This window comes from Pedobacter rhodius (genome assembly GCF_027213645.1).
Lineage (GTDB): Bacteria > Bacteroidota > Bacteroidia > Sphingobacteriales > Sphingobacteriaceae > Pedobacter > Pedobacter rhodius.
This window is the reverse complement of the sequence record NZ_JAPWGL010000002.1, coordinates 115,344-346,029: the sequence shown is the minus strand read 5'-3', so window position 1 is coordinate 346,029 and position 230,686 is coordinate 115,344. Positions and strand designations below refer to the sequence as shown.

The 230,686-nt window shown below is 37.1% G+C and carries 190 protein-coding genes, 5 tRNA genes and 1 other RNA gene (2 of these 196 only partly in view); 113 read left to right on the top strand and 83 right to left on the bottom strand.

From position 1 onward, the window contains the following. On the bottom strand, positions 1-172 hold the 5' portion of the coding sequence (locus tag O0931_RS06995; RefSeq protein ID WP_269414843.1) for a trans-sulfuration enzyme family protein. Its footprint begins 944 nt before the window's first position; the window shows 172 of its 1,116 coding nt (coding positions 1-172); its start codon is at positions 170-172; the stop codon falls past the left edge of the window. Positions 173-293: 121 nt separating this feature from the next. Between O0931_RS06995 and O0931_RS06990 the strand changes: the two genes are divergently transcribed. The 6 genes from O0931_RS06990 to O0931_RS06965 all read left to right on the top strand — a co-directional run bounded on the left by O0931_RS06990 (position 294) and on the right by O0931_RS06965 (position 4,886). After that, positions 294-788, top strand: coding sequence for a lipocalin family protein (locus O0931_RS06990; protein WP_269414842.1), 495 nt, complete (start codon positions 294-296; stop codon positions 786-788). Positions 789-1,163: 375 nt separating this feature from the next. After that, the gene (gene mqnE, locus O0931_RS06985; protein ID WP_269415434.1) at positions 1,164-2,357 is read left to right on the top strand and encodes an aminofutalosine synthase MqnE; all 1,194 of its coding nucleotides are present in this window, start codon (positions 1,164-1,166) and stop codon (positions 2,355-2,357) included. Positions 2,358-2,462: 105 nt separating this feature from the next. Further along, the gene (locus O0931_RS06980; protein ID WP_269414841.1) at positions 2,463-3,086 is read left to right on the top strand and encodes a histidine phosphatase family protein; all 624 of its coding nucleotides are present in this window, start codon (positions 2,463-2,465) and stop codon (positions 3,084-3,086) included. A 124-nt stretch (positions 3,087-3,210) separates the two neighbouring features. Continuing rightward, the gene (locus O0931_RS06975; protein ID WP_269414840.1) at positions 3,211-3,936 is read left to right on the top strand and encodes a menaquinone biosynthetic enzyme MqnA/MqnD family protein; all 726 of its coding nucleotides are present in this window, start codon (positions 3,211-3,213) and stop codon (positions 3,934-3,936) included. Positions 3,937-3,993: 57 nt separating this feature from the next. Beyond that, positions 3,994-4,233, top strand: a complete 240-nt coding sequence (locus O0931_RS06970; protein WP_269414839.1) for a hypothetical protein — start codon at positions 3,994-3,996, stop codon at positions 4,231-4,233. Between the two features lie 137 nt (positions 4,234-4,370). After that, positions 4,371-4,886 (top strand): RNA-binding protein, encoded by a 516-nt coding sequence (locus O0931_RS06965; RefSeq protein WP_269414838.1) that lies wholly within the window; start codon positions 4,371-4,373, stop codon positions 4,884-4,886. Between the two features lie 56 nt (positions 4,887-4,942). Here O0931_RS06965 and O0931_RS06960 read toward each other — a convergent pair whose 3' ends face one another. Continuing rightward, positions 4,943-5,257, bottom strand: coding sequence for an HPF/RaiA family ribosome-associated protein (locus tag O0931_RS06960; RefSeq protein ID WP_269414837.1), 315 nt, complete (start codon positions 5,255-5,257; stop codon positions 4,943-4,945). Between the two features lie 229 nt (positions 5,258-5,486). On the opposite strand from O0931_RS06960, the gene mutS reads away from it, so the two are divergent. The 4 genes from mutS to O0931_RS06940 all read left to right on the top strand — a co-directional run bounded on the left by mutS (position 5,487) and on the right by O0931_RS06940 (position 10,079). Beyond that, positions 5,487-8,099, top strand: a complete 2,613-nt coding sequence (gene mutS / locus O0931_RS06955; RefSeq protein ID WP_269414836.1) for a DNA mismatch repair protein MutS — start codon at positions 5,487-5,489, stop codon at positions 8,097-8,099. A 257-nt stretch (positions 8,100-8,356) separates the two neighbouring features. Beyond that, positions 8,357-8,857: a C40 family peptidase gene (locus tag O0931_RS06950; RefSeq protein ID WP_269414835.1), complete on the top strand. Its 501-nt coding sequence runs from the start codon at positions 8,357-8,359 to the stop codon at positions 8,855-8,857. A gap of 141 nt (positions 8,858-8,998) precedes the next feature. Continuing rightward, the gene (locus tag O0931_RS06945; protein ID WP_269414834.1) at positions 8,999-9,466 is read left to right on the top strand and encodes a TlpA disulfide reductase family protein; all 468 of its coding nucleotides are present in this window, start codon (positions 8,999-9,001) and stop codon (positions 9,464-9,466) included. Between the two features lie 7 nt (positions 9,467-9,473). Beyond that, positions 9,474-10,079, top strand: a complete 606-nt coding sequence (locus O0931_RS06940) for a thioredoxin family protein (protein ID WP_269414833.1) — start codon at positions 9,474-9,476, stop codon at positions 10,077-10,079. A gap of 26 nt (positions 10,080-10,105) precedes the next feature. Here O0931_RS06940 and O0931_RS06935 read toward each other — a convergent pair whose 3' ends face one another. Together O0931_RS06935 and O0931_RS06930 are read right to left on the bottom strand one after the other, a co-directional pair. Further along, positions 10,106-10,750, bottom strand: coding sequence for a uridine kinase family protein (locus tag O0931_RS06935; protein WP_269415433.1), 645 nt, complete (start codon positions 10,748-10,750; stop codon positions 10,106-10,108). Next, the gene (locus O0931_RS06930; RefSeq protein WP_269414832.1) at positions 10,743-12,272 is read right to left on the bottom strand and encodes a LysM peptidoglycan-binding domain-containing protein; all 1,530 of its coding nucleotides are present in this window, start codon (positions 12,270-12,272) and stop codon (positions 10,743-10,745) included. The genes O0931_RS06935 and O0931_RS06930 overlap by 8 nt, the downstream gene beginning before the upstream one ends. A gap of 280 nt (positions 12,273-12,552) precedes the next feature. Here O0931_RS06930 and O0931_RS06925 point away from each other — a divergent pair, with 280 nt between their 5' ends. The 3 genes from O0931_RS06925 to O0931_RS06915 all read left to right on the top strand — a co-directional run bounded on the left by O0931_RS06925 (position 12,553) and on the right by O0931_RS06915 (position 17,428). Further along, a complete protein-coding gene (locus tag O0931_RS06925; RefSeq protein ID WP_269414831.1) occupies positions 12,553-13,032 on the top strand; it encodes a Dps family protein in 480 nt (159 codons plus the stop codon). A 97-nt stretch (positions 13,033-13,129) separates the two neighbouring features. Next, a complete protein-coding gene (locus O0931_RS06920) occupies positions 13,130-14,965 on the top strand; it encodes a UbiD family decarboxylase (RefSeq protein WP_269414830.1) in 1,836 nt (611 codons plus the stop codon). A 51-nt stretch (positions 14,966-15,016) separates the two neighbouring features. Further along, positions 15,017-17,428: a hypothetical protein gene (locus tag O0931_RS06915; protein WP_269414829.1), complete on the top strand. Its 2,412-nt coding sequence runs from the start codon at positions 15,017-15,019 to the stop codon at positions 17,426-17,428. A gap of 49 nt (positions 17,429-17,477) precedes the next feature. On the opposite strand, the gene O0931_RS06910 is transcribed toward O0931_RS06915, so the two are convergent. After that, complete coding sequence (locus O0931_RS06910) at positions 17,478-18,995, bottom strand: OmpP1/FadL family transporter (RefSeq protein WP_269414828.1); 1,518 nt, start codon at positions 18,993-18,995, stop codon at positions 17,478-17,480. A gap of 27 nt (positions 18,996-19,022) precedes the next feature. Continuing rightward, a complete protein-coding gene (locus O0931_RS06905; RefSeq protein ID WP_269414827.1) occupies positions 19,023-19,997 on the bottom strand; it encodes a hypothetical protein in 975 nt (324 codons plus the stop codon). Positions 19,998-20,184: 187 nt separating this feature from the next. Between O0931_RS06905 and proS the strand changes: the two genes are divergently transcribed. From proS to O0931_RS06880, 5 genes are all read left to right on the top strand, one after another. After that, positions 20,185-21,657 carry a proline--tRNA ligase gene (gene proS / locus O0931_RS06900; RefSeq protein ID WP_269414826.1) on the top strand — a complete coding sequence of 491 codons (1,473 nt, stop codon included), beginning with the start codon at positions 20,185-20,187 and terminating at the stop codon, positions 21,655-21,657. Between the two features lie 203 nt (positions 21,658-21,860). Next, entirely contained in the window at positions 21,861-23,000 is a 1,140-nt protein-coding gene (locus O0931_RS06895; RefSeq protein WP_269414825.1) for a cystathionine gamma-synthase, read from the top strand. A gap of 72 nt (positions 23,001-23,072) precedes the next feature. Then, positions 23,073-23,924, top strand: coding sequence for a TIGR02757 family protein (locus tag O0931_RS06890; protein WP_269414824.1), 852 nt, complete (start codon positions 23,073-23,075; stop codon positions 23,922-23,924). Between the two features lie 114 nt (positions 23,925-24,038). Further along, on the top strand, positions 24,039-24,653 hold the full coding sequence (locus tag O0931_RS06885) for a Crp/Fnr family transcriptional regulator (protein WP_269414823.1): 615 nt from the start codon (positions 24,039-24,041) through the stop codon (positions 24,651-24,653). A 487-nt stretch (positions 24,654-25,140) separates the two neighbouring features. Continuing rightward, positions 25,141-25,788, top strand: a complete 648-nt coding sequence (locus O0931_RS06880; RefSeq protein ID WP_269414822.1) for a response regulator — start codon at positions 25,141-25,143, stop codon at positions 25,786-25,788. A 45-nt stretch (positions 25,789-25,833) separates the two neighbouring features. Here the strand turns inward: O0931_RS06880 and O0931_RS06875 are convergent, their stop codons facing one another. Further along, complete coding sequence (locus tag O0931_RS06875; RefSeq protein ID WP_269414821.1) at positions 25,834-26,016, bottom strand: hypothetical protein; 183 nt, start codon at positions 26,014-26,016, stop codon at positions 25,834-25,836. Positions 26,017-26,253: 237 nt separating this feature from the next. Here O0931_RS06875 and O0931_RS06870 point away from each other — a divergent pair, with 237 nt between their 5' ends. Then, positions 26,254-26,742 (top strand): YdeI/OmpD-associated family protein, encoded by a 489-nt coding sequence (locus O0931_RS06870; protein ID WP_331283618.1) that lies wholly within the window; start codon positions 26,254-26,256, stop codon positions 26,740-26,742. 23 nt (positions 26,743-26,765) lie between these two features. On the opposite strand, the gene O0931_RS06865 is transcribed toward O0931_RS06870, so the two are convergent. From O0931_RS06865 to O0931_RS06830, 8 genes are all read right to left on the bottom strand, one after another. Continuing rightward, positions 26,766-27,494: a polyprenol monophosphomannose synthase gene (locus tag O0931_RS06865; RefSeq protein WP_269414820.1), complete on the bottom strand. Its 729-nt coding sequence runs from the start codon at positions 27,492-27,494 to the stop codon at positions 26,766-26,768. Between the two features lie 162 nt (positions 27,495-27,656). Further along, a complete protein-coding gene (locus O0931_RS06860) occupies positions 27,657-29,138 on the bottom strand; it encodes a peptide MFS transporter (RefSeq protein ID WP_269414819.1) in 1,482 nt (493 codons plus the stop codon). Positions 29,139-29,204: 66 nt separating this feature from the next. Beyond that, on the bottom strand, positions 29,205-30,800 hold the full coding sequence (locus O0931_RS06855) for a peptide MFS transporter (protein WP_269414818.1): 1,596 nt from the start codon (positions 30,798-30,800) through the stop codon (positions 29,205-29,207). Positions 30,801-30,947: 147 nt separating this feature from the next. Continuing rightward, positions 30,948-31,844, bottom strand: coding sequence for a hypothetical protein (locus tag O0931_RS06850; protein ID WP_269414817.1), 897 nt, complete (start codon positions 31,842-31,844; stop codon positions 30,948-30,950). Between the two features lie 11 nt (positions 31,845-31,855). After that, complete coding sequence (locus tag O0931_RS06845; RefSeq protein ID WP_269414816.1) at positions 31,856-33,031, bottom strand: acetyl-CoA C-acyltransferase; 1,176 nt, start codon at positions 33,029-33,031, stop codon at positions 31,856-31,858. 138 nt (positions 33,032-33,169) lie between these two features. Continuing rightward, complete coding sequence (locus O0931_RS06840; RefSeq protein ID WP_269414815.1) at positions 33,170-33,337, bottom strand: type II toxin-antitoxin system antitoxin; 168 nt, start codon at positions 33,335-33,337, stop codon at positions 33,170-33,172. 3 nt (positions 33,338-33,340) lie between these two features. Then, entirely contained in the window at positions 33,341-33,862 is a 522-nt protein-coding gene (locus O0931_RS06835; RefSeq protein ID WP_269414814.1) for a hypothetical protein, read from the bottom strand. 3 nt (positions 33,863-33,865) lie between these two features. Further along, on the bottom strand, positions 33,866-34,723 hold the full coding sequence (locus O0931_RS06830) for an SPFH domain-containing protein (RefSeq protein WP_269414813.1): 858 nt from the start codon (positions 34,721-34,723) through the stop codon (positions 33,866-33,868). A gap of 189 nt (positions 34,724-34,912) precedes the next feature. Between O0931_RS06830 and O0931_RS06825 the strand changes: the two genes are divergently transcribed. The 12 genes from O0931_RS06825 (at position 34,913) to O0931_RS06770 (ending at position 47,187) form a co-directional block, all read left to right on the top strand. Beyond that, complete coding sequence (locus O0931_RS06825; RefSeq protein WP_269415432.1) at positions 34,913-36,919, top strand: HD family phosphohydrolase; 2,007 nt, start codon at positions 34,913-34,915, stop codon at positions 36,917-36,919. A 79-nt stretch (positions 36,920-36,998) separates the two neighbouring features. Further along, positions 36,999-37,085 (top strand) — tRNA-Ser (locus tag O0931_RS06820). Between the two features lie 86 nt (positions 37,086-37,171). Next, positions 37,172-37,245: transfer RNA gene (locus tag O0931_RS06815), tRNA-Pro, on the top strand. A 54-nt stretch (positions 37,246-37,299) separates the two neighbouring features. Then, positions 37,300-37,373, top strand: a tRNA-Pro gene (locus O0931_RS06810). Positions 37,374-37,953: 580 nt separating this feature from the next. Further along, positions 37,954-38,634: a TolC family protein gene (locus O0931_RS06805; protein ID WP_269414812.1), complete on the top strand. Its 681-nt coding sequence runs from the start codon at positions 37,954-37,956 to the stop codon at positions 38,632-38,634. Positions 38,635-38,883: 249 nt separating this feature from the next. Further along, complete coding sequence (locus tag O0931_RS06800) at positions 38,884-40,785, top strand: exopolysaccharide transport family protein (RefSeq protein ID WP_269414811.1); 1,902 nt, start codon at positions 38,884-38,886, stop codon at positions 40,783-40,785. A gap of 121 nt (positions 40,786-40,906) precedes the next feature. After that, positions 40,907-42,118 carry an O-antigen ligase family protein gene (locus O0931_RS06795; protein ID WP_269414810.1) on the top strand — a complete coding sequence of 404 codons (1,212 nt, stop codon included), beginning with the start codon at positions 40,907-40,909 and terminating at the stop codon, positions 42,116-42,118. A gap of 113 nt (positions 42,119-42,231) precedes the next feature. Continuing rightward, a complete protein-coding gene (locus O0931_RS06790; protein WP_269414809.1) occupies positions 42,232-42,852 on the top strand; it encodes an acyltransferase in 621 nt (206 codons plus the stop codon). 14 nt (positions 42,853-42,866) lie between these two features. Next, entirely contained in the window at positions 42,867-43,646 is a 780-nt protein-coding gene (locus tag O0931_RS06785; RefSeq protein ID WP_269414808.1) for a glycosyltransferase family 2 protein, read from the top strand. 11 nt (positions 43,647-43,657) lie between these two features. Continuing rightward, on the top strand, positions 43,658-44,863 hold the full coding sequence (locus tag O0931_RS06780; RefSeq protein WP_269414807.1) for a glycosyltransferase: 1,206 nt from the start codon (positions 43,658-43,660) through the stop codon (positions 44,861-44,863). 3 nt (positions 44,864-44,866) lie between these two features. Continuing rightward, positions 44,867-46,057, top strand: a complete 1,191-nt coding sequence (locus O0931_RS06775) for a glycosyltransferase (RefSeq protein ID WP_269414806.1) — start codon at positions 44,867-44,869, stop codon at positions 46,055-46,057. Positions 46,058-46,059: 2 nt separating this feature from the next. Further along, complete coding sequence (locus O0931_RS06770) at positions 46,060-47,187, top strand: glycosyltransferase family 4 protein (protein WP_269414805.1); 1,128 nt, start codon at positions 46,060-46,062, stop codon at positions 47,185-47,187. 7 nt (positions 47,188-47,194) lie between these two features. Here O0931_RS06770 and O0931_RS06765 read toward each other — a convergent pair whose 3' ends face one another. Next, positions 47,195-48,019: a glycosyltransferase family 2 protein gene (locus O0931_RS06765; protein ID WP_269414804.1), complete on the bottom strand. Its 825-nt coding sequence runs from the start codon at positions 48,017-48,019 to the stop codon at positions 47,195-47,197. A 29-nt stretch (positions 48,020-48,048) separates the two neighbouring features. After that, positions 48,049-49,176: an acyltransferase family protein gene (locus O0931_RS06760; protein WP_269414803.1), complete on the bottom strand. Its 1,128-nt coding sequence runs from the start codon at positions 49,174-49,176 to the stop codon at positions 48,049-48,051. A gap of 257 nt (positions 49,177-49,433) precedes the next feature. Between O0931_RS06760 and O0931_RS06755 the strand changes: the two genes are divergently transcribed. Continuing rightward, positions 49,434-50,795, top strand: a complete 1,362-nt coding sequence (locus tag O0931_RS06755) for a lipopolysaccharide biosynthesis protein (protein WP_269414802.1) — start codon at positions 49,434-49,436, stop codon at positions 50,793-50,795. A gap of 55 nt (positions 50,796-50,850) precedes the next feature. After that, positions 50,851-51,732 (top strand): glycosyltransferase family 8 protein, encoded by an 882-nt coding sequence (locus tag O0931_RS06750; protein ID WP_269414801.1) that lies wholly within the window; start codon positions 50,851-50,853, stop codon positions 51,730-51,732. Between the two features lie 386 nt (positions 51,733-52,118). Here the strand turns inward: O0931_RS06750 and O0931_RS06745 are convergent, their stop codons facing one another. Beyond that, positions 52,119-53,423: a hypothetical protein gene (locus tag O0931_RS06745; RefSeq protein ID WP_269414800.1), complete on the bottom strand. Its 1,305-nt coding sequence runs from the start codon at positions 53,421-53,423 to the stop codon at positions 52,119-52,121. Between the two features lie 474 nt (positions 53,424-53,897). On the opposite strand from O0931_RS06745, the gene O0931_RS06740 reads away from it, so the two are divergent. Genes O0931_RS06740 through O0931_RS06730 form a run of 3 tightly spaced genes read left to right on the top strand, consistent with a single transcriptional unit; the run spans position 53,898 to position 57,141 of the window. Continuing rightward, positions 53,898-54,470 (top strand): gluconate 2-dehydrogenase subunit 3 family protein, encoded by a 573-nt coding sequence (locus O0931_RS06740; protein ID WP_269414799.1) that lies wholly within the window; start codon positions 53,898-53,900, stop codon positions 54,468-54,470. A 2-nt stretch (positions 54,471-54,472) separates the two neighbouring features. Continuing rightward, positions 54,473-56,170, top strand: a complete 1,698-nt coding sequence (locus O0931_RS06735) for a GMC oxidoreductase (RefSeq protein WP_269414798.1) — start codon at positions 54,473-54,475, stop codon at positions 56,168-56,170. Positions 56,171-56,193: 23 nt separating this feature from the next. Further along, positions 56,194-57,141: a hypothetical protein gene (locus tag O0931_RS06730; protein ID WP_269414797.1), complete on the top strand. Its 948-nt coding sequence runs from the start codon at positions 56,194-56,196 to the stop codon at positions 57,139-57,141. Between the two features lie 75 nt (positions 57,142-57,216). Here the strand turns inward: O0931_RS06730 and O0931_RS06725 are convergent, their stop codons facing one another. From O0931_RS06725 to O0931_RS06710, 4 genes are read right to left on the bottom strand one after another with little or no spacing between them, the layout of a single operon-like run. Further along, the gene (locus O0931_RS06725; RefSeq protein WP_269414796.1) at positions 57,217-57,633 is read right to left on the bottom strand and encodes a hypothetical protein; all 417 of its coding nucleotides are present in this window, start codon (positions 57,631-57,633) and stop codon (positions 57,217-57,219) included. 1 nt (position 57,634) lies between these two features. Continuing rightward, positions 57,635-59,071, bottom strand: coding sequence for a GMC oxidoreductase (locus O0931_RS06720; protein ID WP_269414795.1), 1,437 nt, complete (start codon positions 59,069-59,071; stop codon positions 57,635-57,637). A gap of 22 nt (positions 59,072-59,093) precedes the next feature. Beyond that, complete coding sequence (locus O0931_RS06715) at positions 59,094-60,137, bottom strand: UbiA prenyltransferase family protein (RefSeq protein WP_269414794.1); 1,044 nt, start codon at positions 60,135-60,137, stop codon at positions 59,094-59,096. Further along, positions 60,134-60,829, bottom strand: coding sequence for an HAD family hydrolase (locus O0931_RS06710; RefSeq protein ID WP_269414793.1), 696 nt, complete (start codon positions 60,827-60,829; stop codon positions 60,134-60,136). The genes O0931_RS06715 and O0931_RS06710 overlap by 4 nt, the downstream gene beginning before the upstream one ends. A gap of 70 nt (positions 60,830-60,899) precedes the next feature. On the opposite strand from O0931_RS06710, the gene O0931_RS06705 reads away from it, so the two are divergent. Further along, complete coding sequence (locus tag O0931_RS06705) at positions 60,900-62,540, top strand: glycosyltransferase family 39 protein (protein WP_269414792.1); 1,641 nt, start codon at positions 60,900-60,902, stop codon at positions 62,538-62,540. A gap of 2 nt (positions 62,541-62,542) precedes the next feature. Beyond that, positions 62,543-63,388: a beta-1,6-N-acetylglucosaminyltransferase gene (locus O0931_RS06700; RefSeq protein ID WP_269414791.1), complete on the top strand. Its 846-nt coding sequence runs from the start codon at positions 62,543-62,545 to the stop codon at positions 63,386-63,388. 3 nt (positions 63,389-63,391) lie between these two features. On the opposite strand, the gene O0931_RS06695 is transcribed toward O0931_RS06700, so the two are convergent. Genes O0931_RS06695 through O0931_RS06680 form a run of 4 tightly spaced genes read right to left on the bottom strand, consistent with a single transcriptional unit; the run spans position 63,392 to position 66,516 of the window. Continuing rightward, positions 63,392-64,204: a methyltransferase, TIGR04325 family gene (locus O0931_RS06695; RefSeq protein WP_269414790.1), complete on the bottom strand. Its 813-nt coding sequence runs from the start codon at positions 64,202-64,204 to the stop codon at positions 63,392-63,394. Positions 64,205-64,212: 8 nt separating this feature from the next. Continuing rightward, positions 64,213-65,310: a DegT/DnrJ/EryC1/StrS family aminotransferase gene (locus tag O0931_RS06690; protein WP_269414789.1), complete on the bottom strand. Its 1,098-nt coding sequence runs from the start codon at positions 65,308-65,310 to the stop codon at positions 64,213-64,215. Then, positions 65,285-65,659, bottom strand: coding sequence for a sugar 3,4-ketoisomerase (locus tag O0931_RS06685; RefSeq protein WP_269414788.1), 375 nt, complete (start codon positions 65,657-65,659; stop codon positions 65,285-65,287). Before O0931_RS06685 ends, O0931_RS06690 begins: the two co-directional genes overlap by 26 nt. Continuing rightward, complete coding sequence (locus tag O0931_RS06680) at positions 65,647-66,516, bottom strand: beta-1,6-N-acetylglucosaminyltransferase (protein ID WP_269414787.1); 870 nt, start codon at positions 66,514-66,516, stop codon at positions 65,647-65,649. Before O0931_RS06680 ends, O0931_RS06685 begins: the two co-directional genes overlap by 13 nt. Before the next feature lie 285 nt (positions 66,517-66,801). Here O0931_RS06680 and O0931_RS06675 point away from each other — a divergent pair, with 285 nt between their 5' ends. Both O0931_RS06675 and O0931_RS06670 read left to right on the top strand, forming a co-directional pair. Continuing rightward, a complete protein-coding gene (locus O0931_RS06675) occupies positions 66,802-67,713 on the top strand; it encodes a glycosyltransferase family 2 protein (RefSeq protein WP_269414786.1) in 912 nt (303 codons plus the stop codon). Between the two features lie 9 nt (positions 67,714-67,722). Continuing rightward, entirely contained in the window at positions 67,723-68,892 is a 1,170-nt protein-coding gene (locus O0931_RS06670) for a glycosyltransferase family 2 protein (RefSeq protein WP_269414785.1), read from the top strand. An 8-nt stretch (positions 68,893-68,900) separates the two neighbouring features. Here O0931_RS06670 and O0931_RS06665 read toward each other — a convergent pair whose 3' ends face one another. The 7 genes from O0931_RS06665 to O0931_RS06635 form a co-directional block, all read right to left on the bottom strand. Then, positions 68,901-69,686, bottom strand: a complete 786-nt coding sequence (locus O0931_RS06665; RefSeq protein ID WP_269414784.1) for an FkbM family methyltransferase — start codon at positions 69,684-69,686, stop codon at positions 68,901-68,903. 78 nt (positions 69,687-69,764) lie between these two features. After that, complete coding sequence (locus O0931_RS06660) at positions 69,765-70,598, bottom strand: cupin-like domain-containing protein (RefSeq protein ID WP_269414783.1); 834 nt, start codon at positions 70,596-70,598, stop codon at positions 69,765-69,767. A 117-nt stretch (positions 70,599-70,715) separates the two neighbouring features. Next, positions 70,716-71,378, bottom strand: coding sequence for a 4'-phosphopantetheinyl transferase family protein (locus tag O0931_RS06655; protein ID WP_269414782.1), 663 nt, complete (start codon positions 71,376-71,378; stop codon positions 70,716-70,718). A gap of 33 nt (positions 71,379-71,411) precedes the next feature. Continuing rightward, positions 71,412-75,434 (bottom strand): amino acid adenylation domain-containing protein, encoded by a 4,023-nt coding sequence (locus O0931_RS06650; protein WP_269414781.1) that lies wholly within the window; start codon positions 75,432-75,434, stop codon positions 71,412-71,414. Then, positions 75,434-82,057, bottom strand: coding sequence for a polyketide synthase (locus O0931_RS06645; RefSeq protein WP_269414780.1), 6,624 nt, complete (start codon positions 82,055-82,057; stop codon positions 75,434-75,436). The genes O0931_RS06650 and O0931_RS06645 overlap by 1 nt, the downstream gene beginning before the upstream one ends. 26 nt (positions 82,058-82,083) lie before the next feature. Further along, entirely contained in the window at positions 82,084-82,296 is a 213-nt protein-coding gene (locus tag O0931_RS06640; RefSeq protein ID WP_269414779.1) for a hypothetical protein, read from the bottom strand. A 509-nt stretch (positions 82,297-82,805) separates the two neighbouring features. Next, entirely contained in the window at positions 82,806-83,642 is an 837-nt protein-coding gene (locus O0931_RS06635; RefSeq protein ID WP_269414778.1) for an MBL fold metallo-hydrolase, read from the bottom strand. Positions 83,643-83,800: 158 nt separating this feature from the next. Here O0931_RS06635 and O0931_RS06630 point away from each other — a divergent pair, with 158 nt between their 5' ends. The 5 genes from O0931_RS06630 to ligD all read left to right on the top strand — a co-directional run bounded on the left by O0931_RS06630 (position 83,801) and on the right by ligD (position 95,895). Then, the gene (locus O0931_RS06630) at positions 83,801-85,630 is read left to right on the top strand and encodes a glycoside hydrolase family 2 protein (protein ID WP_269414777.1); all 1,830 of its coding nucleotides are present in this window, start codon (positions 83,801-83,803) and stop codon (positions 85,628-85,630) included. Between the two features lie 554 nt (positions 85,631-86,184). Further along, the gene (locus tag O0931_RS06625; RefSeq protein WP_269414776.1) at positions 86,185-90,102 is read left to right on the top strand and encodes a PAS domain S-box protein; all 3,918 of its coding nucleotides are present in this window, start codon (positions 86,185-86,187) and stop codon (positions 90,100-90,102) included. Between the two features lie 126 nt (positions 90,103-90,228). Next, positions 90,229-92,430 carry an alpha-galactosidase gene (locus tag O0931_RS06620; RefSeq protein ID WP_269414775.1) on the top strand — a complete coding sequence of 734 codons (2,202 nt, stop codon included), beginning with the start codon at positions 90,229-90,231 and terminating at the stop codon, positions 92,428-92,430. A 59-nt stretch (positions 92,431-92,489) separates the two neighbouring features. Next, complete coding sequence (locus tag O0931_RS06615) at positions 92,490-92,723, top strand: hypothetical protein (protein WP_269414774.1); 234 nt, start codon at positions 92,490-92,492, stop codon at positions 92,721-92,723. A 463-nt stretch (positions 92,724-93,186) separates the two neighbouring features. Beyond that, positions 93,187-95,895, top strand: a complete 2,709-nt coding sequence (gene ligD, locus O0931_RS06610) for a DNA ligase D (protein WP_269414773.1) — start codon at positions 93,187-93,189, stop codon at positions 95,893-95,895. 397 nt (positions 95,896-96,292) lie between these two features. On the opposite strand, the gene O0931_RS06605 is transcribed toward ligD, so the two are convergent. Beyond that, positions 96,293-96,880, bottom strand: a complete 588-nt coding sequence (locus tag O0931_RS06605) for a DUF4142 domain-containing protein (protein ID WP_269414772.1) — start codon at positions 96,878-96,880, stop codon at positions 96,293-96,295. A gap of 176 nt (positions 96,881-97,056) precedes the next feature. Here O0931_RS06605 and O0931_RS06600 point away from each other — a divergent pair, with 176 nt between their 5' ends. Continuing rightward, positions 97,057-97,893, top strand: a complete 837-nt coding sequence (locus O0931_RS06600) for an aldo/keto reductase (protein WP_269414771.1) — start codon at positions 97,057-97,059, stop codon at positions 97,891-97,893. A 335-nt stretch (positions 97,894-98,228) separates the two neighbouring features. Here the strand turns inward: O0931_RS06600 and O0931_RS06595 are convergent, their stop codons facing one another. The 3 genes from O0931_RS06595 to O0931_RS06585 are packed head-to-tail and all read right to left on the bottom strand — an operon-like array spanning position 98,229 to position 102,113. Next, the gene (locus O0931_RS06595; RefSeq protein WP_269414770.1) at positions 98,229-98,966 is read right to left on the bottom strand and encodes an MIP/aquaporin family protein; all 738 of its coding nucleotides are present in this window, start codon (positions 98,964-98,966) and stop codon (positions 98,229-98,231) included. Positions 98,967-99,010: 44 nt separating this feature from the next. Continuing rightward, positions 99,011-100,501, bottom strand: a complete 1,491-nt coding sequence (glpK, locus tag O0931_RS06590; protein ID WP_269414769.1) for a glycerol kinase GlpK — start codon at positions 100,499-100,501, stop codon at positions 99,011-99,013. A gap of 19 nt (positions 100,502-100,520) precedes the next feature. Beyond that, complete coding sequence (locus O0931_RS06585) at positions 100,521-102,113, bottom strand: glycerol-3-phosphate dehydrogenase/oxidase (RefSeq protein ID WP_269414768.1); 1,593 nt, start codon at positions 102,111-102,113, stop codon at positions 100,521-100,523. 157 nt (positions 102,114-102,270) lie between these two features. On the opposite strand from O0931_RS06585, the gene O0931_RS06580 reads away from it, so the two are divergent. Then, complete coding sequence (locus O0931_RS06580; protein ID WP_269414767.1) at positions 102,271-103,035, top strand: DeoR/GlpR family DNA-binding transcription regulator; 765 nt, start codon at positions 102,271-102,273, stop codon at positions 103,033-103,035. A 40-nt stretch (positions 103,036-103,075) separates the two neighbouring features. Beyond that, positions 103,076-103,468 (top strand): response regulator transcription factor, encoded by a 393-nt coding sequence (locus O0931_RS06575; RefSeq protein WP_269414766.1) that lies wholly within the window; start codon positions 103,076-103,078, stop codon positions 103,466-103,468. Between the two features lie 463 nt (positions 103,469-103,931). On the opposite strand, the gene O0931_RS06570 is transcribed toward O0931_RS06575, so the two are convergent. The 5 genes from O0931_RS06570 to O0931_RS06550 all read right to left on the bottom strand — a co-directional run bounded on the left by O0931_RS06570 (position 103,932) and on the right by O0931_RS06550 (position 116,912). Beyond that, positions 103,932-106,535 carry a DUF7133 domain-containing protein gene (locus O0931_RS06570; protein WP_269414765.1) on the bottom strand — a complete coding sequence of 868 codons (2,604 nt, stop codon included), beginning with the start codon at positions 106,533-106,535 and terminating at the stop codon, positions 103,932-103,934. A gap of 135 nt (positions 106,536-106,670) precedes the next feature. Beyond that, positions 106,671-107,537, bottom strand: a complete 867-nt coding sequence (locus tag O0931_RS06565) for an alpha/beta hydrolase (protein ID WP_269414764.1) — start codon at positions 107,535-107,537, stop codon at positions 106,671-106,673. A 116-nt stretch (positions 107,538-107,653) separates the two neighbouring features. Continuing rightward, the gene (locus O0931_RS06560; RefSeq protein WP_269414763.1) at positions 107,654-108,850 is read right to left on the bottom strand and encodes an acetate/propionate family kinase; all 1,197 of its coding nucleotides are present in this window, start codon (positions 108,848-108,850) and stop codon (positions 107,654-107,656) included. Between the two features lie 2 nt (positions 108,851-108,852). Beyond that, the gene (gene pta, locus O0931_RS06555) at positions 108,853-110,943 is read right to left on the bottom strand and encodes a phosphate acetyltransferase (protein WP_269414762.1); all 2,091 of its coding nucleotides are present in this window, start codon (positions 110,941-110,943) and stop codon (positions 108,853-108,855) included. A gap of 959 nt (positions 110,944-111,902) precedes the next feature. After that, complete coding sequence (locus tag O0931_RS06550; protein WP_269414761.1) at positions 111,903-116,912, bottom strand: glycosyl hydrolase; 5,010 nt, start codon at positions 116,910-116,912, stop codon at positions 111,903-111,905. A gap of 408 nt (positions 116,913-117,320) precedes the next feature. On the opposite strand from O0931_RS06550, the gene O0931_RS06545 reads away from it, so the two are divergent. From O0931_RS06545 to O0931_RS06535, 3 genes are all read left to right on the top strand, one after another. After that, on the top strand, positions 117,321-118,010 hold the full coding sequence (locus O0931_RS06545; RefSeq protein WP_269414760.1) for a hypothetical protein: 690 nt from the start codon (positions 117,321-117,323) through the stop codon (positions 118,008-118,010). Positions 118,011-118,494: 484 nt separating this feature from the next. Then, positions 118,495-118,869 (top strand): response regulator transcription factor, encoded by a 375-nt coding sequence (locus O0931_RS06540; protein WP_269414759.1) that lies wholly within the window; start codon positions 118,495-118,497, stop codon positions 118,867-118,869. A 71-nt stretch (positions 118,870-118,940) separates the two neighbouring features. Further along, a complete protein-coding gene (locus O0931_RS06535; protein ID WP_269414758.1) occupies positions 118,941-120,047 on the top strand; it encodes a sensor histidine kinase in 1,107 nt (368 codons plus the stop codon). Positions 120,048-120,479: 432 nt separating this feature from the next. Here O0931_RS06535 and O0931_RS06530 read toward each other — a convergent pair whose 3' ends face one another. Then, the gene (locus tag O0931_RS06530; RefSeq protein WP_269414757.1) at positions 120,480-121,610 is read right to left on the bottom strand and encodes a serine hydrolase domain-containing protein; all 1,131 of its coding nucleotides are present in this window, start codon (positions 121,608-121,610) and stop codon (positions 120,480-120,482) included. Between the two features lie 140 nt (positions 121,611-121,750). Between O0931_RS06530 and O0931_RS06525 the strand changes: the two genes are divergently transcribed. Next, the gene (locus tag O0931_RS06525; RefSeq protein ID WP_269414756.1) at positions 121,751-122,134 is read left to right on the top strand and encodes a hypothetical protein; all 384 of its coding nucleotides are present in this window, start codon (positions 121,751-121,753) and stop codon (positions 122,132-122,134) included. 134 nt (positions 122,135-122,268) lie between these two features. Here O0931_RS06525 and O0931_RS06520 read toward each other — a convergent pair whose 3' ends face one another. From O0931_RS06520 to O0931_RS06510, 3 genes are all read right to left on the bottom strand, one after another. After that, complete coding sequence (locus O0931_RS06520) at positions 122,269-122,796, bottom strand: peptidoglycan-binding protein (protein WP_269414755.1); 528 nt, start codon at positions 122,794-122,796, stop codon at positions 122,269-122,271. Positions 122,797-123,333: 537 nt separating this feature from the next. Further along, positions 123,334-123,406 (bottom strand) — tRNA-Lys (locus O0931_RS06515). 156 nt (positions 123,407-123,562) lie between these two features. Next, a complete protein-coding gene (locus tag O0931_RS06510; RefSeq protein ID WP_269414754.1) occupies positions 123,563-124,144 on the bottom strand; it encodes a YdeI/OmpD-associated family protein in 582 nt (193 codons plus the stop codon). A 212-nt stretch (positions 124,145-124,356) separates the two neighbouring features. Between O0931_RS06510 and O0931_RS06505 the strand changes: the two genes are divergently transcribed. The 5 genes from O0931_RS06505 to O0931_RS06485 are packed head-to-tail and all read left to right on the top strand — an operon-like array spanning position 124,357 to position 130,391. Continuing rightward, positions 124,357-125,742 carry a mercuric reductase gene (locus tag O0931_RS06505; protein WP_269414753.1) on the top strand — a complete coding sequence of 462 codons (1,386 nt, stop codon included), beginning with the start codon at positions 124,357-124,359 and terminating at the stop codon, positions 125,740-125,742. A 2-nt stretch (positions 125,743-125,744) separates the two neighbouring features. Beyond that, a complete protein-coding gene (locus O0931_RS06500; RefSeq protein ID WP_269414752.1) occupies positions 125,745-126,704 on the top strand; it encodes an ABC transporter ATP-binding protein in 960 nt (319 codons plus the stop codon). Next, complete coding sequence (locus tag O0931_RS06495) at positions 126,697-128,265, top strand: ABC transporter permease/substrate-binding protein (RefSeq protein WP_269414751.1); 1,569 nt, start codon at positions 126,697-126,699, stop codon at positions 128,263-128,265. Before O0931_RS06500 ends, O0931_RS06495 begins: the two co-directional genes overlap by 8 nt. Beyond that, positions 128,265-129,416, top strand: a complete 1,152-nt coding sequence (gene egtB / locus O0931_RS06490; RefSeq protein WP_269414750.1) for an ergothioneine biosynthesis protein EgtB — start codon at positions 128,265-128,267, stop codon at positions 129,414-129,416. The genes O0931_RS06495 and egtB overlap by 1 nt, the downstream gene beginning before the upstream one ends. Before the next feature lie 6 nt (positions 129,417-129,422). Further along, complete coding sequence (locus O0931_RS06485; RefSeq protein WP_269414749.1) at positions 129,423-130,391, top strand: L-histidine N(alpha)-methyltransferase; 969 nt, start codon at positions 129,423-129,425, stop codon at positions 130,389-130,391. On the opposite strand, the gene O0931_RS06480 is transcribed toward O0931_RS06485, so the two are convergent. Beyond that, positions 130,388-131,458: an aminotransferase class V-fold PLP-dependent enzyme gene (locus tag O0931_RS06480; protein WP_269414748.1), complete on the bottom strand. Its 1,071-nt coding sequence runs from the start codon at positions 131,456-131,458 to the stop codon at positions 130,388-130,390. The two genes, O0931_RS06485 and O0931_RS06480, sit on opposite strands and share 4 nt — an antisense overlap. A 567-nt stretch (positions 131,459-132,025) precedes the next feature. Here O0931_RS06480 and O0931_RS06475 point away from each other — a divergent pair. Continuing rightward, a complete protein-coding gene (locus tag O0931_RS06475; RefSeq protein WP_269414747.1) occupies positions 132,026-132,496 on the top strand; it encodes a DinB family protein in 471 nt (156 codons plus the stop codon). An 11-nt stretch (positions 132,497-132,507) separates the two neighbouring features. Continuing rightward, positions 132,508-132,894, top strand: coding sequence for a VOC family protein (locus tag O0931_RS06470; protein ID WP_269414746.1), 387 nt, complete (start codon positions 132,508-132,510; stop codon positions 132,892-132,894). Positions 132,895-132,916: 22 nt separating this feature from the next. On the opposite strand, the gene O0931_RS06465 is transcribed toward O0931_RS06470, so the two are convergent. Further along, positions 132,917-133,816: a helix-turn-helix domain-containing protein gene (locus tag O0931_RS06465; RefSeq protein ID WP_269414745.1), complete on the bottom strand. Its 900-nt coding sequence runs from the start codon at positions 133,814-133,816 to the stop codon at positions 132,917-132,919. Positions 133,817-134,356: 540 nt separating this feature from the next. On the opposite strand from O0931_RS06465, the gene spt reads away from it, so the two are divergent. The 14 genes from spt (at position 134,357) to O0931_RS06395 (ending at position 151,152) form a co-directional block, all read left to right on the top strand. Continuing rightward, positions 134,357-135,562, top strand: coding sequence for a serine palmitoyltransferase (gene spt / locus O0931_RS06460; protein ID WP_269415431.1), 1,206 nt, complete (start codon positions 134,357-134,359; stop codon positions 135,560-135,562). Continuing rightward, entirely contained in the window at positions 135,559-136,680 is a 1,122-nt protein-coding gene (locus O0931_RS06455; RefSeq protein ID WP_269414744.1) for a hypothetical protein, read from the top strand. The genes spt and O0931_RS06455 overlap by 4 nt, the downstream gene beginning before the upstream one ends. Then, positions 136,677-137,666 carry an NAD-dependent epimerase/dehydratase family protein gene (locus tag O0931_RS06450; RefSeq protein ID WP_269414743.1) on the top strand — a complete coding sequence of 330 codons (990 nt, stop codon included), beginning with the start codon at positions 136,677-136,679 and terminating at the stop codon, positions 137,664-137,666. The genes O0931_RS06455 and O0931_RS06450 overlap by 4 nt, the downstream gene beginning before the upstream one ends. A gap of 17 nt (positions 137,667-137,683) precedes the next feature. After that, positions 137,684-139,009 (top strand): inositol-3-phosphate synthase, encoded by a 1,326-nt coding sequence (locus tag O0931_RS06445; RefSeq protein WP_269414742.1) that lies wholly within the window; start codon positions 137,684-137,686, stop codon positions 139,007-139,009. Next, entirely contained in the window at positions 139,009-139,464 is a 456-nt protein-coding gene (locus tag O0931_RS06440; RefSeq protein ID WP_269414741.1) for a phosphatidylglycerophosphatase A family protein, read from the top strand. Before O0931_RS06445 ends, O0931_RS06440 begins: the two co-directional genes overlap by 1 nt. A gap of 1 nt (position 139,465) precedes the next feature. Beyond that, positions 139,466-139,843, top strand: coding sequence for a GtrA family protein (locus O0931_RS06435; RefSeq protein ID WP_269414740.1), 378 nt, complete (start codon positions 139,466-139,468; stop codon positions 139,841-139,843). Next, positions 139,840-142,383, top strand: a complete 2,544-nt coding sequence (locus tag O0931_RS06430) for a DUF5686 and carboxypeptidase-like regulatory domain-containing protein (protein ID WP_269414739.1) — start codon at positions 139,840-139,842, stop codon at positions 142,381-142,383. The genes O0931_RS06435 and O0931_RS06430 overlap by 4 nt, the downstream gene beginning before the upstream one ends. Positions 142,384-142,394: 11 nt before the next feature. Beyond that, the gene (locus O0931_RS06425) at positions 142,395-143,684 is read left to right on the top strand and encodes a DUF4833 domain-containing protein (RefSeq protein WP_269414738.1); all 1,290 of its coding nucleotides are present in this window, start codon (positions 142,395-142,397) and stop codon (positions 143,682-143,684) included. A 270-nt stretch (positions 143,685-143,954) separates the two neighbouring features. Beyond that, positions 143,955-144,575: a sterol desaturase family protein gene (locus tag O0931_RS06420; RefSeq protein ID WP_269414737.1), complete on the top strand. Its 621-nt coding sequence runs from the start codon at positions 143,955-143,957 to the stop codon at positions 144,573-144,575. 1 nt (position 144,576) lies between these two features. Then, positions 144,577-145,521 (top strand): phosphatase PAP2 family protein, encoded by a 945-nt coding sequence (locus tag O0931_RS06415; RefSeq protein WP_269414736.1) that lies wholly within the window; start codon positions 144,577-144,579, stop codon positions 145,519-145,521. 198 nt (positions 145,522-145,719) lie between these two features. Then, positions 145,720-148,539 (top strand): TonB-dependent receptor, encoded by a 2,820-nt coding sequence (locus O0931_RS06410; protein WP_269414735.1) that lies wholly within the window; start codon positions 145,720-145,722, stop codon positions 148,537-148,539. Positions 148,540-148,547: 8 nt separating this feature from the next. Then, positions 148,548-149,342 (top strand): DUF4249 domain-containing protein, encoded by a 795-nt coding sequence (locus O0931_RS06405; protein WP_269414734.1) that lies wholly within the window; start codon positions 148,548-148,550, stop codon positions 149,340-149,342. 17 nt (positions 149,343-149,359) lie between these two features. Continuing rightward, positions 149,360-150,448, top strand: a complete 1,089-nt coding sequence (locus O0931_RS06400; RefSeq protein ID WP_269414733.1) for a sensor histidine kinase — start codon at positions 149,360-149,362, stop codon at positions 150,446-150,448. Then, positions 150,445-151,152 carry a LytR/AlgR family response regulator transcription factor gene (locus tag O0931_RS06395; protein ID WP_269414732.1) on the top strand — a complete coding sequence of 236 codons (708 nt, stop codon included), beginning with the start codon at positions 150,445-150,447 and terminating at the stop codon, positions 151,150-151,152. Before O0931_RS06400 ends, O0931_RS06395 begins: the two co-directional genes overlap by 4 nt. Positions 151,153-151,865: 713 nt before the next feature. Here the strand turns inward: O0931_RS06395 and O0931_RS06390 are convergent. The 4 genes from O0931_RS06390 to O0931_RS06375 form a co-directional block, all read right to left on the bottom strand. After that, positions 151,866-153,518: a serine hydrolase domain-containing protein gene (locus O0931_RS06390; protein ID WP_269414731.1), complete on the bottom strand. Its 1,653-nt coding sequence runs from the start codon at positions 153,516-153,518 to the stop codon at positions 151,866-151,868. A 55-nt stretch (positions 153,519-153,573) separates the two neighbouring features. Further along, complete coding sequence (locus O0931_RS06385) at positions 153,574-154,785, bottom strand: helix-turn-helix domain-containing protein (RefSeq protein WP_269414730.1); 1,212 nt, start codon at positions 154,783-154,785, stop codon at positions 153,574-153,576. A gap of 179 nt (positions 154,786-154,964) precedes the next feature. Continuing rightward, positions 154,965-155,366 (bottom strand): response regulator, encoded by a 402-nt coding sequence (locus O0931_RS06380; RefSeq protein ID WP_269414729.1) that lies wholly within the window; start codon positions 155,364-155,366, stop codon positions 154,965-154,967. A gap of 25 nt (positions 155,367-155,391) precedes the next feature. After that, complete coding sequence (locus tag O0931_RS06375; protein ID WP_269414728.1) at positions 155,392-157,020, bottom strand: sensor histidine kinase; 1,629 nt, start codon at positions 157,018-157,020, stop codon at positions 155,392-155,394. A 260-nt stretch (positions 157,021-157,280) separates the two neighbouring features. On the opposite strand from O0931_RS06375, the gene O0931_RS06370 reads away from it, so the two are divergent. Then, positions 157,281-157,850, top strand: a complete 570-nt coding sequence (locus O0931_RS06370) for a GNAT family N-acetyltransferase (protein WP_269414727.1) — start codon at positions 157,281-157,283, stop codon at positions 157,848-157,850. Between the two features lie 16 nt (positions 157,851-157,866). On the opposite strand, the gene O0931_RS06365 is transcribed toward O0931_RS06370, so the two are convergent. Then, a complete protein-coding gene (locus O0931_RS06365) occupies positions 157,867-158,958 on the bottom strand; it encodes a sensor histidine kinase (RefSeq protein WP_269414726.1) in 1,092 nt (363 codons plus the stop codon). A gap of 69 nt (positions 158,959-159,027) precedes the next feature. Between O0931_RS06365 and O0931_RS06360 the strand changes: the two genes are divergently transcribed. Beyond that, on the top strand, positions 159,028-159,180 hold the full coding sequence (locus tag O0931_RS06360) for a hypothetical protein (RefSeq protein WP_269414725.1): 153 nt from the start codon (positions 159,028-159,030) through the stop codon (positions 159,178-159,180). On the opposite strand, the gene O0931_RS06355 is transcribed toward O0931_RS06360, so the two are convergent. Next, positions 159,177-159,902 (bottom strand): LytR/AlgR family response regulator transcription factor, encoded by a 726-nt coding sequence (locus O0931_RS06355; protein WP_269414723.1) that lies wholly within the window; start codon positions 159,900-159,902, stop codon positions 159,177-159,179. The genes O0931_RS06360 and O0931_RS06355 overlap by 4 nt on opposite strands. A 193-nt stretch (positions 159,903-160,095) precedes the next feature. Between O0931_RS06355 and O0931_RS06350 the strand changes: the two genes are divergently transcribed. From O0931_RS06350 to O0931_RS06315, 8 genes are all read left to right on the top strand, one after another. After that, the gene (locus O0931_RS06350) at positions 160,096-160,284 is read left to right on the top strand and encodes a hypothetical protein (RefSeq protein WP_269414721.1); all 189 of its coding nucleotides are present in this window, start codon (positions 160,096-160,098) and stop codon (positions 160,282-160,284) included. Between the two features lie 64 nt (positions 160,285-160,348). Then, positions 160,349-160,543: a hypothetical protein gene (locus O0931_RS06345; protein ID WP_269414720.1), complete on the top strand. Its 195-nt coding sequence runs from the start codon at positions 160,349-160,351 to the stop codon at positions 160,541-160,543. Between the two features lie 23 nt (positions 160,544-160,566). After that, positions 160,567-161,595, top strand: coding sequence for a hypothetical protein (locus tag O0931_RS06340; RefSeq protein ID WP_269414719.1), 1,029 nt, complete (start codon positions 160,567-160,569; stop codon positions 161,593-161,595). Positions 161,596-161,601: 6 nt separating this feature from the next. Further along, on the top strand, positions 161,602-162,042 hold the full coding sequence (locus O0931_RS06335; protein ID WP_269414718.1) for a MauE/DoxX family redox-associated membrane protein: 441 nt from the start codon (positions 161,602-161,604) through the stop codon (positions 162,040-162,042). Next, a complete protein-coding gene (locus tag O0931_RS06330) occupies positions 162,032-164,386 on the top strand; it encodes an outer membrane beta-barrel protein (RefSeq protein ID WP_269414717.1) in 2,355 nt (784 codons plus the stop codon). The genes O0931_RS06335 and O0931_RS06330 overlap by 11 nt, the downstream gene beginning before the upstream one ends. 5 nt (positions 164,387-164,391) lie before the next feature. Continuing rightward, positions 164,392-165,258: a trypsin-like serine protease gene (locus tag O0931_RS06325; RefSeq protein WP_269414716.1), complete on the top strand. Its 867-nt coding sequence runs from the start codon at positions 164,392-164,394 to the stop codon at positions 165,256-165,258. Then, complete coding sequence (locus O0931_RS06320; protein ID WP_269414715.1) at positions 165,258-165,548, top strand: hypothetical protein; 291 nt, start codon at positions 165,258-165,260, stop codon at positions 165,546-165,548. Before O0931_RS06325 ends, O0931_RS06320 begins: the two co-directional genes overlap by 1 nt. A gap of 224 nt (positions 165,549-165,772) precedes the next feature. Next, complete coding sequence (locus O0931_RS06315; RefSeq protein ID WP_269414714.1) at positions 165,773-166,150, top strand: carboxypeptidase regulatory-like domain-containing protein; 378 nt, start codon at positions 165,773-165,775, stop codon at positions 166,148-166,150. A 288-nt stretch (positions 166,151-166,438) separates the two neighbouring features. Here O0931_RS06315 and O0931_RS06310 read toward each other — a convergent pair whose 3' ends face one another. The 3 genes from O0931_RS06310 to O0931_RS06300 all read right to left on the bottom strand — a co-directional run bounded on the left by O0931_RS06310 (position 166,439) and on the right by O0931_RS06300 (position 168,408). Continuing rightward, positions 166,439-166,996 carry a hypothetical protein gene (locus O0931_RS06310; protein ID WP_269414713.1) on the bottom strand — a complete coding sequence of 186 codons (558 nt, stop codon included), beginning with the start codon at positions 166,994-166,996 and terminating at the stop codon, positions 166,439-166,441. A gap of 34 nt (positions 166,997-167,030) precedes the next feature. Next, the gene (locus tag O0931_RS06305) at positions 167,031-167,462 is read right to left on the bottom strand and encodes a hypothetical protein (protein ID WP_269414712.1); all 432 of its coding nucleotides are present in this window, start codon (positions 167,460-167,462) and stop codon (positions 167,031-167,033) included. Positions 167,463-167,892: 430 nt separating this feature from the next. Further along, a complete protein-coding gene (locus tag O0931_RS06300; protein WP_269414711.1) occupies positions 167,893-168,408 on the bottom strand; it encodes a hypothetical protein in 516 nt (171 codons plus the stop codon). A 498-nt stretch (positions 168,409-168,906) separates the two neighbouring features. On the opposite strand from O0931_RS06300, the gene O0931_RS06295 reads away from it, so the two are divergent. The 6 genes from O0931_RS06295 (at position 168,907) to O0931_RS06270 (ending at position 176,493) form a co-directional block, all read left to right on the top strand. Next, positions 168,907-171,225 (top strand): ABC transporter permease, encoded by a 2,319-nt coding sequence (locus O0931_RS06295; protein WP_269414710.1) that lies wholly within the window; start codon positions 168,907-168,909, stop codon positions 171,223-171,225. A gap of 92 nt (positions 171,226-171,317) precedes the next feature. Further along, positions 171,318-171,683 (top strand): glyoxalase superfamily protein, encoded by a 366-nt coding sequence (locus O0931_RS06290; protein ID WP_269414709.1) that lies wholly within the window; start codon positions 171,318-171,320, stop codon positions 171,681-171,683. A 248-nt stretch (positions 171,684-171,931) separates the two neighbouring features. Continuing rightward, positions 171,932-172,057: a hypothetical protein gene (locus tag O0931_RS06285; RefSeq protein ID WP_269414708.1), complete on the top strand. Its 126-nt coding sequence runs from the start codon at positions 171,932-171,934 to the stop codon at positions 172,055-172,057. A 233-nt stretch (positions 172,058-172,290) separates the two neighbouring features. Next, complete coding sequence (locus O0931_RS06280; RefSeq protein WP_269414707.1) at positions 172,291-173,409, top strand: Gfo/Idh/MocA family protein; 1,119 nt, start codon at positions 172,291-172,293, stop codon at positions 173,407-173,409. 572 nt (positions 173,410-173,981) lie between these two features. Beyond that, positions 173,982-174,950, top strand: a complete 969-nt coding sequence (locus O0931_RS06275; RefSeq protein ID WP_269414706.1) for a toll/interleukin-1 receptor domain-containing protein — start codon at positions 173,982-173,984, stop codon at positions 174,948-174,950. 616 nt (positions 174,951-175,566) lie between these two features. Further along, positions 175,567-176,493, top strand: coding sequence for a DUF2971 domain-containing protein (locus O0931_RS06270; RefSeq protein ID WP_269414705.1), 927 nt, complete (start codon positions 175,567-175,569; stop codon positions 176,491-176,493). A gap of 281 nt (positions 176,494-176,774) precedes the next feature. On the opposite strand, the gene O0931_RS06265 is transcribed toward O0931_RS06270, so the two are convergent. Together O0931_RS06265 and O0931_RS06260 are read right to left on the bottom strand one after the other, a co-directional pair. Further along, positions 176,775-178,517: a hypothetical protein gene (locus O0931_RS06265; protein WP_269414704.1), complete on the bottom strand. Its 1,743-nt coding sequence runs from the start codon at positions 178,515-178,517 to the stop codon at positions 176,775-176,777. Positions 178,518-178,943: 426 nt separating this feature from the next. Next, the gene (locus tag O0931_RS06260; RefSeq protein WP_269414703.1) at positions 178,944-180,782 is read right to left on the bottom strand and encodes a YopA family protein; all 1,839 of its coding nucleotides are present in this window, start codon (positions 180,780-180,782) and stop codon (positions 178,944-178,946) included. Positions 180,783-181,744: 962 nt separating this feature from the next. On the opposite strand from O0931_RS06260, the gene O0931_RS06255 reads away from it, so the two are divergent. Beyond that, positions 181,745-182,122, top strand: a complete 378-nt coding sequence (locus O0931_RS06255; protein ID WP_269414702.1) for a VOC family protein — start codon at positions 181,745-181,747, stop codon at positions 182,120-182,122. Next, complete coding sequence (locus O0931_RS06250) at positions 182,115-182,993, top strand: helix-hairpin-helix domain-containing protein (RefSeq protein ID WP_269414701.1); 879 nt, start codon at positions 182,115-182,117, stop codon at positions 182,991-182,993. The genes O0931_RS06255 and O0931_RS06250 overlap by 8 nt, the downstream gene beginning before the upstream one ends. 268 nt (positions 182,994-183,261) lie before the next feature. On the opposite strand, the gene O0931_RS06245 is transcribed toward O0931_RS06250, so the two are convergent. Further along, on the bottom strand, positions 183,262-184,464 hold the full coding sequence (locus O0931_RS06245) for a hypothetical protein (RefSeq protein WP_269414700.1): 1,203 nt from the start codon (positions 184,462-184,464) through the stop codon (positions 183,262-183,264). A 157-nt stretch (positions 184,465-184,621) separates the two neighbouring features. Between O0931_RS06245 and O0931_RS06240 the strand changes: the two genes are divergently transcribed. Together O0931_RS06240 and O0931_RS06235 are read left to right on the top strand one after the other, a co-directional pair. Beyond that, positions 184,622-185,587 carry a phytanoyl-CoA dioxygenase family protein gene (locus tag O0931_RS06240; protein ID WP_269414699.1) on the top strand — a complete coding sequence of 322 codons (966 nt, stop codon included), beginning with the start codon at positions 184,622-184,624 and terminating at the stop codon, positions 185,585-185,587. 367 nt (positions 185,588-185,954) lie between these two features. Further along, positions 185,955-186,332 (top strand): carboxypeptidase regulatory-like domain-containing protein, encoded by a 378-nt coding sequence (locus O0931_RS06235; protein ID WP_269414698.1) that lies wholly within the window; start codon positions 185,955-185,957, stop codon positions 186,330-186,332. Between the two features lie 327 nt (positions 186,333-186,659). On the opposite strand, the gene O0931_RS06230 is transcribed toward O0931_RS06235, so the two are convergent. After that, a tRNA-Lys gene (locus O0931_RS06230) sits at positions 186,660-186,732 on the bottom strand. A gap of 181 nt (positions 186,733-186,913) precedes the next feature. Here O0931_RS06230 and O0931_RS06225 point away from each other — a divergent pair. From O0931_RS06225 to O0931_RS06215, 3 genes are all read left to right on the top strand, one after another. Continuing rightward, a complete protein-coding gene (locus O0931_RS06225) occupies positions 186,914-189,349 on the top strand; it encodes a glycoside hydrolase family 95 protein (RefSeq protein ID WP_269414697.1) in 2,436 nt (811 codons plus the stop codon). An 818-nt stretch (positions 189,350-190,167) separates the two neighbouring features. After that, a complete protein-coding gene (locus tag O0931_RS06220) occupies positions 190,168-191,496 on the top strand; it encodes a sugar MFS transporter (RefSeq protein WP_269414696.1) in 1,329 nt (442 codons plus the stop codon). A 308-nt stretch (positions 191,497-191,804) separates the two neighbouring features. Next, on the top strand, positions 191,805-192,299 hold the full coding sequence (locus tag O0931_RS06215) for a D-glycero-alpha-D-manno-heptose-1,7-bisphosphate 7-phosphatase (protein WP_269414695.1): 495 nt from the start codon (positions 191,805-191,807) through the stop codon (positions 192,297-192,299). Positions 192,300-192,459: 160 nt separating this feature from the next. On the opposite strand, the gene fsa is transcribed toward O0931_RS06215, so the two are convergent. Both fsa and ffs read right to left on the bottom strand, forming a co-directional pair. Beyond that, the gene (gene fsa, locus O0931_RS06210; RefSeq protein ID WP_010602758.1) at positions 192,460-193,119 is read right to left on the bottom strand and encodes a fructose-6-phosphate aldolase; all 660 of its coding nucleotides are present in this window, start codon (positions 193,117-193,119) and stop codon (positions 192,460-192,462) included. Between the two features lie 87 nt (positions 193,120-193,206). Further along, positions 193,207-193,306, bottom strand: an RNA gene (ffs, locus tag O0931_RS06205) — signal recognition particle sRNA small type. Positions 193,307-193,729: 423 nt separating this feature from the next. Between ffs and gltB the strand changes: the two genes are divergently transcribed. Next, positions 193,730-198,229, top strand: a complete 4,500-nt coding sequence (gene gltB / locus O0931_RS06200) for a glutamate synthase large subunit (protein WP_269414694.1) — start codon at positions 193,730-193,732, stop codon at positions 198,227-198,229. A gap of 3 nt (positions 198,230-198,232) precedes the next feature. Continuing rightward, the gene (locus O0931_RS06195) at positions 198,233-199,699 is read left to right on the top strand and encodes a glutamate synthase subunit beta (RefSeq protein ID WP_269414693.1); all 1,467 of its coding nucleotides are present in this window, start codon (positions 198,233-198,235) and stop codon (positions 199,697-199,699) included. Between the two features lie 589 nt (positions 199,700-200,288). Here O0931_RS06195 and O0931_RS06190 read toward each other — a convergent pair. Further along, entirely contained in the window at positions 200,289-201,491 is a 1,203-nt protein-coding gene (locus O0931_RS06190) for a DUF763 domain-containing protein (RefSeq protein WP_269414692.1), read from the bottom strand. A 152-nt stretch (positions 201,492-201,643) separates the two neighbouring features. Here O0931_RS06190 and O0931_RS06185 point away from each other — a divergent pair, with 152 nt between their 5' ends. Then, a complete protein-coding gene (locus O0931_RS06185) occupies positions 201,644-202,732 on the top strand; it encodes a metallophosphoesterase (protein WP_269414691.1) in 1,089 nt (362 codons plus the stop codon). A 2-nt stretch (positions 202,733-202,734) separates the two neighbouring features. On the opposite strand, the gene O0931_RS06180 is transcribed toward O0931_RS06185, so the two are convergent. Continuing rightward, on the bottom strand, positions 202,735-203,934 hold the full coding sequence (locus tag O0931_RS06180) for a GAF domain-containing sensor histidine kinase (RefSeq protein ID WP_269414690.1): 1,200 nt from the start codon (positions 203,932-203,934) through the stop codon (positions 202,735-202,737). Positions 203,935-204,108: 174 nt separating this feature from the next. Between O0931_RS06180 and O0931_RS06175 the strand changes: the two genes are divergently transcribed. Then, complete coding sequence (locus O0931_RS06175; RefSeq protein WP_269414689.1) at positions 204,109-205,581, top strand: glycoside hydrolase family 130 protein; 1,473 nt, start codon at positions 204,109-204,111, stop codon at positions 205,579-205,581. A gap of 74 nt (positions 205,582-205,655) precedes the next feature. On the opposite strand, the gene yidC is transcribed toward O0931_RS06175, so the two are convergent. The 4 genes from yidC to O0931_RS06155 form a co-directional block, all read right to left on the bottom strand. Further along, complete coding sequence (yidC, locus tag O0931_RS06170; protein ID WP_269414688.1) at positions 205,656-207,464, bottom strand: membrane protein insertase YidC; 1,809 nt, start codon at positions 207,462-207,464, stop codon at positions 205,656-205,658. Positions 207,465-207,483: 19 nt separating this feature from the next. Next, complete coding sequence (pyrG, locus tag O0931_RS06165; protein WP_269414687.1) at positions 207,484-209,100, bottom strand: CTP synthase; 1,617 nt, start codon at positions 209,098-209,100, stop codon at positions 207,484-207,486. Between the two features lie 281 nt (positions 209,101-209,381). After that, complete coding sequence (locus O0931_RS06160) at positions 209,382-209,924, bottom strand: hypothetical protein (RefSeq protein ID WP_269414686.1); 543 nt, start codon at positions 209,922-209,924, stop codon at positions 209,382-209,384. A gap of 46 nt (positions 209,925-209,970) precedes the next feature. Further along, positions 209,971-210,531, bottom strand: a complete 561-nt coding sequence (locus O0931_RS06155) for a DUF3575 domain-containing protein (RefSeq protein ID WP_269414685.1) — start codon at positions 210,529-210,531, stop codon at positions 209,971-209,973. Positions 210,532-210,623: 92 nt separating this feature from the next. Between O0931_RS06155 and O0931_RS06150 the strand changes: the two genes are divergently transcribed. Beyond that, positions 210,624-211,136 carry a GNAT family N-acetyltransferase gene (locus O0931_RS06150; protein WP_269414684.1) on the top strand — a complete coding sequence of 171 codons (513 nt, stop codon included), beginning with the start codon at positions 210,624-210,626 and terminating at the stop codon, positions 211,134-211,136. A 133-nt stretch (positions 211,137-211,269) separates the two neighbouring features. On the opposite strand, the gene kdsB is transcribed toward O0931_RS06150, so the two are convergent. From kdsB to trpS, 4 genes are all read right to left on the bottom strand, one after another. Then, complete coding sequence (gene kdsB, locus O0931_RS06145; protein ID WP_269414683.1) at positions 211,270-212,055, bottom strand: 3-deoxy-manno-octulosonate cytidylyltransferase; 786 nt, start codon at positions 212,053-212,055, stop codon at positions 211,270-211,272. A 2-nt stretch (positions 212,056-212,057) separates the two neighbouring features. After that, entirely contained in the window at positions 212,058-212,255 is a 198-nt protein-coding gene (locus O0931_RS06140) for a DUF5808 domain-containing protein (protein WP_269414682.1), read from the bottom strand. Between the two features lie 4 nt (positions 212,256-212,259). Then, a complete protein-coding gene (locus O0931_RS06135) occupies positions 212,260-212,874 on the bottom strand; it encodes a deoxynucleoside kinase (RefSeq protein ID WP_269414681.1) in 615 nt (204 codons plus the stop codon). 75 nt (positions 212,875-212,949) lie between these two features. Further along, positions 212,950-213,948, bottom strand: a complete 999-nt coding sequence (gene trpS, locus O0931_RS06130; RefSeq protein ID WP_269414680.1) for a tryptophan--tRNA ligase — start codon at positions 213,946-213,948, stop codon at positions 212,950-212,952. A 204-nt stretch (positions 213,949-214,152) separates the two neighbouring features. Between trpS and O0931_RS06125 the strand changes: the two genes are divergently transcribed. The 6 genes from O0931_RS06125 (at position 214,153) to O0931_RS06100 (ending at position 217,268) form a co-directional block, all read left to right on the top strand. Continuing rightward, a complete protein-coding gene (locus O0931_RS06125) occupies positions 214,153-214,878 on the top strand; it encodes a lysophospholipid acyltransferase family protein (protein WP_269414679.1) in 726 nt (241 codons plus the stop codon). Between the two features lies 1 nt (position 214,879). Beyond that, complete coding sequence (gatC, locus tag O0931_RS06120) at positions 214,880-215,170, top strand: Asp-tRNA(Asn)/Glu-tRNA(Gln) amidotransferase subunit GatC (protein ID WP_269414678.1); 291 nt, start codon at positions 214,880-214,882, stop codon at positions 215,168-215,170. A gap of 94 nt (positions 215,171-215,264) precedes the next feature. Continuing rightward, positions 215,265-216,023, top strand: coding sequence for an ABC transporter ATP-binding protein (locus O0931_RS06115; RefSeq protein ID WP_269414677.1), 759 nt, complete (start codon positions 215,265-215,267; stop codon positions 216,021-216,023). A gap of 61 nt (positions 216,024-216,084) precedes the next feature. Further along, a complete protein-coding gene (locus O0931_RS06110; protein WP_269414676.1) occupies positions 216,085-216,633 on the top strand; it encodes a cob(I)yrinic acid a,c-diamide adenosyltransferase in 549 nt (182 codons plus the stop codon). An 85-nt stretch (positions 216,634-216,718) separates the two neighbouring features. Next, positions 216,719-216,940: a DUF2795 domain-containing protein gene (locus O0931_RS06105; RefSeq protein ID WP_010603503.1), complete on the top strand. Its 222-nt coding sequence runs from the start codon at positions 216,719-216,721 to the stop codon at positions 216,938-216,940. Positions 216,941-217,109: 169 nt separating this feature from the next. Beyond that, complete coding sequence (locus O0931_RS06100) at positions 217,110-217,268, top strand: lmo0937 family membrane protein (RefSeq protein ID WP_269414675.1); 159 nt, start codon at positions 217,110-217,112, stop codon at positions 217,266-217,268. Positions 217,269-217,346: 78 nt separating this feature from the next. On the opposite strand, the gene O0931_RS06095 is transcribed toward O0931_RS06100, so the two are convergent. Further along, complete coding sequence (locus tag O0931_RS06095) at positions 217,347-218,012, bottom strand: 2-C-methyl-D-erythritol 4-phosphate cytidylyltransferase (RefSeq protein WP_269414674.1); 666 nt, start codon at positions 218,010-218,012, stop codon at positions 217,347-217,349. Between the two features lie 80 nt (positions 218,013-218,092). Beyond that, on the bottom strand, positions 218,093-219,142 hold the full coding sequence (gene queA, locus O0931_RS06090; protein ID WP_269414673.1) for a tRNA preQ1(34) S-adenosylmethionine ribosyltransferase-isomerase QueA: 1,050 nt from the start codon (positions 219,140-219,142) through the stop codon (positions 218,093-218,095). A 187-nt stretch (positions 219,143-219,329) separates the two neighbouring features. On the opposite strand from queA, the gene O0931_RS06085 reads away from it, so the two are divergent. Next, complete coding sequence (locus tag O0931_RS06085; RefSeq protein ID WP_269414672.1) at positions 219,330-220,574, top strand: ABC transporter permease; 1,245 nt, start codon at positions 219,330-219,332, stop codon at positions 220,572-220,574. A gap of 96 nt (positions 220,575-220,670) precedes the next feature. Here O0931_RS06085 and O0931_RS06080 read toward each other — a convergent pair whose 3' ends face one another. Beyond that, entirely contained in the window at positions 220,671-221,867 is a 1,197-nt protein-coding gene (locus O0931_RS06080; RefSeq protein ID WP_269414671.1) for a pyridoxal phosphate-dependent aminotransferase, read from the bottom strand. Positions 221,868-221,979: 112 nt separating this feature from the next. On the opposite strand from O0931_RS06080, the gene O0931_RS06075 reads away from it, so the two are divergent. Genes O0931_RS06075 through bioA form a run of 4 tightly spaced genes read left to right on the top strand, consistent with a single transcriptional unit; the run spans position 221,980 to position 225,510 of the window. Further along, on the top strand, positions 221,980-222,966 hold the full coding sequence (locus O0931_RS06075; protein WP_269414670.1) for a cation diffusion facilitator family transporter: 987 nt from the start codon (positions 221,980-221,982) through the stop codon (positions 222,964-222,966). Then, a complete protein-coding gene (locus O0931_RS06070) occupies positions 222,953-223,408 on the top strand; it encodes an NUDIX domain-containing protein (protein WP_269414669.1) in 456 nt (151 codons plus the stop codon). The genes O0931_RS06075 and O0931_RS06070 overlap by 14 nt, the downstream gene beginning before the upstream one ends. Continuing rightward, positions 223,398-224,267, top strand: a complete 870-nt coding sequence (locus tag O0931_RS06065; protein ID WP_269414668.1) for a CPBP family intramembrane glutamic endopeptidase — start codon at positions 223,398-223,400, stop codon at positions 224,265-224,267. The genes O0931_RS06070 and O0931_RS06065 overlap by 11 nt, the downstream gene beginning before the upstream one ends. Further along, complete coding sequence (bioA, locus tag O0931_RS06060) at positions 224,245-225,510, top strand: adenosylmethionine--8-amino-7-oxononanoate transaminase (protein WP_269414667.1); 1,266 nt, start codon at positions 224,245-224,247, stop codon at positions 225,508-225,510. Before O0931_RS06065 ends, bioA begins: the two co-directional genes overlap by 23 nt. Before the next feature lie 171 nt (positions 225,511-225,681). On the opposite strand, the gene O0931_RS06055 is transcribed toward bioA, so the two are convergent. The 6 genes from O0931_RS06055 to O0931_RS06030 all read right to left on the bottom strand — a co-directional run bounded on the left by O0931_RS06055 (position 225,682) and on the right by O0931_RS06030 (position 229,527). Further along, positions 225,682-226,116, bottom strand: coding sequence for an SRPBCC family protein (locus O0931_RS06055; RefSeq protein ID WP_269414666.1), 435 nt, complete (start codon positions 226,114-226,116; stop codon positions 225,682-225,684). 29 nt (positions 226,117-226,145) lie between these two features. After that, positions 226,146-226,562 carry a VOC family protein gene (locus tag O0931_RS06050; RefSeq protein ID WP_269414665.1) on the bottom strand — a complete coding sequence of 139 codons (417 nt, stop codon included), beginning with the start codon at positions 226,560-226,562 and terminating at the stop codon, positions 226,146-226,148. 93 nt (positions 226,563-226,655) lie between these two features. Further along, complete coding sequence (locus O0931_RS06045; RefSeq protein ID WP_269414664.1) at positions 226,656-226,970, bottom strand: MmcQ/YjbR family DNA-binding protein; 315 nt, start codon at positions 226,968-226,970, stop codon at positions 226,656-226,658. Between the two features lies 1 nt (position 226,971). After that, positions 226,972-228,345 carry an exonuclease domain-containing protein gene (locus tag O0931_RS06040; protein ID WP_269414663.1) on the bottom strand — a complete coding sequence of 458 codons (1,374 nt, stop codon included), beginning with the start codon at positions 228,343-228,345 and terminating at the stop codon, positions 226,972-226,974. Positions 228,346-228,524: 179 nt separating this feature from the next. Further along, positions 228,525-229,154 carry a hypothetical protein gene (locus O0931_RS06035; protein WP_269414662.1) on the bottom strand — a complete coding sequence of 210 codons (630 nt, stop codon included), beginning with the start codon at positions 229,152-229,154 and terminating at the stop codon, positions 228,525-228,527. Between the two features lie 10 nt (positions 229,155-229,164). Further along, positions 229,165-229,527: a response regulator gene (locus O0931_RS06030; protein WP_269414661.1), complete on the bottom strand. Its 363-nt coding sequence runs from the start codon at positions 229,525-229,527 to the stop codon at positions 229,165-229,167. 134 nt (positions 229,528-229,661) lie between these two features. Between O0931_RS06030 and O0931_RS06025 the strand changes: the two genes are divergently transcribed. Continuing rightward, entirely contained in the window at positions 229,662-230,348 is a 687-nt protein-coding gene (locus tag O0931_RS06025; RefSeq protein ID WP_269414660.1) for a DUF421 domain-containing protein, read from the top strand. 7 nt (positions 230,349-230,355) lie between these two features. Here O0931_RS06025 and O0931_RS06020 read toward each other — a convergent pair whose 3' ends face one another. Further along, positions 230,356-230,686: the 3' portion of a nuclear transport factor 2 family protein gene (locus O0931_RS06020; RefSeq protein WP_269414659.1), read on the bottom strand. 23 nt of this gene lie beyond the right edge of the window; only the last 331 of its 354 coding nucleotides appear in the window; its start codon lies off the right edge, out of view; it ends in the stop codon at positions 230,356-230,358.

The following is a 230,686-nucleotide window of genomic DNA, read 5'->3' as shown; positions in this document are numbered from 1 at the left end:
TTTCTAAAGCTGACCGGTTTGGGTTACTCACACGGCTATACATGTGTCCGCCGGGATAGCCACCTTGTTCATCGCGAAAAAAAGTTGTTGATAAATTTATTGGAGGCGTAACATCTCCGGTCGCATTTTTAACAAGATTAGAAGCGTGGATAGCAAGGGTTTCGGGTTTCATAATAATTTGATTTTTTGCAGATTAATTGAAATGCAATTTAATAATTTGCCGCTAATTTAAGCTTCGTAATCGTTTTGGCAAGATTTATGTAATCAGTTTCCCGAAATTTAAATTAAAGAAAATGAAAAGATTATTTATAGCTATTGTAATAGCATGTTCTACTTTAGTAATGTTACAAAGCTGTTCAACAACTAAAAATGCGGCTACCGGTATTAATGGTGGCAGAGGTACCGTAACCGGTACCTGGATTTTAAACAATGTAACTTTAGAAGGCTTGCCTGATCAGGCGGTTCAGGGCTTATTCGGCGAGAAATCTTATAAATGTTTCCAGGGCAGTACATGGAAATTAACCAATAGCGGAAATGGTTCTTATACTTTGCCAGCCTCAAGCACCTGCGGTGAAGTAATGCAAACAATTTTCTGGTCGGCTACACCAGCTGATGAGACCTTCCAATTCAAGAAAATTTATGAAGGCGATAAAGCGAAAAACGTAACTGAAGGTTACCGTTTAGTGTTAAGTCAACTTTCTAAAGGCAATATGGTTTTAAAATCGCCAATTGAGTTTGGAGGAAAAACAGCGAATATCGTGTTAACATTTTCTCCGGCTGTGAATTAATAGCTAAATACCTTTGAAAAACATATCATGAAAGCACTTCTGAAAGGAGGTGCTTTTTTTATTCCGGCTAATCAAGTTGCCGTAGATTAATTTTATTCAATAGAATAATAACCATAGCTTTTGGTTTTATATTTTTAGCCAAAGATTCACAGTAATTATTTGCCGCAGAAACATGGATTGACACGGAATTTAAAGAATAACTTTCGGTGATTTCGGTGCTTCCGTGGCAATTGTTAAAAATAAAATTTGGGTCTGTGTAGGATTAATTAATTCTTTAATAAAAATCTGCGAATCTGCGGCAAACTAATCGTTTGTTACAAGAAAATGATTTTCAAATCGCCTCAATATCGTATTTTTGTTCAAAATAAATCAGGAATGAATGCAACTGAGCAAGTTGAAAAAATATTAGCTGATACTTCATTATCAACTGAACTACAAAACATAGCGCATAAAGTCCTTCATAAAGAACGTATTACTTTCGATGAGGGCGTTTACCTTTACGAACATGCGGAATTAGGTTATCTGGGCATTTTGGCTAATTTTATCCGTGAGGAAAAACATGGCGATAAAACCTATTTTAACCGGAATTTCCATTTGGAGCCTACAAATCTTTGCGTTTACGACTGCAAATTCTGCTCGTATTCCCGCTTAATTAAGCAAAAGGAAGAGGGTTGGGCTCTAACGATGGAGCAAATGCTCGATATAGTTAAAAAATATGATGATGAACCGGTAACAGAAGTTCATATTGTTGGCGGCGTTTTGCCACAATACGATGTAGCCTTTTATTCCGCTTTATTTACTGCAATCAGAGCACATCGCCCTGATTTACATGTTAAAGCTTTGACCCCTGTAGAATACCATTACATTTTCAAGAAAGCTAAAATTGATTATGCTAGCGGTATGAAATTAATGAAAGATGCCGGCTTGCAATCTATACCGGGTGGCGGCGCAGAAATCTTCCATCCTGAAATTCGGGAACAGATTGCCAAGGATAAATGTACAGGCGAACAATGGCTGGCAATACACGAAGAATGGCATAAATTGGGTATGAGAAGTAATGCAACGATGCTTTACGGTCATATTGAGCAATTCTGGCACCGTGTAGACCATATGGAAAAACTTCGTGAACTGCAAGACAGAACGGGTGGTTTCCAGACTTTTATTCCATTGAAATTCCGGAATCAGCACAATCAAATGAGCAATGTTGCAGAATCGTCGGTAATTGAAGATTTAAGGAATTACGCAATTGCTCGTATTTACATGGATAATTTCGACCATATAAAAGCATACTGGGCTATGATTAGTCGCGAAACGGCTCAGTTATCGTTAAACTATGGTGTTGATGATATCGATGGAACGTTAGATGATACCACAAAAATTTACTCAATGGCAGGCGCTGAAGAACAAACACCTGCAATGAGTACCCGCGAGTTGGTTAATTTAATTAAACAGGTTGGCCGTAAAGCAATAGAACGCGATACGTTATATAATGTCGTTACCGATTTTGAAAACGTTGTTTTTGAGGAGGAAAAGAAACCTGCTTATTATAAATTACCCGTAGTCAACTAGGATTTTAAGATTTCAAATAAATCTGCCTAATCTTAAAAATTTAAAGCAAAGTCTGGATTAAGGATATAAAATCATGTCAATCCTTTAATCCTGAAAATCTTAATTATGAAGCAAATTTATATTATCCGCCACGGCGAAACGGAACTTAACAGGCAGGGCATAGTACAGGGCAGAGGCATAAATTCTGACTTAAATGATACCGGCAGGGCGCAGGCAGAGGCTTTTTATCAAAAATATAAGAACATTCCTTTCGATAAAATTTATACATCTGAATTAAAACGCACCTGGCAAACGGTTCAAAAATTTATTGATTCCGGATTACCCTGGGAAAAGCTTTCGGGTTTAGATGAGTTGGCCTGGGGCGTTTGGGAAGGCAAACCAAATACAGAAGATTCGAGAGAGGCTTTTCGTGAGATGCTACAAAGTTGGGAAGGTGGTGATTATAAGGCTCATTTTGAGGGTGGCGAAAGTGTTCAGGATGTTTATGAACGCCTCAAGCAACCTATGGAAATTTTATCGACCCGACCGGAAGAAAAAACCGTTTTACTTTGTATGCATGGCAGGGCAATGCGTGTTTTCCTTTGTTTATTACTTGGAAAACCATTAAGTGAAATGACTGAATTTCCTCACCAGAATACAGTTTTGTATAAAATAGGTTTTGAAGATGGTAAGTTTACCGTTCTCGAATTTAATAGTGCGGTTCATTTGGATGGTTTAATGATTGGGTAATAACCATGCCTGGGTTTGTGTCTCCACGAAACGGAATCAATTATGGTTGGCGAGCAGACCTATGGCGCAATAAATAAGTAAATCGGCTTAACGCCAAACGCGTAGCGTAAAACAATGAAATACCTTGAGTAAGATAAAAATATCGGCTGTTGCTTACACCAACACCAAAGCTTTTATATACGGACTAAAACATTCGGACATCTTAAATAAAATAGATTTAAGTTTAGATATTCCTTCAGATTGTGCTGCTAAAGTGATTAGCGGTGAGGTAGATATGGGTTTGATGCCTGTGGCAGCAATTCCATTGGTGCCAAATGCCAATATTGTTGCAGATTATTGTATCGGTAGCGATGGTGCAGTAAATTCCGTATTTATTTTTAGCGATGTTCCGGTTGAAGAAATTAAAACACTAAGGCTTGACTCCCATTCCAGAACTTCGAATAATCTGGCTAAAGTATTGCTTAAGTTCTATTGGAAGCAGGAAGTAGAATTTACCGCAGATCCTGCTGCAAAAACAGATGCGATGGTGTTAATCGGCGACAGGACTTTCGGTAAAAAAGATGATTTCGCTTTCGCTTATGATATGGGCCAGGAGTGGAAAAACTTTACCGGATTACCTTTCATATATGCTGCATGGGTGGCAAACAAAGAAATCTCACAAGAATTTAAAGCTGAATTTAATGCAGCGCTGAAATTTGGCTTGGCGCATAGAAAAGAAGTTTTACAAGATTTACCTCAAACGGAGAATTTCGATTTAGAAGATTATTTGTACAACAAACTTCAATTTGAAGTAACAGAGGATAGAAAAAAAGCATTAAATATGTTTTTAGAATATATTGAGCAACTTTAAATCGAATCGCTTTTTATGAATTCTAATCTTAAATTAGCATAAAATCTATTTGCTATAATGTTTGATGAACTGAAAATTATACCGGTTGAATTACTTGAAGATTATTGTTCGCAAGTGGATGATGATTTGCAGGAGAAATTTGAAAAACTAAAGGATGCGGAAATCTTAACTGAATCTTTTAACTTTTATACTTCTGTATCAGCCATTGCGTCGTCACGTATAGAAGGCGAACAAATGGAAATAGATAGTTATATAAAACATAATTACAAAAATCTTAATCGTTTGTGTGTTTTTTGAAGAACTCGATTATAAAAAAGCAATACCTTTTTTGTTAATGCTGCAGAAATCTTTTTAGTTTTTCGATAATGATTATACAAATTAAAAGAAAAAAATGCCTCGAGAAATATAAAATATTTCCTCAACGAAATTATATAGTGGATATAGATGATTATGAATACTTCTATCCCGATTTATTTCAAAGTTATATTTTAACAATAAAGTCAAACACTTACAAAAAGCATCTTAAATCTTTAGGTAAAGAGTTATTTAGTATTTTAAGAAAAATAAATTCAGATTCTTTTATATTCTTGGGAGATGAGAAACTAGCTTGGCGTTTTCGCGATGGAAAATATAAAAATTATAAGAGCGGTATGGAATACTTTGCTAATGAAAGTATTGGAAAAAATTTTACTGGAGGTTTAGTTGTAGATAAAGAAAGTTTGATTCCTTTTGTTAAACATCTTGCTGATTTAATTAGCACAAATGGAATAGTTCAATATGTACATTTTACAAACAAAGAACAAAGTTTGCTCGGCTCCATTTGCCATTATGGAAATATTCACATAAGTAGTATAGATGAAAAAAGTGATGTTAAACTGGTAAATGCAATTTTATCTACAAGATTTGAGTACTTAAAAGGCGAATGCGAAAATCAGTTTTTTGATGGTTAAACTATAATCTAATAAATAACAGAAAGGCAACCTTATCCAGATTGCCTTTTTCAATTCTAATGTGCTTTCATTTTTCCTGCAACCGTTTCCAACTTGCTTTTCAATTTTGTTAAAGCGCCTGCAATGGCCAAATCATAATTGTTTCCGAGGTTGGTTACCGCAATAGGTTCCTTGCCGGTAATTTTTGCCTCAATTAAACAACGTTTATCTTCCAAACCATCTTTGCTGCCATTTTCATCCGATAAATGAACTTCTAATCGGGTTATCAAATCGCTGAACCTGCTCAGGGCGTCGGTAATTTGCGTTTGAATTTTATCTTCGTATTCCTGGTGTATTGTTAGGTTCTTGTCGGTATTCAGTTGAATCGTCATAATAAAATTTTTTAATTTATATATAGTATTGTAACAGACGGGAGCAAGAAACGTTTTGAAATAATGGTTAAATGTTTAATTGTAGGAATTGTTTAATTGTTATGTTATCGATTAACCGATTCAAACAATAACCGATTAAACAAACTAACAATCTTTCAACTTTTCAACAAAACAACGGTAAAATGGGTAATCGTGTTATCTTTATAGCTTTTGCAAATTAATTTCAGTTTTGGCTAAAGATACGAATAAAGAAACCCCGTTAATGCAGCAGTACAACGCCATTAAAGCGAAGTATCCAGGTGCACTTTTACTTTTTAGGGTTGGAGATTTTTACGAAACCTTCGGCGAAGATGCCATTAAAACCGCACAGATTTTAGGTATTGTATTAACCAGAAGAGGTACCGGCCCCAATGGCGGCGCTTTGGAATTGGCAGGTTTTCCGCATCATTCTTTAGATAATTATTTATCGAAACTGGTTAGGGCAGGGCAGCGTGTGGCCATTTGCGACCAGCTTGAAGATCCAAAAACAACTAAAACAATTGTTAAACGGGGTGTAACAGAATTGGTTACACCAGGTGTAGCTTATGGCGATAACATCGTCAATCAGAAATCGAACAATTACCTGGCCTCAGTTTTCTTTGATAAAACACAGATTGGCGTTTCTTTTTTAGATATTTCAACCGGAGAATTTTTGATTGCCCAAGGGAACAGCGATTATATAGACAAACTTTTACAAGGTTTTAAGCCTACGGAAGTGATTTTTCAGAAATCTAAACGCCAGACTTTTATTGAGCAGTTTGGCGACAGGTTTTATACCTTCGGATTAGACGAATGGCCCTACACTTCAGATTATGCCGAGGAAACTTTAACCAAACATTTTGACGTTACATCGCTTAAAGGTTTTGGCATTGAACGTTTGCAAAGCGGAATCGTTGCTGCCGGTGTGGTTTTGCATTATCTGGGTGAAACGGAGCATCGAAATTTACAGCATATTGCATCGATTAGCCGTATTGAGGAAGACCGCTATATGTGGTTGGATAGGTTTACGATTCGTAACCTGGAATTGGTAAATTCTGCCAATGATAATGCGGTAACTTTATTTGACATTCTCGACCATACCTGCACGCCGATGGGCGCACGTTTACTCCAAAAGTGGATTATCATGCCATTGAAAGAGTTAAAACCAATTGAAGAACGGTTAGGAATGGTCGATTTCTTTGTGAAAAATGAAGAGATTCAGCAGGAATTTTTAACGCACATAAAGCAAATCGGGGATATAGAAAGATTAATTTCTAAAGTTGGTTTGCAACGTGTTGGTCCGAGGGAGTTAGTCGCTTTGAAAAGAGCCTTAGTACATATCGAAGCTGTAAAAAAACTTGCTGCAAATTCTAAAAATTCATTTCTAATTAAAATTGCCGACCAGTTAAATCCTTGTACAACCATCCGTGAAAGAATTGAGCGGGAACTTCAGCCTGAACCGCCGGCATTGCTCATTAAGGGAAACGTCATTAATGATGGCATTGACGAAGATTTAGACCGCTTGCGTAAAATTGCTTTCGGTGGTAAAGATTATCTGGTGCAGATTCAAAAACGTGAGGCAGAGGCAACGGGGATTCCATCTTTAAAAATCTCTTTCAATAATGTTTTCGGGTATTACCTGGAGGTTACACATACACACAAGGATAAAGTGCCGGAAGGATGGATTCGTAAACAAACTTTGGTGAATGCAGAGCGATACATTACACCCGAGCTTAAAGAATATGAAGAACAGATTTTAGGCGCGGAAGAAAAAATTCAGGCTATTGAAATCCGATTGTATAATGAACTTATGTATGAAACGGCCGGCTATATCAAACCCATTCAACTTAATTCATTTTTAATTGCCCAATTGGATTGTTTATTATGTTTTGCGCAGTTGGCGAAGAAAAACCATTACGTAAAGCCAACGGTAAACAAAGATAAAATACTCGATATTAAAGGTGGTCGCCATCCCGTTATCGAAAAGCAATTGCCTGTCGGACAAGAATACATCACAAATGATGTTTATCTGGATACTGATTCGCAACAAATCATCATGATTACCGGACCAAACATGGCGGGTAAATCGGCAATTTTGAGGCAAACCGCTCTAATTGTTCTGATGGCCCAAATGGGCAGTTTTGTGCCTGCAAAAGCTGCAGATGTAGGTTTGGTTGATAAGATTTTTACCCGTGTTGGCGCCTCTGATAACATTTCATCAGGAGAAAGTACATTCATGGTGGAAATGAATGAAACAGCCAGTATTTTAAATAATATTTCGGATAACAGTTTGATTCTGCTGGATGAAATCGGTCGCGGAACGAGCACCTATGATGGTATTTCGATCGCCTGGGCCATAGCTGAGTTTCTGCACCAGCACCCGACTTCCCGTCCGAAAACATTGTTTGCCACGCACTATCATGAGTTAAATGAATTGGCGAATACCATGCCACGCATCAAAAACTTCAATGTTTCGGTTAAGGAAATGACAAATAAAGTTATTTTCTTAAGAAAATTGGTGCCTGGTGGAAGTGAGCATAGTTTCGGCATTCACGTGGCTAAAATGGCTGGTATGCCTCAAAAATTAATTGGTCGGGCTAACGAGATTTTGAAAAAACTGGAAATCGACAGAACAGAGGGCCAAAGTATAAAAGATAGCATCAAAAAAGTTCAAAATCAGGCTTATCAGTTACAAATGTTTGCCATAGATGACCCGGTTTTACTTAAAATTCGCGATACGCTGAATAATTTAGATGTAAATGCGTTAACACCGGTAGAAGCTTTGCTGAAACTGGATGAGATACAACGGTTGATAAAGAATTAGTTTAGCCACAGATTTGATCTGCCATAGAAATACAAATTTATACCACGTGTTTTTGTGATTTCTATATTTCCGTGGCGTTAAATTGACAAGATAAACTTTGGACATTAGATGAAATAAAAGGATTGATAAAGAATTGGTTTAGCCACAAATTGATAAATTAAATTTGCCAAGGAGATAAATTTTTCTGTGTACTCCGTGTTTCCGTGGCAAAAAACAATAAAATAATCTGTGAATCTGTGGCAAAAAAAATAGATGTTATGAAAGCGAAACAGCTGTATAAGTACTGGATAGTCATAATTTTTACGTTCATCTTATCTTCCTGCGGAACAAGGAAATACACGGTCAGAACGGAAACTAAAGCATCAAAAGCCGCCGATGCAATGGCAAACCTGAAAAGTAAACAACTCTATAAATTTATTACCGACTGGACAGGGGTAAAATATCGTTTTGGCGGATTAGATAAGAATGGCATTGATTGTTCAGGTTTTGCATTCTTGTTGGAGAAAGAAATCTACGGCGTAACCCTGCCACGAATTTCCCGTGACCAGGCCAAAGCTGTGAATAAAAAAAGCATCGATAATTTAAAAGAGGGTGATTTGGTTTTCTTTTCATTCGGAGGAAATGATGTTGACCATGTTGGCGTTTACCTGAATAACGGCTTTTTTGTTCACGCCAGCACCAACCGAGGTGTAATTGTTGATGATTTGAACTTGCCAGCATATCAAAAAGTTTTGGTAAAATCGGGCTCGGTAAATTGATATTCCTGATATCCGTTGATTGAAACCAACGGCAGTGAATACTGTACAGATTTATGCTGCATCCATTTCATTGCAGTCTGCTTTAGCTGACTGTAAAAGAAAATTTTCAAACTAAAACCCCTCAATCTTCGTTATAAAATTATGCGTATACTTATTATAATCTGCTTATCTTTAATTACTTATTCGGTTAATGCGCAAGTGAAGTTGCTTACGCTTGATAATTTAGATAAGCGTATCGCTAAAGGAAAAGATACAACTTATGTTATCAATTTCTGGGCAACCTGGTGTTCGCCGTGTGTGGCAGAGTTGCCAGATTTTGAAAAACTAAGATTAGCTAACCTCAAAAAGCCTGTAAAAGTGCTATTGGTTAGTTTAGATTTTAAGTCAAAGCTGCAAAAAGAAGTCATTCCATTTGTACAGAAAAATAATATTAAAGCTGAAGTTTTCCTTTTAAATGAGCCAGATCAGCAAAAATACATTGAGCGAATTGATAAAAAATGGTCGGGCGCAATACCGGCAACTTTGTTTGTAAATAAAAAGGTGAGGCGTTTTTATGAAAAGGAATTTACCGAAATAGAATTGAGCAATACATTATTAACCTTAAAATAGAATTATCATGAAAAATTTATTTCTAATTGGTTTTATTTTGATTTCGAGCCATGTCTTCGCGCAAACCCAGGGTTATCAGGTTGGTGATGTGGTTAGAGATTTCACACTTAAAAATGTGGATAATAAAACAGTTTCGCTGGCCGATTACAAAGATGCTAAAGGATACATTGTGGTTTTCACCTGCAATACGTGTCCGGTAGCAAAAGCATATCAGGATAGAGTTTCGGCCTTAAATGCATCTTATGAAAGTAAAGGCTATCCTGTTGTGGCCATAAATCCAAATGATGCAGGAACCGTTCCTGATGAAAGCTTTGAAAAAATGCAGGCTTTGGCCAAAGAAAAGAATTTCAGTTTTCCATATTTATCAGATCCAAATCATATCGTAACCAAACAGTTTGGCGCTCTAAAAACACCTCATGTTTTTATATTAAGCAAAACGGAGAAAGGAAATATTGTGGAATATATCGGCGCTATTGATAATGATGCTGAAGACGAAAATCCTGATAAAATAAATTATGTCCAAAATGCACTTAATGAATTGTCAGCCGGAAAAAAACCGGTGATTGCATCAACGAAGGCCGTTGGTTGCAGCATCAAATGGAAAAAAGGGTGATTAGCTGAATAAATCCTCGAACATTTTTAGTCAATATCAATCAGAATGCGATTTCTTAAATTATTAGAAATATCTTCTGTAATGGCAATAATTTCGTCTGGTTCATTTTTATTATTGACGACTATTTTATGGCAGCTATCTTTATATGGTAAGAGATATTCTTTATAAGCCGGCATAACATGATTGTGCCATTTGTAAAGAACGTCTTCTTCAGGATAACCCCGTTCCATGCCATCGCGCTTTACACGCCGGTCTAATGCAACCTGTTCATCCGCATCAACAAAAATCATATGATCTAATAATGCTGCAATTTCCTTAAAGTGCAGAATGAATAAGCCCTCCACAATAATAATGGGTGCCGACTTAATTTCGAGAATTTTAACAATGGCTAAAGGGTTATTGAAATTATATTCTTTTTTATAAACCACCTCGCCCGCCAGAAGCTGTTTAATATCTTTTAAAAACTGCTGACTATCAATAGTAGATGGTAAGTCGAAATTATACAATTTGTTTTCTTCCTGGGTCATGTCGCCTGCAGGAATGTAATAATCATCCTGAGAAACCAGTGTAACTTCATCCTGCTTAAAATGATGAAGGAAACAATTTAGAAAAAAAGTTTTACCTGAACCGCTTCCTCCCGCAATTCCAATTATAAATGGTTTTTTATTCAAGCTCATGCACACCGTACGTTAAATTGCAAAAAAATCTTTTGTCTAAAGCACCTAATGAGTCGGCAACAGCTTTAGTCATTACAATTATAACATCTTTTGTAGATTCGTTCTCTGTAAATTTACCAACAACCTTAGCCAAGGCAGTACGATTTGTCATTGGGTTGGTTAATTTTATTATCGTACCAATAGGCGCAGTACGGTGTAGCACAAGCATTTTTGTTGCATCTAAATCCGCATCATTAATAGAAACCGCCGTTCCTTTTTCTTCGATTTGATTTAACCCGTACCTGCTGGGTGCGCCGCGAAGTTTAGGGTCTTTAAATGATGTACTATCCGGATTTCCTTCCTGCTGCTGTTTTGATAAATCATTAACCGATTTAGGCTCAGGTGGTTTCGGAATGATAAGTTTCTGTCCTGAAGTAATGGTATTATCACCCAGCTTATTTGCCGTTCTAATCTGATATGCTGTTAAATTGAATTTTTTCGCAATGTTAAAAATCGATTCACCGTTTTCAACTGTGTAAATAAAGCTTTCGTCTTTTGGATTTTCTTTAGCGGCCGACTGCGTAACTTTTTCCGTCGTTTTTGGGATTTCGGTTATAATATCCGTAGGGATTTTTAAAACCTGACCTGTTGATAAATTATTATCGGAAAGATTATTGAGCTTTCTGATTTGATAAGCCGTTATGCCATATTGTTTCGCTATGGTAAAAATGCTTTCGCCTTTTTTTACCGTGTAGGTACCAGTCGCATCCTTAACATCTGTAGTAGAATTTACAGGCGCTTCTGCTGTTGTAAGCACTTTATCCTCTTCAATATTTTTAGTCGCAGGGATTTTTAACTTTTGCCCTATCCGGAGATTGTTTCCCGATAAATTATTGACCTTTTTTATTTCTTCAACTGTAGTACCATACTTTTCAGCAATTTTACCCAAAAACTCTTTAGGTTGAACAGCGTGTTCTATTAATGTCTGATTTGCTGCTTCCACTGTTTGCTCAGCGGGTTTAGCCTGTTCCTTCGCCTGTGTTTCAGCAACTGATTTTTGAGTTTGTACAGGTTCGCTATTTTTAACAGGTATTTTTAAAACCTGACCAATACTTAAATTAATGCTCTTTAAATTATTTAAAGCCTTCAGTTCATTAACTGTTGTACCATATTTTTCCGCAAGCATGTTTAAATTATCCTTTGGCTTAACAACATGCTCACTAACGGAAGTATTATCGGTTGAGGCTATCGGTTGTTGAATCGTATTTCCAGAAGCAGAAAAAGGGATATTAGTCGGTACTTTAATAACTACACCTATTTGAAGATATTTATTGTTATTGAAAGCCATAATTTCTTTCGGCGAAACGTTATACCGTCGTCCGATGGAATAATATGTGTCTTTTGCAGCTGTTTGATGAACGATTAATTTCTTGCCGTTGTTATTTTCCACTCCGATGGAGTCGATTACTGCATTTGCCTTGGCGCTTGCTACATTTAAAGCAAACAGAACTACAGCAGTTAAACCTATTTTATACATTTATTTTTATCTAAATTTTTATCAGGGGTAGCAATTATACGAATAATATTATAAAACCAATACAGATTTACAGGCCAATTGACATGGTTTACATAACGAATTTTGTACAGTTGAATCCATATTTGATTAATTAACAAATACTTGCAGTAATTCGTATTAATACAATTACGACTATTAAACGAATAGATAAATAAGGTATTGTTTAATTGTCGTTTTAAGGCAAACTTTTCTTTCTCTAATTTGTTAGGATGGCATATATTTAACTCTAAATAAAATAAAAATGGATGCTAAAGAAATAAGCTTAAACGAAAAGGAAGTTAAGCCTGTAGTGGATCTTTTAAACGATTATCTTGCGAACTATCACATACATTATCAAAAATTAAGGGGCTGTCATTGGAATATTAAAGGGCAAAATTTCTTCACTTTACACATTAAATTCGAAGAATTATATACGAATGCCCAATTAACGATTGATGAAATCGCAGAACGTGTACTAACATTAGGTAAACCGCCACATAGCAGATTTGCAGATTATATCAAGGAATCTAAAATTAAGGAAATTGATACCATTGGTCTTAAAGATTTAGATATGGTTGATGCGATACTAGATGATATGGCAACACTGATTGAAATCGAAAGAGAAATTTTAGAGGCGACGGCCAATGCCGGTGATGATGGTTCTAATGATATGGTGAACCGTTTCATGCAGTTTAAAGAGAAAAATACCTGGATGCTACGCTCATTCGCAGGTAAGAAATAAAAATCCTTTTATTGTAAAAAGCCGTAGATATGCAGAATTAATAGCTGTATCTGCGGCTTTTTTGTTTTTCAGAAATACTAAATATATATCTTTGGGCATGGCATACAAAAGTTTATCAGCATGTGTTAGTGATTTAGAAAAACACGGTCATTTAATCAGAATAAAAGAAGAAGTAGACCCTTATTTAGAAATGGCAGCTATCCATTTGCGTGTATATGAAAATAACGGTCCGGCTATTTTATTCGAAAAAGTAAAGGGAAGTCCCTTTCCGGCTGTTTCAAACCTCTTTGGAACTTTAGAGCGTTCTAAATTTATTTTCAGAGATACATTGCCGAAAGTGCAGCAATTGGTTTCGTTACGTAACGACCCGATGAAAGCCCTTAAAAATCCTTTGAAGTATGCCGGTTCCGCAATGTCGGCTTTATCCGCCTTGCCTTTGAGAACGCTATCGGCTAAAAATAAATTCTTAAAAACATCCATCAGTAAATTGCCGCAAATTGTGAACTGGCCAATGGATGGCGGCCCTTTTGTAACCATGCCCCAGGTTTATACAGAAGATGTAGATAAGCCGGGTATTTTGAATGCAAATTTAGGCATGTACAGGATTCAGCTCGGTGGAAACGATTATATTCAGGATAAAGAAATCGGCTTACACTATCAAATTCACCGGGGTATTGGAGTTCATCAGTCTAAAGCAAACGCTTTAGGAAAACCCCTGAAAGTAAGTATTTTTGTAGGCGGTCCGCCGTCACATCCTTTAGCGGCTGTTATGCCATTGCCTGAGGGCTTATCAGAAATGACCTTTGCCGGTGCCCTGGGCGACAGAAGATTCAGGTATTTTTATGATGATGAAGGTTTTTGTATTTCTGCAGATGCTGATTTTATCATTACCGGCATGGTTTATCCTAATGAAAATAAACCTGAAGGTCCTTTTGGCGATCACCTTGGCTATTACAGTCTGGCGCATCCTTTCCCATTGATGAAGGTTCATAACGTTTATCATAAAAAAGATGCCATCTGGTCTTTTACCGTTGTTGGTCGTCCGCCACAGGAAGATACCAGCTTTGGTGCCCTGATACACGAAATAACGGGTTCTGCAATTCCACAGGAAATTCATGGATTAAAAGAAGTACATGCGGTTGATGCTGCCGGTGTCCATCCATTGTTATTCGCCATTGGAAGTGAACGTTATACGCCATACCTAAAGGAAAGAAAACCGCAGGAAATTTTAACCATTGCCAATCATATTTTGGGTAAAAACCAGCTCAGTCTGGCTAAATACCTTTTCATTGCTGCCAGAGAAGATGATGAAAATTTAAGCACGCATCATATTTCAGAATTTTTGCAACATATTTTAGAACGGATAGACTTTAAAACAGATTTACACTTTTATACCAACACCACAATAGATACTTTAGATTACAGTGGTGATGGTTTAAACAGCGGGTCGAAAGTGGTTTTGGCTGCTGCCGGTTCAAAGAAAAGAACACTTTGGGGTGAATTACCGGTAGGATTAAATTTTCCGGACGGATTTAAAAATGCAAAAATCGCTATCCCCGGTGTTTTTACACTTCAAGCTGCAGTCTATCAAAGCCCGGAAAAAACAGCTGCGGAAATCGCATCGCTTAATATTTCATTAATGGACGCTGATTTATCTGGTTTACCGCTGATTGTATTGTGTGATGATGCTGGTTTTACTGCTGAAAATATAAATAACCTGGTTTGGATTACCTTTACCCGTAGCAATCCCGCGGCAGATATCTACGGCGTTAATGAATTTACCACCAATAAGCATTGGGGATGTAAAGGCTCACTGATTATCGATGCCCGGAAAAAGCCACACCACGCACCTGAGTTGATTAAAAGTGCTATGGTAGAGGCTAAAATTAATGAGATGGGTAACCAGGGCGCTGCACTTTTTGGCCTGATTTAGTTTGAATTTTCGAAATAAAATCCTGATTTTTAAGCATAAACTGTACTGCTAATGTTTAAAAGGTTAATCCCTGTTTTTGTAGTCGCATTTCTTTTTTCAATACAATTAAATGCTCAGTTTATTAAATCGGATAGTCTTGCACGAATACTTGAGAAATATAGTCTACAAAACAAATCGTCGGTTCTATTTATTCATTTTGATAAAAATGTTTACACCAATAACGACCAGGTTTGGTTTACAGGTTATTTACTTAAAAACGTAACTGATATAAACAGATACAATACATTATACCTGTCGTTAATTAATAATAAAGATAGTTCTGTTGTCCTTCAACATAAGTTTTTGATAGATAAGGGCTTTTCATTCGGAAGTATAACTTTACCCGACTCCATCCAAAGTGGTGATTATAGATTTGTTGCGAATACCAATATTAAATTGAACGGCAAGCCAGACGCTGAATTCGTTCAACCTGTAGCCATAAAATCGACAACCATAAATCCGCTATCCGCGAATTTATCCTTATTTAAATCTAATGATGAAAAAACTGGTAATGGAACCGTGTTGTTAAAAGCACTAACCAGTGATAATCGTTTCATTCCAAATGCAGAAGTGAGTTATATAATCGGGAGAGATACCCACATTCTAAAAACAGGTAAAGCCAAAACAAATGTTATTGGTGAAATAATGATAGATTATCCGGCAGGCAAAATTACCGCGGAAAATAACCTGGTGTCAGTCACATTAAAAAAAGATAAATACCTGAGGTATGAGAAATTTGATATTCCCCTAGATAATGTAAATCAATATCAGGTTAATTTTTACCCGGAAGGTGGCTATATGGTGGCGAACCTTAAAAATAAAATAGGATGGGAAGTTAAAGATGCTGAAGGATCTGCGATCAGTGCTAAAGCAGTTATTTTTGTTGATAACAAAGCCCTGGATACCATTTATACGAACGCTACAGGTATCGGAAGTTTTCTGTTTTATCCTCAATCAAATCAAAAATATACCGTCAAACTTTTAAAAGATGGCAATTTAATCGGAAACTACGGGATTCCTGCAAGTTTAAGTAAAGGTGTTAATATTAAATTAAATACCGCTATAGGAAATGATGAGCTCAAAATATTAGTAGAAAGTAATTCAGCTGACAAAGTATTCTTAACCGTTCATAATTACGAAAATATATACCTGGCTACAGAATTGAAATTACCAAAAAAGAATCCCTTAAGCGTTTTACTTAAACTGGATGCTATTCCTGCAGGTATTAATACCATAACCTTACTCGATAGTTTGTACAGACCGATAGCTGAACGGCTGTTTTTTGCACATTATGATGAAATTGCTCAACTTCAGATTGATGCCGATAAAGAACAATATAACACAAGAGACAGTGTTAAGCTCCGTTTAAAACTATTTGATAAAAAAGGAAGTCAATTTGATGGCGTCGTGTCGATAGCGGTTGTCCAGGCTAATAGGGTAAGCCTGATTAATAAAAAAAACATTGTTGATTATACTCACCTGGAAAGCAATTTAACTTCCTTGCCTGCAAATTCTTCGGGTATCAAATTTAATGATTTAAATTATTTAGACGATGTTTTGTTGGTTAAAGGCTGGAGGAAATATAAGTGGCCACAGCAAAAAGATATTCTTTTAGCAGATGAAAATAAAATTTCAGAATTTGAATATGCATTGAGGATTACTAAAGGAAAAAAAACATTAAAATTGCCGTTGTCTATAAATACAATTGCTGCTGGCAACATTAATAATTTTAATACAGATAGTGCCGGAAAATTCGTTTTGCCATTTCAATCGTTAATTACGGAACAAAAAAGTAAAGTATGGCTGAGCTTAAATGATAAGAATTTACTTGCTTACGATGTTAAAATAAATGATCCATTTGAGGAGATTAAACCCTTGGTGCAAAAACTCAATTATGAAAAAGATTCAAAAAAGATGGGAATGTTATCATCAGGAATCGAAAACGTAAACGCTTTGGCAGGTATCAGGCTAAATGAAGTAACCGTCAGGAAATCTAAAGACAACAGCATTAGTTTTGCTTCATTCGGCAGGAACGCATGTGGCGACTACGTCTGTCAAAACCGCATATTGAATTGTCAGAATCATCCGGTAGGTACGATGCCTGTTAAAGGTCAATCTTATTCTTCAAATGGCCATATGATTATCTACCAGGGTTGCATGGAAGATAGGGTTAAACCAAATTTCTTAATACTTAACGGCATATCCCTGCCCAAAGAATTTTATGTCGCTGATATTAAAAACAAAAATGAACCTATAAATTTTGCAACCGTTTATTGGAATTACCAAACCTTTGTGAATAAGGAGGGCGCAACTCCGATAACTTTCACTTCAGGAGATTTAACCGGCGAATTTAAAATTATTATTCAAGGTGTAACCGAAAATGGAGTTGTTTACGGAGAGCAAACAATTACCGTAAAAAAATAAAAGTCATGGTTATTTGCCATGACTTTTATAAATATAAAAACAGTGCCGCTTAAAATCTTACGCCAAGTGTCAAAAATACATTGTCGGCGGAGTTTTTAAGATTAGCCGTTGGTCCTGAACCGGTAAAATTAAAATCAGGGTAATCAGAAGAAATGGTGTAAGGCGAATTGGTTGATTCCCACTTCGTGTGACGGTAAGTAACATCTAAATAGTAGTTGTCAAAACGGTAACCTAAACCTCCGCTGTAAGCCTGAGTTGTAAAATCTAAGTTTTTATAAGGCGTGCCTGAATAAGAATAACCGCCTCTCAACATAAAATTATCGACTACCTTAAATTCTAAACCTGCCCTGTAATTAAAGTTGCCTTTGTAAAGTGCAGCGATATCACGGTTAGTATTGGTTTCTTCGGTTGCAAAATCAGATGAGAAATGAATACTGCTGTAATCAACATATTCAACATCAGCAGTGATCAGACCACTATTACCCAAAATATAAGCAATACCTCCATTAACACGATAAGGTGTTCTTAAGCTATAATCAGAATTATAGCTGGAAAGTGGATTTGTGTATTCCGGGATGCTGGAACCGTTAGCTCTTTTGTATCTTGTATTTAGGTTTTCAGAATAATTATCTGTTAAGCTGTACCATGTTGGCGTGATAAAACTTAAGCCTAACCTCAACTCACTAACTGGTTTATAAATTAAACCAAGTTTGGCATTTACACCGTTTCCTTTTGTTTGCTGGATAGAATTGTAGTTAAAAGTGTAAGTGCCATTTACAAAATCAACGGGCTGACCCACATAAGTTAAATTATTTCCGCTCTCCGTGTAGGCTAAATCAGAAGTATAATTGATATTGGTTAAGCCTAATGACAAACCTAAATAGAGTTTGTTTTCATAGTTACCGGCCATACCAATATTTACTTCAGATTGCGAACCTGACCTGTTAATAATGTTTTGCTGGTTATTGTTTAAGGCTGTAGTCGGAAAATATCCTGCAGGATCATATTCTATCAGGTAATTATCATAAGCCATTTTTTCAAGAGAACCCGAAGCTAAGCTGCCAGTAACTGTATTACCTGCCAGGTTTGCGAAATAATCGGCCATCGAACTTTTTGCGTTTTTTCCGGCATATGTGATGCTTGTATTAAAGTTGTTGGTTTTATTATAACCAATACCAAAATTTAAACTTACCCAACCCTTATTTAAATCTGAACCTTTAGGCTTATTAATAGGAGAATAAAATACAACACCTACCTGGTTTATACCCGCCTTACTTTTACTGTCGGAGGAATTAGTTCCTAAATATTCAGAACCAACTTTAAAATTATTGTATTCAGGTGTAAATGTAAAATCTGATTTTGTGAAAAACCCCAAACCCGCAGGATTGGCAGATAAAGAACTTATATCGCCACCGAGTGCAGTTTGTGCGCCGCCTAAACCTTTAAACCTCGCCGTAGCACCTAATTCAGGTTGCGAAAAACGTAATACATCACTTGTATATTGGGCATATAAAGAATTGCTGGCAAGAACTATCCCTGCCACAATAAAAATTGATCTTAGTTTCATTTTATAGAATGTGTGTATGTGCTGTAATTATCTTCCTCCGCCTCTTGTTGGTCTGCCGCCACCACCGCCGCCACCGCTACTTCCACTTGAACTGCTACTGCCACTGCTGCCAGATGATTGTGGAGGAGGAGAATAACTGCTTCTTTCTGGTCTGCTGTAACTTTGTGGTTGTGCCTGTTGTGTTTGAGGTCTATAATTATCGTCACGAGATGGTCTTGAACTTACATTTCCGGCTTGTCCATACGCAGGAGAACCGTTATACCTTTCAGGCCGGCCCGCATTGTTTGTAGAAACAGACGGGCGGCCATAATTACCACTAACAGGAGCTGTTCTGGAACCTATTGCGCCATACGAACCCCGGTTATCGCCATCTCGGTTTGGTCTTGCCCTGTAATTTCGGTTGGTATAAACACCACCAATACCACCACCATAGTAGCCGCCGCCAAAGCCATATCCGCCACCATAAAATCCACCACCCCAGCCAAAGCGATCGTAATAAGAGTATGGTCCCCAGGAATTCCAACCCCAGTTATTCCATCCCCAGTTGTTCATTCCCCAACCCATATTTCCATAATAGAAAGGATTGTTCCAGATACTGCCGTAACCATAGCCAAACCCTACACCTAAGCCATAACCGTTACTCCAGTTTAGTCCATAACCTAAATAGTTGTTATATCCATAACTGTTTCCATAGTAATAATTATCATAATATGGGTCATAATAGCCTCTGAAAGTGCTTCCATTATAAAAACGATTTATACGGGAAGAATAATCCATATCATAATACGGATTACTTGTTCCGTAGTATTCGTCATATTCCTGGTTGTTCTGTGCTTGTTGCTGCTGAGGAGCGGGGGCAACATATTCTACGGCCCTGGCTTTAGCAACCGTGTTGTAAACATCATCACCAGAACTGCTTTGAGCCAATTTTGATGTGGAGCATGAAGCAACCAATCCTGCGGCTGCTAGCATGACAATGGGTAAAAATTTAATTGGTTTCATTGTGTTTATATTTAGTTGTGTGTGTCAAAAAGTAATAAAAAACATTTTTAAAAAAAGCCGATAATCAACCATTTATCATTTAAAATTAATCACTTGCGCTGATAATCGTTTTGTAGGCATAAATTTATAAATTTGTGCCCATAATTTCACATTATTTAACACACAATTTACGTTCCAAATACATAACATGAGCAAAGAAATTACAAGCAGAGCAGCAGATTATTCCCAATGGTACAATGATATCGTATTAAAAGCTGATTTAGCGGAGCATTCAGCCGTACGTGGTTGTATGGTTATCAAGCCGAATGGCTATGCGATATGGGAGAAAATGCAGGCTATATTAGATAAAATGTTTAAAGATACAGGTCATCAAAATGCTTATTTTCCATTGTTCATTCCTAAGTCATTTTTTTCTAAGGAAGCTTCTCACGTTGAGGGCTTTGCAACGGAATGTGCAGTTGTGACACACTATCGTTTAAAAAATGATGGTAACGGGAATATCGTCGTTGATGAAACCGCAAAATTGGAGGAAGAGTTAATCGTTCGTCCAACATCAGAAACCATCATCTGGAATACTTATAAAGGCTGGATTCAATCTTACCGGGATTTACCGATTTTGATTAATCAGTGGGCCAATGTAGTCCGTTGGGAAATGCGTACCCGTTTATTCCTGCGTACTGCTGAGTTTTTATGGCAGGAAGGACATACGGCGCATGCAACTGCGCAGGAAGCCATCGAAGAAACAGAACGTATGCTGCATATTTACGCAGATTTTGCTGAAAATTGGTTAGCCGTACCGGTAATCAGAGGACGAAAGTCGCCGAATGAGCGTTTTGCAGGTGCATTGGATACCTATTGTATTGAAGCTTTAATGCAGGATGGAAAAGCCCTGCAGGCAGGTACTTCTCACTTTTTGGGCCAGAATTTCGCAAAAGCTTTTGATGTGAAATTTACAGGTAAAGACGGAAAGCTGGATCATGTTTGGGCAACATCATGGGGCGTATCGACACGTTTAATGGGAGCCCTGATTATGGCACATAGTGATGATTCCGGATTAATTATTCCACCAAAACTGGCGCCGGTTCAGGTTGTAATCGTTCCGATTTATAAAGGAGATGAGGATTTGGCTAAAATCACTGCTTATGTTAATGAATTAACGATGCGTTTAAAAGGGTTGGGCATTTCTGTTAAATATGATGACTGGGACACACAAAGACCTGGTTTTAAATTTGCAGATTATGAGATGAAAGGTGTACCGGTTCGCGTGGCGATTGGTGGCCGCGATTTGGAAAACAAAACTGTCGAAGTAGCCCGTAGAGATACTAAAGTAAAACAAACTGTACCTCAGGAAGGGTTGGATATTTACATCGCAAAATTATTGGAAGATATTCAGACCAGTATGTTTAACAAGGCTTTAGCCTACCGTGATGCGCATATTACGGAAGCTAATAGCTATGATGAATTTAAGACTTTACTCGATGAAAAGGCAGGTTTCATTTCCGCACACTGGGATGGAACATCAGAAACCGAGCAAAAAATTAAAGAAGAAACGAAAGCTACAATCCGCTGCATTCCTTTAGATAATAAATTAGAAGATGGCATTTGTATGTATTCAGGTAAACCATCAACTCAACGCGTATTATTTGCAAGAGCATATTAATTTGAATGTAAAAGGAAGATGTAAGAACGAATAAGGTAAAATAGATAAGTTAAAATGGAGGATGGAAAACGGGCGATGTAAGATGGATATTCAAAACCTTATCTTATTATACGCACATCTTGATACTTGATACTAAAATCTTGATACTTGATACTTGATACTCACATCTCAATACTTAATACTAAAATCTCGATACGACTAAAATGAAATTCGCAACAAAAGCTATACACGCTGGTCAGGAGCCTGATCCAACTACAGGTGCCGTAATGACACCCATATATCAAACGTCTACGTACTGGCAAAAGTCGCCGGGGGATAACAAAGGTTACGAGTATTCCAGGGGAACAAACCCTACGCGTAAAGCTTTGGAGGATTGCCTTGCCGCATTGGAAAATGCAAAATATGGTTTGGCTTTTTCAAGCGGAATGGGCGCTACCGATGCTGTTTTAAAGTTATTGCAGCCTGGTGATGAAGTGATTACAGGTAACGATTTATATGGTGGTTCTTACCGGATTTTTACCAAAATATTTACGAAATACGGTATTAAGTTTCATTTCTTAGATTTATCTAAGCCTGAAAATATGCTGCCTTACATCAACGATAAAACCAAACTGGTTTGGATCGAAACACCAACAAATCCAACCATGCAGGTTATTGATATTGAAGGTGTGGCTAAAATTACCAAAGATAAAAACCTGATTTTAACGGTTGATAATACATTTGCCTCTCCTTACCTGCAGAATCCGATTGATTTGGGCGCAGATATTGTAATGCATTCGGTGACTAAATATATTGGCGGTCACTCTGATGTGGTTATGGGCGCTTTGGTTACTAATAACGAAGTTTTATATAAAGACCTTTGGTTTATTTACAATGCATGTGGTGCAACGCCTGGTCCCCAAGATGCGTTTTTAGTTTTAAGGGGTATAAAAACTTTGCATTTGCGAATGAAAGCGCATTGTGAGAATGGGGAGAAAATTGCACATTACCTTAAAAAACATCCAAAGGTAGACAAAATTTACTGGCCTGGTTTTGAAGATCACCCTAATCACGATGTTGCTAAAAAACAAATGCGGGGCTTTGGCGGAATGATTTCAATCACATTGAAAGGAGCCGATTTAGAAGAAACCTTTAGAATCTCATCTAACTTTAAAGTTTTTACTTTAGCAGAATCTTTAGGCGGCGTAGAATCCTTAATCAATCATCCGGCTACGATGACACATGGTTCAATTCCAAAAGAAGAACGTGAAAAAGTTGGGGTAACCGATAATCTTTTACGTTTGAGTGTTGGTGTTGAAGATATTGATGATTTACTCGAAGATTTGGAAAACGCCTTAAAATAAAATATTAATTTCTTTAATCCGGTAGTTTAATGGTTTCGGCTATTCGCTATCGGATTATTTTTTAAAATACAAATGGATTTCCTAGATCTCAAAAACTTTCTCGATGCCAAAGTTGAGCAGTATAACCGGCCCGATTTTATTGAGAACGATCCAATTTGTATTCCACATCTTTTCACAAAGAAGCAAGATATTGAAATAGCAGGTTTTTTTGCTGCGGTTTTGGCCTGGGGGCAACGAAAAACAATTATCAATAAATGCAAGGAGTTATTAAGCCGGATGGATAATGCGCCTTATGATTTTGTATTAAACCACAGCGATGATGAGCTGAAACGGTTATTAAATTTCAAGCATCGTACATTTAACGATACGGATTTACTGTATTTTATTGCTTTCTTTAAATTTCATTATACACATTATAATAGCCTGGAACAAGCTTTTGTTCCTGATGAAAATATATTTCTTTCCGGTTTTACAGCGTTATCTTTCGATAACGCAAAGGTGTCACTTTCCGGTGATGTTTATCTTTCTGCTCAACTAAATTTTACAATCGAACAATCTTTAAACCATTTTAGAAGCTATTTCTTCTCGATAGAAGACTTCCCTCATCGAACAAAAAAACATATTTCCGCTCCAAAACAAAAATCTACCTGCAAACGATTAAATATGTTTTTACGCTGGATGGTTCGTAAAGATAATATGGGGGTAGATTTTGGAATTTGGAATACCTTAAAAGCGCCAGACTTAATTTGTCCCTGTGATGTCCATGTAGATAGAGTAGGGCGTTTATTGAATTTAATTACCAGGAAGCAAACAGATTGGTTTACAGCATTGGAATTAACGCAAAGCCTTCGGAAATTTGATGATTCAGATCCGGTTAAGTACGATTTTGCACTTTTTGGCTTAGGGGTAGAGAAAGTAATGTAACAGTATTGATTGATAAAAAAACTGACATTAAACTTCATTTTTAGCGCTAATCTTGCTATACTTACATCGTAAATTATTTGAATATAATAATTTACGCAGTCCCTAACTAAGAATATGATTGCAGTCAATTTATCTGATGAGGATAGGTGGAAGAAATATAATAATTCTTCACCTTTAATTGCATTGTTTAAGCGATTTCATCCGCTTAACGAGGAGATAGAAAAGCGCATCAATCAGCACACTTTTCCGGTAAGTTTTAAAAAGAATAAGTTCATAATTTCACCTGTGGACAGAAACAAATTTCTTTTTTTAATTGTAAAGGGGGTTGTCAGGGGGTATATCAAAGATGGTAAAACTGAAATTACCACATGGATTTGCAAAGAAGGAGAAATAATAGGGACCATTCGCAATTTATGGCTGGAGGGAGATTCTGATGAATACCTGCAAGCCCTTGAAGATGTGGAGTTGATATCGATCCCACATGTTTTATCGGAGTATTTATATGAGAATTTTCCGGAAGCTAACATTGTCGGGCGTAAAATGATGGAACTTTACTATCGTTCTGCAGAAGAACGAGCTTATTTATGCCGAATTTCTTCAGCGGAAAAACGATATAAAAGATTTTTGCAGTCTTTTCCGGATTTAATAAACAGGGTTTCCTTAAAATATATTGCGTCTTTTTTGGCCATCAGACTGGAAACGTTAAGCAGAATCAGAACCAAAATTTAACACAGCGCCTGTCCGGGTTTATATCGTGAACATTTATCGCTTATTTTTTGAGCGAAACAAGACAAATGTTACATAAATACCCAGCCTATCCCGAAATATTTAACGATGTTGTAGCCGATCTTCAAAGCAAGTTCGAAGATCACTGAAACCATAAAAGCTGCTGAAAAAAGAGGCATAAACAATTATTTAGCTAAACTTAAACAGGCTTTTGGTTTCCAAATAAATTTCTGTTAATATGCTCGTAAATATTGTAACACATCCAATTTTTTCTTTTAATCATTATTTTGATGATAAATGTCAATTACTTTTTAAAAAATTAACCTGTATCAATAGTTAAAATTAAAAATCGTTTTAAACATAATTAATAAAATTTGTACATTTACAAATACAAATGGAAAAAACTAAAAAGTCTATAATTAAAAGTCGAACATCTACCTTATCGCTATAGAATCAATCAACACACATTTATACCACAATTTCAAAACAAATGAAAACAAAAAATACTGTGAGTACTTTTTCTGTGCTTATCGCAGATGACCATGAGATTATTCGTCGAGGGCTAAAAAGCCTAATTTCTGATTACTGGGCCGGGGTTCAAATTTTAGATGCTTCTACGATGGAAAAGGCTTTGGTAGAGACAGAAAAATTCCCAAGTTTGATTATTATAGATGTAAATCTACCTGGAGGTAATAACTTAAAGGTAATTGACCAGTTAAAACTTGTACAGTCTAACGCGAAAATACTTGTATTTTCTTCTTTAAATGAAAACATTTATGCGGTACCTTATTTAAAGGCAGGCGCTTCGGGTTATTTAACAAAAAATGCTGAAGAATCCGAAATCATTACGGCAATAACAACAATTTTAGCCGGAAGCCGGTATTCCAGCAGAAATGTTAAAGAAAATATGTTTAATAGCATCCTGGGAAATGATGCCGATAATCCATTCACTAAATTATCAGGACGAGAACTGGAAGTTGCCGAACTATTAACTAAAGGTATTGGTGTGCTTGAAATTTCAAATCAGTTAAACTTACAAATGGGTACTGTGAGTACCTATAAATTAAGGTTGTTTCAAAAACTTAAAATTAAAAGCATTATCGAATTGGCCGAGAAAATGAGTATTTACGAAAAATAATATATTAATTTTTTTGTGAAAGCGCTTGCGGAAGCAAGCGCTTTTTTATTGCTTTTTCTGTTTATTGATAGTGCCTACACCTTCCTTACCCGATTCATTAGGCGTTGTTCCCGCCTCACCAAATTTTTCTGAAGCACCTTTTCCATTCTGGTCAAAACTTGCTTTTTCTTTTGATGTACCCGACGATTTCGGTTTTTGTTCAGACTTATCTTTATTGGTATTTTCCATATCTATATGCTCCTTTTGTTAATTAACAGTAGAATGGCATAAAAGTTTAAAATGCTTTTATAGCGTGTCTCCATAAAAAAAAATAATAATATCCCAGATTTTGAAGTTTGCTTAATCAGATGTAAATCCAATAACAGTTAGACCATGAGCCGAATAATTTGTATAATTGGAAATGATAGACGTATTGATTGCATCTGGTGGAGGAAGAAGTATTCATTATAATTTAGCTGATTTAATATGATTCACTTTAAGGCAGAAATAGAACGGTTCGATTCAATGGGAGAGAAGACCGGTTGGCATTACGTTTTCCTTCCTGCTGGTTTGGCAAACCAGATTAAAGCGGATTGCAGGAGAAGTTTCCGCATAAAAGGGAAAATTGATTCGGTAGAAATAGCCGGTTTGGCCACTATTCCAATGGGTGAGGGCGATTTTATCCTGGCATTAAAAGGAGACTTGCGTAAAAAACTTAGAAAAGAAGAAGGTGCATCCGTAGAACTTTATCTGGAAGAAGATAAAAACTTTAAAATTGAAATGCCGGAAGATTTAGAATTGTGTTTAGCTGATGAAGCGCATTTGATGGAGACTTTTTTAAAACAACCAAAATCGCATCAAAACTATTTTATCAGGTGGATAAATGAAGCTAAAACCGAAACAACTAGGAACAAAACGACTGGCATTAACAGTAACTGCAATGTACAAGAAGCAGGATTTCGGCGCCATGATTAGAGAAAACAAGACAAATAAATAATCTATCTTTTATAGCTTCTGAACCAACTGTTAACCTTCATCTGAATTACACCCAGAAAGGCCTCCCTGAATATTCTGGTGCTCATTTTTGAAGTCCCCTCCGTTCTATCTGTAAAAATAATAGGAACTTCCACTACATTAAAACCGTATTTTATTGCTGTAAATTTCATTTCAATTTGAAAGGCATAGCCAACAAATTTAATTTTATTTAAAGGAATGGTTTCCAGAACAATTCTTCGGTAACATTTAAAACCTGCAGTTGCATCCTGAATGTTAATTCTGGTAATCAAGCGTACATACATCGAAGCAAAATAAGACATTAAAACCCTTCCCATTGGCCAGTTTACAACATTAACACCTTTCACATACCTCGAACCAACTGCAACATCAGCCCCATTTACACAAGCTTCTCTCAGGCGAACTAAGTCGTTAGGATTGTGAGAAAAATCGGCATCCATTTCGAAAATGTATTCATACTTCTTTTCAATCGCCCATTTAAAACCAAAGATGTAAGCTGTGCCTAAACCTTGTTTGCCCGAACGTTCCTGAATAAATAAATGATCGGCGTATTCACTTTGCAATGATTTAACAATATCTGCAGTGCCATCAGGTGAACCATCATCGATAATTAAAACATGAAAAGGATGAGTTAGAGAAAATACCTTGCGGATAATTTTCTCAATATTTTCCTTTTCGTTATACGTAGGTATGATGACTAAACTATCTGGCACTTTAATTATCGTTTTAATTTATTTGTAAGTTTGATTGCTGCGCTAGGTTTTCCGTTTATCGTTTTCCATTTTCCGCTAGCTTCAAGCCGCGAAAGTAAATATTTAATGTGAAAAAAACCGCATCATTAATTTTGAAACGGGTTAAAATCTGTTAAAATGATTCTATCTAACTTCGGCCATCAGTTTTTTAATCATCGGCGATACTAGGATTAATGCCAGACCGGCAATCAGCGAATAAATTGCCAGCTGTTTATAGCCTTCCGTGTAAGATACGAGTTTGGTCATTAATGAAGCATTTTCTATACTCGACATTTCTGCACCTAATTTACCCGCGGCAAGTTGCCCGAATGCACTCGATAAAAACCAAAGCCCCATCATCATCCCGAACATTTTCTTCGGTGAAAGTTTGGTGATAATCGACATCCCTATCGGCCCTAAACAAAGTTCGCCAAGTGTTAAAAGTAGGTATGCAAGTGTAAATATATTTAATGAACTGATGCCTTGTTCATTTGCGAAAAATCTCGTGGCATAGAAAACGTAAAAGCTTAACGCCAGTAATAAAAAGCCAATTCCAAACTTAACAACTGTATTTGGCTCAATTTTCTTTTTGTATAACAGCAGCCATAAAATACCAACTATCGGACTAAAAACAATTACGAATAATGAGTTTACGCTATTATTAACCACGTTAGGATCAATTGAAAGAAACAGGAGGTTATGATTCAGATTATCTTTGGCAAATAAGGAAAGGGAGCCGCCGCTTTGTTCAGAAATTGCCATGAAAATAAAATAGCAGAAAATAAAAACGAAGGCGGCCAGCAGCTTGTACTGTGCCTTTCTCTCTTTTACCATAAAAATTTCATAAAGGAAATAAATTAGGGCAACCACACCAATTGTGTACATAAAATAATCGGTGAATGCAGTGTTTTTTACCATGATAAAAATCAGTGGAATACAAAATAATGAAGCTGCATAAACGATAATTTCATAAATCGTTCTCTTGTTTTTTTCTAAATGGAGTAAAGGAGAATTGCCGATAGGCCCCAAATATTTTTTAGTAAAGATAAAGGTGCTTAAGCCAAAAGCCATAACCAGGGCAGCTGATAAGAAACATAAATGCCAGGAATGGTATTTACCTAAATAAATACACATGGCCCCACCTAATAAGCCACCAACATTAATACCTGCATAAAATAAGCCATAACCGGCATCTCTGCGATTATCTTTTTCATGGTATAATTCGCCGACCATCGATGAGATGTTTGGTTTAAAAAAGCCGGTTCCGATAATTGATAGGGTAATGCCGATATAAAATAAGCCCTGCGGATTGAAGGCTAAAATTAAATTGCCAATAATCATTAACGAGCCGCCCCAAAAAAGAGATTTTCTAAAGCCTAAGATTTTATCGGCGAAAATTCCACCGATAAAAGTGAACGCATAAACAAAAGCCTGAATGGCACCATATTGAAGATTGGATTTCTGATCGGAAAGATGCAACTGATCCACCATGAAAAATGCCAATACGCCTCTCATGCCATAAAAGCAGAAGCGTTCCCACATTTCGACCAATGATAAATGCCAAAGCTGTTTTGGATATTTTCCTTCGAAATTTTGAATCTCGTTTAAGGTTTGTATTTCACTCATGAATAATAGTTAAAAGCTAAAAGCCCGAATTAAACCGGGCTTTTAAATTATTGTATTTTGAAAATATTAATGAACACCATTCATCCATTTTTTTAGCAATGGATTTAACGAAAGCATAATTAAGCCGGCCACTATCGGTATTCCGGTAAAAATTAAGAAGAATATTGAAATTGAATATTGAGAACTGATTTTATCAATTAAAGAACCGGTAGCGCCGGCTAAATAATTTCCAATTGCTGTACAGGTAAACCAAAATCCAAACATTAAACCAACCAGGTTTGCCGGTGCTAGTTTACTTACATATGATAAGCCCACAGGAGATACACATAATTCGCCGACAGTATGGAAAAAATAAGCAAAAATTAACCAGAACATGCTTACCTGCGCCGCAGTTGCTCCCTGAGGAATATTTGAACCACCATAAGCTAAGCCTGCGAAGCCAACACCAACAAGAATAAGCCCTATACCAAATTTAACCGGACCACCGGGATTAAATTTAGTTTCCCATATTTTAGAAAAAATTGGCGCCAAAGAAACGATAAAGAAAGAGTTTAATACACTAAACCATGATGCAGGAACTTCGGTAGTAACAGAACTAAATTCGCGTGTTACTTTCCAGATGGCTAATCCCCAGATAATTACAAAACTTAATAAGGTAAATAAAATGGTAGCCGGATATTTTTTAAAGATTTTGGTTGCCAGGCTGAATAATACAAATGAAACAGCAACTAGAGGAAAAATAGTTAATATTCCGTCAACCCATTTAAAAGTTGTAGCAGCACCACCCGTTAAATTTCTTAAAGTATAATCTTTAGCAAAAATAGTCATTGAACCACCTGCCTGTTCAAAAACCATCCAAAAGAAAATAGTGAAAATCGAGAAAATACCAATTACCCATAAACGTTGCTTTCTCACAATTGGAGAAACAATTTCAACAGTTGGATCTGCCTTTTCAACTTTATCCGCTTTTTGAACTGCAGAACCGATAACGCCAAATATTTTCTGACCGAAATAAAACTGCAGCATACCGAACAACATAAAGATTCCGGCTAAGCCGAATCCATAATGCCAGCCAACCTTTTCGCCGATATAGCCGCACATAAGCATGCCGATAAATGCGCCGGAATTAATTCCCATATAAAAAATAGCATATGCACTGTCCTTTTTATCGCTGATGGATGGATAAAGTTTGCCTACAATCGATGAAATATTTGGTTTGAAAAGGCCGTTACCTAAAATTAGCAGAAGAAGGCCTACATAGAAAAAATTTGTGCTCAGCCCCTCCAAAGCCATTGCGCCGTGCCCGAGGGTCATTACCAAAGCACCAATTATGACTGCTTTTCTATAGCCGGTCCATCTATCTGCAATCAGACCACCAATAATAGGTGTAAAATAAGCTAATCCGGTGTATAAGGCGTAAAGTTGTAATGCCTCCGGTCTTGGCCATCCCCATCCGTTTTTACTTAAATCGCTCACCAGGAATAACACCAGGATGGCCCGCATTCCGTAATAACTGAACCTTTCCCACATTTCGGTAAAAAAAAGAACGAATAAACCTACAGGATGGCTGAACAGTTTTTCAGGAAAAACGCCCTGACTTTCTAAATGAAGATTTAATTCTTGCTCTTGATTTATGGATAGTGTTTCAGTTGATGTTTGCATAGAACATTTGTTTGGTTTTAGTTTATGATTTCAAAATTTGTGTGTTGTTTTTGTGTTAATAACAAGGCGCAATATAGTGAGCGATGTGCATTCTAGCAAATTTTTAACTCATCTGTAAAATAATGAAGAAGTTACGACTTGATGATTTTAGAATTTTTTAACGGGTTTTACATTTTTTGCCGGATCGATGTATAAATCATCGTTTGAATTGGCCTCATTTTTTAAAACCACATTTTCCTGAAGTTTTAAACGTCCGCCTACAATTTTAAAAGCATCTGTATTTCCGTCTGAGCCGTAAAACTGAAATTTTCCAACCATTTCGGGATCGAAAGGTGCCAGGTGATCAAAAACAATTAAGCCTGCATGCTTATCAGTTTTTAAAAACATTGCATTTTGTTTCTGATACTCAAAAATTATCCGGTTTTTACCTTTCAGTTCTTTTCCGTCAAATACGGGCATCCCGAATGTCGCCATGTCTTTATCGAAAGATAAAATTTCAATAACCTTTTTAGTGGTCTCTACCGTATTGCCCTTCCAACCTAATAGAATATAATAAGGCAATCTTCCTGAAGTTGTAACCGGAATAATTTCATAATACCTTGCGCCGAACCATTTTTGATTATTGGTTATCGCATTTGGGTCTGAAAGGTTATCCGTTTGATCTATTAATGGGAGTAACTTTAATGCGCCTTTATTATTCATTTGAATGGCGCCATAATACCTGTATGTGCCGTTTTCCAATTGAAGGTACCAGGAAATAATTCTGAAAACCTGGTCAGGAGATTTAATTACGGAAATGGTTTTCAAAGAATCGAAAGCATAATTAAATGAATTCGGTTCTTTTAACGCATCAACCAGGGTTTTAACAAATTTTCCATTTTCAGCAAATTTCTTTTCATCACTTTGTTGTTCCTTATTAATGGTTTTAGCTATTTTAATTAAACTATCCTGAAAAATATCAAGCTTATTTGCCGCCTGCTGGGCCTGAACTTTAATGGTTGAAAACCCAATAAATATTAGAAAACAGAACCTGATATTTTTCATCGGATAGATTTTTATAACTTCTCAATAACTAATGCACTGGCGCCGCCACCACCATTGCAAATTCCTGCGACACCAATTTTACCGTTATTTTGCGCTAAAACAGATAAAAGTGTAACAACAATTCTTGCGCCCGATGCACCCAGCGGATGACCTAATGAAACTGCACCACCATTTACATTTACCTTATTTGCTTCCAGATTTAAAAGCTGATTATTTGCAATGGATACAACTGAAAAAGCTTCGTTAATTTCAAAAAAATCAACGCCGTTAACATCAATATTCGCCTTCTGCAAAGCTAAAGGAATTGCTTTTGATGGTGCGGTTGTAAACCATTCGGGTGCTTGTTGTGCATCAGCAAAACCTAAAATTTTAGCTATCGGTTTAATACCCAATGCTGCAGCGCGATCTGCGCTCATTAAAACCAAAGCTGCTGCGCCATCATTTAAGGTAGATGCATTTGCCGCCGTAACTGTTCCGTCTTTTTTAAATACCGGTTTTAATCCCGGGATTTTATCAAATTTAACGGCTGTTGGCTCATCATCAGTATTCACTAAAGTAATTTCACCTTTACGGTCTTTAACTTCTATTGGAATAATTTCTCCTGCAAATTTCCCTGCTGTTTGCGCAGCATGTGCTCTTTTATAAGATTCGATTGCGAAATTATCCTGGGCTTCGCGACTGATATTGCAATCTGTGGCACAAAGCTCAGCTGCCGATCCCATGTGGTAATCATTATAAACATCCCAAAGCCCGTCTTTTACCAAGCCGTCGGTTACTTGTCCATGACCTAACCTATAGCCATTTCTCGCTTTATCCAGGTAATATGGCACATTGCTCATACTCTCCATTCCGCCGGCAACCAGGATATCATTATCGCCATTTGCAATACTTTGTGCGGCTAACATAATCGCTTTTGTACCCGAGGCACATACTTTATTTATGGTTGTAGCCGGTAAATCGGGTAATCCCGCAAATTTTGCAGCTTGTGTTGCCGGTGCCTGGCCTAAATTTGCAGAAAGTACATTCCCCATGTACACTTCCTGAACCTGTTCTGGTTTTAAGCCTGCTTTTTCAACAGCGGCTTTGATGGCAAATCCGCCTAACTGCGTGGCGGAAAATTGCGCTAAGGAGCCGCCAAAACTTCCGATAGCCGTACGTACAGCAGAAACAATTACAACTTCTCTCATGTAAATTAAATTTTATGAATTTTGGTTAGGCTGCTAAGTTATGTATTTTTTAATATTGCATAAACGCTGTAAAACAGATTTTAGCATTGCGGTACCATTTAAAACAAAAAACACAAGTAATTTACCTGTGTCTTTATTTTAATCTTCTTTTATTTTATTCTTCCTGCGAGATTTTATGGCTTGATTAAGCAAGAATTCAATCTGCCCGTTTGTGCTTCTAAACTCGTCTGCGGCCCAGGTTTCAATTTCTTTTAAAAGTGCGGTGCTTATCCTTAATACAAAAGCTTTTTTATCTTTCTCTGTCATTCTTTACTGTATTGCCTGTATATTATATCTTGTTTTAAGATTTATAAGAAATAATTCCATCTCATCCAATTTATTTGAGCTGAAAAGAAGTTTCTTACCATCTTTAAATTCTATTTGTAGTCCTTTATCCTTATCATTCAGGATATACGCCTTATCGTTAAACTTAAACCAGAGCCTGTAACGAACGCCCCATCCACCATAATCTCCCAAAGCATCGTATTTATTGATGTAGACTTTCTTAATGTTTTCCCAACCAAACAATTTTGGCTTAACTTGAAATGGAAAATAGCGATAAGAAATACCTTGTAAATTAATAGTTGTGGTTAATGTATTTTTCTGAATGAAGTAGATTATAAGAAATGGAAGAATTATCGCCCAAACCGGGGCGAAGTATACATTCTTAAAATCCCTCAAATTCATTCCACCTTTATCGAATAAAACAATACTCAAAACCATTACAGCATCTACACCCAATATGATGTAAAGCCACCAGAGTTTTAGATTTTGTTGTTCTTCGAATTCCATTTGTTAATTATAAAGCGTACCGGTATTTACAACAGGTTGAACATGTCTGTCTCCGCATAGAACCACCAGCAGGTTACTTACCATTGCAGCTTTACGTTCTTCATCTAATTCTACGATTCCTTTTTGTGATAGTTTTTCTAATGCCATTTCAACCATTCCCACGGCACCTTCAACAATTAGTTTGCGGGCGGCGATAACTGCTGTTGCTTGCTGGCGTTGTAACATAGCACTGGCAATTTCCGGGGCATAAGCCAGGTGAGAAATTCTGGCTTCCAAAACCTCAATTCCAGCTCTTGAAAGTCTGTCGTTCAGTTCGTTTTCTAAAAGTTCGCTAACTTTTTCTGCACCATCTTTTAAGGTAATGCTGGTTTCCTCACCTTCAGCATGATCATACGGAAATATATTTGCCAGATGCCGAACTGCGGCTTCGCTCTGGATATTAACGTATTGCATGTAATTTTCAACAGAAAAAATGGCTTTCGCAGTTTCGTTAACTTTCCAAACCACAACCGCTGCAATTTCTATAGGATTGCCGAGTTTATCGTTAACCTTTAATTGCTGGCCATTTAAGTTATTTGCCCTTAATGAAACTTTTCTTTTATTCGTTAGCGGGTTTACCCAAAAAAAGCCATCTGTTTTAACCGTACCAACATATTTACCGAAAAGTGTCAGCACTTTTGATTCATTTGGATTATTGATAATTAATCCCGGTAAAACCAGAAAGAAATTAAAAGCCAGGATACATCCTCCCCAAATAAAGCTTTCTGTTACAAAACAAAAAACTGCGGCACCTAAAAGCGCCAAAAACAATGCAAATGTTAAATAGCCTGATGGCGGATTAATGATTTTTTCCTGATACATAATGATATTAATTTGATATCATAAAGTAAAATATAATAAATGGTAATTGCAAACAAAATCAGTAAAATGTATATTAGATAAAAATGCTATTTTTGACAGCACCATAAATGTATCGTTTTGGCCAAAATCAAGAAAAACTCTCATAAAATTCTCTATCGTAAATATTCGTCCAACATAAAATATGTGATGATGATTTTTACGGTTTTTATTATTACACTTTTTCTACCCAAACAACCTCGTTTCAGATATGAGTTTGAAAAAAATAAAGTTTGGATGAATAAAGATTTAATTTCTCCTTTTCCCTTTGCAATTTTAAAAACCAATCCACAGGTTAATACCGATAAAAAAGATGCGCTTCGGGATGTATTGCCGGTTTACCAAGTTGATAGAGAAGTTACAAATGATGCATTGGAGGGGTTTTTAAATGAATTTGACATTAAATGGCGTTCAGGTCAACTTGATGAAAAGGAAAAAGCCACATACAAAAATATATCCTATAAGCTGTTGCAGGCAATTTATCAAAAGGGAATTATAGGCTTAAATGTAAAACATCAAACAGCTGGTAAAAATTACGATTTCTCGTTATTGAACAATAATGTTTCCACTGAAAAAAATACGCAGGATATTTTTACTGCGGAAACTGCTTTAAAATATTTTAAAGCAAATTTTAAGGCACCAAATCAGGTGATGCAGGATTTGGTAGATAACCTGGCTGAAGACCATATTACACCAAACATAACTTTTAATGAACGGTTAACGGAGGTGATACGTGAAAACACGGTGAGTAACGTATCTACAACTAAAGGTATGGTACAGAAGGGCGAACTTATTGTGGCGAAAAACGATGTAATAGATGATGAAATTTACCAGAAATTAGAATCATATAAGGCAACTTATGATGCACAAACCAAAACCATTGGCAGCAGAACTTTAGTTTACCTGGGGCAGGTAGTTCTTGTTGGTTTTGTTTTAACGATATTGATGTCTTTCCTTTTTCTTTTCAGAAGGGATATTTTTTCGGATAACCGCCAGCTTTCGTTGATATTAATTGTGACGACCGGAATGCTGCTTGCGTTAACCTGGGCATTAAAGATGAATCTCGCAAGCCTTTATTATATACCATTTTGTGTCGTACCTATTATAATAAGAATTCTTTTTGACACTAGGCTTGCGTTATACCTCCATATGCTGGTGATTTTGATAGCTGGGTTTTTTGTTGCCAATAGTTTCGAATTTGTATTCTATCAGGTAACGGCCGGGATGGTTGCGATTTTCAGTATCAAGAATTTTGTAAAACGGGAACGCTTCCTGGTATCAGCACTCTTTATTCTGTCAGCCTATTTCGTTTCATTTGTTGGGATAGCGCTACTTAGAGAAGGTTCTTTCAGAGATATTGAGTGGGTAAATTTTGTTCCGTTTGTTTTTAGTGTTTTACTTTCGTTATTGGCTTATCCGTTAATTTATATTTTTGAAAGGGTTTTTGGAATTACGTCTGATGTTGCGCTAATCGAACTTACAAATACGAACAATAAACTTTTGAGAGAGCTTGCGTTCAAAGCTCCGGGTACCTTTCAGCATTCTCTTCAGGTTGCCAACCTGGCAGAAGCAGCCATCTTTAAAATTGGCGGCAACTCGGTTCTGGTAAGGGCAGGGGCGCTTTATCATGATATTGGTAAGGTTGATAATCCTCAATATTTTATAGAGAATCAAAATACAGCGGTTAGTCCGCACGATAAATTACCTTACGAGCAAAGCGCGCAAATTATTATACAGCATGTTCATAAAGGGATAGAAATTTTGAGGAAGAATCAAATGCCTGAAGCAATTATAGATTTCATCAGAACCCATCATGGAAATACACGCGTTGATTATTTTTACCAGTCGTTTCTTAAAAATTCGCCGGAAAAATTTGTTGATGAAAATATTTTCCGCTACCCGGGACCCATCCCTTTTAGCAAAGAAACCGGGGTATTAATGTTGGCCGATTCGGTAGAAGCAGCCTCAAGATCACTTAAAAATCCCGATGCTCAGAACATAAATGACCTGGTTGAGCGGATAATTAATTATAAGTTGGAACAAAATCAGCTGGATAATTGCGATTTGACATTAAAAGATATCGAAACTATTAAACTGATTTTCAAGACGATGCTGATGAGTATCTATCATGTTCGGATAGATTATCAACAAGTTTTATAATTTTTTTTTGTGGAATAGGTTGTTTTACTATATTTGCAGACCTCAAAACAAGGTCGGTAGGACAAAATTTTGAGCGAACGGAGAGGTGCCTGAGAGGCCGAAAGGAACAGTTTGCTAAACTGTCGTACTGGTAACGGTACCGCGGGTTCGAATCCCGCCCTCTCCGCAAAATAAATTAGCAAATTTAACTGGAAATATCATTTTAAATCCGTTACTTTGCCACCCCTCGCAAAAGGGAAACAGATACCAGTTCGGGGTGTAGCGTAGCCCGGTATCGCGCCTGCTTTGGGAGCAGGAGGTCGTAGGTTCGAATCCTGCCACCCCGACAAAATTTGCAGCCATAATTGCAGATTAATTTAAATAAAGATCGATACCTTTTTCGGGGTGTAGCGTAGCCCGGTATCGCGCCTGCTTTGGGAGCAGGAGGTCGTAGGTTCGAATCCTGCCACCCCGACTCAAGCCTGTTTCTCTAAAGAGACAGGCTTTTTATTTTAATGTGGAATTATCTCTCTAACTAAATTCTAAACTCGTTTGAATTCAGAACCAGGAAAAGAATAATTTTAATTAAATAATAGTTTATTTCTACAATATTACCGTCAAATACATAGAGATATACCAAATAAATACCGCTTAAATAGGTTTATAGTGAATTTATTAAATAATAGTACAAATAGCTTTTGTTAGTTTTAATGTTAGTTTTAAAATGCTCAGAGAATTGCTAAATTTGTATTTTTAAAAGAAGTTTAAAGACTTTTATTATCTACATTTAAAGATAATAATCTTTTTAGTTAAAGGTCAGTTTACCGGGGTATAACTTTGTTATGAGATCGGAGTAGATAAAATAAATATTCAAAAATTATTAAACTTATTAGATTGCAAATAGGTTAACGATTATATCATATTTTTAAATATTAATATAATTGTTAAAACTTTTTCTTCACTTTTTTAAAAGAAACAAGTTTAATTGTATATTTATGCGTTTTATATTATCACAAGTTTTAAATAAAATATTATAAATAACCCCCTAATTATTAATGAAAACTCTACTGAAAATCACTTTAACAGCCTTAATGTTTTTAAGTGTGAACGCTTACTCCCAAGAAACCATCATTCCGGAAATAAAATATGCTGATTTGGAAAAGTATATCGAATTAGCGAAGCAAAACTATCCAAAATCTAAAGCTTTCGCTTTAAGAACAAGTAAGTCAAAAACAGATGTAACAATTGCATCAATATCTTATTTAGATTTGTTCAGCGCTAATTATTTTATTCGTCCGGATAATAAAACAGTTCTTGATCCGGTAAATCCTTACAATGTAAATGGTGTTCAGTTTTCTATTGGTTTAAATCTTGGAAATTTCATTACTAAACCATTCACGGTTAAAAAAGCAAAAGATGATTATAAAATTGCCCAGTTAGAAGCTAAAGATTATGATAATCAGTTAGTGCTTTTAGTTAAAAGCAGGTATTATGATTACATTCAGGCAATAAATCTTTTAAAAATAAATACACAAATGGCAAGCGATAACAAAGGTGTCGCAGAAACATTAAGAAATAGATTTGAAAAAAGCGAAATTACCTTAGACACTTATAATCAATCGAGAATATTGCAGTTCCAGGCTTATCAGGCTAAAATTCAAGCGGAAAGTGTTTATCTTAAAGCGAAAGATTTACTCGAAGAAGTTGTAGGTTCAAAGTTGAGCGACGTAAAGTAAGAGAAGTCGTATATGGATGTAAAATCACTTATTAAATTATTAGGCAGATATAAATGGGCGCTGATTATAGTTCCCATTATTGCGGTTACCATTACGTACTTCCTGGTTCAAAATCTACCAAGACAATATAAGTCTGAAGTCCAGATTTCTACAGGGCTTCTTGATCCAACTAAAAAGGCACTAATCAATGAAAATGTAGACTTTTTTGGCATTAGTCAGCAGATTAATGGTATAATGGAAAAGTTTAAGATGAAAAAAGTTTTAAATAATCTGTCATATAATTTAATTCTACATGATCTTGAAAATCCCAAAATTTCATTTAGGAAATATAGTGAGTCGCTCGACTCATTGAATGCCGCAGATAGGAATGTTGTTATTGACCTTTATAGAAAAAAACTTCAGTCTAATGCTATTTTAACTCTGGCCGATAATAACGGAAAGTACAAACTTTACAGTTTAGTTTCTTCCATGGGCTATGGAGAAGATTTATTAAAAAAAGGTATTGAGATCAGCCATGCCGATAACAGTGATTATATAAACATTGCTTACGAATCAGAGAACCCTGATCTTTCTGCCTATTTGGTGAATACACTTGCTACGAATTTCATTCAGAATTACAGCAGGGAGGTTAGTACGAATCGTAATAGCTCAAACGTGTTGTTAGATTCTTTGCTAAAACAGAAAGAGATTGTTATGAATGACAAGAACGCAGCTTTATCTTCATTTAAGAGAAATAAAGGTGTGTTAAACCTCGATGAACAATCTGCAGCTGTATATGGGCAAATTACAACTTACGAGGCCCAACGCAGCGAAACGATTAGACAAATTCAATCCAGTCAAGGCGCAATAGCTGAGATTAATCGTAAACTTAGAGGAGCAGATCCAAATATTAACGGTAGTAGCCGTGCCGATAATCGTGAGATTGTAAGGTTGAAAAGCGAACTTCAAAGTGCAAACAGTGCATTGCTCGACAACGGCTTTAAGGCTTCCGATCAGAAAAAAGTGGATTCGATTACCAAAATTCTTCAAGTCAAAAGCAATCAGAACATTGATGAAAATGTTTATGATCCTAAAACTTCGAAGCAAGCATTATTTACACAGAAAACCAATCTTGAAATTGCCATACAGCAGGCAAAAAGCAGTATGCAGTCTATTGATGCGCAACTGGCTTCTTTAAGGGCAAAATACAGCGGGATGGTTCCGTTTGATGCCGACATACAAAACTACCAACGGGAAGCTGATCTCGCTACCAAAGAATATATGACAGCTTTGGATCAATATAATCAGAGTAGAGGTGGCCAAATTAATGGCTTAAACATGCAGATTGAGCAAATAGGTTTACCAGGAAATCCTGAGCCATCTAAGCGTATTATCTATTTAGCCGGTTCGGGTTTTGGCAGTTTTGCGCTTTGTCTAGGTTTCGTTATTGTCATGTTTCTACTTGACGATAAAATTCTTACCGGGCAGCAACTTGCAATTGCTACAAAATCTAAAACGATAGGAATTTTAAATAAAATTGAAAATAACGAAAGACGTATACGTGAAATTTGGAGTGACACCACAGGTAATGTGAATTTTGAATTATATCGGGATATGTTAAGATCTCTTAGGTTCGAAATTAACAATGCCATGGATGCCGATGACAGCAAAATACTCGGAATCACTAGTTTAGGTAACGATGTTGGAAAAACGTTTACTGCTTACAGTCTTGCTTATGCATTTGCGATGACCGGTAAAAAAGTATTGTTAATTGCAGATGAATTACCGGTTGTGAAATCCGATATTAAAGGCCTCATTAAAAGTTTGAACTTTCAAACTTTTTTGATTAAGAAAGAAATTCATACTGAAGATTTGATCACTGTAATGAATAAGAGCGCTGCGAGAGAATCCTTATTGGAAGTTCAAAGTATCAAAAGTTTAAAAGCAGGGTTTGATATCCTTAAAGATGAATTTGATGTCATCTTAGTTGATGTAAACAATTTAAGGGATATGAACCTTGCGAAAGAATGGCTTCTTTTCACTGAAAAAAACATCGCTGTTTTCGAGTATGGCGCAACGATAAGCGAAACAGATAAAGAATATGTTGACTATATAAAAAAGACGCCAGGTTTTTTAGGATGGGTCTTAAACAAAATACAACTCCAGAACTAATTTACAGCATCCTTCATTTAATTATTATTTTCCAATATAATCCAGCATAAGTATGGTTGCGAAGGTCATCTTATATATTGCCTTAATATATTGTTTTATTTATTGGTTAATTGCCAGGGAATTGTCTCTAAATTTTCCTGTTGGAATTTTAATTGAAGTTTTTTTTTTATTGGCTTTTATTGTTGCTGTCTTTACCATACCAAAAGAAAACTGGAGAAATTTAAACAACGATTTGTTTTATCTTTTTCTGTTTTGGTTTGTATTAAGTATTTTAGAAGTAGCGAATCCTGCAGGCGCAAACATATTGGGTTGGCTTAAGGAAATAAGATCAGCAGCGGAATATCCGCTGCTGATTGTAATGCTTTATTTTTTAATCTTTACCACTTATAAAGATTTAAATAACTTTTTATTAATTATTGTTATAATTTCTACTGTAGCCGCTCTAGATGGTATTAAGCAACTTCATTTAGGCTTATCTCGCGGCGATCAAGCATTCTTAAATAGTGGCGGATCAATTACTCATATTTTATTTGGTAGACTCAGGGTATTTTCTTTTTATACAGAAGCAGCACAATTCGGTGCATCACAGGCACAAATGTGTTTAGTCGCATTAATTCTGGCCCTCGGACCAATTAAGAAAAAGTTGAAAATTTTATTATTTATTTGTTCTGCGTTAATGTTTTATGGGATGCTGATATCCGGAACAAGAGGCGCATTATTTGCCTTAGTACCAGGGGCATTTTTAGCGATAATCTTAAGTAAAAAGTTTAAGGTTTTGATACTTGGAGGGGCTGTGGCCGTTTTGTTTTTATGTGTACTTAAATTTACATATATTGGTAATGGAAACTATCAGATTTATCGTTTAAGGTCAGCATTAAATCCTGAAGATCCATCCTTGAAAGTTAGAATGGTGTCACAACAAAAACTAAAGGATTACATGAGCGGGCTTCCGTTTGGAGGCGGTTTGGGCGTAATTGGTGCCAATGGAATGGAATATAACCAGGATAAATTTTTGTCTAAAATACAACCGGATAGCTACTGGGTAAAAATTTGGGCCATGTATGGTATTGTAGGTTTTACAATATGGATTAGCATGAATATGTACATACTGGGTAAGTGTTGTGGAATTGTATGGCGAATCAGGGATGAGGGACTCAAAATAAAAGGAATAGCACTCACCTCTGGGTTTGCCGGGATATTATTTTGTAGTTACGGAAACGAGGTTATAAATACCATGCCTTCTGCAATTATTGTATGTGCTTCGCTGGCATTTGTATACATCATGCCAAAATTAGATAAGGAATTGTCAGACAATAAAATTTTAACTGAATAAAATATGCCCTGGGAAATTTTTTCTTTACCTGCTTTGATTTTTTTTGCCTTCGGTTTCTTTAAGGAAATTTACCGTCCGAAGGATAATGAAGACGAGTATTAGTTTTAAAACAAATGTCGGTTATCTCAAAAATAAAATCCAATCCCAAATTAAAAAAGCTGGCGCTGTCTATGCTCATTCCAACCAATGAACATAGGCCCCGTTTATGGGTTCGTTTATTTTTAAATCCTTTTAAGCATAAAAAGGGTGCTGGATCTATCATACGCAGTCGTACAAGATTAGATGTTTTTCCATTCAATCAGTTTGTTTTAGGAAAAAAATCTGTTATTGAAGATTTTGCAACAGTTAACAATGGTGTGGGTGATGTGATTATTGGTGACGGTACCATTATTGGTATTGGAAATGTGGTTATCGGGCCGGTTAATATCGGTAATAACGTTATGTTGGCACAAAACATCGTTATTTCCGGTTTAAATCATAATTATAAGGATGTTACTGTACCTCCGGCGCATCAAAATGTAAATTGTAAGGAAATAACAATTTCCGACGATGTTTGGATAGGTTCGAATAGCGTGATAACAGCAGGCGTTACGCTCGGTAAGCATTGTATTATCGGTGCAGGGAGTGTTGTTACCAAATCAGTTCCTGAGTATTCGGTTGCCGTCGGAAATCCTGCAAAAGTTATCAAGAAATATAACCAGTCATCGGGATTATGGGAAAAGTTTATACCTTAAGAAACTAAAGATTAATGACAGAAGCAATCGAATATTTTTCAGATATCACATTGATGATTACACATTACAATCGCAGTAAATCTTTAGAGCGTTTGTTATCCGAATTAAAAAAAGCAAATTGCAGATTTTATGATATTGTCGTATCAGATGATAGCAGTATGCCCGAACATTTAGAATACATTGAAAAACTGCACAATGATTATGATTTCCGGTTAATTACAGTTCCTGTAAATAAAGGACTTGGCAATAATCTGAATAAAGGTCAGGATGCAGTTGAAACACCCTTTACATTATATATTCAGGAAGATTTTATTCCCCTGGAAAACTTTGCAAAACATCTGAAAGATGGTTATGCGTTATTAAAAGAAAGAGAAGACTTTGATATGGTCAGGTTTTATGCCTATAATAAATACCCATATTTAAAATATTATAAAGACGGGTTTTCTGAAATGCTTTTTAAATGGTGGTACCCCGGATTAGATAAATTTGCCTATTACAGCGACCATCCTCATCTTAAACGAAGTAATTTCGCCCAAAAATTTGGCCGCTATTTAGAAGGTACATCCGGCGATAAAACTGAATTTACCATGATGATGTCCTTTATTAAAAGAGGAGGGAAGGCATTTTTCTATGATGAACATAAATCTGTTTTAGAACAAGTTAACTCAAGTTCAGAACCCAGTACCATGACACGTAATGTATGGCGGAACAGCGATAATTTTTTTGTAAGCCAAATCAGAACTATTTACAGGTATATTAATTGTTACTCAGGATTGTACCTGCGAAAAGTTTAACTAAATTGGATATGGGTGAAACTTTAAGCGGAAGAGATATTATTGTAGTCGGGCAACAACCATGGGATACTGAAATAGGCAGTAATTGTAAGAATATCGCTTTAGAATTTAGCAAAACAAACCGAGTATTGTACATTAATTCGCCACTCGACCGAATTACGCTGTATAGAAATAAGCATGAAGTCAAAATTGAGAAAAGGCTTGATATTATTAAAGGCAAAGCAAATGGGCTAATTAAAATTCAAGATAATTTATGGAATTTTTACCCCGATTGTATGGTAGAATCTATTAATTGGATTCCAAGTACATCAATATTCAATTTGCTGAATTTATTTAATAATAAAAAACTTGCCAAATCTATATTAAAAGCTATAAGAACACTTGAATTCAAAAATTTCATTCTTTTCAATGATAATGAAATGTTTAAAGGATATTATTTGAGTGATTTGCTAAAGCCTAAACTGAGTATTTATTATTCCAGGGATTATATGATCGCAGTAGATTACTGGAAAAAACATGGTGAGGTACTGGAGCCCAGGCTAATTGCAAAGAATACCCTTTGTGTTGCAAATTCTACCTTTTTGGCAGATTACTGTGGTAAATATAACCCCAATTCATTTTACGTTGGCCAGGGATGTGATTTAGATCTTTTTTTTCCAAATAAAAACAAGGCCTTACCGAATGATTTATTAAGTATAAAAAAACCACTTATCGGTTATGTTGGCGCGCTTCAAAGCATCCGTTTAGATATAGAGCTCATCGAACATATAGCGAAAAACCGACCAGATTGGAGTATTGTTTTAGTTGGCCCTGAAGATGAAGTTTTTAAAAACAGCAATTTGCATCAATACCCAAACATTATATTTACAGGTATGAAATCGATAGATTCCTTGCCAGATTATATTAACGCCTTTGACGTTTGTATAAATCCTCAGTTAGTCAATTTGGTCACAATCGGCAATTATCCGCGAAAAATTGATGAGTATCTCGCTATTGGAAAACCTGTTGTAGCTACTGCGACTAAAGCAATGGAGACCTTTTCAAACTTTGTTTATCTGGCAGAAAAGAAAGAAGACTACATTGTTTTAATTGAACGTGCTTTGGCTGAAGATGCTGCAGATTTGCAATCCAAAAGGCGGATTTTTGCATTAGAACATACCTGGGAAAATAGTGTCAGTGCTATTTATAGTGCTATTAATTCCGTCGAAAAAGGATAATATATGGTTAATTTTGTTTCAATTTTATTTCTTGTTATCCAGATACTTATCGGATTTAACCTGTTTTTTCCTTTATTTTTATATCTCCTGCATTTTTTTAAGGTAAGGGCAACAGAAATTCCCTCAACTGACCAGGAAAATGATTATGCCATCATTGTAACTGCATACGAACAAACGATTTTATTGCCTGCTGTAGTTAATTCTATTTTAAATTTAAATTATGGCAACTACCTGGTATATGTAGTTGCAGATAAATGTGATATCAGCAATTTGAAATTCAATGATGATCGTATTGTATTATTAAGGCCCGAAGAAACTTTGGCAAGCAATACAAAGTCGCATTTTTATGCCATCAAAAATTTTAAAAGAAATCATAATTGTTTAACCATTATTGATAGTGATAATCTTGTAGACCCAGAATATCTGAATGAACTGAATAAATTCTTCAGGCAAAATTATCTGGGAATACAAGGTGTTAGAAGGGCTAAAAATTTAAATACGGCGTATGCATGTTTGGATGAAGCAGGAGATATATATTATCGGTTCATCGACCGGAAATTACTATTTGATGCAGGTTCATCTGCGTCTCTGGCAGGTTCGGGCATGGCATTTACAACAGCATTTTACCGCGAATGCCTTGAGCACCTCGATATAGAAGGCGCAGGCTTTGATAAGGTTCTGCAAATGGAAATTCTTAATCGAGGTGAACGGATTGCTTTTGCGGAAAAAGCTGTCGTTTATGATGAAAAAACGTCTAAATCAGATCAGCTCGTTAAGCAAAGGGCACGATGGATTAATACCTGGTTTAAATATGCAGGTAAGGGCTTAAAACTGACAGTTACAGGCCTCTTTAAATTAAATTGGAATCAATTTCTATGTGGATTGATTTTTTCAAGACCGCCGCTATTTATAATTGGCGGACTAACATTTATAAGCATTTTAGCGGATTTAATTTTTATGCCGCAAATGTTAATTTTCTGGTTGATAAGTCTGATAAGTTTTTTTGCTGTTTTTCTTATTGCCTTAAATCACTTCAAAGCGCCAAAAATTATTTATAGTTCGTTATTAAAAGTACCAATGTTTATTTTTCTGCAGGTTGTATCGCTATTTAAAGCCAGGAAAGCCAACAAAATTTCGACGGCTACCATACATTATTATGATAGCAATATTGAAGACATAAATAAAAATAAGTAGACATGGGCGTTCAACAGAAAAAAATTTTACATGCCATAAGGCAAGGAAAGGTTGGTGGAGGCGAAACTCATGTTCTAAACCTTGTTGAGGAATTGGATAAGCAAAAATATGAATCTGTAATTCTATCTTTTACAGAAGGGCCAATGGTTGAAAAATTAAAAGCAGAAGGTTATAAAACCTATGTCGTTAATACAGAAACACCTTTCGATTTCAGGGTCTGGAAAAAAGTAAAGAAGATAATTGAAGCAGAAAAAATTGATTTAATCCATGCCCATGGAACCCGGGCAAATTCCAATACGTTTTACAGTGCCAAATCCCTTAAGATACCGTTAATTTATACGGTTCATGGCTGGTCTTTTCATCCGGATCAGGGCAAAATGGTTAAAACAATAAGAACACTAAGCGAACGGTTTTTAGTTCATGTAGCTGATAAAACCATCTGTGTTTCAGAAAGTAATTTAAGGGAGGGCAAAAGTAAATTCCCGATGCCCGATTCAATCGTTGTTCTTAATGGAATTAACCGGGTAAAGTTTAACCCGGATAAGGTTTATAAAGACATCAGGTCAGAATTAGGTATCAAGGATACGGATGTAGTGGTTGGCTATATTGCCAGGATTACGCATCAGAAATCGCCAATCGCTTTTATACACGCAATTGCTAATTTAGAGGCGTCCGAAAATGTAAAGTTTCTTATCGTCGGAGATGGAGATTTAAAACCTCAAATGTTAAAATTATCCGATGAGCTTCATTTGAAAAATATAATATTTATCGATTTCAGAGAAGATATTCCCGATATATTAAATGCGATAAATATATTTTGTTTGCCATCTTTATGGGAGGGATTGCCGATAGCCTTATTGGAGGCAATGTCGATGCGTAAGGCAATTATCGCGTCCGAAATCGATGGGATAAACGATTTAATTTCAAATGATGACAATGGAATTCTTGTTCCTCCGAGAGATATCCGACGCTTGTCAGAAGCGTTAAATCAATTGATACGTAACGAACCATTAAGAACAAATTTAGGCTCGAAAGCTGAAAAAACAGTAAAAGACCAATTTAATGTAGAAGTAATGACTAAAAAAATTGAATTGATTTACGAGGATGTATTTCTTAATTATAAAAGATAAAATTTAGTTATTTCTTTTTAACATGGTTAAAATTAAAATATTTAAAAAAGCGATCAAAAGTTGATTTATATATTCCACCGTCTACAATAATTCTCCTGTCACCCGTCCAAACAATTGCATTTTTTTTGGTAACCCAGTGTAATTTACCATACCCGGCTTTGCGCAATTTCATAGCCAACCAGCCATCCTCGTTAGTTCCCGCCGGATGTGTAAACCCATCGACGCTAATGCATTGTTCCCTTCTGCAGGCAGAATTAAATCCATAAACATTTAAGGCTTCTTCTTTATACCGTCTGTTCACGTGTCTGTTAAAATCTGACAAATATTCGTAAAAAAAATATAAGAGTCTCGGGGTCTTTTCGGTTGGGATAAATGAAAACCTACCGTAAGTGAGTGCAATATTGTTATCGTTTATTAAAGGATTAATCATTTCATCAATCCATGAAGCAGGATATATGGTATCCGCGTCTGCATTCATAACATATTTTCCTTTGGCTACTGCCAGTCCCGAATTTCTGGCAATGGTTATGCCTTGCCTGCTTTCATTTACACAAGTAACGCCGCATAACCTGATCAGTTCTTCTGTATTATCTTTGGAATTATTGTTAACTACAATTATTTCAATGCTGTGCGGAGTGCTCGTTTCAGATAAGGAATAAAGTGTTTTTAAAATATTTTCCTCCTCATTATATGCCGGTATAACTATTGATATTAAAGGAGAAGAAGATATTTTGTTTTTGAAATTGTTTACAATAGTTGGAATTTCTTTTATAAGAATTTTCTTTTCCTGACTAATTCTAGATATATTCTTAGGGATAAATAAAGGTCTCATTTATAATATGATTATTGTAATTACTTAATTTAAAGGATATTATTTGTTTTTGTATTTGAAATAACATAATTAGGAGAAATAAAATACAGGTTTAATTTTTTGTGTAGTTTATTTATCCATGGTTGAAAAATCATCTCTAAAAAACAGGAAAGCAATAAAATTATAGCAGACTTTAGAATAAGTATCAGGTATATGTTTTCAATACAGGGTAACTTTAGTTGAATCACCGGAAAATGAATGACGAACAAAGCATAAGATATTGGTGCAAAAATTTTGAACCAGCCCAATACAAGGTCAAATTTAAAAAGATTGAATTTCCACCAGACAAACCCGGTAATTATCAGTATAAGTGCTTCTATATAATTATAAAGATAATTTGTAATGGGGAAATTTTTATTTATTTGGGCGATAGATCGATTTTCGATAAAAAAATCTTTAGCAATCGGCAAACCAATGATAAGTACCATGATAAACAGGGAAATCAATACCGGGAATAAATCTTCTAATTTAAAATCTCTGTGCTCAATAAAAATTTGAGCACAATAAAAGCCGGCCCACCATAATAAAAAGAAATTTAAAACTAAAAACACATGAGATGGATGTATTATAAACAATATCCAGGAAATAATGGAAAATAATAAAACAACATAGATGTTGTTACGGGCTTTTATTTTAAACCTGTTTAACAGATAAATTAAAGGAAAAAACAGCATGTAAAACCACCATTCATAACCCAGTGACCAAAGTGGCAGATTGCCCAGAAAAGGTTCAATTTTCCATCCTGGTTCGTCGTTAATCCGCTGAAGCTGAAAAACGTTTTGAATCCAAGATTTAAAGTCAACAAAGGAAAACTGATATCCATTCAGATAAAATATGAGTATAGAAATAAAAAATGTAAACAGCAGTATTGGATATATTCTTAAAAATCTTTTTCTAAAATAAATTGGGAAAGAATCGGTATTGTTCTTTTGGTGTGAGACACATATTACAAAACCAGATAAAAGAAAGAATATTAAAACAGCTTCTCTGCCAAATCTGAAAAAGAATTTTATAAATGCCGGTGTTAGGCTGTATATCTGCGTAAATAATATAAAATGATGAATAACTACATACAGGGCAACAAAACCACGAATAGCTTCAAGTTTAATGATCTTCATTAAGAATAAATTAATCGAATTTTAAAATGCTTTCCAATTGATAAAGATCGTTAAAAATATTTATGAGTAAGGTATTTAAATTAAAGTTATAAATATTTTATTAATCAGGTCTTTCTTTACAAGTTTTGAACTTATTAAGTTATATTTAATAACTTTGCGTTCACTCGCTTACACAAGTATAAAACATTTAAAAAATAAGAATTGCTTTGATTCTAGCTGTATATCAACCTATTTAGATTCCTGTAAAACAACGCTTAATGTCCTTCGTTAAAAAAATTCTTAGTTCCTTCAAGAATATGCACCTTCAGTCGCTAATCGCGAATGGATTAATGTCTGTTTTTGGAATGATAACTCTATCAATTGTTTATCGTTCACTCAAAGTAACTGATATTGGAGTTTACATTTTTTTTCTAAGCATTATTGGATTAATAGATAATTTAAGAGCCGGATTCTTAACTGTAACCATAATCAAATTTTTTTCAGGTACATCTATTGATAGAGGAAGAGAGGTGGCTGGGTCTGCATGGCTGCTTTCGGCTATCATAGCAGTTATTTTTTTTATTTTAAATATACCCACCTATTTTATCTCCAAAACAGTTAGCGATCAGGGTTTAGCGCTTATATTAAAGTACTTTGCACTCATTTCTGTTGTAACTTTGCCATGTTTCATGGCCGATTGTATTGTACAGGCAAAAAAAAGGTTTGACCGTATGTTATGGTTAAGGATATTTAACCAAGGTTCATATACATTACTGGTATTTACACTGGCATCTTTACATAAACTGAATTTAACCACTTTATTGTATACTTATATAGCATCCAATTTATTTGCCAGTGTAATGGTAATAATTTTAAGGTGGACTATGATGGGTACAATCTTTAAAGCGAAAAAAGATACTGTTTGGGAATTATTCCATTTTGGTAAATACAGTATGGGAACTAACATCAGTTCGAATTTATTTGGCGTAACCAACACATTTATTATCAATTTTTTAATTGGTCCTGCTGCACTGGCTATGTACAACCTGGGCGGCAAATTAATGCAAATTGTAGAGATTCCGTTGTTAAGTTTCGTCACCAGCGGAATGCCGCTCTTATCGGGCAACTATAATAATGGAGAAAAAGAAGGTATGATTTATACATTAAAGAAACTGGTTGGGATGCTAACTGTGGTTTTAATTCCTGTAGTTATCATATCACTTATTTTCGCTGAACCAATAATCCATTTACTCGGTGGTAAAAATTATGTTGCAAATGAAGCACCAAATCTTTTTAGAATATTTATTGTGATTGCCCTACTATATCCGGCTGACAGATTTTTTGCAATTGGCGTTGATGTAATACACAGACCAAAAATTAACTTTTATAAAATTATTATTATGTCGCTTAGCAATATTGTTGCAATATTTATTGGAGTTTGGATTTATCACTCCATTTATTCTATTGCCTTTGCATCAGTAATACCGATAATTGTTGCGATTTACATGACTTACAAACCATTAAATGATTATTATAACTTTAATTTTTTAAGCATTTACAAAGTTGGTTTTCAGGAATTAGTCCTGTTGTACAAGTTACAGAAAAATAAATTTTTCAGCTCGTCGAAAAATTTATTGTAATTGTAGTTAAATTACAGATATTTAAAAAACTTTTGCGTTTTACATAAAATTCCCCATGAGTAAAGAAACCATCTCAATTGTTGTAGCTAGTGATAACCATTATGCAATATTAATTGCTGCGTTGTTAAAATCTATTGACCTAAACCATAAAACTGAAGAGCATATAGATTTCCATATTATTGATGATGGAATTTCAAAAAGCTTCAGAAAGAAACTGGAGTCAATTGTAGATCTTTCAAGGATAACCATTAAATGGTTTAAAAGTAAAGAAATTGTTCCCGCGCATATTACTATTCCAGTTGATAATTCGGCATTTCCATTAACGGCTTATATGCGGGTATTTTCGCCATATGTGATTGACGAAAATGTAGAAAAACTAATTTATCTGGATGTTGATACAATTGTTCAGGATGATATTTCAAAATTATGGAATGTTCCATTAGGCGATTATACAGTTGCGGCTGCGCAAGACGTTGGTAAAACTGTCGATTGCAAGTGGGGAGGAATTGCTAATTATGCTGAGCTTGGACTTAGTGCAGATACTAAATACTTTAACTCCGGAGTTTTGCTTATAAATCCGAAAAAATGGAAAAAAGAAGGGATTTCTGAAAAAGTAATTGATGCATTGCGAATTCATAAAAAATATGTTCAGTTAGCGGATCAATATGGATTAAATGTTGTTTTAGCCAATAAATGGTTACAATTGGATCCAAAATGGAATTGGTTTGCTTTTAATGAAAACGATAACCCGTCATTAGTTCATTTTCTCGATATAAAACCGATTTTCAATACCTATAATTCAAAGCCGGTATACAAAGATGAATTTTACAGATACCTCTCACTAACACCATGGAAAAACTTTAAGCCAATAAGCGGCAATAAAAGATACATTAGGAAGATCTTTAATAAAATTAAAAAGATGTTTTTAAAAATGTAATTTTGAAAAATATTTAGATCATATTCAGAAGGAGGAATAGCTTAATATTATCATAATACGCAATATTAAAAAATATTTTAGCCAATTCGTACCGGTTTGAAAGCAAAAGCAGCTTTACAGGCTGCTTTTGTTTTTATTTTCCTATTCTTTTTCTTCGTTAACGTGGCGAACCAAAAACGTCCGGTTAAATTTCTGTTTTTGATATCAAAACCACTCAATATTATAATATGAGTTTATATAATGTATATCCGGATAAGTAAAGATGTACATGTTGAATATTATTTATAACTATTGTATTTTTATCACGTTAGCTACACATAGGGGCATAAAAAAAGTTCCGGACAGTCCTTAAAGGCGTCCGGAACTTCTCAATGTTAATAAATAAGTTATAGTAATGCTCCGATACCGGTTACTTTTGAAATAAAACTTTCGAGGTCTGAAATCGCATCTTGTTGCGAAGGGATATATTTATTGTTTTGCTCTAATGTTATCTTTGTATCACTCATATTATTAATCATATTTGTGATAGGCAAACCGTTGTGATAAAGATCGAAACCCAGGTTATTGTAATATTCTAAGGTTCCACCGTAATTATAAAGGTCTAAAACCTGTCCCTCCCAATCCTTTGACGTATTCATACGACCGATAGTGTTGTTGTACACTTTCGCATTTACGAAAGTAGTTTTTCCCGGATAGATGTTTCTGTCGAATCCCTGAATCTCAAAACCTCCGTATTTGCGGGTGTTGTAGCAAACATTATTATAAATTTCAACTGTTACCGGACTCGATCCGCGGGAATAAACCCACATTCGGATAGAATTACCCTGGTAATTCGTTAATTTATTATGGTGAAAAGTTCCATTTCCCTGCATGTAGAATACACCATTATGATTGTTATTTGTTGCATTTATATTATTAACCACATTATGGTGTATGTTATAATCTTGAATATTTCCAAATGAGCATAGTGTTCCTGAATTGGTATTCTGAAATTGATTAAAGGCAATTTCTACGTCTTTAAATAAACCTAAATCCTGTGAATTATCTTTATTCAGCGACCCATTGAACACAATTGATCCTGTATTGTCAAATAAGCAGTTAAGTATTTTAAATCGCTCGTTTCTGGATGTTTCAGTTCCATCGTAGGCCAAATTTCCGTTGCTTTTTTCACCTGCAATGCAATAATCTGCAACATTTTTAAAGCTCATGCTCTTTAAAGTTACACCTGCAATTCTTTTATTCATTTTAATGGCCCTGAAGGGAATATTTTCAAAAGAAAAACCATATTTGATATCAGCATCGTTATCTCCTGATATAGAAACATTTATAATGTTATCTGTTTCTATTCCTTCGGTAATAACCACCTGTCCATTATTTTTTATGGTAATAGGGGCATCCAAAGTACCTGAAATGTTTTTTATGTAAATGGTTTTATAGCTGCCTGCTTTAATTTTTATCAGCTTTATTGTACTGAAGTTAAAACTGGCGCCGTCAATAGTCAAATTTCCACCGCCTGTTCCTACTTCATAAGCAGGAACCAATATTGGAGGGAGCGTTGCAGTAGGTGGAAGAACGGGTATTGCCGGAATTGCAGCAATTTGTTCTGGTAATTTATCTCCTTTTTTGCAAGAACTCATATAAATAAGCGTGCATAAGAAGATTTTAAAATACATTTTTAATTTTTTTTCCATTAATTAAATTTCAAAGTCTCAAGTATTTATTTCAACTTCTTTAACGACAATAATGTCGATATTACATATTAAATTTTAAATTTGGAAATGGTGTTTGTTTAAGTTTTACCAAAAAAGCGGTTTTAACAGCATTATTTGTAATATTCCTAATAACTCTTTATAAAAATAGTTTTTCAAAATTTGAATTGTGACTTTTTTGTGACAAGTAAGAATTCAATTAATTAGGCTTTGCTAAATCGTCGCTTATTTTTAGATAATTTCTTGTGTATTATATGAATTATTTACCTTGTATTATTAAATATGCCATTTAAAGATTTTAAGTATATTTTCATATAATTTAATTATGGAACCTGCTTGTATTTGCCATTTAGTTATAGTTTCCTCCATTCATACTTAAACTTATGATTATTTATTAATTCAGCTGAAAATCTGTACACTAATTTCTTTATATTAGCCTCAAATTCAGATTTTTTAATGAATAGAAGATCATATCTTAAAAGTTTAGCAATAATTGGCGTAATCGCCTCTTCATTTTCCGGTTATAAATGGTATCAACTTCACCAATCTGTCAATCCACGTGATTTGTTAGATAAAGAGTTACTTATTGCAGAAATTGCTGAAATTATTATTCCTCAAACAGATACACCAGGTGCTAAATCAGCTAATGTTCATAAATATATTATGGATGTTATTATTAATTGTACCGATGTTAAAGTTCAGAACCATTTTATCCGGGGTTTGAATGATTTTGAAGACTATGCCATTTCAAGTTATGAGAAGCCTTTTTTGAAATGCAGTACAAAGGAAAAAACCAGTATTGTTCAACATTTCGCTGATAATGCAAATTATAAATACGCTATTTTAAATAAAATCAATAATAAGTTTTTAGGTGAAAATTTTTTTTCAAAGTTTCGAAATCTTACCATAGAAGGTTATTGCCGGTCAAAATCAGGTGCAACAGAAGGGTTGTGTTATGATTATATACCCGGAAATTATGATGCATGCATTCCGATTAAAATTAACCAAAAATCTTGGGCAACTAAATAATTATGTTTATTAACAGGAATTTCATAGATGCAGGAACTTATGATGCAATCGTAATCGGCTCCGGAATCAGTGGTGGCTGGGCAGCAATGGAACTTTGCAAAAAAGGGATGAAAACTTTATTGCTGGAAAGAGGACGGGATGTGAGGCATATTGTCGATTATCCTACTGCAAATCTGCATCCCTGGGATTTTAAATTTGGTATGAATAATACCAACATTGATAAGGAATCAGACCCTGTTCAAAGTAATGCTTACAGTCCTGCTTCCAAACATTTTTACATTAGGGACCAAGATCAACCTTATATTCAGGATAAGCCTTTTAACTGGTTTAGAGGGAACCAGGTAGGGGGGCGTTCATTAACCTGGGGCAGACAATGTTATCGTTTAAGTGATTTGGATTTCGAAGCAAATGTAAAGGAAGGCGTGGCTGTAGATTGGCCGGTCCGGTATAAAGACATCGCGCCCTGGTATAGCTATGTAGAATCACATATCGGGGTGAGTGGTCAAAAAGAAAATCTTAAGCAGTTACCTGATGGAGAATTTCTGAGTCCGATGGAACTTAATTGTATTGAGAAACACCTGGCGCAAAGTATTAAGAAAAATGATCAAAACAGGCTACTAACTATTGCCAGGGTAGCAAACCTGACAAGGGGCTGGGATAACCGCGGGCCTTGTCAGAACCGCAATTTATGTGAAAGGGGATGCCCGTTTGGAGGTTATTTCAGCAGTAACAGCTCCACTATACCGGCTGCAATGGCAACCGGAAATTTAACGCTAAGGCCTCATTCTATTGTGACCGATATTTTATATGACGAACAAAAACAGAAAGCAAAAGGAGTTAGAATTATAGATGCATTAACCAATGAGGTTTTGGAATTCAGCTCTAAAATAATTTTTGTAAATGCGTCTACTATAGCAACAGCTTCTATATTACTTAATTCAACATCAAATAGATTTCCCAATGGCTTTGGTAACGATAGTGAACAAGTTGGTCATAATCTAATGGATCACCACTCTTCAGCCGGAGCCAGTGGAGCACACGACGGATATTCTGATTTATATTATAAAGGCAGAAGACCATGTGGTTTTTTAATTCCAAGATTCAGAAATTTATCCGGTTCAGAAAACCATAACTTTTCAAGAGGCTACAATATTCAGGGGCATGGCGAACGTGAAGAATGGGGTGATAAATCAGGTCATTTAACCGGTATTGGAAAAGATTTTAAAGCACAGCTTACAACGCCCGGCGCCTGGACAGTATGGATGGCAGGCTGGGGCGAATGTCTTCCATATTATGAAAATACTGTTTCGTTGGATAAGTCAATTAAGGATAAATGGGGACAACCCATCATAAAGATTGATTTTTCTTTTAAGACCAATGAAAATGATATGATGGATGATATAAAAAACACTTCGGTACAAATGCTGGAAAATGCCGGTTTTAAAAATGTAAACGGGTTTAATTATAATAAACCTGGAGGTTCTACAATTCATGAAATGGGAACGGCGAGAATGGGTAAGGATGCTAAAACTTCCGTGTTAAACGGTTATAACCAAATGCATGATGTACGAAACGTTTTTATAACTGACGGAAGCTTCATGACTTCCTCAGCCTGTCAGAATCCCTCATTAACCTATATGGCCTTTACCGCAAGGGCTTGTGAGTATGCCTATCAGCAATTGAAAAAAGGTGACTTGTAGATTTATATAAATAATTAGCAAAAATGCACACAAACTTAATCTTTCTCTCTTATGGAGGAGTAATTGAATATAGAAGAGCAATATTTTGCATATTAAGTTTCTTGGCTTGGAATCCTAAAATTGAAAATATAAGGGTAATTGTTTTTACCGATTCACCTGATTTCTTTAAAAAGTACTTGTTAAATTTAAATATAGAATATGTATTGCTCAACTCAGAATTAGAGGAAAAATTAATGCGGGGATCAGATTTTATTCACTCTAAAAAGGTTGGGGTTATTGATATGGCCTTTAAATCCTATCCGAATACAAATCAACTTTTCATTGATACTGATACTTTTTTTTTAACGGATGCCAGCATAATGCTAAATGGTTTTGAAGAAGGAAAAAGCTTTATGCATAAAAGAGAATACATGCTAAAGGAGGGAGTCGATTTGTTTTCTTCTTTTGATCAAGGGCATTATCCTAAAGCCTTTTTGAATTATATTTCAGGACGCGTTTTTAAAATTAATGGAATAGCAGAAAGCTTTAATGGTGAAGACTATAGTTGGAATTCAGGTGTATTGGCTTTACATAAAACTTTTTCAGTTTATATGAATGATGTAATTAAGCTCACTCATAAATTTTATAATAATTCTAAATGGTTTATAAGTGAGCAACTTGCTTTTTCTTTAATTTTGCAACGAAAAACAAAAGTGAGATCTGCAGAAAAATATATATTTCACTACTGGGCAAAAAGACAAAAGATGTTTATGGACAATTTTCTTCAGAATTTATTCGATCAAAAGCTTGTTTCAGAACTAAATGATCAAGCTCTGAATAGGAGATTAACGAAAAAACTGGAAACCGATATCGAGATTGACTTGTCAATAGAACAAATTAATATAGCTTTTTCAAGGAAAGATTATTTTTATGCCTTTAAAAAAGGAATTCGATTGATTCTAAAAAAAACCTTTCTGTTTGAACTTATATAAACAGCTCTTCCAATAAATATTAAAATTTTAATATTCGGTGTATAAGCGGTTTTATATTTTATATATACGGTTTTGTTATATTGCAGGAAGTAATATATATGAATATGGATTAGGTATAGGGCTTTTATAGGGATCAAACATTCTAATGTAATTCACCGGCTTTGAAACATCCATCTGATTAATGAAAAAATCAGTTGATAGTAAATAATATTTCAGCAAGTCGTTTATCCGTTCAGCGTTTTTAGAATCATACTTCAAAAAGTAAAGCACTTTCCATTTGATGGTTGACAAAGTGTTATTTCCGGAATTTTTAAAATAGTCTTCAATATACAAATCCAATCCTTTTGGTTCCAGTTTTAAATAACCAAGTTCCCGGTTAATCAGCATTTTTGCATAATTTTTTAAATCCGGTGAAATAAAATACAAAGACGGAGGGATAATAACCATTCCGGTAGCAACACCGGTTAACAGAATAAAATTTCTTCTCTTCATATTAAAACATTTTGTCTGCAGCATATAAAGATAATGCAGACAGTGTTAAACTTGGGTTTGCAGGACTAAAAGTAGTAAAAGCGCCGGCGCCTAAAACAAAAACATTTCTGTATTGATGATGGATTAAATGTTTATCTACTACGCCTGAGTTGGCATCTAAAGACATTCTCGTGCCGCCAATAATATGGCCTTCATTCGGAAACGGTTCTAAATATTTTAATTTTTCGACAGGTAAGCAGGATAAAATGTCCGGGAGTTGTTTTTTTGCGTTTTCGAATGCTTTAAGTGCATAATCTGATCTTCCTTTAAAATGAACTTCAGGCATTAATTTGTTTTCTGAAGTTTTTATATAATTGGAGTCTTCAGGTAAGTCTTCAAATACCAGGCGAAAACTTGCCATGTTAAGCCATTTATCTTTTTCGAAACGAATAAATGGCGCATTATTTACTTCAATTAAACAGGCAGCAAAGTCTTTTCTATGGTTACCATCATATAGCATATAGCCATTGGCATTCACCCAGGTACTTCCTCCCGCATTACTTAAATTATCTAAGTATATTAATACCTGAATACCCATTTGCTCGCCAAATCCTTTTCCGGTAAATTTGTTTTTATCTCCTGAATTTAATAAGATATTGCTGTTGAAGAAGGGGTTGGCACCGAGTGCTATCACTTCAGCAGATACTTTATAATCTTTGCCGTCTTTAACGAAGCAGACTTTTTTTGCCACATTATTTTCAGTCTCCATGGAATATACCTGGGCACCGTAGACGATTTCAACACGGGGGTCTTCGTATGCAGTTATGCCGGAATTTTCGATATGAAACTTAGCATTAACAGGACAAACCCCGCAAGTACTTGAAGCCATGCAGGCATTCCGGTTTTCAGTTGCCCTGCTGGCCCTTGCGGTAGGCTGGCTGATGTATTGATTACCATATTTTTTATGCATAATCTCATCAACCGCACTGAATTTGTGTGCCGGTAACGGATATTTACTTTTTTTTGGAAAAGGTGTTTCATCAGGTCCGGAGATAGACATAATTGCTTCAGCCTCATCATAATATTGATCAATATCGTTGTATGATATCGGCCAATCCTGTGCAATTCCGTAAAGTGATTTCATTTTAAAATCCGAAGGCATAAATCTTGGTGTACAGCCCCACCAGCAATTTGAGCTACCCCCAAATCCGGTCGTGAAATGCCAATCCTTCTTAGGATTAAAATTCTTTACTAAATCATTCCATACAATTTCATTCTTTTGATATGGGGTTTGTTCGCCTTTTCTAACTTTAAGACGCTCGGCATGAGGATAAAATACGCCTCTTTCTAAAACCAGAACATTTTTATCTTCCTTTACTTTTGACAGGTATTTCTTTAGAAAAAAGCTAGAAGCAAAACCAGTTCCAACAACAACTAAATCATAATGATTTCTTTTCATTTAATTCGGGCCGATTTTAATCTTAATAGTTATTTGCATTTTTTAAAAACCAATGAAGCCATGGAATATCTATAAACATCAGAATACATAGTAATGCTGTAAATAAAACGAGATAAAGCATAAACCATTTTCTTGTATAGAGTTTTTCAGATCCCTGTACAGGTGAGTCGTTAAGTAAACCAATTTTTAAATACCAGGAAAACAACAATGCAAAAAATGGAAAACTGACCAATAATTCAATTCTGTCTTTAACCAGGAAAATACCCATAAAAAAAGCGCACGTAATGGCATAAAAAAACATCGATACCAATAGGCTATTTTCAGTATAAAATTTAAAAGATTTTCTATATAAACTGGCTACTTTAGGATTATCAATAAGTCTGAACTCGGCAAAACGTTTTGTCGCCATTAAGAAGGCTCCGCCCATCCAATACGCAATTATGATACTCACAGGCGGAAATGTATTTATCCAGTTTAGATCCCACTTACCACTTGGAATACCAAGTGCCGGGCTAAAAATAAACCAGCCTGCAGCAAATCTTATCGGGTTATTAATGGATTCACTTAAAACATCTAAAAATACCCGGTCTTTACTTCTGAATGGTTTTACATTATAGATTACCCCCATTATTAATAAAAACGTAGCTACCGACAAAAATTTTATTGATACAACAGAGGAAAGCGCGATACCTATAACTGCTAAAACTGCGTATTCTGTATAAACAATGGTTGGATTAATCATAGTAACCACGGCCGATCTTCTTCTTTTTAAAGGGTGAAATTTATCGAAACCCGCGTCTAAATATTCATTTATAACGTAATTTGCAGATGCTATCAAGCACATACTTACAACACCCAAAATGATTTTGATGATAAGTGCTGAATTGATAGGTGTATGGAAAATAGATAATGCAAAAAGCATCCCAGGCACCATAAATAGGTTTTTTGCCCAGTTATCTGGTCTTGCTATAGTAACATATTCTTTTATACTTGCACGTCGGAGCTCAGTTTTCTTAGGTTCATCTAGCGATGTTGGGTCTTGAGGAAATGTAATTTTATCAATCATAATGTTTTCTGCTTAGCAACATTAAGCACTTGTTTTGAGAGGTTTTTAAATAGGGGATTATTTATACTTATATCATTTACCAATACGAATGGTATGCCTGCTGCTTTTGCGCATTCGCCATCCAGTTCCAATCGGTCCCCTATAAATAGGCATTGGTTTTTATCTGTAATGCCAAATTCAGTACATATAAATTCTAATCCATTAGGATTAGGTTTAAATGCATTGATATAAGCATCAGTTGAACTAACGTATAGATCGGCTTTTAGTTCCATAGCTTTCATCTTTTCTATGGAATCGTAATCAGAATAAATCGCGATACGAATATCTTTTTCGGCAAGTGATTTAAATAAAAGATGAATGCCAGGGTAGGTACAAGACTTTAAAAATTGATTGGGATAATTAAATATCCATCTACCTACAACTTCTTTAATCTTATCGATAGGTTGATTTATTTTTTGCCTACACCATATGTATTGTTGTTCATTAAGATTTGGACCTTTAAATCCTTTGTTATTCTCTCTTTCTTTTCGGAAATGGTATAGAATAAATAATTCGTTAATCTTCCAGGGATGAAAAACAAAGTATTTCATTAAGGAGAATAGCATTTTTTTTCTGAGAAGGCTTTGATTATATAAGGTACCATCAACATCAAAAACTACTACCTCTAAATTATTCAGAGAGATATTATGCACAGGGGGTGATTTATTTATGTAAAATTATTAAAAATTCCGATATTGCATAAAATCCAGACAGTCTATTTGCATGCCATTCCTATTAAAAAGCGCTCTGAAAGATAAATTCAGTTATTATTTATTTTTATCGATTATAGTTTTAGGCGTATTTTTAAGATTATACCATTACTTCATCAATAGGTCATTGTGGTTAGATGAGGGATATTTAACATCAAGTTTGTTAAATTTTAACTTTCAGCAGCTCGTAACAAAACCATTAGATTATCAGCAAAAGGCACCAATTGGATTTCTGCTAATAGTAAAATTATTTTTAAATATTTTTGGTTATAATGAGTACGGTTTAAGAATTGTACCGCTTTTATCAGGATTATTATCAATCTTAATATTCATTCCTGTTACAAAGTATTTCTTAAAAAGCACAGGTATTTTGGTTGCAGTGGCGATTTTGTGCATTTCGCCAGCTTTTGTTTATCATTCAGTAGAGATTAAGCAATATTCTACAGAACTGCTTTGCTCAATTTTATCATTTTACCTGTTTATTAAATATAGAACACAAAACGGTTTTAAAGAAATAATTATTTGGAGTTTAGGTGGAGGGATCATTCTATGGTTTTCTTTTTCTGCAATTTTTATATTAGGTGGCATTAGTTTAGGTCTATCGGTTTATTATTTAATAACTAAACAGTGGAATATTCTTTTTAGAAGTTTTATACCTTTTATTACCTGGTTGGTAAGCTTTATTTTACTGTTTGTTTTTTTTATAAATAAAACTCCAGATGCTGAATGGGTAATTAACTGGTTTAGATTTTATGGAGATTTTATGCCATTACCGCCTAAATCTGTTTCAGATTTAAGTTGGTTTTTTAAAAGCTTTTACAGGATGTTGGATTATCCCATGGGTTTGCTTTGGGATTTTTTTGAATCGGGAACGCAAACACATTCTTATGTGCCATTTATTAAGATGCCATTCTTACCATTCATCTTTTTGGGAGCAGGAATTTATTTTTGTTTTAAAAAGTCGCTCCAGAATTTTAATGTACTGGTGTTTCCATTGTTATTGGTATTGCTTGCTTCTGGATTAGAACTTTATCCGCTAACAGAAAGGTTTTGGCTTTTTTTAACACCAATCTTGATGATATTTATAGGTATGGGTTTGGATTGTTTAATTAAGCGTAAGCCATTAAAAATCATTATTGTTATTCTATTATTAATCTCACCTGTAATTCAATCCTTTCAGTCTATTAGAAACAGTGCTGCATTTTATAAACATAAAAAATCATATCAAAAAGAGTCATTTGATATGATAAATAAAGAATTTAAAGCTGGAGATGCTGTTTATGTTTATTGGAATGAATTGCCAGGATTTAAAGTTTACTCGAATTTAAAAAAATATAAGTTTAACGCTATTGAAGGTCAGGATTTTAGATGGAATTCTGCAAATCTTGCTGATTATAACACTAACTTGAGCTCAGATTTTAAAAAATTTAAAAATAATAAAAGAGTTTGGGTTATCTTTAACAACAAATTTCTATCAAATGTTGGTGATCCTATAAGTATGCCAAAATGGTATTACGAGAATAAGAATCTTCCAGCAGCAAATTTGAAAACAGAATTATCGAAAATAGGGAAGTTTATTAAAACATCAAACACAGCTGATGTTAGTGTTTATCTCTATAAAATTACAAATCAACCCAACAAAATTAATCCTTAATAATGCGTGTTGCTCATATTATAATGGTTCATAAAAATCCGACGCAGTTGTTGCGTTTGGTAAATCGTTTAAAACACCCAGGATTTGATATTTATATACATTTAGATGAAAAGGTTGATGCTTTGGAATATAAGTTTTTAGAGCATTTGCCTCAAATATATTTCATCAAAAAAAGAGTAAATTGTACCTGGGCTGGCTGGAGTTTTACCAGAGCAATAGTTCAATCGCTTAAAGAAGTTATCGCTACTAAACAGCATTATGATTTTATCAATTTAATTAGTGGTCAGGATTATCCGATACATTCAGCGGATGAAACTTACAATTTTTTTATTGATAAAATCGGTCAAAACTTTATGCATATAGAAAAAAAGGAATCGGTTTGGTATCAGGAAGGGCGTGATAGATTTGAGAAATTCCACTTTACAGATTCAGGTTTAAAAGGCAAATACCTTTTACAAACCGTAGTTAATTCGATAGCTCAAAAAAGGAAGTTACCGGATGATATGGAGTTTTATGGTGGTAGCAACTCTTCTTGGTGGACAATTACTCATGATACTGCAATTTATGTGGTAAGTAAGCTGTATAGGAATGCGAAATTTCATGATTTTTTCAAATACACGTGGGGTTCTGATGAATTTGTTATAGCAACAATAATCATGAATTCTGAACATGCCAAACATACCAATCACGATAATCTACGTTATATAGATTGGTCTGAAGGTAAGCCCAATCCTAAGTTTTTAGGGATTGCAGATTTATCCAAAATCGTTAATTCTAAAATGATTTTTGCTAGAAAATTTGATATAGATTTAGATTCGGCAATATTGGATGAATTGGATAAATATTAATATCTATTTCAATTTCCAAAAAGAACCCTGATAGCGAAATGGTTTAAAGTTTATGTAATACTTTTGAGATTCAGATATAAAATCAAATTCCAATTCATAATTTTTCTTGATTTGATTTTTTAATTTATCTTTCCCAAAAAAGATACAAGGATATGATGCCTCTATGCCATAAAACACAGGAGGAACCTTTTGAATCGTTATTCTATCATCTTCGGTATCATTATATCCAACCAAATCGAGCATTAGATATGGTATATTAACTGATTGCAGGTGATTTAGGAGATTATAGGGTTCTTTGATATATTGTAAAGTGCTTGAAATCAATAGTATATCAGGTGTTTTTCCATCTGCAATACATTCTTCTATTGTATAATAAAATTTGACATGGGCATTTTCAAATGATTTTTTACCAACTTCCACATAGTTAGCTTGTTCTATAATGCACCAGTTTAATTCTACTAAATGGGATAAATATTTAATGCACTGGTAATAGGAGGTTCCTAATGACCCACCAAAATCTATTAGTGTTAATTTATTCCCATTTCTACCTGCAACTAATAGCAATATGCTTAATAAAATGTGGTTTACTTGTACTTCATCATATATAATACCATCTCTTTCATAAACAGCCTCGCCGTCTCTTACCTTACCAGTGGTTTCGACAATTCTATTTAATATATGACTTTCATCATAACCTGTACAACGCTCTTTGGCTTCATCAAATGATTTGAAATTACCTTTCCAGCCATATTTGAAACTAAACCAGCGTAGTGTATTTAATACTGGTGGAGCAAGTTCTTTTAATAAATAGTGCATCAAATGGATTAATTAAATTGATTTATAATCTCAACAACTTTATGTATATCATTTTCTGTGTGAGCAAATGAGCATGGCAAACTTAATGTAGTAGCATGTATTTCTTCTGATATTGGATAACTCAAATTATTAAGCTGGTAAAGCGCTTGTTGCTTATGTGGAGCAACTGGATAATGGATTTCTGTATCAATATTGTTTGCTGATAAATAAGCTTTTAATCTATCTCTTTCTTTATGCCTAATATTATAGATGTGGTAAACATTATCAAAGTCGTTATCAATTGTTGGTTTAATAAAATTATCCTTCAAGTTACTTTGATATATGGAGGCTAAAGTTTTTTTATGGTTATTGATTTCATTTAGATAAGGTAACTTAACTCTTAGGAAAGATGCTTGCACTTCATCCAAACGAGAGTTATAGCCAATTATACCATTATGATATTTCTTTTCAGATCCATAATTTCGCAATTGTCTAAGCTTAACATAATTCTGTTCAGTTTTACAAACTATCGCTCCGGCATCGCCTAATGCACCGAGATTTTTCGTAGGGTAGAAACTAAAACAACCATATTCTCCAAAAGTGCCGGCTAGTTTTCCTTTATATTTTGCACCATGAGCCTGAGCACAATCTTCAACAATTCTTAAATTATTTTGATTAGCTATATTTATTATGGGTTCCATTTCACAGCATTGACCATATAAGTGAACTACCATAATAGCGACAGTTTTCGACGTAATAGCTTCCTCAATTTTGCTAGGATCTACATTGTACGTTTCTATATTTGGTTCAACAAATACAGGCACTAAATCACATTGCAAAATGGCTAAAATACTGGCTATGTAAGTATTTGAAGGCACAATTACCTCATCGCCTTTGTTAAAATTACAACACTTTAACGATAGTATTAATGCATCTAGACCGTTGGCAACACCTACTACATACTTTTCATCGTGATAATCGGCAAATTCTTTTTCAAATTGTGCAACTTCATTGCCAAGTATATACCAGCCACTATTTAAAAAGTCGTTAAATTTTAATTTAAATGCTTCTTCAAATGGTTTATTTAGAGCCTTTAAGTTCTCATAAGGTATTCTCGTATGGCTCATAGATATAATCTTTGGGGTCAAATGCTGTTGAAGCAAGAACTAATAATATTGCATCTTCCGTAAAGCTATGCATTACATGCCAATCGTTTGGCTCTAAAATCAGGCATTTTTCAGGCGTATCTAAATTGAATATTTCAGTCTTATGCCCGTCGTTGTTGGTTATTTTACAAGATCCTTTAATGCAAATTGCAGCCTGATAAGTATTATGATGTCTATGTCCACCACGATCTGAATCATCTACTGCATAGATATAGAAGAGGCGTTTGATTTCAAAATCGACAACCCTATCTAATACCGTTAAAATTCCGCGGCTGTCTTTATATGTTTTGAGGTTTATTATATGACCCATGTAAATACTGTAAAGATGGTTAAAAGTTGACTATCAATTAAATCCAGTAATTTTTTGCTTTTAGTTTCATTTACCTTTCTGGCGAAAAGCATGTTAGAATTTTTCAAAGCATCAAAATCATTTTCATCGAGTACTTTTGGGTTTGCACCGCCTAAAGACCAATCAATATATCTGTAATTTTCGTTTTTAATTTTATCCTTGTATGGCGAATTAAGTAACATGGTTTGAAAAACAAATTCATCACTTCCCCAACAGAGTGAAAAGAAATTAATTAGTTTTTTATCGCTTTCTACTCTATTAACTACATACATGGCAGCTTTCGGACTTAACATCCAAAACATTGATTTACCATAAGGATGGAGGTTATAAGGTAACTTCCTTTTAGGCATAACGTAGTTGATCAGATTTTCTAAGGTAGTTTTGCCTTTAAAATTGTAATTGGCTAAGAAGTACTTTTCCATTCTTATCAAACCCTCTTTCCAATCGTTTTTGATGTCTTTATAGCTTAAGAACTCTTTATCACTTTTTTCAAAAAATTCGGCCAAAAAAGCTGCCGGTTTTAGAGGGTAATCTTGACCACTTAAAAAATTGATGTACTTATAATCAACGCCTCTATTAACAATTTCTTTTATGCATTCAAATGTTGCTTTCACGGTGTTAAATCCTGCCCATTTAACATCAATCCTATTATTGATAAAGTAAACGTTAGGTATCTTTTTTAAAAAGAGGTGAGGATTGATGTCGAATTTTTTATCAACATGAATATAAAAATCGAAGTTTTCATGCATCATGTTGTTAATCATTCTCTCCGTCTGGTGCGGGTCTGTATATGTTAAAATAAGGTGAGCTATGCGCATTTTTTCGATTAGGATGTATATAATTATTTAATAATCTACAACGACTCTAAATACTCAGAGTAGCTTGTGTAACATTAGATTTGTTAATTACCAAAAGGTACAATGTCCAAATTTAGGAATATATATTAAAACAGAGTTCTAATTATGGGATAATAATTATTCTTTTCTGTATAATTTCAGATACTTTATATTACATGTTTGATTAATTAATTTACAACAAACTACTACAGATTTAGTTTTATTTATATTATTTAGTTAAGGTTATTTAGTTATTTTTACGCAATAATGAAATCCGTATCAATCATCACCGTTAACTTCAATCAGCACCAGGTTAATCTAGATTTCTTAATTTCATTGAAGCAAAACCCATCTTTATATAATGTAGAAGTTGTTTTTGTGGATAATGGAAGTAATGAGGAATTTGAGCAGGAATACAAATTAATTTATCCGGAATTAATTTATGTACGCTCCAATCATAACCTAGGTTTTGCCGGCGGCAATAACCTGGGCATTGAAAAAGCAACAGGTGATTATCTATTACTTTTAAATAATGATACGGAAATTACTTTTAATACCATAGATGTTTTGGTTAATGAAATGGAAAGTAATGCCGAGATTGGTTTAATATCTCCTTTGATTTTGTATTACGACCAGCCTGATACCATTCAGTACGCTGGCTTTACGGATATGAATTACCTTACCTGTAGAAACAGTGGTATTGGTAGCATGCAGCAAAACAAAGGTCAGTTCGATAATGATAGCAGAGAAACTGGGTATTGCCACGGCGCCGCAATGATGTGCAGAAGAACTGATTTGGATCATGTTGGTTTAATGGCTGATGAATTTTTTCTATATTATGAAGAATTAGATTGGTGTGAAAGATTTAAACAAGCAGGTTTGAAAATTTGGTTTACAGGAAAAACTAAAATCTACCATAAAGAATCGATGAGTGTAGGGAAGGAGAGTGCTATAAAAACATACTTCATGACTCGTAACAGGATGCTATTCATAAGAAAAAATACAGGCATCATTAATACAATTTTATTTAGTTTATATTATATTCTTATAGCCTGCAGCAAACAAATTATAACTTACCTTATAAAAAATAGATTGGATTTAGTAAAATGGACATTTAAGGGTGTCTTTTGGAATTTGACCCATTCGAAAAATAGTAAAAACCTAGGTTTTAAAATTTAAACATCCCAAATGATTACAGCTTTCTGGATTTCCCTGTTCCTGATAATTTACACTTTTGTAGGTTATGGTTTTTTATTGTTACTATTGGTTAAAATCAAAAGACTCTTTATAAAACCCTTTTCTTTCAAAACTAATGCAGAATTACCGACTGTTACCGTTTTGGTTGCTGCATGGAATGAGCAAGATATTATTGATGAAAAAGTTTTAAATACAATCGATTTAGATTATCCGAAAAATAAAATACAGGTTATTTTTATAACCGATGGCTCTACGGATGAAACCGTAGAAAGGATAAGTAAATACAGCGAAATTGAGCTGTTGCATGAAGATATTAGAACTGGTAAAATGGCTGCTATTAAAAGAGCTATGCCTTATGTTAAAAACGAAATTTTAATATTTACCGATGCAAATACCTTTTTAAATATGGCAGCTATAAAGGAACTTGTTAAGCATTATCAAAACCCTAAAGTGGGTGCAGTTGCCGGTGAAAAGAGAATAATGGTAGAAGAACTTGCTGATGCTAGTTCTGCAGGTGAAGGTTTCTACTGGAAGTATGAATCGAAGTTAAAGAAATGGGATTATGAACTCTATTCTAATGTGGGTGCAGCAGGTGAACTTTTTAGTATTAGAACAGCCCTTTATCAACCGGTAGAATCGGATACGATTATTGATGACCACATGATTGCCATGCGTATTGCAGAAAAAGGATTTATAATCGCTTATGAACCAAATGCCTATGCATCAGAAACATCATCAGCAAATGTGAAAGAGGAACTGAAAAGAAAGATAAGAATGGCAGCTGGAGGTATCCAATCTATTTTAAGATTAAAGAAAGCCGCCAATCCTTTTTACTATCCTGTGCTTACATTTCAGTATATATCTCACCGGGTTTTGCGGTGGACAATAACACCGTTTTTATTAATCTTACTGGTTATTCTTAACCTAATGATTGTGCTTAAAACCGATTTAATCTTATATCAAATAATTTTAATTGCTCAGCTTTTGTTTTATTTCTTAAGTGCGTTGGGTTGGTTTTTCGAACGCAAAAACATTAAAATAAAGGCATTTTTTATTCCTTATTATTTCTGCATTATGAACTATGCTGTGTTAGCAGGAATGATTCGATATTATAAAAAGAACCAGAGTGCAGCTTGGGAGCGTTCTTTGCGAAAAACTTAGAAAGGAAATTATTCCTTAGATTTTAACAGATCATAAATATCTTTACGCACAAAAGTTCTTTTCATCATATAGGTAGAATGAACCATAACATAGCCTGCTTTCATCAGTTGATTTGATGATTTTCTTATCCTAAGCTTATGTGCTAAATCTTTTTTATGGTACACTTCATCAAACTCAATACAAATAATTTTGATATCGAGTTTATCTTTTACAATGCTATCAATGACTGTGTATTCAGCGCCTTCAATCTCGATTTTAACCAAATCTATTGATATGTGACTAAACTCCTGCATAAAGTTCTTTAACTTATCTACAGGTGCCTCTATATAATCGTCAGAATCTTGAAAGAGATAAACAGAATGAGATATATAATTGTCTAATTGAGGTGCGTAAAATTTCAAGGTTGTTTTTTCATTCCATACACCTTTATTTACGTATGTTATTTCATCGATCTGTTTGCTATTTAAACGATAAACGAAATTTTTATCATCAAAAACCCCAAACGTTTCGCCCTTTGCTAAGGTATCTTTTAATTTTTTGAAATAGTTTATACCTTCAGGCATTGGATCAAAAATGAAGACATTCGAATCGAACAAAACCTTTAGTTCTGTATCAAACGATATGTCCTCTCCAGCACCGATACAATAGCACACAGAATTTTTATCTAAATAATTGTTTGGAATAGTATAACCGTGATGTTCAGAACCAACATGAATCAAATTCTGAAGTGGTTTAACATGCGAGTACGGGTGAAATTTGATTATTTTCTTTAAAGTTTCTTTAAGAGCAGCCATGATTTGCTTTATTTAGATTTGAAAATTTAAATGATTGTTAAATTGAACGTAGTAATTAATAGGAAGATTCCTTTGTTTTTATCTGAGGCTATTTCCAATTTTACAACCAAGCCAGGCATAACTATGCATTGTTAGAGCTTTAACGATTCCCTGGCGTCTTTTAAAATCCCACACATCTTTTAAAAACGGCTTATAATTTTTCTCATTCAACTGGTCGAAGGCTACAGAAATTGTAGTGGTTAGTGAATAAGCAGAGTGCCATGTACCGAATGGTATGAATAATGTTTCACCCGGGCCAACCGTAAAGGTTATAGGTGTCGCGTCTTTATACTTGGGGAATTTTTCATAATCAGGCTCGAAAATATTCACTTCCGAGCGCCATGGATCATCAGCTTTAGGGTAAAGTAAGTCCTCCTGTCCTCGTGGGAAAACAGTAAATTGCTTTTCGCCATATAATTGTGTAATCCAGGCATTTAAATGGTAATAATCCAAATGCAGGTATGGAAATTTACCACCAGGACCGCCGATAAATAGTTCCGTTGCACTGCCCCAATAACCTTTTTTAAACCATTGACTCTCTAACCAATTTGGCAATGCATAGTTTAAGTTTAATGGTTGAATTAGCGGTAACAATTCAGGTATATCTGTAGTAATATTATATTTTAAAGGATATGGCGCAGGATTTTCGACTGTGCTGTTTTCTACCAAATCAAAAACCTCGCTCATGGTGTAAGTTTTACCTTCTTTATTTAAAATTCTTTCACCGTAATTAGTTTTAAACCACTGTGGAGAAAATAATGCTTTAGCTTTCCATACGCTGGAAGCATTTTTAAAAACAACAGGAATACCTGGATCGTAGAAATTCTTTAAAAATTCCTGGTGTGTGATGTTATCGACTCTTTGAATTTCCATGGGATGAAAATGATGTTTTGAATACAATTATAATTATAAATTTTAGTTTGGGCGTATTTGTTAATTAAGATATTCTGGAGATTTAAACATTTCTTTAAGCAAAACTTACGATATAAATTAATATTTTAAATGCCAATATTTATAAATGCTTTTATGGTCTGATGATGCTGTACTTAAAAAATACCCATCGTTTAATTTGAAACTTTTTAGCTCATAAAAAACGCCAAATCGATCTGTTTTCTCTTCTGTACAATTTATGGTAGGAAGATTGTCTATTAAACCTTCTCCAGTTGCTTTTAACAAGGCTTCTTTCCTAGTCCAGAAAAGATAAAAGCTATCTAAATCTGTAATTCTCTTAATTTCTTCTTCATTAAAACATTGATGGATAAGTTCCTGGTAATCTAAAATGGGGTTTAACACCTCGATGTCAATACCAACAGAATATGGGCTAATTGCTAAAACAACATATTCTCCACTGTGGCTTATATTAAAATTTATGCTATTTATAAATGGTTTTTTGTATTCATTAAATTCAAAATGTATGTCTGCAGACTTCTTGTTCATCATTTTAGCCAATAGCATTTTGCTATAATACTTACCAATAACATATCTTTTTTTATCCTGTTCTTGGATAAATCTGCTTGCCTTTTTTAACTCATCTGCGGTTAAAATCAGCTTATAACTGTCTTTAATTATTTGATAAATATCAAGTGAAATTTTAAAAATATTGATGAAATTTTTATTTATCAAAGTAATTTCATCATAATCTTCCCAAAGCAACGTATTATTTATCAGGTTGTTCAATTTATTCTATTAGTGATCAATTCTCTTCAAAACTGCATTTAATTGGTCTGACAAAACCTTCACATATTCAGGTTTAAAAAATTGAAGGTGCGCAAGCGGAATATCGATTATAGATAATTTTCCGTTGATGTAGGGTTCCCATCCATTTGTTCTAGCATATGGTACGTAGCTTAATAAAATGTCATTTGATTTAAACAAATGAACATCTACATCATATTTTTTGATTTTATATTTTTTAAAGGCTTTTGCATGTACGGCTTGAATCTTACCTAAAACATATTTTGGGTTAGACAAATCTTTTTTAGTTGGTTTTATTTTTTTATAAATATTGTACATGGTGCCTAAGCTAAAACTCACTTTATGGCGAAGGAATTTTTTTGGATGTTTGAATAGATAAACAAAGCCAAATCCTACGAATTTAACTGTCCAATCTATAATTTCTTTGTGATTGTTTTTACTAGCCAGCTGGGCATAGCTTTCTCCATCAAAATAGGTGTCTAAAAGGCCTAAAAATGAAACTTTCTTACCCATTTTTGCCATTTGGTAAGATATTTCCAACGCAATTGTTCCGCCAGATGAGTATCCCATAAGTAAATATGGTCCATTAGGATTATTAGCTATGATTTCATTAACATAATCTGCAGCAATTTCTTCGATAGTATTATATGGTTCAATTTCAGGATTCAAACCCTTTGGTTGCAGGCCGTATATTGGTCTATCAGGATCTATTTCTTTTGCAAGTGGCTTGAAAACGATGATATTCATCCCTTGTCCATGAACAATATATAGAGGTGCTTTTGTGCCTGATAGTTTGATTGGAATTAGAGAATCCCAATTAATATCAATTTTTGATTTATTTAGTTGAAGTGCAAACTTTTCTACAGTTGAGTTATCGAATAGAATTGAAAGTGGTAATCGCAAATTTGTTTGCTTTTCTATTTCTACCATCACCTTAATAGCAATCATAGAGTGCCCGCCAAGCTCGAAAAAATCTTCTTTAATACTAATTTTTTCAAGATTTAGGTTTTTTGCCCAAATATCCGCAACAAGTTTTTGCATTTCGTTTTGTGGCTCGACAAATCCTTCGATATCTAGCTGATTACCTATGTTAAACTCCGGTAGTGCCTTTCTATCAACTTTACCATTTGATGTTAAAGGAAGTTTATCTAGTTCGACAAAGATTTTAGGAACCATATATTCAGGCAGTTGCTTTCTAAGAAACTGAACTATGTCATCTTTATCAAAATTACTTTGAGTCACTAAATATGCAACCAACTCCTTTTCTCTCTGTTCAACTTCTACGGCAAAAACTGCGGATTGCTTTACATTCTCGTGCTTTTGTAGGGCATTCTGTATTTCACCTAATTCAATCCTATTGCCTCTAATTTTAATCTGGTCGTCAATTCTTCCTAAGTATTCTATATCACCGCTGGCTAGCCATTTTACCAAGTCACCAGTTTTGTAAATCTTTTCAGAGTTCCTGTTATTCGGGTTTTTTATAAACACGCCATTGGTGAGCTTGTCATTGTTTAGATACCCTTTTGCCAAACCTAAACCACCAATATAAAGCTCCCCAGGAACACCGATTGGACAATTTTTTAAATTTTTATTCAATACAAAGATTGATGCATTTGAAAATGGTTTACCAATTGGAATAATTACGGGATAATCATGATCTTTATCAACCAAATGAATCAATTTACCTATCGTGGTCTCTGTCGGACCATAATGGTTCACAATTTGACAAGATGCGTTTGACGCTTTTATTAGCTTGATGTACTCTGCAGGCAATGCTTCGCCACCAAACATTAAAATCTTATGAGGTACTAATATTCGCTTATTAGACATTAAAAACTTCCATTGAGAAGGAACGATTTTCAAAAAATCAATTTGATTATCAGTAAAATACTGATGAATATAATCGGCATTGTTGAAACGGTCTTTTGCGAAAATATGAAGTTGAGCACCTGATGTTAGCGCACTAAATAGGGTAGTATTACCCAAATCGGTAGAAATTGCAGAACCCAATGCAAAACTTTTACATCTTTCTAAACCAGGGATTTTATTTTTTAAACCAAATAGGTAATCAGTTAATGCAATATGCTGAATCATAACACCTTTTGGGTTTCCTGTTGAACCGGAAGTGTAGATGATATAAGCTAAAGAATCGGGTTCAGAAACAAGAGATGGTTTTGATGAGTTTTCTTTCCAGGCAGGCGCTATCTGATCATCTATGGCAATTATTTCTAGAGCTGATAATTCATGGAGTTTTTTAGCAGTTATGCCATCGCTAATGATAAGATTAGATTTTATTTCATCAGTAATAATTTTAATGCGGCAAATAGGATATTCCGGATCTATTGGAACATAAGCACAACCTGCTTTTAATATTCCGATTATTCCTATAACTGTTTCTACAGATGGGTGAATGCAAATTGGAATTAGTGCATTATTTGGTAAACCTTTATTAATTATATGGTGAGCAAGTTGGTTAGCCTTTGTGTTTAATTCCTTATAGGATATTGATTTGCCTTCGCATACAACAGCAACGTTGTTAGATTTGGTTGTTGCTACATTTTCAAATAAATCGAGGATGGTAAGGTTTTGAGGAAAATTTAGGCTAGCTGGTGTTATGTTTGGAAAAGGATTTACGTTAGAAACAGTATCAGCTATTAACGTATCAGGATTATCGGAAATAACTGTGAGTAATGAAACGAAATCATTCATCATTCTATTTATCGTTTCAGATGTAAACAGCTGTGTATTATAAGCCCATTCAAAAATCATCGAATCTTTTGAGCCATTAACATTTAATGAAATTTCGAAGGTTTGTGATACTCTTGGATTTGATGTAATTTGATGCGTTAAACCTGAAAAATTAACAGCATCATCCATGCCTCTATCAACATTAAAAACAACAGGAACCAATGGGATATTGGCTTTATTTCTTTTAATGCTCAATTTTTTTAATAGTTCGCTAAAGGTTAATCGCTGATGATCATAAGCATCAAGTATTTCATTTTTTCTTTTTAATAAGTAATTTATGAATGAAACATTTGGGTCTATTTTACTACGCAAAGGCAATAAATTAACACAATGGCCAATTAAATTTAAATTTTCGGAAGCTAGTTGCCCAGCTGTAGGTACACCTAAAACAATATCTTCCTGCCCGGTTTGGTTATACAAAAAAACTTCAAACGCAGCAATTAAAGTAGATACAACACTACTTTTTGATTTTACTGACAAGTTTTTAACTGAATCATAAAGTTGAGCATCTACTACATAATCATTTCGATTACCTTGATAAGTTCTGGTTGTTGGACGGCTAAAATCCAAGGGCATATCCAATACAGGAACATCATCTTTAAATAGATTAAGCCAAAATTCCTGAGTTTGAATATATTCTTTTGTTTGACTAAAAGCTACTTGCTCAAGTGCATAGGTACTTATTTGATCTGGATCTCTAAGAGTAGATTTAATTCCGCTTAAGCAAGCATTGTAGCAATTACTTAAATCTTCTAAAATAATTCCTAGCGACCAGCCATCTCCGATAAGATGATGAATAATTATGGTGAAATAATGCGTTTCATCAGTAAGTTTATGAACAAATAATTTAAACAGCGGACCATCGTAAAGATTTAAAGGAATGCTAATCTCATTTTGTACAAAAGCTTTTAGTTCTTCTTTTATGAGAGAGGGGTTGATATGCGAGAAATCATTAAAGATAACTTGGTCATCCACCTGATTGTAAACAATTAAGTTCTCGCCATCTTTAGAAATGGTTGATCTCAAAGCTTCATGACGAGCAGTCACCATATTTACAGCTTCTTGAAAAGCCGCGAAGTTAAATCGACCGCTTAAATTTAAAGAAACAGATTCGTTATATGCTAAACTTGCAGCATCGCCGCCGATGATGCATGATAACCAAATCTCTTTTTGAGATTCATTTAAAATAATAACTTTTTCAATTTCCTTTCCCTCTTCAAAAGGGTTAAAATCTACTTCGATTAAGTTAGCCTCTGCCATTTTCATTAGCTAAGTTTAACCTGAAGGTATTTTCCTTCTTGATTTGAATCCTGAACGAACCATGCAGGATTCCCGTCTCTATCTTTACCAAGTTTAGCCCCTCTAACCGGCGGATTGTTATTATCAACAACCACCTCATCTATCTTAAAATTGTTATTTATCTTATTTACTGATAAGAAAAATCCTGCTTCAATCATTTCATCCATACTTTCTACAAAACAGCTAATTATGCTATCGATGTTTTGGTAAGTTAATGTTTCTGTAATGAAACAAGGAAAACCATCCAACACATGAATTCCTTTTTCACGCATCAAAACAAACATCAATTCGCTGTATGGAATTTCTTCATGATATTTTACTTTCCATAGCGAACCATAATTTGCTACGTAAATTGGTAGTTGTCTTTTATCAAATTCTGCATTAACTGCTTTTGCTAAGTAAGCACCTTTATCGTTTAAATCTTGTTGCAAAGAAGGACCTTTTTCTTTCATGTAATTTAAAGATGCTTTTGCAGATGCAAGCGCTAATGGATGCCTTACAAATGTTCCGGCAAAATAGGTTACACCAATTTCTGGATATGAACCATCACCATATTCCCAGTTACCGCCATCTAATGCATCCATTAAATTACTGTTACCGGCAATTGCACCAATTGGTACACCGCCTCCGATTACTTTACCATAAGATGCTAAGTCAGCCTTTATTCCAAACAATGCTTGTGCACCACCTGGATGCATTCTAAAACCAGTGATTACTTCATCAAAGATTAATGGAATACCAGCATCAGTTGTGATTTGTCTTACCTTTTTTAAAAATTCTATTGGCACAAATTCTGGCCTTCTGCTTTGTACTGGCTCTACCAATACAGCTGCAATTTCGTTGGCTCGCTCTTTAATAATTGCTAAAGATTCATCGGTTCCGTAATCTAAAACCAGAATATTTTGAACGGCCTCGGGCATAATACCTGCAGCTGCCGGAAACGACTTTAATTTTTTCGTTCCTCTAACCAATACTTCGTCATTGATGCCATGATATGAACCTGTAAAAGAAACAATTAACGAACGGGCTGTTACTGTTCTGGCAATACGAATACAACCTAAAACCGCTTCAGAACCTGTACTACAAAGTGCGGCTCTATCAAATCCGGTAAATTCGCAGATTAATTTACTAACTTCAGCTGCCAATTCGTGCTGAGGACCAACTTCATAGCCTTTTTCGATTTGTTCATGCATCGCATGCTTAATCACCTCAGGCTGATAACCCAACATACTCGAGCCAAATCCATTTAAAGCATCGATATATTCATTTCCATCAATATCCCATAATTTACTACCGCTCGATTTATTAACGACGATTGGGTATATGAGCTCTTTTGTCGCTGGTCTGAAACCCGATACAACTCTGGGGTCGGCCATGTACGACCTACTGTTTTTTGTATACTCTTTACTTTTAACTGTTTTTTTATTGTATCGCTCGGTTAAATTTGAGATAAAATTTAGCTGTTTTTGATTTAAATCATTCGATTGACGTTCAATTCTCGGCGTGGCTCCAAAGGGTTTTTGAATTTCTGCCTTTTCCTCAGCCGATAAATCAGCATCTACAGCTTTTGCTAAGCTATGACTATTATTATTGTTTAAGATGGTTTGTTGAACAGGTACATTAGTTATAGCCATTTGTCCTTGCATTAAAAGTACTTGCTTTGAAAGTATTTCTAGTTGCTGAGCGATCAGACTTAAGGCACTATCATTACCTACAGAATTATGAATGTTCTGTTGAGGATAGTTGTTTGAAGGAGTACTGTTAGCAACAAATTGATGATTATTTTGATTGGAAACAGGTAATAGCGTATCCTGTGGAGTATTCTCATTTAGATATTTAACTAATAATTCTACCGATGGATATTCTTCATTTAATTTTCTGAAGGTAATTGGTAGGTTAAATTCACGCTTTAAAGAAATTGCAACTTGGGTTAATAGTAAAGAGTCTAAACCCAATTCAAGGAAATTTCTTCCCGAATCGAGTTCATTAATTTCAATACCTGATGCATCTTCTAATATTTGTTTTACTTTAGTTGTCAGGTTGGTAATTCTCATCTCATTCGTATTTAGAGGGATAATTTCAGGCGATTCATCATTTAGAATAGTCTGTTCTTTTGCAAAGGTTTTAGTGGCCAAAGGTTCAACCCAATATCTTGTTTTATCGAATTGATAGGTTGGTATATTGATTATCTTTCTTGATTGTTCAGCATAAAAACTTTGCCAATCTGGGGTTATGCCGTTAAGCCACAATTGGCCTAAAGCTTGCAGGAGGGAAGCATATTCGTTTTCCTTATTGCTTAAGCTTGATATTACAATAGCTTTGGGAGATTTAGCAGCAGCAATTTGTTTAGTTAAAGCACTTGTTACTGTTCCTGGACCAATTTCTATAAAAACAGCAGTATCACCATCAAGTATTGTTTCGATTGCTTTTGAAAATTGAACAGTTTGTCTTAAATGGTTTGTCCAATAATCAATACTTAATGCTTCGTTTTCAGTTAATGTATGACCTGTTACCGTTGATATAATTTCTTTATTGGGAATGAATAAGTTTACTTGAGATACAATTTCCCTGAAATCGCTCAATATGGGTTCCATCATTGAAGAATGAAAAGCATGGCTGGTAAGCAAAGGCTTACTAGCAATATCTGCTTTTTCTAATATCTGGCTCAATTCGGCAATTTGTTCAAATGAACCTGCAACAACACATACCTGTGGGCTATTTATGGCAGCAATAGATAGTTCGCCAAATAACAAACCTTTAACTACGTCACTATTTTCTCTAACAGAAAGCATGGCACCTGCTGGCAATTTACTTATTAAGCGTCCGCGGTTTGCCACCAATTTTAAACCATCTTCTAAAGAAAATATGCCTGCTAAATGTGCGGCAACATATTCGCCAACGCTATGTCCGCATAATTTAGTTGGATTAATTCCCCAACTTATCCAAAGTTTAGCTAAAGCATATTCGGTAACGAAAAGTGCGGGCTGCGTATATTTTGTATCTTTAATATTTGCATTCGAAAGTTCATTTATCTCTTCAGGATAAATTACAGTTCTAATGTCCTTATCAATATAGCGTTTCAGAATTCCGGCACATTCGTCAATTGCAGCTTTGTAAACAGGTTCTTCCTTATAAATTGATAAACCCATATTTAAATACTGTGCACCTTGGCCTGGAAAAGTGAATACAATTTCTTCAGGAATTTCGGTTAAAGTATTGCTGTTGTATATATTATTCTGTATTAATAATTCTTTTGATTGGTTTACTGAATCTGAAACTATAAAACTGCGGTAATTGAAATCTGTTCGGGTTTTTTGTAGCGTATAAGAAACATCAGCAAGGATTTGGTCTGGTTTATCAGTTAGCCAAGTATTTAATGCTTTTGCATAGTTTTCTCTGCTAGTTACAGAATTTGCAGACCAAGTAATTAACTCAGCTGGTTTAGTTTTAGAAGCTTCCTGTTCAATATCTTTATATTCTTCAACAATTACATGAACATTGGTACCACCAACACCAAAAGAACTCACACCTGCAATCCGGTTTTTATTTTGCCAATCATTAAGTTGTGTATTTACATAAAAAGGACTGCTAGAAAAATCAATGTTATGGTTCGGGGTTTTATATCCAAGTGATGCAGGGATTTTTTTATAAGTTAGTGCTAAAGATGTTTTAATCAATCCGGCAACGCCAGCAGCATGTGTTAGGTGACCAAAATTGCTTTTAACAGAACCAATTGCACAATATTGCTTTTCAGTTTGCAAGCCAAAAGCATCAACTAAACCTTCAAATTCAATGGGGTCGCCAATTGGTGTGGCGGTTCCGTGAGCTTCCACGTAACTAATTTCAGATGCGCTAATGCCTGCATCTGCAATCGCAGCACTTATTGCTCCAGCTTGACCTTCGCTACTTGGTGCTGTAAAACTACTTTTAGCAAAACCGTCATTGTTTACACCAACACCTTTAATTACGGCGTAGATTTTATCACCATCTTTTATGGATGCATCTAATTTCTTTAACAAAACGGCCCCAACACCATCACTAAAAACCGTTCCTGTAGAATTATTATCAAAAGGTGTGCAATGTCCATCTGCACTTAACATGCTGCCTTCTTGATAGATATGGCCGCTGTTTATTGGCGAAGTAATGCTAGAACCGCCTGCAATAGCAATTTCGCACTGATTGGCTCTTAAACTATTAACCGCTGTTGCAACGGCTAATAATGAAGTAGAACAAGCAGAGGTTACACTAACTGCCGGGCCTTTTAAGTTTAAATGATAGGCCGTTCGAGATGCTAAATAATCTTTATCATTTACAGATAAGACCTGTGTTTTACCTTGGTTTTCAATTAAATCAGTATGGCTTAAAACATTATTCTCATAATATGTGTTGTTACCGTTGCCAGCGAAAACGCCAATTACGGCATCTTTCTTTGTTGGCAAATAGCCTGTTGTTTCCAATACTTCATTCGCTACTTCCAGAAATACTCTTTGCTGAGGATCCATCAGCTCTGCTAGTTTTGGGTTTATTCCGAAAAAGGATGCATCGAATTTATCAGCGTCGGTAATTATACCTCTGGCTTTAACGTAAGAAGAATCACTTCGTAAATATTCCGGTATGCTTTTATCTAGCTCTGCTTCAGAAAAGAAAGTTGTTGATTCTCTACCTTCTAATAATAAATCCCAAAATTCTTCGATCGTATTTGCACCAGGAAATTTAGCAGCCATCCCAATAATTGCGATGTCTCTTGAACTACCTGAAATGCTATTTTCTTGCTTTAATTTGCTTTCGTTTGGATTTCTATCTAAAAATTTAGCTATTTCTGCAACCGTTGGAAATTGATAAAGCTTGGTTACAGGTAAAATATAATTAAACTTTGATTTTAACTCGGCAACTGTTTTTTGAGCCAGCAAAGAGTTTCCACCGAGTTCGAAAAAGTTATCATTTACACCAATTCTATCGTAACCAAAAAGCTGCTTTAAAACTTCTGCAAGTTCTATTTCTTTTTGCGAAGATGGTTTTTTAAAAATTACGCTTGAATCTGGTCTTTCGCTACTTGGTATCGGAAGCAGTTTTCTATCAACTTTTCCACTTGTAGTTTTAGGGAATTCTGATAGCCAGACAAATGCCGATGGAATCATGTAATCTGGCAATTGTTTTGCAATTTGTTCTTTTAATTTATTTCCCTGATAATTTGTTTGGTCGCCAATTAAATAGGCAACCAAAATTTGTCTTCCAGGTAAATCTTCCCTTAAAAGAACTGCAACCTGACTAATGTCCTTTTGTTTTGCTATGGCTACTTCTATTTCTCCCAGCTCTACCCGATAGCCTCTTATTTTAATTTGCGAATCTCCTCTACCTAAAAATTCGATGTTACCATCAGCAAGTTTCAAAGCTAGATCCCCAGTTCTGTAAATCCGGGTATTAGTTGAAGGTAGGGTAACAAATTTTTCGTTCGTTAATTCTGTTAAATTTAGGTAACCTTCTGCAAGGCAAACACCTTTTATACATAATTCTCCGGTTTTACCTTCAGGTAATTCATTTAAATTTTCATCAAGAATTAAAATATTGGTATTGTAAATAGGTTTGCCAATATTGGGTAGGGCAGGCCATTCGCTAGGATTTCCAGTTAATTTTAATTCAGTTACAACATGAGCTTCTGTTGGGCCATATTGATTATATAAAATAGAACCTGGAATATTTGCAAAGAAATTTACGACCTGTGGCGTAACTTTAAGCTGTTCGCCAGCAGTCATAACTTCTTTTAAAGATTGTGGATACAGCCCATTTACCAATGCGCTTTCTGTGATGGATTGCAGCGCAACAAAAGGTAAAAATATTCTATTAATTTCTTGTTCAGCAATTAATTTGAGCAACATAAATGCATCCAATCTTACATCTTCAGAAATTAGAATTATGTTTCCACCAGTAATAAATGTTGCAAAAATTTCCTGAAATGAAACATCAAAGCTTAGAGGAGAAAATTGTAATGTTTTGGTTTTTGCCTTTGCTAATGATTTTTCCTTTTGCCACAAGAGCAAATTAACCAATGCATTTTCACCCATGCAAACACCTTTTGGATTTCCTGTTGTGCCAGATGTATGCAGGATATAAACCAAGCTGTTTTTATCTGCCTTGATTGACAAGTCATCGTCTGGTTGGGTTATGCTTTTTTCTAAACAGTCTTCTATAAAAAGAATATCTGTATTTAATTCAGCGTATTTATTTTCATGCTTTTTAGAGATAAGAAAAAGTTCTGCGTCTGCATTAGCCAAAACAAATCCAGCTCTTTCTCTTGGGTAGCTAATATCAATAGGAACATAAGCACTTCCTGTTTTGATAATGGCCAGCAAACATATTATTACATCAATAGAGCGTTCTGTAGAAATTGCAATTTTCGAACCCGGTTTAATTTTTTTTTCGATGAAAAAATGAGCAATTTGGTTTGCTTTGCTATTTAAATCCTTGTAGGATAGATTGATATCCTCAAAGCTTAATGCTATTTCATCCTGATACGTTTTTACGGCATCATGAATCAGCTCATTTAAATGAAGTGAGATATGATTAGAAGAATTGATTAGAGATGAAAACATAATTTTAAATTATACTAAAAAAAGTTTTAAATATCCATGGTTAGATTTTTAGTCTTTTCTTTAAAATTTAATAGCAAAGTATCAGAGTTAGCCATTAATGCGGTTACTTCTTTGAGACTTAAGATAATTTGCATCAAAAACACAGGAACAATAAAACATGCTTTTGAAGCAAAAGAGCGGTAAAGATGATTAAAAAACCCTTCAAGAGGTTTTAATCTGATTGTTTGGTATTCAGTCATGATTGAGAGTTTTCGACTTAAATTCACATTGCGAAATTGTTGTAATAACAACAGCTTCAAATTTTAATAGGGTGATTGCACAATTAATGTTTTTATTAAGTATACATTTCAAATATAGCAAAATCGTCTATATGTTTCGTACAAAATGTTAAACGATTTTATAATTAATCATTCTCTAATCTCGTTCTAATAACTTTTGCGGTAATGATCAATTTATTTGATAAAACTTTTATAGATTTTTAAGTAGTATAGTTTTTACTACGAAGCGCAAATAAAATTTAATGTTTGCAAGCTTCACTAAAAAAGAGAAAGGGGCTTAAATCCATAAGCCCCAATAAACCAAACAAACTATTTATGAAGTTTAGAAATAACCAACAACTAATTAATTTGTTTTGAATACAAATGAAAATTATTTAATTTATTTTAAAATTCTTCAGTTTGACTTTTATACTGGCTAAATAATGGACGTAACAGTGTTAAAATGAGTTCAAATTAAACATATTCAGCCTTTAGAATAAATTTAGCTGAGCGGGTTGGTATAATAAAGGATTGAAATTATAAACTTCAGCAGGATTTATTTCGGCACTTATATAATGAACCGGACTTTCTTCGTACCTCGATGCCACACTAACAAAGGTTTTACCTGCAACGGCTTTAAATAAATTTTCCACCAAAACCGGATCGTTATTGTCTTTTGATAAGTGGCTGAGTAAAAGATGACTCATATATGCGGGTTTATGATTCTGAAAAAGTGCTAAAGCCTCATGGTTAGACAGATGGCCTTTGCCACTTGTAATTCTCCTTTTCAGGTGGTAGGGATAATTTCCGTTCTGAAGCATTTGAGCATCATAATTTGATTCCAAAAATGCAGCATGACATTGCTTGAATTGTGTAATTAACCTATCGCAAACCGATCCTATATCTGTAAAAACGCCAACGCGAACCTGTTTATATTCAACCGTAAAACTATATGGGTCGGCGGCATCATGAAATTTGGAAAAAGCAGAAATCTTTAAATCACCAATACGAATGGTGTCTAAATGATTAAATGTATAAACATTTTGTTCATTTAAAATCAGTCGGCTGCTTTTTAAAGTATTCGTGGTAATGTAAACCGGAAGGTTATACTTTTTAGATAAAACAGAAAGACCCTTAATGTGATCGCTATGTTCGTGAGAAATAAAAATGGCTTTAATTATATTCATAGATAAACCAAGCCTGGTTATTCTTTTTTCTACTTCTTTGCACGATATGCCAACATCAACCAATACAGCCTCAGTGCTGTTGCCTATGTAATAACAATTGCCGTTACTGCCCGAATTTATTGATGTGAAGTATAGTGCCATTTATAGCGGCAAGATAAGGCTAATTAGAATTTAAGGCAAAAATAGATTTTAACATATTAACGTTATTTATATCGGGTTCTGTTAAATTTAATACCGGCAGAAATTTCCCCGCTCAAAATAATTGTTAGTTTTGAAAATTATTGATTAACACGAAGATTATGCTGAAACTGATCGCTGAGGGACTTTTTATTTGTTTGTCGTTTTTAACCACGTCAACTTTTGCCCAGGTAAGTTCCATACAAAATATTGAGGCCCGTAAAATACTAAGCTTAAATGGTAAATGGAATTATATTATCGATCCTTATGAAAATGGATTTTATGATTACAGGCACGAACCTTATGATCAATCAAAAACAGGTACCGGCGGTTTTTTCGATGATAGGGAGGCGAAAGATAAAACAGAACTAGTTGAATATAACTTCGATGGCTCACCTCAGATGAATGTACCGGGTGATTGGAATTCTCAATCTGAAAAACTCGAACTTTATGAAGGAACCGTTTGGTTACGCAAAAAATTTGATGCGCAGCCACAAAAAGGCAAACGTTATTTTGTGTACTTCGGCGCCGTAAATTATGAAGCACATGTTTATTTAAACGGTAAGAAAATCGGCATCCACAAAGGTGGATTTACCCCTTTCCAGTTCGAGGTAACCGGTAAATTAAAGGCAGGTAATAATTCCCTTGTTGTAAAAGCAGATAATACGCGTAAGCCTGATGAAATTCCGACTGTTAATACTGATTGGTGGAATTATGGCGGCATTACCCGCGATGTTTATCTTGCTGAATTACCGGAACATTTTATCAGCGATTACAAATTGCAATTAGAAAAGGGAAATAATAATTCTTTAAGTTTTTCTTTGAAACTGGCTGATGCTTTTGCCGGTCAGGAGGTTTCCATTTCTATTCCCGAAATTAACCTTAAAAAAGAATATAAAACAGATAGTGAAGGCAAAATAAGCGAGGTTTTTATTTGGAATAACTTAACACTTTGGTCGCCTGAAAATCCAAAGCTTTATACCGTTAACATAAAATCGGCAAACGAAAATATTGAAGATAAAATTGGTTTCAGGACCATCGAAGTAAAAGGCGACAGCATTTTGCTTAACGGAAAATCAACTTTTTTTCGTGGAATTTCCCTGCATGATGAAAATCCCCTTATTAAGGGACGTTTACGCTCGCAGGGCGATATGCGTATGCTGTTACAATGGGCGAAAGATTTAAATTGTAATTATGTTCGTTTGGCACATTACCCGCACAACGAAGAAATGATTCGTTTAGCAGATGAAATGGGTTTGTTAGTTTGGGCGGAAGTTCCGGTTTACTGGACCATCAGCTGGGAAAATCCGGTTACTTATGCAAATGCCAAACAGCAACTTACTGATTTAATTACCCGCGATAAAAACCGGGCAAGCGTTGTGGTTTGGTCTATAGGTAATGAAACACCATTGAGTGCGCCCAGACTTAGCTTTATGAGCAACCTTGCCGAAACGGCTCGTTCATTGGATGATACCAGGCTGGTTGCTGCAGCACTTGAAGTTCATCGCGAAGGCAATACCATGGTTTTAAATGACCCGTTGGGTGAAAAGATTGATTTGGTAAGCTTTAACGAATATGCAGGCTGGTATTATGGAGGCCTGCCGGGTGAAATTTCAAAATATGATTTCAACATCAAATACAATAAACCTGTTGTAATTACTGAATTCGGTGGAGATGCATTAGGTGGTTTTCACGCAGATGAAAATACACGTTGGAGTGAAGAATATCAGGAAGCCTTATATAAAAATCAGCTGACCATGTTAACTAAAATTCCTGCACTGCGGGGTATAATACCATGGATTTTAACAGACTTTCGCTCTCCGAGAAGACAGCACCCGGTTTATCAGAATTTCTGGAATCGTAAAGGTTTAATCAGTGAAACCGGCAAAAAGAAAAAAGCCTATTTTGTGCTTAAAAATTTCTATGATCAGATGCAGTCAAAATATAAATAGCTGCATGTTAACAGTTAATGTCGAGATAATAAATGCTTTTCTTTAACAAATAAGTTAAACGCGAAGACCGTTACCATAGTTTTACCGTTATTACGTAAACTTTTTAGACGCCTGCCTGTTGCAAAAGCAATACCGGTTATTTTATGCAAAATAAGGAATTCGGTAAAGCAGCAAACAAGCGATACTCAATACAGGTTGCAAGGCAATTTCGATAATGCGCTGAAGAAAAACCTTTCGCCAATTCGCATTTAATATATAAAGACATAAGGGGCGTTGAATTTTTCAATAAATCCGACAGCTATATTGCCGAAAAGGAGCATTCGATTATCAGTTAAATTCTAAAAAGGCGCTTGGTTTATAAACTAAATCGACCTGTGCGAATATTTTTGCGCATATCTTAAATTTTAATGGTCTGGATATAAGGTTTTTAAGTCAATTGAGCTGTTTTAAAGCAATTCAATTGAGTTGCAAATCCTAAAATTATATAATTTAATTATCTTAATTTTCTAATACAACGTATATTGTATAGTAAATAGACCTAACCAGGTAAACATATGAGTGAGCGCGAGGAAATAAAAACCGGATTAACGGTAGAAGAATATGCTGATTTTTTGGAATTAGCTAAATTAATATTCGGAGCGGCACCAACAGAAATAGCACTTCATGGCCTGGAGTTAGATGATAAGATAAGAAATTTACAGGAACACTCCGTCGAAAATGAATTATTAAAGTCTGTTTACCTTTCTGGCAAATTCCTGGTCGTAAATGATATTTCGACCAGCACATTCACAAAAGCTGGATTAAGCAATGATCGGAAAATTAATTTCTTCGCCGGATTTCCAATATCAAATCATGAGATAGGCTTAATCGGGATTTTAACCTTAATGGATTTAGAGCCTAAAGAAATTACAGAAGAGCAAATTCGTGCTTTAAATCTTATAACCAATAATATCGCTAAATTAATACAGGAGAAGAATAAAAATAACGAGGAGAAAAATTTCACAAAGCTCATTCACGAATCTGACGATTTAATTTGTATTGCCGGAACCAACGGATATTTTAAAAAGGTTAACCATGCATTTGAGGAAGTTCTGGGCTGGAAAGCAGGTAAACTTGAAGGTTCCTGCTTCTTTGATATTATTCATCACGATGATCAAAATTTAACACAAAGAGAAATTGAGAAACTGAAGCGTGGCCTGAAATCAGTCGATTTTATCATTCGCCTCAGAATGGTATCCGGTAAATACAGAAAAATTCAATGGTATGCCACGCCTTCAGGCGATGAAATTTTTGCCATAGGCAGGGATATTACAAAAAAATTAGAAAATAACCATCTCGCCAGAATAAATGATGAGAAATTAAAACTGGTATTTGAAAACTCTAAAGGGCTTATTTGTACACACGATGTTAATGGAAAATTCTTATCTATTAACAATGCAGCTGCAGAAAGCCTCGGTTATTCCGTAAAAGAACTGCTAAGCCTTTCACTTTTTGATTTGCTTCCCATTACCAGACGGGAAGCGTTAAAAATGTACCTGTCGAAAATTAAAAGTGAAGGTGTTGCAAGCGGGGAGATGTTAATTCTAAACAAAAGCGGTGACATCAGGGTATGGATGTTCAAAAACGTTTTTATCAATGAACCCGCCGGCGAAGACTACATTATTGGTAATGCCCTGGATATTACAAACCAGCACATGCTGGAAAAAGACCTTCGCTTCACCAAAGAGATTTTAGAACAAACCAGTAAAGTTGCCCGGGTAGGCGGATGGAGCCTTGAACTGCATATCCAAAAGCTCTATTGGACAACCATGACTAAAACCATCCACGAACTTGGCGACGATTTTCTACCTGATCTCGTATCAGGTATAAATTTTTATAAAGAAGGGGAGAGCAGGGAAAAAATTAGTTCAGCAGTTAAAAACGCGTTGGAGCACGGTGAAAATTTTGATTTAGAATTACAAATTATTACGGCTAAAGGAAATGAAAAATGGGTGAGGGCAATGGGAACTGCCGAATTTAAAGATGGGGAATGTAAGCGGCTTTTTGGTACTTTTCAGGATATTGATTTGCAAAAAAGATCATCTATAGCGCTCGCAGAAGCAAAAAAAATGTTGGATAATGTATTGAATTCAGCTTCTGAAATAAGCATAATCGCTACGGATACCACCGGCACCATTACGCTTTTCAATAAAGGAGCAGAAAGAATGCTCGGTTATGATGCTTCCAGTATGGTAGGCAGGCAAAATCTGCTCATTATTCATGATTATTCAGAAATCAAAAAAAGAGAACAGGAAATTTTAGCAGAATCAGGTAAGGTTGCAAAGGGTTTTGGGGTTTTTACAGAAGTTTCAGAGTTAAACAACTCGGGGAAGAAAAACTGGACTTATATCAAGAAAAATGGTCAGCGATTAACCGTTTCACTGGTCGTTACCGAAGTGAAAGACGCGGATAATAATGTAATCGGTTATTTGGGTATCGCAAATGACATTACCGAAAACAGAAAAATTGAAGCGGCCCTGGCTTCAGAACGGGCAAGGCTGGCGGCTTTTGTAGCGCACGTGCCTGCTGCAGTAGCCATGCTGGATAAAGAAATGAAATATGTTGCTGTAAGTAACCAATGGATAGAAGATTATAAAATGGGTAACCGGGAAATAGTCGGATTGTCACATTACGAATTGTTTCCTAATTTTAGTGAAGAAAGTTTAAAATACCACCAGAATGTGCTAAGTGGTGCCATCGAGCGAAAAGAAGAAGACATTTTTATTGAGCCGGATACCAAAGTAGAGCATTACACATCCTGGGAAATGCGCCCCTGGTACGAGAAAAGTGACACCATAGCCGGAATGATGTTATTTACACGCGATGTAACTGAAACCATATTATACCGTGAAAACCTTAAAAAAGCCAAATTACAGGCGGAAGCAGCGAGTATCGCGAAGTCAGAATTTCTCGCAAACATGAGTCACGAAATCCGGACACCCCTTAACGGTGTAATCGGATTTACAGACCTGATCTTAAAAACCAAGTTAGATTACAGTCAATATCAATACTTGTCTATCGTTAATCAATCTGCCAACTCCCTGCTGAATATTATAAATGACATTCTCGACTTTTCAAAAATAGAAGCCGGAAAACTGGAGTTGGACTATGACAAATTTGATGTATACGAAATTGCCGCACAGTCGGCCGAAATAGTTGATTATCAAATTAAAAGTAAAGGCTTAGAAATGCTGTTGAACATTCCGCCTGATTTACCAAGATTTGTATGGGGTGATGCTGTGCGTTTAAAACAAATTTTTGTCAACCTGCTGGGTAATGCGGTAAAGTTTACGAAGCAGGGAGAAATAGAGCTGGAAGTTGAAATATTATCTGTTAAAGACGGATTGTCAAATTTCCGGTTCAGCGTTCGTGACACCGGGATAGGTATTCCTCAAAAAAGTAAATTGAGAATATTTGAAGCATTTTCACAGGCCGACAATTCGACCACCAGAAAATACGGAGGCACTGGTCTGGGTTTAAATATTTCTAACAAACTTCTAAATCTGATGGATAGTTGCTTACAACTCATCAGTGAAGAAAATGTGGGCAGTACCTTTTATTTCGATTTAAGTTTGAAATCAGAAGCCGGCGCTAAAACAGAATGGGAAAACATCGATGCGTTTAAAAATATCCTGGTTGTTGATGATAATGCGAATAACAGAACAATAATAAATAAAATGCTTAACCAGCAGGGCATTAAAATCCACGAAGCCGATTGTGGAGATCAAGCTTTGGCAATGTTAGCTGCCGGAAGCAAATATGATGCTATGCTAATCGATTTTCATATGCCGGGAATTGATGGCATCGAGACAGTCAAAAAAATAAGAGAAAGTCATTATTTAAATCATCATGAACTGCCGGTAATTCTGCTGCACAGTTCAGCTGAAGATGGTTCAATTAAGACTGCCTGCGATGAACTTGACATCAGGCAAAGACTTGTTAAGCCACTTAAAGCCGAACAGGTTTTTTCTGCCCTCTCACGGCTTAAAGTTAAAGATGATCAGCGCCTAACAGACCAGCACATCGCTTATACACCAACTGTAAATGATGTTATAAATATTTTGGTTGTTGAAGATGATGATTTCAATATGTTCCTTATTACAACAATATTAAATGATTTAATGCCTAATGCCATTATTACAGAAGCAAGAAACGGATTGGAAGGTATTCAGTTTTTCAAAAATAAACGTCCTTCCATCGTCTTTATGGATATTCGTATGCCGGAAATGGATGGTTATGAAGCGACCAAACACATCAGGCTGATTAATGAAGCTGCTGCAACTGTTCCTATAATTGCCGCTACCGCCGGAAATGCAAAAAATGAGAAGGATTTATGTTTATCGGCAGGTATGGATGATTACGTAACCAAGCCTTTTAAAGAGGAACAAATAATTGAAATTCTGGAAAAGTGGCTTATGTTAAGTTTTGTCTGATTTATAGAAGATTATACATTATTTTCACCGGTGTTATTAATAAAACCTAATAATACCGCTTTAAATTTGTTATTATATTTTTTTAAACCCGAATATTTTCCTTCTCTTTAAACAAATACCAATCCGATGAAAAGAAACAGTTTGTTCAGCTTCTTATTAATTTTAAGTTTTCTAACAAGCAAAGCCCAAACAATTACCATACCAGTTGAAACCGGAAAACACAGTATTGTTTTGCAAACTGATAATGAAAACCATTTGCGTATGGTTTACAGTGGTAATAAAATGCAAAATAAAGCAGATTACGCGTTGGCATATGGCCAATTTAATTTTAACGATGGTCATACCCCTGGAGGTTACAACTATGCATATACACCAGCAGGTTCGAATACCCTGGTTGAACCGGCAATTCAATTGGTGCATGGTGATGGGAACACCTCTTTGGATTTAAAATACATTATGCATGAAAACAAGCAAATTGATCAGAATACTGAATTAACGACCATTTTGTTAAAAGACCCGAATTATAAGCTGGAGGTTACATTATTCTATAAAACGTGGAAAGCAGAAAATGTAACCGAGCAATGGGTTGAAATCAGCAATAAGGAAAACAAAGCGGTAAAACTTCAAAAATATGCTTCAGCTAATTTGTATTTTTCAGAAAAAGATTTCTATTTAACCACCTATCAGGGGAATTGGGCCGGTGAAATGCAACCCAACGAGGTTAAATTAAGCCGTGGTACTTACAGTGTAGATACTAAACTGGGTACACGGGCAATGCTCTTCCAAAACAATAACTTCATTATTTCATTTGATAAACCGGCCACTGAAACAGAAGGTTCTGTTATGCTCGGGCAGATCGCCTGGACAGGTAATTTCAAAATGGAATTCGATGTGGATAGCTATAAAAACCTCAGACTTATTGCCGGTATCAATCCCTTTGAATCGGAATATATTCTGCAACCAGGAAAAGTTTTTAAAACGCCATCCTTCATTTATACGTTTTCTGCCAATGGTAAAGGTGAAGCGAGCAGGCATTTACACACCTGGGCCAGGAATTACAGAATATTAGATGGTAAGGGTGACAGGTTAACGCTTTTGAATAATTGGGAATCGACGTATTTTGATTTTGACGAGGAAAAACTTACATCGCTAATTAAAGATACTAAAAACCTGGGTGTCGACATGTTTTTACTTGATGACGGATGGTTTGGTAATAAATATCCGCGTAACGGTGACAAATCGGGATTGGGCGACTGGCAGGAAACTGTAAATAAACTGCCTCATGGTTTAGGTTACCTGGTTAAAGCTGCAGTCAAAGAGGGTGTTAAATTCGGCATTTGGATAGAACCGGAAATGGTTAATCCGAAAAGTAATTTGTTCGAAAAGCACCCGGATTGGGCAATCAGGCAAACAGACAGACCTGATAAATATATGCGGAATCAATTGGTGCTGGATTTAACCAATCCAAAAGTACAGGATTTTGTTTATTCGGTTGTAGATAGTCTATTTATAAAAAATCCGGGTTTAGCTTTCATTAAATGGGATTGTAATGCCATAATTTTCAATGCTTATTCCGCGTGGCTGAATAAACAAAAATTGCCTCAAACACATCTTTACGTAGATTACGTACGTGGCTTATACCGTGTTTTGGAAAGAATAAGGGCAAAGTACCCTAAAGTACCCATGATGTTATGCAGCGGCGGTGGTGGCCGGGCAGATTACGAAGTGTTAAAATATTTCACCGAGTTTTGGCCAAGCGATAATACAGACCCGATAGAGCGTATTTTTATGCAATGGAATTATTCCAACTTTTTCCCGGCAATAACAACAGATAACCATGTTACAGACTGGGGCAAGCAAGCCCTGAAGTTTAGGGTAGATGTAGCATCAATGGGTAAATTGGGTTTTGATATTGTAGCAAGCAAATTGGATATAAAAGATGCTGCATTTTGCAGGGATGCGATAACAAATTATAATGCTTATAAGGAATTAGTCTGGCATGGTGATTTATATCGTTTAGTAAACCCGTATGAAAACGATTACGCGGCGTTAAGCTATGTTAATGCTGAAAAGAATAAAGCAGTTGTATTCAGCTACCTTTTAAATTACCATAATATAATTTCCGTGGAAAATCCGGTTAAACTTTCCGGTTTAAGTCCTGAAAAAAAATATAAAGTAAAAGAAATGAATATTTATCCGGGTACAAAATCGACTTTTAATGAATCTGCAAGCTATTCAGGAGATTTTTTAATGAATGTTGGTCTAAACCAGAAACTAAATAAAAACAGGACCAGTGTTATTTTGTTAATTGAAGAAGTGAAATACTAATACATTGAGCCGTTGCTTAGCGGTTCAGTTTTTTGCAAATCTTAATCCGCATAGTCATTATGAAACAAAATACGAATCCCGGTAAAATAATTCTTAAACCGTCAGTAATTCATGATGACTTGCCGGAAGTTAAAAAACCTGAGCATTTAAGAAAGAGTTCCCTCGTTGAGGACAACGAGTTGCCGGAAAATCCTGAAAGAAATTATCATCATGAAGAATTCAGGACGCTTCACGGAAATCATGATGAAATCAAACATGCCGACGATGATGAATGGAATGGAGAGGATGCTTAATTGTGATAAAATCAGTTGGATATTGCATTTAGTTTACGATTTAAAATACCCACCTGTGCGGGCATGAAGAGTTATCGAGATATGTCTTAATAAGTATAACGGGTTAAAACTTATCTGCGGAATCAGCGAAATCTGCGGGACAAATCAATGATGTTAATGCTTTAAGATTCCCGCCTGCGCTGGAATGGCGACTTGTCGAGACGTGTCTGCCCGGTTACGACGTATATAAAAATTGTCTGCTTAGTCTGCATGCAAAATCATTGATTTTAATATGCTTTAAGAAGTCCGCCTGGCATGACGGCTTGTTGATAACGACTGCGTGATCATGACGACTTATAGAGCATGCCTGCGCAAGAACTGTCGCTTAGGAAAACGTGTATTTGCGAAAATCATGAAAACCTGCTAGCTACATCTTTAAAACCTTTTATAAATCCAAAATGTTCTAATTAAAAATTCAATAGCTATGAGCCTTGAAAAATATGTTTCCAAACGTGATTTCTCGAAAACAAAAGAACCTAAATCCGGAAAAAATGAAGATAAAGAAAAGCTTTATTTTGTAATTCAAAAGCACGATGCTTCCCGGCTGCATTATGATTTCAGATTGGAAATGCGCGGTGTTTTAAAAAGCTGGGCGGTACCCAAAGGGCCATCAACAGATCCTAAAACAAAACGACTGGCCATGATGGTTGAAGATCATCCGTTCGATTACAAAGACTTTGAAGGCATTATCCCCAAGGGCGAATATGGCGGCGGAACCGTAATTGTTTGGGACGAAGGAACATACGAACCCATTGAAGAAATTGACGGTAAAAAGGCTCAGGAAAAGCACCTGATGCATCAGTTAAAAGAAGGTTCATTAAAAATTAAACTTAACGGCAAAAAACTTCACGGAGAATTTGCTTTGGTTAAAACGCATGGCATGGGTGAAAATGGCTGGCTGTTAATCAAACATAAAGACAAATATGCATCCGTAAAAGATATTACGAAAGAAGATAAATCTGTATTATCTGGAAAAACAATAGAAACGATGGAGAAAACCTCCGATAAAGTTTGGAAGGAGGGACAGGCGCAGGAAATTAAGGTCGGAAAAAAAGGTCCGCAGGAAAAGCTCGAAAAGAAAATTAAACCTGAAGAACCTAAACAAAACACAGATGTAAAAAGCCTCTTAAAAAAAATAAAAAAAACAGCCATCCCCGACGCTATCAAGCCGATGTTAACAACATTGGTGGATGAACCCTTCGATGACTCCAACTGGCAATATGAAGTAAAATGGGATGGCTACCGAACGCTGGCTTACTTAAATAAAGGAAAAGTTGATTTACTTTCAAGGAACAAGAAATCCTTTAATGATAAATTTTATCCAATTTTTGATTTGCTTAAAACATGGAAAATTAACGCGGTGTTAGACGGTGAAATTCTGGTTCTGAACGAAAAGGGGATATCTAATTTTGGTTCTTTACAAAACTGGCGCAGTGAGGCGGATGGCGAACTCGTATTTTACGTTTTCGATTTGCTTTGGTACGATGGTAAAAATTTAATGGATCTGCCACTAAATCAGCGCCAGGCTATTTTACAGGACATGCTTCCAACGGATGATGACCGGGTGCGGTTGAGCAAAGTTTTTAAAGCCAGTGGAATCGATTTTTTTGACGCTGCAGGCAGAATGGGCTTGGAAGGCATAATTGCAAAAAAATCTGACAGTCTGTATAGTCCTGATCGTCGTTCTAAAGAATGGCTTAAAATAAAAGTACACAAAAGGCAGGAAGTGGTTATTGCAGGTTTCACTAAAAATGAAAATACTTCAAAATCTTTCAGCTCTTTGCTATTAGGGGTTTACGAAAAAGGCAAACTTCAATATGTTGGTAAAGTAGGTACCGGATTCTCTGATAAACTACAAAAAACGATGATGGAACAATTTAAGCCGTTAATGATTAGCGAAAGTCCATTTGATTCCATTCCTGATGTTAATAAACCGTCCAGGTTCCGGCCAAATCCGCCTAAAGCGAAAGCAACGTGGTTAAAGCCGGAATTGGTTTGTGAAGTAACTTTTACAGAAGTAACTGATGATGGGGTATTCAGGCACCCGTCATTTCAGGGTATGCGTGAAGATAAAAAAGCGAAAGACGTTAACCGGGAAACAGAAACAGCTACTGAAAAACTTGTAGAAAAAACGCGCATAAAATCAAAAACGGAAGATAAACATGCAGCGGCTATTCATCCGCCAAAAGGCAAAGAACCCAAAACGCTACTAAATCCTAAAGAGGAAACCCAGGTCCGGAAAATTAAAGGACATGAATTAAAGTTTACACACCTGAGTAAACTATATTGGCCTGAAGATAAGGTAACTAAACGCGATATGTTTAACTATTACTATCAGGTAGCCGATTATATTTTACCTTACCTGAAAGACCGGCCACAATCGCTTAATCGCTTTCCAGGTGGTATACATGGTCCGAGCTTTTATCAGAAAGATGTTAAGGGAAAAGCGCCTGACTGGGCAGAAACTTTTCCATACGAAAACGGAGAAGGTGAAAAAAAAGAATACCTTGTTGGTACCAGTACAGATAGTTTATTGTGGATGGCATCCTTAGGTTGTATTGAAATAAACCCATGGTTTAGCCGGATTCAGCATCCGGATAATCCTGATTATTGTGTGATAGATTTAGATCCCGATAAACATACTTTTGACCAGGTTGTACAAGCCGCGCTTGAAGTTAAAAAAGTTCTGGATGCAATTGATGTACCATGCTATCCCAAAACATCCGGTTCAACAGGCATGCACATCTACATCCCGTTAAATGCGAAATATACTTATGATCAGAGTCAAATGTTTGCAAAGATTATCGTGAGCCTGGTTCATCAGCAAATTCCCGATTACACATCATTAGAACGAATGGTTTCGGCAAGGAAAGGAAAAATGTATTTAGATTTTTTACAAAACAGACCCGGGGCAACCATTGCCGGTCCCTATTCATTACGTCCAAAAATAGGTGCAACAGTTTCTACACCGTTACACTGGGACGAGGTAAAACCTGGTTTAAAAATGAAAGACTTTACTATTTTTAATATGATAGACAGGCTGAAAGCTGAGGGTGACCTATTTAAAGGTGTTTTGGGTAAAGGGATTGATTTGAAGAAAGCGATAGGTAAGGCCAAAAGTATTTTTAAATAAAATTAGACTGTATCATACTATATTAGTTTCAGTTCGTCTTTTCCGCGCAGGCAAGAACTCTCAATACGTTATACCAGAAACACATAGCTACAGCTTTTAGATTCTTATTTTCGGTCGGTGAGACACAGACCTGCGGATGGAGGAGATAAAAAGCCTCTAAATTTTGTCTTTAGAGCGAAGTGCAACGAAGTCGAGAAATCTGTTTAAATAGATTTCTCCATTCCGCTGCTCTTCTCCGATAGTTATCGGATCGACATGACGAATCTCTTTTGATATGTCATTGATAGCCCTGTTGAAGGATTTCTAAAAATTGAATTTTTAGTGTTTCGACAAGCTCAAAGCGACATTATTCAAAACTAATTGATTTATTATTAAATCAATTAGTTCTAAACGAAACTTATTTCATTCCATCATGAATTTTATTAATCATGTCAAGATGGGCTTGAACAATAGGTGCTGTTTTAGCCGCAAAAGCCTTTAATTCTGCATCTTTTCCGTCTTTAGCTTCATCCTGCATTAATTTTAAAGTTTTTTTATGACCATCAACCATCGCATCCACATAGTCTTTGTCAAAATCTTTACCGGTTTTTTTGCTTAAATCATCGGCTTTTTTCTTGTGTTCTTCATCTACAGCGGCTGGTAAAGTAATGTTCTTTGCAGCTGCAATACTCATCAGTTCTTCATTGGCTTTACCATGATCATTAACCATCATGGTTGCAAATTCTTTAACAGATGCATTCGTGCTTTTTTCAAGTGCCAGCTTGCCTAAGGAAACTTCAGCCATACCACCTACAGCAGCAGATGTTGCAAATTTAGCATCTGTTTCTTCAACTGCAATGCCGCCGGTAGCTGCTGCATTTGTTGTGGTATCTTTGCTCATATTTAAGCTGTCTGCATTTTCTTTCGCGTCTTTTGAGCCGCTGTTGCATGCCTGCATCGCTAATAAAGCCGTTGCGAGCATGCCTGTGTAAAATAATTTTTTCATCTTATTGTTGTTTTATTTTTTAACAACATTTTATTTCGAATTAAGGTTTTATAAAATTGAAACTAACCCGTTAAACAAATCCTTTTTTGAAGACGTGTAAAAACTTTATCATATAAACTTAAGGAAGTAAACAATAAGCATGCGCTGCGGTTTATTCTTAAATATTTAATCGTAAAATGGAGAATACATCATTAACCTTAAAAATTGGAGATTTTGAAGTCAATCGCCTGGGTTACGGCGCAATGCAACTAACCGGAAAGGGTGTTTTCGGAGCAGTAGAAGATGGTGCAAATGCAGTAAAAGTTTTACAAGCTGCTGTTGCAGGCGGCGTAAACTTTATAGATACAGCTGAAGCTTACGGACCAAAATTTAATGAATCATTAATAGCCGATGCGCTTTATCCTTATCAATCCGATTTGTTAATTGCGACAAAAGGTGGTTTTGACCGGCCTGGCCCTAATAACTGGATTCCAAACGGAAGCCCGGAAAACATTCGTGAAAATATAGAAGGTAGTTTACGAAGATTAAAAGTTGATACAATTGGTTTGTGGCAATTGCATCGTATAGATCCTAAAGTTGACGTCGCTGAAACATTAAAGCCAGTGGTGGAAGCTGTAAAAAAAGGCAAGATTCGTTACGTCGGCTTGTCAGAAGTTAATGTTGAGCAGATAAAAAAAATACAGGAAATTTTACCAATCGCATCTGTGCAAAATTTATATAATCTTGGAAACCGGCAATGGGAAAGTGTGTTGGATTACACGGCACAACAGCAGCTGGCTTTTATTCCATGGTATCCGCTTGCATCAGGTCCTTCAAAACTGGAAAGTAAAATTAAGGCTGTTGCAGAAAAGCATCATGCAACCATTGCCCAAATTGCATTGGCCTGGTTGTTAAAACGTTCTTCAAATATTTTATTGATACCCGGCACTAAATCTGTGGCGCATTTGAACGAGAATTTAAAAGCCGCGGCTGTTCAGTTATCAGACGAAGAATTTGAAGCCCTGTCTGCTTAGTTGAGTCAAAATCAGTAAACGTGAAGCTTAAAAAAATGCAGGATAAAAATCCTGCATTAATAACATACTTTATCACTTATCAAGCTTGAAATCATACCGCACATCATGTTATCGTTTTCTTAACAAAAGATATCATATAAGGTTTGGTTGTAATTTATCAGAAATTATGTGCAATAAAAAAGGGATAGACTTTGCAGCCTACCCCATATCTAAACCCAAACATGCGCTCAAACATGAATGAATTATTTAAGTAACAAAGGTATTAAATAATGGTTTTAAGTTCTGCATTTATGAATGAAAAAAATGTTAATTTATCGATTTAGTTGTCTCGAATCCTAATATTTAAAGTTTAACGCCAGGTAAAGTAATGCGGCTAAGGCAGCACCTAAAATTGGTCCGACAATTGGCACCCATGCATATGCCCAGTCACTGCTTCCTTTACCCTTCATAGGAATAATACTGTGAATAATCCTAGGCCCCAGATCCCTTATTGGATTTATGGCATAACCGGTTGTACCGCCTAAGCCAAGACCGATTACCCAAACCAGAAAAGCAACCGGAATCGCGCCAATTGATCCTAAGCCGATTGGTGTTTTTTCTGTACCCATTTCAGCATTCGTAAAATAAAATATTACAAATATGAGTACGAACGTTCCGATGATTTCTGAAAAAAGGTTAGACCTTAAATTTCTGATTGCGGGTGATGTGGCAAAAGGGGCGGCCTTTAAACCTTTATCTTCTGTCAGGTCGAAATGGTCTTTGTAAATCACCCAAACTAAAAAAGCACCTGCCATTGCACCACATAATTGCGCAAGTATGTAATAGGGTACTTTAATCCAGGCAAATTTTTGTGTTATTGCAAGGGCTATCGTTACCGCAGGATTGAGGTGCGCACCGCTGTAAGGCGCCGCGATAACCACACCAACAAAAACAGCAAGTGCCCATGCCGTTGTGATGACCATCCAGCCGCTATCATTTCCTTTAGTTCCTTTTAATACAACATTGGCTACTACACCATTTCCCAGGAGAATTATCAGCGCTGTGCCGATAAATTCTGCAACAAATTCGGTCATTTTTATCCTTATTTAAAACTTAAAAACTCAGGTAAATTAATCATTTAATCTTCCGCGCAAACGCGGGCAGCTTTTACTGCCCTGTTCCATCCCTTAATTCTTTCTTTATTATCTATGCCTTCAGCAGCAGAAAAAGTGCGGTTTATTTTCCATTGCGAGCGAATTTGATCTATACTATCCCAAAAGCCTGTAGCCAGGCCTGCCAGGTAAGCTGCACCTATAGCTGTAACTTCGGTAACTTCCGGTCTGATAACCTTGCTTTTCAGTAAGTCGGCCTGAAACTGCATCAGTAAATCGTTCGCGGTTGCACCACCGTCAACTCTTAATTCAGATATGCTGACACCAGCATCGGCTTCCATCGCTTTAAGCACATCCATCGTTTGATAAGCAATACTTTCTAAAGCCGCCCTTGCCAGGTGCGATTTATTAGTACCCCTGGTTAAGCCTGTAATAGTGCCTCTGGCATGCTGATCCCAATGCGGTGCGCCTAATCCTGCAAATGCCGGAACAATATAAACACCTTGTGTATCCGGAACTTTTTTAGCGAGTGTTTCGACATCAGCTGATTTTGAAATCAGGCCCAATTCATCGCGAAGCCATTGAACAACCGCACCGCCAATAAAAATACTGCCTTCTAAAGCATAGTGAACCTCATCCTTAATTTTCCAGGCGATGGTTGTTAAAAGGTTATTTGAAGAAATTTTAGCTTCAGTACCGATGTTCATCAGCATAAAACATCCTGTACCATAGGTATTTTTTACCATACCCACTTCGGTACACATCTGGCCGAAGAGCGCCGATTGCTGGTCGCCTGCAATGCCGGCAATTGGTATTTTAGCAGCGATGATGTTTCCGGCAGTTTCGCCATAAACTTCGCTTGATGATTTAACCTCGGGTAACATTTCTTTAGGAATGCCAAATAAATCAAGCAATTCGGTATCCCACGCTAAGGTATTAATATTATAAAGCATGGTTCTCGATGCATTAGTCACATCGGTAACGTGTTTTTTTCCTGCTGTTAATTTCCAGATTAACCAGCTGTCGATGGTGCCGAAAGCCAGTTTCCCTGCTTCTGCTTTTTCCCTTGCACCCTCAACATTATCCAGAATCCATTTTGCTTTGGTTGCAGAGAAGTAAGAATCGATAATCAGACCGGTTTTTTCCTGGATTTTCTTTGCCAGTCCTTTCGCCCTGATTTCGTCACAATAGGCAGATGTTCTTCTGTCTTGCCAAACAATTGCATTGTAAACCGGAATCCCGGTTTCTTTATCCCATACAACAGTGGTTTCCCTTTGGTTTGTAATGCCTATAGAATCGATAGCTCTTGCTGCCAAGCCTGCCTTAACAATTACCTCGGCAACTACCGATAACTGAGTTGACCAGATTTCCATCGGATTGTGTTCAACCCAGCCGGCTTGCGGGTAAATCTGTGTAAATTCCTTTTGTGCAATGGCTACAATTTCACCATTATGGTTAAAAATAATTGCCCTCGAACTGGTGGTTCCCTGATCGATCGACAAGATAAACTTGCTCATAACTAAATTTGGTTAGGTATCATTCGGCTAAAGCCGCATTTTTTTTCGTATTTTTTGCTTGATAAATATAACCCGAAGCCAAATTATTAAAAATTTCGACTTGATTATCCTCCCAATCCTCATTCGCCTGTAACGCTTTTGCTAAAATTGATGCAACCGTTTTACTCATTTCCATAGCAGCCTGTGCATCAATAAATAAAACCCTTAACCTTCTGCTCAGGATATCTTCAACTGTTTCTGCCATTTCATTTTTTATGGCCCAAACAACTTCCGCTTTATTGTACGGAAAACGGGGGTGAAGCTTTGAACTCAGGTCGGGGTTTTCGGCCATTAATGCTTCAATTCCTGCCCTGTCGGTGCCGTATATGTCCAGATAGTTCCCGTCTTTAAATTCCGTACAACCATGTATCTTTAAATTTTGTGTTAAACAATTTTTAGCCGGAAGATTTGCATGTTTTATGGCTAAGTCAACTGTTTCTTCAGCCATACGGCGATAAGTTGTCCATTTTCCGCCGGTTATGGTTATTAAACCTTTGCCCGATACGATTAACTTATGGTCGCGGCTAATTTCCTTAGTACTATTTCCGTCGGATTTTGTTGGTGCAGCCAAGGGTCTTAAACCTGAAAATACACTTAAAATATCTTTTTCAGTTGGTTTGTTGCTGAGGTAATCTGATGCGGTATTTAAAATAAAATCTACCTCTTCTTTCAGCGCCCGCGGCTCAAGGCTATGTTCATCAAGGGGTGTATCTGTTGTGCCAACCAATAAATGTTTGTGCCATGGCACCGCAAATAAAACCCGTCCGTCCGACGTTTTTGGAATCATTAATGCCGATTCACTATCCAAAAACTTTTTGTCCAGAACGATATGCACACCCTGACTTGGCCGAACCATGTTTTTCGCATCCGGGTTGTTCATTTTTAAAATATCATCAACAAAAACGCCCGTTGCGTTAATGACTACTTTTCCATAAAAGGTGGTTCTTTTACCTGTTAAAACATCTTCCGTATCAATCCCCTTTATCGTATCGCCATTTCTTTGTAAGCCGATTACCTTCGTATAGGTTAGCAGGATAGCACCTTTTTCTACTGCGGTTTGGGCGATATTTATGGCTAATCTCGCATCATCAAACTTACCATCAAAATAACGGATGGAACCTTTTAAACCTATGGCTTTTATGCCCGGGAGCCGTTTTAAAGTTTCTTTTTTTGATAAGAATTTAGATTTTCCAAAGCTGTATTTGCCAGCAAGCCAGTCATAAAGGGTTAAGCCTGTCAGGTATTTTGCAGTCGAAAACCAGCTATAGCAGGGGATAATAAATTCCTCTTTGCCGACCAAATGAGCTGCGTTTTTTTGTAATAAACCGCGCTCTTTTAAGGCATGTTTTACCAGTCCGATATCGCCTTGTGCCAGATAACGTACACCACCATGCACCAGTTTGGTACTTCTGCTGGATGTGCCCTTTGCAAAATCCGATTGTTCTACCAGCAAAGTCTTATAGCCCCTGCTTGCCGCATCTAAGGCAGTGCCCAGGCCTGTTGCACCACCACCAATTATGATGATATCATAAACAGCATGTTCATAAAGTACCGGATTGTGAATTCTACTCATTTAAAAAGGCAAAAAATAATAAAACGAAACAATACGCAATTATAAGTAATACTAATCGAAATAATATAATATCATCGTTAAAAAATTATTATTTTATTTACTCAAATGATTTGACAAATTGTTTAATTTGCCCCATTGCAAAAAGCGCATTTGTATTATGATGAATTTAGCTGAAAGGCACCAATTAATATTAAGCCGTTTACAAAGGGATCAATATATTAATGTTGTAGACTTATGTAAGGAATTGAAAGTTTCATCTGTTACCATTAGAAAGGATTTAAAACTACTTGAAGACAAGAGTTTGCTTTTCAGAACACATGGCGGTGCCACCATGAATAATCCGTATACGGTAGACAGGCCGGTAAATGAAAAAGAAAAAATCCAGTCTTCAGAAAAGAATAAGATAGGCGCAGCAGCAGCAGAATTATTAAATGACAACGATTCTATTGTCATCGCATCAGGCACTACAGTATTGTATTTTGCCAAGAATATCCAGCCTGCTGCTAACCTGACTGTTGTTACTTCGGCTTTAAATGTGGCTTTAGAATTGATGAGAGAACCCAGTATAGAAGTAATACAATTGGGTGGTATATTAAGAAAAAGTTCTTCATCAGTAACAGGTAGCTATGCGGAGCAGGTTTTAGGCGATTTCTATTTTAATAAGTTGTTTTTAGGTGTCGACGGTATCGACCTGGATTTCGGATTAACCACTACAAATGCGATGGAAGCGCATTTAAACCGGAAAATGATTAGCGCATCGCAAAAAACCATTGTACTGGCCGATTCTTCGAAATTTGGTAAAAGAGGCTTTGGTAAAATATGCGGATTAGAAGAAATTGATCACATTATTACTGATAAAGGAATTTCTGAACAAATTGTAAAACATTTAGAAGGTTTAGGTGTTACTGTAACTATCGTATAAAAAAAATTACCCTATAAAAAACCAAACAATAATTTGAATTATGTCAAAAAGGAGAATACACATTTTAGAAGATGATCAGGAAATCAGAAACGTGATTGAGATTCTTTTAAAAGAAGAAGGATTTGAGCTTCAGCTATCATCATCATTTTCGGAGTTAAAAAAGAACATTCAGGATGCCATGCCCGATTTATTTTTGCTGGATGTAATGTTGCCGGATGGAAATGGTGCTGAAATTTGTGAAGATTTAAAAACGGATATTTTTACTAAGCACATCCCTATAATCGTAATGTCTGCACAAAATAACAGTGAGCAAAAAGCAATTGATGCATTTGCTGATGCTTATATTAGTAAGCCATTTGATATTTATGATGTTCTTGAACAAATAAATACTTTAATTGATAGGAGCCGGGCGAACAAAGCAGAAAAAGCTTAATCTAAAATCGATTGAAAAGGAAGCCGTATCACACTGATGTGATACGGCTTTTTTGTTTGCAATATAATGTAGTGATATATTGTTATAACCTTATATTGGCAGAAGCTATGTTGCCTGCACAGCGTATTAAGGTTCCTGCCTGCGCGGGAAAGCGGTATTGTAGGTGTTAAGTACATGGTTGAGTCGCTTCATCACTCGCCGATGTCCTGTTTGTATTTCAAACACCATAAATAGATCTTACTATGCCGTCATTCCCAATTTAGTTGGGAATCCTAAAGCGTTAGCTATGTTACAAACGCAGATTTTAATTTTAAAAGCAGGGATTTCTGTATAGCGCATTAAGATTCCCACCTGCGTGGGAAAGACGTATGGGAGGAATTAAAATTATAGTTGGTTCAATTCGTCATTTTTTCAACGCCCCGGTCTGTGTCTCACAGACCGGAACCGTATGAAACCCATTGAATTATTTTTTTTGTTGCGATAAAAAAGTAACCAGTGATGCCAATTCATCGTATGATAAAGAATTAGCCAGGCCTTGCGGCATCATAGAATTTTCCATTTCCTTACGCGAAAGGATATCACTCGTTTTAATGTTAAAAACTTCACCAGCGATATTACGCATCACTATTTTTGCCGCGGTTTCTTCCGTAATAAAACCCATGTACGTTTTATCGCCTTTGGCAGTAATCATAACGGTGGCAAAGCCCTGCGATATAGAAGCATCTGGTTTTAAGATAGATTCAGCAATTTGCTCCCGATTCATAATGGAGCCAATTTGTCCCATAAAAGGGCCTTTCATTTTCTCTGTTCTGCTCAGGCTATGGCAGGCGATACAGCCCTGGTTGTTAAAAATTGTTCTTCCTTTAAGCGGATCGCCCTGCAGTTTATTGATCGCCAGCAAAACATCTTCAATAGAAGACTTGCCAACCTGTCCTTTTTTGTTTTTGATTTTCTCTAAATCGATTTTAGGCTCTTCGGTTGCGGCTAGTTTCTCTTCAACCGCAAATGCTGCAATGTCCATTCTGTGTCGTGCATCTAAATCAACAAAAAACTGTTTTCCCTGCGCATCCGCTTTCGCCCATTCGTCTTTAAGTAATTTTTCAATAGCCGGGGAACCTGCCCAGGTTACCGATTTATAATAGGGCCCGTGTGAATCCGGACGGGTTCCCCACCACCAGCTTGCATCATAAGCTTCTTCCTTTTTATACAGGCGCGCCAAGGTTGTAAGGATTTGTTTTTTTAATTTTTCATCTTTTACAGTTGCATAGCTTTTAATTAAACCATCTACGGCTTTTTGGTTGTGCATGTAGCGTAATGCCCAAAGTGCCAAATCAGTGTTATCCGCTCCAACAGCTGCCAGGCAGGCGTCCGTGGCATCAAGGCTTACCAAGGCCTGAACCGCCAGGTGCGGCAAAATTATTGATGAATTTGGTGTTGCATGCGGGCCTTCAATGTCTTTTGAAGGTGCTGTAAATGAAGCAGGCACTTTCGTTTGTAAGAGGGCAGGTGCCGCATCTGTTTTGCCAAGTCTGTTTAAACCAACAATTGCAGCAGCCTGAACGCGTGGCGAAGCATCTTTTAAAGCGGCTAAAAAAGGTGCCGATGGAACTTTATCCAGGAAATCTTTTCGATCTGTAAGTGCTTTTAAAGCAAATTCCCGAACTGTTTCGTCTTTTGTCAGCTCAACCAGTTCATTTATTCCATTTTCCTTAGTCAATTGAGCGTAAGTAAAAATGCCTGCTACGCGTGCATACAATGGCAGATTTTTATCTGCGGCGATTTTTAATGTAACAGAGGTGGCTTGCTTGTCCGAACGGCTCAGTAATTCCTGTGATGCCGTAACACGGGCTACGGAACTATTCGATTTTAGTAATTCAGCCAGTCGCTTAACGGATAGTTTTTTTACGTCTGGAAACGCTTTGTAAGTCCAGTTATTAGGCACGGCCCGGAGTATAAAGCCTTTTGTTTCACTTCCCGAATAACCTGCACCATCCCAGGCCGATAAATAAAGCCTGCCAGAGCCATCTACATCCAAATCGGTAATTTGAGGGATTTTTAGAAATTCTTCATCCTTTTGTGTAAAAGTTGGTCCGTCTGGCGTAACCCTGTGGATATAAAGCATACTTCTTCCCCAGTCGGCCATCATCGGTACGTTATTATATTTTTCGGGCCAGTTGGGTTCATTCATAAATAATGCACCGGTTCCCGAACCGCCGCCTAAATCGGCCAGTGCCGGGATAATTTCATCTGTAAAATGCTGGAACAAAACCGGATACCCATATTCACCCGTCTGGATATGATGGGAGAAACGAACATTCCAGCCACCGCCATCGTTTGTATTTTCTCTGGTGAAAACGTTCATATAAGGGTCAATTGCCACATCGTAAACGTTTCTTGTACCGTGTGTAAATATTTCCATTTCCGTTCCGTCAGGACGAACGCGCACCAGGCCGCCGCCTAACATGGTTAGCTTTTTACCTGAACGGTCGACGGCGTCGTGGAAGCCGAAATCGCCAACTGAAATGTAAATCCAGCCATCAATACCCATTCTGATTCCGTTGGTCGCGTGGTCTGTTCCCCGCTCGCGGATGTATTTCGCATTACTGATGTGTTCTATCAACGGTTTCTCTGGACCATCTGCTTTCCCGTCACCGTCATTATCTTCAAAAACAACCAGGTTCATTCCGGTTGCTTCCTTGGTTTCTTTTGAAAAGGTCGTATGTAAAACAAATACTTTATTGCCCTGAACAATAATTCCACGTGGATTATCTACATCCGCAAAAGCGATATGTTCATCTAATTTACCATCATTATCCTTATCAACCAGTTTTAGAATCCGGCCTTTTCCAGGGTCTTTACCTAACGAACCGATCATATCTACCCCGACATAAACTTCGCCGGTTGGCGCCACCGCAAGACAGGCAGGACTAGGGGTAATGTTAGGACCGGCAAATGTAGAAATAGTAAGTTCTGTTGGGTTTGGTTTAGAGGTAGTCGGTTTGTTGAAGAAACTTAATAATCCCAATACGATTATGGAATAGATTAAGCTTAAAGAAAATTTCATCATTTTGTTTTATTACGGCTGGTTGTTTATAGTTAAAGATTTTTCTAATTTAATAAATTCACATTTCATCATTAAACTTAATTATAAATTGGACTAAAACAGACAATAGTTGGTTAATATCAGACCTTTTTTATCAGGTTAGTGCTGGTGAAATGAATCAGAAACAAAGGCTAAAACATTCGGCAGGGACTCACGCCAGTAAGTCCAGTTGTGACCTCCATTTCTGATGCGGAACTCATGTGGTATTTCTTTCTTTCGCATGGCAATGTGTGCGAGTGAATTGCCTTCGTAAAGAAAGTCATCATCGCCGCAATCGATATACCAGTTAACCGCTTTTTTTTCGGTATCCGGCATATTGTTTAAAAGTGGCAATACATTTTGTGTGTTGTAATAGTTAGTTATGGTTGCATCATCTAAGCCTGGATTTGCTTTTTTCAGCGCGTTTTGTGCATCAGTTAAGCTTAAAAACCCCAGGTAGGCACTTAAAGGACAAGCAGATGAAAATAATTCGGGATGGTGTAATGCATAAACAAAAGTACCTCCGCCACCCATCGATAAGCCGGCTATTGCACGCGAACGTTTATCCGTTTTAACCCGGTACTTTTTTTCAACAAATGGCATCAGTTCTTTGAAGAAGAAATCCTCGTAATTCCAGTCACCTTTTATATCATTAAAATAACCCCTGCGACCAGTGTTTGCGTCGGGCATGACAATTATCATTGCGGTTGATGTTCCGTTTGCAATGGCTTTGTCTGTAATATTTAAAACCTCGCCAAATTGTACCCAACCGGTTTGATCATCACCCGCGCCGTGAAGCAGGTATAAAACCGGGTAGCTCCGGCCGGAGGTTTCATAATCCGGTGGCAGGTAGATGGCAAATTTCCGATCGCTTTTTAAAATTTTACTTGGTAAGCTCAGGTTATCGTAAACTTTTCCGGACTGGGCAGATGAAGTTAGGGGATACAGGAAAAATAAAATAACAATTATATTAAATATCTTTTTCATAATTAATTTCCAAAAAACAAGTTTATAGCTGGTTGTAGTTGTAAATCTAATTATAAAGGAGAAGAGAAACTAAATGTTGTGTAATTGTTACATCAATTGTACTTTAATTAATTGTTTTAATTTAATAGTTTAAAGCATTGATTAGCAATTTCATATTCTTCATTGGTCGGAACAACCAGAATGCGAACTGATGCGTCGTCCATGCCAATGTCGAGCAGTTCACCCTGGTAACTTTTATTTTTATCCTTATCTATTTTTATACCCAGGTAATCCAGTTCATCACAAACAGCGGCCCGCATTTCGACATCATTTTCGCCAACCCCGGCGGTAAAAATAATGGTATCAATCCCGTTTAAGCTCGCCGCATACGCACCGATAAATTTTTTTATTCTGTAGGCATATAACTTTAAAGCCAATTTTGCTTTATCTTTCCCTTCACCGGCCAGTTTATTAATATCCCTCATGTCGCTTGAACCGCCTACACCGAGTAAACCAGACTGTTTATTGAGCAAAGTACTTAACTGTTCCAGAGTATAGCCCGAGTGTTCCATTAAATGAAAAATAACGGATGGGTCAATATCCCCCGATCTCGTACCCATCATTAAGCCGTTTAAAGGGCCGAAACCCATGCTGGTATCGATCGATTTGCCGTCTTTTATGGCCGTAATGCTGCAACCATTACCTAAGTGAATGCTGATGATTTTTGAATGCGGTTTCCCCAGCCAATTTATAGCCTGCTCGCTAACATACTTATGGCTGGTGCCGTGAAAGCCATAAACACGAATACCGTGTTCGCTGTAGTACTGCTCCGGAATTGCGTAACGGTAAGCCGCTTCCGGTATCGTTTGATGAAAAGCAGTATCGAAAACGGCAATTTGTTTAGCTGATGGAAATGTTTGTTCTGCAACTTCTATGCATTTATAATTCACCGGATTATGTAAAGGCGCTAAAGAAAATAATTTCTTAATCTGTTTTTTAACTTGATCTGTTATCAAAGTAGCGCCGGAGAAATGCTCTCCACCATGCACCACACGGTGACCCACAGCTGCAATATCTCCAGGACTTGCAATTACGGCATGCAGTCCTTCAGATAGTAATGCTAAAACTTGCTTTAAACCTTCGCCATGACCGGAAATGAAAGCGTCTTTTTCAATGCTCAGTTTTTCTCCGGCAGGAAATACCGAATGTTTTATAAAAGAACCTTCAATGCCAATACGCTCTACTAATCCACTGCAAACGGGCTGCGTAGACGGCATTTTAAAAAGCTGGTATTTTATCGAACTGCTTCCTGAATTGATAACTAAAATATTCATAATTATTTAATATCCTGACATTGAATGGCTGTAATCACTACGGTATTAAAAATATCGTCGACGGTGCAGCCTCTGCTTAAATCGTTAATTGGTTTATTTAATCCCTGCAGCATCGGTCCGATTGCCAATGCACCGGTTTCCCGCTGAACAGCTTTGTATGTGTTATTCCCCGTGTTTAAATCAGGGAAAATTAAAACGCTCGCTCTTCCGGCAACTTCAGAACCGGGCATTTTTTGCTGGCCAACAAGCGGATCGACCGCTGCATCATATTGAATAGGGCCTTCAATCTTTAATTCCGGATGCCTTGCTTTAACAATGGCCGTTGCTTCCCGAACGCGTTCTACATCTTCACCTTCACCGGATGTGCCCGAAGAATAAGATAACATGGCGATTCTTGGCTCTATCCCAAATTTGGCACTGCTTTCTGCAGATGATATGGCAATTTCTGCCAGTTGCTGAGCGGTAGGGTTTGGGTTTACTGCGCAATCGCCAAATATGGCAACCCTTTCGGGCAAACACATAAAAAATATCGAAGAAACAACGGAAACACCTGGTTTGGTTTTTACAAACTGTAAAGCCGGTCTGATGGTATGCTGGGTCGTATGCACCGCACCGGAAACCATGCCATCGGCATCGCCTTTATACACCATCATGGTGCCGAAATAAGAAACATCCGTCATCATATCCCTGGCCATTTCCATATTTACGTTCTTATTCTTACGTAATTCGTATAAACTTTCTACATAATTATCGTACTGTTGAGAATGTGCAGGATTGTGGATGTTAATGGCATTAATGTCGAGGTTTAAACCCAAACGCTTAATGGATGTGCCGATTTCAACCGGGTCGCCCAATAAGGTGATGTTTACCACATCCTGGGTGATGAGTTTTTCTACGGCCTTTAAAATCCGGTCGTCGTTTCCTTCGGGCAAAACAATGTGTTTTTTCTCACTCTTTGCCCATTTAACCAGGTTATACTGGAACATGTGCGGGGTAATGCCTTCATAACTGAAGGTAATTATTTTATCATCAAGCGCCTTTAAATCCACGTATTTTTCAAAGAGTTCAATTGCCAGTGCAATCTTCTTTTTGTTATCAATAGTAATTTTAGAATGAATAGACCCGATGGTTGTAGTCGTTTCAAATGTTCCCTTCTGAACGGATATGATAGGAATAATGGTTTGTAACCCTTCGATAAGTTTAATCATCGGTTCATCGGGTAAGCTCCCCGCAGTTAAAACAATACCTGCAATTTTTGGATAGTTAGCCGATAAATTTGCCTGTAAGGAACCGATAATAATATCGCCGCGGTCGCCAGGAGTAACAATAAGTAAATTATCCTTAATGTGCCTTAAAAAATTAGGCAGCATCATGGCCCCGGTTACGAAATTATCAACCTGGTTATCCATCAAATCAGCACCGAAAAGAATTTCAGCATCTAAGGCGGCCGTAATTTCTTTCATCGTAGGGCTTTGCAGTCCGCTTTCGATGGGGATAACGGCTATTAATAATTCTGCCGGTAACTGGTTGCTTAAGGCCTGTTTAATGCGTTCGGCTTCATCGGGATTGACCATGTTTGCTACCACACCCAAAACCTGGACATCGCGTAAAAGAAAATTCCGGTAAATGTTTATGGCCGATTTAAAAAGCTGACTGGCGGTTTTATTTTTTCCTGACACCACAATTAAAACCGGTGCACCCAGGTTTTTAGCCATCAGCGCATTCGATTCGAATTCGAAAGCCATGCCTTCACCCAGGAAATCGCTTCCTTCAATAACAGTGAAATCGTAATTGTCTTCCAGTTTTTTGTATTTACTGATGATGGTATTAATGATGTCACCACTATTTTGATACTCATGCAGCATATCCTGGCGGGTAAATGCAAAGGCATCTGCATATTTAACCGGAAGTGAGAAATAATCGAGCATGGCTTCTACGTGCTCATCTTTTTTGCTAAGATCATCCTGCGCGATAATGGGTTTGAAATAACCAACTTTCTGCGTTTTAGCCAGCAACATATTAATCATTCCGAAAGCAATTACCGACTTGCCGGTATAGGGTTCTGCTGAGGCGATAAAGATGTTCTTAGTCATACGGATTGTAATTAATTATATGGGTAAACCAACGAGTGGCAAGATAGTTGGAAAAATTTAAAATGAATATGGATAAATGAGATTTTGTTTAGAATTATTCTGGATAGAAAGGTAGGTCTTCAATAGGATTCTCCTGCAGAAAACGCTACAGCCTGCGGCCGTCAGGGGTATCTGCAGAAAGTTTTAAATCTAATTATCTATCTGCGTTTATCCGGGAAATCATTGAGAACCTAAAAAATAGATGCCACGGAAACACGGATTTCTATGGAAAAGGTTTTTAAGCTAATTATCTATCTGCGTTCATCCGCGAAATCAGCGGGAACCAAAAAATAAATGGCACGTAAACAAGTATTTACACGTAAAATTTAAAGTAATTATCTATTTTCTTCAATCTGTGAGATCAGGGGAAACCTAAAAATATATGCCACGGAAACATGGATTTCTATGGAAAGGTTTTTAAAGCTAATTATCTATCTGCGTTCATCCGCGAAATCAGCGGGAACCAAAAAATAAATGCCTTGGAAACATGGATTTCACGGAAAAGGTTCTTAAACTAATTGTCTATCTGAGGGATAATTTATTGCATAAAATCAATATAAATGGCAGGAAATCCCCTTTAGTTCCCGTCATCTGATAGCTATCGGATCGAGATGACGGCTTTTCTTTCTACCGCAGGCACAATGTCATTAAGTTATTAATCATTATGTCAGTCTGAGCCTGGCGAAGGCCATTCTATAATCAAAAACAAAAAATATTTGTCCTTCGAAAAATTCAGGATCACAATATTTTTATTTTCTCCTAATTAACGACATTGACCGCAGGCAGGGATTTTCACAGGAAATGTTTATTCTAATTCTCTATTTGCGTAAATCCCCCCCGAAATCATTAGGAACCTAAATATAGAAAACGCTGATTCCGAAGAGATAATTCTCCGAAATCAGCGGGAAAATAATCAAATTTTAAGGGTAAACCATTACTCGTATTAACCGTAATGAATTCAATTGAACAAAGTATACACCCGGCATATAATTGCCAGCTAAAGAAACATTCAACTCATCAGCATTAGCCTTAATTGTATTCGTTTGCAGTACCTTTCCGTATGCATCCCTTATCCTGACTGTAATGGTTTGATTCATCAGATCCTTGGTTAGCCTTACCGAAAAACGCTTATCAATTACCGGGTTAGGATAAACCGTTATTTTATCTGCTACCGGAATACCTGTATCATCAGGGGCCAGCACACCATATTTATCTGGCGTTGTTTTTGTACTTGCCAGCATTGAGCCAGAGGCTGTTATTGTGAGCGTTTGACTAACTGATGTTGCAGGCGCATAACTACTGTTTCCGCTTTGTGCTGCTGTTACAACCGAGCTACCGGCAGCTTTAATATGTACCTTTCCGTTAACTATAGTTGCTGCTGTCGTGTCTGAACTGTTATAGCTTATGGCCAAACCTGATGATGCGGTAGCCCCCGGATCAAAATCAGCAGCACCGACCATCTTCTGGTCGATAGGGCTAAATGTAATCGTTTGACTAATTTTTAACAGGTCGGCAAGTTCCGTATCGCTTAACGCACGGTTATATATCCGGAAGTCATCATAAATATGATCGCTGTAAGGATCGGTTGAATACTGTGACTTACCTAAATAATTGTTAGTCGTTAATCCAAGGTCAGATGGCTTTATCGTGGCATTGTTATCCGTATATTGCAACGTTCCGTTCACGTAGAGTTTAAATGCCGATCCTTGCTGGGTAATAGCGATGTGTACCCATTGGTTTAGCGGTAATACATAAGGCATATAGCGATCGTTAGCACCTGTGGCGGCGGCAATTTTGTACCTTAAATTCGAACCTGTTTTAGGGATAAGTATCATAAAATTATTTGTCGAGGTACCAAAGTCGAAGATGCGGGTATTGTTTGACAGGTTAGATGGTAGTTTAACCCAGGTTGCAATGGTAAAATCGTTCAATGTGCTTACTACGCCGGTAGGTAACTTCAAATAGGAACTTGCAGATTTTACCAGGTTTAAGGCACCGGTCGGACCATCTTTACCGGCAGTCCAGGTACTCGTATTCATCACCGTTCCGTTGTATCCGCCCCAATCGTCTTCGGCGAAGGTTCCGGTATTTTCATTAAAACCAATATGGAGGTATTGCCCTGAAACCGGTGTTGCACTTAAGATGGCCGATTCTGCGCTACGACCTGCGGCATTAAACGCCACTATTTTGTAATAATAGGTGGTGCCATTAATCCTGTTCAAATCTTCATACCTTATGGCATCAACATTGGCTGCAATAACCGCGTAAGTACCGTTTGGGGTCGTTGAACGGGATACCTCAAATTTAGCATCATACATCAAATCCCAGGTTAAGACCACCTTGGTATCGCCGGAAGCGGCATGTGGATTTGTAACTACTGCTGGTGTAACCAAATCTTTAGTGGTGAGTTGCAGCACGGTTGAGTTAGGACTTTCACCTGCCGAATTTAAGCTGGTAACAACATAATAATAATTTGTACTCGGCGTAAGTGTTGTATCCTGATAGGTAAGTGCCGTTGTTTGTCCGAAAATGGTCGTAAAAGGACCAGTGGCACTTAAAGCGCGTTTAAGGTTATAGCCCCTTGCATTTACACCGGCATTCCAGGTAAGTTGTGTAATCTTTGATGATGTTACCGTACCTGTTAATGAAGTTGGGGCAACAGGGTCAGCATCTTTTGATATAATATGAATAGGAGAATAAACCGATTGCGTCCCGGCGAGGTTGAAGGCCTTTATTCGATAACTGGCTTTTGCAAATACACTGTCTACATGGGTTATCGTACTGCCATATGGGTAACCCGTAAATTCCTTAATGGGTATAAAATCTGCATCTACGCCGTTAACCAAACGTTCCAGTACGTATTTGGAACCCAGTTCGCCATTCAGATCGAGCCAGTTTAAAGTAGCGGTTCTATAATTATTACTATTGATGGAACTATAAATTTGCGGCGAAGCCAATTGCCAGTTGTGTACCGCGGCCATTGCCGGGTTATAGGCCAGTGCAGATTTATTGGCATAGTAATACTTTCCTGCCGGTGTAAGCGTATCGGCCAGCACGAGCGAGCGTTTATACTGTACCCAATCGTATTCAGCATAGCGTTCTATAAAGGAGGCTGTATCTAATACGTTAAGGATACCCTTTATATCGTTAAACTGTTTTTGTAAGGCCTGGGTGGTGTCTGCCGGCCAGCTTTCTGTGGTCCAGTTGGCACCGTTATTCCATTCTGTTATCCAAAGCGGTCGTTTTACCCGGTTATAAATATTTTTTAAACGCGTATACCATTGTTGCGGTGTTTGTCCGCCCCAGTAACAATGTATGGCTACCACATCAACCCGCAGATTTAGCGAATCAGTTTTAGCCAGGAAGTTGGTTATCCAGCTGCTCTCTGGGTTAGCGGGTGACGGCGAGCCTATACGCAAACCTGATTTCATCATTTCAGGCCATTGCTGTATGGCCTGTGCTACCGTCATGTTCGACTGGTCGGCCTGATCGGGTTCGTTAAAACCCAGTAAATGATTTACATTTTGCTTGTTTTTAATATCGCCCCAGGCTGGCCATCCGGCATTTTGCCGAATTATTGAATAGTTGTAATCGGTACTTTCTGCACCGCCAATGTTCCAGTCGTAGTACCAGGTGGCACCTACCTGCGCCGGCGACCAGCCGGCTTTTCCTTTTTTACTTACATAATCCCATTTAAACACTCGGATGAACGAAACCGTCGCATCAAGCCCTTGTGGCATGGTGTTTACAACAAGGTCATCATCATTGGCTATGAATACCCGGCTGTACCCGGATCCGTCAGCGTTATTGGCTAATGTTGCCATGTAACCCCGTTTCAGTTTAAAAGATTTAATCGCATTATTAAATGCGCCCAAACTATCATTATAAACAGAAATCTTATAGCTTTTATTGGTGCCGCTTAAGTTGGTACCGGTATAAACCTGTAGCGCCTGTGTTGAGGTTATATTGCCGTTAGGGATAATGACGGTACCATTTTTATATATGGATATCCTCACGTCCGGATTGTTTGCCGCCGGCACGCCATTTATACTTACATAAGGCAGCCAGTTGGCAATAACCAGCGAGGGCCTGATGTTGTCAAAAAATAACCAGGCATCGTTGGAATTTAACTGTACTGTAGAGTTAATTAATGGAGAACCTGCACCTGTTAGATGCATATCTGTTTTGCCCGGTACGATAAAGTTGGTGTTGGAGGTTGGTAAGAAACTGGCAGTACTTCCGGTTACAATCAAATCTTGTTTGGGTGCAGCTGCAGGTGCGGTGGGGGCGTAGGCACCATCATCATAAGTTACCGATGAAACGGATATATCAACTGCCCCGCTCAGGTAGTTTTTGCCAAATATAAAACGTGGTTTAACTTCATATTTATTGAGTGATAAATCGGCGATAGAAAAAAGTGCCCAATCGCCGGTGATGGTTAAGTAGTAAAGGCCTGCTTCTTTAGAGGTAAAACTAAAGGTTTCTTTGTTCAGTACCCTGGTGCCGCTGGTTACAAAAGTATAAGTACTGAACCGATCAGCTACGGCTGTCGTTTTACCTATGCCTACTGTAATGTTTTTGCTCCCGGTCGCATTTGAAACATAGGCGTGAAGCATGGAGAGGTTGTAACTGGTATTGGCTTCGAGCATTACCGGATAATTGTATGCCGTACCTGAAATACTGCTGCCATCCCAACGGATATACAACACACGCCCGGTATAAGTAGCACCATTATAGGTATGCAGGTTAGAGCCCGACGATGCATTAATGTCTACATAGCGTGTACCGCCCGAGCCGTTTGCTGTATTAAACACCGTAGTTGAGGTTGTTCCGGTGTAACCCCAGCTATACGCAGCCGGCGAACCGGCATTATTGGGTGCCATGCCGGCCCAGTTCGGAATTAATGAAGAAGCTAAATTCTTATTCAGCGAAAGTTCGGCGATGGAGAATAGCCCCCACGGACCGGTAAATGTCAGGTAATAGGTGCCTGCTTCCTGCGAAGTAAAACTGAAATTCTCCCGTTTTAAGTCTGCCGTACCGCTGGTTACAAAATTACTGGAAGCAAACCTGTCACTGGCGGAGGTGGTTTTACCTATGCCCACCGTCAGGGTTTTGCTGCCGGTTGCATTTGAAAGATAGGCATGCAGCATGGAAAAATTGTAAGTGCTGTTTGCTTCAAGCGTTACCGCATAGGTATAAGCAACCGAAGCCAGTGTGCTGGCATCCCAACGTACATAAAACATACGGCCATTATAAGTTGTACCGTTATACGTATGCGGACTTGCACTGGCGCTTACATCAACATACCTGGAACCACCTGCTGTACTGTTTGCAGTGTTAAACAAGGTGGTTGATGTGGTGCCGTTATAAGCCCAGCCATAATCGCTTGGTTTACCCGAATAGTTTCCGGTAACGCCTGCCCAGCCCGACATTAAATTGGGACCGGCCACCGTGCCCTGTATAACCGAACTTTCTGCGCCGCCAACTATATCATTTATGGTTGAAAGCGGTTGCGATTGAATATAGGCACCATTCTGGTAAATGTGTGCGCTATCTTTTCTAACTGCGATGCGAATGGTTTGGTCAACCCCTGCTTTAGCTGTTGAAATTGCGGTAATTGCGCTCAGCGGGGCCGAAGTTTTAAGGTTTGCAGCATCCAGCGACAAGCGGTATCCCCTGGCTTTAGAATTTCTGACATCGATATCAAGGCCACGCCCGGTGGCCGAATTCACCTTCCCGACAAGTTCTAGCGTATATTCGCTAAGCGACGGACGGTATCTGATAACCGTATCTGCCTGTGTAGCGTTTGAAAACGTACGCGAGCTGAGAATCGTTTGGCTTAAGGTGCCCTTAACGGGTAAATTAGGCGCCTGTGCAGCTAATGTTAAACTACACAAGAAAAAGGCTACCGAGAGTAGAAGTCTTTTCATAATTTCTGTTTTATTTGGTTAGACTATCGGCAGGGTTTAAACATACATTTTATCCAAAATATCTTTATCGCATATTGAACAGATACATTTCAACAATCAATAATTATTTTTCAGACGCTGATGTATTTTTTAGAAAGACCAATTACAAAATTTACCTTTCACCAGCTTATAGTTATACGAAATAAGCTAATTATGAGCGGATTAACAGGGGGTATTTCCATCTTTTTAGAGGGGTATTTCGATAAAATTTGCCAATGTTGATCGTGCTTTGGAGTTTACTTCATTGTCTGATTAAACAGGAAGGCATGTGTACTCTGACTTAAAAAAAACTCTTAAAAATACCTTAAAATTCAAGGTGCAGATTGGTGAGACACCAGCCGACAAAAAAAAATTCTTTATCTTAGTAAAATGAATCCGGAAGAATTTTATAAGGGCCAGTACGATAAATCACTTGCCGAACGAACGGAGATTAATAACTCACTCTCAACGCCGATAGGAATATTGACTGCATTATTAGCAGGGCTGTATTTCTGCTCTACAAACTTTAGTTATAACTGTAATCCCGGGCTCCTATGGACGTTTATAATCATAGCTATTATATCTTCGGTTTTGCTTATTGTCGCGATAATTTATCTGATACTTGTCTTTGCCGATTTTTTGAAAGGTCGTGATTACATCAGTCTTAATGATTCTGACTTGCTTAATAAATATTATGTTGATCTAGTCAATTTTTACAATAATCAACCAGGTGCTATTTCTTCGGAGGTATTAATCCGTTCAAAAAAGGAATTTGATGAGTATCTGTTAGCGGAACTAATCCGTAATTCTGCAAACAATCAGCGAATCAACCGCATCAAGACGGCCTTACTTTTCCAAAGCCATAAATTTATGATATACGGACTTATTTTCTTAAGTTTGCTTATCGTCCCATTTGGCATAGATTTTGGTAAAAACAGGGGGAAAGATAAAGTACAAAAAGTTAAAATTGAACAGGTTATTCCGATTGATTTAAATATTAAATACAATAAAGATACAATAATACGTTTACTTTTAAAACCTACAGATCATGGCAAAGCATCAGCAATTAAACGTCACTAAACCTTCACCGCCGCCATCCCTGTTAATAAGGGAAGGTAGTACTAAAGCAACGGCTGTACCGGCGGTACGAAAGTAAAGATAAAGCTTTTGAGGCTATCTTTACTGATAGAAATTGGCGATGTGGAAATATCAAATATGATACATACGCAACTAAACAATGAAACTCGCACGGAAAAATTGCTTGTTCTTCAGAAGTAATCAACAAACACCTTCCGTACCGTAAACGAAGTGCCGAAAACTATTTTAAAGCCAGCCATCGCGCTGGCTTTGCTATTTCGTGACTAACCTTCTAATTAACCATCGAAAATCACGTGCCAGATGTTTTTATTTTCAACTGTTAATCTGTCAATATATTCCATTTCATTGCTTTACTGCGCCTACGTCTTTTGTTTAGGATCACATCAGCTGTTTAGGATCACATCAGCATGCAAACTATTTCAAACTAAAATACCCTGATCGATGTTGTATGAGTTGATTTTGGGTTATGGCGAAGATATTTATTCTGGAAGATGATAGGGATATAAGAGAGGTTGTTGAGTTGATCCTCCGGTTGGAGGATTACCAGGTGGTATCTTTCGAAAATGTTAAAAATTTTATGAACAGGGATTTAAATGATATTCCTGATCTCTTTATACTTGACATTATGTTGCCGGATGGATCGGGGCTTGAGGTTTGTAATATGCTGAGGATTGATACAATTCACCAACATATTCCGATAATCATTATGAGTGCACATGCCAGTACCGAACAGGTTAGCGCAGGTTGCAGGGCAGATGCTTTTTTACAAAAACCCTTTGAACTCACCCATTTTTTAGATACCATTGTTACCCAGATAAATGCTGATTCATCATTGTCCTGATATTTAACAGCAATTACTTATTGGATTTTTTTAACGTACCTTACATTGTTCTCCATTTAAATGACCAGCTCATGCAGAATAAAGATCAGAAGATTATCGAATTGATAGAACTCAATGACGAACTCGAAAATTATTTTCGTAACACCATTATTCCCCAGCTTTTTGTTGATGCCAATCTTATATTGCGCAAATTTACACCCCCTGCCATGAAGCAGTTTAAACTTCATAATAAAGACATCGGGAAGTCTATAACTGATGTTAAAGATAATTTTCGATTCCCGAGCATTGTTGATAACATTGAGCAGGTTATCAAAACCGGTGAGCTTTTAGAAAAGGAAATTCAAACAACCGATATGCGCTGGTACCAGATGAATATCCTGCCGTATATTGTAAAGCGATCTAAAACGACTAATGGGGTAATTATTACTTTTATTGATATTACTTTAAGAATCCGCGATCTTAAGGAGCAGGAAAAACTGATCATGGAGCACGAACTATTGCTGGATACCATTTCCCATGACATCAAAACACCATTAACCAGCCTGGGCCTTACCATCGAGATGCTCAAAAAAATCCCGGAGAAGGGTATGGAAAAATTTCCCTTACTTCTTGAAAAAATTGAGAATGGACTTGTTAAGATAAAAGGGATTATAATCGATTTAACCGATTCCAGGAAATCTGATCATCACTATAAAACTGTTGAAGAACTGCTGGATATCGAACAAATTTTAGAAGATGTCCGGTTAACCCTTGCTACTCAGATTCTCGAATCCGGCGCACAGATAAAGCTTGATATTTCCCATTCAGAGATTGTTTTCGTTCGCCGGAAATTGAGGAGCATCGTTTATAACCTAGTTAACAATTCTATTAAATACCGGGATTCGGGGCGGGTACCTGAAATTATTATAAAAACATTTTTAGAAGGCGATTATTTTGTTATTTCGATTGAGGATAACGGCAGGGGCATCGCAAAAAGTGATCTGGAGAAGATTTTCGCCAAATATGTACGCATAGCGACCGATGTAGAAGGCACAGGCGTTGGTCTTCACCTGGTTAAAGAAATCGTAAGTATATCGGGTGGCAAGATTATGGTTGAAAGTGAGATTGGCAAAGGCGCTATATTTAAAATTTATCTTAGAAATCAAACGTTAACGGAACAGCATAATCTAAAAGCATAAAAGCAAGATAACATTGTTTCTCTAAAGCGTAACCAGCTTTCTTACTAATATTCTCGCTCTGGCGGCTTATCGTACCAATAATCTTCGTAGAATTTATCGTTAGCTCCCTCTGGCGTAAGCTTGTAAGATTGCTGGCGCAAGTGTTCCGCTTATGCTTACATAGTAATAGTGTTCAATTTTAAACACTAATTGAAATTCGACTAATAATTAGTTTTTCGAATATATTATTAGTCACAAGCGAGACGCTTGCGCCATAGGCGGCTAAATCATAAATTGCCTTCTGCTTTCTACATTTTTGGTAGCGCTAGTATAAACCGAAATTAAAAAACCGTTTTAAGAAAAAGCTGGGATGATCTTGTAACATCTAATCAATTCAATACCTCTTTATTTTTTGGGATTATTACCAAAGCCCTTATTATCAAAATCCATAAATTAAGGTTTTGATATTTTTTCAGCTAATGCAATCAGCTCATTCTGTGTGCCTTGATCGGCTTCGTTTGATAACAAAACAATGCCCGAATTCCAATCAGGGTAAAACACCATATAGCTACTATAGCCTAAACTACCGCCGGTATGGGAAACGCTGCGCCTGCCATTATCCATTTTTCTTACTTTCCAGTTAAGTGCGATAGCACCATCTTCAACCTTTCCAAAAGTTGGCTGGTGACTTAATTTTGCCTCCGGATTTTTTTCATTCAGTTGAAATGCCATATATTTTAACATGTCAGCGCTTGACGACGCTATACTTGCGGCCACCTGTAAATCATCCCAATCAATAACCGGCATAATACGACCCTTTCCATCGTAACCCTTTGCCATATTTGCAGGCAGTTTCCCTCTCTTTATTAAGGATGTGTTTTTCATTTTAAGTGGATTTACAAAATACGTTTTCAGGAGGTTGTCGTAAGTGTTTTCATAAACGCCCTCCATAATATAGCCGAGCAATTGAGCAGCGGCGTTACAGTGGCGGGCAACGCTTCCTGGCGAAACCTTTAATTCAACCTGATGCAGATCACGGTAAAAGTCTAGCCTGCTGTATGTGGTGTGAACGGAATCTAAAATATACGGGATGGAATCCGGATCGGCTTTTCCAAATATATCCTTGTCTGGCATCCAGTTTGGTAATCCGGAAGTAAGGTTAACCAGGTTAAGCAAAGTGATAGGCGTTCCTTTATAATTCAAATTTGGATAATCTTCTTTCAGGTACTTACGTATATCGTCATTGAGATTTACCTTTTTATCTAAAACCGCTTTTGCAAGCAACGTCGCCCCGAATGTTTTGGTAATCGAGGCAAGTTCGTAAACGGTATTAGCTGTTGGTAATTGTGGTTTTTCCTTTTCAGTTGAGCCATAATTATAGCTAAATGGCCTTCCATTTTTTATAATTCCTATTGAAATGCCAACCCTGGAATTGTTATTGAAAAATGCCAGAACGGATTGATCGACCAATGAATCCAACGCGGTTTTCAACTTATTGTCATTGGGAACTTTAGTTGTATTTATTTGGGCAGCGCAGAAAAATGTATACGTTAAAAACGATAAAAGTAGGCATAATTTTTTCATATATTTAGGATGTTTTTAATAAGACGTTAAACAAAATAAAACGTTGCAACATTTTCTGATTAGCATAGCGGCGTAATGCATTACTTAAACAATTTATCTGGCACAAGTTTGTCAACCAGCTCATTTATACAGTAAAACACATGGAAAAAATCCTGATTTTAATTATTACCATTGCTACAATGGTTAGTTGTTCAAAAGAGAACGGGAACGATGCAATGGGGTCGGAAATTCGCTTGTCGAACACCAGCAAATATAATTTTAAAAATATCGTTGTTAATACCTCAACGGGAGAAGTAAATTTTGGTGACTTAAACGCCGGGCAAAAAACAGAATACAAAATATTTAAAAAGGCTTACAGGTATGCTTTTGTCAAATTAGAAATTGACGGGAAAACATATACGATACAGCCAATTGATTATGTTGGCGAAACAGTTCTTAAAGATGGCCGTTATACTTATCAACTGAATGTAAATGACAGGCAAGGTCAATACAATAAATTAGATTTGACATTAATTGAAGAATAAAGCGGATTAACCGGTTAACAAGATCAAAGAATCCATTCCATGCCCATCTGCCGCAAACTGGCCAGATTTAGCACCAGCTTTTATAACCCTTTTAGAAAAATTAAATTATATCGGACAGTTGGATTACAAACAAGTTAAGAAAATACGCTTCTGGCTTTTGCAACTGTAATGTCGTCAACCAAGCCGGTAACAGGAATTCCCTGCTGGTTTTGAAAAGCTTTGATTTTAGAGCTAACAGCATTTCGCAATTGCATTTGCTGCCCTACCGGAATCAATTGTACGTGTAGAGCATCCCACATGCCCAATATTGTTAATCCATTGTCTACGTAAATTTTGCGAAGCAACATAACGTCGCCCTTATAAGTGCGTTTTCCATTAATTATAAAAATACTATCGGCGGCTATGCCATAATGGTGCATGCCATCAGCCTTAATCTTGCTTGCGCCCTGTTGAAAGTATTTATACTGTAATGAGTTACTACGATATGTTTCAGCAAACGTGACGGATTGATTAGGATATTTTTGCTTGTAAATATCAACACATACCTCCAGCGTATTCAGGAAACGTGGTAATAATAACGTTTGATCATCTACTGGTTTTGCTATTCCATAGCGTTCATCGATCATCAATTTTTCCAAAAAGAATTGTGCGATATCTTCCATAGTTATTTTAATCTCATCTGCGTTAAGTAATGCAATTGCCTTGATCCAACAGTAAAAAATTTAATCTAATATGATATACCATTTGAACCGATTAGTACAGGTTTTTGCTGTGTTAGCCAGGATTCAACTATCATGAAAGACTATAGTATTGTTGTTTGGTGCAATTTATTCTGTTAGAAATAAAGTAAATATAATAAAACAATTGCTTAAAAATCAAGTACATAAAATTTTTTATAAATTTTTATTTGGTTCTTTTCTAGGGCTAGCATATTGTTTTGTATAACTTGTAATTTATTACGGTGGTATAAGAAATTAGTCGGGTTTTTAAGGCTTAATTAATATTCGATTGATTAGTTTTTGAATATATCGGTCATAAGCAAAACGCTTGCGCCAGAAATGGAATAGTAAATAACAAAGAAAACAAGAATAACAACGAGCTATAAATATAAATTCTAGCGTAGAGAATAAACCCGCTCAACAGAAAAGTTCGAATCCTTCTTAACGAAAAATGCCTTACATTTCTGTAAGGCATTTCTGTGATCCCGCTGGGATTCGAACCCAGGACCACTACATTAAAAGTGTAATGCTCTACCAGCTGAGCTACGGAATCATTTCCCTTTGTTTAAGGAGGTGCAAATATAGAAATTAATTTTATTTACGCCAATGTTTTTTTGAAAAATATTTGAGCGGCTTTTTAAATGCTTTTAAATGTGTTATTTAGGCTTAAAATATTTTGTGAATGGAATTAAAATGATATCAACAGCTGTTATGAATCATTCAATCCTTTTCCCTTCAGAATTTGCGGCATATATTTTTCTACCCTGGCTTCGCGTGTTTTTGATTGTTTCGGTGTCGCGAAATATAATAAATAGGCCCTTTGCCGGCCGGGTGTCAACGCATAAAAGGCAGTATTCAGTTCAGGAAGGCCGGCCAGTTTCCTTTCAAATTCTTCAGGCATCGTAAATGCTTCGGTTTTTTTAAATTCGATCTGTAGACCTGATTTTTCAATATCAATGGCTTCTCGTATATAGGCTTTTAAAGTGCTTTCCAAGGGTATTATTTCACGAATATTTGTAAAACGAATCTGGCGGGCGGCCTGCACATTTTTGGTTTGCTGAATTAAAATGCCTTTTTCATCTTTCATTAAGGCGCCTTTGAAAAATAAAAGTGCACAATAGGTTTTAAAAGTATGTATCAGTACAATGTTATTTTCCTGAAAGGTATAACAGGGCACACCCCATTTTAATGTTTCGGTAAGCCCGCAATCGAGTACGATGATTCGTAATTTTTCTACTTCCTGTTGCCAGGCTGCGGCTTTGTTAAAATAAAAATCGACTTTAGGGTTCATGGTTATCTGTAATTAAATCGGGCTGTAGCATTTAACAATTACAACCATAAAAATAGTTATTTGGCAGCGGAAATTTTAGTGATAAATTTAACGGGCTTTGTTAATAAACATGTTCATGAATACCATGCCGGGCAAACATTGGAGGGATATTCTGGTTTATGTTTTAGTACTAATAAAATTCAAGACTTCTTTACGCCCAAACCATCAAAACAATGAAACATTACGATGCAATAATTATCGGTGCCGGACAAGCCGGTGTGCCGCTGGCAAAAAAACTGGCGCTGGCAGGTAAAAAAACAGCCCTTATCGAAAAAAGGTTAGTGGGCGGCACCTGCATTAATGACGGTTGTACGCCAACGAAGGCGATGATTGCTTCAGCTAAAATGGCTTACCTGGCTGGTAAATCTTCGGAACTAGGGGTTGAAACCGGCAAAGTAAAGGTTGATTTTAAAAAAATTATACAGCGTAAGAATAACATTGTAAAACAATTCAGAACATCGACAGCAGAAGGGATTGAAAAAACCAAAGGTTTAAAGCTTTATATGGGCGAGGCCAGGTTTAGCACTGAAAAAGAAGTCACCATAGCCATGTCAAACGGAAAGGAAGAAGTGATCACCGCCGATTGGATTTTCATTAACACAGGAGCCAAAACATTGATTCCGGAGATAGACGGCATCAAGGAAACCGGTTTCTTAACTTCGACCACTATACTCGATTTGGATAAAGTGCCGGAACATTTAGTTATTGTCGGTGGTAATTACATAGGCCTTGAATTCGGCCAGATGTTTAGCCGGTTCGGCAGCAAAGTAACCATCCTCGAAAAATCGGAGACGATATTGGCTAAAGAAGATAAGGACGTATCGGAAATGCTGACCGGAATTCTGACAGCAGAACACATCGATGTATTAACGGGCGTCGAAATCAGAAAGGTAAAAAGTCATAAAAAGGAAGAGCTTGAAATTGAAATCAAATCCGGTAAAAGCGTTAAACGTATAAAAGCCAGCCATATTCTTATTGCTGCCGGAAGAATTCCGCAGACAGAAAACCTGGGCCTGGCGAATTGTGGTGTAAAAAAAGATGAAAAAGGCTATATTGTGGTGAACAATAAGCTTGAAACCAACATTAAAGGTATTTATGCCCTGGGTGATGTAAAGGGTGGCCCGGCTTTTACCCATATTGCTTATAATGATTACACCATTGTATACCGTAATTTAATTGAAGGAAGCGATTACAGCATTACCGACCGGCCGTTACCTTATTGTATGTTTACCGATCCGCAACTGGGCAGAATCGGAATTTCTGAAAAAGAGGCTAAAGCGCAAAAACTGAATTACAAAGTTGCTGTATTGCCAATGTCGTTAGTTGCACGTGGTATAGAAACCAATGAAACGAAAGGTATGATGAAGGCTGTGGTTGATGCGGATACCAGAAAAATATTAGGTGCGGCAATTCTGGCATCAGAAGGCGGGGAAATTATGTCGGTTTTACAAATGGCTATGGAGGGTGGAATTACTTACGACAACATCAGGTATTGTGTTTTTGCGCATCCGACATATTCAGAATCATTCAACAACCTTTTTATGAAAATGGAAGATTAAATATGATCGAACTCATCGGTGTAAGTAAAAGATATGGCTCAGCAATAGCCGTAAACCAGGTTTTCTTTAAAGTGAATGAAGGCGAAAACCTGGTGTTACTTGGTACCAGTGGCTGTGGCAAAACGACAACGCTGAAAATGATTAACCGTTTAATTGAAACGGATGAGGGGAAAATTATGGTTAACGGAAAGGATAACCGTAATCAAAATGCCGAGCAATTGCGTAGGGGAATCGGCTATGTGATGCAAAATATCGGCCTTTTTCCGCATTATACTATTGAAGATAATATTGCGGTCGTACCAAAACTGTTAAATTGGGATAAAAAGAAAACAGCAGACCGCGTTCGCGAATTGCTTCTTAAACTCCATTTACCGGAAAATTGCCTCAAATTTTTCCCTGCGGAACTTAGCGGCGGACAACAACAGCGTGTTGGTTTAGCTAGGGCCTTGATTGCCGATCCGCCGGTTTTACTGATGGATGAAGCTTTCGGAGCGCTCGACAATGTGACCAGAACAAATATCCAGCAAGAATTTAAAAATTTAGAAGAATTAAAGCGGAAAACCATTGTAATGGTTACCCATGATGTGCAGGAAGCTTTTGAACTGGCCGACCGGATTTGCCTGATGGATAAAGGGCAGGTTATGCAGGTAGGTACCCCTAAAGAATTACTTTTTAATCCGGCTAATGAGTTCTCGCGACAGTTTTTAGACGGGCAGCGGCTGGCCCTGGAATTTAAAGTTATCCGTGTTAAAGATATCTGGTCAAATCTTCCTGATGGTAAAAATAAAACAGAAAAAGTATTAAATCCGGAGTTAAGTGTTTGGGAAGCCATGGAAAAACTGCGTTCTGAAACTGTTGAGGAACTGACATTTCACGATGGTAAAGGCATAGTTAAAACTTTAACCTTTGATGATTTAACAAAAGCTTTTAATCAATATAAAAATTCCTGGCATTATGAATGAGCAACAAACGCTGTGGCAATTCATGTCGATGGAATCGGATAAATTGCTTAACCAGACCTTACAGCATATCGGTTTAACTTTTATTTCTTTGCTCTTTGCCGTCGCAGTTGGTTTGCCCTTAGGGATATTAATTGCCAGAAAGCGCAGCTTATCCGGTACGGTTTTGGGAATAGCAGGCATCTTGCAAACCGTACCCAGTATCGCATTGCTGGGTTTTATGATCCCCGTTTTGGGTATTGGTGCAAAACCGGCTATAGTTGCCTTACTGATTTATGCCTTATTACCCATTATCCGCAATACCTATACCGGCATAATTGGTGTCGACAAGCACATTACCGAAGCGGCAAAGGCTTTGGGGATGACTAAATTTCAAATCCTTTTTAAAATAGAGCTGCCTTTGGCCATGCCGGTCATTTTAGCCGGTATCCGCACGGCTACGGTTATTAATGTAGGTGTGGCAACGCTGGCGTCGTACATTGCGGCGGGCGGTTTGGGTGAATTTATTTTTGGTGGCATTTCGCTCAACAATACCAATATGATTCTGGCAGGTGCCATTCCTGCAGCCTTACTTGCCATTGTGCTGGATGCTTTACTGGCACTAATCCAAAAGATGAATTTCAAAAAGCTTCGTAAAATATTAATGGTTTTGCCTTTCGTTATCATAGTTTTAAGCGCATTTTACGTTTTACCATCGGCTTACGGCTCGGGTTTAAAGGCCGGTTTTACACCGGAGTTTATGGGGCGGCAAGATGGTGATTTAGGTTTAAAAACGGCTTATGGTTTAAAAATCAGGACCGTCGTAATCAGCGATGCGGTGATGTATAAAGCCGCTTTTACGAAAGAACTTGATGTAATTAGCGGTTACTCTACAGATGGCCGGTTAAAAGCCTTTGATTTAAAGATTTTAAAAGATGATAAGGGCATTTTTCCGCCTTATTATGCGGCGCCGATTGTGCTTCAATCTTCCTTGGAAAAATTTCCTGATTTGGAAAATACTTTAAATCTGCTGGCCGGAAAAATAACCGATTCTGTTATGACCGATTTGAATTACCGTACCGATTACCTGCATCAGTCACCGGAGCGGGTTGCAAAAGATTTCCTGGTTAAAAACGGCTTATATAAATCGCCTAAAAACGGAGGTGCAGGAACCATAAAAATCGGTTCAAAAATTTTTGGGGAACAGTACATCCTGGCTGAAATGTACAGCATGCTGATTAAAGGCAACACCAATTACCAGGTGGAAACGAAAACAGGTTTAGGCGGCACAAAAATATGTTTCGATGCTTTATTGAACAACCAGATTGATTTTTATCCGGAATATACGGGGACAGGCCTGCTTGCCATATTAAAGCCAGACAGCCGGGTTATTGGAAGGATTACACCTGATAAAGACAAAACGTATGCCTATGTGCGTAACGAATTTGTTAAGAAATATAAAATTAAATGGCTAAAGCCAATTGGTTTTAATAATGCTTATGCTTTAATGATGCGGCAAAAACAATCGGCAGAACTAAATGTTAATAGCATAACAGAACTTAAGAACCATCTCGATAAAAATTAATGAATCTTGCTGAAAAATATCTGAGTATCAGAAGGTACTCCGAGCAAATTTGCGAGCCTTTACAAACAGAAGACTACGTGGTTCAGCCCGTTGCAGATGTAAGTCCGCCGAAATGGCATTTAGGGCATACAACCTGGTTTTTTGAAACCTTCATCTTAAAGGTCTTTGCACCTGGTTATCAGGTATACCATGAAGACTACAATTTCGTATTCAACAGCTATTATGAAACCGTTGGTAACCGGGTTATCCGTACCGACCGGGGCAACCTGAGCAGGCCTGGTGTAAATGAAGTTTATCAATACAGAAGCTATGTGGATGAGGCTATGGTAAGGTTTTTATCCAATGAAGTTGATGCCGCGGTATATGAACTGGTTGTGTTGGGTTTTAACCATGAACAGCAGCATCAGGAACTGCTTTTGACAGACATCAAATTTATTCTCGGTCATAACCCGCTATTCCCGGTTTATCATGCTGAAAAGGCCGAAAGCCTGAACTTATCAGGTGGAAGTAAAAGTCTGTTAACCATTGCCGAAGGTGTTTACGAAATCGGTTACAACGGATCGGATTTTTGCTTTGATAATGAATTAAACCGGCATAAAGTTTATTTAAACGAATTTTCTATTAGTCCGGTGCTGGTTACCAATCAGGATTTTATAACTTTCATTGAAGATGGCGGTTACCAGAACTTTAATTACTGGCATGCCGAAGGCTGGGATTGGGTAAATACCAACAACATTACTGCACCAATGTATTGGCATAAACTTGATGGCAAATGGGTAAATTATACGCTTCAGGGGTTAAAAGAAGTCGACTTAAATAAAGCTTTAACACATGTAAGTTATTATGAAGCTTATGCATACTCATGCTGGAAAGGCATGCGTTTACCGACTGAATTTGAATGGGAAGTCGCTGCAAGAAGCTTTAACTGGGGCGAACGATGGGAGTGGACCGAGAGTGCCTATTTACCTTATCCGGGTTTCAGTAAAGCACCCGGTGCAATCGGCGAATATAACGGCAAATTTATGGTTAACCAGAAAGTGCTGAGGGGCGCATCTATTGCAACCCCGGAAGCACATAGCCGCGTCACCTACAGAAATTTTTTTCACCCACATTTAAGATGGCAATACACCGGTATCCGTCTTGCTAAATAGCATTTTATGATGTTTTCTACAGAAAAAACGATAACCAATACACAGTTTCTTCAGGAAACTTTAGCAGGTTTAAATGCCGAACCTAAGCGGATGTACTCGAAATATTTCTATGATGAAACTGGCGACCTTATTTTTCAGCAGATTATGAATATGGACGAATATTATTTAACAGATGCTGAAATGGAAATTATGAAGTACCAGGCAAGTGCTATTGCAGATACCATTTCGGGTGAAGGGGGCGCTTTTGATTTAATAGAACTTGGTGCGGGTGATGCCACAAAGTCCATCCACTTACTGAAAAAGTTTATCGATAAAAACCTTGATTTTAAATACTTCCCAATTGATATTTCGGCCCATGTAATTGCAGATCTGGAACTGAACTTGCCTTTAAAATTACCTGCGCTTAATTTTCAGGGCTTAAACGGCGATTACTTCGAAATGCTGAAAAGAGCGACTGAAATTTCGGAACGAAAGAAGGTTGTACTGTTTATGGGTGCAAATATTGGCAATATGAATGTTAGCGAAGCACAGGAATTTTGTGTTAATCTAAGGCAAATATTAGCCCCAGACGATATATTGATTATAGGTTTCGACCTGAAGAAGAATCCACAACAGATATTAGCTGCCTATAATGACAAAGCCGGCATTACGCGTTCATTCAATTTAAACCTGCTGAACCGGATAAACCGTGAATTGGATGGGAACTTCGATTTAAATGCTTTTGAACATTATGCAAACTACGATCCGGAAACCGGCGCCTGTAAAAGCTATCTAATCAGTTTAAAAAATCAAACGGTAAACATCGGTGGTTCGGAAATCCACTTTTCAAAAGATGAATACATTTGTATGGAGATTTCGCAAAAATACGCACAGCCGGAAATTGAAGCCCTCGCCCGTGTTTCAGGATTTAAGGTAACGCGTTATTTTTCCGATCAGCAAAAATACTTTGTAGATGCGGTTTGGAAAGTTGCCTAATCCAAAACGTCGAGTAAACGATTCAAATCTTCTTCGGTATTGTAAAAATGGAAGGCTATTCTGGTGCCTGTTCCTCTTGGTGAAACCAGAATTTTTTCTGCGTTTAATCGGTTAACGACTTCCCGTTCCAGGGGCAAACTTATAATAGATGATTGCTCTTTTTTGTTTACCATCCAATCCGTAAGTAAACCTTTAGCATATAACGCGGTTCGCGCTTTATTCGCCAACTCCTGGTTGGTTTTTTCGATAAAACCTAAGCCAACCGTTTTTAAGTAGTTTATGCCCTGGTTTAAAGTGCCAAAATTTAAACTGTCTAAGTGGCCGGGCTCTAAATTGAGGGATAAATAATCACGTCCGCTCAAAAATGGCGCAGTTGGCAAAACAGCTTGTTTTCTATCCGCATAAATCCTGTTCTTCACCGCATCGGATAAGAAAATATAACCATTTCCATAGCCACCTAAAAGCCATTTGTAGCCACTACCGATTAACACATCTAAACCGGATTGTTCGAAATTGAAAACCGTAGTACCTAAAAACTGGGTGCCGTCTGCAATTAAAATCAAATCAGGGAAATTAGCTTTAAGGTTTTTGATAAAATCGCTCTGCATCTTAAGGCCGCTGATGTACTGCACGATACTGAAAGCAAAAACAGTCGGTTTAAATTTTTCAATCGCGTTTAAAATATTGTCTTCCAGGTTAGCATCAATAGGGATTTCAAAAAATTCGAAACTCCTGCTTTTAACTGGGTAACTTACTGACGGGTAATCTTCCTGCAGCAAAAGGAAACGATGATTTTTCCCGGTACCATCCAGTATGGCATTAAAGCCGGTGGAGAAATTCGGACTTAAAAATGTGTTTTCCTTTTTAACGGAGAAAACTTCTGAAAGATTAACCCTGAGTTCTTCCATAACTTTAAGGTTATTCGCCCTGAAAGCACTTCCGCCAAAGATAAAATCTTCATCATGCTGTCTGCGCCAATTCGCAATTTCAGTAGACAGCAGACCTGAATTTGCGGTATTTAAATACGTACAGTTTTTAAGGATGGGAAAGATTTGGCTGAAGTTCATGCCCAAAAATAAGAGAAATGTTTATTTTAAGAAACGATTTTAATTTGGTTTGCAAATTAAATTTCAGTTTTAAAGTTAGTTATACTGGAGACATAAATGTGAAAAGTTTTTGAATCGCTATGAGGGGAACTCCCCTCCTTATTTTCAAGGAGGGGCCGGGGGTGGTAATTTCTATAATTTGCTCTGTTATTAACGGTAGCTTTCATCTGCCTATCGGATGACGTTCTCGGGAAGTCGTTGCAGAGTCCCATCATATCGTCATTTCGATCGTAGTGGAGAAATCCTTATAATTAGTTATAAAACAAGGTTAAAAGATCTCTCCATTCCGCTGCGCTCCATCCGATAGCTATCCGATCGAGACGACGGAAAGACAAATTGTCCTTTCGAGCGCAGTCGAGAAATCTTTGTGAATAGTTATAAAACAAGGTTCAAATATCGCTCCCTGTCTAACGCAGGCAGGCAATCCTTTTTGCCGTGTTTTTTTTCCTTTCGAAAAACTTAACCTCAAAATACGGAAAAACTGAAATTGAAAATAATTGTTGTTTATAAAGCAATTATGAATATGGCATGGAAACAAATGATGTACTAGTCGCCGAATTAAAGAAATTATTAAACGGAGGAACAGCGCACGTTGGCCTTCAGGATGCAGTTGCCAATTTACCATTCAACTTACTTGGTAAAATACCCAATAATCTACCTTACAGCATCTGGCAATTGGTTGAACATATCCGGATTGCACAATGGGATATGCTTAAATTTAGTAAAGATGCTAACCATAAATCGCCGAAATGGCCGGATGACTATTGGCCGAAAGCACCTGCACCGAAAGATGAAAACGAATGGAAAAATTGCTTGCAACAAATTGATGATGATTTAAAGGAATTTATAAAACTGTTGGAATCTGCAGAATTATTTAAGCAAATTCCACACGGCAGCGGTCAAAATATTTTGAGGGAGGCTTTGCAAATTGCCGACCACAACGCTTACCACCTGGCCGAAATTATTGTAATTCGCCGGCTGTTAGGCGCATGGAAATAAATAAAAAAGATATGTTACAAAACTCAAAAGCATTTAGTTCGTTTTCGGTAAACGACCTTGCAAAAGCAAAAGATTTTTATCAGCATACACTCGGTTTAACCGTTCAGGATAATCCGATGGGTATTATAGAAATTGAAATTTCTGGTGCTTCAAACCTGATGGTTTATCCTAAGCCTAATCATGAACCGGCTACATTTACGGTACTCAATTTTCCGGTTGATGATATCGATGCCGCGGTAGATGCCCTGATTGAAAAAGGAGTAACCTTTGAACAATACAATGAAGACTATCTAAAAACAGACGATAAAGGTATTTCAAGAGGAAACGGCGGACCAAGTATTGCATGGTTTAAAGATCCGGCAGGAAATATTTTAGCTGTTTTAGAAGTCGTACGTTAGGTATAATAGTCAGCTTTACCGTTTAAATGGCAATGGTATTCCATTGTTTAAAGGAAAGGGGAGAAAACCCTGTATGCTTTTTGAAATACTTTCCAAAAAACGATGAATTGCTAAAACAAAGTTCCTGCGCAATTTCTGAAATGTTCATTACGTGGCTGGTAAGCAGTAATTTGGCTTCCCGGATTACGAATTCGACGATATGCTCCCCGGCAGTTTTGTTTGTAATCTGTTTAACAACCTGCGATAAATGCCTTGGCGTAATGCGCAGGCAGTTCGCATAATACGTTACTCTTTTTTCTTTTTTAAACCGTTCTGATACCAGCGATAAAAATCTATCGGTAAGTTCAACGCGGCTGTCGACCAGGAGTTGAGGTGTTTTCTGCCGCTTTTCGTTTAACAGGTAAAGATCATATAACACACCTAAAAAACTATTATGGATAATATCATTAATATGGCGTATTTCCTTTCCTATATCCAGTTTCCTGTATAAGGCCACCATGCCATAATGAAGCTGATCATACTCTGATTTTGACAAGGAAAATTTTATAGACTTTTGTTTATCGAATAAATGATAGCTTTCTGCTGTATTAAGAAAAATCCCCTTCCTCGATAAATAGTCTTTATTAAAATGGGTGCTGATAACTGTTGCATTCGCATCAGCCGCTACATCATAAATGAAACCTGGAAAAACAAAGAGAATATCACGTGCGTTAAATGTGTGTTCTATGAAATTAATCTTGAGTTTCAGGCTTCCCTTGGTAATTAAAAGTACTGCATAGGCGGTAGAACGAAAGGGCATTTCCGGGCGGTCGTCGTTGTGAACAGCTGTATTAAACATCCTGACGATTAAATCTGCATCATCGATAGGTTCGTTTTTAGTGCATGATAATCTCAGGTTTTTTCCAGATTGCCTTTTTTGCATCGATGTATATAATTAGTTTAAGAATTTAAATTTCCGTTAATCCCCTTCCCAAATTTATACGCAGATTTCGTTAATACTCCAAATGTATTTATCTGATAAATTTTCCCTTAAACAAATGTATATGCAGAACTCATTTTTTCAAATCCAATTTTATAAAATGACTGAAAATTGATAAAAATCAGCGCTTCCGATTAAATTTTTTGTCGGCTTTAATTTTATTATAAGTAATTGTTATACAGAATCTTAATTGGTTTTTGGTTTTAATTATCCTGCTTTTATACCTGTTTACCCATTTTCTTAAAAAGTCAGAGGGTAGAATGGTCAACTCATATAAATGTCATATTCCTCAATCCACCTTTTTGACCAATATTTCCTACAAATGAACCTTTTTTTAGCTCTTGTTCCATATTAAAATTGTGTTAAGAAATCATCAGGTAAAAATTGGTTTTAGTCCGGTCGCCTGATGTAAGAAATCAATTATTTTAAAAGGCCCGTTTTTTTAAAATATGCTTATCACACTGCAAAACAACAGCATTTATGATGCGTAAAAAATTACAGGATAGGATTGCCGCTTTTAAAGATGCAACCATCATTAAGGAAAAGGGTTTGTATCCTTATTTCAGATCGATAGAATCGGCCCAGGATACGGAAGTAATTATTGATGGTAAAAAGGTACTCATGTTTGGATCCAATTCCTATCTGGGATTAACCAATCATCCGGAGATTAAACAGGCTTCGAAAGATGCAATAGATAAATATGGAACGGGTTGTGCCGGTTCCAGGTTTTTAAACGGTTCGTTAGATATTCATCTCGATTTGGAAAGGCGGCTTGCCGATTATGTCGGCAAAGAGGCTGCTGTGCTGTTCAGCACCGGTTTCCAGGTTAACCTTGGGGTGATATCCTGCCTGCTGGATAGAAATGATTACCTCTTACTGGATGAATACGACCACGCTTCAATTATTGATGGGAGCAGGCTTTCCTTTTCCAAAACCATTAAGTATGCGCACAATGATATGGATGATCTGCGGAGCAAACTCAGCAGGTTACCTGCCGATGCAGCGAAACTCATTGTTTCTGATGGTATTTTCAGTATGGAAGGCGATTTGGTTAACCTGCCGGAAATGGTTAAGGTAGCGAAGGAATTCGGGGCAAATATTATGATGGACGACGCACACAGCCTGGGTGTAATCGGCTTTAACGGTTCAGGCACGGCTTCTCATTTTAACCTGACCGATGAGGTTGACCTTATTATGGGTACGTTCAGTAAATCGCTTGCTTCTCTTGGCGGATTTATTGCCGGCAATGCGGAAACTATCGAATATATAAAACATAGGGCACGGTCGCTCGTGTTCAGTGCAAGCATGCCGCCTTCTGCCGTTGCAAGTGTTATTGCCTCACTGGCCATCATAGACCGGGAACCGGAGCGAATAGACAAATTGTGGGCAAATACATTTTATGCCAAAAAGCTTTTAACAGAAGCAGGTTTCGATATCGGCAACAGCGACAGCCCCATAATTCCAATCTATATCAGGGATAACACAAAGACCTTCATGATAACCAATATACTGCAGAAAAACGGGGTTTTTGTAAATCCTGTCGTTTCTCCGGCCGTTCCGTCAGATTCATCCCTGATAAGGTTTTCACTTATGGCCACCCATAGTTTTGAACAAATTGAACTGGCGATACACCAATTGAAGGCCGCATTTATTACAGCGAAGGCTTATTTACAAAATGTACAATCATGAGGATAGTTAAAACGGTTTCCGGTAAAAAAGAGCTGAAGGCATTTATTGATTTCCCGCATACCTTATATGCGCAGGATCCCAATTATGTACCTGAACTATTTATCGCGCAACGCGATTTGCTTACGCCGGGCAAACATCCCTTTTTTAAACATTCGACCATACAGCTTTTTCTCTTACTTGAAGACGGGGCGGTTATCGGAAGAATCGCTGCAATAGAAAACACCAATCATAATAAAACATATGGTTTACAAGAGGGATTTTTTGGTTTTTTTGATTGCATAAATGAAGTTTCTGCTGCAAAGCAACTCATTGACGAAGTTTATAACTGGCTGGAAGATAGGGGAATAAACAAGGTTATCGGACCGGTTAATTTCTCTACTAACGAAGTTTGTGGTTTGCTTGTCGAAGGCTTTGATGGTCCTCCGGTAGCCATGATGCCTTATAATGCGCCCTACTACCTTACCCTGTTGGAAAGTCTTGGTTTTGCAAAAAAAGTAGATTTAAGGGCTTATCGATACACCGCCGGAAATTACAGCGAACGTTCCTTAAAGCTTTTAGACCGGATTGAAGAACGCCTGAAGCGGAACAGGATTTCGATACGGCATATTGATATGAAAAATTTCAGGCAGGAACGCGATGCACTCCGGGAGGTGTACAATAAGGCCTGGGATAAGAATCTTGGCTTTGTGGCGATGACTAAGGAAGAATTTGACTATACCGCAAATGACCTTAAGCTTATCCTGGATCCAAAATTCTGCATCATAGCCGAGCAGGATAATAAGGTAATTGGTTTTGCCCTGGCCATACCGGACATCAACCAGGTACTTATCAAAATTAAGAAAGGAAGATTGTTCCCCACCGGTTTAATTAGGTTAATCAGAGATAAAAAGAAGATAGACGGCATCAGGATTCTGCTGCTGGGGGTTGTGGATGGTTACCGGAAAATGGGCATTGAAGCCTGTTTATATGGCGGAATTATTAAACAATTTAAGGTAAAAAAGATGAAGTATGCCGAGGCCAGCTGGACACTCGAACATAATGAAATGGTGAACAGACCTATTGAGGATATTGGCGGGCAACTTTACCGGAAATACAGGATTCTCGAAAAACAGCTATGAAAAAGCGCATACTTATTACCGGAGCAACCGGATTTATTGGCTTTCACCTTATCGAAGCGGCTTTGGCTAATGATATGGAAGTTTATGCAAACATCCGTAAATCGAGTAACACCGATCATTTAACAGGCTTTCCTATAAATTATGTTGAATTGGATTTTGAATCTATTTATGCATTAAAGAAGAATATTGAGGAATATAAGTATCATTATATTGTTCATGCTGCAGGTGTTACCAAGGCAAAAAGTCTGGATGATTACCATAAATTTAATGCGATTTATAGCAGGAATCTTGCCATTGCAGCCGCTACTTCGTTTCATGAAATAGAAAAGTTTGTCTTTGTAAGCAGCCTTGCGGCACTCGGGCCGCTTAGTGTACAGCATGCTGTTTTAAAGGACAGTAGTTCAGCTCATCCGGTAACCTATTACGGAAAGAGTAAAGCTTTGGCAGAAGCCTATCTGAGTTCGGTTAAAAACCTCCCGCTGCTTATATTCCGGCCTACAGCGGTTTATGGCCCGAGAGAACGAGACCTGCTTATAATTCTTAAAACCATAAAAAGAGGTTTTGAAGTTTATATCGGGCAAAAGGATCAACAACTTAGTTTCATCTACGTAAAGGATTTAGCGGAATTAATTATCGGCTCCTTAAAGTCGGCACTTAAATACAAAACTTACAATGTATCTGACGGAAATATATACAGCCGGTCTGCTTTAGGAACATTCGCCGGAAAGATTATGCGTAAAAAAACTTTCAGGCTTAACCTGCCGCTTCCGGTAGTTAACCGCATCGCCTGGTGTTTAGAACAGGCACTTAAGGTTTTTGATCGCATGCCAACATTAAACGTAGACAAGATACAGGAATTAACAGGCCCAAATTGGGCATGCGATATAGAAAACATAAAAAAAGACCTTGGCTTCATGCCCCGGTACCAGCTGGAACATGGTCTTAACGAAACAATAAAATGGTACCATAAAAATAATTGGTTATAAAATTAATTCAGAACAGTATGAGAGAACAGGTTAAACCGGCAAGTGGAAAACTTGGCATATTAATGCCCGGACTTGGGGCAGTAGCAACAACAATGATTTCGGGCGTAGCGGCCATAAAAAAAGGTTTGTCAAAACCTATAGGTTCGCTTACACAAATGGGTACCATCCGTATCGGCAAGCGGACAGAGAGAAATGAGCCTAAGATAAAAGATTTCGTTCCATTAGCCAACCTGGAAGACTTGGTGTTTGGCGGATGGGATGTTTACGAAGATAATGTATATGAGGCAGCAATGAATGCCCGTGTACTCGATGCCAACTTATTGCGTGATGTAAAGGAAGAACTACAGGCCATAAAGCCAATGAGGGCGGCCTTCGACAGAAATTACGTAAAAAATCTGGATGGTAAATTTGTTAAGGATATAGATAACCGCTATGAATTGGCACTTGCGGTTATAGATGATATTGAAAACTTCAAGGCAGAAAATAACTGCAACAGGATTGTGATGGTATGGTGCGGTTCAACTGAAATCTACTTTGAGCCTTCGGAAGTGCACAATTCCCTCGCCGCCTTTGAACAGGGCTTAAAAGACAACGATCCCCGTATCGCACCAAGCATGATTTATGCCTATGCGGCTTTAAAGCTGGGCATTCCTTTTGCCAACGGCGCACCCAACTTAACAGTAGATATTCCTGCCTTAATAGAACTGGCAAAAGAAACGAATACCCCGATTGCAGGTAAAGATTTTAAAACCGGTCAAACCTTAATGAAAACCATTTTGGCACCTGGCTTAGCTGCACGCTCCCTAGGGGTTAAAGGCTGGTTTTCGGATAATATATTAGGCAACCGCGATGGCCTGGTGCTTGATGACCCGGATAATTTTAAAACCAAAGAGGTTTCTAAACTGGGCGTTTTGGAAGATATTTTCAAACCGGAACTAAACCCTGATTTGTATGGCGATATGTACCACAAAATCAGGATCAATTATTATCCGCCACATGGCGATAACAAGGAGAGTTGGGATAACATCGATATTTTCGGCTGGCTGGGTTATAAAATGCAAATTAAGATAAACTTCCTGTGCCGTGATTCGATTTTAGCCGCCCCGATTGTACTGGATTTGGCTTTATTTATGGATTTGGCTAAACGTGCGCATCTGTCAGGCATCCAGGAATGGTTATCGTTCTACCTGAAGTCGCCGCAAACCATTCCGGGCGTACCGGCAGAAAACGACATTTTTAAACAGTTAATGAAACTGCAGAATACCTTACGCTACATGATGGGTGAGGAACTGATTACCCATTTGGGGCAGGATTACGAAGAGGAACTGCTAGAAACCCTGTAGTGTTTTTCCATAAAATTATAGCAACCGGTCTGGGAATTGGTTACATCGGCAAAGGTGCGGGAACTATTGCTGCAATAGCAACGTGTATTTGCTGGTGGCTTTTCCAGACCGATTATACCAATCCATATTTATGGCCGCTTTTGGTTGCCATATTACTGCTGGTGATAGGGGTAATGTCGGCCGACAAGGTGGAGGAAGTTTGGGGGAAAGATAATCAAAGGGTTGTTATAGATGAGGTTGCCGGAATGTGGATTACCTTATTGTGTACGCCCCTAAGATGGGACTACATTGTGATAGGCTTTATATTTTTCAGGTTTTTTGATATCCTTAAACCATTTTACATCCGCCATATGGAAGAATTGCCAGGCGGATGGGGTGTTATGGCAGATGATGTACTAGCGGGAATTTATTCAAATATTTTACTCCAACTGATTATCGCTTTTAAGTTGTTATAAGATGATTACCTTTTTAAAAGCACAAACGTCTTCCTTCATTGCCTCTGCAGCAGATTTTTTGATCACCCTGGTTACGGTGAAATTTTTTGGATGGTATTACCTGCCCGGAAGTATTTCAGGTACCGTTTCCGGAGGCGTTTTAAACTTTTATATTAATAGAAACTGGGTTTTTGATGCAAAATCAAAAAACTATGGATTGCAGGTTTTAAAATACCTTTTGGTTTGGACAGGCAACCTGATGCTGGTTACAACGGGGGTATACCTGCTTACGCACTTATTTAATTTCAATTACCTGCTCTCTAAAATAGCCTCATCCGTGTTGATAGGCATAACGTACAACTACATCATGCAAAAGCAATTTATTTTTTCTGTAAAATGAAAGTTATTCATTCATTTTTCCTGGCTTTAACGCTGCTCTTCCTTTCTTTTATACCTGCATCCGGCCAAAAAACCACTGTTTCGGGTACGGTTCGCGATGCACTTACAAAAGAAACCATCCCGTACGTATCTGTATTTTTTAAGGGAACAAGAATCGGTACACAAACGGATATAAACGGTAAATACACAATAAGTTCGCCCCTGGCACAAACAGCACTTACATTTAATTATGTAGGTTATCAGGTTGTAGTGAAGGAACTTAAACCTTTAGAAAATCAGGAAATTAACCTGTTTCTAAAACCGGATACTAAGTCGTTGGCAGAAGTCCGGGTGCTTGGCACAAAAAAAACCAGGTATAAGAATAAGGATAATCCAGCCGTAGCGCTTATCCGGCAGGTAATTGCACATAAGGAAGAGAACAGGATGGCCAGCTATAATACGGCATCCTACAGACAATATGATAAGATGCTTTTCTCCATGAGCAATGTATCAGAAAAATTTAAGAACAAAAAGATTTTCAGAAATTATCTGTTTCTTTTCCAGGAACAGGATTCGACATTAATCGGCGGTAAAAACCTGCTCCCAATTTATATTCAGGAAAAGCTGACCGATAAATACTATAGTAAAGACCCGTCAAGAAACAAAGCGGTTATACTGGGCGAGAAGCAAGTGAATTTCGATGCAAAACTTATTGACAACAATGGAATTAAAGTTTATTTCGAGCGGATGTACCAGGATATTGATATTTATAAGAATAACGTTTCTGTTATGAGTAACGAGTTTCTGAGTCCCATTGCAGATGCCGCACCAACATTCTATAAATTCTTTATTACCGATACGCTGAAAAATCAGCATGGTGAAATCATAGAGCTTTCCTTTACGCCCAGAAATACAACTGATATGCTTTTTGAAGGGAAAATATACGTGACCAACGATAAGCATTATGCAGTGAGTGGGGTTGCCATGGGCGTAAATAAAAACATCAACCTGAATTTTGTAAGGGCTATGAAGATCGACCTTGATTTTGAGCGGAACGCTACAGGTAAGTACAGCCTCGCCAAAAGTAAGTTGCTTGCCGATTTCGGTTTATCGAAAACAAAGGGAATGGGTTTTACAGGAGAACGCACTTCCACCTATAAAAACTATCAGTTTGATGCAAACCTGGCCGATACTGTTTTTAAAGGCAGAAGCATTGAGGCATTGGCGGGCTCGGCCAACAGGGATGATCGCTTTTGGGAAAAGAACAGGCTCGATACTTTATCAAAAGCCCAGTTAAAAATTTACCATAATATCGATACCCTTCAGCAAATACCGTCATTTAAAAGAACTATGAATACGGCAACCCTGCTTTTTGCCGGATACCAGAAACTTGGCCCTTATGAAATAGGTCCGGTTAATACTTTTTACAGCTTCAATAATGTAGAAGGTTTTCGCTTGCGGTTGGGTGGAAGAACAACCCCTGAATTGAGTAAACGCATTTATTTTGAAAATTACGCAGCTTATGGCTTTAAGGATGAAAAATGGAAATTCTTCCTGTCCGGAACCTATTCGCTGAACAATAAATCTATTTACGAGTTTCCGCAAAATTACATCCGGGCAAGTTTTCAGCGGGATACCAAAATTCCGGGGCAGGAGCTTCAGTTTGTACAGGAGGATAATTTTTTGTTGTCGTTTAAACGTGGGGTAAATGATATGTTGTTATACAATGATTTTTACAGGCTGGATTACATTAAAGAATTTGAAAATCATTTGTCGTACACAGTTGGGTTCAAGAAATGGAGTCAGACACCCGCCGGAGGTTTATATTATCAGGAGGCCAAAGGTGCTTTTATAAGCAGGCTTACCACCAGTGAACTATCTGTTGGTTTCAGGTATGCACCCAATGAAAAATTTATACAGGGAAAGCTATACCGGACACCAATTACAGATCGCTATCCTGTTTTTAATTTCCGCTATACGGCTGGTTTAAAGGGTGTTTTTGGAGGTGAATACAATTACAATAATCTTTTAGGCAGCATAGAAAAAAGATTTTACCTGTCCCAGCTCGGTTATAGCGACGTTATATTGGAAGGCGGCTATATTTTTGGAAAATTACCGTTCTCACTTCTGGATATTCATCGTGCCAACCAAACCTATGCCTATCAGTTAAACTCATATAACCTGATGAACTTTTTGGAGTTTGTGAGCGACCATTATATAAGTATAAATATCGATCACAATTTTAATGGTTTTTTCTTCAACAAGCTGCCTTTAATCAGGAAGTTGAAGTTAAGGGAGGTTGTTTCCTTCAAGGCTTTATACGGAGGCCTTCGCGATGAAAACAATCCTATGAAAAGTGCCGGCTTATATCAATTCCCGAAATACGAAAATGGTGTACAACGTACTTATGCCCTGGGCAGCCAGCCTTACATGGAAGGCAGCATCGGGGTAGGCAACATATTTAAGCTGCTGCGGGTCGATCTGGTAAAGCGCTTTAATTATTTAAACAATCCTGAAGTTTCGGAATGGGGCATCAGGGCAAGGGTAAAATTTGATTTCTAAAAATAAATTGTATGAAAGCGAAACTAAGAGATGGCCTTCAGCTGGGTATCTATAAGGTAATCAATCCACTCGTCAGGGGATTAATAAAAATCGGCTTAACGCCAAATGCCGTTACAACTATCGGACTGCTGTTGAATATAGGGGTAGCTGTTATTTTCATAATGGGTGCCGAAAAATCAAACCGTGGCGACTTATCCTACATTGGATGGGGCGGCGCACTGGTACTCTTTGCCGGTTTGTTTGATATGTTAGACGGGCAGGTGGCCAGGCTGGGCAACATGAGTTCGAAATTTGGTGCGCTCTATGACTCAGTATTGGATCGCTACAGTGAAATGATAATGTTCCTTGGCATATGCTATTACCTGGTTGCACACCATTATTTTTTAAGTTCACTTTTTGCATTCATCGCTTTAATCGGCTCCATGATGGTTAGTTACACCAGGGCGAGGGCCGAAGCGCTGGGGGTGGTTTGTAAAGGCGGACTTATGCAAAGGCCGGAAAGGGTGGTAACCATCGGTGTATTCGGAATTGCCTGTGGCATAACCGGTTACTTTATTGGCGGCGACTATAAGATATACCTGCCTGGAATTTCATTCCATGTTTTTGAAAGCATATCTGTTTTTACCATTCCCATTACCATAATGGCTTTGCTAACCAATATTACGGCCATAAACAGGTTGCTGGAAGCTAAAGCCGGTTTAGCGGTCGCAGCGCCAAAAGAAACCCGTACCGGAAACAAGGCTGCTCTTGTAACCGGCTTTTTATTGGTTGTTGGATTGGGGCAGGTAACCAGTTTAAACACCTTTGCCCAGGAAAATGATCCCTCGCCCTTAACCTTCCCTGTTCCAAAAAATATCAGCAATCAGTTATTTTACCTTCAAAGGGATCCGAATACAAATACGATTATCTGCCAGTTAAACCTGAATAAACAAGGCACGGTAAATGAAGAAGAGCCGGTACATGTTTTCTGGATGCGTTATGGCGACGGTGGTGAAAAAAAGGATTTAAGTTACATTCAGCGGAAATTTGCTTATGGCATCATCAGCAAAAAGATCAGTAATGACGAATTTGAACTCCGGTTTATTTCCCATAAAAAACTACCGATGTACCTGAAAAAATCGCCGACAGATAAAAAGTACCATGTTTATGCAACGGTAAACAACAAAAAATTACAGCTCGACCGGATATTTCTGAGGATTGAGGGCGGCACCTTTTGGTTTCCGAATGTAAAATATGTTGAAATTAAAGGTTATGATGCCGCTGAACCCTCTAAAATGTTAACCGAAAGGATTAAGGTTTAGCGTTGATTTATAATAGGGGATGTGTTCCAAAATGATTTGGCATCCTGAAGCAATAGGTTTTAAGATTCCTGCCGGCCGCGGTAGACAGACGCGGGAAAGGCGGTTTGATAGGGCTCAACAAGTATAACTTAGCAAGTCCGTCATTCCCTGCTTGACAGGAAATCCTAAAGCGTTGGAGATTCCCGCCTGCGCGGGAAAGACGAGCTGATATGAGTAGAACCGAATGTCAATCTGAGCACAATCGAAGACCAATTAAAAATAATTTAAAAAATGAAAAAGAATTTCATTTCAAACTCCACAGCATCCGTCAGGATGTTTAAAAACGACTTTTTAGAAAGCCTGTCGAAAGTTAGGTTTTATGTGCCACTAATCGTTTACTTGCCGGTTATTGGTTATCTTTTTTGGAAGGCAATCATAGAAATGCAAATGCCTGTTTCAACGTTTACAGGCTGGTTTTTGTTGGGCGTTGGCATCTGGACCATTACTGAATACCTGCTGCACCGGTATGTGTTTCATTTCGAACCCGACGTGGAATGGGGTAAAAAAATACATTTCATTTTCCATGGCGTGCACCACGATTACCCTAATGATGCAAAGCGCCTGGTCATGCCGCCATCCGCCAGTATTCCGATGGCTTTGGGCTTTTATTTCCTGTTTGACTGGCTATTGCCTGAAACAACGGTATATCCGTTTTTCTCCGGTTTTATGATTGGTTACCTTTTTTATGATATGGTACATTATGCCCTGCATCATGCCAATTTTAAAAGCGGGTTCTGGAAAAAATTAAAACAGCACCATATGTTGCATCATTATTCAGATTCAACAAAAGGTTATGGCGTAAGCTGGACATTCTGGGATCATATTTTCAAATCTGGCTTTGATAAAAAATAGCATGAACAAAGATATCGTTCCCAAAAAACGTTTTTATAGTTTAACAACTATTATCCTGATGCTGGCCATTTCTGCCGGTTACCTGCTTTTATCCGTTTTCCTCGTCGGGTTTAAAACAGATCAGCTGATTTTGATCTTCCTGTTTAATGCTTTGTATTTCTATTCTCCAGCTACCAGAAGATTTATACTTGGGTTTTCAATATTTATTGTGTACTGGATTCTTTTTGATTATATGAAGGCTTTTCCCAATTACCTTTTTAACCGGGTACATCTGGAAGATTTGTATGATTTGGAAAGAAGTATGTTTGGGATTAATTTTCATGGGTTAATTATTACCCCCAATGAGTATTGGAATATAAATCATAATGCCTTATTAGATGTGTTTACCGGTTTCTTTTACCTGATGTGGATTCCGGTTCCACTGGCATTTGCTGTTTACCTGTTCTTTAGAAACAGCGCACAATTTGTGCGGTTTTCGCTTACGTTTGTTTGGGTAAACCTGCTGGGCTTTATTATATACTATACCTTTCCGGCTGCGCCGCCATGGTATGTTCAGCAGCATGGTTTTGATTTCATAGCCAAAACGCCGGGCAATGTAGCGGGGCTGGCCAGGTTTGATCATCTTTTTAAAATAACCCTTTTTCAAGGCATATACAGTAAAGGCTCTAATGTGTTTGCGGCCATGCCATCCCTTCATTCATCGTATCCGGTAATCGTTTGTTATTATGGCCTAAAAAACAAACTAGGGAGGTTAAACCTGTTTTTTATTGTTGTTATGGTTGGTATTTGGTTTTCAGCCGTATACAACAGCCACCATTATATGCTTGATGTTTTAGCAGGAATAGCCTGTGCGGCGCTGGGGATACTGAGTTTTAACTTTGCGGTAGCCCGTTCGGGGTTAAAAGAATTTGAAGTCTGGCTGGTGAAAAACATCAGCGGCGGATAGCAATCTTTCGATATAAGTTGATTGAAAATTTTTTACAACAACTTTCTTTAAAATTAATTAAATCGGAGCTATTAAAAGGCATGTTTTCAAATGTTAAATAGCGCTGAAAATTTACTTTTCGTTATCAAAATATTTGTATTGGTCTCATTTAACATTTGTTAACAGAGAAAATTAGAAGATTCGCTTCATAATTAGAATATGAAGAAGATTTATTTAATTTTTGGTTTTTTGTGTGCGTTTGCCATCTCCGCCCGGGCGCAAAATTTATTAAAATCGGATGCGGTACTCAACGGTTTCTATGCCCTGTCGATGGACAGGTTGCTCGATACCATTTCTGCTAAGGCAAAAATACATATTGTGTATGATAAGAAACTGCTGCAGGATATTATGGTTACGGATCATTACGTAAATGAGCATGTAAAAGATGTGCTGGATAATATATGTAAGGCCAATAACCTGCATTATTGGGTAGAATCATCCAAAACCTTATATGTTATCGATAAACCTTCAGATCTCAGCCGCTTAAAGAATATGCCCTTTGAACAGCAGTCTGTCAAAGTGACGCCTGCGGAGCCGCAAATACCTGTGGATCGTAAACAGGAAATCGTTCCGCTCAGTGATACGGAAAAGATTCCCGTGGCTGAAACTAAACCGGCCAGAAAAAATTTTAGCATTAACGGGCGGGTTATAGACCGGGCAACCGGCGAATCGCTTCCGGGCGCAATCGTAAAACTTGAATATGCTGCGCAGACATCAATAACCAATGCTGATGGCTATTTTACAATTCTACAAATTCCTTCAGATACCTGCAGACTAACCATTAATTATGTAGGCTATCAACAGGAAATTTATCCTTTAAGCGGATTAGAAGCGAAAACAAATGTTACGATAGGTCTCTTTCAATCTATAAAATTGCTGAATGAGGTAAATGTAAAGGGAAAAAAAGGCGATGGTGTCATGAACATGGATAAACGAAAAATAAGTACGCTGCAACTTTCTCCGGCACGTTTGGATGAACTGCCGAATGTCGGGGAAAGGGATATCCTTCGGACTTTCCAGTTGATGCCGGGCGTTAGTGGTAGCAATGAATCTTCGTCGGGCGCTTATGTAAGGGGCGGTACGCCAGATCAAAACCTCGTGCTTTTTGATGGTTTCACGGTTTATCAGGTTGATCACCTGTACGGATTTTTTAGTGCATTTAACAGTAATGCCGTAAAAGATGTAACCATGTACAAGGGTGGGTTTTCGCCAAAGTTTGGCGGACGCCTTTCAAGTGTAACCGATATTGTAGGAAAAGAAGGAAATAGCAAAGAACTCAACATCGGTGGCGACATTAGCTTACTGAGTGCAAATGTCTTCGCTGAAAAGCCAATAAACGATAAGTCTACATTTATCTTTGCATACAGGAGATCGTACGAAGGGCCGTTATACAACAAAATATTTAAAAAGTTTAACAGTACTTCTGAATCTACGACACCCCAGATAGGCGGAAATGGTCAGCGCCCGCCGGGTGGCGGTTTCGGCGGTGGTTCAGGACCAACGGTAACCACACCTTCTTCTGCCTTTTACGATCTGAATGCCAAGTATAATTATGCGCCTGATGATAAGAACAGGTTTTCATGGAGTTATTATATGGGCAACGATAACCTGGATAACAGCCAGGTTATAACACTTCCGTCGTTTATCTCCGGTGGGGGAAATATTTCCAATACCGATAAAACTACATATGGAAATATCGGGTCAAGTGTGAAATGGTCGCGCAGATGGACACCAAAGCTATATTCAAATACGCTGGTAAGCTATTCTTCGTACCACAGCGATCGGGATAACAGTACCAAAATTAACATAACCGATGCAGATGGTACGGCCAGGGAGATTGGTAATGGCACATTTGAGAAAAACAGGCTGAAAGATCTGAGCCTTAAATCAGATTGGGAACTACAGTTATCCGGTAAGGCGAAATTGCTGTTCGGAAACTTTGCCTCTGCGCAGGATGTATCTTATGAATACAGCCAGAATGATACCAGCAAACTAATCGACCAGAAAACGCAGGCACTTACGGCCGGCCTGTATGGCGAACTGGAACTTCAACCTTCTGATAAGTTACAGATTAAACCTGGTTTGAGGGCAAATTACTATGACCAAACCGGAAAATTATATTACGAACCCCGTTTAAGTGCAAGCTATCTGCTTACTGACAGGTTAACCCTAAAAGCTTCTACCGGTAAGTTCTATCAATTTACCAACCGGGTTATCCGTGAGGATATCCTATCGGGAAGCCGCGATTTCTGGGTGCTTTCCAATGGTGCCAGTATCCCGGTAAGCTCTGCAAAACACTTTATTGCAGGTTTCAGTTATGAAACACCTAATTTTTTAATCGACATAGAAGGCTATTACAAAATACTGGATAACCTTTCGGAATATTCTCAACGCCAAACGGGTAATCGCCGTACCGGTATTGCGCTTGAAGAAAACTTCTATACCGGCAGCGGTACAAGTAAAGGTGTAGAATTTCTTTTGCAGAAAACAAGAGGGAAGTTTACCGGCTGGCTAAGCTATACCCTGGCAAAGGCAACAAATAATTTTGAGGTATATGGCGGAGACTTTGCCGCAAACCAGGATAACCGGCACGAAGCGAAAGTTGTAGGGATGTACAGGCTAGGAAGATGGGCTTTTTCTGCAACCTGGATATTCGCGACGGGAAAACCATATACTGCACCGCTAACCAGTTATACCATTAATAATTATAGTGGTACCAGCCAGACTTTTCTTACCGTTAGCGATAAGAATGCCGAACGTTTACCTTCCTACCACAGGCTTGATGCTTCTGCCACTTACGATTTTATAAAAGTAGACAGCCGGAAAGTGGGCAGCATAGGCTTTTCATTGTTCAATGTGTATAACAGGACGAATATCTGGTATAAACAATATTCTATAGTAGGCAACCAGGTGATTACCTCAAATGTATCTTACCTTGGATTAACACCTAATATAACTTTAAGCTTAAAATTGAAATAATAAATCGCATGAAAAAAACAGACTATATCTTCATCATATTTGCCCTTATCCTGCTAATTGGCTGTAAGAAAGAAACGGAAGAAATATCAACCTATAACAAACCGGTGGTAGAAGCTTACCTGATTCCCGGAATGCCTTTGCAGGTTAAGGTTTATTATCAGAAATATTTGCAGGATACCATCACTTATGGTTATCCGGTAACGGGGCTAAAGCCCAGGGTATTGGATGGCAGTGGAAATTCGGTCGCGCTTACGGAAACCAATTCTGGCGTTTACACGTACAGCGATCCGTCATTTGTTAAAGCTTCAGGTAATTATACACTTAATTTTGATCTGGATGGTTATCAGATTAGTGCGGAGACCACTATGCCGGATAAGCCAAAAAACTTCCGTGTTTCGTCCAGTCAGCAACAAATTCCAACCATGGGATTAGGTTCTTCATCAGGTACATTTACCCCGGTAATCTTCAGCTGGTTAAATCCGTCGAGCGCCTATTATATGATTTCCTTTCAGAATATAGAAGCCTACCCCACGACTATAAATTCCAGGGTAACCAGTCCGGCGCTTAATGTTGAAGTGCTTGCAGGGCAAACTTCCTCCTACCAAACCCAGCAAGCCAATTTTAATTACCTGGGCTTACACAGGGTATTGCTCTTTCATATTAATAAGGAATATAACGATGCCTTGAAAGCCAGCGGTGAAACGTCGCTTAGCCTTAACACGCCTTATACAAATGTGAAAAATGGATTAGGTATATTTACAGCGATGCAGGCCGATACGCTATACCTGTCTGTATATCGCTAGAGTCGATTTATATGCCTTTGATTAAACGAAAGATTTTTAGTTCTGCCGGACTACGGAAAAAACCAGGTAAGCGTTTTGCGGAACTTTTTGCTTTCCTGATGCCGGCATTAATCTGGATACTTTTATTGATCATTCCTCTTTTAGGAAATGATTCAGCTGCAAAAGAAATACCTGGTGGTTCACACAATCATTTGCTATTGATGCACCTTTTGCTCATTTTCATTTGTTATTTCCATAACTATCTGTTTAAACGCAGGCGTTCAAAACAGGGTATGTTTATCTATTTATCAGGCATATTAGCTTGTTTCCTTGTATTTGTATTATTCAGGTATGTAATGGTGCAGTCCGAACCTCAGGTTTACCTTTATGCACAAGGGGAACAGGGACAGCGCAGGCTCTTACGTCCGCCTCTTTTTTTTATGATTGTGCCGTTTTTTGTTGTATTAGCCATTGGTTTCGCCTACAGCAGTTATATGGAAAATGTGAGGTTGGAGCAGCTTAACAAAGAAAAGGAAAACATTTACCTCAAAACCGAACTGGATTTTCTGTCCTCCCAGGTGAGCCCGCATTTCATGTTCAATGTGCTCAACACATTAGTTGGAATGGCGAGAAAAAAAAGTGATGAGCTGGAACCAGCATTAATTAACCTCTCTGGCTTATTGCGTTACATGCTCAATACTACGAATAACAAGACAATAAGTCTGGCCGATGAAATAGAGTATCTGCAGGGTTACATCGCACTGCAAATGCTGAGATTTGGTTCCGATCTGAACATCAAGTTTAAACTGGAAGGTAATTTCAGCGCTTTTGCAATTCAACCCATGTTACTTATACCACTGGTTGAGAATGCATTTAAACATGGTATCGGAATGGATAATGAAAATCAGTTTATTGATATCGATGTAAAAATTGACGGAGAAACCCGTATTTTTGAAATGAGTGTTATGAATTTTGTTTCATCACATGGAAGCAATGCCATAAAGGAATCCGGGATAGGTCTCCCAAATTTAAAAAGAAGACTTCAATTGCTTTACCCAAAAAGTCATGAATTTGAAGTTACCGCTCATGAAAATACATTTTTGGCAAGACTTGAACTCAAACTATGATGATGAATTGTTTATTGCTGGATGATGAAAAACCTGCTCTTGAACTGCTAGAAGATAACGTAAACAAAATACCTTTTCTTAAGGTTAGCGCACTTTGCAGAAATCCGTTAGAGGCCTTAAATTGCCTGAACGAACAAAAAATAGACCTGCTTTTTACAGATATCCACATGCCGTTGATAAACGGACTTGATTTTTTAAAGCTGATTCCCCTTAAGCCGATTGTGATAATTGTTACGGCTTATGAGCAATATGCACTCGAAAGTTTTGATCTAGATGTAGTAGACTATCTTGTAAAGCCGGTGCCTTTTTCGAGGTTTCTCCGGGCAGCTGAAAAAGCGAAAGCGCTGTATAATTCAAGAATAAATGTGCTTCCTCATACAGAGCAAGACTATTTTTTTGTAAGTTCTAATTATGCGCAGGTAAAAATTATAAGGAGCCATATTGCCTATATTGAAGGGCTTAAAGATTATGTTAAAATTAATCTTGAAGATGGCAATGTTGTGGTAACCCGTATGGGATTGGCGGATATACAGAAAAAACTGGGCAGTCAGAAATTTTTAAGGGTGCATAAATCATTTATCATAGCGGTTGATAAGATTCAATCGGCCCAAAGAATGAGTGTTACGATTACAGGAAAACCGATTCCGGTAGGGCAGGGTTACAGAGATATGTTGGAAGCCTATGTAAACTCGAAAAGTTTCTGATTAGATGCTGCCGCGGGATTAAGATTATCCATTAATTGGCTTCCTACCATTCAGCCAAGTCGGGTTTCGGCCGTGAGACACCAACCGATAATTAAAAGGTCTTCAACAAGCTACTCACGATTCTTAACTTAATGACATTAAATTCCCGTCTGCGCCGGAAAGACGACCTTGCTTTCATTTCGATTGTTCTACTGGTTCGTGCCCCACCAACCAGCCAATCTAGCGCAAGTGATCCGCTTGTGTTTACATAGTCATAGTGTTCAGTTTTAAACACTAATTGAAATTCGACTAATAATTAGTTTTTCGAATATGTTATTAGTCACAAGCGAGACGCTTGAGCCAGATAGGGGAAGCGCAGCGTAACGCCTGCTTGCTGTGTAGGAAATACAATTCCAAAGATTTTGCTTCGTAGAGCATCGTGTTCTCCGCTACGGTCGAAATGACGAAATGCTTGCCTGCGGACAATACGAAAAAGTTAAGGAGATAACAAAAAAATAATTGCCATCCTGGGCTTGTCGAAGGACAAATATTTTTTTGTTATCGATGATAAAAAGGTCTTCGACAGGCTCAGACTGACAGCATTTTTTTTTAACTTAATGAGATTGTGCCTGCGGAAGACAGGGAGAGATCTTTTAAGCTTAATCTACGATAATTACAAAGATTTTAACTTTATTTGATTCCAGCCTGAGCTGAAAAGCTGTCAAAATCCCATATCATTTTACACGGTTAAAACGAACGTTCTTGATACGATTACCATTAAGTTGAATTTCGTTCAGATAACCGTTTTTGTCTTTTAAAATTTGGATGGCATAACCGTTAGCGATTAGGTTTTCTGGTGTAATCAGTTCACAACTTTCAGCATCACCGGCTATTTTTACTTCATATGTTTTGTTGTTTTGATACCGAAAGCTAATTACCGAGCCTGTTTCTTTATTTAAGAAACTTCCGTTCAGTTTATTGAAGTCAAACCCGCTCCAGTCTGAATTTGCCCTTTTCAAAGTATATGGTGCATGGCTGGTGTAATAAGCCGTTATTTCCATTTCTTTTTTACTGTTTAGCTTAAACTCCTGCTTAAAGGCTGTATCGTTCCACTGGTGGAAAACATTGGCAGATTCCCTTTCCAGTCTGATGTCATTTCTTCCGGACCGGATTAAAAAAAGTACTGAATCACGCAATTCAAAGCGAAAGGTATAACCATTTTCAGTTTGATAGCTTCCTGGTATATCTGCGATATTGATGAAAGACCCAATGCCGGGAGGCTTTATAAGATAATCTGGTTTTTCGGGTTTGATTTTTAATAAAACAGCTGCAACTTCCCTGCTTTGCATTGCGGGAATGGTTTTTCCGCTATTCGTTAGTGTTACAATGGTGAGGTTAGGTTTAGCAAAGCGCAACGTGGTGGCTTTCCATGCACCTGTAGAACCTTCATGAAAACGATAGGCCATTCCGTTATATTCCCCGAACTCGAGGCCAAATCCATATTCATTAATGCGAGAACCGGGAATACGTATTTGGGTTTTGGCTAAGAGTCCTGTGGAGAGGTAAGCGGAATGTTTCTCCTGCAGTATTTTCTCCCATTGTAATTGATCGGAAAGCGTAGTAAAAAGGTTTCCATCGCCATTTATATTACATATCCAGTTATAGCCTGTCCAGGTATCAAAATTAAAGTAAGGGTTTGCCACAGGTCCTTTAATTTTAGTATAGTCATCGATGAAGCCTGTATCGGGCATACCAAGCTGTTTAAATAATTGATAGGTATAACTTATAAAGCTTTGGCCTGAAACCTTTTCAACCAGGCCTGCTAAAATGATGTAATTGGAATTGCTGTATAAATATTGGCTTCCGGGTTCAAAGTTTAAATCCTGCTGTTTGGAAAGCAGTGTAATTGCATCGGTATTGTTAAATGTTTGTTTCCACCAGGTAATGCCTGTTAGCGACCATAAGTCGTAAACATCGCGGATACCGCTGCTATGGTTAAGCAGGTTTTCTATTTTGATTTTAGATTTAACATCAGGGTAAAGTTTTGGAAAATAGATTCTGATGTCATCTTGAAGGTTTAATTTCTTTTGTTCAGCCAATATTAAAATGGCCAATGCAGTAAACTGCTTGGCATTTGACGCAATATTAAACCTTGATTTAGCTGTTATACGGGTACTGTCTTTCAAATCGGCATACCCGGCATATTTCTCGTAGATAATTATGCCGTCTTTAACAATTCCCGTGGCGATACCGGGGCCTCCTTTAACCACATCCTGTAAAGCTATCGCATCAATTTTTTTGATTTCATCTTTTGATAGTTCAATTTGCGCATTTACCCAGGTCGAATAAATTGAAAATACGATTAGAAAAATAAATTTTAATTTCATGTTAAGTTTTTTGAATATCAAAATTCCATTTTCCTTAGCTGCTGGTCGCTTCAAATCATGATTTGGCACCGTTTTTTAAATTAATTTTTTCAAGATATGCCTTTGGGGTGAGTCTGGTTTGCTTTTTAAAAGCCCGGTTAAAGGTCGATTTTGAGTTAAATCCACATTCTAATGCTATGCCCAGTAAGGTAAAGTGGACTAATCTATCGGTATGGAGCAGCTCAATTACTTCTAATGTGCGGTAATGGTTTACAAAATCATTAAAATTCATTCCAAATCCCTGGTTGATAACCTGAGATACGCGCTTCGTTGTCACATTTATGCGGTGTGAAACATCAAGTAAGGTTAACTCGGGATTCTTGAAAACTTTATCGGTTGTCATTACCTGTTCTATCTGCACTTTTAATTGTTGAAAATCTTTAAGCTCAAGGTCTACGGTTTCTGGTTCCTGATTTTTATTAATATCTTCTGTTGGCACTTCATTTTTGTCTGCATCATCCTGTAAAAAAATGCTTGCGGTATTTAAAGGAATCACACTTTTTAAATGTGTAACATAACCGCTGATGGAGATGTAATAAAAAAGTACCGCAACACAGAGGTAATACCAGAATTTACTGCCAAACTTATCCCATTCCGGATTAAGTATAAAAAATAAAGCCCTTAAGCCCAACAACAATAAAAAAGCAAATAAGAATCTTTTTATCCAGTTGAAGCGAATGGCATCTGCAAAACTTACCATCTGATAACTCAGGCTTTTATACTTATTGTAAACCTTCAAACTGAGTAATAAATAATAAAACAGGCTGATAAAGCCACTTATCTGGTACCATGCCGAAAAGTCTTTGTCTTTCCCATCCTGATAGTAGTAATAATCTTTAATTATAATTTTGTCGGTATAAAATATGATAAATGAATAAACCAGGTAGATAGCAGCTGGAATAAAATGTATATACTCTTTAGGGGTAAGTACAAACGATTTATCGAGCAAACTTTTTGTGTAAATATACAGTACGGGCGGAATTAAGAATAACTGTTGAAAAGGTACATAGTATAAAACATCACGATAGGGTAATCTGGCATACCAGCCCCCATAACCGCACATAAACGGAAGAATGTATAATACACTGAGGAAAACGGCGGCACTTAGCCATATACTTGATTTGTTTCCTGACTGCAGCCCTTTTATAAGGAGTAAAATAGAAAATACGAAGCCATGAAAGAAAAAGACGAATAAAACCGAACTTTTGAAGCTAAAATCAAAAAACATTAATCAAAAATAACGAATTAATTATGGAATTGAAATTCAGGTTAAATGTTTGGATTACAATCGAGTAGGAGATAAAGTGTTGACAATAATTTAACGGGTTAAATGCACGTCCTTACAGGCATATATAAAGCATTTGAGGAATATAGCATCCTACTTAAAATAATAAAACAGGCTGATAACTACTCAAATTTATCGGCTATATCCGTAAGTGCAGAAATTGTAATGGGTTTAACAATGAAGTCTACAATTTCGGTATACATCCGCGATTTCGTGTAATCATCTTCATCAATGGTAGAACTTACCATATAAAAAATGATTTTCTTATCAATCGCTGTTTTTAGCTTTACATATTCATCCATAAATTGCCACCCGTCTAACACCGGCATGTTAATGTCAAGTAACACGACGTCGGGCAAATTTTCGGGATGGTTAAGGTTTTCTATAAAAAAGTCTATGGCAAGTTTTCCGTTAGAAAAAAACAAAATTTTTTCTGCAAGTTCATTTGTTTTTATAATCCAATCGACTGAATATGAATAAATTTCATCATCATCAATTACGCAAGCCGTTTTTATTTTCCCCATTATTTAAATTTAACTATAAAGTGAATTAATTAAAATTAATTCTGAAAGTTGCACCATTGCCTTCAGTGCTTTCAACAGAAATTATGCCCCCTTGCGACTCCACTTGTGTTTTAACAAGGAATAAGCCTACGCCATGTGCATTCTTGTGATTATGAAATGTTTTATATAGTCCGAAAATCTTTTGCCCATGCAATTGGAGGTCAATGCCCAGGCCATTGTCCTGGCATTCCAGTACGATTTGTCCGTTGATATTTTTGTACGTTTTCAAACTAATTTTCAAATCTTCATCTGCCTTTTTATACTTAATGGCGTTTGATATCAGATTCATTATAATACTCTCCAGATATAATTTCGGAAACAAAATTGTTTGTTCGGCAAAGTCTTTTTCTATCGTTGCACGACTTTCCAAAATTTCTGATTGCATAATCGCCACAACATTATTCGTGATTTCCGCTATCGAAAGCGCTTCTGCAGCGATTATACTTTCCCTGATTTTAATCGCGTCTTTAAGATCGTCGAGCGTTTTGTTCAGTCCGCCGGAAACAATACGCAGCTTCTCCATGTGTTCAGCATTATGATTGCTTAATTCTGAAGTGTCTATCATGCTGGTTAACAGCGCAAAATTACTTGCATGATTTCGGATATTGTGTGAAAGTATATGTGTAAAGCCTTTTAACTGTTTGTTATTCTGGTTAACCATTTCTATCGACTTATACAGGGAAACTTCATTGATTTTATATTTATCAATATCCATTAATACGCCCCTCAGTTTAGCAATATTTCCCTCTTCATCATAAAATGCTTCGCCGCATGTTCTAACCCATATTACTGCACCGCCGGCCGTTTGTATCTGGAGTTCGAGATCATAGCTTGTTCCGTTGTTTAAACATTCTTCAACGGCGGTTTTGATGCTGTTTTTGAATGGTGGTGTATAATAACTATAAGCGCCATCCAATTCAAGGTTATGGTCGTGTGGAAGCCCGTGGATGTCGTAAACTACTTTCGACCAGGAAACTTTCTGCGATTTAATATCGAATTCCCAGCCACCGACTTTCCCAAGCCGGCCGGCCTCTAATAAAAGGAATTCATTTGCGGCCAACTTTTCTTCTACTAACTTTCTGCTTTCTATCTCACGTTCGAGTTCCTCTACAGAGCGGAGGGAGAGTACCGACGGTACGATTTTATAAAGTGCATAAACTGTAATTGCGGAAACTAAAGCAGTTAAAAATCGGATGACTGCACTCAAACGGTAAGCCGGCCACCAGAAAATTATTGCATCAATTAAGTGTGTTAATCCACATAAAACGATAAATCCGACAAACAGCCAAACAATTTTCGGAAATGGCAGATCCGGTCGTTTGCGCAGCATAATAATCAATATTACAGGAATAGCGAAGTAGGAAGCCCAAATTAAAACGTCGGATAGGATGTACAGCCAGCCATGAAAATCAGACCAACTTCCACAATACCATCGCGGTGGCCAGTCTTTAGTATCGAATATATGCGTTGAAAAATTCTTAATTTGTTGCCACAAAGTACTGGATTGAGCGGGCGAAACGGCAGGTACTTTACAAGTAATGCCGCAGGTCGTCACATTGTGTAAACCTGGAGATGCATTTGCAATGGAAGTTGCTTCATGGTAATAACCCTTCATCGAGTGGCTTTTAATAAAAAAACATCATTTAAAAGTCGCAAAGGTGCATTTTTATCTTTAGATATCAATCGGTTATAAAATTTTTAATTTAGATATATAAAAAATATTTTTTATTTCTCTATCGGTAGGAAGATTTTTTTAATACATTGAAAATGTTTTAATTACGGATATTTATGCAAATGCATACCGCATATGAACAATAAACAGACTTTCGAAATGGTTGTTATACAATAATTTCTTAGGTCATAAATGCGATTAAGTTGATTAAAGCAACATATAAAGACAGGGTTTTGGTAACAAATTTACTGGCCGCGTCATTTAAAGAAAACCAAAGCATTGCTTATACCATAAAGCAAGATGGTAAAGCGGTAAAACGTATAGCCGCGCTGATGGCATATGCATTTGATAGTTGTTTTAAATTTGGAGAAGTATTATTATCTGATGACAGAAAAGCCTGCGCCTTAGTAATGTACCCGCATTTGAAAAAAGGATCATTATCGACCTTATGGCTCGATATCAAGCTTATATTTAAAGCGGTTGGTATAGGCGGCATTTTTAAGGTAATAAAGCGCGAAGGAAAAATAAAAGAAATCCAACCCAAAGGAGAAATGGCTTACCTGTGGTTTATTGGCGTTAAACCTGCCTTGCAGCATGCCGGAATTGGCAGTAAACTATTGCAGGAAATTATTGAATGGACAGCAAAAAAACAATTACCATTATACCTGGAAACATCAACACCAGCCAACCTGCCCTGGTATAAAAAATTTGGTTTTGAAATATATGGACAATTAGATTTAGGGTACAGACTTTATTTTTTAAGTCGGAAATAACGCTTACCGATTTACTTTAATCTTTTAAATTAACATATTCAAGCTGATTTTGTATCGGGAATTCGATTACAATCTCAAAAAAGGAGCCGTTTTTATCTATTTTAAAAAAATAATTTTCACGGAATTGAATGTCTAACCGTTGTTTTAAATTCGATAAACCGGTGCCTTCTTTATTGCTGTGTTCCTTCATCTGGTTGCCGATTAGGTTGCGGGTAAAGTATCTGATTTTTTCTGACGTACTTGTAACTTCTATAACGGCAGGAAAAGCCGGATCAAGCAGATTGCCATGTTTGAATATATTTTCAGTAAGCGTAAGCAGTACAATCGAAACAGTTAAAACAAAATCCTGATGGAGATTAACGTGCAGCGCAATATTTAAACGATGTGCATAACGGAGCTGGTTGAGTTGTATAATATTTTCGACCTGTTTTAATTCCTTTGATAAAGAAACACAACCTTCAACATCCCGCTCCATCGCAAAACTCATAATTTCAGATAATATTAAAATGGCTTCTTCGGCCTCGGCAGGATTTCGGATTGATGAATTTTTAATAAAACTAAGTGTATTGAAAAGTAAATGCGGGTTGATTTGTGACCGTAAAAAATCCCGCTGCAAGGTAACCAGTTCGGCACGCAGTTGTTCGTTTTCGAGAAATCCCTTCAACTCTGCATTCTTACGCAAAATATAAGTTGTAAGAAAATAATATCCGGTTGAAAAAATCATAAACAAGAAAGCCCTGTATAAAGAAGCAATAAAAAAGGCGCCGTTAAATACAGTCGGCAAACGCCTTATTTTTAGGGTTTCCAGCACCAGGGCTATCATTATACTCAGCGCCAGGTAAATAACAAGTTCAAATACCAGGAAAAACGGAAGTTTCCATGTACTGCCCGGCTTCCCGAGGGAGGGTTGAAGCACCAATCGTTCATGCGCGTAAAACAAGGATATATTAAGCGTATAGTACAATAAGTAATAAACGGGATTGCTGAAATGACCAGTTATTATACCCGCCACAATAACCTCGTAAAACACATAAACAGACCAGCAAAGTGCGTGAATCTTTAAGGCATTAAAACGCTTAAATGAAGGGTTTATATAGTAGTTGGGCATGTTGCTATAATAAAAGTTGCAATGGTAAGATTTGCACTTATCATTGAAGTAAGAACTAAAAAAAACGCTATGAATAACCAAACAAACATTCCAAAACTCAAAAAGAAAATCGTATTTGTATTTTTAAAAAAAGGTTCACGTTCGTGCCTTAACTCTGATCCGACCATTACCACACTCACCACCGTAACGGTAACAGATTACACCGTAATGTCGGGTAATTAAGGATTTACAGCCTGGCTGCGCAGGAACGCGTAAAAAGCGTTCCTGTAACTTTCACCTACCGTAAAATTAGTTTTGTCTCCCATTCTAACGGTATTGCCATCAACCCGATCCAGGTGATCGAGCGAAATAATTACAGACCTGGATATTCTCAGGAAATTCTTTTTTCCATTTAAGGATTCTTCAATGCTCTTAAGTCCTATATAAGTAAGTTCGCTTCCCCTAACCGTTGTAATTTTTACATAGTTCAGCATGGCTTCGATATAAATAATGTCTTTAAATACCACCTTTGTAAAGCTATTTTTATTGCTGCCCTTTATCATTATAAATTCCCCTTCTTTCGCTGCCGGTTCTGATGGCTTAATTCTTTTTCGCGATATTTCGGCGATTTGCTTTAGTAATGCTTCCTGCCTTAAAGGTTTCATAAGGTAGCCGGCTGCCATGGCATCAAAGGCCTGAAGGGCAAAGTCGCGATGGGCCGTAACAAATATCAGAAAATCACAGTGGCTGCGAAAAAGTTCTGCCGCAACTATCCCGTTAATTCCGGGCATCATAATGTCAGAAAAAATAACGTCTATTTTGCCCCTGGTATTGAGGAAAGTAATTGCTGATTCTACGTCGTTAAAGCTTTGCAGGTTTTCGATACCAGGTGTACGCTCAAGAAGCGTTTCAAGCTCGTTAGCCGCATGTGGTTCATCGTCTATGACGATACTGAATAATTTCATCACTGAGCGTTTTAATGAATCCAATATACGAGATTTAGCTCTTAAAACAATAGCATCCGGAATCTAAATTCCAAACTCATACGCTAAATTACGGGATTAATATAATATTAACTGCGATTCATATAATAAAATAATCAGGGTGCGTGTTCGTGTATAACTTTAATTTATTAATCAACCATTTAAATTAAACAACATGAAACAAAACATCATCAAAATCGCACTCGCAGTAACAGTTATTGTAGGTGCATTTGGCATCAGAGCCAAAGCAAAAGCAGCAGCAGCAAGTTGTCTTGCCGCAGAAAATGTATGCTATGTAGTAACAGGGCCAGATGGAGATCATCTTGCCAAAGCTGGTGTGTTAGTGTATCCTGCATCTAACTAATCATCAAGAAAAGACGGCGGACATCAGGTTCGCTGTCTTTTTTATTTACCCTAATTTAAATGACATGAACAGAAAATTATTTAATATAATGATGATAGCCCTGATTGTATTTTGCTCAATTCTTTCTGAAAGGGCAAAAGCTAAAAATTCAGGGACGGTATCGTGTGAACCTGGCGACGGAATCTGTACGATTTCGACAGATGGTAACGGCAATACCCATATCTATCCGGGGCGCTTGGTTTATACACAGGATTTTTAAGGTAATTATAAACGCTTTTACAAATGAAAAGAAAATACATCTGGGTATACTTTTTAACCCTCCTGGCAATAATTGCCGTATTCTTATATCAGGGTAGCCGTACCAAAACAGATTTCTTCCAAAATGGCGGCTTTACACGAAACTATAAAAACATTTCCTATACTTTATCTGATGTAAAAAGGCCGTTCTGGAGTTTTATAAAATTTGGTGGGGAAGACCATAAGGGTTATTATGTTTTTGAAAAGGGTACCAACCGCTTTCAGCGGATAAGTAAGCAGGCCGATAGCCTTGAGCTTGTAGCGGTTGACAATGCCAGGATACTTCAAAATCAGCACGAACAATACTATATTTCAAATGATACGCTGTATAATTTTGACAGTAAAGCGCTGATGTGCCGGAGGTATCGGTTATCTGAAGCCGGAAAACCGATTGATTCCCTTTCTTTTGTAAGTGCTGCAATTACACCAAGTGTAATTAAGGATGGTGATATTTTATACAAAAGCCTTATTCCCAAAAAAAGTAATTTTTCGGTGAACGTGGCCGGCAGAGATGGACATGCGTTTTCGAATCGTGCGCTTTTTTCAAATGGCATAACGATGGCCGACGACGGCATTATTCAACCATATAAAGATGGCTTTATCTACGTATGTATGTACAGGAACGAAGTGCGGGCACTGGATGCGCACCTGAAGCCTACAAAGGTTTATCATACCATAGATACTGTTAAAAAATCACCGGAAGTTATTGATCTGAAAGATGGCAGAACGACTTATAAAACCCAACCGACTTTCGCCAACCGTGCTGTATTTGTGAAGGAAGACCAGTTATATATTTATTCAGGAATATTTGCAGACAACGATAAGGGCGTTTCCTCGTTCGATACCCTTGTTATCGATACATATGATTTGAAAAAAGGCTTTAACTATTCGCACAGCATGCGGTTCAGCATGCCAAAAGGAACAAGTTCTATACCCGGTTCATTTATACTTTCCGACAAAGGAATGATTGTTTTACTGCTCGACGGACATATTCTTAAATATAATTTTACCTAAAAACATATGAATTTAATCGCTCAAAACACATTCAGGGTCATCCTGACCTATATCCTTTTCGTGCTGTTTCTTTATACCGCAGTAAATAAGGTAACGGATTATGATAATTTTTTGAATGAACTGGAAAAATCGCCATTAATTCCCCGGGTTTTCGCATCAGCGATAGCCTATATGGTAATTGCTGTTGAGTTCATCATCAGCCTGGGGTTACTTATCGAAAAAACCAATCGAAACAGTTTAGCGGCCTCCGGTGGTTTGCTGCTGCTGTTTACCGTTTATATCATCATGATTTTATTGTACAGCCCATATGTGCCCTGCAGCTGCGGAGGAATAATTTCTGCCCTGAGCTGGACCCAGCATCTTATACTCAATATCGGGCTCACCATCGCTTGTTTTTACTATATCATAGTAAGCTCACCTATAATAATAAAACAAGATGCAATTTAGATACCTGTCTGTAATCGTGGTTTTCCTGAATATCGCAGTAATTATGCATTGCGCTGATGTAAGGGCTCAGGCAGTTGTGCAAAAAACTTTACGGATACAATTGCTGCAACCGGATAAAAAAACAGCATTATCTTATTTTGGCTTATCACTTTTTTTTGGAAAAGATACGACAAAATCTATTGCGCTTCTTTCCGATGCCAAAGGTGAAACTTTAGCCACTATTCCCCAGGCAACCGGATCAGTTACCTTAAAATCTGCATCATCCGTTTTGCGGATTGACACCACATTTACATTAAACGCAAATAATCCTAAAGAGTCCATCATTTGTGTTGCCAACTATATTGTAAACCAACTCTCTGAAGTTAAAGTCTCTGCCGGCAGATCAACCATCTATACGGCTGAAAAGATTTCGTATAAAGCTTCAGATTTTAAGGTGCCGGATTTGCCAATCGGTAAAAACCTCCTGGCCATGATTCCCAGTATTTCCAAAATTGAAAATAACTATAAAATAGACGGTTCTTTTGATCCGGTTTTTTACATCAATGGCTCCCGGATAGTATATACTGCAGTGGAGAATTTGCCTTTGGAAACAATCGACAGGGTAGAAATTATTAAAAATTCATCCCTCACTTCCGGGTTAAAGCCCAACCAGGTGGCATTGAATATTGTAACCAAGAAAAAACCTGAAACCATACTTGGAGGTATGCTTAGTGCAAATAATAGTTTTACACAACGAAATTTTGGCGCCTTTTCTACACTATACCTTACCGGGAAGCGTTTTTTTGTAAACCTGATGCTAAACAGCTATAGTGCCGGTTATGATATTTCTTCTGCATCTTACTGGGCAAAACTTCCGGGCGGCGAACCGGTTTATTCACGCATAATGCAGGGCAGGACGGGTACCGTACCTAAAATTGGCACGCTTTCGGCAAACTATGATATGAGCAATAAAGTTCAGATTAATTACTCCCTTTCCTATAACAACATCAGGGCATCGCAGCATGTAGGCTCCGCTATTAAACAGGCTAACGGCGTATCTTCGGAAGAGTACCTCAACTCCCTGTTCCGACCACTGACCACTACGAATTTTGCAAACTTAAACATCAAATTGTCTAAAGAGTCTAATCTGTTTTTCAGGGCAACCCATAATTTTAGCAGCACGCTGATTGATTTAAATCTCGAAAACCAGATAAACGGTGTCTTATCAAATAAATCAGAGAACAGGGTACAGGATTTTAATTTTCTAATCGGGCATGATTTTAAGGTGGCTAAAGCTTCGTTTGAAATCGGCGGACTTTTCCAGCATAATGATAACAGGAACACATTTGAACTATCAAATCTTCAATCTGCTGCTGTTAACGGGGAACTCACTTATAACCAGTCTTTTTATACCGTTTATTCAAGGTTTAAATACCCGTTCCGCTATTTTACGCTTACGCTTACCAACAGGCTGGATTTAAACGCATCCGTTTTAAACGGAAACAGAATGGGGAATAAGCTGCAGTATTTACCTGGTTTGAATATATATGTTCCCACAAAGAACAGCGGAACTTTTTCACTTATCGCCAGCCGCCAAACCATACTGCCCGGAAGTGATGATCTTAATGAAAATCAACGAAGACAAACATCAGGTATTACCTCAAGCGGTTCGCAAAATGTCGGACAACAAATAAACTGGAATGTAAGTTTAACTCACAATTTATCCGGAGATGATTTTGAGCTGACCAATGCTTTAAATTATGAACAAACGGAAGGACTGATAGCTTTCGGGCCTTATTTGTTTGGTGCTGACGGTAGTATTCAGCGCAATAAAATTAATGTTGCCAACGAATCGATTTTATCTTTCCGTCCATCATTAAACCTCGATGTTAGCAAGCGTTTAAGCTTTACCTGCACCGCTGTAGCGGGCTATTATGCCTCCAATACAACGGAGCAAGGCTATTACATCGAAAATTCGGGTTTTTTTGTCGCACCGACGATTACGGTTGTGCAAACAAACCCCAAATTCGTAAATTTTAATCTTTCCATGTCTTATCGAAATAAGAACTTTTTCCCTTTTGAAATTAAGCGGCAACAAGCGCCGGCACTTTCGCTTACACTTTCCCGAACTTTCCTGAAAAAATCACTAACGGTAACGGGTTCCATATATGATGCTTTTAATACTTCAAATAATTCAAAATCTTCAGGTATATCTCCGGTAATGTATAATACGGTTTCGCTGGTACAGCCGATGCGCTCCATAGGGTTATCGATGAGTTATCTTTTCCATGCTAAAGCATTCCGCTATAGCGGCGGCAGTAAAGGTATTAAAGGAAGGGAAACGAAAGCAACAAGCTCAAACTAAATGCTATGAAAACAAATAAAATCTTCAACACCCTTGCGGTATTTTCCTTTTGCCTGTTTTGCTGCGGTATATCAAGGCATGATGCAGACCCGGCCGGCCTGAAAGAACTTGCCTCAGCTAAACAGTTTAATTGTGTCGGAAAAGCAATAGAAAACGGAAAATCAATTGGTTCAGGTGTTTTAATTTCATCGCGTTATGTACTTTCAGCGGCTCATGTGCTTATGACGGCAAATCAAATGTTTACCAAAAAAAGAAAAATAGATCAGCTTGAACCAGCTGATTTCGCTTTCGATTTTAACGGAAATACATATCAGGTTAAAAAAATTACCGTTCACCCTGATGCCGGTTTGCAGGGCGTGGCTTCGGGTACAGATTTAATGCTGCTGGAATTGGAAAAAGCGGTGCCTGATGTAGATTTTCCAGCATTAAATACAAAATTTGATGAGCTTGGTTCCCAGGTAACCGGTGTTGGCTTCGGCGTTTCCGGAATCGTAAGTGCAAAAGGGTCGCTTAAAAACGAGATACACGGTGTAAAATCGGCCGGTAAAAATGTTGTCGATAAGTTTTCCGGGATGGAAATTAACGGAAAACCTTCGCTTCTGCAATTGGATTTCGATAGTCCGGACAATCCGTCGGTAAGCAAAATGGGGTCTGATAAACCAATAGCATTCGAATATACACCTGCCGGAGGCGATAGCGGTGGCGGACTTTTCAGAATGGTGAATGGAAAACCGGAACTGGTTGGCATATTGCATTCAACAGAAAGTGATATGGAAAACTTTCGGAAAAACGGGTACTATGGAGAGGTGTCGAACTGGACCAGGGTTTCTATATTTACAGGTTGGATAAAGAAAACAATTTCAGTTAATTAATGGGTATTTATTTTCGTACGTTAATTCTCCACATTGATCTTGCCTTCTTAATACTCCTGAAAGATGAAAAATATTGTGCCATTTCAGGCATTAGTGAGCACGACCGGAATGATTTTTTTATAGACCTGATTAACAAAAACCCGATAGATGTTGAGGTTAAACGCTTTTTATTAAAAAAGTACGGTGCGGTAGAACGGCCTGAAGGCACCTGGGTTTTAAACGTTAAGGAAACATTAATCGACTATATCTTAAATATGGGCCATATGAGAGATTTTCCTTTTGAAGATTAAAAGCAAAATCCGGGCTGGATATTTTTTGGAAGGAAACTTGTATTTAATTCGCTGGTTTATCTCCATCTAGCGCAAGCGTCCCGCTTGTGCTTCGTAACAGGGTTCAGGTTTTTAAGAAAAATTGGATCTTCGGTTAATTATTTTTCCGGATATATTATTAGTCACAAGCGAGACGCTTGCGCCAGAGGGGGAAGGCCATGGAGATGTTAAATTATAAAAATATTATGAAACATATATTAAGCATATTATTTGTATTTGCTATTCTAGTGAGCTGCTCTTCTTTAAACCATACTGGTAGCTATACCAAAACAACTTTTAAAACGAAAAATAATAATGTTATTGTTACCGGAACCGTTTATGATACAAATAAAAATAACAGAACTCTGCCCGGTGTACCTATAAAAACCAGAGATACAATCCTTTTAACAACAACTGATGACAAGGGTAGATACCGAATTAAGCTTAATGAGGGGCATCACATCCTCCGAGCTAGCTATATTGGCTATTTAATGAGGTCTACTCGCGATATTAACTTGGTAAATGGTGATTCAGTAGTGGTAGATTTTATATTGAAGGAATCACCTGAAAAAACCATTAATTAAAAGTATATCCTTTTTATGAGGCTATCTGAAAAAGGTAGTCTCTTGCCAGCTAGTGCAAGCGTTCCGCGTGTGCTTACATCGTAATAAGGTTCAGATTTTAATGACTGATTGAATTCGATTAATTAGTTTTTCGAATATATGATTAGTCACAAGCGAGACGCTTGCGCCAGAGGGGGCTTACCTGGAATAGGGTTCAGATTTTAAAAACTAATCGATATTCGATTAATTAGTTTTTCGAATATATTGTTTGTCAAAATCGAGACGCTTGCGCCAGAGGGGTGTAATAAATTAATATGCGCCGGAACCTTTCGCATTATCCCTTAAATAATCGTCCCATTTCATATAGGAGTATTTAATCCCGGCCTTTTTAACTTTCCTCAGTTGCCCGTTTACGTAAATTTTTAAATAGTCGTCATCACTGTTAACCTCATCTGCATCGAAAACAAATGCGGCTGCATCAAACTGGGGAACAACTTTTCTGGCAACTGTCTTTTGGGGCATGTCCAAAGTATAATATGTCTGGTCTTCATTGAGCACTATCCTGCCAAAAAATGATCCGTCGTCGTTGTAAATTTCCAGCCTGTCGTTAATGTCTAAGTCAAATGAAATTACGCCTGTTCCTCTTTTTTGACTGTCGCTGTAAGTAGCAAAAGTATCATCCTGATAAACCAGTTCATCGGCTGTTTTGGTGCTGATTTTTTTTCCTGTACTGGTATCCAGCTTTAATACAATGGTTTTGTTGGGTAATGATGTCAATGTATCCGGCAGATTTGAATTTTTTTTTGAATTGCCCTTACAGGCAGCTAACATGCCCATTAGCAGTAATATCGAATTCAGTTTAAGCATCTTTATCAGTTTTTTTGGGTTCTGTTATTAATGACTATCGTACGAATATGGTATCAATTAACTTCATCTTAAATTTACCATTATCGTAAAGGACGCTTTTGCGGGACATATTCTTTGAATTTTTATTTGTCCGTTCTAACGTTATGCTGGCTAACAATTCTTTCGCATGTCCTTCCAGGCGCCTGTTGTCATTTTCCCTTGCAGATTCATACAGGTGATCCTGGTAATCAATAAACATTTTTTTCTTGTAAAACAGTAATGTTAACTTACGTAGCTGTTGAAGTTTGTACGAAGGAAAACGGGTAGTTGCAAAAACCTCCAATTCTGACAGTATTTGATTATCCGCCAAATCTTCATAGTTTGACACCTGGTAATACTGCATGACGTCGTTTGGATTGAAATAATTTGTATCCAATCCTTTACCGGAGATGTACTGTCGGTTAAATTCATCACTTATAGGCTGCACAATGAAATTAGTTTTTTGCCTACAGCTATAAATTAATAATAGCAGTAAAGTTGCGGTCGAAATTTTAACTGATCTTGTGTGCATATTTATCATAACAAACTGCTCAATTTTTAAACTAACATTAATCATGCCTGCCTTAAGTTAATAACATCCGTAGCTGGCTTACCAATTCATTTAACTTGTATAATTAAAGCTGCTTATGTTAAACTTTATCTTCACCAATAGCCACTTCTTTTTCGTAAGTATTTTTTTTACATAGCGAAGGTTATGCGGGTTTCGATTTCGACTTACCTAATCGTTCAGCATTTTTTTTGATACATTTTAGCTGTCTTAGGTATAAGATCTCTCGGATTAAATTCCGAAGCCCTCAAAAAAATATAAATGTATTTTACTAAAAAACAGAAACGGTTACACGCTTTATTCCTGCCATTCAATTTACTTTCAACTGCCTGATTTTTACGCCCTCAGAACTAAAAGGAAAAAATAGTTGTACTTGTACCACTTTATATCTCGTTTTAGCTATTTTTTCAACAACGAATATCCTACGGTAAGGGAATTTGGAACTGTCCCAGCCGTCAGCTATCAACCCTTTAATTTTTTCCAGATTTTGAAAGGGAACGATTTTGTATTTGCTAAAGATTTCACGGTTACAAATGAGCGGATGAGTTCCAGGAATGGTGGCTAATAACTCGTAGGAATACTCCTTTTTTCCATCATCTGTGAGGTAAGCGTAATGGTAAATACTTTGCACCTCTGAAGATGGCTGGCCATTCTGGTTAGCAGGTTTTGTTTGTAAGTTTAAATCAGATTTGTATACTTTCTTTGATAAATCTTGTTTAAAATACAAATACAAATCTGGCTTTGATTTCGTTTGTCCAAATGACAAACCGCAGTAAATCATTAAAATTAAGCACATTAACCAGTTTTTATTATTGCTATAAATCATTGTAACCTTGTTTACTTCTGTTCGCTAATAAACCATTTTTTTTAATTCAATCTCTTTTTTATCTGCCTGGCTTAATGAAGTTTCGTAATTTTTTTAGCATATGAAATTATTTAATTTATTTTTAAAAAATTGTTTTCCATTAATTTAAATAATGCACTCCATCTAGCGCAAGCGTTCCGCTTGTGCTTACATCGTAACAGGGTTCAGATTTTAAAGACGAATCGAAATTCGATTAATTAGTTTTTCGACTATATGATTAGTCACAAGCGAGACGCTTGCGCCAGAGGGAAAAATGACTGTTTACAGTTATTGATGGACCCATTTTACCGCACTAAATTTGGATAACCCTATATAGATGCAAGAACTTTTCTAATATTTTATAATACGAAGGCCAAAGGTATTTTTTTCATGTAAATAAGTTATTCAATACCAAACCTGAACCTAATTATGTTTATACTCAACTTAAAAATTGCATTCCGGAGTTTGTGGAAAAATAAGATGTCCACTTTAATTAACATACTTGGTTTAGGCATTGGGCTTACAGCTTGCATTTTGTTGCTCTTATATGTAGCCCATGAATGGAATTTTGACCTGCAATCCAAAAATGCTAGGCGTAGTTACCAGGTAATGAATAATCTTAAAGATGATAAAGGCAACATTTTTACTACGTTTTTAGGTTCTGCAACAGCTCTTGCTCCAGCAATCAAACAGCAGATTCCCGAAATTGCCTACGTTTCGCGAACCAATTACGACGCTGTTGGCTTGCTTGGCAATGGAGAGAAGGTTTTTAAAAGAAACTTTAGGTTTGCTGAGCCTGATATATTCGAGGTATATGATTTTAAATTTATTGACGGCAACCCAAGAACCGCACTAACGGATGCCAATACGGTAATTTTGACAGAAAGCACAGCGAAACTTTTATTTCAATCTACAGATGTTGTCAATAAATTTGTTCGTTTTGAAAACAAAATACAATTAAAAATTACGGCCGTTGTAAAGGATATGCCAGACAACAGTTCTTACAAGCCAGATTATATTTTGCCATGGGCATTGTACGCAAATTCCAATACAAGTGTGAAAAATCCAGACTGGAATAATTACAGTTTCATCACCTTACTGGTTTTAAAGCCGGGAACAGACCCGAAGTTAATAGATGAAAAAATAAATGCATTGGTTAAAAGAAATACCAAAAGTACCAACCAGTCTTATTTTATTTATTCCCTAAATGATTTTTACCTGCGTGGAAATTTCGTCAATGGAAAAACTGTTGGTGGAAATATTGAGCGGCTGTGGCTGTTTGGTGGTCTTACAATCGGGATATTGTTGATTGCCTGTATAAATTTCATTAATCTAGTAACTGCGAAATCTGAAAAAAGAGCCAAAGAGATTGCAATCAAAAAAACGCTTGGGGCAAATAGAAAATCATTAGTAGTTCAGTTTCTTATGGAATCTTTAGTGCTTACGCTGATCGCTTTGGCACTAGCCGTTATTTTAGCAGAGTTACTTTTGCCAAAGTTTAACCATATGCTTCAAATCAATCTTAGCATAACCTACTTTAATTTTTACAGCTGGATAAGTCTAATCGTGGCAGTAGCAACTACTGCTTTGGTAGCGGGAAGTTATCCTGCATTTTACCTATCGTCTCGAAATCCTGCCCAGAATCTTAAAAGAAATCCTTCAGGCCGGATGTTTAATTTCAGTTTAAGGCAAGTTTTAGTGGTTATTCAGTTTTGCTTTTCCATATTTTTGGTTATTGGTGCAATTGTTATCTATCAACAAGTGAAATATGCTAACGATAAACCTTCTGGTTTTGATAAGGATGTGCTGGTACAGATGCCCATGCAAGGCTTGTTGAATGAAAAATATAATCTGTTGGAAGATAAATTAAAAAAATCTGGAGCCGTAGAATCAATGGCAAAGTTGTCCGTTGGCTTATCTCATGATGGCTCGATGTTTAACGATATAGAATGGCCTGGAATGGCACAGCGGGAAAACAAGATTCCGTTTACAAGAATTGCTACAACCTATAATTTTATTAAGACCAGCGGGGTTAGAATGATTTCTGGCAGAGATTTTTCAGAAAAATATGCTTCTGATTCCAGTGCCGTTTTACTAAGTCAATCCGCGCAAAAAATCATGAACCTGAAAAACCCTATTGGACAAAAAATTAAAATTTTTGGACAGACTTACAATGTAATTGGGTTATTTAATGATTTTGTATGGAATACACCGTATAAATCCAATGATCCTTTGGTCGTATATTTTAATAAAGAATATTTAGGCAATATCACAATGAGGTTAAATTCAAAAAGCAACTTACTTCAGAATGTTGATAAAATTGCAACAATTACAAAAGCCCTTAATCCTGCCTACCCAGTTGAAATTGATTTTTTAAGTTCACTATACAAACAAAAGTTCGAAACGGAGCAAAAATTGGGCATCCTCTCTGGTCTCTTTGGTGGGCTTACCATCTTCATTTCCTGTTTGGGTTTATATGGCTTAGTAGCTTACAGTGCAGAACAGAGAACGAAAGAGATAGGCATTCGCAAAGTGCTGGGTGCCTCTTTGTTTCAGCTTATGCAACTGCTATCATTTTCTTTCCTGAAAATTATCTCTTTTGCTATAATTATTGCGGTGCCTTTAAGTATTTACCTGATGAATAACTGGTTAAAAACCTTCGAATTCCACACAAATATCAAATGGTGGGTAATTCCAGTGTCGGCAACTGTAACTTTGCTTACTGCGCTTCTTACAGTCAGCTTTCAAACGTATAAATCGGCGAAAGCAAATCCTATTAATGCGCTCAAATATGAATGAAAAAGCATTTTTAAGAATGCGGGCAAATGCCCATCATTTAAAATTTATTAAATTTTGGTAACGATTACATTGCACGATATTTATTATTCCATATGAAAGTATTAAGTTCATCTGTTGTCATTCATGTCACCGACCTCCAAAAGGCCGTTAATTACTATACAGATATTCTGGGGTTTACCTATGATTTTAAATTTGGAGATTATGCAGGCTTGGTTTATGACAATGTCTGCATTCATTTAAGTGGGCCAGCAAATCCTGGGCATAAAAAAGTACCCGGCAGCGCTCATTTATGTGTAGAGTGTGATGAAATTGATGTTTACTACGATCTGATCACCGCACGAGGCGCATGGATAGATACGGTTTTAGAAGATCGCCCATATGGAATGCGCGATTGTGCTGTTAACGACCCCGACGGCAACACAATAGTTTTTGGTAAAGTAATTTATGTAAATGTATAATAAGGGCCTGTTTCTTAATTACGGCCACATCCACTCCATCTAGCGTAAGCGTTCTGCTTGTGCTTACATCGTAATAGCGTTCAGATTTTAAAGACTAATCGAAATTCGATTAATTAGTTTTTCGAACATATGATTCGTTACCAGCGAGACGCTTGCGCCAGCGCCGCGTGAAAAGGCAGCGGGCGGAGAACAGGTTTCCCTTCTTGGGCTTCGTTTGGCCCGGGGCAAATCAGGAATTGAATAAAGTTATGACAGACAAAAATATTTCACAATCGGTTGAAACTTCTGATCATAGAAACGCCCTGGAAAAAGGTGTTGAAGTCTTCCAAACTTCAGGAGACCGGTCATTCCAAAAATTCGATCCGGATTGTTAAGTTTTTAGTATGCAGATTCCTTTACAAGCATCAGTATAAAAAGTAATCGGGAATTTTGAGAAATAATGCAATTACTTTATCTTTAAGACCAACTCGCAAATCATATCTCGAAAATTTAACATGGCTGTTCGGTGTTAGATTACATGATGTAAATCAATTATTCAAGCGGCAAAAACAAGTTCGAAAATATTGATTAATATTTTGCTGAATAACAATATAACCTCAGGATGCATATGAACACTAGAAGAGATTTTTTACAAAAAATAGGTGCATCAGCATTGATGCTGCAATTAAGCTCCTTAACAGCATTTGCAGATGCTCCTGGTCGAATTACCGAGCCTTATGAGGGTAAAATACTTCGAGTGGCCATCATGGGTTTAGGCGGATATGGCACCCGTGTAGCAGAAGCGATGAAAGCCTGTACAAAGGCAAAGTTGGTTGGTGTAATCAGTGGTACCCCTTCAAAAGTTAAAGAATGGCAAACGAAGTACAATATCCCTGAAAAGAATTGCTATAACTATGAAAACTTCGATCAGGTAAAAAACAATAAAGATATAGATGCAATTTATGTAATTACGCCAAACGCCCTGCACCATAGTCAGGTAATCCGGGTAGCTAAAGCTGGAAAACATGCTATATGCGAAAAACCAATGGCCTTAAATGCCAAAGAAGCACAGGAGATGATCGATGCTTGTAAAACAGCAAATGTAAAGCTTCTGATTGGCTACAGGATGCATTTTGAACCCCGGACGCTGGAGGTAATCCGAATGCGAAAAGCGGATAATTTCGGTAAGATCATGTTTTTCCAGGCCCAGTGTGGTTTTAAAGCTGGCGATCCTAAGCAATGGCGATTAAATAAAGCGCTTGCGGGCGGGGGATCAATGATGGATATCGGCATTTATGCCATCAACGGGGCAAGATACATGGTGGGCGAAGAGCCGATTTGGGTTACGGCTCAGGAAACCAAGACCGATCCGATAAAGTTTAGCGAAGGTGTAGATGAAACCATACAGTTTCAATTGGGTTTCCCAGGTGGCGCGGTAGCGTCCTGCTTATCCAGTTATAATATTAATCATCTGGATAGATTTTTTATGAGTGGCGATAAGGGATTTGCAGAAATGCAGCCTTCTACCGGTTATGGTCCTATTAAAGGCAGAACACACATGGGTGAGCTCACACAGCCTGTAACTACTCATCAAACTGTACAGATGGATGAAATGGCAACTCTTATTTTTGAAGATAAAAAGCCAGTGGTGCCTGTTAACGGTGAGGAAGGCTTGAGAGATATGAAAATCATTGATGCCATTTACCAAGCCGTGAAAACAGGAAATAAGGTTAATCTAATTATTTAAATAAAGGCGATTTTAAGGCAGATTTATCCATCTGCACAATCTTAAAATTCTAAAAATACAAACGTCAGAACATCCAAAGTTCACAACTATAAACCTATGTAATTTTATAACCTCAGAAATAGCAAGGTTTACGACTAATATAGCTATGGTTTCAAGCATTATCATAACCCATTGCTTTTGTTAAAAAAGGCTCAATAATCTTTGTTTCTGCTGTGGTTTCACTGCATCCAGATATTGAAACTTCTGTGTTATATCATTTGGCAAAACGTATACCCGCATTTCTACTTTCGCCAAAGATTTCAAAAAGCAAGAAGTTTATTTTAACTATTACTATGGAAAAAAAAACCGGAAAAGTATTTTTAGAAATCTTATCTGGCAAAGCTTGTCAGCTCGTTAACGCTGGCGCAAGTTCCGATTGTGCTTTAAATATTTTATATTCAATCGGCCTTCCATGCTGTTAGCAGTAAAATTTGACTTTTGTTATTAATCTTAGGGATAAAATTTTAGAAAGATTATTTAGCATGGCTTTTGGTTATTTATAATTGTATATTGTTTCAATCAAATATGCTCGAATGGAAACAGTTTTTATTAGCTACGGTGGTCCCGATGAAAAATTTGCTTATCGATTAAACAAGTTTCTTAACGATTCGGGAGTCAGAACCTTTTTTTTTCCGTTACACGCCAAGCCTGGTGAAAAATTACATAGGGTTATGAGAGATAACATCAATAACTTTGCGAAGGTTATCTTTATTTGTTCAGAAACGTCTTTAAACAGGGCAGGTCTTTTAAACGAACTGGAAGAGACTTTACAAAGAGAGGCTCGTGAAGGCGGTAAATCTATTTTGATTCCCATTACTTTAGATAATTATGTTTTCACAAATTGGATCCCTCCATCTACAGGAGTAAAACAAGCCGTTCAAGACAGGGTGATCGCAGATTTTTCTGGTGCGCGCTATGGCCAAAAAAAATTTTTATCTGGATGTAAGGCATTGCTCTCTGCAATAGGGCACAGCGTTTCAGTTTCTTATGATAAAGCAATATTTAAGATTGTATTGGATGAAACGGGCAAAAATGCGATTTGGATATCTGAAAGACAATTCACTCCAAATATTCCTTTAAAGTCAATCTTCTACCGTGGTTATAACACTACTGGCAGTATCGAATACGTGGCCAGTCATCCCGATGCAGCTGTGATTGAAACATCAGAAGGCGGAGCAAAATCCTTCCAAGTAGAATTTGATCACATACTTCCGGTGGGAAAAAAAATGAAACATGTACTGGAACTTCTAAACAAGGATGCTTATCTAAAAGAAACAGAAGACTTTTCGTATTTGGTCTCCTACAGCTATAATTCTGTGGAAATTCACATCGTATTTCCAAAAAATAGGCAGGTTAAGAAAGCTAAATTAAAATGTATAAGGAATGGGATAACTTTTGATGAGTCTAATTTAATAAAATACAACTTTATTCAGGACGCAATATCTGTAGTTCTTGATAGGCCGGTTATTGGAGATACATATTATTTAATATGGAATTGGTAAATGATTATCTCATCTGTCGCTAACCTATCCAGCACAAGCGTCCCGCTTATGCTTACATCGTAATAGGGTCCAGATTTTAAAGACTAATCTAAATTCGGTTAATTAGTTTTTCGAATATATTATTAGTCGCAAGCGAGACCCATCCAGCGCAAGCGTCCCGCTTGTGTTTACATCGTAATAGGGTTCAGATTTTAAAGACTAATCGAAATTCGATTAATTAGTTTTTCGAATATATTATTAGTCACAAGCAAGACGCTTGCGCCAAAGAGGGTAGATGGTAAACTGCTAACTTATTTTCAGCAAAGCCAATTTCAGCTCTTAGTACTAAAGAAACACTATGACAGTGATTTTAAAGATTTTGTAGATCGGTTAAGAGCTATATATCAATTTATTAATAGCTAACGGTTTCAAAAATATCAATCCATAATTGTTTTTCTGGTGATATTTCCATTTCCGAAATGAAATCGGTTTAAGAATAGTATATTTATTGTGATAATGGAATAGATAGCTTGTTTAAAATGCCAAACTGTATTCATAGCTGCATATTATTTTATCAAGAATTTGTTGTATGATGGTAAGAGTTAAAATTTAAAGTAAATAGACCAGAATGATAGATATGAGCATCAATTTTTTTAAGAAGATATATAATGAAGATGTTCTTTATCACTACACAAAGGCATCTACAGCTATAGATTTCATACTTTTTAATGAACAGTTAAAATTTAGCGGAAGGACAAACTCTATTGATCCGACCGAGAGTAGGAAAGCAAATAGGCGTATTGTTTCAACGGGGCATTATGTCGATTTAAATAAGTGTAAGGACTTTTATAATGAGTCTAACCAATTAAATGACCTAGTATCAAATTTGGAAAACGCATTTAATCAGATAAGCTTTTGTAAAAATTATATAGGTCATGAATTCGCAAGTGAATATTATTATTCTCAATTTGAAGGGCATGAGGAAATTTTTGGCTTTACAAAACCGAGAATGTGGGAACGCTATGCTGATAACTATTATGGAGTTTGCTTGGCTTTTTCAAAAAAGAAAATTTTAGCCATAAATGAATTTAAGCACAAATTGATATACAAAGATGTAGAGTATTTAAAGTACAGCGAACTTGGTTGTAGAAAAGTAGATTATATTTCCGGTAATTATTTGTTGGATGTAGGATATGATAAATATAAAGAAGACATAGAAAAAATTGCGGAGTCATCTTTTTTTTGCAAGCATATTGATTATGATGGCGAAAATGAATTTAGAATTGGAACTTATTATAAAGAAGGAAGATGCGTTGCGGAAGAAATCAAAGGAGAATTCCAATTTGGCAAAACGATGATGTTAGATACAAAAGAATGTTTGGAAGCTATATTTATTTCAAGTTACGCCAACATGAAACAGAAAAACGATTTGTTGGATTATGCTGAAAAATTAAATGTTCCAATTATTGAAATGGTTTGGAAACACGATTCCTTTGAACCTATCGATTATAAACAACAAGTTGATTTTTATAAAAATCTGGATATAACCATCTCTGGTACTTAACTATACAGTTTTTTGTTCTCCATTTAGCGCAAGCGTCCCGCTTGTGCCTACACAATAAAAGGGTTCAGATTTTAAAGACTAATCGAAATTAGATTAATTAGTTTTTCGAATATATTATTAGTCACAAGCGAGATGCTTGCAGAGGGGGCATTGACGTCAGTATCCGTGAAATGTTGTTGCTGATGTTTGCTGCAGTATCCAAGGTATGGCTACCGTCACCAAAAATGTTGTCAACGATCTTCGCATAGTTTTGTATCGGTCATGTTTTTCTAATGTTAGTGTTAATCTTTAAATATGTTGTACTCTGAAGGCATTATCCTTCGGCCAGGGGGAATCTGATCTATGATGTTTCTAACATATTCATTAAAGGAAAGGTAACTGTTGAGGACACTTGCCTTGATTTCTTTAAAACTTTTTGCATTGGTGATCTTGAGTAAGTTGCGTCGTCTAAGCAGGTGCCCATCAATTAAATCTTCAAGCTTTATTCTTCCTGCCCTGATATACTCGTTAAGCAATATCAGACAGTCAATGTGCAGTACCACCACGTTATTGATCTGAAATCCAGTGATGCCTTTGTCGGCCATTTCCTGAATCAAAGTATCCCTTTCTGTTTCAAACCAGCCTATAAGTACGCTTTCTATGCCGGGAACGGTAAGGTTGACATCATATACGATCAGTATAGGATAAAATTTAAGAGATTTTGGTTTATAGTGCTGGTCAAAGGGGTAACCCATTGTCAGGCTTAATCTTATCCTGGTAAGTAACTGCTTAACAGCTTTTTCTGAATAATCAGTTTTATAGTATTTGCTTTTCAGGTCGTTAACTATAGTAGGCACATCGAAAGACTGTTTGGCCTTACCGGTAATGAAACTGTCCTTAACCTCAATTAGAAAAACCTTATTGCCATTACGAACGTAATAGTCTGGTTCAGAATGGTTCATCAGCACCCTCATTTGCTCGCCAGAAAACTGTTTGTAGCTTTTGTTCCCGTAAGCTTTCTCAAATAATTTATAAACCAGATAGCCCTCTGAAAATTCTGTTGTGTAGTCCGTTCGGAAACCATTTTGAGAAATGCCCAGTGCTGGGTTTGTATCAATAATGGCTTTGCAGTCCCAATAGATTGAGGTATACATTTTGTTAATGATCATCGCCCGGTTGAGCATTACAAAATCATTCTCTCCAACCTTATAGAGCGGTCTGTTCCGGATGGCCAAAAAATCTCTTTTTGCAACATTTTCTTCATTTTCCGGGATGTCAACCTGGTGATTAAAGATTTCCAGAAATTGCTGATTGGCTTGATCACTGCCATTTATGCCTACTGCATCGGTAAAACATAAATTTGTTAACGGAAACATCTTTTTTGCGTAGTCTTTAAAATCAACGACGCCTTTATTATCTAAATAGTGTTGATAGAGTTGCGGATTATATTTTTGGAGAAAATCAAAGCAGTACATGGCTTTGATCATTTGGATGGCCGCTAACACCTCATCGATGTAGGCAAAGTCATAGTAACTGATCAATGTTGCAGTAGTCATCCAGGTTGCTTTCTCAAGACCGGTAAATTCTTCGGGAATTGTTGCGCCGATGTTTTCCTGTTTGCGCAGAAAATCTTCGTTAATTTTAAGGTAGGCCTTAAAGAAGTTAAGATGGGATTGGTCAACATCGATTGCTGTTTCCAAATCTATTTCTGGTAAGTTTTTGGCCATGACATTCATCCGTAAGTTTGCATGGTCATTAACTAGGAATAATCTTGCTCCAGCGCGGATCTCATTACGGTAGCCGTTAAAGATTTTTTTCATCATCTGTTCGCCCAAGTCGCTGTCTGATCCAAACCATGAAAACATTTGTTGCGGTAGCTCCTTTAATTTTCTTTGAAGCATGGAGTTTAGCACACCGATCATCTTCAAAGTCATGGTTCTTCCATATGGTGCCAGTATTTCTGCCGGAGTGCGCTGGTCTCCATCATTAAACACTGTTGAATATTTCAACAGTAGCGACATCGTTACACTTGAGTGCGTTTTCATTATTTGGTTATTTTGTTTAGTATTGAATTGAAGTTTTTGATGATTTTACGGCACTGAAGTCTGATAAGCTCCCGGGAACCAGCCTAAGGACATCTATAAATCCTTTTGCCATAAGATGCTGGGTAAGCCTGTATATCGTTTCGCTTTTTCTGACCGACGACGCGCCTCCAAATAATAAACGTACCATTGGATTAACTCATTTTAAAATTGTGACTGTTTATAATTTCATTTCTAAAACCCAGCAGTGGAGACTTCGCTCGGTTCATATGCAAACCCTTATCAATTTTGCATTCAGACAAAATGTCGATGCATTTGTGGATGCAGGTATCTTTGTAGGATTTATTAACGATGTGCATCGATACGCAGTCGGTATGCCAAGATCAGTTTGTCTAAATAACCTACTAATGGGCGCAGTGTTTTCTTAAGTTAATCGTCAATGGAGAGTTTTCTGACTTCGCCCCGTAGAAACAGCTGTAAATCATTGCCATTGATTTCACTCTTCCAGGTTTTGCCCATCCTCTTAAACAATCTGCTTTCAAGACTGGTGATCATCCGATTTCCCTCTTTAATTTCTGTTGTGGCCATTAATTTTCCATTATAATCCTTTAATAACCGATCCATGATTGCAGAAGAAAACTTCCTTCCTTCAAAATCCGGTTCGGTATAGAAATAACCGATCTCCCATTCGTATTCTTTGGCAAGCGCTGGCAAATCTGCCTTCTTTACCCCAAAATCGCTCTCGGTCTTCTTTTTAATCGCTCCAATAGAAACGGGAAGTTCCCATGAATATCCAATCGCTAACGTTTTACATGATTTCAGTTTAGCAATGGTTGGATTTTTCACCTTATTCTGCCTAATCAGCAGTTCTAAAAATGATTCCAGCTCATCATTGCCGAAATCCTTTGGTTTGCCCACTTTGAAAATCTGGTCATTGACCCATGGAACCAAGACCCCTGTATTTTTCCAGTTGTTACCATCGGTGCGGTTGTTGTATTTTCCCTTATAGCCAAGCACGTACAATAACCCAAGTTCGACATACCAAATACCCAGTTGCAAAGCTTCGTATTTAGCATGAAGACTGATCTTTTTCAATTCATTGCGCTTTATTTTCTGGCCGTGCACCAGAGCATTCCTGATCTTTACAAAAGCTTCCGGCCCATCTTCCACGTCTTTTATTTTTGCCAGTTCCTTAAATGCTTCAGGAATCGCACTTGGGATTTTAAACTGGTGGATCAACAAACGTATTTTATTTGCCGCGGACATTCCCTCAGCGTCGCCACCGATAATCACTTTCTCGTTTTCGATAATCAGCCAATTATACAATAGCTCTAATGCAGTTTGGATTAGGATTATCGATCCTTCTACCATTCCCGCATTCATATTGGCTTCGACGTACCAATGGATTGCCGTTATTAAAAAATCTTTATCAAGGTCTTCTTTCCAGAGTTTGTTGTAGGATTTCCAAAGTTGTGACAGATCATCCATAACAAAAATGTCTGACCAGCATGGTACGAATTTGTGCATGTCAACAGTATATCCTCCATAGTCCGTCCAGATTTTTTCATCATTGTGCATTCCGCTAAAGAACATGGGGGCAACGCGCCGTCCGTTTAGAAAATATAAGAAGTGGTGAAAACGATCCTGCCACTTATGTAACTCGGACAACGTGATTGCTCCTTTTTCTTTTTCAATCTTTCCAGCATAGGTTAATAAATATCCGCCATTTTCTTCTAAACTCTTCAGTTTTTTTTTGTAGCCTGAAAGTTGATCGATAGTAATTTTGTAAGGCTTGTCGTCCAAAGTCAGCCTTGCTTTTTGCACATTTAATGCCGTAGGTGTTTCTTTAACCGAACTTCCTAAATATTCTCTCATATTGGGTATCGAAAAACTCACCTCGCTGACTGATATTGTGCTATCGCCCCAAATAAAATGCCTTCCATCTCCACCGCATGTCGGCGTGCCTGTAAGATCCAGATCGGTGACCCTTACTTTACCTGTTTCCTTACCATCAACTATTACCTCAAATTTTTCCAACAGTAAAATGTCATCCGTTGGCTGATCGATAAATGTTGCTTTGAAGATGACTTTCATGGATGGAAGCCATCGGAAATAGATACGGCCGTTGACTTTGAATTCATGTTGATCATTCTTTAGGCGGAACTCACCTGAATGTATTTCAATGGTATCATTTGGATTGTTCATATCCACGGGGGTTGCGAGACGTACCGGGACATTCTTTAACAGGTTTTGTAATGATTGGTTCATAAAAGCGATAATAAATTAGTTCTCTAAATATATAAAATATATAAAAAACATATGTAGTTCGTTGGCCTCAACCTAAATGTGCTGAACAGCCTATTATTACTGCGATTGTAAGCGTGGTAAATCTCAGGTTAAAAATTCCCCCGAGCTTTTAAATAACCAGAGCATTAAATAAGATTTTCACTAGGTTGAGTTAAGAGTATACTTAATCTTAAGTATTGATTCCTATTTGATACTTGGTTTACTTAGTCGAACTGATTTAGCGAATTGGAAGACTACGGTAACCCGTAAACTTCAAACAAATAAGCTAGTTATATTTGGTAACCATTACATATTTTTGAGAAGTCCAGCTGAAATTGCATATTTTTAAATAATAATCGGCTATTCTTTCTGATCAGTTATTGGGATGTTTTAAATATCGTTATATTGTTTTACTTAACCCAGTTATAGATTAATGACTCAGACTCTCACGGTAATTCGGATCAAATCCACTTTCCAAAGCAATACCCATCTAGCGCAAGCGTCCCGCTTGTGCTTACATCGTAGTAGGGTTCAGATTTTAAAGACTAATCGATAATTGGTTGTTTAGTTTCGGATATATTATTAGTTACGAGCGAGACACTTGCGCCGGGGGGGGTAAAAACAATTAATGAACTCACTTCGGCAAGCCATAAAATATGGACATTAATCAATTATCAATCTTAGAATATCATGTAGATACTTTACATGTATATTTAGGTTTATAGTCCAACCATTGTCGTTTGAACCCGCGTTACCTAAAAATAATTTTGTAGTGCACTGTAAAATGAATTTGGTGGCAAATAATCACGAATTGATGCAACTTTGGTAATCTAACCCTGGTTTATCTACCTTATTCTTCTGCGTTTAAATCACTTTAGCAATTTCAGCACATTTCCGCATTTACCTTTTTTATACTTTTGAGTAAACGATTAACCTATTCGATTATGAAATCCATCTCGCCAAACATCTTTGTCAATGACCTGGAAGCAACCATTACCTTTTACACGAAACTCGGCTTTATGGTAACCGATGAAGTGACTACGCCCGAAGGCGAAAAAGTATTTGCGCTGATGACTAATGGGAGTGTTACCTTTATGTTTCAGACCTTTGCCAGCATTGAAGGCAAGCACCCGATGGTGAGTCGTGCCGATGGAGGATCGCTTTTGTTGTACATCAGTGTGAATAACATCCGTAAGTATTATGATCATATTAAAGATCATGTAACCCTGCTCACCGGCCTGGAGAAGACTTTTTATGGTGCTACTGAATTTTCGCTCTGCGACAATAATAATTACCTGCTAACTTTCGCAGAACATGACTAAAGAGGAACTCAATCCACTAGGATTAACACCGGCAGAAGTGAAAAAGCTGCGCGCGCTGAAAATTAAAAAGCGTGAAATACACCTGCACAAAATAGACGTATTGCAGAAGTTGCTTGATATTTCAAAGATCAGGGCGATGGAGCTGTTTGCGCTATCCGAGTTTCAAAGTCTTCCCTCAATCGGGATACGCTTTGCGCATGACCTGATCGGAATGGGATATTACTCGCTTAACGAACTGAAAAGAAAGGACGGCGCAAAGCTCACCAATCAATACGAATTGCAAAAAGGGGTATGGGTTGATCCCTGTGTTGAGGATCAGTTTCGGCTTGTGGTACATTTTGCCAACCACCCGGATAGTAAACTCAACTGGTGGAACTTCACGCCGGAGCGCAAAGCCTTCCGCGAGCAGGATGGCTATCCTTCTACGCGGCCGAAGAAGCCTTGGTTTGAGTTACCTCAATATCAAACAAGCAAACAAATACCGGCCACGCACGAGGCTACCCAAAAAGACCTGCATAAAAAACTGAAGCGCGCTTTGGCGTACATGACCAAACATCCAGAAAAAAAAATCACCGTCGCTCAACTGGCTGACGTAGCACACCTGTCACAATATCATTTCATCCGCTGCTTCCGCAGTGCCTACGAACTGACACCACTGCAATACCTCACGCGAATACGATTGAAGCAAGCATCTTTACTATTAAAGAAATCTGATGCCAACATTGGCAACATCGTTCCCCAATGTGGTTTTGAGAATGAGAGCGCTTTTATACGCTTATTTAAAAAAGAATTTAGAATGACACCAATAGCTTACCGAAAGGCGTTTGGAAAGAAGAAAGCCCCATCTGGCGCAAGCCTGGCAGCTCGCTAACGCAAGCGTCTCGCTTGTGCTTACATCGTAATAGGGTTCAGATTTTAAAGAAAGTCAATAATCGGTTAATTAGTTTTCGAATATAATATTAGTCACAAGCGAGACGCTTGCGTCAGCGGGGTATCAAATGTCAGTTGTATAGCCATCAAGCAGCATCCCTGCATTTTTCATAAATTCATACAGGAGCTATCCACGGCCGTCAATATGAACTCAAGTATCTGCAAGGGGAGTTTAGGCGCCCCTCACAAATATTTTTAACCGACTGAAATTAAGTATTTGGGTAAACAGTTATCAAGTCTGCCAAGGTATTCATAACCTCCGATACATTTCCAATTATTAAATACCCGGTAAAGGTGTAGCTTGCTCCTGCAGTTAGATTGGACATTTGCTGAACGTAATTGGATTTTATGAAAGTTCCATCTCCCATATATCCATAGTATGGCTGATTATCTTTAACTAAAGGCGTATATAATCCAATAGCCCAATTATAGTCTGTTGTAGAAATTATAACTGGCTTATTAGTTCCTTGAAAAGTGGAAGTCGGAGAAGCTTGTGAATATGTATGGTTCAACTTATCATAAAGCAGAACCCTGGTAAAGTTTCCGGCATTAACATAGTTAGCAATCGCTTCAAAAACAGCGTAACCTAAGTGAGTTTCATTATTAGGGACCTGATATGTTGTATCATATTTAATAACCCGCTCTGCATTAGAAACAGCAGCACTTATTCCAATGGTGACAACCTTTGAAAATGTGAAACCAGATAAAACAGTAGTATTGATCGGCCCGCTTGAACAACCATCTGTAGTACTTCCGGGCGGGCAATAAAATGCCATATTGCAGGAAGTGGTCATTTGGTTAGCATTTGCCTGCATGCTGATGATTTGTGTACTACTCCCTTCACCGCCGCCATCAGAATCATTTCCTGCTTCAGTAGGATTGTAGCACTCTGGCCCCCACGAATTAATGTAGTCGTAGAATTGACACGCAGATTGAAGAAGCCGGCCATGGTCCATGGCATCAATAAATTCCAGACTTTTCCATTTTAGTGAAGATATCGCACTTCCCCATCTTGAACTCGCAGAAATTGTTATCGGCCAAGTCGACGCGTTATTAGTTATCGTTCTTACTAGAAAAGGCATGATTTTAGGAGCGCCTCCAAGTAATGGATTAATTCCACTTCCGCTTGTATCAATAGCATATGCATAAATTTTTGGGCGGAATGGAGTCATAAAATATGTCGGCATTACCCAGTTAAATCCATGATTTCCAGGATAACCAGTTGCACTATTTACGTCGGGCCTCGGCAAGTTAGCTGTTGTGCTACCTAAAAATACACTGCCGGGTGTTCCCGCTTCTGCGTTCGCATAGAAGTGTATTGCAATATTTGCATAAGGGGTATCAGGATCTAAACCCCATCCCGAGCACCCGTTTATTGGATCGACTACATCTAAATTGCCTATTGGTCTCATATATTTTTTATTTCTAAGTTAACTATTTTATTTAATGATTTGAAATCAAATCGAGCGTTAGTGCTGTCAGCTTATGGACAATAAAACTAGCGCACTAACTTTAGAATTAGTTGCTATCTTTGGAACTACCTAATGATTAATTTAAATTACTTCGACAATGATACGGTCAAACTTTCCATGGATTGAATCCCCATTCTTTAATCAAATCCTAGAATCCAAAGTACTTGAACCCTCTTTAAGAGCGCTTGCAATTGATTATAATAGAGATGGCTATGTCGTTTTGCCAAATTTTTTTCCAGAAGAACTAGTTGATTCAGTTGTAAAAGAAGCAAAGGAAAAAGGCTTCAATCCTGGCTTTAAGATTAAGACTTTTCGAAATGAGCAGCGGGTGCAAGATCTTTGGAAGGTTTCTAATCCCTGCAAAGAACTGGCATCTTACCCGCCCATATTAAAAATCCTTGAGACGCTTTACGGAAGGGAGCCGCTGCCGTTTCAAACACTAAACTTTAAATTTGGAAGCCAACAACGGGCACATTCAGATACTATTCATTTTAGCTCACTTCCTGCTAAATTTATGTGTGGCGTTTGGGTCGCGCTCGAAGATGTTACAAATGAAAACGGCCCACTCTTTTACTATCCGGGTTCCCATCGACTACCCGAATATAATTTTTCTCAAATTAAAGAAAGTTCAAAAAGCACATCATATAATGATTATATCGATTACGAGGATTTTATTGAAGAAATTGTTAAAGTAAGTCCGATAGAGAAAAAAATATTTCATGCTAAAAAGGGAGATGCATTAATTTGGTCAAGTAATATTTTACATGGAGGTTCTCCAGTTTTGAATGATGCGTCTACCAGATGGTCGCAGGTAACACATTATTTTTTCAAGGATTGTTATTATTATACGCCGATGCTTAGCAACATGGTTACAGACGAATTGAACCTAAGAAATAAGTTGACTAACATTGCGACCGGTGAACGAATTAAACCAAGCTATAATGGTGAACAACTGAATTACTTAAAGGCAAACAAAACTCAATATGTTTTCAATAATACCACGAGCCCTGCAACAGGCTCAATTAGTTTGTTATTAAGAAATTTATTCAGGCTTAAAAAGTAGTACAATGATGTTGGGCTAATAAATAACCAAAAGTTTACTGGATTTGGATATTTTAACCATAATAATATATGTCAACTAAAAACTTTTAATTAAAGTGTTTGAATATTTATCTGGCCTAAGCCGGAAAGTTCAAAAACGATGGCGCAAGTGTCCGCTTTTGCTATAGATAGCTTATAATTTAATCCTTAATTTTTTCTTGAGGTGAGCCTATTTGTTATGTACTTTGTAATTTCTTACGTTGATACAACAGATTATTTGGGTTTTAAATGTTAATTAATATTCAATTGATTAATTAGTTTTTCGAATATATTATTATTCACAAGCGAGATGCTTGCGCCAAAGGGGTATGTTAAATTATAAAAATATTATGAAACATATATTAAGCATATTATTTGTATTTGCTGCTCTAGTGAGCTGCGCTTCTTTAAACCGTACTGGTAGCTATACCAAAACAACTTTTAAAACGAAAAATAACAACGTTATTGTTACCGGAACCGTTTATGATACAAATAAAAATAATAGAACTCTGCCAGGTGTACCTATAAAAACCAGAGATACAATCCTTTTAACAACAACTGATGACAAGGGCAGATACCGAATTAAGCTTAAGGAGGGGCATCACATCCTAAGAGCTAGCTATATTGGCTATCTAATGAGGTCTACTCGCGATATTAACTTGGTAAATGGTGATTCAGTAGTGGTAGATTTTATATTGAAGGAATCACATGAAAAAACCATTAATTAAAAGTATATCCTTTTTATGAGATTATCTGAAAAGGTAGTCTCTTCCCATCTAGCACAAGCGTCCCGTCTATGCTCACATCGTAATAGGGTTCAAATTTTAAAGGCTAATCGAAATTCGATTAATTAGTTTTTCGAATATATGATTAGTCACAAGCGAGACGCTTGCGCCAGAGGGGGGAGACGCTTGCGCCAGAGGGAGGATTTTTCGCTCGCTTATCCCGAACACAAACCCGCTCAAGAGAAAAGTTCGAACCTGGGCCAGCGCTTCTGTTCGAATCCCAGCGGATAATAAACAAAAAATCCCCCAACTTTCGTTGGAGGATTTCTGTGATCCCGCTGGGATTCGAACCCAGGACCACTACATTAAAAGTGTAATGCTCTACCAGCTGAGCTACGGAATCAATTTAACTGAAACAGGTAAACCGTTTCCTTTAAAGTGGTGCAAATATAGGATTCTGCTGTATTTCGTGCAAATAAAAAATCAGGAAATGAGCTACTTTATTGATTTATAGGTCGATTAATTATTTGTCTTCTGTTTTTTGAACTAAATTGATATTTTTAAAAAATTATATCTACCCTGCCATGCACAAACTGAGTTTATTTTTACTGATTTATATTGCTTCTTTTTCCGTTGTATATGCCCAAAAATCGGCCCTTACCATCAGGTTTAATCAGCCGGCCGCAAGGTTTGAGGAATCTTTGCCGCTTGGAAACGGCCGCTTGGGGGCGCTGGTTTATGGAGGGACTACCAAAGAAAGAATTGCGCTAAACGAGATAACTTTATGGTCTGGCGGACCGCAAGACGCGAACAGAGATAGTGCATACCGCTATCTGAAACCAATACAACAGCTTTTGCTCGACGGTAAAAACAAAGAAGCACAAGCACTTCTGCAAAAGAATTTTGTTTCGAAAGATGACGGTTCTCATTATGGTAGCGCCGCAAATACCTTGTATGGTTCTTATCAAACCGCAGGCGATTTGTTTATTCAATGGAAAGATACGCTGGGTAGGGTTTCGGATTACAAACGGACACTGGATGTCGAAAAGGCTGTTTCAGAAACGCAGTTTACACGCAAGGGTGTTACGTACAATGAAAAGGTTTATACAGATTTTAACGCAGACGTAAGCCGCATACAATTTTCCGCCAGTCGTAAAGGCCGTCTCAACTTTACCATTTCCCTCTTTAGAAAGGAAAATGCATTGGTTACCGTTCAACAAGGCTACCTGGTTATGGAAGGGCAGTTGCCGGCCGGAAGTGGCAAGGGCATGAAATTTATAACCTTAGTTAAACCCAGGGTAACGGATGGGCGCATCAGGGTAGAAGGGAATAACCTGGTTGTTGAAAATGCGACAACATGTGAATTGATTTTAAATACGGAAACCAATTACGATCCTGTTCAGGCAAAATTAACGGCTGCAGCTATTTTGCCTGCGTGTAAACTCAAAATAGCGAAGGCTTTGGCAAAAACCGAAAACCGCTCTTTTGCGGAACATGTCCGGAAATACCAGTCGCTATTTAATCGTTGCAGGTTAAGTTTCAACGGAAATTCAACAGATGAAAATTTAACCACCGATGAACGGCTTGAGCAATATCAAAAAGGTAAAAGTGATTCGGCACTGCCTGCACTTTATTTTAATTTTGGCCGCTACCTGTTAATATCATCTTCAAGGCCGGGCCTGATGCCTGCCAATTTGCAGGGGCTTTGGGCAACCGAATACCAAACGCCCTGGAATGGTGATTATCATTTAAACATTAACCTGCAGATGAATTACTGGCCGGCCGAAGCCACGAACCTTTCATCATTAACGCAGCCGCTTTTCCAGTTTACAAAAAACCTGGTCCCAAATGGGGCTAAAACGGCAAAAGCTTATTACAATGCCGGTGGCTGGGTTGCGCATGTTATTGCTAACCCCTGGTTATATACTTCGCCCGGCGAAGGTGCGGAATGGGGTTCTACTTTAACAGGCGGGGCATGGCTGTCTACCCACATCTGGGAGCATTACCTGTATACAAAAGATATTAATTTTTTAAAAAAATATTACCCGGTTTTAAAGGGTTCGGCATTGTTTCTGAAATCTGTACTGGTAGAGGAACCGAAGCACAACTGGCTCGTGGTTTCGCCTTCCAATTCACCGGAGAATACCTACATCATGCCCGATGGATTTAAAGGACAGACGGCGATGGGGCCGACAATGGATATGCAAATCTGCCGTTCGGTTTTTAATGCTACTGCAGCCGCGGCGAAAATTTTAAATACAGACGCCGATTTCAGAAATGAATTAACCGGTATAATTCCAAAACTGGCACCGAATCAAATCGGGACGAAAGGTGATGTAAATGAGTGGCTCGAGGACTGGAAAGATGCGGAACCTAAACACCGCCACGTATCGCATTTATTTGGCTTGTATCCCTATGATGAAATTACACCCTGGGATACTAAAGAACTGGCGGCAGCAGCTGGCGTTACTTTAAACCAGCGGGGAGATGATGGCACCGGTTGGAGCAAGGCCTGGAAAATTAACTTCTGGGCAAGGCTGGGCGATGGTAATCATGCTTTTTTATTGCTCAAAGAATTACTGAAACCTGTTCATTCTTCCGTTTTAAATATGAGCAAGGGTGGGGGCACTTACCCAAATTTATTTTGTGCCCATCCACCTTTTCAAATCGATGGTAATTTTGGTGGTACGGCCGGAATTACGGAAATGTTACTGCAAAGCCATGGAAAAAATAATGTCATCCGGTTTTTGCCAGCATTACCAGACAATAAGGATTGGCAGGCCGGAAGCCTGAATGGTGTTTGTGCAAGAGGCGGTTTTGTGATTGATATGAAGTGGCAAAACGGTGCCCTGGAAAAGGCAACCATTGTAAATCCTGTAAATAGTAGCCCCTGCTTTATTTTTCTTCCTAAGGGTTTAAGAATACTGGATGCTAAAGGGAAGGTAATCGTAAATGCCATGAATTCTTCAGGAGTTGTTAAATGCTCAATGCTTAAAAATCAAAAGTATACAATAGGTTAGATGTTGTAATTTTAAATAGTTTCTTAGGTTTCGAAATAAAATGAATCCGGTTATTTAATAAGAGCATGTCTGAATTTCATTCATAATTTATACATGTTGTTGCGTTGAGCCTGTCGAAATGCTGTATGGAAAAGGTCTTCGACAAGCTACTATTGATGTTATTTATTAAATTGCTGATATACATTAAGTTATGGATTACGTGTGTTTGCGTTTTATAAGGCCAAAGTACTGTTTCTCCGTTTTGCTTTAAACCGGCCTAACAAATTTTTGGGGATGTACTATCCAAGCCAGAGCACAACCTTAAATACAAAAATTTTCAGCCGGCAATTTTGTTTCTTTTGTTGCCAAAAGAAAAAAGCCTGTCCGGCCAAGACAAATAAAAAAGCCCGTCCTGCGGACACCTCTTTAAAAGAGGGACTGCAAATAGCAAACGTCATTTATATTGATTTTTATGAAATAAATTATCCCTCAGACTAACTTGTATAAGGTGTTAAATAAATTTAGGCAGTTTCTAAAAATTATGAATTAAAAATATAATTCGGGAAGCTATAATGACTCGCATTATAAATCATTAATTATAAAAGATGGCTAAATATGGCCTTTTGTAATAATTCCTGCTGTAAAGAGTAGAGGATTAATTTATAGATAGAAATATACAGGCTGAAACATATTGAATTTTGCTTATTTTATTCCAAACAGAGCTTTTTCTTTAGCATTTGTTCATAAAAATCTGTTAAAATTTAAATTACGCAAACGTTTGATGCCCGAAAACAGAAATTATTTGTTTAGTTTGGCCGAAAAATCAAACCAAACATTTCATGTCGACTACTAAACAAGAACAAAATTACGGTTTTGCCCTATTCGTTATAGGCGTTTTATTTTTCATTTTTGGATTTATAACCTGGGCAAACAGTCAGCTTATTCCTTATTTAAAAATTGCTTGTCAGCTTACAAGCACCGAATCCTATTACGTTGCATCAGCATTTTTTGCGGCATATTTTGTAATGTCTATCCCCTCATCGTTTGTATTAAAGTTTACAGGCTTTAAAAAGGGCATGTCTGTTGGTTTATTTGCCATGGCCATTGGAGCCGCAATTTTTATTCCTGCGGCCTATTCGCGGAGTTTTCCAACCTTCCTGATAGGTTTGTTTGTTATCGGAAGCGGACTGGCCTTACTTCAAACGGCTTCCAATCCGTATGCGGCTGCAATCGGCCCTAAAGAAAGTGCCGCGAAGCGCATAAGTATTTTAGGGATATGCAATAAAATTGCCGGTATTATGGCCGTTTATGCCTTAGGAAGCATTATACTTAAAGATAGTGACGCCTTTGAAGCGAGTTTAAAAACCATGAACGAAGCGGCGAAGAATTTAGCTTTAGATGAGCTTGCTCAAAAAGTAGTAATGCCTTATATTTTTATCGCGGCATCTTTTGCCCTGGTAGGTGTGCTGTTGTTTTTTATCCAGCTTCCTGAAGTGGAAGAAACCGAAGATATATTGGATTTAGAAGCGCTTCCGGCGGGAAAATCAGATAAAACGGTATTCAGTTACCCGCATTTAATTGTAGGTGTATTGGCCTTATTTTTTTATGTAGGGATGGAAGTAATCAGTTATGATACATTTGCCGGTTTTGGAACACATTTGGGTTACAAGCTCGATGTTTCAAAAAGTTTTGCCACTTACACGGGTTATGGCCTTCTTTTAGGGTATACCGTCGGCATTATTTCAATTCCCCGGTTTATTTCTCAAAGAAATGCGCTTGTAATTTCTTGTGTGTTAAGTATTGTATTGGTTGTATCGGTGATTTTGATTAAATCAAATCCTGATTTTACCACGATTAACGTACTGGGTTATGCATTAAATTTACCTACACATCCGGCAGTCTGGATATTTGCTTTACTGGGTTTCTCTAACTCTGTAATGTGGCCGGCTATTTTCCCGATGGCTATCGATGGATTAGGCAAGTTTACCAAAATGGGTTCAGCATTACTGATAATGGCGATTGTAGGCGGTGCGATACTTCCCCCGATTTATGGTTTGTTGTCTGAAAAAATGGGGGATGCCCAGAATGCATATGTCATTATGATACCCGCCTATTTATTCATTTTGTATTTTGCCGTTAGCGGACACAAATTGGGCAAGAGATTTTAGTAGATTTATCGAAATGGCGGGGTATCCTTACCGTCATCCCGGCCGCAGTGTGGCTGATCAATGGAACTTTAATTTTTGCATTATTCTTTTTAAATATTTTTATATAAGAACTAAATCGAATTTACAAAAGCATATACAAAATCTGCGCTTATGTGTGGAACTGCATTTTTTTAAAATAAGAAATTCAGACAGCTTCTTGAAAGGTTGATGATTTAAGTTTTCCTTTGCCATTAATTTTGAGTTATTTTGGATAATTAATTTTTAAATGGAAAACAGTAAATTATTGTTTTCAAACTCCTAATTCCTAAATGAATAAAGCTATTTTTCTCGATCGTGATGGCGTTTTGAATCACGAAATATATGATTACATCTGTCGTGTTGAAGATTTTAAAATCCTGGACTATCAAATTCCTGTATTAAAAAAGCTCTATGATGAGGGCTACCTGTTGATTGTAATCACAAATCAGGGTGGAATTGCATTAAAGCGATATACTGAACAGGAACTGGCCATTATGCACCAGCTGTTGAGAAACGCTTTTCTTGCTCAAGGCGCTGATATCGCCGGGTTTTATTATTGTCCGCATCACCCTACAGTAGGTGGCGAATGCAAATGCCGTAAACCAAAATCGGGAATGATTTTAGATGCAATTGATATGTATGAGATCGATCCTGCTTTATCAATTATGATAGGTGATAAACCCCGTGATGTTGAAGCCGCGAATGGTGCAGGGGTGAAGGGCATACTAATCGAACCAGATGAGCAGATTAGTTATGAAAAGATAAAGGAAACACTTGAAATGTAAAATGGGAGATGGAGCATGTAAAATGGAAGATGTAAAATGGGAGATGGAAGATGTAAAATGTAAAATGGAAGATGGAAAATGGGAGATGGAAAGGTTTTGAGCAATTTGCCCATTATCTATTTCCCATCTTCCATCTCCCATGATCCATCTTACATAAATACTATTTTCCTGCTGCTTTAGCGTGATCTGCTAAGAAAGTAGCTAAGCCGCTATCTGTTAACGGGTGTTTTAATAAACCAACAATTGCGGCCAATGGTGCTGTAATTACATCTGCACCCAATTTAGCACAATTTACAATATGTAACGGCCCGCGGATTGATGCGGCTAAAATTTGAGTTTCATAACCGTAATTATCGAAAATGGTTCTGATGTCTTCAATCAAAACTAAACCATCACTGGAAATATCATCTAAACGGCCTAAAAACGGAGAAACATAGGTTGCACCTGCTTTAGCAGCCAATAAAGCCTGTCCGGCAGAAAAAATTAAAGTACAATTCGTTTTAATTCCTTTTGAAGAGAAATATTTAATGGCTTTAACACCATCTTTAATCATCGGAACTTTAACAACGATTTTAGGGTTAAGTGCCGCTAAAGCTTCACCTTCCTTAACGATTTCATCAAAAGTAGTGGATATTACTTCAGCACTTACATTATCATCAACGATATCGCAAATTGCTTTATAATGGTTAATTACATTTTCTTCGCCGGTAATACCTTCCTTAGCCATTAAGCTGGGATTGGTGGTTACGCCATCTAAAATGCCAAGATCTTGAGCTTCTTTGATTTGATCAAGGTTTGCTGTGTCAATAAAAAATTTCATGATTATAAATTCTTAAATATTTGAGTTTCTAAGATTAAACCCTGAAGAATTTAAATATCCCCCCTTCAGGGGGTTAGGGGGTAAAAAAAAGGGCAAGCACCTTCTATCGCACCGCTACAACCTTCTACCCTTGCTGCGTTCCCACCCTGGGGGAGTTCAAAGGGAGCTGGTCGTAAAAGACTTGCCCGGCACAAAGGTAGAAAAAGATGTGGTTTCACGAAATGCATTTTTCTAATTTTTTAGTCATTAAAGCTATATTGCTGATTAGTAATTTAATAAAGTTTATTTTGAGCCTTTTATTCATTCTTATCAGACGCTAATGGTAGAGGCCCGAATATTAATTATCACTTATTACCGGAATTTCCTGTAAAAAATCAGGTTTATGGTAAAATTGAATCCTCAGCTATTCACTAAAAAACGGCTTATTTATGCAAAAACCTTAATTGTTAAATTATTAATTATTATGTATTTAATTTATTAATATTTTAATTTAAGTTTATAAAATTGCTTAATAACTAAAATTATTCTAAAAATTGTGTCAACTCTGTAATCTAACTTCGTTTTTTTGTATCTTAGTGTTTCCTATACACTAACAACTAACGAGCAAAGAATGGAACCAAACAGTGGATTGTACAATGCGCAATTTGAACACGACGCCTGCGGCATCGGGTTTGTTGCGCATGTGAAAGGGCGAAAATCGCATCAAATTATCTCCGATGCACTTACTATTTTAGAAAATCTAGATCATAGAGGGGCATGTGGAGCAGAACCAAATACAGGCGATGGTGCCGGTATTATGATTCAAATCCCTCACGAATTTTTTTACGATGAATGTTTAAAAGCTGGCTTTAGCCTTCCTGCCACCGATAATTATGGCGTAGGTATGCTGTTTATGCCAAAGGATATCCGATCGAGAGAAGAATGCAGGGAACTTATTTACCGTGCTGCAGAAAAACTTGGTTTAGAAATTTTAGGTTTCAGAAAAGTAGATACGGATACAACGGATATTGGTAATATGGCGCTTTCTGTAGAGCCTGAAATTGAGCAGGTTTTTATTGCCCGTCCGTATGCGGTTAATCCTGGTGCCGATTTTGAACGTAAACTTTATATTTTTAAGAATTACTTAATAAAACTAATTGTTAATACCGTTCATGGCGGTAAAGATTTTTATATTGTTTCGCTTTCCGCACAAACCATCATATACAAAGGTCAGTTAACGTCGCTTCAGGTTCGTACTTATTTTACTGATCTAAGTGATAAACGTGTGGTTTCTGCACTAGGCTTGGTGCATTCGCGTTTTGCTACCAATACATTTCCTTCATGGCGATTGGCGCAGCCTTTTCGTTTTATAGCGCACAACGGTGAAATTAACACTTTACAGGGAAATTTAAACTGGTTCAGGGCAGGTGTTAAATCTTTTGCATCAGCTTATTTTACGCCGGAAGAATTAGATATGCTGTTGCCTGTAATCGATGAAACAAACTCAGATTCAGGTTGTTTGGATAATGTTATTGAATTATTACTTCATGCAGGCAGAACACTTCCTCATGTTTTAATGATGCTTGTTCCGGAGGCCTGGGATGGCAACGAGGACATGGACCCCGTTAAAAGGGCTTTCTATGAATTCCATGCAACTTTAATGGAGCCATGGGATGGACCGGCGGCAATTGCTTTTACCGATGGAAAATTAATCGGTGCTACTTTAGATCGTAACGGCCTTCGTCCTTCGCGTTATGCCATTACATCCGACGACCGTGTAATTATGGGGTCTGAAGCCGGTGCTTTAGCCATCGACCAAAGTACGATTATTGAGAAGGGCCGTTTAACGCCAGGCAAAATGTTCGTTGTGGATATGGAGCAGGGCAGAATTATCAGCGACGAAGAAATTAAAACGCAGGTTTGTGGTAAAAGTCCGTATGCCGACTGGATAAATCAATATCAAATCCGCTTAGAAGAATTACCGGAGCCTCGTGTTATGTTCACGGGCCTTTCTGAAGAATCTATTTTTAAATACCAGCAGGTTTTTGGTTACAGCAGGGAAGACATTGATTTATTGCTGAAACCAATGGCCATCGAAGGTAAAGAACCAATTGGTTCGATGGGTACAGATACGCCGCTTGCAATTTTATCAAAACGGCCTCAACACTTATCCAATTATTTCAAACAGCTTTTTGCACAGGTAACCAATCCGCCAATCGACCCGATTCGTGAAAAGGTGGTGATGAGTTTGGCCAGTTTTATGGGTAGTAACGGTAATTTGCTGGAGGAAAACCCTCTGCAATCGCACTGTGTCGCCATTAAGCATCCTATTTTAACCAATCAGGAATTAGAAAAATTAAGAAGTATTGATACCGGTGTTTTCCAAGCAAAGACTTTACAAACCTATTTCAGGGCTGATGGAAAGCCCGGCGCTATGGCGAAAGCTTTAGATCGTTTATGCCGCTATGCGGTTGATGCCGTTGAAGATGGTTTTCAGGTTATTGTATTAACGGATAGGGCAATTGATTCGGAGCACGCTGCAATGCCATCGCTATTAGCGGTTTCTGCTGTACACCACCATTTAATTCGTAAAGGCTATCGTGGTGCGGTTGGTATTGTTATCGAAGGCGGCGACATCTGGGAAGTGCATCATTTTGCAACCCTGTTGGGCTTTGGCGTTACGGCAATTAACCCTTATTTAGCTTTAGAAACAATAAATGGTTTTCAAAGCGAATCTGGCTTATCAGGCGAGCAACTGACCAAAAATTATATCTACGCGGTAAATAGCGGTTTGCTTAAAATCTTCTCTAAAATGGGTATTTCAACCTTGCAATCGTATCAGGGTGCGCAAATTTTTGAGATTTTAGGTTTAAATAAGCATGTTGTTAATACGTATTTTACCGGAGCGGTTTCACGTATCGGTGGATTAGGTTTGGATGAAATTGCAAAAGAAACACTCATTAAACATCACCGTAGTTTCGGTCCGGCAACACAAACTGAAAACTTACTGCCTGCTGGCGGTACTTATAAATTCCGTCGCAGGGGCGAGGCGCATTTGTTTAATCCGCAAACCATTCATTTGCTGCAAAATGCAACGCGTAAAAACGATTACCAGATTTTCAAACAATATTCAAAGCTTGTAAATGAGCAAACCCAGCAGGCTTATACCATCCGTGGACTGTTTGAATTTAATTACAGCCGTCCGTCGGTTCCTTTAAATGAAGTAGAACCAACGGAAGCGATTTTAAAAAGATTTGCAACAGGTGCCATGTCATTTGGTTCGATATCGCATGAGGCCCATTCTACTTTAGCCATAGCGATGAACCGTATCGGTGGAAAAAGCAATACCGGCGAAGGCGGTGAGGATGAAATGCGTTATACCAAACTGCCGAATGGCGATAGCATGCGTTCGGCCATAAAACAAGTTGCTTCGGCCCGCTTTGGTGTAACGAGCTATTATTTAACAAATGCCGACGAGTTACAGATTAAAATGGCTCAGGGGGCTAAACCTGGTGAAGGTGGACAATTGCCTGGCCATAAAGTTGATGACTGGATTGCAAAAGTTCGTCACTCTACACCCGGGGTGGGCTTGATTTCACCTCCGCCACACCACGATATCTACTCTATCGAAGATTTGGCACAGCTAATTTTTGATTTGAAAAATGCAAATCGTGCAGCAAGAATCAACGTTAAACTGGTTTCAAAAGCAGGTGTTGGAACCATTGCCGCAGGTGTTGCAAAAGCACATGCTGATGTTATTCTGGTTTCAGGCTTCGATGGCGGAACAGGTGCATCACCATTAACATCTATCCAGCATGCAGGTTTACCATGGGAACTTGGATTGGCTGAAGCGCACCAAACCCTGGTTAAAAATAAATTACGTAACCGGATTGTACTGCAAACGGATGGTCAGCTTAAAACCGGCAGGGATATTGCCATCGCAGCTCTACTTGGTGCCGAAGAATTTGGTGTGGCAACAGCTGCATTGGTTACAGCAGGTTGTATTATGATGCGTAAATGCCATTTAAACACTTGTCCCGTTGGTGTTGCAACCCAAGATCCTGAATTAAGAAAACTTTTTACAGGTGATGCTGATCATGTTGTAAATTTATTTTATTTTCTTGCCGAGGAATTACGTGAGCTAATGGCTGAATTAGGTTTCAGAACCATTAACGAAATGGTTGGCCAGGCTGATATCTTAAAAGTGCGTGAATTGCCAGCTGAAGACTGGAAGTTAAAACATTTAGACTTATCGCCGATATTGTTTAAAGCGGAAGAAAACGGATTACCGTTATTTAATACCGAAGGCCAGGATCATGGCTTAGAACATGTTTTGGATCATCAGCTTATTGCTGCAGCACAACCCGCTATTGATCATAACGAACCTGTTTTTGCGAGCTTTGAAGTTAAAAATACAGATCGTGCGCTGGGTACAATGTTATCAAATGAGATTTCAAAAGTACATTTAGGTGCCGGTTTGCCGCCGGATACCATCAATTTTAAATTTGTTGGTTCTGCAGGACAAAGCTTTGGCGCTTTTAATACGCGTGGTGTTACTTTATCATTGGAAGGCGAAGCGAACGATTATGTAGGAAAAGGTTTATCAGGCGCAAGACTTGCCATTTACCCTTTCTCAAACTCGACTTTTGTTCCGGAGCAAAATATAATTATTGGTAATGTGGCGCTTTATGGAGCAACATCCGGTGAGCTGTTTGCCCGTGGAAAAGCCGGCGAACGTTTTGCGGTTCGTAACTCTGGCGCTACTGCCGTAGTTGAAGGGGTCGGCGACCACGGTTGTGAGTACATGACTGGTGGCGAGGTATTAATTTTAGGTGATACAGGAAGTAATTTTGCGGCCGGAATGAGCGGCGGTATTGCCTGGATATATGATCCTAACAGAACTTTTGCCCGCAAATGCAATAAAGAAATGGTTGATTTAGATCCGTTGCAGGTTGAAGATGAAGAAAGAATTTTAGCATTGCTTAAAACGCATATTCGATTAACGGATAGTAAGGTTGCGGAATTTATCTTAAGCGATTGGAAAACACAATCGAACCATTTCGTAAAAGTATTCCCTAAAGAATACAAAGCAGTTTTAAACAGAAGAGCATCACAAGTAAAAATACACTAGGCCATGGGAAAAGTAACAGGATTTCAGGAATATGATAGAGTTGCGCCAACCAGAGAAGCGGCCGCAACCAGAATAAAACACTATGGGGAATTTTTAAATGAATTACCCGCAGAAGAATTAAACAGACAAGCTGCACGTTGCATGGATTGCGGCGTTCCATTTTGCCAGTCGGGTTGTCCGCTTGGCAATGTAATACCGGAGTTTAATGAGGCTGTTTACCAGGCCAAATGGGAACTGGCAGCAAATATTTTATTAAGCACTAATAATTTCCCGGAATTTACAGGAAGAATTTGTCCGGCACCATGCGAATCTGCATGTGTATTAGGTATTAACCGTCCGCCGGTTTCGATTGAGGAAATTGAAAAGCACATTATCGAAATTGCTTTTGATAAAGGTTATATTAAAGCGAAAGCACCGCTAATCAGAACAGGCAAAAAAGTTGCCGTTATTGGTTCAGGTCCGGCAGGCTTAGCAGCTGCAGCTCAGTTAAATAAGGTTGGGCATGAAGTTACGGTTTTCGAACGTGACGATGCCCCAGGTGGTTTGTTAAGATATGGAATACCAGACTTTAAACTTCAAAAAAATGTTGTCGACCGGCGAATTGATTTGATGAAAGAAGAAGGCATCATTTTTAAATGTAACGCTAACGTTGGTGAAAATGTTGAGATAAGTACTTTACTGAGAGATTTCAATGCGATTGTTTTAGCAGGTGGTTCAACCATTCCGAGAGATTTACCAATTCCAGGCAGGGCAGCAAAAGGCGTTCACTTTGCTATGGATTTTCTTAAACAACAAAACAAACGTGTTGCCGATAGAAAATTTGATGTAGAAGACATTTTAGCAAGCGGTAAAAATGTAATTGTAATTGGTGGTGGCGACACAGGGTCAGATTGTATCGGGACTTCAAATCGTCATGGTGCAAAATCAGTAACACAGTTTGAAATTATGCCGATGCCCCCTCAGGTTCGTAACGAGCACATGCCCTGGCCAAACTATCCGATGCTGCTTAAAAACACTTCATCCCACGAAGAAGGTGCTCAGCGGGCTTGGTCGGTAAATACCAAAAACTTCATTGCTGATGAAAACGGAAATTTAACCGCTTTAAAAGTTGTGGATGTTGAATGGGATATTGACGCAAACGGAAGACCGGTAAGTTTTAAAGAAGTTGCCGGTACAGAAAGGGATTTGCCATGTGAACTGGTATTATTGGCTATGGGCTTTTTACATCCTCAGAAAGAGGGTTTAATTGAAAAATTAGGCATTGAACTGGATAACCGCGGAAATGTAAAAGCTTCAGAGCATACTTATCAAACAAATATCGCGAAGATTTTTGCGGCAGGAGATGTTCGCAGAGGTCAATCGTTAGTGGTTTGGGCCATATCGGAAGGAAGAGAGGCTGCACGTAAAGTTGATGAATATTTAATGGGTATAACTAAGCTTGCATCAAGGGATGCTATTGCTTATGCATAATTAACTGAACAGATAATTCAGAATTGGTCGCAGCTTATGTTGCGACCTTTTTATTTAATAGCATCAGACTCAAACCAGCTTAACCTGATAGGCGAGAATCTTAATCCTGCTCATGCTCGTTTAAAACGAGCGTAAATAGCTTATCGTGTTTCACGATTAAAAAACCGCGATAGTTAATCGCTGCTCTATTATGCAGTGATCTTAATCCTGCTCACGCTCGTTTAAACGAGCGTGTAAATAGCTTATCGTGTTTCACGATTAAAAAACCGCGATATGTTAATCGCTATTCTATCATGCACTCGTTAGAAACGAGCGCAAGCGGTAGGCGGGAATCTTAATACTTTCCTGCTCACGCTCGTTTAAACGAGCGTGTAAATAGCCTATCGTGTTTCATGATTAGAAAACCGCGATAGTTAATCGCTGCTCTATTATGCACTCGTTAGAAACGAGCGCAAGCGGTTTTCAATACGTCTTTCCCGCGCAGGCGGGAATCTTAATGCCTGGCAAATTTTATCTCCCACAGATTACACGAAATACGCTGATGTTATTTGCGAAATCATCTTTATCTGCGGGAAATAAATTGCAAACTTCAAAATAACTTCAATTGCTTATTCCGGGGAGCTTCTTCTTTTCCAAAAACGGTGCGGCCACCATATTTCCAGCTATCCGTTCTCTCTTTTTCTATAACTTTATCGAAATCCATATTTGGCGTAAAGTCATGTTCTGCATTTCTGGCGATTTCATGTAACGATTTGATGGCTTGCAGTTTGTCTGAATTCCCTATTTTAGCCATTTCAACGGCTTTTTGTAATGTCGTTAAGGTCTCGTCATAAACATTTACGGGAACTGGAAATGGATGTCCGTCTTTCCCTCCGTTTGCGAAAGAATACCTGGCAGGGTCGCTAAAGCGGGAGGGTGTGCCGTAAATCACTTCACTTACCAGCGCCATGGATTGTAAAGTTCTCGGTCCCATGCCTTCGAGCATCAAAAGTTCTTCAAAATCTGTGGGTTTCTTTTCCTGTGCGAGCCATAAAATACTTCCAAGTCGTTTTAAATCAACATCTTTACCCCTTACATCATGATGAGCAGGCATAACCAGTTTCTGAATTTCCGTGATCATTTTAGCCGGTGCCTCATCTGTAAGACTAAGCATGCTTGTCCTTGTTTTTGATGCTTCGTTTGCTGTTAAATTTAAAATCTGACCCTGATTAACGCCACAAATGCCGGCATGTGGTTCTTCTACAAACGATTTAAGATTTTCTGAATGCCAATGATACCGCCGCGCAGTTGAGCTAAAATTGCTCATTCCCTGTTGCACAACTGCCCAGTCACCATCGCTACTTAAAATAAAACTATGCAGGTAAAGTTGAAAGCCATCCTGAATGGCTGTGTTATCTACCTTTGCACTCAATTTACTCGCACGAACTAATTCCATTCCGTTTAAACCTGTTTTATCAGCAATATTCAGGAGTTCGGCTGGTGTTTCCCGGCTATATTTCCCCTTGCCACCACAGATATAAATGCCGAGTTCTTTAGATAAGGGGTTTATAGATTTCTTTAATGCGCCCATTACAGAAGTTGTGATGCCTGAAGAATGCCAGTCCATGCCCATAACGGCACCCAGACTTTGAAACCAAAATGGATTGCTCATTCGCCTGATAACTTCGGCCTTTCCATATTCTGCTAAAATAGATTCAGTAATTGCCAGGCCAAGTTTAGCCATACGCTGCGCAAGCCAAGGCGGAACGTGGCCATAATGTAAAGGTAAATCCGTACTTCCTGATCTTTTCAATGCTAACAAATTTAGTAATTATTTAAGGATTATCAATATCTTTCCGCTTAAGTATTAAAGCAATACTCAAAAAATATTTCGTTTTCTATTTCCTTCCTGTAAACCAAAGCCTCCTTTTTTTGTTAAGTTTGGTGTTAAAACAGGCGTTAATAATGAGAAAACTTTTACAGAAATTACTTAGTGCCTGGATTATCAGCATATCGAATAAATTTGGTTCAAGGCCTGATAAACAACGTATTCATGATGCGTTGTCACAGCTCTACAAAAACATAAACGCTAGCCCGGGAAAAAGAGGTGAAATTTTTGAAATTAAGGAAACTGATGGATTTATAATTCTTTCTGATCAGCACAAAGGTGCCAGGGACTTTGCTGATGATTTTGCTTTAGCTGAAAAAAACTACTTAAAAGCGCTTGAATATTATGAAGCAAAAAAATTCAGTTATATAAATTTAGGAGATAGTGAAGAGCTTTGGGAAAACTTGCTCGAATCTGTTATCAAGCATAATAAGGAAACGTTTGAAGCCGAAAAATTATTTATTAAACGTAAGGCTTTTACTAAAATATTTGGTAATCATGATTTGTACTGGGACAATGATCCGCTTGCTCAATTTAATCTAAAGCGGATTTATGGTGAAGTAATTCGTATTTACGAAGGTGCAATTCTTCGTTTTAATTTAGATGGGAAAGTTTTGGATATTTACTTAACGCATGGGCATCAGGGCGATTTACAAAGTGATGGAAACTGGTTCAGCAAATGGTTTGTTAGCACAATATGGGCGCCTTTGCAAGCCTATTTGAAAATAAACCCTAATACACCGGCATATGATAATCAATTAAAAACGCTTCACAATACGCTGATGTATGATTGGGTTCAAAGTCAGAACGGATTGGCTTTAATTACCGGACATACACATCAGCCCGTTTTTGCCTCCTTAACACATCTTGAACGGTTATACCTGAAGTTAAAAAATGCAACAACCGGTCAAAACGTGAAAGAAGTAGAAAATTTGACTTTAGAACTGAATAAACTGGTTGCCAAAGGGGAGCAGCCACCAGCTTTAAATAAATATAAATCTTCTTATTTTAATTCCGGGTGTTGCTGTTTTAACGATGGCGATATTACGGGAATAGAAATTGAATCCGGCTTAATCAGGTTAATCAAATGGTCTTATCAAAAAAGTGATTTGCCTGAGCGATTTGTACTTGAAGAAATGAAACTCAAAGATTTATTATTCGAATAGTATTATTTAACCGGTAGTTCAACCAAAAAAGTAGTTCCTTTATCTTTGCCTTCACTTTCTGCCCATACTTTTCCTTTATGTAAATCGACCAGCATTTTAACCATTGAAAGCCCTAAACCATTTGAACGTTCTCTGCCGGTGGATACTGTGCTCAACCTGGCAAACTTAATAAATAGTTTGTCAATATCTTCTTTTAATAAACCTGGACCATCATCTTTAACAGCTACCGTTACTTTATCATCTTCAGGCAAAATGGAAACTTTAATTTCCTGACCAGGCGCTGAATATTTTACCGCATTGCTGATAAGGTTTCCAAATATATCGTATAATTTTTCAGCGTCGCCATAAATTTCAACAGATAAATCTGTTTCAACTGTAATTGATTGACTTTTATTTTTAAGCACCAAACCAAAGTTTTGTTTAACGGTATTTATAATTTCAGCGAGATTAACTTTTGATTTTTGTAACTTAATCGACCCGTGTTCACCTCTTGCTGCGCTTAAGATGGTATTTAAGTTATCTACAATGTTTTTCGATTGCTGTGTAATCTTTCCAGCAATTAGTGTCGCTTTCCCGTCAACGCCGTTGATTCTGGAAATTAATTCAGATTGAAGTGAAATACTCGTCATAGGGTTTTTCAAATCATGAATGAGCATGTGCAAGCGGTTGTCGTGCGCTCTTAACGTTTTGCGTGTAGCGCTCCTCAGTTCGAGCTTTTCCATAACAATTGTGGATAACCGCTCCAGCATGTTCAATTGTTTCTGTGTAGGATTTCTTGGGACTGAATCTGCAACGCTAACTGTACCAATTTGATAGCCTTCAGGTGTTTTTAAAGGTGCTGCCGCATAAAACCTGATAACAGATTCAAAAGGCGATGTAACTACATCATTTATTTCAGGAAGTTTATGAATATCTTCAAATACAGTAGTGCCATCTTTTAAAATGGCTATTGCAGAATAACTTTCATTTCTTTTGATGTCGTTTAATGTTAAATCACCAATACTGGCTTTAAAAAAAACAGCGTTGCTATCAACAAAAGTTATAAATGCAAATGGTGCATCAAAAATTTCTGCAGCAAGTATTGCAATGGTATCGAAAGCATTTTCCGGCGGCGTACCTAATATTTCATAGTCCTTTAGTTTTTTTAAACGCAGCTCTTCATAATCAGGGATTATATTTGTTGGAATGTTGTGATTAAACATAAATATCGAAAATGGAATTTTATTAAAGGTAAATATTATATTAACTAAAAACTTAAAGGTACTCAATAAGAAAACCCATAAATATTGAAACAAATAACCGGTAAATTTAGTTAGTTATGTTATCTGAGATTGGTGAAAAAAATTAAAGCTAAAGAACACCAAAATATTTTAAAAATGAGACTATATATAGAACGAAAACCTGTAAAAGTAAACCCGGATACGAAAAGAGTTATTGCCAGATTCTTCTTCAACGGAGATGAACGAGCTTTAGAAGTAATTAGAAAAGTGCTTCAATTTTCAGATGATAAGGTCTTTTCGCTGATATCACCAATTCTTCAGGAATATTCCAAGCGGCACAGAAATATTACTAAAATTTTAAATCGTCATTGTAAAAAATTAAAAAAACAGTTTACTACACTCAATGTCGATTTTGAAGACCTGGATCCATATATGCGTTTATTGATTGGCGCCTATTTTACACATGAATATTCAATAGAATCTGCAGCGTTTTTTAATCCCAGCATAATTGAAGATCCTGATCAAACAGACCTGGTTGAAGGTGAGAAGCGGGTAATAATTAGTTTCAGGGCCGTTGGAGAAGGTCATATTTCATCAATTGTTTTCAGAAGGGCGCTGATTGACGCTAAAAATAATATACAGGTATTACCCGTTGGAAATTATGTTGATGAGGCAGAGGTGGTGAAAAATGCCATCTATGTTAAAAGAATGTTTCTGAAGAAAGCAGCTTATGCACAAATTGATGCATCGGTGCTGGAAGAAATGGAGACAAAGCTTGATGATAAATTCGAATACACCGGCCTGAGTAATTTTATTAAGGATTCTAAGGCATTGCATAAAGATAGCCCTCAGCGATTAATTGAATATGATAAGGTACTTTGGCTATCCGATACTTATCATACAATAACTTTTTCAAAAGATACCGATATTTCTGACCGTGTAATTTTTCCGATTTCTGAATTTGAACGTAAAGGTATTGAAGACGCCCGTTTTGTTAAATTTATAAAGGAAGATGGTAGGGCTGTTTATTATGCAACTTATACTGCTTTTGATGGTTCGCTGATTATACCGAAATTGGTACAAACGGAAGATTTTTACGAATTTAAAGTAATTCCGCTTTATGGAGATGGCGCACAAAATAAGAATCTGGCACTTTTCCCAAGAAAAATTAAAGGCAAGTACGTAATGATGAGTCGTATTGATGGCTGGAATAATTATTTAATGTTTTCGGATAAAATTAATGTCTGGGAAAACCCGATCTTGTTAAAACAACCCAGATTCGACTGGGATTTAGTACAGATAGGAAACTGTGGTTCACCAATTGAAACCGATAGGGGCTGGATTGTAATTACGCATGGTGTAGGGCCCATGAGAAGATATTGTATTGGGGTAAGCTTATTAGATTTGGAAGACCCCAGTAAAGAAATAGGTCATTTAAAAGAACCATTAATTATTCCGAATAATGATGAACGTGAAGGTTATGTACCAAACGTTGTTTATTCATGTGGTTCCATCATTAGCAATGGCGAATTAATTATCCCTTATGGATTATCAGATTATAGTTCATCATTCGCTACCGTTAATTTAGAATTACTTTTAAATAAGTTATTAGAGAACAACGAAAACTAAATTTAAAACTTAAACAAGCAGGCCTGAATGTTCATCACATTCAGGCCTGCTTGTATTATCCGTTAAACGAATAGTTATTTTTTACCTTTTGTAGGCAATTGTTGCTGTTGCTGACGCATGTAATCATCTAAACGTTGTTGGAATTTAGACTTCTTCTTTTTCTCGTCTGCAGGACGTGCTTTGTTCTGTTGAATTAAAGCATGTATTTTATCATCATCAACCATTTTACGGATTAAGAACTGTTGTCCGAAAGTCATTAAGTTGGCTAAGAAATAATAATAGTTTAATCCTGATGGATAACTGTTTAACACACCCAAGAAAATAATTGGCATAATGTAACCAATGTATTTCATCTGACCGGTAGCGCCTGAAACCTGGTTATTGAAATAAGTCATGATTAAGGTAGAGATGGTCATCAATACACACATTAAACTTAAATGGTCGCCGATAAAAGGAATTTTAATGCCGAAGCGGATAAACTCATCGTAGGTTGATAAATCTTTCATCCAAAGAAAACTTTCCTGTCTCAACTCAAATAAATTCGGGAAGAAAAAGAAGAAGGCCATTACAAGTGGTAGCTGTAATACCATTGGTAAACATCCGCCAAGCGGATTTACGCCTGCCTTCTTGTAGAGTTTTAAATATTCCTGTTGAACTAAAGTTGGATTATCTTCACCAACTTTGGCTTTAATTTCATCCATTTCCGGTTTTAAAACCCTCATTTTGGCCATTGACAGGTATGACTTATATGTTAGCGGGGATAAGGCCAGTTTTAAAAGAATGGTAAGTGCAAAAATGATTAACCCGTAGTTCCAGCCAAATCCGTTAAGGAAATTAAACACTGGCAGTACAATAAAACGGTTAACATATTTTAATGGCCAGTAACCCATATCAACCTGTTGTTCCAAATCGTAACCCTGCGCTTTTAAAGCAGAGAATTTATTGGTTCCGAAATAGAATTCCATTTCATAAGCCTGGTTCGCCAGGTGCGTATATGGCAATTGCATATTTGCGCCATAGAATTTAATCTGACCAGGGGCTGTTGGGATTTTAACTTCCAGGTTTCCTTTTTCAAAAGCTTGTTTAGCAATCAATGAAGCCGAAAAGAAGTGTTGCTTAAATGAAATCCACTGTATTTTTCCTTTTGTTAACTCTTCTTTTTCATCTTTTGATACACTTAAATGATTTACATCGCCATCGGCATATTTATAATACGGTGCCGAATAACGGTGTTCGCTTTCAATAGATTTTTCCTGCTGAAGTAAAGTTGTTTCCCAATTTAAATTAATGGTATTACCGGAAATTACCTGCTGTAATCCAACTAAATTAACATTAAAGGCAACTTTATTACTTAATGCTTTTAAATCGTAATTGAACTCAACATAAGCATTTGTGCCATAATCAGCACGCATAGTTACTTTGTTTCCTGTTTTGGCAGGCGTGAAATATAGATCGTTTGTATTGATAACTTTTCCTGCCGCATTTAGGTTTAACCCAAATTTGTTTGCGCCACCATCAAAAAGAATTAAAGGCTTTCCATCAAAAGTTTTTTGTCCTTTAATTTGCACCGATAAGATTTTACCGCCTTTGTTGGTTAAAGTGATTAATAAATTTTCGTTTTCTAAAACAGTTTTTGATTCTGTTCCGGCAATTGCCGTTCCGAAAGGGCCTTTTAATGCCAGGGAATCAACAACCGGATTTATTGGCGCGGCCTTTATAACCGTATCTTTTGGTGCGATAACGGCACCCGCTTTTTTCAGAGAATCTATTCTTTCCGTTTCTTTGGCTTTTTTTAGTTCTGCTTCACTTGGTCTGAAGAAGTAGAATGATCCGCCTAAGATGATCATAATCAGGAATAATCCTGTAAAGGTATTTCTATCCATTATTTATTTTATGCTGCCGTTAATTAGTTTTCTTTTTAGCATACTCCATTGCAGCGGCCACAAATTTAACAAAAAGTGGGTGAGGATTTGCTACTGTTGATTTTAATTCAGGGTGGAATTGTCCGCCCACGAAAAAAGGATGGTTTTTTAATTCAATAATCTCTACCAGGCCCGATTCGGGATTAATGCCGGAGGCAATCATACCGGCATCTTCATATTGCTTTAAATAATCATTATTAAATTCATAACGGTGGCGGTGACGCTCGTTAATGTGTTGTTTGCCGTAAATGGCAAAGGCTTTCGTACCTTTTTTAATGTCGCAGGGATAAGAACCCAATCGCATGGTACCGCCTTTATTGGTTATTTTTTTCTGCTCTTCCATCATATTGATAACAGGATGTTTCGCATTTTCTTCAATTTCTACCGTATGGGCATCTTTTAAGCCTAAAACATTACGTCCATATTCTATAACCGCACATTGCATACCCAAACAAATCCCGAAGAAAGGAATATTATTTTCGCGAACGTATTTAATGGCGTCAATTTTACCTTCGATACCGCGGCTGCCAAAACCCGGTGCCACTAAAACACCTTGCAAATGGCCTAATTTTTCTTTTACATTATCCGGGAAAATGCCTTCTGAGTGTATATATTCTACCCGCACCTTGCATTCATTTTTGGAACCTGCATGTACAAAAGATTCGATAATTGATTTATATGCATCGGGCAATTCGACATACTTACCAATTAAACCGATTTTAACTTCTGCCGTCGGGTTTTTTAAACGACCAAGGAAATCTTTCCAGCTTTCCATATCCGGTTCGCTTTTAGTCGGGAGTTTTAATTTCGCTAAAACAGTTTTATCTAATTGTTCTTTTAACATCAGCAAGGGCACATCATAAATGGTAGATGCGTCCATTGATTCGATTACCGCATTAACGTTAACGTTACAAAAAAGTGCAATTTTTTTTCTGATATCCTGAGAAATGTGATGTTCTGTACGGCAAACCAGAATATCCGGCTGGATACCATATTCTAATAAAGCCTTAACCGAGTGTTGTGTTGGTTTGGTTTTTAACTCACCGGCAGCTGCTAAATAAGGAATTAATGTTAAATGGATTACAATTGCATTGCTGTTTCCCTGTTCCCATTTAAACTGACGAACCGCCTCTATAAATGGTAAGGATTCAATATCGCCAACGGTACCACCAAGTTCGGTTATAACAATATCAAATTCACCGCTTTCGCCAAGGATGCTCATGTTACGCTTAATCTCGTCGGTGATGTGCGGGACTACCTGTACGGTTTTGCCTAAATATTCGCCCTTACGTTCTTTATTGATTACGTTCTGGTAAATACGTCCGGTTGTAATATTATTTGCCTGAGAGGTAGGTACATTAAGGAAGCGTTCGTAATGACCAAGATCCAGGTCTGTTTCAGCGCCATCTTCAGTAACAAAGCATTCGCCATGTTCGTATGGATTTAAAGTTCCCGGATCAATATTAATGTAAGGATCGAATTTCTGGATGGTTACACGATAACCTCGTGCCTGTAAAAGTTTAGCTAAAGAAGCCGAGATAATGCCCTTACCTAATGAGGAAGTTACACCGCCCGTAACAAAAATATACTTAGTCATGTTTCTGAATTTATGCAACAAAGGCAAAAAATGTTGCTTTTTGTACGGGGTACAAAGGTAGCAAAATTACTCATTAGCACCTAAATAAAACCGGCTATTTTTAAAAATGATAAAGCGGTGTGATTCAGAAAATTAGAGGCAAAGCGATTTTATTCTTATCTTTTTATAGCGTTTGCAGTAAATTTTTGACATTTAGAACCTCCGATATTTCTTACATATTACGCTACACTTCAATCTCAGAAATGAATACAATTTACGATGAATAAATATTTTTTGTGTTTTTAACAACACTTATAGTAAACCTTAACCTTTTGTTCTTTTTCATCCCAGGCGATGTAAACATTACTTTCCTTACCAAGGCGATATTTAAAACCATTTAATCCTGATTTCTTTAATGCTTCGTAAAGTGCTTTATCAGGCGTGTTGTTGTCTGCCTTATCATCGGCCATTACTGCAGGTTCCAGGAAATTATCTTCGCTAAAGAAATCACTTGCAATGGTTTTAAGGAAAATTACCTGGTCTTTCTCTTTTGAAAGGTCGATATTAGGATCGGTATTTCCAACCAGTTCCGTGCCTTTTAGCTTTACGTTATATATTTCTAATCCTTTTGAATTTTTGATGGTAAAATTCAAAACCATGTCTTCGGGCTTTCTACCGGTTAACTCAATTTTAAAGGTATCTTGTGTTTTAAAATCGGAAAAAGATTTGGCGATACTGGAATTCACATTTTTAAATTCAATGGATTCAGCCTTCTTTTTATCATTAGATTGGCATGATGATAGGAGAATTAAGCAAGTAAAAATATAGAGTGATAGTTTTAGCATAGTCGAAATTACAAATTTTAACCTTTATTAAATATTTAAATCAGAATTAGAAGGAATAACCTATGGATAAGCATAATTGAAAATCCAGATATGACTTTGGTGCGGAAATGCCATTAAATATTTCCGTATTAAGGTATTTTCCATAGCCTAATCCTACTGTAGTTTCCATTAAAAATCTTTTAGTAGGTATAAATTGAAAACCGACGTTTCCTCCAGAGCGAATAGAATTTGCGATAAAGTTTCTATTCCTTCCGATGGAAAAAAAACCAGTATTATCTACATTGGCATTTGAAACAATTGTTTTATTTAAGTTTCCAAAATATAAGCCATAAAAAGGAATAATTTCGTTTGGCTTAATCGCTGTAGCATAGATTTTCGCTCTCAATAAGAAACCATTATACTTATAATACCTTCCCCAATTTAATTCACCTTTCGAATAAGATAACTCTAAGCCATATTTATTCGCAATCGTTTTTTCTATTGAAAATGACGGACCTTTTGCAACAAGGTTAAGCATATTACTTTTAATAGAAATTCCGGCTTGTTTTTGGGCACTAGCATAGATTGTTTGTAGAACTAATAAAATTAAACAGAATGTTTTTCTCATAGGCGAATATCTTAAATTAGTAATTTTTAATATAATTAGCAAAAGAATAAAATTTGTGCATTTTAGTAATTATTTACGGTAATTAACTTTATATGAATTTGTTTGAACAAACAAGGAAAGTTGCAATCGGTAGGAAGCACGTTGAAATTGTTGCCTATCAACCGAAATATCGGGAAGCATTTAAGGCATTAAATGTAGAGTGGATTTCTAAATATTTTACAATGGAAGAATCTGATTATAAAGCTTTGGATAATCCCGAAGGTTATATTTTAGATAAAGGTGGTTACATTTTCTTTGCGCTTTACGATGGAGAACCTCTGGGCGTTTGTGCTTTAATAAAGATGGATGATAGAGAATATGATTTTGAACTGGCTAAAATGGCTGTTTCACCAAAAGTGCAAGGAAAAAGTATAGGTTTTTTGTTGGCTAGTGCAGTTATTGATAAAGCAAAGTCACTTGGTGCTAAAAAGATATATTTAGAAAGTAATACAATACTTAAACCTGCAATAAATCTTTATTACAAACTTGGTTTTCAGAAAGTTGAAGATAAGCCCACACCATATACGCGTTGTAATATTCAAATCGAATTGGTTATAAACAATTAGCGTAGTTATACTGATCTGATAGCCATCGGATTCCTTGCCTGCCGCAGGCAAGGAATTTCAGCATCTTTAGGAATAGATTCTGAAATAAATCAGATAGCCATCGGATCCGGGTGACAGCAATTTAATAAATTTTTTATTCAGCTTTTAAATTCTTTAAAAGCTTATTTAATTTTTCAAGGTCTTCAGGCGTATCAATCGCAACAGTCTCTAAGTCAGTTATTTTGGTTTGAATGTAAAAACCATTTTCAATCCAGCGTAACTGTTCCAGGCTTTCTGCCAGCTCTAAAGAAGAGGGTGGAAGTTTAGTAATCGCCTTTAAGGATTCGGTTCTATAGCCGTAAATACCTATGTGTTTATAAAACAGATGCTTTTCTGCCCAAACCTTGGGTTCGCCATTTCTGATGAACGGAATTGGACTGCGGCTGAAATATATCGCTCTTCCATTTACATCAATTACAACTTTAGGACTATTCGGATTGAGGACAGTTTCCTGGTCATCAATTGATTTTATCAGGGTGGCCAGTTGTACTTTTTCTTCGGTAAAGCAACTTGCCAGTAAATCAATCTGAGCGGGTGCTATAAAAGGTTCATCACCCTGAATGTTAATTACAATATCGAATCCGGGAAACTGTTCAATAGCTTCAGCACATCTGTCTGTTCCGCTCTGATGTGTTGATGCGGTATAAGCAAACTCACCGCCGAATCTTTTAACCGCTTCCGCAATGCGCTCATCATCCGTTGCAATTACTACTTTCGATAAACTTTCTGCTTTTGAAGCTTGTTCGTAAACGCGTTGAATCATGCTTTTGCCAGCAATATCAACCAAAGGTTTCCCCGGAAATCGGGTGGAAGCGAAGCGTGCCGGTATGACTCCGATAATCCTTAAATCTCCGGGAGACTTTTTCTTTCCATCGTTCATGTCTAGTTTTTGAAAGATTTGTACAACACAAATGCAAGAATCAATAGTATAATGATATATGAAATTGGGTGTGCAAAATTAAGTGTCCAACCTAAAACCTGAACTCTTTTAGGAACAATAAATCTCGAATCATTTCTGTTGAAATAAAACATGCCCCATTTCCAGTTTTCAGGATTATCGTGTTGAAAGTCTTGCTCCATTCAGTTAAAATAAGCCATTAATTTCTGCTTCGATGGATTGAATTACAGTTCCCAAATCTTCTGGATTGTTAGAGAAATCTAACTTATCCTTATCCAGGATTAATAATTTACCCAGGTTGTAACCTTTAATCCAGGCCTCATACTTTTCGTTCAGTTTAGAAAGATAATCTATACGAATACCAGCCTCATACTCACGGCCGCGGCGTTGAATATTGTTTACAAGTGTTGGTACAGATGCACGCAGGTATACCAACAAATCCGGTGGTTTAATAAAAGAGGTGATGTTATCAAAAATAGCACGGTAATTATCATGATCACGGGTGGTCATTAATGCCATATCATGCAGGTTTTCGGCAAAAATATGGGCATCTTCATAGATAGTTCTGTCTTGAATAACATTACGTTTATTTACTTCAATATCGGTTATTTGCTGAAAACGACTGTTCAGGAAATAGATTTGAAGGTTGAAACTCCAGCGCTTCATGTCGCTGTAGAAATCTTCCAGGTATGGGTTGTTATCCACAGCCTCATACAAAGCCTCCCATCCATAATTTTTAGCCAATAAACCGGTTAAAGTGGTTTTACCTGCGCCTATATTTCCTACGATTGCTATGTGCATATGCTTTTGTGTAAGATGTGAGCTGGAAAAAAGAAGATGTTATCCTGCCTTGTTGCTCAAATCTATTAAATTAAATTAAAAACTTTTAAATCCGATTAAACTGCGTACTTCTCTTATTGTCTTCTGTGCGCTTTCACGAGCTTTTAAAGCGCCATGTTTGGCAACTTGTCGTAAGTAAGAATCATCTTTTGCAATATCCTGAATACGCTCACGCATGGGTGCTGTTGCTATAATCATATCTTCTGCTAATTGTTTCTTAAAATCACCATAACGGATTTGCATTTTATTGTACAAATCGTCAAAATGCTGATGGGTATCTGCACTCGAAACGACTTTCATCAAATCAAAAAGATTTTGAATGGCTTCAGGCTTTGCCTGGTTTTCTTCAGTTGGTCCGCCATCACTTACGGCCCTCATTACTTTTTTACGTATGGTTTCCGGATCATCAGATAAATACACTGCATTGGCCTCACCTTCTGATTTTCCCATTTTTCCTTTTCCATCCAAACCGGGTACTTTTACGAGCTTTTCTGTAAAACTAAAAGCATAAGGCTCAGGAAAATATTCGGTATTGTAAAGTCTGTTAAAACGATTTCCAAAAGTTCTGGCCATTTCCAAATGTTGTTCCTGGTCTTTGCCAACTGGTACTTTTGTTGCTTTATGAATTAAAATGTCTGCTGCCATTAAAACCGGATAGGTTAACAAACCTGCATTAACATTATCCGGATTTGAACGAACCTTATCTTTAAAAGATGTACTGCGTTCCAGTTCACCCATATAAGCATTCATATTTAAATAAAGATATAATTCAGCAATTTCCGGCACATCGCTCTGTATATAAATCGTACTGTTTTCGGGATCTATTCCACTTGCCAGGTATTCCACTAAAACATGTTTAATATTACCATGCAAATCAGCAGGTGTAGGGTGTGTGGTTAAAGAGTGTAAATCGGCAATAAAAAAGTAGCAATTGTAATCATTTTGCATTTGTACAAAGTTTTTTACCGCACCGTAATAATTGCCTAAATGTAATTTTCCTGTAGAGCGAATGCCGCTCACCACTGTTTCTTTCATAATGGCACGAAATTAAAAATAAAATGTAAGCAAATTACAAATCGTACCAATTTTAATATTAAGAATTTTGGCAGTGTGTATAACCAGTATTCAGGTTTGTTATCTGTTGTTTGTGCAACGGATGAATAATCTGAAAATAAGATGCGGCCAACTAAATCGTGATTTAGCTAAAATATCAAACAATTTTATATTTTTGATACATCTATGATCAACTTTCTAAGACAAGTACATCGGGTATGGTATCTATTCTGGATACTATTTTTTTTCTTTCTATTTTATCCTTTTTATTTTCTAACCTCCCGTAACCCGAAATATTACGGCGCATTAAATTTTTTCAGAAAAGCGAACAGTTTTCTTTGCAGCTTATTTTCAGGAGTTTTTTTTTCTTATCAATTCGAAGAAAAATTAGATAGTAACAAAACCTATATCTATTGTTCAAATCATACATCTAACCTCGATATCATGGTATTTTGTATCTTAGGGAAGGGAAAGTATCATTTTATGGGCAAAGATGAGTTGCTAAATAATCCCGTTCTTGGAATTTTTTTTAAAACGATAGATATTTCCGTAAACCGGGATAGTAAAATTTCGGCCTTCAGGGCTTTTAAAAAAGCAGGAGAAAATCTTGAGAAGGGGATGAGCCTGGTTATTTTTCCGGAAGGCAAGATAGATGACCATTATCCGCCAAAATTAGGTGAATTTAAAAATGGCCCTTTTAGATTAGCTATTGATAAAAATATCCCATTGGTACCGGTTAGTATAACAAATGTTTGGAAAATTAACTGGGATGATGGTGCCAGGTATGGAAGTAAGCCTGGAATTTGCGATATTTACATCCATAAACCAATAAATACTTCAGGCCTAACAGATGCAGATACTGATGATTTGAAAAACAAGGTTTTTAATTTAATAAATAGCAAATTAGTATAGCATGAATTTAGACTCAAAAACCATTTATAAGATAGCCGATTTAGCAAGAATTCATATCGATGATAAAGAAGTGGATACACTTATTCCTGAAATGAACAAAATTTTATCTTTCATGGAAAAGTTAAATGAGTTAGATACCCGTGATGTTAAGCCGCTTGTTTATATGAATGAGGCAACGAATGTATGGCGAGAGGATGTTGTAAATCAGGAAATTTCTACTGCAGATGGTTTAAAAAATGCAGCGAAGCATAATGAGCAGTTTTTTATGGTTCCAAAGATTATTGAAAAATAGTTTGCCATTTCTAATTATAAATTAAGAAGTGGTTGATAAATTTAAGTCCTCTTGTAACATCTTTGCCATGCTCCTTGTCTAAAAAATAAAAACTATGTCACAACCACTCATTACAATTAAGGAAATTGGTCGTAAGTACGTTATCGGTTCAGAAGTAATCCATGCTTTAAAATCAGTTAGTTTAGATATAAATAAAGGCGAATTTGTAGCATTAATGGGGCCTTCCGGTTCAGGTAAATCTACCTTAATGAATATTTTGGGTTGTTTAGATACACCATCCAGCGGAACGTATGTGTTAAATGGAACGGATGTTAGCCACATGACTGATGATGCGCTTGCAGAAGTCCGTAATCAGGAAATTGGTTTTGTTTTCCAAACTTTTAATCTTCTGCCACGTTCAACATCTTTAGATAATGTGGCTTTGCCATTAATTTATGCAGGCAACAGCAAAAAAGACAGGGATGAACGTGCAAAAAAAGCTTTGGAGAATGTAGGTTTGGGAAATCGTATGGATCACAAACCCAACGAATTATCAGGTGGGCAGCGTCAGCGCGTTGCCGTTGCAAGGGCTTTAATTAACGATCCGTCGATTATACTTGCCGATGAGCCTACGGGTAATCTGGATACGAAGACATCCATAGAAATTATGGGTTTGCTGGAAGAAATTCACAGTAAAGGCAATACCATTATTCTGGTAACTCACGAAGAAGACATCGCGCAACATGCGCACCGGATTGTACGTATGCGTGATGGCCTGATTGAAAATGATTATATTAACACCGACATAAAAAATGTTTCACCCCGTTTACAGGCATTAAAAGAAAGCGGCAGTGATTGGGAAAAAATAAACTAGAAAAGTTGAAAATTAAAGGTTTAATGCGTTGAACTTTCGACTTTAACTTTCAACTTTTGAAATGAAAATTTATACTAAAACCGGCGATAAGGGACAAACATCATTAATAGGTGGTACGCGGGTACCAAAGTATCACCTGCGCATCGAAACTTATGGAACCGTTGACGAATTAAATTCGTACATCGGTTTAGTGATGTGTCAAGACATTGAAAATCATCACCGGGCTTTTCTAAAAGAAATTCAAGACCGGTTATTTACAATAGGTGCATCACTGGCTGCCGATCCAGAAAAATCAAAAATGAAAATTCCCGATTTGCACGATGCTGATATTATCTTGTTGGAAACAGAAATAGATGCTATGAATGAGGTTTTACCTGCATTAAAGCACTTTGTTCTACCGGGTGGAAATACTGTCGTTTCGTATTGTCATTTAGCCAGGTGTGTTTGCAGAAGAGTTGAAAGGCTTACGGTTGAATTAGCGGAAAATAGCTTTGTAGATGAGCGGGTAACCGTTTACTTGAATCGTTTAAGTGATTATTTGTTTGTTTTGGCACGAAAACTGAACATGGATTTCGGAGCAGAAGAAAACATTTGGATACCGCGTATTTAATAGTGGAAAAATAAGTTTGTTTTGCTCAAAAATTTTAATATACTTTGCGCATTATTAAGAATAAGAATTTAATTGAATTGACGATATGTATTGGACACTAGAATTAGCTTCCCACCTGGAAGACGCACCATGGCCTGCAACAAAAGATGAATTAATTGATTATGGCATCCGTTCAGGTGCCCCTGTAGAGGTAATCGAAAATTTACAGGCCTTAGAGGATGACGGCGAGCCTTATGAAACAATAGAGGAAATTTGGCCTGATTATCCAACTAAAGAAGATTTCTTCTTTAATGAAGATGAATACTAAAAAAACTCCCGACTGAAATCGGGAGTTTTTTTTTTGCTTATAAGAATCATAAGATTCTCTTTAAAAGCATTTCAAACTGGATTTAGAATTTTTTTTTACATTTTTTAAACAAAACAAGAATTTTCTGTGTTAATACTTCAACATTTTAACTTACTAAAAAAATTAACAGATGGGAAATTTATTGTATTTAGTCGCAGTAGTATTAGTGATACTTTGGGTTATAGGTTTTGTATTTCACGGCTTTGGAGACGTGGGTAACATTATTCATGTTTTACTGGTTATTGCAGTTATTGCAATTCTGCTTAAAATTATCGGCAGGGCAGCGTAATGCATTTTCAAACTTACGAACCGTAAGTATAAAATTAAGCTATAAAAAAAGGAGTTTCGCATCGAAACTCCTTTCTGTTTAATTTTTTAGCAAAAGTTCGGCGAGTTCCAAATCGATGGGGTAGGTAATCTTTATATTATTTCTTTCACCTTCTACAATATTAATTTCGTAACCATCAGCTTCTACAACACTTGCATCATCAGTAAAATGCGTTGTAAAATCTTGTTTATAGGCTTTTTTTAAAATTTCTAAGCTAAAAGTTTGTGGCGTTTGAACAAGGTATATCTCGTCTCGCTTCAATGCCGATGTTTTACCGTTTTTAAGCATTCTAACGCTATCACTCGATTGTACGGCAGCAATAGCATTACCCTGCATTTCAGCACTACGAAAACAATTGTCTATAAGTACAGTAGAAACTAAAGGACGTACTGCATCGTGAATGGCTACAAAACTTTCTTCTTTAATACTTTCAACAGCATTTTTAACTGAATAAAAACGTTCTGTTCCACCTGCTATAAGGGTATGAGGAATGTTAAAATTGAATTCTTCGCAAAGCCTTGCCCAATATTTGTGTTGATTTTCGTGTAATACAACAATTATTTTAGGTTGTGTATCACTTTGTGCAAAAGCCTTTATCGTGTGCATCAAAACCGGGAGGTTTTTCAGCAATAGAAATTGTTTTGGCGTTTCAGTTTGCATCCGATTGCCTGAACCGCCTGCTACAATTACAGCATAGTATTTCATAGTTAAGCATCAAGATATAAGTATCAAGATATAAGTATCTAGTATCTAGAAAAACCTTGATACTAGATACCTGATACTGTCTATATAATCAGCATGGCATCACCATAGCTGTAAAATTTATATTTTTCTTTTACTGCAACTTCATAAGCATTCATCACATTTTCATAGCCGCCAAATGCGCTTACCATCATTAATAAAGTAGATTCTGGTGTATGAAAATTGGTAATCATCGAATTTGCGATACTGAAATCGTATGGTGGAAAAATAAATTTACTAGTCCAGTCGTTGGCTGCTTTTAAAGTTCTGTTGGCAGAAACAGCAGATTCTATAGAACGCATTGATGTGGTTCCGACTGCGCAAATCCTTCTTTTTTCCTCAATTGCCTTATTTACAATATCAGCATCTTTTTGTTCGATGATGAATTGTTCAGAATCCATTTTATGTTTGGTTAAATCTTCAACTTCAACCGTTCTGAAAGTACCTAAACCTACGTGTAAAGTAACTTCTGCAAATTCAACACCTTTTAATTCAAGGCGTTTCATCAACTCACGGCTGAAGTGCAAACCAGCCGTTGGGGCTGCAACAGCGCCCTCATGTTTAGCAAAAATGGTTTGGTAACGCTCTTTATCTTCAGCAGTTGCTTTACGTTTGATGTACTTCGGTAGGGGTGTTTCACCTAAAATTTCAACATTTTTTCGAAATTCTTCATCTGTACCTTCGAATAGAAAGCGAATGGTACGGCCACGGGAAGTTGTATTATCAACAACTTCGGCAACTAATAAATCGTCATCACCAAAGTATAATTTGTTACCAACGCGAATTTTACGCGCTGGATCAACTAAAACGTCCCAAAGGCGTAATTCCTTATTTAATTCACGAAGTAAAAATACTTCAATGGTTGCACCGGTTTTTTCTTTATTGCCATATAAACGTGCAGGAAAAACCTTTGTGTTGTTTAATATCATTACATCTTTATCGTCGAAATAACCTAAAACGTCTTTAAAGATTTTATGTTCAATTTTACCGCTGTCTTTATGTAAAACCATTAAACGTGCTTCGTCGCGTTCTTCAGCAGGATTGTTAGCAACTAATGATTCCGGTAAGTTAAATTTGAATTGTGATAATTTCATTCTTGATGAATTTTTTGAGGTGCAAAAATACGAATTTAATTTTTCTTTTCAGTATTTTATCAAACTCAATTATAGTATATAATGTTTTAATTCAAATTAATGTGTTTAGGCTTCATTATTCCAATAAAAATAATTAGTTTTCAAATTGCTGTAACCTTTTAAACGGCTTCGTGTCTAAACTACAATTATGATAATCTTCAGGCTTATAGGCGAGAGTTTTCGGTTTGCATTTGATGCATTACGCCAGAACAAATTACGTACAATGTTGTCTCTTTTGGCGATAACCATCGGTATTTTTGTTATCATTTTCGTTTTTTCAGGCGTAGATACCTTTCGTGGTAAACTGCAGGCGAGTGTGGATAAACTTGGTTCCAATACCATATACATACAAAAATGGCCTTGGAGTTTTGGTGATAATTATCCATGGTGGAAATATGCAAATCGTCCTGAGCCGTCAATCCGCGATTTCGAATCTTTGAAAGACAGGATGGAGAATGCTGATGGCATTACCTTTGAGATTTCTACAGGAAACAGGACAATTAAATACCGCAGTGGTTCAGTTGAGGGTATCAGTATTTCGGCTGCTTCTCAGGATTTTAATAAAACATGGAATTTTGAATTACAATCGGGCCGCTATTTTACAGATAATGAAAATAATAACGGTGCCCCGGTTTGTTTAATTGGTGCAGAGATAGCAGAAGGGTTATTCGGGAACGATGAGCCTGTGGGTAAACAAGTACAGATTTTAGGCAGGCGCGTAACAGTTATTGGCGTTTTTGTAAAGGAAGGTGAAGATATGTTGGGTACTTCATTAGATAAAAGTGTAAATATTCCTATAAATTTTGCAAAGGGGATTTTGGATGTGCAAAATGAACGTTATAACCCTCAGATAACGGTAAGAGGTTCCAATAATGTTTCCTTGGAAGAGGTAGAGAGCGAACTCAAGGGTGTAATGAGATCAATACATCGTTTGAAACCAAATCAGGAAGACGATTTTGCCTTAAATAAAACAACAATATTATCGAATCAGTTAAATAAAATGTTTGATGTGGTCAATATCGCCGGATGGGTGATTGGCGGTTTTTCAATTCTGGTTGGTGGCTTTAGTATTGCAAATATTATGTTTGTTTCCGTAAAAGAGCGTACAAATATTATTGGCATCCAAAAATCTCTGGGTGCTAAACGATATTTTATATTGCTTCAGTTTATATTCGAGGCGATATCACTCTGTATTTTAGGCGGATTACTTGGCTTGTTATTGGTTTATCTACTCGCTCTGGTTATCGGAGCTGTAACCGATTTCCATATTATATTGGGCTTGAATAATATTGTTTTAGGGATAGGAATATCAGTTATTATCGGAACAATATCCGGTTTCTGGCCTGCTTATTCTGCTTCACGACTGGATCCTGTTGAAGCGATAAGAAGTTAAAAATATTAGGTGATTATAAATAAAATCCCCCGCTAAATTTTACTTAACGAGGGATTTTTTGTGAGTACGATCTGAAAACCGCAAACTATAAATTTATCAGGCCAATTTACCCAATGCTTCTTTAATTCGTCTTAACGCCTCAACCAGGCTTTCATCTGATGCTGCGTAAGATAAACGGATGTAGTTGTTATTACCGAATGAATCGCCGCCAACAGTGGCTACATGACCAACATTTAATAAATAAAGTGCTAAATCCGATGAGTCTTTAATTACATTGCCATCAGCATCTTTTTCGCCAAAAAATGAACTGATTTCAGGGAAGAAATAGAAAGCGCCGTCGGGAAGATTTGTTTTAACGCCGGGAATTTCGTTCAGTAAATTATAAACCAATTCTCTGCGGCGAAGGAAAGCTTTTTTCATTTTTAAAACGCTTTCTAAACCTTGCTCATAAGCAACGATACCCGCTCTTTGTGCAATGGAACAGGTTCCTGATGTCGTTTGGCCCTGCAGTTTATCGTTTGCCGCGGCAATCTCTTTACTGGCCGCAATATAACCTAATCTCCAGCCTGTCATTGCAAATGCCTTAGAAAATCCATTTACTATAATTACACGGTCTTTAATGCTTTCAAACTGCGCAATGGATTCATGTTTGTCAACAAAATTGATGTGCTCATAAATTTCGTCAGATAAAATATAAATGTCAGGATGTTTTTCAAAAACTTTAACCAAAGCAGCCAGTTCTTCTTTACTGTAAACAGAACCTGTAGGGTTACAGGGTGAAGAAAACATAAAGAGCTTTGATTTTGGCGTAATTGCCGCTTCCAGTTGTGCCGGTGTAATTTTAAAGTTGCTTTCTATATCTGTATCAATAAAAACAGATTTTCCTTCGGCAAGTACAACCATTTCTGAATAAGAAACCCAGTAAGGTGTGGGAATAATTACTTCATCATCCGGATCAATTAAGGTTAAAATAACGTTCGATAAGGATTGTTTTGCACCGGTTGAAACTACAATCTGAGTAACATCATAATCCAAATTGTTTTCTATTTTAAGTTTATTAACAATAGCCTGGCGTAAATCAGGATAGCCTGGTACAGGTGAATACCGGGTATAGTTATCATCTAATGCTTTTTTTGCTGCATTTTTTACGTGGTCCGGTGTATTAAAATCTGGTTCGCCAACACTTAAGCTGATAACATTAACCCCTTTGGCGGCTAAGTCGCGACCAAGTTTGGTCATTTTAAGGGTTGCTGATTCTGATAAACTGTTGATTCTTCTGGATAAGGTGCTCATGGTTAATTACTTTGAACGCAAATATATAAACCAAATATTATTCTGCACTAAAAAAGACTGAGTTTTTCTCATTTAATTTCTTGCATAAGCGTATTTTTGAAAAAAAATCCTCGTGTCAGTAAAGAAAAGAGCTATTATAATTTCATTAGCAGTAAGCGTTATATTAATGCTGGCTAAATTTGTTGCATACTTTATTACCGAATCTAATGCAATTTTAACCGATGCAGCGGAAAGTATTGTTAATGTAATTGCAGGTAGTTTTGCATTCTACAGTATTTACCTGAGTACACAACCACGTGATGAAAATCATCCTTACGGCCATGGTAAAGTAGAATTTTTTTCCGCCTTTGTTGAGGGAATATTAATTTTAATTGCAGGTGTAATTATTATTTTCAAATCTTCCTACAATTTAATTTATCCTCATGCCATAGGTCAGCTATTAGAAGGTACTTTAATAATTGGCATTACCGGACTGATTAATATGATTGTTGGACTATACCTGATAAATGTTGGTAAAGATGAACATTCAATTACGCTTCAGGCAGATGGAAAGCACTTGCTTACGGATACCTACACAAGTATAGCCATTGTTGTCGGCTTAATTTTAATTCAACTTACAAATATTATTTGGTTCGATAGCCTGCTTTCTGCATTGGTTGGATTTTACATTGTTTATTCAGGCTATCAGTTAACCAGGGGATCTGTGGGTGGCTTAATGGATGAAAGCGATTCTACTTTGGTAAAAGAAGTTGTTAACGTTTTGCAGGAGAACAGGCATAATCCATGGATTGATGTACATAATCTTCGTACGCAACAATATGGTACGGAGTTTCATATGGATTGTCATGTAACGCTACCTTATTATTTTGATTTAAATAAGGTTCATAGAGAAATTTCCCAGATAGATGAACTCATCAATAAAAGTGGTTTCAGAAAAGCAGAGCTCTTCATTCATGCTGATCCCTGCTTACCTGCATGTTGCCACTACTGCCATATGAGTGAATGTCCTGTAAGAACAGAAACTTTCAGAAAAGAGATTATCTGGACACCAGAAATTGTAATTAAAAACAAAAAGCACTTCGAAAATGAGCTACTTTAATGTGAGGGTTTATGGTTTACTGATAAATCAGAATAACGAAGTTTTAATTAGTGATGAAGAAGAATATGGCTTTCGTTTCAGTAAATTTCCAGGTGGTGGCCTTGAATTGGGCGAGGGGTTAATTGACGGATTAAAAAGAGAATTTATAGAAGAATGCAATGCTGAAATAGATATAATAGCGCATTTCTACACCACAGATTTTTTTGAAAAGTCGGCTTTCAATGATAGTCAGGTGATAAGTGTTTATTATTTGGTTAAAGAAAAGGAACCTTTGAAATTATCATTTAAAGAAAAGATATATGATTTTGATGGGGAGGGCGATATCCTTCAGGCATTCCGTTGGGTTAAAATTCAGGATTTATCTATTGATGACATCACTTTCAAAACCGATAAAACGGTTGCACAATTATTAAAGGAACAATTCATTGTTAATGGAAAATAAATTTCTTTATTACCTTAAACCCATCATCAGGGTAGTCATTTTTGTTCTATTTATTTTTCTTTGGTCAATACCTTTTGGTTTTCTAACCCAATTTGAAGTATTCAAATTTTCCCAGGATAGTTTGTCTGGTCAATTGTTTTATGAATTCGGTGCGGTGTTAATTGTTACTGGTGCTCTGCTAATGGTTTTCCAGACTTTTCCAACAAGAAATTTTGAGACGGTTTTTATAACGCAAAATGCATTTTTTCCATTTCTGAAAGGCAGTGCATTAGGATTGCTGTTAATTGGATGTTGTTCTTTAATCATGTACCTCACCGGAAATGTTGCATTTACTGAAACCAAAATACTACCTTTAAATATTGCAGGCTATCTTTTGTTCTTTATTATGGCTGGTCTTTTTGAAGAATTTACCTTCCGGAGCTTTCCGTTAGTGGTTTTTGCAGAGCGTTACTCCATTCCGGTTAGCATATTCTTAAATGGCTTCTTGTTTGGGTTGATTCACCTTTCTAATCCGGATTTTTCCATGCTTGCAATGCTGAATATTTCTTTATGTGGTATTTTATTTTCGATGATTACTTTATTGAAAAGAAATATTTGGTGGGCTGTTGGCATTCATTTCGGCTGGAATTTCACCCAGGGAAATTTACTGGGTTTTAAGGTTAGTGGCATCAGTCAACCCGGATTGATTATGGCCACACCAAAAGGAAATGCAATACTTTCCGGTGGCGCCTTCGGTATAGAAGGTTCAATAATTTGCACATTTATATTAATGATTTGCGTTATTTTGTTAATCATTAAAACCCGTATAAAACCTGTTTTAGAAATAGAAAATAATCATGAGTTTGATAGAAAGGGATAAGAAAGTAATCTGGCATCCGTATACACAAATGAAAAATGCATTGCCACACATTCCAATTGTAAGGGGAGCGGGTGTATATGTTTTTGATGAAAATGGAAGGCGCTACATAGATGCTGTTTCTTCCTGGTGGGTAAATATTCACGGGCATGCGCATCCGCATATTGCGAAGAAAGTTGCAGCACAGTTAAATGTTTTAGAACATGTTATTTTTGCCGGTTTTACGCATGAACCTGCAGTTTTACTGGCGGAGCGATTGTTACCACTTCTTCCGGGAAAGCAGGATAAAGTTTTTTATACCGATAATGGTTCGACGGCTGTTGAAGTGGCCTTGAAAATGTGTTTGCAATACTGGAATAACAAGGGCAAACCAAAAACCAAGATTCTGGCTTTCAAAAATGCCTACCATGGCGATACTTTTGGCGCGATGTCGGTAAGCGGGCGCAGTATTTTTACGGATGCATTTAATAATTTATTATTTGACGTTGAGTTCATCGATTTACCTAACCATGATAATATCGAAAAGCTCAAAACTAAAATCTTAGATTTAAAATCTGATGTGGCCTGTTTCATCTTTGAACCGCTTATTTTGGGTTCCGGTGGCATGTTAATGTATGAAGCCAAATACCTTGATGCGCTTTTGTCAGCCTGTAAAGAAGCAAATATACTCGCCATAGCGGATGAAGTGATGACCGGATTCGGAAGAACAGGAACATATTTTGCATGTGAAAAGCTGGATAATAAACCCGATATATTTTGTTTGAGTAAAGGTTTAACCGGTGGAACAATGCCACTGGGGGTAACAACTTGTACAAATGAAATATTTGATGCTTTTCTAAGCGACGATAAATTAAAAACCCTTTACCACGGTCATTCGTTTACCGCCAACCCGATTGCTTGTGTGGCATCGCTTGCTAGCTTAGATATTCTTTTGGAGAATGAGACACTCGAAAACATCAAAAGGATAGAGGCAAGGCATGCTGTTTTTTTAGAAGAAATTAAATCTCACTCAAAAGTTAAAGCCATCCGCCAAACCGGAACCATTATTGCCATTGAGTGGGAAACCGGAAATGAGACTTCTTACCTGAGTAATTTACGTAACCTGCTTTATACTTATTTTTTGGATAAGGGCATAATTTTGAGGCCATTAGGGAATATCATTTATATTTTACCTCCCTACGTAATCAGTAATGAGGATTTAGATTATATTTATGATGCGATTAAATCAGCATTGGAGGAAATATAGCTTCAATATCAAGAGACTGTACCATAAATCAATTTATCTTTAGATTTTGTCACGTTGAGCTTGTCGAAACGCTCTAAACGGCAGTTTTTGTAAGTCCTTCACTTCGGCTTCGCTCAGTGAAGGCTAGGTGCAGGATGACATGCGAATTTATGATACAAATTTTTGAAAATATTACGCTTCACGCTCCAGGTAATTTTTCAACGCATCGTTCAAAAAATATGTCCATCCACCTTTAAAACTATCTTTAGCAAAATCTTTTCCATTTTCTGAAAAACTTTCTATACCCGAATGTGTAATTACAACCCGGGTCTGGTCAGCTTTTTCAAATAATTCCCAGCAAACTTCTGAATTACCGGGATAACCGTCGTATCTCCAGGAGTAGGCTAATTTCCTTTCCTCAATCAGCTGTGTTATTTCACATAGGTGTAAAAAATGAGGACCTTCTTCCGGGCCACCCAGAAAATCAAATTTAAAGCCAACTTCAGGTTTAAAATCTTTTAACTGAAAATACCATTTTTTTATCTCGTTGTTATCTGTTAAGGCGCTCCAGATTTTATTTGCAGGTACGTTGTATGTATGTTCAACAATTAATGCATCAGTTTTCATAGCTATAGAAATTCGTTTGATATAATATACTAGCCCAAAGGCATTTTACTTAAATCCATATAAAGAATATTCCAGCGTTGTCCATCTAAATCAATAAATCCACAACCATACATCCAGCCATCTTTATAACCGGGTTCACCGTAAATTGTACCTCCGGCTGCGACAACTTTTTTAGCTAAATCGTCAACTTCTTCGGGGCTTTCGGCATCTATAGAAAATAAAACTTCGGTACCGGATATAGGACTTGCTACGGTATTACCAGCAAAAGATTCGTACAAAGCCTTTTTAAAAAGCATAATTACAAGTTTGCTATCGCCAACCAGAAAAGAAGCAGAATCATCATTCGAGCCGTACTGCGAATTAGGTGTAAAACCGATTTGTGTAAAAAACTCTTTTGATTTACTTACATCATTAACGGGAAGATTTATCCAAATTGATTTTGTCATAACGTTTTTATATTTGTTTTCTATAAAGATAAGCAACCTGTCAGGGAAATCAGGCTGCCAAAGCAGAAAAATAACGGGCTATTTCAGCCAATTTTATTTTTTAGGCTGCACATTATTGTAGGAAAGTGTAATTGCATCTTCAATCATTTCGGATTTTAAGTCGTAAAACTCAAAAATTGTCCAGCCTTGTCTACCCCAGGCGCCGTTTGCAGGATAAATTTTTTCCGGACTGAAATTACAAAAAACCGACTGGTCAATTTCGGATAACTTTAAGGAAACTTTAAGTTTATCAAAATCGAGGGTGGCAAAAACTTTATTTTTTACTTTATATGCTTTTTTAAAAAAATGAGGATGCTCGCTAACATTGTCAAACTGCATACATAAACCTTTAATCCAATCGGCTGTCATGTTACAATTTATATAATTTTTGAGGATGTAACTCCGCGTGGTTAAGAATCAAATTAAGTATGTAGCTGTTAGATTGGTATATTGATAAGTTTTCCTTGATGGGTGCCAGGCCATCTGATAAGTAATTCTTATCCGTAAAATAGCCCATTCCATAAAACTTTCCTTTCTCTACAATCAGGCAACTCAGTTCTTCATCCTTCCGGCCTTCATCAATTAGGGCAAAACTTGGCTGCATATTTTGAAGATCTTCAAGCGCAGCATTTAAACGCTTATTATAAACAGCTACTGTTTCTATTCCGCTACAGGCACCAAAACATTGTCCGTTTTCATGTGCTTTGCATTTTGTTGCTGTTTTTTGTAAATAACATAACCTTGCACAGAGCTGGTATTTATCGATTATTTGATTAAGAAAGTTATATCCTTCCAGCAGATTATTAAAACTTTGTAAAGCCTTGTTGTTTTGCTTGTGTTTATCAATCGCCAGTCTTAAATAACCATTTTGATCTTCAAAAACATATAAATCGTATTTATGTTCATAGCGTTTCATGGCGCGGTTATTTTCAGGCCAAAGCCGCTTAATTTCATTAGCTTCTAAAATTAATGCCATTAATTCCGTTCCGCAGATTACATAGTCTATGTGATGTATGGTTCTTAAAAATTCCTGCCGCTGTCTGTTTGGTTGGTTTCCGGTAAAATGGCTTGTAACACGTTTCTTTAAATCTTTCGCCTTACCAACGTAAACAATTTTGCCCTTACTGTCTTTAAAATAATAAACACCCGGCTGGTTTGGCAATTTCAAAATTGCTGCCTTGTCGAGGTTTGGAGGCAGTACCTGTTCTTTTGAGGTTTTTTTAAGCATTTCAGCAACTACACCTTCAGCATCATGTTGGAGCAAAAGGTTAAAAAGTATGCTCGTAGCATCGGCGTCACCAGCGGCGCGATGCCGGTTTTGAAGGGGAATCTGAAGCGCATTGCAAAGCTTGCCTAAACTGTAAGAAACTTTTCCCGGGAAAATTTTTCTGCTCATCCGAACGGTGCAGAGTTTTCTGCATTGTAAATCATAACCGGCTGCAGCAAGGTGGTGTTTAAGGAATGAGTAATCAAAGTTAACGTTATGTGCAACAAAAATTTTGTTGTTCAAAAGCTGGTAAATCTGTAATGCCACATCTTCAAAAACCGGCGCGTCTCTCAACATTTCATTATCAATTCCTGTTAATGCAGTAATGTAAACAGGAACATCCCGTTTAGGGTTTATCAGCGTTGTAAAACTTTCGACAATTTTGTTATCATCATGAATATTAATAGCAACTTCAGTTATGCCATTTGCCGAAGCATGGCCACCCGTGGTTTCTATATCTACAACTGCATATAACATTGAAATGATTTTAATACAAATCTATGCTAAAATAATTAGTATTAAAATAGTTTGTCGGATTATTTTTTGAATAATAAAGGTCTACTTTTTTTATACTTAAAACTGGCGCTGAATCTTAAAAATAAAAAAAGCGACTATCGTATAAACGATGTCGCTTCAATACTTGTATAAGTAAATTTTTATAGTTTTTTTAATAATTTACTAAGGTTAGGCTTTATTCCGATAGAAATTGGCACTGTATTAAAAACCCTGTTCTGTATTTTACCAAAACCGTACATGTAACTTACTTCAGCAAACAGGTTAGCACCACCGATGTTATATTCTATGCCACCGCCTGCTTCGATAATGCCCGTGCTATTTGTTTTGTTATCCATGGTAACCTGTAAAGTTTGTGCATTTACACCTGCTTGTGGTGTTAGTATGAACCCGCCACCGCCGCCTGCGAAACCATAGAAAGCCCATTTGTCTACAATTTTACGATAACCCAAGGCTACGTTTAACAGGTAAGTTGTTGCACGGCCTTTCTGTATTGTATAATTATATCCGGCATCTGGCGTAATCTGGTTAAATTGGAAGGCATGTAAACTAACTTTAGGGTAGAGGAATAATCCGCCATCGCCCAAGCCAAGGTTTATTCCTAATGATGTAGAAAATTTTGCTTTTAAGTAATCAGCACTTTCTCCAACCGGAAGCGCAAAACCGATTCCACTCATGGAATATAGTTTATCTGGTCGACCGGTTTGTGCTTTAGCATTAATCGACAATGTTGCAAGAAGCAAAGCAATCGGTGTTAGTAGTTTTAATTTCATATTAAGGGTTTTAATTTTCAGTTAACTTATTTACTTTTTGAAGCATTACCGTCATGTTAAATGGCTTTTCCAGGTAATCGTCAGGGTGATATTTCTGTGAAACAATGTAATTTTCATCGTACCTGGCTGAAGCCATAATTACAGGAATTTCTTCTGTTTCAGGATTTGAACGCAGTTGCTTAAAAACTGCCCTTCCATCCATACCATTCAGCATAACATCCAGAATTATCAAATCGGGGTTGAAATCTTTAATGGTCTTAAAAATAAATCGAGGCGACAATAAGGGGTAAACACTGTAGTTTTCCGCTTCTAACGCAAGTTGAAATACTTCTAAAATATCAGGATCATCATCTACAACCAGTACTCTTTTCAATGGATATTTTTTATTTTAAGTTTTATAACTATGCTAATACAAAATCGGATTGATAATGTTTTAAAACGATGATTATATGATGTCGATTAAACAAAGCGTGCATAATTGAGTTTATAGTAAAACAAATAAGCGCTATGCCTGATTTTGAAAAAATGCTCCTTGGAGATGAAAACTGGGCTTTTATCCCGGAAATTATGATTCGTACATTTATTATGTACATCATAATACTATTCAGTTTAAGACTGTTAGGGAAAAGAGGCGTTAAACAACTTTCCGTTTTTGAATTGGTTGTTATTATCAGTCTAGGCTCGGCGGCCGGCGACCCTATGTTCTACAAAGAAGTTGGTTTAGGCTCGGCAATACTCGTTTTTGCGGTTGTTGTCGGCGCTTATAAACTCACATCGTACCTTGTTGCGAAAAGTAATAAAATCGAAAAAATTATTGAAGGAACCTCTACTTGTTTAATAAAGGACGGCGAATTTTCTATCGAAAATTTTAAAAAAGAACCACTTGCTCAGGATGAATTTTTTTCTGAACTCAGGCAAAAAAGTATTTCTCATCTTGGGCAAGTAAAACTGACAATTATTGAAACATCCGGTGAGTTAAGTATTTTTTATTATGCTGATGAAGATATAAAATATGGACTTCCAATTTTACCGGATTTATTTGAACAACAAAGTGATGAAATTAAGAAGGAAGGTCTATATTCCTGTTCGTTTTGTGGCCATACTTTAAAGCTAAAACAAAGCAGGCAACAAATTTGCCCGAAATGTGAAAAAACTAAATGGGTAAAATCGATTAACGAAAAACGGATCACTTAGAAAAGGGTTAAAGTATCGGTCTTGGATCGAATATCACCTGAAAACTTTTGATTTTTTCTTCTTCCAGTTTATACCATCCTGCAGAAAAAAAAGTTTTCCCGTCCATATTAATGTCGTACCAGATGCAAACATCATTTTCATCGGCAAATATTTTTTTAACATCATATTTAAACTTCATTGTTTTCATGTCTTCGATATAAACGTCGGCTCCATTTCGTTCTCCCATAGCACCTTTAAAAGTAACGTTATCAGCAAGCTGTGCTCGCGCGGTTTCAAAGTCCTCTTTATTTAATGCGGTTAAAAAGTCGGTTACAACAACTTTTGAGTTATGCTCGGCT

Coding starts and splice junctions, on each gene's coding strand:
- O0931_RS06385 (WP_269414730.1), bottom strand. CDS start 154,785: ATGTTTTTTGATTTTAGCTTCAAAAGTTCGGTTTTATTCGTCTTTTTC.
- queA (WP_269414673.1), bottom strand. CDS start 219,142: ATGAAATTATCACAATTCAAATTTAACTTACCGGAATCATTAGTTGCT.
- O0931_RS06410 (WP_269414735.1), top strand. CDS start 145,720: ATGAAGAAGATTTATTTAATTTTTGGTTTTTTGTGTGCGTTTGCCATC.
- O0931_RS06575 (WP_269414766.1), top strand. CDS start 103,076: ATGTCAAAAAGGAGAATACACATTTTAGAAGATGATCAGGAAATCAGA.
- O0931_RS06100 (WP_269414675.1), top strand. CDS start 217,110: ATGGGAAATTTATTGTATTTAGTCGCAGTAGTATTAGTGATACTTTGG.
- O0931_RS06625 (WP_269414776.1), top strand. CDS start 86,185: ATGAGTGAGCGCGAGGAAATAAAAACCGGATTAACGGTAGAAGAATAT.
- O0931_RS06670 (WP_269414785.1), top strand. CDS start 67,723: ATGATTACAGCTTTCTGGATTTCCCTGTTCCTGATAATTTACACTTTT.
- O0931_RS06250 (WP_269414701.1), top strand. CDS start 182,115: ATGACTAAAGAGGAACTCAATCCACTAGGATTAACACCGGCAGAAGTG.
- O0931_RS06565 (WP_269414764.1), bottom strand. CDS start 107,537: ATGAAAAAGATATTTAATATAATTGTTATTTTATTTTTCCTGTATCCC.
- O0931_RS06660 (WP_269414783.1), bottom strand. CDS start 70,598: ATGGAAATTCAAAGAGTCGATAACATCACACACCAGGAATTTTTAAAG.
- O0931_RS06640 (WP_269414779.1), bottom strand. CDS start 82,296: ATGACTGAATACCAAACAATCAGATTAAAACCTCTTGAAGGGTTTTTT.
- O0931_RS06455 (WP_269414744.1), top strand. CDS start 135,559: ATGAGGATAGTTAAAACGGTTTCCGGTAAAAAAGAGCTGAAGGCATTT.
- O0931_RS06875 (WP_269414821.1), bottom strand. CDS start 26,016: ATGGAAAATACCAATAAAGATAAGTCTGAACAAAAACCGAAATCGTCG.
- O0931_RS06950 (WP_269414835.1), top strand. CDS start 8,357: ATGAAAGCGAAACAGCTGTATAAGTACTGGATAGTCATAATTTTTACG.
- O0931_RS06845 (WP_269414816.1), bottom strand. CDS start 33,031: ATGAGAGAAGTTGTAATTGTTTCTGCTGTACGTACGGCTATCGGAAGT.
- O0931_RS06700 (WP_269414791.1), top strand. CDS start 62,543: ATGCGTGTTGCTCATATTATAATGGTTCATAAAAATCCGACGCAGTTG.
- pyrG (WP_269414687.1), bottom strand. CDS start 209,100: ATGACTAAGTATATTTTTGTTACGGGCGGTGTAACTTCCTCATTAGGT.
- O0931_RS06280 (WP_269414707.1), top strand. CDS start 172,291: ATGAACACTAGAAGAGATTTTTTACAAAAAATAGGTGCATCAGCATTG.
- O0931_RS06080 (WP_269414671.1), bottom strand. CDS start 221,867: ATGAGCACCTTATCCAGAAGAATCAACAGTTTATCAGAATCAGCAACC.
- O0931_RS06110 (WP_269414676.1), top strand. CDS start 216,085: ATGAAAATTTATACTAAAACCGGCGATAAGGGACAAACATCATTAATA.
- O0931_RS06525 (WP_269414756.1), top strand. CDS start 121,751: ATGGAAAAAATCCTGATTTTAATTATTACCATTGCTACAATGGTTAGT.
- O0931_RS06245 (WP_269414700.1), bottom strand. CDS start 184,464: ATGAGACCAATAGGCAATTTAGATGTAGTCGATCCAATAAACGGGTGC.
- O0931_RS06735 (WP_269414798.1), top strand. CDS start 54,473: ATGTTTATTAACAGGAATTTCATAGATGCAGGAACTTATGATGCAATC.
- O0931_RS06925 (WP_269414831.1), top strand. CDS start 12,553: ATGGATGCTAAAGAAATAAGCTTAAACGAAAAGGAAGTTAAGCCTGTA.
- O0931_RS06350 (WP_269414721.1), top strand. CDS start 160,096: ATGAAACAAAACATCATCAAAATCGCACTCGCAGTAACAGTTATTGTA.
- O0931_RS06415 (WP_269414736.1), top strand. CDS start 144,577: ATGAACAAAGATATCGTTCCCAAAAAACGTTTTTATAGTTTAACAACT.
- O0931_RS06215 (WP_269414695.1), top strand. CDS start 191,805: ATGAATAAAGCTATTTTTCTCGATCGTGATGGCGTTTTGAATCACGAA.
- O0931_RS06255 (WP_269414702.1), top strand. CDS start 181,745: ATGAAATCCATCTCGCCAAACATCTTTGTCAATGACCTGGAAGCAACC.
- kdsB (WP_269414683.1), bottom strand. CDS start 212,055: ATGAACGATGGAAAGAAAAAGTCTCCCGGAGATTTAAGGATTATCGGA.
- O0931_RS06680 (WP_269414787.1), bottom strand. CDS start 66,516: ATGCGCATAGCTCACCTTATTTTAACATATACAGACCCGCACCAGACG.
- O0931_RS06175 (WP_269414689.1), top strand. CDS start 204,109: ATGAGACTATATATAGAACGAAAACCTGTAAAAGTAAACCCGGATACG.
- O0931_RS06545 (WP_269414760.1), top strand. CDS start 117,321: ATGAATCCGGAAGAATTTTATAAGGGCCAGTACGATAAATCACTTGCC.
- gltB (WP_269414694.1), top strand. CDS start 193,730: ATGGAACCAAACAGTGGATTGTACAATGCGCAATTTGAACACGACGCC.
- O0931_RS06550 (WP_269414761.1), bottom strand. CDS start 116,912: ATGAAAAGACTTCTACTCTCGGTAGCCTTTTTCTTGTGTAGTTTAACA.
- O0931_RS06970 (WP_269414839.1), top strand. CDS start 3,994: ATGTTTGATGAACTGAAAATTATACCGGTTGAATTACTTGAAGATTAT.
- O0931_RS06825 (WP_269415432.1), top strand. CDS start 34,913: ATGATTTTTACGGTTTTTATTATTACACTTTTTCTACCCAAACAACCT.
- O0931_RS06380 (WP_269414729.1), bottom strand. CDS start 155,366: ATGGGGAAAATAAAAACGGCTTGCGTAATTGATGATGATGAAATTTAT.
- O0931_RS06465 (WP_269414745.1), bottom strand. CDS start 133,816: ATGCAAAAAAGGCAATCTGGAAAAAACCTGAGATTATCATGCACTAAA.
- O0931_RS06870 (WP_331283618.1), top strand. CDS start 26,254: ATGATTCACTTTAAGGCAGAAATAGAACGGTTCGATTCAATGGGAGAG.
- O0931_RS06800 (WP_269414811.1), top strand. CDS start 38,884: ATGAAAAAAGTTTTAAATAATCTGTCATATAATTTAATTCTACATGAT.
- bioA (WP_269414667.1), top strand. CDS start 224,245: ATGAGTTTGATAGAAAGGGATAAGAAAGTAATCTGGCATCCGTATACA.
- O0931_RS06665 (WP_269414784.1), bottom strand. CDS start 69,686: ATGGCTGCTCTTAAAGAAACTTTAAAGAAAATAATCAAATTTCACCCG.
- O0931_RS06125 (WP_269414679.1), top strand. CDS start 214,153: ATGATCAACTTTCTAAGACAAGTACATCGGGTATGGTATCTATTCTGG.
- O0931_RS06365 (WP_269414726.1), bottom strand. CDS start 158,958: ATGCCCAACTACTATATAAACCCTTCATTTAAGCGTTTTAATGCCTTA.
- O0931_RS06355 (WP_269414723.1), bottom strand. CDS start 159,902: ATGAAATTATTCAGTATCGTCATAGACGATGAACCACATGCGGCTAAC.
- O0931_RS06195 (WP_269414693.1), top strand. CDS start 198,233: ATGGGAAAAGTAACAGGATTTCAGGAATATGATAGAGTTGCGCCAACC.
- O0931_RS06495 (WP_269414751.1), top strand. CDS start 126,697: ATGAATGAGCAACAAACGCTGTGGCAATTCATGTCGATGGAATCGGAT.
- O0931_RS06580 (WP_269414767.1), top strand. CDS start 102,271: ATGATGAATTTAGCTGAAAGGCACCAATTAATATTAAGCCGTTTACAA.
- O0931_RS06240 (WP_269414699.1), top strand. CDS start 184,622: ATGATACGGTCAAACTTTCCATGGATTGAATCCCCATTCTTTAATCAA.
- O0931_RS06445 (WP_269414742.1), top strand. CDS start 137,684: ATGAGAGAACAGGTTAAACCGGCAAGTGGAAAACTTGGCATATTAATG.
- O0931_RS06315 (WP_269414714.1), top strand. CDS start 165,773: ATGAAACATATATTAAGCATATTATTTGTATTTGCTATTCTAGTGAGC.
- O0931_RS06905 (WP_269414827.1), bottom strand. CDS start 19,997: ATGAAACCAATTAAATTTTTACCCATTGTCATGCTAGCAGCCGCAGGA.
- mqnE (WP_269415434.1), top strand. CDS start 1,164: ATGAATGCAACTGAGCAAGTTGAAAAAATATTAGCTGATACTTCATTA.
- O0931_RS06960 (WP_269414837.1), bottom strand. CDS start 5,257: ATGACGATTCAACTGAATACCGACAAGAACCTAACAATACACCAGGAA.
- O0931_RS06915 (WP_269414829.1), top strand. CDS start 15,017: ATGTTTAAAAGGTTAATCCCTGTTTTTGTAGTCGCATTTCTTTTTTCA.
- O0931_RS06690 (WP_269414789.1), bottom strand. CDS start 65,310: ATGAGCCATACGAGAATACCTTATGAGAACTTAAAGGCTCTAAATAAA.
- O0931_RS06295 (WP_269414710.1), top strand. CDS start 168,907: ATGTCCACTTTAATTAACATACTTGGTTTAGGCATTGGGCTTACAGCT.
- O0931_RS06760 (WP_269414803.1), bottom strand. CDS start 49,176: ATGAAGATCATTAAACTTGAAGCTATTCGTGGTTTTGTTGCCCTGTAT.
- O0931_RS06620 (WP_269414775.1), top strand. CDS start 90,229: ATGAAAAGAAACAGTTTGTTCAGCTTCTTATTAATTTTAAGTTTTCTA.
- O0931_RS06850 (WP_269414817.1), bottom strand. CDS start 31,844: ATGAAAAATATCAGGTTCTGTTTTCTAATATTTATTGGGTTTTCAACC.
- O0931_RS06675 (WP_269414786.1), top strand. CDS start 66,802: ATGAAATCCGTATCAATCATCACCGTTAACTTCAATCAGCACCAGGTT.
- O0931_RS06895 (WP_269414825.1), top strand. CDS start 21,861: ATGAAATTCGCAACAAAAGCTATACACGCTGGTCAGGAGCCTGATCCA.
- O0931_RS06395 (WP_269414732.1), top strand. CDS start 150,445: ATGATGATGAATTGTTTATTGCTGGATGATGAAAAACCTGCTCTTGAA.
- O0931_RS06755 (WP_269414802.1), top strand. CDS start 49,434: ATGTCCTTCGTTAAAAAAATTCTTAGTTCCTTCAAGAATATGCACCTT.
- O0931_RS06885 (WP_269414823.1), top strand. CDS start 24,039: ATGATTGCAGTCAATTTATCTGATGAGGATAGGTGGAAGAAATATAAT.
- O0931_RS06265 (WP_269414704.1), bottom strand. CDS start 178,517: ATGAAAACGCACTCAAGTGTAACGATGTCGCTACTGTTGAAATATTCA.
- O0931_RS06775 (WP_269414806.1), top strand. CDS start 44,867: ATGGTTAATTTTGTTTCAATTTTATTTCTTGTTATCCAGATACTTATC.
- O0931_RS06320 (WP_269414715.1), top strand. CDS start 165,258: ATGGGTATTTATTTTCGTACGTTAATTCTCCACATTGATCTTGCCTTC.
- O0931_RS06890 (WP_269414824.1), top strand. CDS start 23,073: ATGGATTTCCTAGATCTCAAAAACTTTCTCGATGCCAAAGTTGAGCAG.
- O0931_RS06910 (WP_269414828.1), bottom strand. CDS start 18,995: ATGAAACTAAGATCAATTTTTATTGTGGCAGGGATAGTTCTTGCCAGC.
- O0931_RS06650 (WP_269414781.1), bottom strand. CDS start 75,434: ATGAAAATGGCAGAGGCTAACTTAATCGAAGTAGATTTTAACCCTTTT.
- O0931_RS06835 (WP_269414814.1), bottom strand. CDS start 33,862: ATGGAATTCGAAGAACAACAAAATCTAAAACTCTGGTGGCTTTACATC.
- O0931_RS06135 (WP_269414681.1), bottom strand. CDS start 212,874: ATGCACATAGCAATCGTAGGAAATATAGGCGCAGGTAAAACCACTTTA.
- O0931_RS06055 (WP_269414666.1), bottom strand. CDS start 226,116: ATGAAAACTGATGCATTAATTGTTGAACATACATACAACGTACCTGCA.
- O0931_RS06180 (WP_269414690.1), bottom strand. CDS start 203,934: ATGTTTAATCACAACATTCCAACAAATATAATCCCTGATTATGAAGAG.
- O0931_RS06115 (WP_269414677.1), top strand. CDS start 215,265: ATGTCACAACCACTCATTACAATTAAGGAAATTGGTCGTAAGTACGTT.
- O0931_RS06940 (WP_269414833.1), top strand. CDS start 9,474: ATGAAAAATTTATTTCTAATTGGTTTTATTTTGATTTCGAGCCATGTC.
- O0931_RS06595 (WP_269414770.1), bottom strand. CDS start 98,966: ATGACCGAATTTGTTGCAGAATTTATCGGCACAGCGCTGATAATTCTC.
- O0931_RS06220 (WP_269414696.1), top strand. CDS start 190,168: ATGTCGACTACTAAACAAGAACAAAATTACGGTTTTGCCCTATTCGTT.
- O0931_RS06340 (WP_269414719.1), top strand. CDS start 160,567: ATGAAAAGAAAATACATCTGGGTATACTTTTTAACCCTCCTGGCAATA.
- O0931_RS06880 (WP_269414822.1), top strand. CDS start 25,141: ATGAAAACAAAAAATACTGTGAGTACTTTTTCTGTGCTTATCGCAGAT.
- O0931_RS06450 (WP_269414743.1), top strand. CDS start 136,677: ATGAAAAAGCGCATACTTATTACCGGAGCAACCGGATTTATTGGCTTT.
- O0931_RS06390 (WP_269414731.1), bottom strand. CDS start 153,518: ATGAAATTAAAATTTATTTTTCTAATCGTATTTTCAATTTATTCGACC.
- O0931_RS06705 (WP_269414792.1), top strand. CDS start 60,900: ATGCCATTCCTATTAAAAAGCGCTCTGAAAGATAAATTCAGTTATTAT.
- yidC (WP_269414688.1), bottom strand. CDS start 207,464: ATGGATAGAAATACCTTTACAGGATTATTCCTGATTATGATCATCTTA.
- O0931_RS06420 (WP_269414737.1), top strand. CDS start 143,955: ATGAAAAAGAATTTCATTTCAAACTCCACAGCATCCGTCAGGATGTTT.
- O0931_RS06930 (WP_269414832.1), bottom strand. CDS start 12,272: ATGTATAAAATAGGTTTAACTGCTGTAGTTCTGTTTGCTTTAAATGTA.
- O0931_RS06475 (WP_269414747.1), top strand. CDS start 132,026: ATGGAAACAAATGATGTACTAGTCGCCGAATTAAAGAAATTATTAAAC.
- O0931_RS06160 (WP_269414686.1), bottom strand. CDS start 209,924: ATGCTAAAACTATCACTCTATATTTTTACTTGCTTAATTCTCCTATCA.
- O0931_RS06480 (WP_269414748.1), bottom strand. CDS start 131,458: ATGAACTTCAGCCAAATCTTTCCCATCCTTAAAAACTGTACGTATTTA.
- O0931_RS06150 (WP_269414684.1), top strand. CDS start 210,624: ATGAATTTGTTTGAACAAACAAGGAAAGTTGCAATCGGTAGGAAGCAC.
- O0931_RS06945 (WP_269414834.1), top strand. CDS start 8,999: ATGCGTATACTTATTATAATCTGCTTATCTTTAATTACTTATTCGGTT.
- O0931_RS06540 (WP_269414759.1), top strand. CDS start 118,495: ATGGCGAAGATATTTATTCTGGAAGATGATAGGGATATAAGAGAGGTT.
- fsa (WP_010602758.1), bottom strand. CDS start 193,119: ATGAAATTTTTTATTGACACAGCAAACCTTGATCAAATCAAAGAAGCT.
- O0931_RS06485 (WP_269414749.1), top strand. CDS start 129,423: ATGATGTTTTCTACAGAAAAAACGATAACCAATACACAGTTTCTTCAG.
- O0931_RS06435 (WP_269414740.1), top strand. CDS start 139,466: ATGATTACCTTTTTAAAAGCACAAACGTCTTCCTTCATTGCCTCTGCA.
- trpS (WP_269414680.1), bottom strand. CDS start 213,948: ATGAAAGAAACAGTGGTGAGCGGCATTCGCTCTACAGGAAAATTACAT.
- O0931_RS06430 (WP_269414739.1), top strand. CDS start 139,840: ATGAAAGTTATTCATTCATTTTTCCTGGCTTTAACGCTGCTCTTCCTT.
- O0931_RS06235 (WP_269414698.1), top strand. CDS start 185,955: ATGAAACATATATTAAGCATATTATTTGTATTTGCTGCTCTAGTGAGC.
- O0931_RS06605 (WP_269414772.1), bottom strand. CDS start 96,880: ATGAAAAAATTATTTTACACAGGCATGCTCGCAACGGCTTTATTAGCG.
- O0931_RS06920 (WP_269414830.1), top strand. CDS start 13,130: ATGGCATACAAAAGTTTATCAGCATGTGTTAGTGATTTAGAAAAACAC.
- O0931_RS06980 (WP_269414841.1), top strand. CDS start 2,463: ATGAAGCAAATTTATATTATCCGCCACGGCGAAACGGAACTTAACAGG.
- glpK (WP_269414769.1), bottom strand. CDS start 100,501: ATGAGCAAGTTTATCTTGTCGATCGATCAGGGAACCACCAGTTCGAGG.
- O0931_RS06600 (WP_269414771.1), top strand. CDS start 97,057: ATGGAGAATACATCATTAACCTTAAAAATTGGAGATTTTGAAGTCAAT.
- O0931_RS06765 (WP_269414804.1), bottom strand. CDS start 48,019: ATGAGACCTTTATTTATCCCTAAGAATATATCTAGAATTAGTCAGGAA.
- O0931_RS06585 (WP_269414768.1), bottom strand. CDS start 102,113: ATGAGTAGAATTCACAATCCGGTACTTTATGAACATGCTGTTTATGAT.
- O0931_RS06510 (WP_269414754.1), bottom strand. CDS start 124,144: ATGAACCCTAAAGTCGATTTTTATTTTAACAAAGCCGCAGCCTGGCAA.
- O0931_RS06425 (WP_269414738.1), top strand. CDS start 142,395: ATGAAAGCGAAACTAAGAGATGGCCTTCAGCTGGGTATCTATAAGGTA.
- O0931_RS06500 (WP_269414752.1), top strand. CDS start 125,745: ATGATCGAACTCATCGGTGTAAGTAAAAGATATGGCTCAGCAATAGCC.
- O0931_RS06290 (WP_269414709.1), top strand. CDS start 171,318: ATGAAAGTATTAAGTTCATCTGTTGTCATTCATGTCACCGACCTCCAA.
- O0931_RS06105 (WP_010603503.1), top strand. CDS start 216,719: ATGTATTGGACACTAGAATTAGCTTCCCACCTGGAAGACGCACCATGG.
- O0931_RS06715 (WP_269414794.1), bottom strand. CDS start 60,137: ATGATTGATAAAATTACATTTCCTCAAGACCCAACATCGCTAGATGAA.
- O0931_RS06615 (WP_269414774.1), top strand. CDS start 92,490: ATGAAACAAAATACGAATCCCGGTAAAATAATTCTTAAACCGTCAGTA.
- O0931_RS06040 (WP_269414663.1), bottom strand. CDS start 228,345: ATGTTATATGCAGTTGTAGATATAGAAACCACGGGTGGCCATGCTTCG.
- O0931_RS06405 (WP_269414734.1), top strand. CDS start 148,548: ATGAAAAAAACAGACTATATCTTCATCATATTTGCCCTTATCCTGCTA.
- spt (WP_269415431.1), top strand. CDS start 134,357: ATGCGTAAAAAATTACAGGATAGGATTGCCGCTTTTAAAGATGCAACC.
- O0931_RS06065 (WP_269414668.1), top strand. CDS start 223,398: ATGGAAAATAAATTTCTTTATTACCTTAAACCCATCATCAGGGTAGTC.
- proS (WP_269414826.1), top strand. CDS start 20,185: ATGAGCAAAGAAATTACAAGCAGAGCAGCAGATTATTCCCAATGGTAC.
- O0931_RS06045 (WP_269414664.1), bottom strand. CDS start 226,970: ATGACAGCCGATTGGATTAAAGGTTTATGTATGCAGTTTGACAATGTT.
- gatC (WP_269414678.1), top strand. CDS start 214,880: ATGAATTTAGACTCAAAAACCATTTATAAGATAGCCGATTTAGCAAGA.
- O0931_RS06745 (WP_269414800.1), bottom strand. CDS start 53,423: ATGGAAAAAAAATTAAAAATGTATTTTAAAATCTTCTTATGCACGCTT.
- O0931_RS06840 (WP_269414815.1), bottom strand. CDS start 33,337: ATGACAGAGAAAGATAAAAAAGCTTTTGTATTAAGGATAAGCACCGCA.
- O0931_RS06275 (WP_269414706.1), top strand. CDS start 173,982: ATGGAAACAGTTTTTATTAGCTACGGTGGTCCCGATGAAAAATTTGCT.
- O0931_RS06330 (WP_269414717.1), top strand. CDS start 162,032: ATGCAATTTAGATACCTGTCTGTAATCGTGGTTTTCCTGAATATCGCA.
- O0931_RS06470 (WP_269414746.1), top strand. CDS start 132,508: ATGTTACAAAACTCAAAAGCATTTAGTTCGTTTTCGGTAAACGACCTT.
- O0931_RS06830 (WP_269414813.1), bottom strand. CDS start 34,723: ATGTATCAGGAAAAAATCATTAATCCGCCATCAGGCTATTTAACATTT.
- O0931_RS06070 (WP_269414669.1), top strand. CDS start 222,953: ATGAGCTACTTTAATGTGAGGGTTTATGGTTTACTGATAAATCAGAAT.
- O0931_RS06300 (WP_269414711.1), bottom strand. CDS start 168,408: ATGATTTATAGCAATAATAAAAACTGGTTAATGTGCTTAATTTTAATG.
- O0931_RS06770 (WP_269414805.1), top strand. CDS start 46,060: ATGGGCGTTCAACAGAAAAAAATTTTACATGCCATAAGGCAAGGAAAG.
- O0931_RS06325 (WP_269414716.1), top strand. CDS start 164,392: ATGAAAACAAATAAAATCTTCAACACCCTTGCGGTATTTTCCTTTTGC.
- pta (WP_269414762.1), bottom strand. CDS start 110,943: ATGACTAAGAACATCTTTATCGCCTCAGCAGAACCCTATACCGGCAAG.
- O0931_RS06035 (WP_269414662.1), bottom strand. CDS start 229,154: ATGAAATTAAAACTACTAACACCGATTGCTTTGCTTCTTGCAACATTG.
- O0931_RS06720 (WP_269414795.1), bottom strand. CDS start 59,071: ATGAAAAGAAATCATTATGATTTAGTTGTTGTTGGAACTGGTTTTGCT.
- O0931_RS06335 (WP_269414718.1), top strand. CDS start 161,602: ATGAATTTAATCGCTCAAAACACATTCAGGGTCATCCTGACCTATATC.
- O0931_RS06345 (WP_269414720.1), top strand. CDS start 160,349: ATGAACAGAAAATTATTTAATATAATGATGATAGCCCTGATTGTATTT.
- O0931_RS06570 (WP_269414765.1), bottom strand. CDS start 106,535: ATGATGAAATTTTCTTTAAGCTTAATCTATTCCATAATCGTATTGGGA.
- O0931_RS06025 (WP_269414660.1), top strand. CDS start 229,662: ATGCCTGATTTTGAAAAAATGCTCCTTGGAGATGAAAACTGGGCTTTT.
- O0931_RS06360 (WP_269414725.1), top strand. CDS start 159,028: ATGAATAACCAAACAAACATTCCAAAACTCAAAAAGAAAATCGTATTT.
- O0931_RS06310 (WP_269414713.1), bottom strand. CDS start 166,996: ATGCTTAAACTGAATTCGATATTACTGCTAATGGGCATGTTAGCTGCC.
- egtB (WP_269414750.1), top strand. CDS start 128,265: ATGAATCTTGCTGAAAAATATCTGAGTATCAGAAGGTACTCCGAGCAA.
- O0931_RS06050 (WP_269414665.1), bottom strand. CDS start 226,562: ATGACAAAATCAATTTGGATAAATCTTCCCGTTAATGATGTAAGTAAA.
- O0931_RS06805 (WP_269414812.1), top strand. CDS start 37,954: ATGAAAACTCTACTGAAAATCACTTTAACAGCCTTAATGTTTTTAAGT.
- O0931_RS06785 (WP_269414808.1), top strand. CDS start 42,867: ATGACAGAAGCAATCGAATATTTTTCAGATATCACATTGATGATTACA.
- O0931_RS06505 (WP_269414753.1), top strand. CDS start 124,357: ATGAAACATTACGATGCAATAATTATCGGTGCCGGACAAGCCGGTGTG.
- O0931_RS06155 (WP_269414685.1), bottom strand. CDS start 210,531: ATGAGAAAAACATTCTGTTTAATTTTATTAGTTCTACAAACAATCTAT.
- O0931_RS06635 (WP_269414778.1), bottom strand. CDS start 83,642: ATGGCACTATACTTCACATCAATAAATTCGGGCAGTAACGGCAATTGT.
- O0931_RS06140 (WP_269414682.1), bottom strand. CDS start 212,255: ATGGAGCAAGACTTTCAACACGATAATCCTGAAAACTGGAAATGGGGC.
- O0931_RS06685 (WP_269414788.1), bottom strand. CDS start 65,659: ATGGGTCATATAATAAACCTCAAAACATATAAAGACAGCCGCGGAATT.
- O0931_RS06185 (WP_269414691.1), top strand. CDS start 201,644: ATGAGAAAACTTTTACAGAAATTACTTAGTGCCTGGATTATCAGCATA.
- ligD (WP_269414773.1), top strand. CDS start 93,187: ATGAGCCTTGAAAAATATGTTTCCAAACGTGATTTCTCGAAAACAAAA.
- O0931_RS06780 (WP_269414807.1), top strand. CDS start 43,658: ATGGGTGAAACTTTAAGCGGAAGAGATATTATTGTAGTCGGGCAACAA.
- O0931_RS06270 (WP_269414705.1), top strand. CDS start 175,567: ATGAGCATCAATTTTTTTAAGAAGATATATAATGAAGATGTTCTTTAT.
- O0931_RS06375 (WP_269414728.1), bottom strand. CDS start 157,020: ATGAAGGGTTATTACCATGAAGCAACTTCCATTGCAAATGCATCTCCA.
- O0931_RS06535 (WP_269414758.1), top strand. CDS start 118,941: ATGCAGAATAAAGATCAGAAGATTATCGAATTGATAGAACTCAATGAC.
- O0931_RS06225 (WP_269414697.1), top strand. CDS start 186,914: ATGCACAAACTGAGTTTATTTTTACTGATTTATATTGCTTCTTTTTCC.
- O0931_RS06085 (WP_269414672.1), top strand. CDS start 219,330: ATGATAATCTTCAGGCTTATAGGCGAGAGTTTTCGGTTTGCATTTGAT.
- O0931_RS06530 (WP_269414757.1), bottom strand. CDS start 121,610: ATGAAAAAATTATGCCTACTTTTATCGTTTTTAACGTATACATTTTTC.
- O0931_RS06730 (WP_269414797.1), top strand. CDS start 56,194: ATGCACACAAACTTAATCTTTCTCTCTTATGGAGGAGTAATTGAATAT.
- O0931_RS06285 (WP_269414708.1), top strand. CDS start 171,932: ATGACAGACAAAAATATTTCACAATCGGTTGAAACTTCTGATCATAGA.
- O0931_RS06560 (WP_269414763.1), bottom strand. CDS start 108,850: ATGAATATTTTAGTTATCAATTCAGGAAGCAGTTCGATAAAATACCAG.
- O0931_RS06790 (WP_269414809.1), top strand. CDS start 42,232: ATGTCGGTTATCTCAAAAATAAAATCCAATCCCAAATTAAAAAAGCTG.
- O0931_RS06695 (WP_269414790.1), bottom strand. CDS start 64,204: ATGCACTATTTATTAAAAGAACTTGCTCCACCAGTATTAAATACACTA.
- O0931_RS06990 (WP_269414842.1), top strand. CDS start 294: ATGAAAAGATTATTTATAGCTATTGTAATAGCATGTTCTACTTTAGTA.
- O0931_RS06630 (WP_269414777.1), top strand. CDS start 83,801: ATGCTGAAACTGATCGCTGAGGGACTTTTTATTTGTTTGTCGTTTTTA.
- O0931_RS06260 (WP_269414703.1), bottom strand. CDS start 180,782: ATGAACCAATCATTACAAAACCTGTTAAAGAATGTCCCGGTACGTCTC.
- O0931_RS06855 (WP_269414818.1), bottom strand. CDS start 30,800: ATGCAAACATCAACTGAAACACTATCCATAAATCAAGAGCAAGAATTA.
- O0931_RS06725 (WP_269414796.1), bottom strand. CDS start 57,633: ATGAAGAGAAGAAATTTTATTCTGTTAACCGGTGTTGCTACCGGAATG.
- O0931_RS06740 (WP_269414799.1), top strand. CDS start 53,898: ATGAATAGAAGATCATATCTTAAAAGTTTAGCAATAATTGGCGTAATC.
- O0931_RS06860 (WP_269414819.1), bottom strand. CDS start 29,138: ATGAGTGAAATACAAACCTTAAACGAGATTCAAAATTTCGAAGGAAAA.
- O0931_RS06645 (WP_269414780.1), bottom strand. CDS start 82,057: ATGTTTTCATCTCTAATCAATTCTTCTAATCATATCTCACTTCATTTA.
- O0931_RS06095 (WP_269414674.1), bottom strand. CDS start 218,012: ATGAAATACTATGCTGTAATTGTAGCAGGCGGTTCAGGCAATCGGATG.
- O0931_RS06750 (WP_269414801.1), top strand. CDS start 50,851: ATGAGTAAAGAAACCATCTCAATTGTTGTAGCTAGTGATAACCATTAT.
- O0931_RS06520 (WP_269414755.1), bottom strand. CDS start 122,796: ATGGAAGATATCGCACAATTCTTTTTGGAAAAATTGATGATCGATGAA.